Source organism: Williamsia sp. Y721, from assembly GCF_059683565.1.
Window position 1 is genome coordinate 398,725 of record NZ_JCASNH010000002.1, and the last position, 230,686, is coordinate 629,410.

Consider the following 230,686-nt stretch of genomic DNA (forward strand, 5'->3'; position numbering starts at 1 on the left):
CGTCGGCGTCGACGCCCACGGGGACCTGCGCGGAAGCCGGTCCGGTTGCCGGCAGACCCTCGGTGTCGTCGGGTTGTGCCTTGCTGGTCACCTTTGTCGAAGTCACTGCCGATGACGGGGCACTCTCACTCGGTGAGGGCTCCGCGCTGTTGGTGGCGCTGACCGGGCTGCTGGAGGTGCTCACCGCACTGGTGGGCGCCGAAGCGGTCGAGTCGTCGTCACCACACCCCGTGGCCAGCACAGCTGTCACCAGCAGTGCTGCGCCCACGGTCACGGCCCGAATGATGTTGCCTGTCATGTCACTTCCTTCTCCGGCGCCCCTCGCGGGGACGTCGTCTGTGCGGTCTGGTGCCCGAAGGCCTCCGCCAGGCTACCGAAACGATCTGAGGGAATTATTTGACCGTGACAACGCCGTTGACGTTTTCGATGGAGCCGCCTTCGAAACGCACCCTGGTTCCGCCGGTGATCGGCTCCTCGTCGCTGATGGGGTAGCCGAGCTTTCCGTTCTCGTAGCCGGCCTTGCCCCACGCATCGAAGATCGGTCCGGGTGCGATCGCGAAGGCACCCTTGGCCGGAGTCCAGTAGATGTTGCCGCCATCGAATGCGGTGAGCTTGCCGCCCGCCTTGAGACCGATCTCATTGGTGGTCGGGAAGCCCAGCCAGCCACCTTCGTGGCCGAGCGCAAGGTACTTGTCAAAGATCATGCCCTGCACCGAATGTGCGCCATTGGCAGGATTCCAGTAGTACGCACCGATCTGGAAGGCCTGCACGCGGCCCTTGCCACCCGGGGTGTCGATCTCATCACCGGTCGGGTACTTCAGCGGTCCGCGTTCGTAGCCGCTCTTGCCCCAGTCGGCGAGAATCGCGCCGCCGACAGCATGGGCACCGGTGGTCCGGGTCCAGTAGATGTTGCCGTTCTGGAAGCGGTTGAAGCGTCCCACCTTGTCCGGTGTGGCCAGTTCACCGCTGGTCGGGAATCCGAGCCAGCCACCGGGACCACCTGCGGCCACATAGGCTCCGCCGATGCCACCGCCCACGACCTGGGCGCCGGTCTTGGCCGACCAGATGATCCGGCCGCCACGGAAGTCCTGAGCGCGACCACCGGGCACGTCGTATTCCGGGGTGAGGCATTCTCCGAGCGAAGACTTGTTCGTCTTGTACACCGGCGCGATCGCGCCACTGGTGCTGCACGCCGGGCGGTCGGCAGCGAGCCCGAGGGCTCCGGCCGCCTGCGGCCATGCCTGTTCCATCTCGAACTGCCAGTACGGCCAGGTATGGGTTCCCGAGTCGCGGTAGACGGCCTGCGCACGGATACCGAGTTGGTTCAGACGGCTCGCGAACTGCTGCGAGGTGACCCGCGAGAGCACTTCGAGTCCCACGCCCGCGTAGTTGGTGGCCAGGCCGGGGATGGTCGACAAGGTGTCGTACTGGCCGACCAGGCCGTTGCCGGACGACACGTAGAGACTGGTGCCAGCCAGCTTTTCGGCCATCACATACGGGTCGTGCTCTTTCCAGGCCGGATCGGTCGGCGGCCCGAACATCTTGGCGGCGTCGTAGCCGCCGGCATCGTTCACCGCGAACTGGATGGCCTGCGGCATACCGAACGAACTGAGCTGGAGGATGCCGGAGAACGACGCGGCGAACTTGAAGAACCCGGGGTTACGCGCAGCGAGCATCATCGCCGCCGAACCGCCCATGGACAGCCCTTCGACGCCCCTGACATCCGTCGAACGCCATTGCTTCTCGAGGAGTGGCGGCAGTTCCTTCGTCAGGAACGTCTCCCACTTGTAGTTCTTGCCGTTGTTCGGCTCTTGCCAATCGGCGTAGAAGCTGGATTCACCGCCGATGGGCAGGACGACGTTGACGTTCTTGTCCTTGTAGAAGTCCTCGACGTTGGTGTTGATGATCCAGCCGTTCTGGTCTTCCTGCGCGCGCAGACCGTCCAGCATGTACATCTGCGGGAAGGTGTTCGACGGCCGGTAGTTCCAGTCCCGCGCCAGCAGCAACTGCACCTGGATGTTGGTGCCCATCGCGGGTGAGTAGACCCACATCGCGACGCGGCGATCGGAGTACCAGAAGGTGTTGGTGATCTTGACACCCGGAACTTCGACAGCAGGAGCGCTGTGTACCGGCCCAGGGGCCGCATGGACAGGCGCGGCCACCGCGGTCGATGTTCCCAGCACTGCGGACACTGCCACTGCGCCGGCGATCAGTCCCATTGCGCCGCGCACAAATCTCTGCCGCATGTACCTCTACTCCTCAAGTCACGATCAAAACCAGATCTCTGGCCGAACTCCGCTGCGCACCTGCTTCGCACACCGGGTCGAACTCCGTCTCGCTACGTCTCCGAATACCGGTGAGCAGAAAAAAACAGAACGCCCTACGTGTTTCATACACGTAGGGCGTTCGGTTTTGAGGTTGCCACACCTGTTACTGGTGTGATTTTTGTGACCAGAGGGTCACGGGCGAACTATCCGCGGAACCATCCGTCGTTCAGTGCGCGCCACATCATGTCCTGCCAGTAACCCCACGCGTGAGTGCCCTGGAGCGGGTAATCGGTGGTGAGCTTGACGCGGTTGACGAAGGCTTGGACCTCGAACGCACGGGTCTGCGCCAGCGCAAGCGTTTCGAGCGGCACGCCCTGCACGATGCTGACCAAATTCTCGTTGACGTTGTGCACACCCGGGATACCGGTACCGGAGCCGACGCGAACATTCAGACCTTGCATCTTGGTGATCTGCACGAACGGGTCGTTGTCGTACCAGCGGGTGCTCCACGGCGGACCCCACATGCTGTCGGCGTTCCACGGTCCGCCGTCGCCGTCAAGGAGTGCAACACGGATGGCCGACTTCATACCCGGCGCCGAGAGGTTCAGGTAGCCCGACATCGAGAAGGCGTGGGAGTAGTTCTGCTTGTTGTTCGCGGCGATGACCAGGGCCGCGTTGCCGCCCATCGAGATTCCGGCGATTGCGTACTTGCCCGAGGGCCCACGCAGTCCGCGCTCATCCATCCCGTTCACCAGCGAACGCGTGATCACGCAGTTCCACTTGTAGGCGTAATCCTGGCCATTGAAGTTGCTGGGCGCATTCCAGTCGCTGTAGAAGCTTGCGGCGCCACCGATGGGCATGACCACGTTGACGCCACGGTCGACCATGTTCTGAATATTGGTCTCGTGCTCCCAGCCACTGACGTCGTTGGTTGCGCGGAGGCCGTCGAGCATGACAACGGTCTTGTAGTTGCCGGGCTTGGTCCACGACCGGACCTTCACCGCACCGGGCATACCGCAGCCGTCCGCATACCACTGCGAAAAGCCTGATCCGGTGCCCCAGGCGGCGGCGGTTCCGGTACCGGCGACAACGCCGACTCCGGAGATGGTCGCCACTGCGGCGAAGGCAGCGACGAATCGCTTACCGAATCCCGCTCGCCCGAAAGGTCTGCGTACGCGCATCGAATGTAACTCTCTTTCTGTCCAGCACCGCAGCCATCGGCTGGGGTGCCTTGGAAATCAATCGGCCACGAGCACTCCGGTGGACCACCAGGCCCCTCAGCTGTTACACAGCTTGGCGACACATGGGTCTCGCACTCCGGCAACGAACGGAGCCTATTGGATAGGCCCCGGCCTGACAAACCCTACGGCTGGATTCATCGCGCCCCGAACTACATCGCGACCTGCCAAAATTCAGGTTCTCCATCATTATCGCGCCAGCAAAACCCGGCGTTACAGTTCCGAGACCTTGCGCTACGTCACAATTCGAGCCCGCTCGCCCTACCTGCTCCGACGCCGAAATTCACAGGTTACTTTCAGATAACAATTTGGCGAGTCCACAGGATCTGATTGTCACGATCAGGGCACCGGGGGTGGAATCGGCAAATTACAGCGCTGGAGTTCGTACAGCGGGTTCCGGTCGATCCGATATGACGTGAACCCGGCCGCCTGCCGAACGTTGTGCCGGAATCGTTCGAATGTCCACGGTGCCGAGTACGACGCGATCAGATCCTCCGTGGGCTTACAGGTCAGTGCCACCTGCGCCTGCCGAACCCCGTCCTGACTGATGAAGGGTGGCAGCACCGGGTATCGCGGGTAAGCGCCCGATTCGGCGATCACCCACTCCGGGTCCAGATCCTTGTCATGACCGATCCGGCCGTCCGGAAGACGATCGGAGTGAGCGGCGATCGGGTATGCCAGGCCCATCTGGTCGATGACCCGGACGTCGAGCGGCGCATTCATACTGGTCATACCGAGGTTCAAGTAGTACACGGTCAACTGCTTGACCACATTGTCCGGAGGTGGCACCGGCAGCGGATCGAAGTACCACTCGTTGTAGTTCGGAGACGGCAAGAGGACGCCACCGGTGTCCTGATGCTCGGCGATCGATTCGACCATCGCCCGGACTCTCGGATAATTCAGATAGTCCTCGGCGGTGATGGGATGTTCGACGCCGATGTTCTGTATGTAGTAGCGCCGCTCGTCGACGATGCCACCGCGGCCGATCTCGGTGCCGTTGGTCATGCCGGCCACATGCGCGGTCGAGGCGGCCCATACGACGGTGGTCACCCAGAGACCGGCCATCACGCCGGCTCCGACCCAGCCGACGATCTGGTCGCGGCCCAGCGCGGTCGGGATGACGATCGGGATGACCATCACCGGGAGCATCAGCAGGAACAGCGGAACCAGCAGCACACGCGCGTGCATGAAGTCGCCACCCTGGCGAACCCAGTAGAGCGCCTCGACCAATCCGGTGACGATGATCAGGGCGACAACGGCCGTCGGGGTCTGCAGGCTGCGACTGACCATCGCGGTCCGCGCCCGCCATCCCCGATCCTGGTCCTCACGGTTCGAATCGGCTGCGGAATCGACCTGCCGACTGCGCAGGTACCAGGCCACCGCGGCCGCGACCACCGCAACGATCAGTGGCAGCAGCAATAGATAAGGACTGAACATGTTGCCGAGGTAGCGGAAACCCTGTTCGAACTTCGATCCGCTGGCATCCTTCGCCACCGCCGTGTTCGGAACCAACAGGCCGTAGTAGCCCATCCGGAAGATCTGGTAGGCCACCGGGAGCACACCCGCCACGGCTGCGAACGCCAGTCGCATCCGCCACGTCATCGGCGCACAGACCACCAGCAGCAGAGCGCATCCACCGACGAGTGTCAGTTCCGGCCGGATCAGCGGCGCCAGGCCTGCGGTGAATCCGAGCAACAGGGTGGTGATGGTCTGTTTCCGGCCGAGGTGTCTGGTCGATGTCTCTCGCTGACTCCATGCGATCAACTGACACCACAGCAGGGCAGCCCAGAAAATACAGAGCGAGGTCTCCAGACCGCTGGTCGCGAAGTCGCGGGCAGGCGGCAAGGCGATGTAGACGAGCGCACCGAGCGGGAGCAGCAACATCCAGCCGCGATTGACCGGGCCACGGCCCTTGTCGATGCGGTACAGGCGCCCGGTTCCGTACATGGCCAACGGGAGGGCGGCGACCGACAGAACGAGTGCGATCCACAACACCACGTACTCGGTCCTGGCGTCGGTCACCCAACTCCAGAACCAGATCAGGTAGGTCCACACAGTCGAGGTGTTCGCCTCGACCCGCTCCCCCTTGTTGAAGACCGGACCGTTGCCTGCCAGCAGGTTGCGAACCGTCCGGAGGACGATCAGTCCGTCGTCGGCGATCCAGCGACGCTGCCATGCTCCGTAAGCGAAGATGGCGCCGACCACGACCGCACTGATCGACAGTGAGATCGTGGCCGGATTGATCCTGCGGCCCAAAACCGTTGGTTCAACTGATGGCATAGACCGCGACACCCACGCATACTAACCAGGCAATGGCCAGCAGCTGGAGAACACGGTCACCGAGCGCGATTTCTTCGGGTTCGCCCGCTTGACCACCGTCAACATCCACGGCGTAGCGAAGGATTGCGACGGTGAACGGCACCATCGACAGGGCATACCAAACGTTGTCGTCGTGGTTGCTGTCCGCATCGAACGCCCACATTCCGTAGCAGAGCACCACGGCGGTCGCCGACAACGTCCACACAAATCGCAGGTACGTCGTTGTGTAGTACTCGAGGCTCTTACGGATCTTGGCGCCGGTGCGCTCGACCAACTGGAGCTCGGCGTACCGCTTGCCTGCCGCCATGAACAGCGACCCGAACGTCATCACCAACAGGAACCACTTGGACAGACCGTCGGGCAGTTCGGCAGCCACGCCACCGGCGATGGCGCGCAGCAGGAAGCCGGACGACACGATGCAGATGTCGATGACGGGCTCGTGCTTGAGCCCGAAGCAATAGCCGAGCTGGATCACCAGATAGACACCGATGACCGCGGCAAGTTGCCAGTTCGCCAGGAACGAGATGCCGATGGACAACGCACCAAGGACCACTGCCAGCGCGAACGCCAGCGGCACCGGAACCACTCCGGCCGCAATCGGACGGAACCGCTTGGTCGGGTGATTACGATCGGCCTCGACGTCGAGGGCATCGTTGATCAGGTAGACGCAGGAAGCGACCAGACAGAACGCAACAAACGCAATCGCGGTCCGGCCCAGGATGTCGCCTTCGTCAACGGCCCCCGCGGCCAACGGTGCGGCCAACACCAGAAGGTTCTTGATCCACTGTCGCGGCCTGACGGCCTTGACCAGGCCTGTTGCCAAATTCTTCGGCGGTCCACGCAACGCGCCGTGCTCGATCGGCTCCTCGCTCACTGCACTCCTCGGTTCTCAGTTCGGATCAGTCTTTCACCTGTGGTCAGCGCGGCCGCACAGGTGGCACCGATCAGCGCCCCGCCGATCACATCGGTCGGGTAGTGAACGCCCAAGACCAGTCGCGACATCAGCATCGGCGGCACCAGTACCGCCGGAAGGGCCGCGACCGGAAGGCCCGCCGCGCGGCCGAGCAGAATCGCGGCCGCGGTGGTCGATGTCGCATGACTGGACGGGAAACTCAACTTACTGGGGGTTCCGACACCGATCTCGACCCGCGGGTCGTTCGGACGGCGGCGGCGGACCACCCGCTTGATCACGACGGAGGCGGCGTGGGCGCCAAACGCCCCAACCCCGGCGGCGATCCACTTGTCGCGTCCCGACTTGTCACCCCGGAGCTGCGCGATCGTCCCGCCGGCGGCGGCCAGAGCCAGCCAGCCGAGGGAGTGCTCACCGAAATGCGAGAGCCCCCGGGCAGCGGTCACCGCTCCCGGCTTGTTGATCAGCGCACGTTGGATCCCGACCAGAATCTTGGTCTCGCCACGCAATACACCGATGGGACTCAGCTCGACCTCAATCGATTCCGAAGACACGCTCCCAGCTTTCTTTACTGGTCAGGTCCGCATGCGCGGATCGGTAGGTTTCTCGCATCTCGGGGAAGCGAGCGCGGAGTTCCTTGATCAGGGCGGCTGATTCCTTGGCCAGCTCGATCATCTTGTCCCGGTCCCGCTGGCGGTACACGACTCCGCGGCCGTCGGCGGTGGTCACGGTGACCCCGTCAACCCGGCCGAGGCTGAACCAACGCGCTTGCAGCGGCGGGTAATTGGCCTGCGGGACCTCATGGTGGCGCGGATCGGCCGGGCGGAGGTTGTTCACAACCGCAGCACCGAGTGACCGGATCTTCGAGATCGGGTTGGTCGGGATGCTCATCCCGAAACGTGTTGCCTCCCCAGTGGTCCGGGGCAGTTCGGTGGCCGATGGAAGAACCACCGCATCGGGGTACTGCTTGCGCATGGCCGCGATCTTCGGCAGCGCCGTCGGCAGCAGGTCCCGAACATGGTCGGGTCCGGCCAGGAAGTCACGGATGGCTTCGTTCTGGATGGCGACCGTCGAATACTCCAGGCACAGAAGATGTTTGGCCGTGGCCTTGGACATCGACTTCAGGATGCCACTGATCGAACCCTCGTGGTGGATCGAGGCGACCACCAACCGGTTACGGAGGTGGAAGTACGCCTGCCAGTCGATGGCGTCGTCTTTGTCACTCCAGGCCATGTGCCAGATGGCAATACCGGGAATGGTGGCCGTCGGGTAGCCGGCCTTGCCCGCACGCAGCGCGTATTCCCAGTCGTCCCACTTGATGAACAGCGGCATCGGCAGGCCGATCTTTTCCGCGGTCTCACGAGGGATCATGCACATCCACCAACCGTTGCCGTCGACGTCGATGCGCCGGTGCAGGTCCTTGGAGTTCTCCCGGTCGCGCAGCGGGTATTCGGCGAAGTCGTGGTCGTACTCGACGTACGGCGCACTGGTCCACATGAAGTTGCTGTGGTCGATGACCTCACCCATGCAGTGCAGGTGACTGCGGTCCTGCAGGTTGAGCATCTGACCGCCGACGAGCATGGGCGACTTGGCGAATCGCGACAGCGCCAGAGCGCGCAGGATCGAATCCGGCTCGATGCTGATGTCGTCGTCCATGTAGAGGACGTACGGGCTGTCGGTCTGCTTCAGCGCCTCGTACATGATGCGTGAATAACCGCCCGAACCACCGAGGTTGCCCTGCTTGAACATGTGCAGCCGGTCGCCGAGCGCGGCGGCGGCCTCGGCGTAGCCGGGCTCTTCCTTGACCAGCTTCGTGCCCTGATCAGGCATCATCACCGCGTCGATGACCTCATCGACCAGCGGATCGGAGGTCAACGCGCGCAGCGCATTCACCGCATCGGTGGGGCGGTTGAACGTCGGGATACCGATGGTCACCCGCTTGGTCTCCGGACCGGTCGGCGCATCGATCGGGGCGTACCAACCAGCGGCGCGCACCTCCACCTCGGTGTCGGTGGTGATGTCGAACCAGATCCAGCCACCGTCTTCGAACGGCTCCAGGCCGACCTCGAATTCGATGACACCGTCACCGTTTTCGTCAATCGGAACCAGGTTGCCGTCGACCGCGATACGGGATCCATCGATCTTCGACCGGTACACGTCGACACGGCAGGCGCCGGTGACCTCGATACGCAACACAACGGACTTCAGGATGCTCCAACGGCGCCAATACGACGCAGCGAAAGCGTTGAAGTAGGTCAGGAAGCTCACCTCGGACTCGGCACCGAGCAACACCGAGGTCCGGGTCGGCGCATGTGCGCGTCGAGCGTTGTTCTCGGACTCCACCAGGTAGAGCGACCGGACGTCCAGCGGTTCACCCTGTCGCGGGAGAATCACGCGTTGCAGCAAGGTTTTTGCCGCGTCGTGGGTCTGCGGGCTCTGTGACTGCTCGGCTTCCGTTGTCACTGTCCCTGTTGCTGTCCCGGTCACTGTTCCACCTCTGTCGCCAGTGGCGCACCGGATTTCAGGTGCGGCGCAAGCGTGTTCTCGTACATCGTCAGGGCGCTGGCGATGGCCATGTGCATGTCGAGGTACTGATAGGTGCCCAGACGGCCACCGAACAGCACCTTCGACGAAGCCGTCTCGGCGGCTGCCCGTGCGCGGTAAGCACTGAGCTTCTCGCGGTCCTCAGGTGTGTTGATCGGGTAGTACGGCTCGTCGTCGTTCTCGGCGAAACGGCTGTACTCGCGCATGATGACCGTCTTGTCGGTCGGGTACTCGCGCTCGGGATGGAAGTGCCGGAACTCGTGGATGCGGGTGTACGGCACGTCCGCGTCGTTGTAGTTCATCACCGGGGTTCCCTGGAAGTCTCCGGTATCGAGTACCTCGGTCTCGAAATCCAGTGTTCGCCAGCCGAGTTCGCCATCGGCGTAGTCGAAATAGCGGTCGAGCGGCCCGGTGTAGATCACGGGCGCGTCGGGGTTCTGTGCCCGCAACTCATCGCGGACGTCGAACCAGTCGGTCTCCAGACGGACGTCGATGAGGTCGCTCGCCGCCATGTTCTCGAGCCAGGCGGTGTAACCGTTGGTCGGCAGACCCTCATAGGTGTCGTTGAAGTAGCGGTTGTCGAAGGTGTAGCGAACCGGGAGCCGGGCGATGTTCGCCGCAGGCAGCTCCTTCGGGTCGGTCTGCCACTGCTTGGCCGTGTAGTGCTTCACGAACGCCTCGTAGAGAGGGCGGCCGATCAGGCTGATGGCCTTCTCTTCGAGGTTCGTCGCCTTGGCGGTATCGATCTCACTGGACTGCTCGGCGATCAGCGCGCGTGCCTCGTCCGGCGTGAAGTAGCGACCGAAGAACTGCGAGACCAGGCCAAGGCCCATCGGGAACTGGTACGCCTGTCCCTGGTACATGGCGAAGACACGGTGCTGATACCCGGTGAAGTCGGTGAACTTGTTGACGTAGTCCCACACCTTCTTGTTCGAGGTGTGGAACAGGTGTGCGCCGTACTTGTGGATCTCGATCCCGGTGGTGGGTTCGGGTTCGGAATACGCATTGCCGCCGAGATGGTGACGCCGGTCGATGACCAGGACACGTTTGCCGAGCTCGGTGGCCACCCGTTCTGCAACAGTCAGTCCGTAGAATCCCGATCCGACCACAAAGAGGTCATAGCCGGACGCGGCATCAGGGCTGGATTTGTGGGGGGTCACGGGTGTTCAGGGTAACCGAACCGTCGAGCTACTCCGATTCGCCGGGCAGGTACACCGCCAAACACGTCGTGACCGTGCGGGAACATTCCGGGGTCGGCCGGACTCCTATTACTGACAAACCGGCGACCCATCTTTTCGGCGGACGCACCATCGACCCAGGAGAAGTACCGTGACCAGCCCAGATGACCAGCTCGACGGGATCTTTTCCCAGATCGCGGCGCAGGACCAGGTTGATCCGGCGGTCTTCGATCAGACCCTCGAAGCCGCATTCGACTACACCGGATCCGGCTTCGAGGACCTGATTCCAGAGACCGAAAGCACACTGCCGGACGATCAAGACGAGACCAGTGACGACCTGTTTGTCGGCGATACCACCGATGACTTCGACAGTGACGACCCCGACACCGACGCCACAGACTCATCCGACTCCGACTTCACGGACCACGCGGACTACTCAGATCCCACGGACACGACCGGAGACGACCTACTCACCTGACCCGGCCCCCGATGATGTGCCCTTTTGGCGAACAAAAGCCCAGGTGGGCGCCGCCAAAAGGGCACATCATCGGGGTGCGGCAGGGTCAGGCGAGGGTTTCCAGGAGCTTGGCGCGGGCCCGGTTGATGCGGCTTTTGACGGTTTGCACACCAACGCCCTGCTGGTCGGCGATCTCCTGATAGGACAGATCACCGAATTCACGCAGGACGATGGCCTCACGGAACTCCAGCGGTAACAGGGCCAAGGCCGCACGCACGCGGTCGACGTCGGCGACCTGGGCATCGACCCGCGGTGCCGAGGATTCGAACTCGGGAGGTCCGTCCGCCGAGGTGTCGAGCCGCTTCCGGATGACGGCCAGCGCCGCGTTGGCAGCGATCCGGTACATCCAGCTGGTGAACTTCGAATCGCCGCGGAACTTGCCGATGTTCTGCCAGCCGGCGATCAGCGCATCCTGCAGCGCATCCTCGGCGTCGTACTTGTTGGCGGTGATCCGTAGGCAGACCGCCCAGATCTGATCCCGGTTCCGGGTGACCAGCTCACCAAAGGCCGCTTGATCGCCATCTTGGCTGCGCAAAACCAGGTCGCGCTCGCTCATGTCAGTCACTTGATCAATGTCGCAGACCAGGGTGGATGCGGCAGAGTCATCGGTGAAGAAACCGTCCCTTCGACTGACCCTGCCCCACCCTTGCCCTTGCCCCACCGATGATCCGGGAGTGACTGTGACCACTCGTGCCAACGCCGATGCGGTCGAGGCGCTTGGCGCTGCCACCGAGGCCTTACGTAAGTACGGACAGCCCAAGGCGGCCGACCTTGCCCAGGCGCGTTTTCACGCCGCCGATTCCGGTGGTGCGGTGGTGTTCGTCGGCGAGGTGAAGCGCGGCAAGAGCACCCTGGTCAATGCGTTGCTCGGACGGTCGCTGGCTCCGGTCGGTGTCGACATCACCACCAGCGCCAGTGTCTGGTTCACACCGCCGGACGACACTCTCGCGGCCGGCTCGGCGCGTCTGGACTTCCCCGACGCCAACCGCGTGATCCCACTGGCTGAATTGCCCGACTGGGTGACGATGGGCGGTCGGTATGTCCAAGACCCCACCATCGAGACCCTGCCCACCGAAGCGGTGGTGGCCGCCGATCCCCTGCATCTGCCCGGGATGACGCTGGTCGACACCCCTGGGGCCGGTGGTCTCGATCCCCGGCACGCCCGGCTCGCTCTGACCGCCGCTCGCCGGGCCGGGGCCATCGTGATGGTCTGTGACAGCGCCGCGCCACTGACCGCGCCCGAGGTCGAGTTCTTGCGGACTGCCACCGAGACCTCCGGGTCGGTGGTGGTCGCGATGACCAAGATCGACAAGAACCGCCGCAACTGGCGGACCATCGCCGAAGAAAATCGCTCGATCGTGCGCCGCGAACTCGGCCGGACCGCCACCGTGATCGGGGTGTCGGGTACCCGGGCCCTGGCAGCTCTCGACCAGGACCCCGCACACCGTGAGGAGATCCTCACCGCCTCCGGGATCGAAGCCCTACGCGATGCGATCAACGGATTGCTCGAGTTCGGCGAGATCTCCCCGATGCTCGACGGACTGCAGGTGTGCCGCAGCGGCATGCACCGGATGAAGGTCCGCCTCGACACGGAAATCGCACTGGTTCAGGGTGATTCGTCCGCGCTGGACGATCTGAACCAGAAGAAGGCGCGGCTCAAGGAGCTTCGCGACCACGGCACCGAATGGGACCAGCACCTGTCCCGCGACATCACGCTGGCCCGGCAGCGGGCGACCGCCCAGTTGGACGGCGACCTGAACCGGATCAAAGAGGACTGGACCGGCCGTATCAACGGTGAGGGCTGGCGGATGCTGCGCAAGCAGCCCCAGGTCTTCACCGCCGCGATCACCTCCGATCTGCAGGCTGCCGGGGCCCGGTCCTTCGACACCTTCGCCTCGGCGTTGCACGACGTGGTGGCACAACTGTTCGGCAACGACGAACAGTGGGAGGACATCATGAACTCGGTGGCCGCCACGTTGGTGGCCGAGGACATCAATTCGCCTGAGGTGCAGAAGAAGTGGAAAGATGTGGTGGACCCCAGCGCGATGATGATGGGGTTCATGGGTGCCAATCTGCTGACCGGCGGCATGGTCGGCGGCGCCATCTTCGGAAGTCTTGCGATGGCCGCGGTGTTGCCGATCGGGTTGGTCGCCGGCGGCGTCTGGCTGTCGGTCAACCTCGGGTACCGCGCGATGCGCAACGGCCGCCAGCATCTGATCACCTGGCTCCGGGAAACGTTGGGACTCACCAGTAAGTCGACCCTGCGGGTGATCGACCGCACCGTCGCCACCGCGCGCCCGGAGATCGTGGTGGCGTATCGACGGCACCTGCGGGCCCAGACCGAGGAGATCAGCGAACAGATCAGTGCCGGCGCAGAGGCCGCCAAGGAGGACAAGGCGACCCGGGACAAGCGCGTGCGCGGGCTCACGCGCCGCCAGACCGAAATCGTCTCGCTCATCGAACAACTCGACACCGCGATCGGCGGACTCAAGAAGGCGAGCGCACCCCTGTGACCCGGCCACCGGTCCGGCGTACCCGGCCACATGCCCTGCGCGACCAGCTGACCGGCGCCCTCGCCCAGATCGCACAGATCGACCGGCCACTGGCGCAGGCCACCGCACGCATCCGTGATGACCTGTGGGCTCCACCTCGGGTGGTGGTTGTCGGGCGGGTCAAGGCCGGGAAATCAACGCTTGTCAACGCACTGATCGGTGACCGGGTTGCCGATACCGCCGCCACCGAATGCACCAAAGTTGTTGCGGTTTACCAAGATGGCGCACCTTCGCGGGCCGAGGTCGTCACCGTTGGAGGAGTCCGCCGCAGTGCACCGTTGACCGACGGCCGGGTCACCGAACTCGGTGTTGCCGCCGAAGACGTCGCCTACGTCAACCGCTACCTCCCGAGCCGGTTGCTGCAGAGCATGATCCTGATCGATACTCCGGGTCTGGCGACCATCACCACCGGCAACGAGCAGGCCACCCGCCGGGCGTTGATCGACGGCTTCGGACAGACCCGCGAGGCATCGGTCAACGCCGATGCGGCGATCTTCCTCTTCGACGCGACCCCCCGCGCCGACGAGGTGCAGTTCTTGCACGACCTCGGCTTCTCTGCAGTCAACACGATCGGGGTGCTGGCCAAAGCAGATACCCTCGGCGAGGGCGCTTTTGGTGATGCCGATCCGATCGAGGAAGCGCAGAAGCAGTCCGATGCGATCGCTGCATCACTGACTGCCGGCCTCCTCACCGTGCAACCGGTGGCGGGCCTTCTGGCCCAGACCGCGCAAACCGGGCAGTTCACCGAATCCGACGCCGATGCCCTGGCCGCGCTCGCCGGCCTCTCCGACCCACAGCTGGAGCGCTGGCTCGAATCCCCGACACCATCGATCGGCACCGACGCGCAACGCGACCGATTGCTGGACCTGTTGGGCGAGTACGGCCTTCGGCACACCCGCACCGTGGCCACCCGCGGCGCGTACGCCGTCAACGCCTGGTTGCAACAACATTCTAGGGTGGACGAGCTGCGCGCCAACATCGACGTCAATCTGACCCGATCGGTGTTGATCAGCCGGGCGGTGGCCGCCTGCACCCAGGTCGAGCACCTGGCCCTGACCCATCCCGCGGGCGGGCAGATCAGGTCGATCCTGCGCCAGGTGCGCCGAAGTCCCCAGGCCCACACGATGGCCGAGTTCAAAGCACTGGGGTCCCTGACGCAGACCGATCCGGAATCGCCCTGGGTGGGCGAGCTTCGACAAGTCCTGGTCGGCTCCGGGATCGGTGGCCGCGTGGGGCTGCCGCCACACGCCGACCGCAACGCCATTGCCTCCGAACTGGACCGTCGACTGCAGCGGGTGCACGCCGCCGGATTGCTCGGCGGGTCGGCGGCCGAGGAACAGGCCGTTGCCGTTCTGCTGCACACATATTCGATGATGCGCCGGGCGGTCTAGATGACCGAGAACAGGATTTCCTCGTCCTTCAAGATGACGACCCGCAAGCGAGGCCGGGAGGGTCACCATGAGCAAGAACACCTTTCTACCCCTCTGGCGATGGAGATAGAGACGGTTGACGTTCGATGATGCCGAACCACACCTCCTAGCACTTGATTTTGTCGCGCTAGTGAAAAGCGGCCTTTCATGAGAAAGAAGCGGCTCGAGACTCGGACTGTCCACCGTGAGACTTCTTGTCCGAACGAAGTCTTTTTCGGCTGGTGTCGGATCCGAGCGGAGTCGTTCGTTGAATAGGTGAAAAGTGCCAACGTGGTGCCGAAGCTGGAGAACAAAAGAAATGAAACTTACGACGATCACGCAGCTCACTCTTGACGGAATGACCCACTACACATGAGGAGGCGCCACCATGACCGAAACCACACCCCGCACCATCCATGAGGTCATAGACCGATACATCAAGGCATTCCGTTTGGATGATCCAACGCTCCTGGAGGATCTGATCTCAGACGAATGCGTCATCGAGGACACGAGCCCGGCTCCCGACGGAGCCCGTCACGAGGGCGGTCGAGCCTGTTCAGCGCGCTGGTCCGAACTCGCGGGCAACGCGGACCTCAACTTCTCGACCGAGCCCGCGGAAATCCTCGGTGATCTCGCCGTGGCACCGTGGATCCTGCGCTGGGGAAGTGGCGAGAATGACTGGGTCCGCGGCGTAAACCTCATCCGCATCCGCGACGGCAGGATCGTCGAGGCACGCGGCTACGTGAAGACTTGAGGAGGTGCGGCTGTGAAGCTTGACCGCACAACGGTCTGCCCACCGATAGCGGATCGCTCCGTGTCGAACACGCCCAACGGACTCTGAACATGGCGGTCATCGACGACGTACGAGCGCTGGGCGCAGAGTTGGAGCGCTCCTACCATGCCTACGTGCGCGGGCGGTTGAAATTCCGCGTCGGTCAGATGGTCTACGTCGCGTTCTCGCTCGACGAGAGCGTGATGGGGTTCGCGTTCCCGAAGGAGGAGCGGGCAGCGCTAGTCGCGGCGGATCCACGCAAGTTCCAGATGCCCTCGGAGTCAGACCTGCGCTTCAACTGGATCCACGCCGATCTTGCGGCCCTGGATCCGACCGAGGCCCGCGAGCTCGTCGTCGATGCCTGGCGCATGGTCGTCCCAGCGAAGGTCTCCCGCGCCTACGACCTCTCGCATCCCGGTGGCCCGCACTGACAACTGACGAGGGCCCAATGAACGGCACCACTGGCTGGTGCGCCGACGTAACGCCATCTGTCCAGACGCATGGTTCGAAAGAGATCCGGAGTCGGTGTCGGATCGGGGCAGTGGTGTTCGTAGGAGTAGTGAGAGGTCGTCCACCAGGGCGGCCCCAAGTGCAGGGGAACCGTGATCATGAGATTGACGACCATGACGCAAGTCACCGTCGATGGGGTTATGCAGGGAAACGGTGGTGCGTCGGATGACCGAAGGAACGGATTCGAGCGCGGCGGATGGGCGCTGGGGAAGGGTGACGACGAGACCAGGACATTCATCACCCAGACCTTCCAGCGCGCCGACGCGTTCTTGTTCGGTCGGTGGACCTACGAGCTGTTCGCGGGCTCGTGGGGAGCAGTTGCGGATATGCAACGCCATCCCATCGGTGTGGCGTTGAATGAGACACCTAAATTTGTGGCGTCGACCACGCTCACCGACTCGCAATGGGCGGGCACAACGTTCCTCTCCGGTGATCTCGCGACCGCTATCGCAGATCTGAAGGCCAAGCCGGGGGGCGAGCTGCAGGTGCACGGCAGTGGCGCGCTGACGCAGTGGCTGCTAGAGAACGATCTGGTCGATGAGATGACCCTGCTTGTCGTCCCCGTGATCCTCGGCCAGGGCGCGCGGTTGTTCCCGGAGACCGGTCCAGACCTTGCGCTCGATCTGGTCGAATCGCGAGTCGACTCAAAGGGCGTTGCGATCCAGGTCTACTGGCCGGCCGGGCGGCCGCAATATGCAGCAGGCTGAAGTACCTGACCGGCGTTACACAATGTCCTGAAACCCATAGGAGAGGTCCTCAGATGCAGTACCTAGTTTCCGTGATCGATGACAAGAGCAATCCCGGCAGCACGGACAGGCGGTCGCTGATCAGCGTGTTCAACGAACAACTGATCGCCGATGGCTACTGGGTGTTCGCAGGCGGACTCGCGGACACAGACGCGGCCACGGTCATCGACAACCGGGGCGAGCAACCGATGTTCAGCGACGGACCGTTCGTGGAGTCCAAGGAGTACCTCGCCGGTGTTTGGGTGTGGGAGGCGCCCGATCTGAATGTGGCACTCGCCCTCGCCGCCGAGGCTTCGAAGATCTGCGATCGGAAGATCGAGGTGCGACCGTTCCAGTGAGCGACGTCGAGGACGCAATCACCCGGGCACATCGTGACGAGTGGGCCCGGCTGGTCGCCAGGCTGACCAGAAGCTTCGGCAACCTCGACCTCGCGGAGGAGGCTGCGGCCGAGGCATTCGCGACAGCCGTCGCGCGGTGGCCGGCCGACGGCGTGCCACCGAATCCTGGCGCCTGGCTCACCACCACCGCCAACCGCAAGGCCATCGATCGCATACGGCGCGAGAACAAACGCGACGACAAGCACAAAGAGGCACAGATGGTGTGCGACAACGCTCCACCCGAGTCGATCGGTGCCATCGTTGACGACCGGCTCCGGTTGATCTTCACCTGCTGTCATCCGGCGTTGGCGATGGAGGTCCGGGTGGCGCTGTCACTGCGCATGATCGGCGGTCTGACCGTCCCTGAGATCGCCCGCGCCTTCCTTGTGCCCGACAGCACGATGGGACAGCGGATCACCCGTGCGAAAGCCAAGATCAAGGCAGCTCGCATCCCTTATAGGGTGCCGTCTGCGGCGGATCTCCCTGGCCGCGTCTCCGGTGTCCTCGCCGTGCTCTTCCTGGTCTTCAACGAGGGCTACCTGGCGACCGGCCCCGACACCGACCCGGTACGTGCTGACCTGACGGTCGAGGCGATCCGGCTCACTCGCCTGGTCCGTGCCCTCATGCCGGAGGATGGTGAGGTGGCCGGATTGCTGGCGTTCATGCTCCTTACCGAGGCCCGCCGCACCGCTCGGATCTCGGCAAACGGCGAACTGGTTCCCCTCGATGAGCAGGACCGAGGGGAATGGGACGCGGTGCTAGTTGCTGAGGGTCATCGGCTGGTGCGCGAGCGCCTGGCCGCCGCCGGGGAGGCTCCGGGTCGCTACCAGATCCTGGCAGCAATCGGCGCCGTGCACACCTCCGCCCCTAACATCCGCGACACCGACTGGTCACAGGTTCTCGCCCTCTACGACCAGCTCGTCAAAGTCGACCCGTCGCCGATCATCGACCTCAACCGGGCCATCGCGGTCGCCGAGCTAGATGGCCCGGAAGTGGCACTTGCGATCGTCGACCGACTTGAAAAGGGATTGGATGGTTATCACGCCTTCCATGCAACCCGCGCCGACCTTCTGCGCAGGCTGGGCCGCAGCGAGGATGCCCGCGCGGCGTATGACAAAGCCATCGAAGTGGCGGGCAACACCGCGGAGGCTGCCTTCCTGACACGCCGCCGCGACCAGCTGCAGTAGTGCAGACGGATCCGGTCGAAACCCGTTCAAGCGGTGTCCGGTCAGCATGGAACACCCCGCTAGGAGCAGACGGCAGGGCAGCAGGTCCGTGCCTCCCGGTGCCGCCTCCCGAGTCCGGGCCCGAGGTCCGTGTTCCATTGCTCATGTCAAAAATCACGAGCCCAAACTATGGATGCCGTTGAGCTACGGAACAATTCATACCGTGGGCTACCCACTGACACGTCGCTTCGACACCAGTCACCGGTTGCGGGTAGACGAAGCGACCCTTCTGACTTTGTGACCCTCAGATGGACTTTCCGATCTGATGGGCAACAAATATCTCTGACAACTGCTCCGACGTCAGCGCCGGACTCTCCAGCGGCGTCAGCCGGGTTCGCGATGCCCGGATGCCGTCGATGATCATGCCCATCGTCCGGCGCCACAAATCCGGGTTGTGCGACCTCGCGAACTGAGCGGTGGCCTGGATCGAAAAAGCCAGCACCGGAAGGTCGGTGGCCTCGAAATCGGCGCGCAGTTCACCGGCCTCCTTCGCCCGCAGGACAAGGTGTTCGGCGGCATCGTTGATGGTGGCCTGAGCCTCGGTGATGTGTTCGGCCAGTTCGATGCTGGCACCCGACGTCTGTGGAATCGACGGCGCACCGGCGAACACGAGATCCCTCATTACGCGATCGTCGGCCATCATCGTCGCACTGGAATACAGAAAGTGGAGTAGACCCTCCCAGGGATCGGCGAGCGCCTCGGCCTCACCGACCATGGCCGCCACATCTCCGAGTCGCGCTGCGTAGAGCTCCTCGATGAGCCCTTCTTTGCTCTCGAACCGCCGATAGATCGTGCCAACGCCCACACCGGCGTGACTGGCCACGTCGGCCAACTTCGCACCGAGCCCTTGGGCCGCGAACACCTCCCGAGCGGCCACGAGGATGCGTTGGTGGTTCTCCCTCGCATCGGCCCGCAGCACGTCGGACGTGTCCCCTATCTCAGCCATGGCTACAGCATAGCGCTAAGTGGAATCACTGGTTCCGTTCTGATACCATTAGCGGAATTGCCTATTCCGTTTCTGTCTTTTGAAAGAGAACATGTCTACAACCCAAACTTCGCCGTCGCGAGAATCGACCGGCTCCAATCATCGCTGGCTGATCCTCGCCGTGCTCGCTGTCGCCCAGCTGATGGTCGTCCTGGACGCCACCATCGTGAACATCGCGCTTCCCGAAGCCCAAGAAGACCTGGGTTTCAGTGATGGCGATCGGCAATGGGTGATCACTGCGTACTCACTCGCCTTCGGCAGCCTGCTGTTGATCGGCGGTCGGATCAACGACCTGTTCGGTCGCAAGAACTCCTTCATCGTCGGGTTGATCGGCTTCGCAGCGGCATCGGCACTCGGCGGCTGGGGACCGAACTTCGAGGTCCTGGTCGGTGCACGTGCATTGCAGGGTGTCTTCGGCGCCTTGCTGGCGCCCGCAGCACTCTCACTGCTCGCCGTGACGTTCGCCGGATCGCCGGATCGCGGTAAGGCCTTCGGCATCTTCGGGGCCGTCGCCGGCGCCGGTGCCGGCATCGGCCTCCTGCTGGGAGGCGTTCTCACCGAGTACATCTCGTGGAACTGGTGCCTGTACGTCAACGTCATCTTCGCCCTGATCGCCCTGATCGGCGCAATCGTGCTGCTACCCAAGCACATCAAGGCCCCCACCCGGACTCCGATCGACTGGGCCGGGACCATACTGGTCACCGTCGGCCTCTTCCTCATCGTCTACGGATTCGCCAATTCCGAGACCAAGGGCTGGACCGACAGCTTGACGCTGCTCCCCCTTGTCATCGGACTCGTGGTTCTCGTTGCCTTCGCCTGGGTTCAGACCAAGGTTGCCCATCCACTGCTACCGCTGCGGATCCTGGTCGACCGCATGCGCGGCGCGTCCTACCTCGTCATGCTCATCTCCTCGATCGGCATGTTTGCGGTCTTCCTGTTCTTGACCTTCTATCTGCAGAAGACCCTCGCATTCAGCCCGGTCGAAACCGGTCTGGCCTTCCTCCCGATGGTCCTGTCCATCGCCATCACAGCGGCGATCTCGGGTTCGGTGCTCATCACCCGGTTGAGCCCCAAAGTGATGGTCGCGGTCGGCCTTACGGTCGGCGCGATCGGCATGGCGTACTTGACCAACATCGAGGTCGACAGTTCCTACGTCACCAGCGTGGTCCCCGGCCTGATCATGATCGGCATCGGCCTGGGCTCCGTCTTCGCCAACGCCATCAGCCTGGCGACCTACGGCGTCGCAGCCAGTGACTCCGGAGTCGCCTCGGCCACGATCAACACCGCGCAGCAGGTGGGTGGATCCATCGGCGTGGCACTGCTGAGCAGCTTCGCCGCAACCGCGGCCGAGAACTACGTCAGCAGCCACAGCCCGTCGGGCCCCGACGGCATGCAGGCCATCGCCGACGGCGCGTCCATGGCCAGCTATCACACCGCATTCTGGTGGGCTGCCGGCTTCTTCGCGCTCGGCGCACTGGTCGCCGGTGTCCTGTATCCCAACAAGATCCCGGAGATCGACCCGAACGCCGAACCCGTCATTGCACACTGATGCACTGACGCGCTGACGCGCTGAACAACAAAGCCGCCGGACCCGAGATCATCGGGTCCGGCGTTTTTGTTCTCCGATCGAAAATCCTGCGCTCTATTGACAATTCACACTGTGGAATCCTCGGGAAGCACGTAAGGTTCGCTCATCGTCGATGGTGAGGACCACAGTGTTTGTGTCGCGCAAGAGATCTGTAGCCATTTCGGTGATCATATTGTCGATCGTTCTGATCTTCACCGGATGTTCGTCATCGAAAACCGAAGCCGGCCCCGGTGCCAACCATGGATCCGGCGGCAGCCCCGTCCCCTACCGCGAACCGGTGAAACTGACTGCGGCGGGCGGTGTTCTCGAAGTGCGCCTCTCCGCACACCAGGGCGCCATCGCCCTCGACACCGCATCAGGCCCGGTCGACGGCTTTCTCGTCTACGGCTATGACGTCATCAAGGGCTCGCCGTCGAACGGCAAGATGTCCGCCTCTGACCTCTATCCTGCCCCGACCCTGCGCGTCGATCCCGGTGAGACGCTGATCGTCCACTACGACAACGATCTTCAGGATCTGACGATCGCCGACTACTTCGATCCCTCGTACACCGCCAAGGGCGAGGAGGTGCCGATCTACCCGGCGGCACAGGAATCCACACCGCTGAACCTGCACACCCACGGGCTGCACGTGAGCCCGGAAGGTAACGCCGACAACGTGTTACTCGACATCCCGGCCGGTATGGGCAACACCTACACCTACGAGGTTCCCGATGACATGCCGAACGGGATGTACTGGTATCACAGCCACCGGCACCAGCTGACCGCACAGCAGACGTACATGGGCCTGGCCGGACTACTCGAAATCGGCCGTCCGGACGGCGATCTCCCGATCGTGACCGAGAACGACATCCCCATCCGGGACATGGCGCTGCAGTACAACTTCGTCTTCGACCGCGCCGGCAAAGGGAACCAGTTGAACGCCCCGAACTGGCCGCAGTTCGTGAGCACACTGACACCGCCCTCGGACTCTGAGCTCGCCGACGGCACCTATCGGCCCGTCCTTGCGCCGGTGAACTTCTCCGAGACCAGCGAGGGTGCGCAGTACTTCACCAACTGGTACTCCGGGCCGCTGTCACCGGACAACCATCGCGGCCAGAACCAGATGGTCCCGCAAAACCTGCAATCGTTCACCGGCGAGAAGACCACCATCCCGGCGAATCCGGATCTTCCCGACAACGAGCGCGATGTCCAGTTCACCGTCAACGGTCAGTTCCAGCCCGAGCTGAAGATCAAACCGGGCCAGACGGAGATCTGGGTCGTCGCCAACATCAGCGACTTCGCCTATATGCCTTTGCAATTGACGGAGACCGCGACCGGCAATCACCCGAAGTTCACCATCGTCGGGCAGGACGGTAATCCGTACACCGAGGTCCACGGCCCGGTCGACGGCGATGGCACGCGCCTGGTGGTCCCACCGGCCTCGCGGTACGCGATCGCCGTGACGATGCCGACCACGGGTGATCTGGTGCTCGAGATGCCTCCGCTCGAGAATGCCAAGCCCGTGATCAACCACGGCGTGCTGTACACCAACAACGGAACCGACAACCCGCCTGCGGAATTGGGCACGGTCACCCTCGATCCGCAGTACATCAGCTACGCCGATGGGTTCTTCACCTTCCCGACGCAAACACTGATCCAGGCGACACCCGATCGCGGAACGGGCCAAACCACCGACCTCACCATCGGCCAACAGCTCGACGCCTACACGTCGTTTGTCGACACCGCCTCGATGCCGGTCGACGTGAATCGCGAGCTCGTGATCAGCGGCGGGTTCGGCAACGACCTGGCCAGCAACAGCGATCCGAAGTCGTTCACATACGAGTTCGACTCCAACCTCTTCCCCAACATCCCGTTGATCCAGCCGCGACTGAACTCCGTCGAGGAGTGGAAAGTCGTCAACCTGAACAACGACGAGCATCCAATGCATATCCACGTCAACGATTTCCAGGTGATGGAGATCGTCGATCCGGTGTCAGGTGTGACGACCGGCGTCCAACCGTGGGGCATCGACAACATCAACGTTCCGGCACCGGTGACCGACGACCAGGAAAACCCGCTGGCACCTGCATCGGTCACACTGCGCAGCACATTCACCGACTACGTCGGCAGCTACGTGATCCACTGTCACCGTCTCAACCACGAGGACAACGGACTGATGGCGATCATCAACGTGATCCCCGAGGAATCGACTTACGCTGTGGCCGTCGATCGTTCACCGACCGGCCCGGCGAAGGTACAGATCATGAACGGCGACGGCGACAAGCCGGTCGCGACGCTCACCCCGTTCGACGGATACAAAGGATCGCCCACCGTCGCGATGGCGGACGTCGACGGTGACATGATTCTCGATCTGGTCGCGGGCACCGGAGCGGGTGTGGCACCAGAGGTGGTGGCGTACAGCGGCGCCGGACCGTCACCTTTCACCGAGGAGCTGACCCGGTTCGCTCCGTTCGACGACGACTTCCGTGGTGGTGTCAACGTTGCCGGCGCCGATGTGGACGGGAATGCCCTGAAAGACAACATCATCGTGGGTTCCGGTTCGGGTATCGAAACGCAGGTGAAGATTTTCTCGTCGGATCTCCCTGCAAACAAGACCACCGCACCGAAGGTGTGGTCGAGCTTCACCCCGTATCCCGGTTCGCAGACCGGCGTGAGCGTGGCAACCGGCATGGTGGATGCGGCCTCCGGCCGGGACAGTATCGTGACCGCGCCCGGCGCCGGTGACGCGCCACTGATCAAGACCTTCCGGTACGACCTGTACACACCCACGGCCAAAGCCCAGCAAACCGGAACGAACACTCACTCAGCCCATTCCGTCGATCCCGCGGACGCCATCGCGCCAACCGTGACGTCAGAGTTCCTCGCATTCGATCCGTCCTACACCGGCGGTGTGTCACTGTCCACGGGCTGGGTCGCCGGTGCAGAGGGTGGCGCGAAGAGCATCATCGCCGGCATGAGCACTGGCGCCGGATCAGTGAAGGTGTTCTCGAGCGGCTCGCGCCTCGACGGCGCCCCGGCCATGTATTTGGAGAGCCCCGGCCACCACGATGGTCCGATCGAGTTCAGGGTGATCGCTTCATTTGAGCCGTACACCGCGGGCGGCGTGCACGTCGCGACCACCAGTACGACCACCGGTGCGGATCTTCTTGTTTCCGGACCCTCAGGAGAGGTGCGCAAATACGTTCTGGCGCGGCCGAATCCGGACGCAGCCACGCTGGCCCCCACGCTGCTGACCACGCTGCCGCCCACATCGTCCGGGGTACCGGCGCTCGGTGGCCGTTAGGGAGGTGAAACCGCGAGGCATCGGGATGCATGACCCACCCCCGACCGGAAGCGGTACTGTCCGAGAATGGACTACTCCGATGCGCTTGTGGAAGAGAACCGCCTGTTCGGCGAACTGATCCGGCAGGCAGATCCGGCCCATCCAGTGCCGACGTGTCCGGAATGGACCGTCCAGCAACTGTTTCGCCATGTCGGCCGCGGCGATCGATGGGCCGCTGCGATCGTCGCCGAACGACGCGAGCAACCACTCGATCCGCGATCGGTCAGCGGGGGAAAGCCGCCAGCCGATCCGGATCAGGCGATCGACTGGCTGCACGACGGAGCCCAGAAGTTGATCGACGCCGTCTCGGTGACCGGCCCGGACACCCCGGTCTGGACTTTCCTCGGCCCCCGTCCGTCAGCGTGGTGGATCCGCCGCCGTCTCCACGAGGCGACGGTCCACCGGGCCGATGCCGCTTTGTCACTGGGTCTTCCCTACGAGCTGAGCCCAGCTCTTGCCGCCGATGGAATATCCGAATGGCTCGACCTCCTGGCCCAGTCGGGTTCTGGCAGGCCCGCCCCACTCGACGCCGGGACCACCCTGCACCTGCACGCCTTCGAAGACAGCCTCGGCAGCGCCGGTGAATGGTCGATCAGCCGCGGTGACGATGCGATCATCTGGGACAACAGCCATACCAAGGCCGGGGCCGCAGCACGCGGACGCGCGATGGATCTCTTGCTGGCATTGACTCGTCGCCTATCGGCTGCCGAAGCAAACGTCGAGGTCCTTGGCGATCAGCAGATCTGGGAGACCTGGCTCGAGCGCACCGCGTTCTGAATTCGCCGCGGGGACAATTGATCCTTCATTGACAGGAAACTGACAGGAATCTACAGACCTTCCCTCAAGGTTCATCAGTTCTACTGCTCTGGTTCGCCTGGAGTTCATCCCGGCGTACCGGAACGGAAGAGGTGACGAACCGGGGTGAGTACCCAGGGATATCAGCAAACAGCGAGCAGATTGCATGCGTTCAATCGCTACGAGATCAAATACTTCGTCGACGAGCTGAAGGTTCCAGAGCTGCGCGAAGAACTCTCCGCCCGCATGGACTCCGATCCGTACTCACCCGTAGGCGGGTACCCGGTGACGTCGTTGTACTACGACACCCCGGATCTGCGGTTCTACTGGGAGAAGATCGAGGGACTGAAGTTCCGGCGCAAAGTGCGTATGCGCCTCTATGGGGATCCGACACAGTGCACCGACACCACCGAGGTGCATGTCGAGATCAAGCAACGCGTCAACAGGGTCACCCAGAAGCGCCGGATCTCGATGCCGTACGGCACCGCACTGCGATGGTTGAACGAGCGCCAAGACATCGAGTGCGACCCCGCACAACGACCATTTGTCAACGAGGTCACCACGTTGATCGGCAATCTCGACCTGCGGCCGATCGTCACCACCGGATACCTGCGTGAAGCATTCGTCGGCAACGACGCAGACCTCGGGCTCCGAGTGACGATCGACCACAAGGTCCACGGCCGTGACCGCGATTTCGACTTCGCCTGCGCTTCGGAAAACAAGTTCACCATTCCACCCAAACTGGCGGTCGTGGAACTCAAGGCGAACGAACGTGTGCCCTACTGGGCCACCGATCTCACCGCCCGGCTGAACATGTCGGTCATCCGCGTGTCGAAGTACTGCCAATCCATCGAAGCATTCGGGATGGCTCCGCGATCCCAGATGGGTGCAGCAGAACTTGTTGTGCCACAACAATCCAAGAGCTGTGCGAGTATGACCGATTTGAGGAAGAGTTTGTGAATATCGATCTGCAAGATCTCAGTGGAACGTTCAACACGTTTGACATCATCTGCTCATTGGCGTTGTCGTTTGTGCTGTCGGCGACGGTGGCCTGGGTCTACCGCTACACCCACAAGAACGTCTCGTACAGCCAGTCATTTGTGCAGACACTGGTGATGTGCGGCATGATCATCGCCCTCATCATGCTGGTTGTCGGCTCCAACATCGCGCGCGCATTCGCTCTGGTCGGAGCACTGTCGGTGGTCCGATTCCGCAACGCCGTCAAGGAAACCCGAGACGTGGGATTCATTTTCCTTGTGATGGCGATCGGTATGTGCACCGGAACCCGCTTCTACCTTCTCGCCATCGCGGCAACCGTGGCGATCTGCCTCGTGCTCGTGATCATGTACAAGTTCAACTGGTACAAGCTCGACGTCCAGCGCCAGGTGGTCAAGGTCCAGGTTCCGCCGGAGCAGGAGTACGCGAAACTGATCGAAGACGTGATGATCAGCTATTGCCTCGAATTCGAGTTGGTGTCAACGGAATCCACCAGAGCCGGCGCCCTCAATGAGCTGTACTACACCGCGCGCTTGAAGAAGGGGAAGCAGCCGGCCGAGCTCATCGCCGCACTGAGGGACGTCAACTCCGGCCAACGAGTCACCGTTCTGACCGGATACGACCAGACGGATATCTGATGGCCGACGATCCGGATCTGGCGGTCCCTGAGCCCGGTCAGACCAAAAAGAGGCTGCGCCACCATATTCCGGTCAGCTGGCGCCAGCACTGGCAGATCGTGGCGATCTTCGTGGTGTTCGTGGTCGTGATGGCAACGGTGTTCGGCACCACCCGGATCCGTCCGTACATCACCGGCGATCCAGCGGTCATTGCTTCGGAGATCACCGAGAACATCACCGGCACAGTTGATCTGTTCGACGACTCGGTGGACCACGAGGTGTCCATCGACATCACCGACGCCGAGTATCAGGACATGATCACCGCGTACCGCGATGACGGCGAGAAGAAGTGGATCAATGCGACGGTGACGATCGACGGCACCGTGGTCTCGGATGCCTCGGTACGCCTCAAGGGCAACTCCACATTGATGGGTCTACGTGTAGACGGCGACCGGCAGGACCCCGGCGGCGAGGGTGCCGAAGCTCCCCCTGGCATGGAACTTCCCGAAGGCTTCGAGCCACCGGAAGGCATGGAACTTCCCGAGGGCATGCAGCCACCTGCCGATGGGCAACCGGGCGGCGGCATGGGCGGCATGATGGGCGGCGCCATGGGTTCCGTCAGCGCAGATGATCCCAGCTCACTTCCGCTGCTGATCAGTTTCGACGAGAACGCCAAAGGGCGTGCCTACCAGGGGCTCACGGAGATCTCCGTACGTCCGGGATCACCCGTCATCAACGAGGCGATGGCCCTGTCACTGACCGCAGAGACCGGACAGGCATCGCAGCGTTACGCCTACAGTGTCTACCGCATCAACGGCAGTGAGACGTCTACGCGGCTGCTGCTCGAACATCCTGCCTCCGCTTACGCCGACACCCTCTTCGACTCCCCCGGCTATCTGTACAAGGCCGACGCGAACTCGAAGATGGCGTACGTCGACGATGACCAGGCCTCGTACACCAGCCAGTTCAAGTTGCTCAACGCATCGGGAACCGGTGACGTACAGCCGATCATCAACTTTCTGCGATGGCTCGATGGTGCCGACGACAAAGAGTTCGACGAGCACCTCGGTGACTGGGTGGACGTCGATTCGTTTGCGCGGTACGTGGCCACCCAGAACCTGCTGGTCAACTCGGACGACATGAGCGGGCCGGGCCAGAACTACTACCTCTGGTACGACCTGGAAACCGAGAAGATCACGGTTGTCGCGTGGGACCTCAACCTGGCCATGAACGGTCAGACCACCGCAGGTCCCGACGACACCGTGTCAATGGGTGGCGGCGGTGGCGGGGGCGCCCGACCGGGAGCAACCGCGACGGACGGGCAGATGCAGCAACGCCCGGCCAACACCGGCATCCGGCAGGCAGCGCCTGCGGGCCAGGACAACACCCGACCCGACACCAGAGGTCAGATCGGTCCCGGTGGTGGAGGTATGGGCGGCGGCAACCCGCTCAAGACCCGGTTCCTCGCGTCGGATGCGTTCACCGAGGTCTATGAGTCCGCGTACTGGGATCTGTACGACCTGATCTATGGCAGTGGTCTGGCCGAGGATCAACTCGACGCCCTGGCGGAGTCCATTCCCACCAGCGACGGATTGACCGCGCAGGATCTGACGGCCGGCATCGACAGCATGCGGACCTGGATCACGGCCCGGAACGACGACTTGGCTGCGCTCAGATGATTCCGACTTCGCGTTCGCACAGTGGGGCGGAAGGAGCCACCTCAGGGCAGGGACCAGAACACCACCGTGACCAGGTAGAAGACCACCACCCACAATGTCGTCACGGCGGCGACTATGCCCCAGCCCCACGAATTGGTCCATCGGGCAGTGCGTTCCGGCCGCGGCCAGAGCCATACCTTCAGCAGTTTGTTCACGTAATAGGGCATTGTGAAATAGCTCATCAGGAAGCTCGAGATGAGGTTGCCGATCAGCAGCCCGAGCCACAACGGCATCTCGAGCGGTGACAACGCCAGCGACAAGAGCACCACTGTCGGATACAGACCCACCCACACCGCGATGGAGGTCTTGAACCCCGACGGCGGCGGCGCCTCAATCCCCTTGTCGTCAAAGGCAAACCAGCTGCCGAAGGAATTGTCGATGGTCCGCAGTTCGAAATCACTGAACCGCTCACCCTCCGCCAACAACTCGCGGCGCTCGGCGGAGGTCAGCCAGGCATCGAGGTCTGCGGCGTTGTCGTAGCGGTACAGCGCGGTCCATTCGTCCTGCAGGCCTTCGATCGGCCGGAACAACTCGGATCCACGGAACCCGTCGAACTTCGTCTCGGCTTCCTTCAGACGGCCCTGCCAGGCCAAGAAGTCGTCCACCAGTTCAGGTTTGACCCGATGGGTCACGACAACCGTCACCAACGGGTCCGCGGCCTGGGCGCCGCCGCTGATCACCTGTTGGGTGGCGGGCCCGTCGACGTGGTCGCGTCCGCGATCTGAGAGTTCCTGGCGGGTCGCACTGTTGATCCAGGCCTGCAGATTGGCGACAGAGTCGAAGCGGTAGATGACCACCCAATCCGGCTGAACGTCGGTGGGCTGGGAAACTTCGGCTGCGACGAACCCCGGATAGAGCGAGGCCGCGGCATTCATACTGTCCTGCCAGATCGAGTACGCCGATTCAGCTCCGGGCCGTACCTTCTGGCCGATGATGACCGTCGCGACGGTGTTGATCGTTTCGGCGCTCATCGCCATCTCCTATTGGGTTTGTCGAACACGGATCAGGCCGGCGCGACATTTGTTCGGGAAGCACCGAGACGGTGGAAGATCCGGTCCGGGGTGAGCGGAAGCTCTCGGTACCGGACGCCGGTCGCGTCGTAGACAGCATTGGCCAGCGCCGGAGCCACCGGGTTGATGCAGCACTCCGCCATACCCTTGGACCGCATCGGGCCAACCGAGTCGTGTGACTCCACCAAGATCACCTCGGTACGCGGCACATCGGCAAACGTGGGGATGCGGTAGTTGCGCAGGTTCGGGTTCATCATCGTGCCGGTCTCGTCGACGTGGTAATCCTCGGTGAGCACAAATCCGAGCCCCTGTGCCACACCGCCTTCCACCTGACCGCGAACCTGGGCCGGGTTGATCACCACGCCCGGATCAGCCGCCTGCACGCTGTACAGGATGCGGATCTCGCCGGTGATCCGGTGAACTGCAACCCGGAATCCGTGGGTGTTCGACGTGACGCTGCGCGGTGATCCGTACGCCTTTCGGGCCTCGGTGAACTTGATCCCGCGGCGCGCTCCGGCCGCGACGATCTCGGCAAGCGTCAGTCGGGTGCCACCACAGAGAACGCCGTCGTCGTCCATCGAGCAGTTGGCGAGCGGTTCACCGGCGTGCGATGCCGCGAATGCCAGGATCCGGTCCCGAAGTGCATTGGATGCGTTCAGCACTGCGTTGCCTGCGACAAAGAGGCCGGCACTGGCGAATGCGCCGGTGTCGAAACCGGTGCGGTCCGTGTCAGATTGGACGAGTCGTACCCGTGAGGGTGTGGTGCCCAACTGGTTTGCGCAGATCTGGACGTGCGCGGTCGAGGTACCCTCACCGAACTCGACCGTTCCGACGGCCAACTCGTAGACCAGGTCGTCACCCAGGGTCGCCCAGGCCTCCGAGATGTGTTCGGTCGGCGGCGCGGTCTCATGGACCGAGCTCGCGGTGCCGACCCCGATCAGCCAATCATCACCGAGCGATACACCATTGTTGTTGCGCGCCAGCGCCGCATCGACCAGATCGATACATTCACCAAGGCCGTCTTCACTGAACATCACATCGTCGGGACCGTCTTCGAACGCGATGAGGGCATCGCCCGGACGGATGATGTTGCGGCGCCGCACGTCCATCGGATCCATGTCCAACAGGACCGCCAGCTCGTTCATCGCGGATTCGACAGCGAAAGCCGGCTGAGTCATCCCGTACCCGCGCAGCGCACCACTGGGCACCGTGTTGGTGTAGACCGAATAGGCATCGTATTTCTTGTTGGCGCAACGGTATAGCATCACCGCGGCGCTGCCCGCGAACAACGTCTCACCACCGTGATTGCCGTATGCACCGGTGTTCGAGACGTTGCGGACCTGGAATGCGGTGAGCGTCCCATCCGCCTTGGCACCGAGTTTGACCGTCAGCTTCATCGGGTGGCGCGGGGAGGCCGTGGTGAACTCTTCGGTCCTGGTGTATTCCAGCGAGACCGGCGCACCGGTGTCCATCGTCGCCAATGACACCAGATCCTCGGCGATCACCTCCTGTTTGCCACCGAAGCCGCCACCGACCCGTTTGCAGAACACGCGCAGCTGGTCAGGGCGCAGATCGAACAGATGTGCAAGCTTGACCTTGGCGATGGACGGTGATTGCGAACTCGTGCGGACATTCAGCCGCCCCTCCTCCATCCACGCAATCGATCCGTGGGTCTCCAGATGCGCGTGCTGCACCCGGGGCGAGGCGTACGTCCCCTCGTGGATCACATCGGCCGCGGCGAACCCGGCCTCGACATCACCGACGTGCCCGTGGATCTCGAGCAGGATGTTGTGTTCCGGGTCCTGAACGAAGGGGTCGGACGAATCGTGCAGCGCCGGCGCACCCGGCGACATCGCATCCTCCGGATCGAAAACCGCAGGCAGCAAATCGTATTCGACCACCACCTGACGGCAACCCTCCTCGGCCGCGCCGATGGACTCGGCGAGTACGGCCACCACCCGTTGCCCCACAAACCGGACAACGTTGTCGAGGATGTAGGTGTCATCCGGATCGACGAGGTGGTCGGTGTGGATGGCGGTGGTGAACAGTTTCCGGGGGACGTCCTCCCACGTGTACACCCGGTGCACGCCGGGCACGGCAAGGGCCGCGGTCTTGTCGATGGACACGATCCGGGCATGAGCGTGGGGCGAATGGAGCACCTTGAGATGCAGCATTCCCTCCATCGCGACATCCATCGTGTATTCGGCGCGGCCGGTGACGATGTCCACGGTCGCCGGTGCCCCCACGCTGGTTCCGACGGCCTGGCCCGGCTTTGCTTCCTCGATCTCCGAGACGCCGTTGACGGCGTCTTCGATCGCCCGATAACCCGTGCAGCGGCAGAGGTTTCCCTTCAGGGCTCGCGGCAGATCCTGTTTCTGTGCATCGGTGAACGTCGCTGCCGTCATGATCATGCCCGCCGTACAGAAGCCGCACTGAAAACCCGGTGCCGCACAGAAGTTCTTCTGCATCGGATGGAGGTCTTCGGGAGTGCCAAGGCCCTCGATGGTGGTGACCTCGCGGCCGTCGGCCCGGAATGCCGGTGTTATGCAGCTGTGGATCGGATTGCCGTCGAGCCAGACGGTGCAGGCACCGCAGTCACCGCCGTCGCAACCTTTCTTTACTCCATGATGACCTAGATCGCGCATGAAAGTACGTAGGCACTGACCCGGGTCTGGCTGTTGCTCAAAGGGTTTGCCGTTCACCGTGTACGTCATGCCACACCGCCTGCCAGTTCGATCCGGATCTCTTCGGCGAAGTGGTTCGCCAGGTGTCGCCGATGATCGGGCTTCCCGTTCGGGTCGTCGAACCAGAGCTCGCTCGGCAGCGCATCGATGGCGGCGCGCAAGGCGACGGCGTCGGGGAGCGTGTCGAACGCCAGCCGGACCGGCCTGGTGGTTCCGGCGGTGATCGTCAGCAGCAGATCTGTGGTGCCCGGTGTCTGGGTCCCGACCATGAAGATCGTGGATCGGCCCATCTTGGTCAGGGTGAACCGGCGGACGGCATACCGTTTACGCAACGCCTGCGCCGGAATCGCGATGCGGCGCAGTATCTCGCCGGATGCCAGTACGTTCTCATGGTTTCCGGTGACGAACTCGGCCGCATCGACCGTCCGCTCACTGCCGTCGGCTGCCCACAGGGTGTAGGTGGCCTCCAGCGCAACGGTCATCGTGATCATCGGGCCTGCCGGCAGGGACATGACTATGTTGCCGCCGACTGTTGCCGCGTTCCAGACCTTGAACGACGACAAGAACGCTTCACAGCTGGTGGCCAGCAGCGGGCCGGCCACCCAACCACCCGGGGGCACAAAGGCATACAGATCGCGAATCGTGCACGTGGCGCCGATCTGCAGGCCGTCGGCATCGGACACGAGCGGCTCCCAGCCCAACGAGGTGAGATCAACAAGCCGACGCAGATGTGGCTGATCGTCGGAGAACAACCACGTGCCACCGGCAAGCCAGGCATCGCCTGCGCGCCAGATCTCCCCAGGTCGCTGCGGTGGGCGCCGGACAACGTCGGTGACAGTGTTGATGTCCATGTAAGGACTCCCTCTGGGCAGGCGATGCGCAGGGATGCCTTTGCGCCGGTGCAAATGTACGCGACCAGCAACTCCGATGTGCACCAAAGAACATTTCCGACTGCTTGTGGATCATCAAGTGCCCGTTACGGATACGCGGGTTTTGTCGCCTGACGTCGTCCCAGCTCATCCGTTCGCACTACACGCGTTCCACAGGCCTTCGAGAAAACGATCCGAATCACGGGCTGACGTCGCGGCTTGACTTAAAGCACACTTGAACTCGTAGCGTCATCGTATGACTGAATCGAATCCACCTATGGACACCACCCGGCCGACTCTGCACCGAGCCGACGACAGCGACGGGGTCGCTGCCGCGGTTGCACTTCTGGCAGATCGGCTACAAAGCGCATCGAATGCCGATCAATACGACTCGCTGTTCGCCTCAGATGTGCTCTGGGGAAGCCCGAAGGGCCAGGTACTCCAGGGATACTCACTTCTCAACACGATTCATCGGTCCATGATGGACGGCAAGGTCGCCGCAGTACCGACGTCCGAGTTTCAGGTGGTTCAGAGCATTTCCCCTGCACCCGGGGTGGTGGTGACACACATCCGGAGGCAGGCGTTGTCCGCGGGTGGAGAGCCCGACGCCACCGGATTTTCGGAGATGGCCATGTATGTACTGGTGAACAAGGACGACCAGTGGTGGCTCGCGGCCGGCCAGAACACCCCTGTCAGCGATGTACTTCCGAACCAGTAGATCGATACCCGGAAACCTCTTTCATATCCACCGGAACATTCGGCGCGTTCGGACTCTCCTATCAACAACACCGCAAGCGAGACCATCGCGAGCACCCCCACCAACAAGGAGAATCCGATGTCCGACAACAGCATGCCCGAGATCAGCGAAGATGCCACCGTCCTGGAGGTCTTCGACGTCGACAACGACGGCGTGACCGAATCCGCCCTCGTGGACGTCGACGGCGATGGCGTCGGCGACGTCATGGTGCAGGACTACGACCAGGACGGCACCGCAGAGACCCTTGCCTTCGACACCGACGGCGACCAGCACTTCGAAACCGCGGTCTCCGACTCCGACCAGGACGGAATCGCCGACACCGTGTTCCTCGACGAGAACGCCGACGGCGAACACGACATCGCATTCGTCGACGACGACCAGGACGGCGAGGTGGACAGCGCCTACGTCCACGAAACCGGCACCGACGAGTGGACCGAAATCGATCCCGACAGCGTCGAGACCCCCGACACGAGCGCCCTCTGAGCCGGCGACAACCAGCATCAAAGGAACCCCATGTCTGATTCCACCCGAGCGGATTCGCCGCAGACCTCACCCCAGAGCAACGGTCCGGCCGCCGAGTATCCGCAGGACGATCCGCAGATCGTCGGATACGCGGACTTCGACGGTGACGGTTATGAAGAATCTGCGCTCGTCGACACCGACGGCGACGGGATCGACGACACGATCGTCCAGGATTTCACCGGTGATGGGATCGTCGACACCATCGCCCACGACATCGACGGCGACGGGTTCAGCGAGACCAGCGCATCCGACCTCGACCAGGACGGAACCGTCGACACCTACTACACCGATGTCGACGAAGACGGCGTGCACGATTTCGCGGTCTCCGATCTCGACCAGAACGGCATACCGGACGGCTTCACCATCCTGTAGCAGGCACTGCCTCAACCGTCATCTGGCAGTACGACATTCACCCACCGGACAATCGGCTGCCGCCAACGCGTAGATGCCTTACGTTGGCGGTGGCCGACTCCGATGGCCAACTCACTTCGAAAGGAACCACCCCGATGTCGAACCAATGGTGGCTGGCAATCGACTTCGGTACGTCCAATACCGCCGCGGCCGGATATGAACCCGGTTCAGGTGCGCCCGCGGTGGTGCCGCTCTCCCACAACAGCGACATCATGTCGTCGTCGGTATACGCGGATTCGTACCGCAATGTGCTGGTCGGCGAAGCCGCCGTCAACCAGGCCTCAGGCAATCCCGCCGCGTTCATCACACACCCCAAACGGCACATCAATGCCGGCACGGTTCCGGTCGGCAATCTTGATCTACCACTGGAGAACCTCATCGCCGCCGTGCTGAATTCGGCCATGAATCGGGCGGTGGAACGCCGCGGCGGGACCCGGCCCAGCCGATTGATCCTCACGCACCCCGTGGCCTGGTCACCCGAGGAGATCGATGTCCTGACCCTCGCGGCCGAGTTGATCGGATTCGACCGTTCTGCGGTCACCCTGATCTCCGAACCTCGCGCCGCGATCGCGCACTACACCCGGGCCATCCCTGCAGGAGAAGCCGCGGGCAAGACGATTGCGGTGCTCGACTACGGGGGCGGCACATGCGATGTCGCCGTTGTCGAGATCGGCGATGCGACGTCCACACCCGGTTCTATCGACCTGATCGCGCACGACGGCAGCAACGGCCTCGGCGGCAAGAACCTCGATGCCATGATCCGGCGGTGGGTCGACAAACAACTCACCTCACGCGCACCCGAACTCCTGGAGTACCTGCGGACCGAGGCAAACCTGTCGACCAAACGCGCCGTCGACGACAACATCCGACGCGCCAAGGAGCTGCTGTCGGAATCGCCGCGCGCGGTCATCAACATCAGCGCAGGCGGCCGCGAGGCCATCCTCGAGCTGACGCGCGGTGAGTTCGAACAGCTCATCGCCGCCAACGTCGACTCGGTTGTCGACCTCACCCGGCGGACACTGGCTCGCGCAGGCGCCGGCGGTGACGTCCAGATCTATCTGACGGGCGGCTCCTCACGGGTGCCACTGGTCCAGCAGCGTCTCGGTGAACTCGGCACGGTGGCAACACTCGACAACCCGAAGACCGTGGTCGCACTCGGCGCGCTCGAAGCTCTCGTCGCCGAGTCGGATCCCGCCGGTTCCGCGGCCGCACCGTTCCCGGCGCCACCGATCGTCGGTGTTGCTTTGTCCAAACCCGCAACCCCGGAAACGACGTCCGGTCCACCGGCGCCACCTGCGGGTCCACCGCCACCGAGTGCACCGGGTTGGGGCACACCGAGTTGGGGCTCGCCCGAGGCACCGGCACCGGGTGGCGGATATGTGCCAACCGCGCAATACAGCACGAATGCCCAATACGGTTCGGACCCCCAGTACAGCTCGGACCCCCCGTACGGTTCGAACCCCCCGCCGGGTTATGCCGCCGCCTACGGCCCGCCGCCAGAGCAGCCGGGCCCCAACCCGAACCGCAAGCGCAATCTCACGATCGGTGCGATCGCAGCGGTTGTTGTTGTGCTGGTCGCTGCCATTCTCGGAGTGGCCATCGCCAGTTCCGGCGGGGACAACGACCCCAAGGCCGGGCCGGTGAGTTCGTCGACCACATCGACGTCGACCTCCACCACGACCAAAACCTCCACCACCACCAAACGCCCGGAACCCACGACGAACCCATCGGCAACACCTGGCGCCCTCGACGCAGACGACCAGGGTCTGGTCGACGCCAACCCGGATCTGTTCGACGCCGACACCTGCCAGGCGATGGACCGTCCGGACTATGCCATTGCCGCGATCATCTGTGCGCCGGCCAGTGGCGTACTCACCGAGGGCACCACGGGCGCCCCACCGAGTGCCATCGCCCTGTTCGACGCAGGCACCTCGGACATCAAGACCATCGCCGACGCCGCGTATGCCGAGAGCAACACCTCCGAGTTGTTCACCCAGACAATCGACGGCGACCCGGTGTACGCCTACTTCGACACCTTCGACGACAACACCGTTGCGTACATCATCTACTCGGAAGTCAACGGGACCATCACGTGGTGGGTCACGGACAGCACCGATCAGGAAGCATTCGCCGCATGGTTGCGCTCGGCCCAGATCTGCCTGTGCTGAACTGATTTCGTTCGGCGGGCTCACCGATGGGGTTTCGGTCGATCCAGCTATCCGCCACGGATATCACGACGATGGTTCCACAGCCAGAGCGTGTGCATGACCGAATCCTGCTAGCGTTTCGAAAGGCACATCGGGCCGACCCGCGGGTACCGAGCCGGACCAGCTGCGAAAGGCGTTGTGGCCCATGCCCGAGAAACCGCTCTTCGCCTGGAGCGGCGCCAGGGCTGCCCTTGGCGCGGTGGCCGCCTTGCCCGCTGTTGTGGTCGCGTTCTCGGACCTCGCCGCGGCCGCGGCACTCGGCGTGGGTGTTTTGCCCGCCGCCGTGGTCGGGATCCCACCACGACGCAGGCAACGCCTCGTTCTGCTGATCTCGGGTCTGCTCATCGGCGTACCGATGATGGCCGGTTCGTTGGTGGCCCCGTACCCAGTGGTTGCGGTCCCGGTGATCTTCGGCCTCGCGCTGGGCGCGGTGCTCCTGGCCGGTGTCGCCCGGTTCGCCCGGCTCGGCCTACTGCTGATGACACTGGCGGTACCGATGGTCGGCGTCGGCCTCAGTTACGACAGCATCGGTGAATCAGGAAGACTGACAGCGCTTTTCCTCGCCGGTTCCGCCTATGTCTGGCTGGTCTGCCTGGTGCTTCCGCAGCGGGAACCCGAGGCCCGGGACGCACCACCCGAAGGACCGGGGATGGCATACGGGCTGCGATTGGGTGCAGCCGGAGCGGTCGCGGCCGCGATCGGTTTTGCGCTCGACTTCGACCATGTCGGATGGGCCTGCGCCGCAGCGCTGATGGTGATGCGTCCGGCCCGGGGCGTTCAGATCTCCCGCATGGTCGGACGCCTGGCGTCGGTGATCACCGGCGGCGCACTGGCCGTACTGCTGATCGAAACCTCGCCACCCACGGTCGTTTACGCCGTCGCCTTCGCACTGGCGCTCACACTGGCGGCTGCCACCGCGGGCTCGAGGTTCTACATCCTGCCCGCGTTCACGACATTCTTTGTGATCATGCTGCTGGGATACTCCAATCCCGACAGCGCACCTTCCCGGATGTTCGAACGGATCGGCGAAACCGCACTCGGCGTGGCGATCGCGCTGTTCTTCGGGATCATGCTGCCGGCATTGATGATTCGGGCACCCGAGCGCAACCGATCACGCGATCCCGATTGATGGCTGGGGCATGTTCGTCTCGATCCGGCCCAAGATCCCGGCCCTGGTGAACTCCTTGGCCACCCGAACCGCGTCCAGCACGTCCGCACCCTTGGCGAGTTCGGCCGTGATCGCGGCAGCGAATGTGCAGCCGGCACCGGCAACTCGCTGCTCCCCGATCTTCGGGGCCCGGAACTCCGTGAAATCGACACCGTCGTAGACGATGTCGACAGCATCGGTGCCCGGCAGATCCATTCCGCCCTTGACCACGACGTATCGGGGTCCGAGGTCGGCGATACGCCGAGCTGCCTCTTTGAGGTCCTCCACACTCTCGATGCTCTCCATCCCGGCAAGGGTGCGCGCCTCGAAGAGATTCGGTGTGACAACCGTGGCCAGGGGGAGGATCTCGCTGCGAAGACCGTTGTCCGTGTCGAGGGCAGCGCCCGGTTCTTGCCCTTTGCAGATCAGGACCGGATCGACCACGATGTGCCGCCAGGTCTGCTTCGCGAGCGCGTCGGCGACCACGGCGATCGTCTGCGGCGTACCGAGCATGCCGATCTTCACCACATCGAGATCGTGCGCACTGGTGGCAGCTTCGATCTGATCGGCGATGACCTCGGGATCCACCGCGACGAAGCGATGCGCCCAGCCGGACTTCGGGTCGAACGAGACGATGCACGTGATGGTCCCGACGCCGTACGTCCCGAGTTGCCGGAAGGTACGCAGATCAGCCTGCAGCCCGGCACCGCCGGTGGCCTCTGACCCCGCGATCACGTACGAAATATGCGGCGCCGTTCCGTCAGCTTCTGGACGCATGGGGTCATCTCCTTGTTCTTGGTACGGGGACCATTGTCCCAGCTGCCCCAACTCGCGATGACTCCGCCGTCAACGGGCGGTCACACGTCGCAATCCGTAGACCGCCGCGCCACACGCCAGAACCACAAGCCCGGCAATCATCGACGCGGCCGGTAGTGACGCCGCCAGGACAACACATCCAACCAGGCCGAGCACGGGTACCACCCGCGGCGGCCTGCCCTCGTCCTTCCGCAGAGTTGCCGCGGAGAGGTTGGCGATCGCGTAGTAGATCAAGACCGCGAACGACGAAAACCCTATCGCCTCACGTAGATCCGCGGTCGCGGCCAGGACGGCCACCACCAGCCCGATCACCAGTTCGGCGCGGTAGGGCACACCCGTCGACGCGTGGACCGCGGCCAACGGATGCGGTAGGTGTCGATCACGGGCCATCGCCATGCTCGTCCGCGAAACACCGAGCAGAACCGCGAGCATCGACCCGAGGGCAGCCACCACCGCTCCGACCCGGACCACCGGTTCGAGCCCTGGGGCACCGGCCGCCGCCACCGCGTCGACCAGCGGCGCGGCCGACCCGGCCATGATGTCGGCGCCCAGAACACTGAGCACCGCCACCGCGACCACCAGATAGACGAGCAAGGTGATCCCCAGCGCCAGCGGGATCGCCCGCGGAATGGTCCGGGCGGGATCGCGCACCTCCTCGCCGAGCGTGGCGATCCGGGCGTATCCCGCGAACGCGAAGAACAGCAGGCCGGCAGCCTGGAGAACACCGGTGACGGTGATATCGGTGAACGGGTCGAGCCGATCGGCTTGCGAGGCCTCCGATGACAGGGCGGTGACCACCACGGCCGCCAGAACAGCCAGAACCACCGCCACGATCAGCCGCGTGACCAGCGCCGACTTCGTCACACCCAGACAATTCACGGCGGTCAGGAGCACGACGGCCGCGACCGCGACGGCATGGGCGTACTGCGGCCACAGATAGAGCCCGACCGTCAGCGCCATGGCGGCACACGATGCGGTCTTCCCGACCACGAAACCCCAGCCCGCGAGGTAACCCCAGAAAGCGCCGAGCCTTTCGCGGCCGTAGACGTACGTCCCACCCGACACCGGGTAGAGGGCGGCGAGCCGTGCCGACGATGTCGCATTGCAGTAGGCGACGACCGCGGCGATCGCCAAACCGATGAGCAGCCCGGATCCTGCCGCCGCGGCGGCCGGTGCCAATGCGGCGAAAATACCGGCGCCGATCATCGATCCGAGCCCGATTGCCACGGCGTCGAATACGCCAAGTCTGCGATGAAGTTGCCCGGCGGCGGCCGGACCTGGTTCGCTCACGCGCTCAGTATCCCCGGCTGGGCCGAAACCCGCCCGATCTGCAGGCCCCGAGGGAGCATTGCCCTCGGGAATTCACATCACGGGGATGGAGTTGGGGCGAATCCTGCGGCAAGGGCGCTCAACGCATCCTCGACCGGTAGTCCCAAGACGGTTTCGCCGCCCTTGAGCAGGTAATCGACAAGGGCCACGCCGGCCAGCGCGTGCGCGCCGTGTTCCGGGCTGAAGAACACTGCCCCGTTCTGGAACCGCTGCACCGCACCGGTTCCCGTGACAGTGGGTTCGACCGGTCCGAGGGCTGCGCCGAGTAGTCCTGCGGGACCGCCCAATTCGGAAAACTTCGTCCCGATGGCGGCCTCTGCCAATGCCAGCAACTGACCGAGCAGTTCGTCGGTGCCGGTGGAGGAGTCAGGGGTTCCCGGTGTGCCCGGGGATGTCGGAAGCGTCGGGATGCCGGGTATCGCCGGTGCGGCCGGAGCGGTGCCGACACCCGAGGGCGGTGCGATGATCGCAGGCGGGTTCGCCTGACCCTGCACGGAGAAGAACGATGACTTCAGTTGAAGTCTGGTGCGAACCTCCTGCGCGGGTACGTCGACGGAGCCTGCGGTACCGCTGATCCGGATGGTGGCGGCCCGGCCGGACTCTGCGCCCATGCCGTAGGCCTCGATCACGTCGAAGCCGGTCAGGGATCCGACGCCGAATTCGTCTGCGATGCTCGCCGAACTGACCGAGGCGGTCCATTCGTGGTGCGGTGAGATCGCGTCACCCTCGTCGATCACGGCCGGGAAGTCACGTCCGTCGGTCGCGCCGCCGGTGGAGGAGGAGAATTCGGTGAACGCCGGTTTTCCGTCCTTGAGCAGGATTTCTCCGGCGGTGGCGTCGACCGCGATGTTGGAGCGGGGGTCTTCGGCGTCGAATCCGCCGTAGACCTGAGAGTTCATGGTGTCGTCGATCGGTTTGCTGATGTCCATCGAGGCCAGTGCATAGGTACGGGCGGCGACGGCCTGCGCCTTGAGTGCCTCGGCGCCCCCCTCATCGGCCCAGGCCACGATGCTCTCTTCGGGCACAACACCTTTGACGTAGTCATCGAGCGGAACCACGTTGATCACGTTGCCGCCGTCAAAACCGAGCGAGCCACGGAAGGTCTGATCGGAGCCACACATCCGGAGCAGTTCCGGTAGCGGGCGTCCCGGGCCCGGGGTGATCGGTGAGACCAGGGACCGTGGAAGTTCGACGGATTGAACCACTGGACCGCCGCAGCCGGTGGTGATGGCGGCGGTGGAACCCGACAGACTCACGGCCTGCCCAGGTGCCACCGCCACATCACCAACCCTCATTCCGGCGTCCGCGAAGACATTGACCGACGACTCGCCTGTGAGAATTACCGAGACGTCGACGTTGTCCACCTTCCCCGCGGTGGTGCCGCCGTAATAGTGACCCAAGATCTGAGTCGAGGTCCAACCCTGTTTGGCATAACCAAACGCGCCCCACTGGCCCATGCCGCGGCCGTGCCCGTTTCCGTGCCCGACCAGCGTCACCTCGCCACCGACCGCAAGCGAAACATCTGCTTCGACAACCCGCGGAACCACCCATCCGGCGGCTCCGACGGCAATCAACAGGGCCACCCCGGCCACTGCAGGCCGCCGCAACCGGGCACCGTACGCAGCCCGGCCCCCAATGGGTCGAGTGGTGTACAGGCCTGGGATACGCGGCATGGCTGTCCCTTCACAACAGTTCCGCCCACTGCGGCTTCACACACACGCATGAGCACGCAATGTGACTAGTGGGACTGAAGTGACAGTAGTTGCTATTTCCGAGCCACAAAAGTCACAGGACATAACAACAGCATCACGAGTTTCACGCCACGCCGGGCGAGGTCGTGGACTTCGGGCCTTACAAAAGACACGATTTGCCGGTCTAACAAGTCGAAGGGGAAGTCGACGTTGCGCAGGACGCCCGCTTTGGCGTGCCCTCACACGTCGGTGATGACCAGCTCGACCAGTGCGACAAACAAGGAGAACTACGTGCGCTATCGCCGCCCCAAACCCTCGATCGTCCTGGGCACTGTTGCCGCCGTCGTCGTCGCAAGCCCGGTCGCCATCCTGGTCGGGGGCAGTGCACCGAACCTCGCTGTTGATCCCAGTGATGCGCCAACCGCCCAGTCGATCACCCCGACGACCATCAACCAGGTCAGCCTGAACGACGTCCCGACGCTTGTTCTCAACCTGGTGAAGTCAGGTCTGGCAGATGTGGGTGTGACACTCCCTCCGATCGACATCTCCGGGATCGACCTACCCGACATCCCGCTGGAGATCCCGACCGGATTGATCCCGAGCGACCTCCTCCCGTCGACCACCGCCCCCGCCACCACCGTCCCGGAGTCCACGGTTCCGGGGACAACCACTCCTTCTGGCGGCGCACCGGCCGAACCCGCCGCACCCGAGGGTGCACTGGTCAAAGAGATCAGCCAGGACACCCCCTTCTCGATGGTCGGACTGACCTGGGACGGACTGGCCGACACCACCGCGTACATCCGCGCCAAGGCGCCCGACGGGTCGTGGGGCCCGTGGCTCTCGGCCGACAAGATCGACGGCGTCAGCGACAAGGACCCGAACAAGCAAGGCACCGAACCGGTTTGGATCGGCAAGGCGAACGTCATCCAGATCGCCGTCACCAACGGCGGCGTTGCCGTTCCGGGCAGCTCGCCTGCCGACCCCGCTGCCGGAACCCAATCGTCGACGACCTCCACGTTCACCACACCTCCGGTACCGCAGCGCACCGACACCTCGATCCCGACATCGACAGTCGCTCCCGGCGAGATCGCGCCCCGCGTGTTCACGCCCAAGGACCAGCCGTTGCTGACCACCACCGGTGCACCCCAACAGGATCTGATGCAGGCCCTGTCATCGATCAGTGCCGCACTGATCTCGCCCGGGACGAGCGCGCCTGCCGCAGAAGGTCAAGCACCTGTCGCAGAGGTCATACCTCCTGCCGCACCGGCACTTCCCGGTGTCCCGCAGGTGATCTCCCGCGCCCAGTGGGGTGCCGATGAATCGCTGCGCTGCTCGGAGCCGACATACGACGCCACGTTGGCGGACACGGTCGTTCACCACACGGCCGGCTCGAACGACTACACCCCAGAGCAGTCCGCCGAGATCGTCCGCGGCATCTACGCCTACCACGCGCAGACGCTGGGCTGGTGCGACATCGGATACAACGTGCTCGTCGACAAGTACGGCCAGACCTTCGAGGGCACGGCCGGTGGACTCGACAAAAACGTCCAGGGCGTCCACACCGGCGGGTTCAACGAGGACACCATGGGCCTGGCGATGATGGGCAACCTCAACGAGGTCCAGCCGAGCGCCGAGATGATCAACGCGGCCGGAACCTTCCTCGGATGGAAGCTGCGGCTCGCCGGACTCGATCCGAACGGACAGAGTTCGCTGGTCTCCATCGGATTCCCGGGTGGCCTGTACGCCGCCGGTGAGACGGCAACGGTGTCGATGATCAGTGGTCACCGCGACTTCTACAGCACCGATTGCCCCGGCCAGTTCGGCTACGACGCACTGCCGCAGATCCGCGCGATCGCCGCGGGCAACGGCCAGTTGCCGACCGCCAATCCGCAGGTCCTGTCCACCACCGACACCGGCGCCATCGCCCAGCAGTGGATGGCAACCGGCGGTCCCTCCGGCGAGCTCGGCAACGCGACAACCGTCGAGCAGACCACCCCTGACGGCACCGCCAAGTACGTCGACTTCGAGAACGGCAAGATCTACTGGTCCGAGGCCACCGGCGCACAGGTGATCCAGGGCGCGATCGAGACGGCTTGGGCGGCACTGGGATTCGAGACCGGATCCCTGGGCCTGCCGACGTCGGGCGAAACCTCCGGACCGCAGGGCATCAGCCAGTCGTTCCAGGGCGGAACGTTGATCTTCAACCTGATCACCGGCATCGTCGAGGTGCTGCGCATCTACATCGACGAGTTCAACAACAGCTACAACCAGCAGCGCGACCTGGCGACGACCGCACCGCCTGCCTGATCCTGAAAATCCGCGCCATCTGCCTTCATGCGCGCCGGTTGCAACCGGCGCGTACGCAGGCAGGCGGCGCGGATTTCTTTTAGGTCAGAACCAGCGGGCCAGAACCTGGCCAACGCCGCCGACGTTGTTGTCGGGGGCGATCTCGTCGGCCGCGTCGATGGCGGCCTGATGTCCGTCTGCCATCGCGAAGCCTCGTGTCGCCCAACGCAACATCTCGATGTCGTTGGGCATGTCACCAAACGCCACCGATGCGTCGACCGGCAGACCACGTAGGCGGGCGAGCACCTGAAGGCCACTGGCCTTGCTGACCCCGGGCGCCGCGAGTTCGATCAAGCCGTTGTCGGTGGAGTACGTGACGTCTGCGAGATCGCCGACGACCGCGGCCATCCGGCGGGCCATCTCATCGCTGGTCATCTCCGGACGGCGCACCAGCAGCTTCACCGCTTCCTGCGACAGCACATCGGCTTCACTCATCTCGATGTGATCCGGGTTGAGCCAGGCGTGCTGGTAACCCGACGTCGCCACGAACGGTGGGGTCGCGGCGTCGTGGGCGCTCTTGCCGACCCTCTCCACCGCCAGTCCGCATCCGGGGATCTGTTGGTACGCAAAATCGGCCAGCTTCTCGAGCACGGATGCACCCAGGGTTTGCGAATGCAGGATGCGGTCGGTCGCGACGTCATAGACGATCGCACCGTTGGCGCACACCGCATACGGTTCGACGTCGAGTTGGTCGGTGATCTCGGCGATCCATCGGGGCGGACGTCCGGTGGCGATCACGAAGGTGGCACCGGTGGCGGTCGCCTTGTTGATCATCGTGCGCACCAATTCGGGCACCAGGTTGTTGTCGTCGATGAGCGTGCCATCGACATCGCTGGCGATCAGTGTGGGCGGACCTACGAACTCCGGGGGCGGCATTTCATCCATTTTGCCTTTTCGCCAACCGCGCGGCAGCGTCGGCCATGTCCATCGCCTCGGCCTCCTCCAGCGTCGGGGCGCTCCCGCCGAGGCGGGCCGGAACCCAATACGCCCCGGCCGGGTGGTCGCCATACCGCTCCTGAACCTCGAGCAGCATGCCCTGCATGGTCTGCTTCAGCGTGGTGATCAGCGCGTCAGTGGTCGCGGTACCGACCACCGGCGGCGCAATCGGGTCCCCGAACGCGACGACGACCGGAATCCTGGTGCGTCCCAGATTGCGCGGACCGCCCTTGGTCGCGATGCGTTGGGCTCCCCAGACGATCACCGGCACGATCGGAGCCTGCGCATCGATCGACATCCGCGCCGCACCCGACTTGAATCCCTTGATCTCGAAACTCCGACTGATCGTCGCCTCGGGATAGACGCCGACCACTTCCCCACTGCGAAGGGTTTGCACCGCGATCTCGTAGGCCTGGGCGCCCGCGGATCGATCAACCGACACCGTCTTGGTGTGTTTGATCAGAAAACGCATGATGGCGATCTTCTCCATCTCCGACTTGATCATGAATCGCACGCGCCTGCCGCGACGGTGAACACCCAGCGCAGCAGGCAGGAAGTCGAGATAGCCCGTGTGATTGATCGCCAACACCACCCCACCGCGGGTGGGCAGCTTGTCCAGGTCGACGAACTCGAGCTTCAATCCCTGCGCCCTGACCAGCGTCTTCGCGGTCATTTCGAGCGCTCGGAATACCGGTTCCATGGCGGACAGCCTAATTCAGCGTCGCGAAGGCGCAGTTCGATTTCCGCGACGTCGCGCACCTGGCCTTCCGCGTGTCCAGCACCACAGCGTCATCCCCACCCGGGACTGCGGCGCGGCCAACATCAACTGTGCAAATATTGACGAGGTCGGTTCAGGAGGAGCCGCCACGTTCATCTGACACACGGCACAAGGGGTTTCGATGGACTCGATCGACAAACAGTCGAATCACACTCGTGAAGACAACGATCTACCCGCCGGCACCGGACTGACCATCGCCGCCGACCGCCATGGCGGGCTGGTTGTACTGACCGTGCGCGGCAGTATCGACGTACTGACCGTCCCGCAGTTGTCCGACGCCGTCAGCGAAGCGATCAGCGGGGTCCCCACCGGACTCATCATCGACATCTCGGCCGTCGACTTCCTGTCGTCGGCAGGCATGACGGCACTGGTCACGGCGCACGAGAACATCGCACCGACCGGACGCCTGGCCGTGGTGGCCGACGGACCTGCCACTGCCCGGCCCATGCACCTGGTCGGGCTGGATCAGACCGTCACCATGTACGCCACGGTGGACGAAGCTGTCGCTCAATTGGGTGAAGAACGCCGCTCCGACCCCTACACCGCATAAAACCCAATCCCCCTGGGTAACACCGAAGGGTGGATGGCGACCGAACCATGACGAACCTGCCGATCGAGAACCCACAGCTCGCGTTCACCGACGTGACTGCCGATCCCGCATCGGCTACTCGGCTTCGGCAACACCTGGCGAGCTGGCTGCAGGACGAGGTCCCCGAGGCCAACCACCACGCCGACGCCATCACCCTTGCTGTGTACGAAGCCCTGGCCAACGCCGTGGAACACGCATATGCGCATCTGGCCGGACCGGGGACGATGAACTTGCGCGCCACCTATGACCGGTATGACTACCTTCTCAGCGTCACCGTTCAAGACCACGGCCATTGGCAAGAGGCCAAGGCATCGTCCTTCGCGGGGTTACGTGGACGAGGCATCCCGTTGATGCAGGCGCTCTCCGATCACCCGCGCATCAACCCGACCGCGTTCGGCACCACCGTCATCCTGGAATGGAACGTCGGTCGTGATTCTCCGAGACCTCAGCCGCCGTGACCGGCTTCAGACCGCGCGGCACGTTTGGCAGCCTTCTCGGCCTGCTCATCGGCGTCCATCTGATTCGCTTCCGCCAGCGTCGGCGCACCGCCGCCCAGACGCGCCGGAACCCAGAACTCGCCCTGCGGATGCGGGCCGTACGACTCCTGCAGTTCCAGCAACAGCTCGCCCATCACCCTGTGCAACTCTGCGGTGACCGCGGCCGGATCACCGCTTGCGTCGACGGGCTTGCCAACCCCGATCGAGATGGGGATGTTGGTCCGGCCCAGCCGCTTGGGATGGCCCTTGGTCCACACCCGCTGGGCACCCCAGATCACGGTCGGAACGATCGGCACGCCTGCCTCGTGTGCCATCCGGGCCGCACCCGACTTGAGCGCCTTGATCTCGAAACTGCGGCTGATGGTGGCCTCGGGATACACACCAACGAGTTCGCCGGACCGCAAGTAGTCGACCGCGGCCCGATAGCTTTCGGCGCCTGCGCCACGATCAACCGGGATGTGCCGGAGGCTGCGCATGATCGGTCCGCTGATCTTGTTGTCGAAGACCTCTTTTTTGGCCATGAATCGGACCTTGCGTTTGCCCGCCAGAAAAGCGGGCAGCCCGGCGTACGTGAAGTCGAGGTAGCCGGTGTGGTTGATCGCGATCACCGCACCGCCGGTTTTCGGTACATTCTCGACTCCGGTTACCGTGAACGTCAGCCCTTCGGCCGCCCACAGCGAACGGGCCAGGGCGATGACTGTGTCGTAGACCGGTTCCATTCCGCGAGCTTAGCGTTGGCTGGCAGGTGGCCATCCCCATGCGGTCGATACTCTGGGGAACGCAGCAAGAGCACCACAATTTTGGAGGCAGTACGTGCAGGTCACGAGCGTTGGACACGCAGGATTCCACATCCAGACGGCAGCGGGGTCCATCCTGTGTGACCCATGGGTCAACCCCGCATACTTTGCGTCGTGGATCCCATTTCCGGACAACAGTGACTTGGACTGGAAGGCCCTGGGCGACTGCGACTACCTCTACGTCAGCCACCTGCACAAGGACCACTTCGACGAGCAGAATCTGCGGGACAACGTCAACAAAGACGCGACCGTCCTGCTACCCGACTACCCGGTTCCCGACCTGAGGCGGGCGCTGGAAGAACTAGGTTTCCACAAGTTCGTGGAGACCGAGGACTCGGTGAAGACCACGATCACCAATGACAAGGGCAGCCTCGACATCATGATCGTGGCGTTGCGCGCGCCTGCCGACGGCCCGATCGGGGACAGCGGGATCGTCGTTTCCGATGGTCAGACCACCGTGTTCAACATGAACGACGCCCGGCCGGTCGATCTCGACGTCATCACCGAGCAGTTCGGCCACATCGATGTCCACATGCTGCAGTACTCGGGCGCGATCTGGTATCCGATGGTCTACGACATCCCGAAGCGTTCGAAGGCCAACTTCGCGGCGCAAAAGCGCCAGCGCGGCATGGACCGCGCACGGTCGTACATCGAACAGGTCGACGCCACCTGGGTCGTGCCCTCGGCCGGACCGCCGATGTTCCTCGACGAGGAGCTGCGGTACCTCAACGACATCGAGAACGACCCAACCAGCATCTTCCCTGATCAGGAGACGTTCCTCGATCAGATGAAGGAACACGGCACCGACGACGGCGTCAAGCATCGCGGGTTGATGATGGTGTCCGGGTCCACCGCCGAGTTCACCGGTTCACAACTCGACGAGATCAGCCATCCGTATCCGCCGGAACAGGTGTTCGGCAAGAACAAGGCCGGCTACCTCGACAAGATGGCGGTGAAGTTCGCCCCGGTCATCGCCGCACAGAAGGCAACCTGGGCACCGGCCGAAGGTGAGCCACTACTCGACCCCCTCAAGTCGCTCTTCGAGCCGATCATGGCGCAGAGCGATCAGATCTGCGACGGGATCGGTTATCCCGTCGGACTCGTGATGGGCGACGAGACAGTCGTTCTCGACTTCCCGAACCGCACGGTCCGTGAACCCAAGGAGAACGAGGGCAAGTACCGGTACGGCTTCCGGATCGCACCCGAATTGGTCCGGACTGTTCTGCGGGACAACGAACCCGACTGGGTGAACACGATCTTCCTCTCGACCCGGTTCACCACGTGGCGCATCGGCGGATACAACGAATACCTCTACACCTTCTTCAAGTGTCTGACCGATGAGCGAATTGCCTACGCGGACGGATGGTTTGCCGAGGCACATGATGATTCGTCGTCAATCGTGAAGGACGGCTGGGAGATCCAGCGACGCTGCCCCCACCTGAAGGCCGATCTGAGCAAGTTCGGTGTCATCGAGGGAGAGAAACTCACCTGCAACCTGCACGGCTGGTCGTGGGACCTGCGCAGCGGCCGTTGCCTGACCTCGAAGGGTCACGAACTCCGCAGCAGCAAGGTCGACTAGCCGCCGGATTCCGGTCTGATCGGCGAGCACCGGTCGAATACGCCACCATCGGACCGGATCGCAGCGGGTTTGATCGGTCCGTCATCGGGGTATGGCGATCCGGTGTCCTCATTCTGGCGTGACCGAGTCAATGTCGAGACGCCCTCGGGAGCAGTCACCGACGCCCGCTACGAATACGTCGTGGTCGGGGGTGGGATCACCGGGCTGGCCACCGCGTCACTACTGTCACGGGCCGGTGCACAGGTAGCGGTACTGGAAGCTCGCCATGTGGGTTTCGGTGCCACGGGCAATACCACCGCAAAACTCAGCCTGCTGCAGGGCACGCGGCTCTCGAGCATTGCGGCCAAACACACTGGCGACACCGTCAGACGGTATGTCGAGGCCAACTTCGAGGGTCAGCGATGGTTGCTCGATCTGATGCGCGACAAGGGTGCCGCGTTTCAACTCAGGGACGCATACACCTACGCCCAATCCGACGACGGTATCGAAGCCGTCGAAGCGGAGTTCCGGGTCGCACGACGTGCGGGATTGCCGGTTCAACGTGTGGACCAGCTCGACACGGCATTCCCGGCGCGCTCGGCAGTGGTCTTGCAGGATCAGGCCCAGTTCGACCCGATGGACGTGTTGGCGGTTCTCGTCGCAGAGGCACAAGCGCACGGCACCGACATCTTCGAGAACGTCCGGGTGCGGTCGGTACGTACCGACCGCGGCGACCAGGTGTTGGGCACCGATCAGGGCGATGTACGGGCGGGCACAATCGTATTGGCCACCGGCACACCAATTCTCGATCGTGGTGGGTACTTTGCGCGGCTCCACCCCGAAAGGTCCTACACCGCCGCCTTCGACGTATCCGAAGAACTTCCCAGCGGGATGTTCCTCTCAGCCGACCAGCCGTCGCGGTCGATCCGTACCGTTCCAACCGCAGAGGGCGAGGTGTTGCTCACCGGCGGGGCAGGCCACACCGTCGGCCGGACGCGATCTGAACAATCCCTGGTCGACGAACTCCTCGAATGGACCACGCAATCATTTCCGACCGCCCGCCTGCGAGCTCGCTGGTCGGCACAGGATTATGTCTCCATCGACGAGTTGCCCTATGTCGGACCGCTCGTCCCCGGGCACGACAACATCGTGGTGGCCACGGGGTACGCCAAATGGGGGATGTCGAACGGCATCGCGGCCGCACTCATGCTGTCCGGGCAATTGCACGGAACCCGAAAATCCTGGGCGGGTGCGTTCAATTCTTCTCGTTACCAACAGATTTCAGGACTACCCACCGCCGCGATGATCAACGGTGCCGTAGGACTGGAGTTGGTCAAGGGTTGGGTTGGCGCCGCGATCGCCGGTTCACCGGAGTCGCACGCATCGGCCGCCGAGGGCACGGGAGAGGTTCGCAGGGACGGCGCACAGCCGGTAGGGGTCTGCACCGTGGGCGGCAGACAACACCGGGTTTCCGCCATCTGTCCGCATCTCTTCGGAATCCTGAAGTGGAATGACGCCGAATCATCCTGGGATTGCCCACTTCACGGGTCGCGCTTCCGCCACGATGGCGAGATCCTCGAAGGACCTGCCACCTCACCGCTGCACCGGCTCAACTGATCAGCGACCGCATGGGGGTCTGGCTATTTCGAGCTATTTCGAGAGTTCGATGGCTACCAGGCGTCCACCGTTGTCAACGGCGCCCTCGTGCACGGTGACGGAGTTGGTGAGCGTCTGAAGGACATGCCATCCGAATCCGGTTTGTGACAGGCTTTTCGAGACCGGTACCCACGACTGGACGACGGCGCGGAAGTCGCGGTCAGAAGTGGTGAATCCGATGATGAGTTCGGCTTCCGGGCCTGCACAGCCGATGATCGACGACGCCGCTTCGTCAACTGCCAGTTTGATGTCGGCCACCTCGTCGAGCGAGAAGTCCGCAAGCACGGCCAACGTCTCGGCGATCGCCCGCACCATCGGTACCTGCGTTTCATCGGCTCTGACCCGGATGCTCACCGGAGCCACTGCGATTCCATCGATGTCCACAACGTCACCCACTACGTCTTTCCCCCTTTGCCCGGCAGGTTACCCCGCCAGGTTCGATGTACCCGTTCCATCACTGCGACAACCCTTTCCTCGACTCTTTGGTCGTGTACCCATGCAGTTGATTGCCAATCACCGCGCTCATCCCAGCAATGAACTGATGTCGGTCTCGGTTGGCCCGAGGTCCTCACGGAGCTTCTTCAGAGTGCTCGACAGGATTCGCGACACATGCATTTGTGAGATGCCCAACTGTTTGGCGATCTCGGTCTGTGTTTGCGAACCGAAGAACCGGAGCACCAGGATCCGCCGCTCCCGTTCCGTGAGCTTGGCCAAGGCCGGCCGGATCATGACGTAACTTTCGACGTGAGAGTACTCCGGATCCTCTTCGCCGATCGTCTCGAGCAGCGGTGCCCCGATCTCGTCGTCCGCGGCGCCGGAATCAGTCGAGAGTGCTTGATACGCCCCTCTGGCGAGCAAACCCTCCGTCACCTCGGCGACGTCGAGCCCGAGTTCGACTGCGATCTCACTCGCCGACGGCGATCGCCCGAGCCTGTGCGACAAATCCTCCGAGGCGTCGTTGATCGACTTGTGAAGTTCCTTGAGACGCCGGGGAACTCGGGTCGCCCACGCGGCGTCACGGAAGTGCCTGCGCACCTCGCCCATGATCGTCGGCACGGCGAACGACACGAACTCCGAACCGTGGTCTGGATTGAAGCGATCCACCGCGTTCACGAGACCGAGGCGGGCAACCTGCACCAGGTCGTCGTGATTCTCACCGCGGCCGCCGAAGCGACGTGCGATGTTCTCGGCCAACGGTAGGCACCGCGTGATCACGTCATCGCGGAGACGGTCGGTCCCAGGAGCATCGGGATCACCCGCTCGCAGCCGCTCGATCATGCCGACTACATCGGAATAGTCGTCCGAGGTGCGGCCCTTGGATTCAGATCGGTCCAATACTGTCCCATCCACGCAATCGTCTTCTCACTCGCCCGACTTACCCGTTGCGAGTACTTCCCAAACCCCCACTCTGTCATCCCTGGTGCCCACATCCACATCGTGATTGCGCCCCGCGTCCGAGGGGTACTTGCAGACCGGGGGCCGGATGACCTGAAGTTCGCCGTAACAAGGAGACGATATGAGAGCAGTGACTTGGCAAGGCAAGCGCGATGTGCGCGTCGAGACCGTGCCCGACCCGAAGATCGAAGATCCGACAGACGCGATCATTTCGCTGACGACGACCAACATCTGTGGATCAGATCTCCATCTCTACGAGATATTCGGACCGTTCATGAGTGCCGGAGACATCCTCGGGCACGAACCGATGGGAAAGGTGGTCGAGGTCGGCTCGGCGGTCAAGAACCTGTCCGTCGGGGATCGGGTTGTCATCCCGTTTCAGATCGCCTGTGGGACTTGCCACATGTGCAACCATCAACTGCCCACACAGTGCGAGACCACACAGGTGACCTCTCAGGGACGGGGTGCGGCCCTGTTCGGCTTTTCCAAACTCTATGGTCAGGTGCCCGGCGCGCAGGCGGAGTACCTCCGGGTCCCCCATGCGGACTTCACGCACATCAAAGTGCCGGAGGGTCCGTCGGATTCGCGGTTCGTATATCTCTCCGACGTATTGCCCACCGCGTGGCAATCGGTGGAGTACGCCAACATCCCCGACGGTGGCTCGGTCACCGTCCTCGGACTCGGTCCGATCGGTGACATGGCCGCGCGAGTGGCAGCCCACAAGGGCTATCAGGTCACCGCTGTTGACCTCGTCCCCGAACGGCTCGAACGGGCGCGGGCACGCGGGATCGACACCATCGACCTGTCGCGCCACGACAACATCGCCGAGATCATCCGAGATCGGACCGATGGCCGCGGAACCGATTCGGTCATCGACGCGGTCGGTGCGGAAGCGCACGGCGCGCTGGGGGCCAAGGTGATTCAGACGATGACCGGCATGCTGCCCGACGCCATCGCCCAACCGCTGTTCAAGACTGCCGGCGTGGACCGTCTCAGTGCGGTCTACACCGCCCTCGACGCGGTGCGACGTGGCGGCACGGTCTCACTGATCGGGGTCTACGGAGGCGACATGGATCCGCTCCCCCTCGGAACGATGTTCGACAAGCAGATCACGATGAGGATGGGACAGGCCAACGTCAAGCGGTGGGTCGACGACATCATGCCGCTGCTCACCGACGACGATCCGCTGGGCGTGGATACGTTTGCCACACACGAATTGTCATTGGAGCAGGCACCCCACGCATACGAGATCTTTCAGAAGAAGCAGGATGGAGCCGTCAAGATCCTGCTGCATCCGTAACCGACGCGGAGTCCTCCGGGTGAGAGATGCGCATCGCTGCGCTGATCTCTATGTGGCGCTCCAGGAATGCGCGCTCGTCGAGTTTCTTGCGCCGCAGCCACCCGGTGACCTCGTCGTTGCATTTGCTGGCGTTGCACGAGCCGCAGGCCGGTGCGATGTTGTCGATGGTGTAGCGGCCACCCCTGGAGATCGGTAGGACGCAATCACGTTGCAGCGGTTTGTCGGTCGCACCGCAGTAGGCGCAACCACCCCAGGCAGTTTTCAGTTCGGTCCACTGCTCAGGGCTCAGGTCATGCTCGACGGCATCCATCCGCCGCTTTCGCTTTCGCGCGTATCTGGCCTTGCGACTTCGATTGACCGGCACGTGGTCGATCCTATTGTGCTCCGCGGCACCGATACCGCCGGGCGCGCACATTGGGGCTCCGCCGGTCGACCGGATATCCACAAGGAAAGAACCGACGTTGCCGCCTGCAGGTGCGCAGGCGGACCCGAGGAGGCGCAGTGACCACCAGACAACAACGTTCCATCGCTGCCGAACTCAGCAAACGGGCCGGCCCGACCTACGCGGAAGCGGCCGGGATAGAACTGCGTGACACCCCGGCGCCACTCTTCCAACTACTTGTTCTGACAATGTTGTTGAGCGCCCGGATATCGGCCGATATCGCCGTGGCCGCCGCGCGCGAGCTGTTCGGTGCCGGACTACGAAGTCCGAAGGCCGTGATCGAGGCCCACCGAGCCGACATCATCAAGGCGCTCGGCCGTGGGCACTACGTGCGATACGACGAGAGCACCGCGACAAGGCTGAACGAGTTGTCGCACCGGTTGCGAGATACCTACGCCGGCGATCTACGCAAACTCGCGGAGGCCGCCGACAAAGACGTTGCCCGGACTCGAGAACTGCTGCAGGAGTTCAACGGGCTGGGTCCGGTCGGCGCCGACATCTTCCTCCGCGAGGTCCAGGACGTATGGCCGTGGGCGGCCCCGTACTTCGACAAAAAGGCGCGCAGCGCCGCCGAAGATCTCGGGCTGCCGGACGATCCCGATGAACTGGCCGATCTCGCCCCCGGCTCCACCGCGCAGTTCGCCGCTGCACTTGTCCGGGCCTCACTCGACAAGGAACTGCGAGAATCTTTGTCCACGTGAGCGCAGCGTTGCGTCTCAGGGATTCTTGGCGTCGGTGATCGCAGCCCTGATCGCCTCCGCGCACTCGGCTCCTGCCGGTTCGGGTCCGAGGCCGATGTAGAACGTGCCGGGCTGGCCGTGGTCGCCAGGGAACCCGCCGATGGTGATGCCGGAATCCTCCACCGCGGAGAACGAATCCTCCAGGGCGCCGCCGACCCGCGCCGAGGCCTGCGACAGGGGTACCGAAAGTGCTGCGGTACCACGATTCTCACCAGCGGTCACCACCAGGAGATGCGTGGTGTGCAGTACCACCAGGACATCGTGTTCGGAGTCTTCGTCAGTGGCGTTGGCCCTGGTCCCGAACAGCTTTCCGAGAACCGACTGCGACGGCTGATTGACACTGTGGGTGAGCCAGGCAGGCATGTCGTCGGCAAGCACCAACTGCTGGCTTGCAGAATGCTTCGCGAGCTCTTCTGTCATCGCCATCGACAGTTGGTCGAACCGCACCATCTTCGTTGATCGCTCATACATGGACGTACTCATGCCACTGCCTTCTCTCCGCCTCGCTCTGCTTCTGCACTGGCCTCCACCGCCCCGGACCAGGCGACCGCAACAGCCCCGATGACTGCAAAGACGAATCCGAGTACAGCCAACCAGGTCCGGCCCGGGAGGGCATTGTCGCCGAGCCAGATGATACCGACCAGCCCGGGAATCACTGTCTCACCGACCACCAGGGCCGCGGTGGCACCGTTGACCGAACCCAATTGCAGCGCAACGGTATGCAGGTAGAAGCCACCGATACCGGATATCACCAGAGCGTACGCGGCCGGGTCCGCCAGGATCTCAACGATGTCGAAGTCGGAGATACCGTCCATGACCCGTACCGAAATCGCCACCACGCCGAACATCGTTCCGGCGCAAAGACCGGCGGCGATGGCCGCTTTGGAGCCGAGCCACTGGATCAGGCCGATCGAGCCCGCCATGAGAACCATCGTGATCGCCAACAAGCCCCAATGGAACCACGCGGAGTCGTGGCCGGTGCCCTCGGGTTCAGCCGAGAAGCCCAATGCGAACAACGCCAGGATTACAACGGTGATCGCAATCCAGTCGCGGCGATGCAGGTTGATTCCCAGCACGAAGATGCCGAGGACCGCGGTCACCACCAGGTTGGCGCTGATGATCGTCTGCGAAAGGAACAACGGGACCAACCGGGCCGAGACCGCGCCGCCGATGAAACCGAATACGTCCAAACAGGTTCCGACGATGAAAGCCAACGTCAACGCTGCGGCGATGGTCGACTTCATGGACGGGGCGCCGGATTCGGTCTCGAAGCCCTCCAGTCCGTCGGCCACTGCCTTCTGTTTGGACTGCCGGGCACCGTACGCCTGCATCACAGACGAGACGCCGTAGGCCACGCACGCGAACAGCGCCGCCAGAACTCCGATGATCATGCTCAGCAGTATGGCGGCAAAGAGCCGAATCTGCCTCTACCCGATGCGTGAAACCCGCAGATCGATCCGAATCCACCTCCGCTTCCACGGGTTACGCGTGCTGTGGGCAAGGACTGATCGCCGTAGTGATCTTCAACCCTGCCTCGTGAGCCTCCCGTAGCCGTCGGACGTGTACGTCGGACTGTTCGGCATGGCTGTCGTAAAGGAGGGTCAGGCTCGCCGTGGTGATCCCCGAATAGTCTGCGAGACCGCCGAGTAGGCGTGTGGACAGTGATGCGTGGTAGCCGCGTCGGACGAAGGTGTCCTCGCCTACTCCCGCGACCCCGACAAAGTGCAGATCGGGTACCGCGGTGCGGAACCCGGTCACATCCTCGTTGTCCTCATAGGCCCAACCGGCGGTGAACACTCGCTCGATCCAACCGGCGAGCAGTGCCGGGACCGACCACCAGTAGACCGGGAACACCGCGACGACGGCGTCCACCTTTTCGATGAGTTGCTGCTCGGCGAGCACATCCTGCGGTGGTGGTTTCTGTCGGCGGAACGCGGCGAGGTCGGCGGGACCGAATGTCGGCTGAAAGCCGGTCTGCCACAGGTCGTGGATACGGGGAATGCCACCCGCCTCGGTGACACCTGCCGCCAACGCCTCGGTCAGGCGCCATGTTTCCGACGAGCGGTCCGGGTGCGTGGTCACGATCAGCACTGTCGAAGTCATGCGCCCGACGGTAATGTCTGACATCAATGTCAATGTCAACTCCAACACCAAGTTCACCTGAGCGCGGGGCATTTCGGATCGGCGAACTCTGCGCTCGGACCGGGGCGACCCCACGGATGGTTCGCCACTACGAACGCGCCGGGGTGCTCAAACCGCAGCGCACGGCAAACCGGTACCGGATCTACGACGAGGAAGACGTCCGCATTGTCGAGGACGTCCGCTGTCTGCTCGCGGCAGGGCTCACCCTCGCCGAAGCAGGTCAGATCATCGAGGCCATCTGCGCTGAGCCCAGTCGCGTCGACGACGCCGATCGCGCCGCGGCATTGCTGTTGATGGGCAATCGTCGTGACCAGCTCTCGGCACGGATCGATCAGCTCACCGAGTACCGGGATCGTCTCGACGAGTTGCGCGCCGAAGTCGTCGACGAGAACGAGCCCGTGCTCGGGGCGTGAATCTCTAGCGCGGTGTGAGCACCTCGGTGCCAACAAAAGGCACCAAGGCTTCCGGGACCCGCACGCTGCCGTCGGGTTGCTGATGATTCTCGAGGATCGCCACGATCCAGCGCGTGGTGGCCAGAGTGCCGTTGAGTGTTGCCGCGATCTGCGGCTTGCCGTTCTCACCGCGGTACCGCACCTGCAGCCGTCGGGCCTGGTAGGTGGTGCAGTTCGAGGTCGAGGTCAGCTCGCGATAGGTGTTCTGGGTGGGAACCCAGGCCTCACAGTCGAACTTGCGGGCCGCAGACGAACCGAGGTCACCACCGGCGACGTCGATCACCCGATACGGCACTTCGATGGCGGCCAGCATTTCCTTCTGCCAGCCCAGGATCTTTTCGTGCTCGGCCTCGGCTTCTTCGGGGCGGCAGTAGATGAATCCCTCGACCTTGTCGAACTGATGGACACGGATGATTCCCCGGGTGTCCTTGCCGTAGCTGCCTGCCTCACGGCGGAAGCAGCTCGACCAACCGGCGTACCGCTTGGGGCCGTCGGACAGGTCGAGGATCTCGTTCATGTGATAGCCGGCCATCGGCACCTCAGAGGTTCCGACGAGGTAAAGGTCATCGTCCGGCAGGTGGTAGACCTCGGCCGAATGTTCGCCGAGGAATCCGGTGCCCTCCATGACCTCTGGGCGAACAAGGACCGGTGGGATCATCATCGTGAAACCGTTTGCTGTCGCCTTCTGCGCGGCGAGCTGCAGAAGCCCGAGCTGCAGCATGGCGCCTGCACCGGTGAGGAAGTAGAAGCGCGATCCCGAGACCTTTGCGCCGCGCTCCATGTCGATCAGTCCCAGACTCTCACCGAGTTCGAGGTGATCTTTCGGGTTCTCGATCTGCGGGATCTCGCCGACGGTCTCCAGCAGGACGAAGTCCTGTTCTCCACCGGCAGGCGCCTGCGGGGCGACGATGTTGTTGATCGCGCGGTGCGCGGCGACCATCTTGTCGTTGGCGGCGCTTTCGCGGGCGTGGGCGGCCTTGACCCGCTCGGCCAGTTCCTTGCCCTTGGCCAACAGCGCCTGCTTCTCGTCGGCCGGAGCCTTTCCGATCAGCTTTCCGAGGTCTTTCTGCTCGGAACGCAGCTGATCCGCTTCCACGATGGCGGCACGGCGGTCGGTGTCGGCGGCGAGCAGCACGTCGACCAACGCCGGGTCCTGACCGCGCGTGCGCTGGGAAGCCCGGACAACATCAGGATGCTCACGCAGAATCTTCAGGTCGATCACGTGTGAAACCCTACTTGCCGAGCAAACCGAGGTAATCTTCGCGGCCGAACATGTGGGCTGCGTCTCGGGCCGTCGGCGTCCCCGCGTCCGGATCGGCACCCCCATCGATCAGCGCCCGAACCACCTCGTCGTGTGACTTGAACACCGCACCGGCCAGCGGGGTCTGATTCTTGTCGTTGGGGCGATCAACGTCCGCACCTCGCTCCAACAGGCCTTTCACCACTTCCGCGTGGCCGTGATAAGCCGCCAGCATCAGCACGGTGTCGCCGGACTGGTTGGTCAGATTCACCGGCACGCCCGCATCTATGTACTGCAGCATCGCCAGGTCACCGGAACGCGCCATGGCGAACATCCGGCCGGCCAGTTCGGCCACCTCGGCGGGCGGCTCGGTGTTGTCGGGGTTCTTCGGATCGGCCGATTCGCCGTGCACATTCGGGTCCATGAGCCGACGATAGCGCCCGCTGCCGACCCGGGCCGCCCGGTTGTCGCCCCATCCGGCCACGGCGCCCGCCGACAAGGGCATGATGGACACCGATGGCTGACAGGCAAGAAGGTGACGATTCCGCCCCACCCGAGGGAGACTCTTCCGCCTCGGACGAAGGCGGCGATTCGGGCTCGCGTGAGGGCGCCAACTCCTCGGTGAGGAGTCGGCGAGGTCGCATCGGACAGCTGATGCACGAGCACCCCGTCCGGGTCTTGCTCGCGGCGATACTCGTGGGCGCAGTGGTCTGCGCTGCAGTGGTCGGGCTGTTCGGTGGTTTCGATGACGCAGGCAAGGTACAGCGCGATGAGGTCGGGGACACGAAACCGACGCCGGAGTCCACGCCGTTCTCCGAATCGCAGGCCGGGGATTGCCTGTCCTGGCCGCTGGCCGATCTGACCGATCAGTCCCTGGTCGACTGCAACACCGAGCACATGTTCGAGGTGGCCGGTGCCGTTGACACCTCCGTGTACCCGGGTGTGCAGTTCGGTGAGGACGCCCCTTGGCCCGGACCCGACCAGTTCAACACGATCCGCGACGAGTACTGCCCGACGATTGTCAACAACTACCTCGGCGGCAAGCTCGACCCGGCCGGCCGCTTCACCGTCAATCTGATGTATCCCTCGGAAGAGCAGTGGAACAACGGGGAGCGCAGCCTGCGGTGTGGACTGCAACTGTCCGGCACCACCGGCACACTCGCGCCGTTCACCGGGTTCGTCCGCGACCTGGACCAGGCCCAGCAATGGCCGGTGGGCACCTGCATCGGAATCGATCCCGAGACCCGTAAACCCACCGATCCGGTGGATTGCTCCGAGCCCCACGCGTTTCAGGTGACCGGGGTTGTCGACCTCGGTGTCGAGTTCGGAGGTCCCGCATCTGGTCTGCCATGGCCGAACCTCGAGGCGCAGAATGCATATCTGGCGGCGACCTGCCCGGGTCTGACCGACCAGTTCCTCGGTGGTGCCGACCGACTCGCCCAGACCACACTCAACCTGCAATGGTCGACCCTGGCGGAGACGAGCTGGATGGCCGGGAGCCGAACTTCGGTATGCTACATCGGATTACCTGATGCGGGCGGATTCGCGACCCTCGTCGGCGACGCCAGGGGAGATTTGTTGATCAACGGTCAGGTCCCGGTACCGACGGCCGAAGATTCCGACGGCCGCATCGTCCCGACACCGGTGCCGCTGCCGCCGGGCGTAGAGGTCAATCCAACACTCGAGGTCCCAGCCCCAGCCGGCGGCGGGTGATCGATGCCGGTTGCGATGACCGACAAGGACTTCGAGAACCTTGTCTCCGACGCCCTCGACACCATCCCCGAAGATCTTGCCGCCGCGATGAACAACGTGGTGATCCTCGTCGAGCCCTTCAACGACGAAGAACCCGATCTGCTCGGGCTGTACTTCGGCATTGCGCTGACCGAACGGGACAGCCACTACGGCGGCACCCTGCCGGACACCATCACGATCTACCGCGATCCGATACTCGCCATGTGCGAGGACGAAGAGCAGGTCATCTCCGAGGTCGCGATCACGGTCGTACACGAAATCGCGCATCATTTCGGGATCTCCGACGATTGGCTCCACGCCAACGGCTGGGGCTGAACACCTCCGGAGCGACGAAATCCGCGGACGCGGCTGGTTCAGCCCATCGGGTCGCGGGCGAGCTCGGCCGGATCGGTCGTGTGGAACGGCGGCAGCTCCAGGCCCCACCGCGTGCACGTCCAGCCGTCGGCGGTGCGCTCCAATTCGATTGAGCCGGTGTTCTTCAGGTGATGTTTGAGCGCGAACTCAGCAGGCATGTTCACCAGGCGGGCCGCGATGAGCCGGATCGCCGCACCATGGCTGACCAGGTGGACATCCGGCGCATCAGGATCGACGAGGTACTCCTCGACGATGTCGTCGATGACCGGCAGGTACCGCGCGTACACGTCGTCGAGTGACTCACCCCCGGGGATGCGGACCCCGGTCTGGCCCTCGAACCAACTGCGTACGGTTTTCGCGAAAACCTGATGCGATTCCTCGGAGGTCTGGTCCTCCAGGTCGCCGACCTGTACCTCGAAGAGCCCGTCGCGCACCTGATTCTGCACCGACCACACCGAGCCGATCAGTTCAGCCGTCTGTTGCGCGCGCGAGGCCGCCGACGAAATGAGTACGGGGCTATCGGGTTTCGGACGTTCGAGCGCGTAACGCACGGCTTGTCGCGCGCCGAAATCAGTCAGATTCGCCCCTGGCAACGCCGTATCCAAGCGCTGCAACACATTCGACGTGGTCTCGCCGTGGCGGACCAGATACAACCGACTCATGGCTCCAGACCCAACCGAATCGATTCGAGCCAACGATCACTCGCCGCATGACGGGGCGGCGGCGTTCCGTTGGGCCGGGCCGACGGCCACGAGCCCAGGAAATGCAACGCAGGCACACGGCGGTACAACGCACCCAACGCCTCGGCGATCGGCGAATCGTCGAGGTGCCCGACGACATCGAGGTTGAAATAGAACCCTCCGGTGTGCCGGGGCCGCGATTCGATGCGGGTGAGATCGATACCCCGACTGGCGAACTCGTACATCGCCGACATCAGCGAACCCGGGACATTCGGCAGGTCCAGCGTCACAGAGGTGCGGTCCTGCCCGGTACGCGCCGGCACCGGCCCAGGCTTGCCGACCAGGACGAACCGGGTGTTGGCATCGTCGGAGTCGACGATGCCGGTGGCGATGTCGTGAAGTTGATGAAGGCGGGCCGCCACCGGGGTGGTCACGGCGGCATCGACGACCCCGTCGGCCGCATCCTTGGCCGCCGCCGCGTTCGACGCACTCGTCACCACCTGGGCATCGGGGAAACGCGTGGCCAGCGTTTCACGAACCTGCGCAGCCGCCACCGGATACGCCCCGATCGTCTTGATGTCCCCGGGCGCCACCTCGTCGCGAGCGGCCAGGGTGAACGCGATATCGAGCACCGTCTCGGCAAAGATCTGCAGCCGGCTGCCCTTGATCAGGGCATCCAGCGTTGCAGGCACCGAGCCCTCGATCGAACTCTCGATGGGCACGCACCCGTATCGGGCCCGGCCCTGGCGAACCAGACTCAACGTGGCACCGGGACTGTTGGCGCTGATCCGTTCCAGTTCACCGTCGGCGGTGAGCCACGGGTTCTCGATCAACAGACGGTCGAGGGCCATCTCGGTGAACGTTCCGGATGGGCCGAAGTAGGCGATCGCAGGCACGTTCCGAGGTTACGGCAGCGGGTAATGCAAATTGAGGCTTGCCTTCGATCGGGTCGCGTGGTTAGGGTAGCTTTACCTACACAGCGTGAACCGAATCACCGAGGACCGTAGATGACAAAAACAGCGATCGACCGCCCCACCGATGCCGAGTTCATCCGCACCGCATGTATGCACGTGACGGACGCGATGCTCGCGATCGAGGGCAGCGAGCCCGCACCGGTCACGATGGTGCATCTGTACGACTCGCAGGCGTTCGTCCTGGTCCCCTCCGACAGCGCCGCCTGCGCATTGGCATGGCAGGCAGGCAGCGCCGGACTCCCCGCAATGGTGGAGGTCACCGACATGGCCCCCATCACACTGCGCGAACAGGTCCGTTCCCTCATCTGGCTCAACGGCACCCTGCATTCGGTTCCCTCCGATCTCGAACGCGACCTCGCCTGCGAGATCGCCACCGACCACCCGTCGCCCGGCCTGCTCGACATCGGCCACGGATTCTCACTGCTCCGCCTTGGCCTGTCCTCCGCGGTCCTGGCCAACAGCTCCGGTGCCGCCTCGGTGGCGTCCACCGACCTCGCCCACGCCGATCCCGACCCCTTCTGGGAGTTCGAAGCCGACTGGATCGCGCACATGGACACCGATCACGCAGACATGATCGCCGCGCTGAGCAATCGGCTCCCGGTCGAATTGCGCGACGGCCGGGTCCGCCCACTCGGTATCGACCGCTTCGGCATCCGCTTCCGCGTCGAGGGTTCCGAAAGCGACTCCGACGTTCGACTGTCATTCCCTCGACCGGTCAGCGACCTCCCCGAGCTGTCCCGGGCGATCCGAACCCTGGCCGGATGCCCGTTCCTGAACAGCCTGCCCGGCCAAGGCTGACGCCACACCGGGCCACCCGTCAGTAACCTCAACCGGGTGAACCTGCGCCCGTGGCTACAACCGGCACGTCCGGCGCAGCCGGAAGTCGTCACCGACCCGACCGCGCGACGCGCCATCGGGATCGAGATCACAATCGTCCTGGTCCTGACGTTCGGGCTGTCGGCGGTCTCATCGGCGCTTTCCCTGATCGAAAAGGCGATGTCGGAGCCCGGTATCAGCGGCAGTTCCGTGGCACTGAACGTCAGCTCGTCCGAACTCGATGCCATCGACTTCTTCCGGCAACTGCTCTCTGCGACCAAACTCTTCGGCATCGCGGCGCTGGCCGTCTACCTGATCTGGCGGGCCGGAGTTCCGTTGGCGCGCATCGGGTTACCCGCACTACGCGCCAAGTTCGACATCCCGCTCGGCATGGGCCTGGCCGCGATCATCGGCATCCCCGGCCTGGGCCTGTACGTCATCGCCCGCGCCATGGACCTCAATGTCCAGGTGGTGCCGTCAGATCTCAACGAGACCTTCTGGCGCCTGCCGATGCTGGTGTTCTCGGCCATCGCGAACTCCGCGGCCGAAGAGCTGCTCGTTGTGGCCTATCTCATCACCCGGCTGCGCCAACTGGGTTGGACCGAAAATCGCAGCCTGCTGTTCTCGGCGGTGCTGCGCGGCGGGTATCACCTGTACCAGGGTCTCGGCGCCGGGTTCGGAAACGTGCTGATGGGCCTGGTCTACGGCCGGGTGTTCCAACGCACCGGCCGGGTGTGGCCACTGATCATCGGGCACGCGTTGATCGACACCGTCGCCTTTGTCGGCTATGCGGTCCTGAGAGATCATCTCAGCTGGCTTGACTAGAGTCTGTGCAATGACTGACCAGGACGAGCCCTTCATCCGCCGCCCCGGCGGTGCGCGGCGTCCCGATCAGGGTTCTTTTCCCCCGCCCGCATCACCGCCTGCGAATGGACGCACCCGGCGCATGATGCCGGGCCCGACCGGACCACCTCCGCAGCGCGGGCCGGCACAGCCCGCCGGGCAACGTCCACCGCAGCAGGGACCGCCGCATCAGGGATCACCCCAGCAGGGTCCCGCCAGGCCGCAGCATGCTCCGCCACCGGCCACCCGGGTCGGTCCACCGCAGCCGGCCGACCCCGGATACCAACCACCTCGGGCCTGGTCGCAGGCAGAGAGTCCGGAAACCCGCACGGCTCGGCCGGCGCAGCGTCCGCCGCCGCCGATCGTGGCCTACAACCGCCAGCCCCCCAAGCCGCCGCAGGGACCACCTCGCCGGGTCACGCCGGGGCCGACGCGTCCACCGGAGCGCACACGTCGCCGCCGCATCCCGATCCTTCGCACCCTGTTGATCCTGCTGCTCGTCATGGTGCTCGGCACGGTCGGATTGCTCGTCTACTTCGATACCAAGCTCCACCGGGTCGACGCGTTGTCGAACTACGCGGGCCGCGTGGCGAGCAGTGCGGGAACCACCTGGCTGCTGGTCGGATCCGACTCGCGCGAAGGCTTGAGCGAAGCCGAGCGCGCCGCCCTGTCCACCGGCGACAGTGAGGGTTCGCGGACCGACACGGTCATGCTGGTGCACTACGGCTCCGGCGGAAAACCGATGATCATCTCGATCCCCCGCGACCTCTACGTCGACATCCCGGACAACGGCACACACAAGATCAACGCCGCCTTTGCGATCGGCGGCCCACAACTGTTGGTGCAGACCATCGAAACCAACACCGGGCTCCGCATCGACCACTACGCGGAGATCGGATTCGGTGGCTTCGACAAGATCGTCGACGCCGTCGGCGGCATCGAGATGTGCCTGGACGCACCGATCAACGACCCGCTGGCCGGGATCAACCTGCAGGCCGGTTGCCAAACACTCAACGGGCGTGAGGCACTGGGCTTCGTCCGCACCCGCGCGTTTGCCAATGCCGATCTCACCCGCGTGGTGAATCAGCGGAAGTTCATGGCCGCGTTGATGCAGAAGGCGACCAGCGCCTCGACGGTCCTCAACCCGTTCCGCTTCTGGCCGCTGGTCAACGGTGTCGTGGATTCCCTGACCGTCGACAAGAGTGATCACCTCTGGCACCTGGCCCGGCTTGCCTGGGCGCTGCGCAGCGATCCGGTCACCGTCACCACCCCGAACGCCGGGCCGGTCTTCACCGACGACGGCGATTCATTGGCGTGGGGCGACAACACAACCCAGTTCTTCAAGACCATCGCCGACGGTAAAGAGGTTCCGCCGGAACTACTTCAGACCGGTTGAGCCCCTATCCGCCGCTGATTTCAGAATGGGGCCCATCGGGGCCGAGGCAGCGCGAGTGACAAACACAACCCAATTTAGTCAACCAGATTGATCAATTTGGTTGTATATTTGGTCAAATGCCGTCCACGCAGTCCACCGCCCAACAACTCCGTGAAGCGCTACATCCCCTCTGGCGCCGCCTCACCGCCGACCGAACGATCTCGGTGGGCAAGATGGGCATTCTCGCCGATCTCTCGAAACACGGCCCGATGTCGGCCTCCACGCTCGCCACGTCCCAAAAGGTCAGTCCCCAGGCGATCACCACCGCCGTGCGCGAACTCGAAGTCCTCGAGTTGATCGTTCGCACGCCCGATGAGAACGACCGCCGCCGGATCTGGATCGCCATCACCGAAGCCGGCCGCACCCGACTCGCCAAAGAACGGGCGATCGGCGCGGATTGGTTGAACGAGGCCATCGCCGCCCGACTCGACGACGACGAACAGAAGGCACTCGAGGCGCTCATCCCGATACTCCACAAACTGGTGACCGATGACAATCTCGACTGAAACCCGGGTGCATCCAAAGCTCTCGTCGGCCTTGGTGTTTGCCGCTCTCACCACCGCGGTCGTGAGCTCGCTCGGCATGTTGCTCGTCCCGACCATCTCGCACGAACTGGACGTCGAGGTGAGCACCGCACAGTGGATGCTCACGATCAATCTCCTGGTCGGCGCGATCTCGACACCGATCATGGGCCGCCTGAGCGATGGCCCACACAAGAAGCGGCTTCTCATCGGGTCGCTCGTCTGCATTCTCGTCGGCTCGATCCTGGCGGCGGCCGCACCGAACTTCATCGTGTTCCTGCTCGGCAGAGCGCTACAGGGGTTGAGCTACGGAATCGTGCCGGTGACGATCGCATTGGCCAGGCGGTACCTCGAAGAAGACAAGGTCCGGGCCGGAATATCGAGCCTATCCGTCACCGTCGCAACAGGTTTGGGTGTGGGCTATCCGCTGACGGGCATCCTTGCCTCGTTGCTGGGCTTCCGTTTCGCCTTCTGGTTCGCCGCACTGTTCCTGGTGGTCGCGATAGCCGTGGTCTGGCGGATCGTGCCCGATGGTCCCGACGAACGCGCGCCGCGCGCACCGTTCGATTTCACCGGCGCCGTACTCATCGGTGCCGGCCTGTCATGCCTGCTGCTCGCCATCAGTGAGGGCTCGGGCTGGGGCTGGATCGCTCCACCGACGCTGGGCTTCTTCGGCTCGGCGGCCGCCATTCTGACGGTGTGGTGCTTCGTCGAACTCCGTGTGCCACATCCGCTGATCAACCTTCGTGTCCTGAGGACCCCAGATGTGTTGGTGGCCAACAGTACGGCGATAGGACTCGGCGCCGCGATGTACATCAGCCTGTCGATCATCAGCCTCATCGCCCAGGCTCCGGAAACGACCGGATACGGGATCGCGCTGCCGCTGTTCTGGGCCGGATTCGTGATGCTTCCCCTATCGGTGGGCAGTTTCGGCGCAAACCGGGTGGTCCGACTGATATCGCACCGGATCCGCGTTCGCACGCTGCTGCTCGTCGGCGCCGGCATCTTCACCATCTCGAGCGTGCACCTGTGGCTCGATCACAACTCCCTGTGGGAGATCCTGATCGGCATGCTCGGATTCGGCATCGGCATGGGGACCGCCTACGCGGCGATGCCCGCACTGATCACAAGAAGTGTTGCCGACACCGCGCTCGGCAGTGCCGTGAGCTTCAATCAGGTTCTGCGAACCGTCGGTGGAGCCTTCGGCAGCGCTCTGTCAGGGGCTGTCCTCGCCGCGCATATGAACACCGACCTCCACCCGACCGAACACGGCATCGAATTGGCACTCGGAATCGGATCCATCGGCTGCGCCGTGGTGTTTGCCGCGCTGGTCATCAACCATGTGCTGTCGAAAACACAAAGGTCAACAGGCCCCTGACCCCACGGCGTCACCGGCCAGCATCCTCGACGCGAAATCGTGTGCATCGTCAAACGAGGCCGCGATGGCGCCCCGATGGTCGGCACCCTCGTACACCTTGAACTCGACGTCCGATCCCTTCGCGCAGAAATCCTTGACCGCCGCGGTCGTACTCGCCTGTGGGACAAGGACATCTGCCGTCCCCTGAGCGAACAGCGTCGGCACCTGCGGGGTCACCGTCGCCAGTTCCTGCTCGTTCAGATTCGCTGCCAGCGGCGTCAGGTCGGCACCCTCGCGGAAGATCTGGTCGACGGGTATCGGTGGCACCGCCCGCACCGCTGCCAGACATCCCGTCCGGGCCGCCTCCAGCAGCGGCCGGGCCTGCTCGGTGAGCAGCTCTTCGGGAACGATCGTCGGATCAACGGCCTGTAAGCCGAGAAGAATGATCGGGACAAACGGCACTCCCGGGGCCATCAAAGGGTCTCCGGTGGCGACCATCTCCGGGATCTTGCCGGTCCCGTTTCCGGGAGCGATCGACACCGCCCCCTTCAAGTTCAGCTCCGGTGCCCGGTCCGGGCCGATCTCGGAGGTGAAGACCACCGCCTGGCCACCCTGACTGTGCCCCACCGCGAACCAATCCTTGCCGACGTTGTCGTCCACTTGCCGTGCGGCACGGACGATGTCGGTCACCGCGTTGGCTTCGCTGGTGCCGTTCATATACGGATGACCACCCGGGGTGCCGATACCCTCGTAATCCGTCTGGACCACGACGTACCCGCTGCTGACCCACTGGTCGAGTGTCTTGCTCACCACATCGACGGTGTCATGCACCGGACCGTTCGGGGTATCCGCGGACGGGGCACAGGCATCGGCCACGCCGGTCGTTCCATGGGCCCAGCTCACCACCGGCCAGCCCCCTTCCGGAGCGGGCGTAGTGGGGATGGCGACCACCCCCGACACCAGAATCGGTTCACCGGAGACATTTTGGGACATGTAGGTGATGCGTTGATTCCGCGCGGCACTGGGAAGGGCAGCCGACTCGGTGAGGTCATGCGACGTCACCAGCGTTCCCGGCGACAAGTCCGCCCCCGACGTGTTGTCATCGTCGGAGCCACCGCTGGAGCACGCAGCGATCGACATGACCGTGCACAGCGCGAGAATGCTCCGCGTCGCACCGGTCGAGCGCTTCTTCCGGACATTGTTCATCGACAATCCCTCCCCGTTCGCCGGGAGCACAGCAGTGGGTCCCGATCAAATGCTTCGCTTCACCGATCTACAGCGCTGCTCATCCTGCATCGAGGCGGGTTCGGGCGTGGAGACGATTCCACTGACCGGGAACCCCGGTGACCGGGATCACTCCGTCGAGTCACTCGACCGTCGCTGAGCGGCGGTGACAACCTCCGGCCCACAGGACAGCCGAGGGCCACATCGACAATTCTCCGACCGGCTCGAGGTGAGATCCCGACCACACCACAGCAGATCCGTGCCCCCGAGTGAGAACATGTTCCAGATCAGCGGGGCCACAACCAGAATCGCAATTCTTGCCACAGCGCCCTTCCCTCCCCGTCGCCCGACCCGGTCCACTGGGATTCGTAACATTCACCCGGACAACACTTTTGACCGGTCATCACCCACGGCTCGGCGCCGATCGCAGACCGCAGCCGGCGAGATGGTTTGGATAGCCTTGGTCAACTTTTATCGCGTAATGCCCTGTCAGCCAAGGTAATCCTTTCCTTCGGACACTTTGGATAAGTCACCCTAAGTAAGGACGAGCTTGGATGACAACGGCTTTGACCTGCACCTACGCTCGTTGACATGAGCACCAAACGTACGCATTTCCATGAGCTCCTGCATGACCAGATTCGCAATGAATTTTCTTCGGCGCAGCAGTACATCGCGGTGGCCACGTACTACGACAGCGAAGACCTGCCCCAGCTGGCCGCGCACTTCTACGCGCAGGCCGCTGAAGAGCGCAACCACGCGATGATGATCACGCAGTACTTCCTCGACCGCGATCTGCCCGTCTACACCCCGGGCATCGATCAGCCGGAGAACAACTTCGCCGACTTCCGGGCGCCGATCAAGCTGGCCCTGGCACAGGAACAGCACGTCACCGACCAGGTCGTCGCGCTGGCCAAGGCCGCCCGCGACGAGGGTGACTACCTCGGCGAGCAGTTCATGCAGTGGTTCCTCAAGGAACAACTCGAAGAGGTCGCCACCATGCGCACCCTGCAGACCATCGCGCAGCGTTGCGATGGCAACCTGTTCGATCTCGAGAACTTTGTCGCCAGAGAGATCGCCAAGGCCGGCGCGCCCGACGCGACGGCTCCGGCGGTTGCCGGTGGCAGCCTGTAGTTCCTCCACCACAAAGCGGGCCCGACGGATCTGATCCGGTCGGGCCCGCTTTGTTTTGCCTGGACTGCTGTCGCGAGTCTTAACGCAGTGTGACCTGGCGTGCCCGGATCCCGTCGCGGGACCGGCGCTCCTCGCTGGTCAGCTCGGCGTCGGTGGCCAGGGCCTCATTGAGCTGTTGGTTGAACCTCTCGGCGCCTGCGGTCCATTCCTGGGCATGCAGTTCGCGGTCCAGGTCGAATACCGGAACCAGAAGTCCGTGCGTGCGGAACGAGCCGGCAAAACGCGACCCTTCGCCCAGCGTCAGGCCACCGGCGGCATGTACGCGTGCCAGGGCAGCCATCATCTCGTCTTCGTCCTCGGGCCGAACCCACCGCAGATGGGCACGTTCACCGGCGTCGACCCACCAGGGGGCACCGACGAAATCGCCTTCCAGGCGTGCGGTCGGATGTATCGCGGCATTGGCCTGCTCGATCATCGCCTTGATCTGGGGAGCCGGATCGGTCTGCCCCTCGATCCACCAGTTGAAGTCGTCGTGGACGGTGATCGTCAGCGACTTGGCCGGATCGAGCACCTCGGTCAGTGACTTCGAGTCATCTGTCTCGACCTGTGAAAGCGAATCTCCGGCAGCACTTTCGGTCGCCCACTGGATCGCCGCGGCCAGCGCACGGCCCGGATCTTCGGGTTCGGGCTGAGTCTGCAACGCGACCAGACCGACAGTCGCGGAATCCTCGTCGCGCACCAGCGCGGGACCGGCCCCGGGCAGGACCGTGACCAGCCGGACCGGGTTGGCACCCGGTGTGATCAGTGGCAGGTCCGCGGTAGCGGAGGCCACGAACGAACGCAGCGCCACCAGGTCGCATTCGGCGGCAAGGCCTGCGAATGGACGGGGCACCGACGCTACTGCCTCGGCCTGCCGCTCTTTCCGGGCTGCCACCCGCTCGGCGCGATTACTTCCGGGGCGTGGACCACTGCCACGTTTACTCTTCTTTGCCACGCCCCGAACTTACGCAGCGAGCCAACCCCGGACCCGGTCGGGGTAGTTGGTTGCGATCCACCCGACGCCCAGATCGGCGCAGAACGTGGCGTCGCGGCGTTCGTCGACGGTCCAGCAGTAGGTCGCGCGACCCGCAGCCGCCGCTCGGTCGACGGCATCGGGATGTTCCCGCAGTGTGGAGATCGACGGCCCGATCGCGGTTGCACCCACTGCCGTCGCCGCACTGCCGCCGAGGAAGCGGGCGGTGTCACCCAGCAGAACCGTGGGCAGCATCGGGGCGTTGCGGCGGATCCGCCAGACGCCTGCGGTGGAGAACGAGATCACCACCGCCCGGCTGTGGTCGGCCGACGCCGGGCTTGCGACACCGAATCGCTGCAGCTCGGCGAGCAGCAACTGCTCCACCAGCCCGCCGAATCGCACCGGGTGTTTGGTCTCGATGAACAGCCGCACCGGCCGCTTCCAGTCGAGCGTCAGCGACAGCAATTGGGGCAATGTGAGGATCTCGGCCTGCAGACCCGAACTGTGCCGGGCACCGAAGTTGTACTCGCGGAGCTGGGCAAGGGTGAGTTCACTGACCACACCGGAACCGTCCGAGGTGCGATCGATGGTGCGGTCGTGCACGCAGACCAACTCGTGGTCGGCGGTCAGGCGCACGTCGCATTCGAGCCCGTCGGCGCCCTGTTCCAGAGCGAGTTCATACGCCGCGAGGGTGTGTTCGGGCCGATGGCCCGAGGCGCCGCGATGCGCAACGACCGCAGGCTTCTCCTGTCGGACCACTCTCGGCGTGTCACTCATGCCGCGACCACGAACCGCTTCGGGACCGTTACCGGCGCTTCCCGCGCCAGGAGCCGGGTGATGGTCCACCACAGTGCCACCGCGAACAGCGCACTGAGCACATCGGAGACGATCACCAGCACCAGCGCGTTGGACTGCCATACCAGGGTGTCGGCGAAGATCCGGATGCCGACCCCGGTGACCACCAGCGCGTTGACAACCAGCCAACCCGCCCATAACCACCACAGTCGCTTTCCCGTGTAGTCGGGAAGCAGATCATCCCGGCGATCGAGGAGCTCACGGAAGAACGCCAACGGCTTGACCAGGTTCAGGATCGGGATCCAGCAGCCCAACATGATCTGCTCGGGCGAGCGGGGATCCCGCTGATCATGGCGCCCGTAAGCCAGACGACGCTCCTCCATCAGCCAGCCCGCGAGCGCGAACAGGCACGCGATCATCATGCCGACCGCGGCCACCCCGGTGGCGATGACCGCGGTCCGGGCCGCCACCACCATCGCGTAGCTGATCGGGGCGTCCAGATTGATCACGAGCAGCACGTACAGCCAGGTCTGAGCGAGCGCGGCGAGTGTGAGGACGACCGCGGAGGCGATGAGCAACCGGGGTAACTTCGCCGCCATCCGTTCGATGTACGTCTTTTCCGGTTCGACCGGCTCGGAAAGCGGGATGTCCACCAGACCCCAACCGGGGTTGCGGTCGTAGTGGGGGGTGGGTGTCGGCTCCGCGGCCACCCGCCGTCGACCTGCCACCCGCGCCGCCCCCGGCATCGATGCCACCCACTTCACGCGACGCTGGGGCCGAGGTGCCGGACGTGATGTGCCGACTCCGGTGGTCCGGGCCGGAACATAAGTGTGGTCACGCTCGGCCTGCGTCATCGGGGGGCCGGGAGCACTCGACTGTGCACCGGGAGCGGCCCCCGGCCGCGCGATCCGGCCGTAGGCGTCGAGCGGGGTGAGCGGACCGTTGCACCGGGGACAACGGGGACGGCTGGGATCGTGCGGACCCGCGATGCGGCAATTCGGGCAGTAATCCCGTGCCGGCGGTGCTCCGGTGGGTCTGCTCACGGGGAGTTCCCAGGGTCAGGGCTGGCTCCCCCTGCACCCGATCCGTATTCCAACGGTCGGCCGGACTGCGCCCAGGACACCATGCCGCCGATGACGTTGGCGCCCTGGAATCCCCGCTGCATCAGGTAGCCGAGCACCCGCGCGGACCGGCCGCCGGAATGGCAGATGACGTAAAGGTCTGCATCCGGGTCGATTTCGTCGATGCGGGCGGGCACATCCCCGAGAGGGATATGGAGGGCACCGGGCGCATGACCCTCCGCCCATTCGTCGGGCTCGCGCACGTCCAACAGAATCGCATTGGTCTCGCCGACAAAATCGGCAGGCAGCTCGGTTACGGGTACCGAAGGGATTTCCGACATACTCACTCGACCATGGTGGCACGCACGGTGGCCGTGCGGCACGGGCTGGGACTTATCAACAAGTTATCCACAGGCCCTTCATTTTGTTCAATTCCGTGCCGAATCAGGGTCGGCGATTGAGCATCTGACATGTTGTGTGACCAGCTTCAACTGAAATTGTGATCCCGTTCACTCTACGGTCACGTTTGTTGATAACTTCTCCACAGTTTCCACAGCCTCATCCACAGGTTGAGCGTTGGTCGGCACCGGCTGAACCAGCACATTAGGGGGTGCCTGTGGATAACTTTCGGACTGCGTCCGCCGGCTACTCACAGGCGATCACAATCCGCCTGCCCATTTATCCACAACCCACCCGTCACTTCTGCACCACCAGCGGGTTTGCATTCAGGCCCCGGAAGGGGGACGGATCTGGTGTTGCGAGTCAGAAGTTTCTTGCTTGTATCCGGTGGAGCGATGGGTGGCTGGCAAGGCGGAAGAGGGAGGCATAGCGGAGCTATCCATGTCGAAGACGTGCGCCTTCGGCACAGCCGATGACAACGCTGGCAGGCGCCGATCGAACGCCGGAGACTGCAAAAGGACTTCTGACTCGGGGCACTAGAGCCCGAATCGCATCCACTGGGCGCGGCGCTCGACCGCTGAGATGGCACCGCCGACGAATCCGTCAACCGCTTCGGCGCTCGTTCCGGCCATCGTGGTGTCCGACGCCAATCCGGCGATTCGGGCCAACAGCGGCTTCGGCGGGGCGATGATCTCCAGTTCGGCATCGGGGAACCGCTCTGCCATCACCGACCGGAGGACACCGATACCGTCGACGAGTCCCACATCGACCGCCGCGCGGCCCACCCAGACATCGCCGTTGAAGAGGTCCGCGTCGGTCCCCACGAGTTTGGTGCCGCGGCGCTGTCGCACCCACGTGATGAAGGCGCCGTGGAGGTCGTCCTGCAGACCACGCAACCAGGCGACGTCCTCGGGCTTCTCCGGGGTGAACGGGTCGAGCCGGGACTTGTTCTCACCGGCGGTATGGACCCTGCGCTCCACCCCGACCCGGCTGATCAGGTCCTGCAGGCCGAAGCCTGACGAGACCACCCCGATCGAACCGACGATCGACGTGTGCGCCGCATAGATCTCGTCAGCGGCGCAGGCGATCCAGTACCCGCCCGAGGCCGCGATGTCCTCACAGAAGGCCATGACGCGCACGCCCTTCTCCGACGACAACTGCCTGATGCGCTCCGCGATGTACTCCGACTGCGTCGGCGATCCCCCGGGTGAATTGATCACCAGGACCACCGCTTTGAGTCGTTCGGTCTCGAACGCCCGAGTCAGGTTCGATTCGAGATTTTCCGCGGTCAACCCGTGACGACCGGGCCCGATCCCACCGATGATCCCTTCCAGGCGCACAACTGCAACCTTGTCGGCGTGCGCCTTTGCCATCCTGCGTGCGATCTTCTTCAAGGGACCCATCAGTCCACAGTAAGCGGACTCGTCCGCCGGAATGAGGGGGCAGCGCCGACCCCGACCCCCCACACTGGCCTATATGACAGTCCGATGGCTCTCCGTCTTCCTAGACTTCCCGCGCGAGAGTTTCAGCGACGAAGTGACGTTCTGGCGCGCGATCGCCGGCAGCACGGTGTCACCGGCCCGCGGCGCCCACCGCGAGTTCGCCTCGCTCGAACCGTTCAACGGTGACCCCCACCTGCGGGTCCAACGGATCGATTCCGGCGATGGTGGCGTGCATCTGGATCTGCACGTCGACGATCTGACCGAGTCGATCGGCCGGGCCAGTGCGCTCGGCGCCACGATCGTCTCGAAGAATCCCGACGTCGTGGTCCTGCGTTCACCCGGCGGCTTCAGCTTCTGTCTGGTCCCCTGGCGGGGCGAAAGCCGTCGCTCCCGCCCGATCCGCTGGCCGGGTGACACGATCAGCATCATCGATCAGGTCTCCATCGACGTCCCCGCCGCCGACTACGACATCGAGTGCGACTTCTGGGCGGCGCTGACCACCTGGCCGTGGCGGCAGGGCCTGCTACCGGAGTTCCGTAATCTGCGCCGCCCCGACGAGATGCCGTTGCGCATCATGTTGCAGCGGGTGAGATCCCGGCACATCGGCGGTCACCTGGATCTGGCGAGCACCCACCCCGAAGAAGAGGTGGCGCGACACGAGGGCTGGGGCGCCAAAGTGGTCGAACACCAACGCTTCTGGACGGTGATGGAAGATCCGATCGGACGGCGCTACTGCATCACCCACCGGAACCCGCGGTCCGGGAATCTGGCGCAGTGACGCGCCGATCGTAAATCACGCCTCGAACGCTTGACCTTGACGCAGGGTCAACCCTCCATCCTTGTCGCAGAAGCTTCCGCACAGATCGGAACCGCTTCCTGCGAAAGGAGATAGACGATGACACCAGCACCGAGCACCGGCCCGGCGATTGCTGTGCAGGGACTTGAAAAATCGTTCGGGAAACTCGAGGTACTGCGGGGCGTGGACTTCGATGTCGCGCGGGGCAGCGTCTTCGCGTTGCTCGGCTCGAACGGTGCGGGCAAGACGACCGTCGTGAAGATCCTGTCGACGCTCCTGGCGGCCGACGCGGGTTCAGCCCGCGTCAACGGCTTCGACACCGCGTCGCAGGCCGACGAGGTACGCAAGTCGATCAGCCTCACCGGACAGTTCGCCGCGGTTGATGAGATCCTGACCGGCCGGGAGAACCTCGCCCTCATCGCGAGGCTCCGGCACGTCAAGAATCCGGGCGCAACGGCAGAGGCTCTTCTGCAACGCTTTTCACTGACCGAAGCGGCCGGGCGAAGGGTCTCGACATACTCGGGTGGCATGCGCCGCCGCATCGACATCGCCATGAGCCTGATCGGGGATCCACCGGTGATCTTTCTGGACGAACCGACAACCGGACTCGACCCCGAGGCACGTATCGAGGTGTGGGACACCGTGAAGAGCCTCGCCGGGCGCGGTACGACGGTACTGCTCACAACGCAGCATCTGGAAGAGGCCGAGCATCTCGCCGACCGGATCGCGATCCTGCATCAGGGACGGATCATCGTCAACGGCACCCTCGCCGAACTCAAGGCTCTGCTGCCACCCACCGAGGTCGAGTACGTCGAGAAGCAGCCGACGCTTGAAGACGTCTTCTTTGCGGTCGTCGGCGATGGAGGCAAACGCGCCGACGCCGCCACCCCCACCCACTCGACCACCACGTAGGGAACGATCATGGTCACCCAATCCATCGCCGACACCGCCGTTCTCACCGGACGGACGCTGCGTCATGTCACGCGCAGCATCGACACCATCATCACGACCGCACTCATGCCGATCGCGTTGATGCTGATGTTCGTCTACGTATTCGGCGGCGCAATCGACACCGGCTCGGTCGACTACATCGACTACATGCTTCCCGGCATTCTGCTCATCACGATCGCCTCTGGTATCTCCTACACCGCATTCCGGCTCTTCCAGGACGTGCGGGGCGGAATTTTCGAACGCTTCCGGTCCATGCCGATCGCACGGTCGGGGGTGCTGTGGGCACATGTTCTGACCTCACTCGTCGCCAACGCGATCTCGTTGGTGATCGTGGTGGGCGTAGCCCTGCTGATGGGGTTCCGCTCAGACGCAGGCATTCTGGCCTGGCTCGGGGTGATTGCCATCCTGCTGCTGTTCACCCTCGCGCTGACCTGGATCGCGGTGATCCCCGGCCTCACCGCGACGACGGTGGAGGGCGCGAGCGTGTTCGCCTACCCGCTCATCTTCCTGCCGTTCCTCAGCTCGGCGTTTGCGCCGACCGAGACCATGCCCGGCCCGGTGCGGTGGTTCGCCGAGAATCAACCGGTGACTTCGATCGTCAATACGCTCCGTGATCTGTTGGCCGGCGGGTCCGTCGGTAGCGACATGTGGATCGCAGTGGCCTGGTGCGTCGGGATCGGTGTCCTGGCATATCTCTTCGCGACCATCACCTTCCGCCGGAAGACCAGCTGAGGCAGGCTGAACCATGCTCACCATCAGCCAGTTGGCGACCTACGCGGGAGTGACGGTGCGGGCGATCCGGCACTACCACAAGATCGGGCTGCTACCGGAGCCCGAACGCGACCACTCCGGTTACCGGATCTACGACGCCGCCGCGGTGGTGACCCTGATCCGGATCCACACGCTGGCCGATGCCGGTGTGCCGCTGGCCCGGGTGGAAGAACTGCTCGACGCCGACGCGGACGAGTTCACCGAGGGTCTCGGGGAGATCGACAAGAAGCTGCGTGCCGAGATCCGCCGGCTGCAGGACACCCGCAAGCGGCTCACCCGGCTGGCCGCAGGCGAGCATCTGGCGATACCGCAGAGCGTGGTCGACTACCTCGACCGGTTGCGCGGGCTCGGCCTCGCGGAACGCTACATCGAGATGGAGCGCGACGCCTGGATCATGATCGCCGCTCAGGTACCAGACCAGATCGACGATGTCATCGTCATGAAGCAGAAAGAGCTCGACGACCCCGACATCGTCCGGCTCTACACGATGCTCAGCGGCGCATTCGACTGGCAGACCGACGATCCGCGGATCTTCGAGGTCGCCGACATCATCGAGCGCCAGATGATCCGCGCGGTGGAGGCCGGCGAGTACGAGGTCGATGGTTTCGACGATCCGTTCATCAAACTTCTGGACGCGACCACGTTCGAAGCCGCACCGATCGTGAAACCGATTCTGGCTGAACTGGAAGCGCGAGGCTGGAAGGGATGGACCCGTATCGAACGCATCCCGGCCGACCGGCTGAGCACCGCAGTGGCGCCACTCAGCGGTCATTCAGGTGGCGCCGGTCATTCAGATGAATGAATTCCGGCCCGGCCGGAACAGTTTCGGTTGCACCGGCGATAGACCCAGCACATTCACCGCACGTTTCGAGCTCGACCGGGTTTCACCTCGACGCATAGGAGACAGGCACGATGGCTCACCACAACATCCGGCGTAACGCCGCCGCGGCTTTGTTTGCGCTCGCCGCCACGATCGGAATCGGCACCATCGGTGCCGGACAGGCCTCCGCGGAGACCGTTGTCCCGATGACTCGCTGTTGGGGTGTGAGCCCCTATATCGTCGACCAGCCGTTCAGTACCGCACGGTTGTTCGTCTACCCGACCGGTCCCGGGCGGGTGAACGCCGCCGTGCGTGATGTCTCCACCAACTGGGCGATCTTCTCCCGCGACCTCAGCTATGACTCGATCGGCCGTCTGGACTGGCGGAACCGGAACACCGGCCGCGCCGGGACGACCTTCGACACCGCCCGCATCGGCGCCTACGTTTCAGGCCCCACCTTCGATCTCAACACCGGCGCGGGCACCGTCGACTTCACCTTCTCCGCGGTCAACCGCAACGCCCTGTGGGCGATCCCGTCGACATCTTGCTCGGGGACCATGCAGGTGCAGTAAGACGGTCAGGCGTTGCAGAACGCGGTGAGCTGTTCGCGTTCTGACTCCACACCCCGCTTCTCGGACGCCGACACCTTGATCAGGTAGTTGACGTCGATGGCGGTGTTCTTCCCGTCCTTCACCGGCTTCCAGGTACCCGCCACCCGGCCGTCGACCAACACGAATCCAGGTGATCTTCCGTTGGGGGTGACCAGATGCGGGAACACCTCGTCATCGACAACACGACGGCGGTCGGTTCCCTGTGAGACAACGATGTTGTCGAAGGGCGCCACCAGACGGGCCGGTGCGGGCAGGGTTTCGTCGGCAAGAGCGATACCTGCGAGGTCGAACAGTTCCTCGCCACCCGGACCGGTCAGCTTGTCCAGCTCCCAATCCGCTTCCATCGCCTCGACGACGGGACGAAGCCGCGTCATGCCCGCCCAGCTCCCGATCCCCTTGATCGTCGCGGGACCGAACCCGCGCAGGTACAGGCGGATGAGATCCTTGACCGCCTCGTCCCCCGTCACCGCCGACTCGCCGGGTCCACACCAGTCGTCGTAGAGGCTGTAGGTGGTCGTCGCCGAACCCTGCCACGTTCCCCGCGGCGGCACCTGGACCAGCGGGACCAGGCAGCGGACCACGGTGGCCAAGGATGCGGCGACGGCATCCGGCCACCGCTGCGCCAAGGAGGCGCTGAGCTCTTTCACGGAAAGTTCTGTGCCACTGAGCAACTCACGTCCGTGCTGGGCCACGTCCTCGGGATCGGCGCCGGCCAGATGCTTGACATGGTTGTTCCGCATCTCGCCGTCCATGCTCGCCTGGGCCAGCGGTCGTACCCAGCGCGCATCTTCGGCGTCCATGAGAAAAACCGTGCTGCGCAGCAGTGCCATCCGCACCACCTCGCGACCGGTCATCAACTCATCGAGGTCCGCCGGGTCGAAATCGGCTATCCGTGACCACAATCCGTAGAACGCGACCTTGGGATCCTGGGACTGCAACCCCACGCACCGATCGAGGACGTCGAGCACATCCTCATCAATCCGCTCGAGGAGGTGCTGCCGTTGCAGCAACGTCCGGTTCCACTGCCGCAGACTGATCGATCCGGCCATGCTGTCCGCCCGTTCTCTACTTGCGTCCACCCGAGGCCCGCGCATCGGCCAACTCACCGAACGTGGCGGCCCGGGCGTCGGAGCGAGCCCCGGTTTCACCGATCTGCTTGTCCACCAGGATGACCTGGCCGATGAAGGGTTCGACGATACCGACCATGCGGATCGGGGCCGCGATGATCAGCTGAAATCCGAACTGCTCGAACGCCCGCAACGACTGCGAGCTGAACGTCTCATCGGACTTGCTGAACGCCTCATCCAACATCAGCGGCGCGAAGCTGGGTCTCGGGTCGAGGTCCGCCTGCCCCTTCGCCTCGTGACCACCGTGGCTCAATGAATAGCTCAGCGCCGCAGCCAAACAGAACGCCACCAGCTTCTCCTGCTCACCACCGGAGTTGGATGCGGTGTTGCGGTAGGTGTGCACCGGTGGATCGTCCGCAGGTGCACCGGCCGCGAGCTCCTTGCCATAGAACGTGTAGCTGTTGCGGACGTCGAGGACGTTGTCGCACCAGCGACGGCTCTCGGCATCGGTACCGGTGAGCCGGGCCACCAGATCGCGGATGCGATAGAACTGGCGGGCCAGCACCGCGCCGTCACCGCCCTTGGCAGCCGGGGCATCCCGGATCATCTGGTCGACGATCTTGGCGAACTCACGGGACTCGTCGGTGGGGTTGTACAGCTGCGCGATCTGCAGATACGTGCCCTCGTTGAAGTCCACGCGGTGCAGTCCGAGGTTGACCTCGGCGATACCGCGCGTGATGCGCTTGTTGGTGTCGGTGATCTCCTTGTACAGATTCGACACCGAATGGCTGATGTCCGTGGTGATCAGCTGCCGGAAGCGCTGCTGCGTGGAGGCCAGACCGTGCTCGACGAGGCTGGTGTGGATGGACACCAGATCGGCGGCGTACTCGATGGTGGCACTCAGGTTCGCCGACGCCTCGGGCCATTCCCGCAAGAAGGCCTCCGCCGCCCGCACAACCTTGTTCTCCGCGCCATCGCGTTCGGCATTCGCCTTGCCGACAATCGCTTCCAATGCGTTACGCAGATCCGAACGCACCTCGCCGTAGTTGTCGAGGGTCAGTGTCTTGCCACCCGCGGACAGGGTCTCGGCGAGCACCTCTGCGAGGTACCCGCGGTCTCCGTCGTCGATCTTGAAGTTCTCGGCCTTGACCTGCTCGAACTCGGCAAACCACCGGTCCCAGTCAGATCCGATGTGGCCCAGCTGATCACCGAGTGCGCCCACCCGGGCCACGGCCTCACGCCAGTCGGCGCGCGCGATCTCGACCTGCTCTTCGAGTTCGGCGAGGTCGACGCGGTTCTCGCGGACCCGGTCGATGCGGGTGTTCAACTCGTCGGCATCGCGCTGCGACGACCACCAGTTGAGTTCGGCCCACGATGCATATCCGGCCAGCGAATCGGCATTCTTCGCGCGTTCCCGGTTCTGCTCCAGCAGATCTCGTTTGTCCTGGGCAGCCTGACGCGCCTCGCGGTACACCGCTTCGAGGTGATCCCGAGACTCCTCGAGGGCAGCGCGTTTGCCGTCGGTGTTCGATCCGAGGATCCACTGGGTACGGTCCGACACCGACCGGCGGTCGTCCTTACGGAAGCGGTCGCGGCCGGACTTCACCAGACCCTGCGGCGTCACCGCCAACAGATGGTTCTCGAGTTGGGCAGGCAGATCGACGCACATGTGTTCGGCGCTGTGCGCCACCACATTCGCCAGCCACGACCCCGCCGGGTGGCGACGGTCGACCAGGAGCTTCTCCGCGAGCGATCCGGGTACGGGTGCGCCCGACGAGGACGCATTCTCTTGGTAGACGCGGTATTCCAGCACACCGCCGAGGTTGGTGCGGTTGACGAAGTCGCCGATCGTCCGCCGGTGGGTCTCCGGCACGAGCATCGTCATACCGAGGCCACGGAGCACCCGCTCGGCAGCGCCGGCCCAGCGGTCCTTTTCCTCGGGGTCGACGTCGATGAGTTCGGCGGCAAACGGAAGATCCTCGGGCGGCACACCGGTGGCCTGCGCGATCCCGTCACGCTGCCCGAGCACTTCACGGGGCAGCAGCGACCGGCGGGTGTTGAGGCTCGACAGTTCTTCGACCGCACCTTCGTACGCGCGGCGCGCATCGGTCTCGGCGGTGAAGAACGCATGCGCCGACGTCGCGAGACGCTCTGCCGATTCCCTTGCCGCCCGGGCGATCTCCGGTGCCCGCAACCTCAAGGCCGCGAACTCATCCTGGGTCTCGGGGGTCTGCTCACCGAGCCCACCCACCAATGTGGAGTAGCGCTCATAGGCCCGGTTCCGTGCGGTCACCTGCTGTTCGAACGATTTCAGTTCCGATTCCAGCGTGGTCAGCTCGCCCTTCTCGGACGTCAGCTGATCTCGCAGGGATCCATGGCGTTCTTCACGTTCGTCGGCCAGGTTCTCCCAATTGGCGACCTCGTTGTCCAGGCGCAACCGGTCGGCGTCGATCCGGTCGAGCCGCTCCTGCAACAACGTCATCCGATGCTCGCGCATGAATCCACGCATCGGCGGGCCAAGCAACGTGCCCGCCCTGGTGGTGGATTCCTCTGCGCTGCAATAGGTTTTCCACGCCTCGGGGATCGGGCGCAACACCTGTTCCTGTGCATTCGCGCGCGCGGCGGCCTGGTACGCCTCGTCGAGTTGGGTGAAGTTCTCCACCAACCGCTCGGCCTTGGCGTAGGTCTCCGGGCGATCGAGCATGTAGGTACGGATGAACAGGTTGAGGTCGCCGACGTTTTTCATCGCCTTGGCCTTACCCATCAGCGATAGCGCGGCCGACGACTGGCCGATGCCCACCCGCCGGCGCAGGGCCTCCTGATAGGCGCTCTGCACGTCAAAGCACTCGACTGTCGGATTGGTCGTCCGGAAACGCCGGATGTCGAAACCGCTTTGGGCCCAGGCATTGAGCGACAACAGATCCCAGTGCCCGTCGTGCAACTGGTACCACGACCGCAGCGAACTGCCGTCGGTACCCGAACCGGGGAACCACTTGATCGCAACCGCGGTCGTCGCCGACCCGGCACCGTTGTCGTAGGTGGCCGCGATCGCCGACCAGGTGGCACCGTCGGCGCGCAGGTACTGAACCTGCGACTGGTTGTAGCGATCGTCGTTCTCCGCCCATGCACCCCGCACGTAGTCGGCCATCGAACGGGCCGCCTTCTTGGCGCCCTTTGCGGTGAGGTCGGCTGATGCGTTGAACACCTGGTCGTAGGTGGGCAGAAGGACCACCGAGTGGCCGTCCATCATCGACGACTTTCCCGACCCCGACGGGCCCGTCAGCATCACGCCGCGCTCGTCGATCGGGTAGTCCTTGTATCCGTCGAACGTGCCCCAGTTGACCATTTGGAGTCTGGTCAAACGGAACTGCCCGATGTTGAGCGTGCGCTTGCCTGCCGGTTCGGTCGGTCGGGCTCCGCCATCGGCTGCTGCGAGTTCGGATGGGCGGGCGCCGTTTCCGTCACGTTCCAGGATCTCGGTCATGATGTGCGCTCCTGGTCATCGAGTTCAGCCAGGTCGGTACCGGCCTCCTCGTAGTCACCGGCCAGGCGTCGATACGCCTCCGTGTAGGCGGCCACCTGCTCCGGTCCGAGCAGGGAGGCGATCACACCCAGCACCACATAGCGGTCGGTGCCCGGAAGAGCCCTGATGATCTTGCGGGATTCGAGCTGATTGATCGCGGCATCGATACGTTTGACGAACCCCGCCTCGTCCGTATCCGACACCGGCTTGTAAGTGAGCATGTGGTCGATGATCTCGCCACGTTCGACCACCACCGACTCGTCGGCACTGGTCAGGTACTTCTGGCGGAGGAACAGCGCCAGCACCGAAGCCGCCAACGTCAGCGTCTGCGCCCGCAGGATGTTGCGCTGCCTCGGGTCGTTCTCCGAGACCTGCCTGGTGAACGCGTACTTGTGTTCCCGATTGATCTCCAGCTGCAGGTTCAGCTCCGACAGCCTCGACCGGATGACCTCTTCATGGATCTCGATCGTCTTCCAGTTGCGTGATCGCACCGAAACATGCGCCGCGGCAACAAGTTCTTGCAAGGCATAACAGACCGGTGCGGGCAGCGCCGAGGTATCGCCCTCGAATCGCGCGTCGACCCGGGCCTCGCTGATGCTCCCGACCGGCACTGATCCGTCGAATGCGAAGTGGGACAGGTCGACCGGAGGCGCCTCGAATGCTTCGGGGGAGTCGACGAACAGGTCGTCGCCGTCCTGCTCCGCCTCACCTTGTGGTGCGTCCGCGTGTTCGGGGACCTGATCTTCCGATGTGGTCATCGACCTCTCCTGGTGGAACTGGGGGCGGATGCGTTGGGGGCGGTGTCATCGGTACTCGGCTCGTCGAGCAAGTGCATGACCTCGTGCGGCAACGCCGTGATCGGATCGGGTAGCGCGCTGGTGAATCGCACTGCGGGTAAGTAGATTTCACGCAGCCCACGGGCGGTGTGGGCCAAAACGGTGACGGTGCTGTCATTGTCGGTGGCGCCGTGACGCTGGGCCAGCGACCAGATGCCGACCACGTCACCGGTCCGGGCTTTCGGCAACCGGGCGAGTACCTCGTCGATGCCCGCCGGGCCGATGCTCAGCGCCTCGTTGACCGCATCGGTCAGTGAATGCCAGTCGATCGACTCCACACCCACCAGGTCGACGGGGTTGATGCTGATCTCACCTGCGGTGTCGGCGACCGCACCCGGCGACTCGACGATGCCGTCGTGGAATATCAGTGCGCCAACGGAATTGGTGACCGCAGCACTCATGGGAACCTCGATTCCCATGTCGCGGCCCGGACCGGCTTCGGTGAACGCGGCCATCGCGGCCCGCTGGGCATCGGCGATCTGCGCCCGCAACGCGCGGTAGTGCAGGAAGTCACCGTCTTTGACGAAGGTGTTGATGCGCCGGTAGACCTGCCCGCGCACCTCGTCGACCGCCTGCACCTCATCCCACATACGGTCGATGAACCCGGTCAAGGTGTCGAGGAGGTCGGGCGGCAGGTTCGGCAACCCGGTGGCGATCCGCTCGATGCTCGACTCCAGATCCTCTCGCAGGCGGTGATCGGCGATGAGCGTGTAGAAGGTGTCGAAAGCCTTGCCCTCGTCCGAATCGGCCAGTGCGTCATGGCCGTCGAACATGCGGTTGAGTACGTCGGCGTGCGATCCCTGCTCGGCATCGATCCCGGTGGTCAACAGTGCCCGCGAGTTCTCGCGCATCTTCTCGCCGTATCCGATGATGTCGGCGGGCATACGTTCGGCGAGTGAACTGACCATCCGAATGTCATCGAGCACCCGACGGGTATCGACCACCGGCACCGCACCGGCGGCCAATTCGTCGCGCCGCCTGGACAATTCGGCGATCTTGCGGTCGATGTCTCGGATGTGCTCGCCCGGGTCTGGATCGATCGACACCGCGATGTTGGACAGCCGCGACATCACGAGTTCGAGCACGGTCTCGGTGGCCACCGTACGGTTCTGCCGAACCGCCTGCACCTGCGCGATGGCCTGGGTGGCACCCCGGGTGAGTTGATAGCGCTCGATGGTCGAATCATTCTGGAGTGTGCGCGCCAGGTATCCGGCTCGCACCCACCGGTCGAGGAGGTCGTCCGGCGTCGGCAATTCCCAGCCACGATCGGTCCAGTGCCCGGCCAGGTCGTCGAGGTCCTTCTCGATGCCGGCCGCAAGGTGATCGCCGTCGACCTGCCCGTCGGCCAGCCGTGCCGCCATGATCGCGAGGTACGGCACCGCATTGCGGGAACGCAGGAGCCGCAGTGTGACGTCACTATCGGCGTTGTCACCGTAGGCGGCATACAGTTGCGCGGCAGTGGGCCGTGCCATGTGTCCCCCTCGGTTCGGCAACGTCGTGTGTTTCGGTGGTCCAGGTTTGGACGCGCGGCAACCCTCGCAGGTTGCCCGCAGGCGATGATAGTTGCCGGTTCGGCACGCTGAAGACCACGCGTGTCAGCCGGTGATCACCCTCACCGGTAGATCTCCGCGTAGAGCTTCTCGATCTCTGCTGCCGACGGGATCCGCGGGTTGTTGGCCGGGGAACCCGACTCGATCGCCTGGCGCGCCATCAGCGGGATCAAGTCGTCCCAACGCTCCGGCGCGATACCGCTGCGCTCCGGGGTGGGGACCGCCAGCTCCTCCGACAGCCTGGTGAGTTCGTCGACGAGCAGACCCGCTGCGCGTTGATCGGAGTCGGTCACCGCGGCACAGCCCAGCGCGCGAGCGCAGTCCGCGTAGCGCTCGGTGGCGCCCTCCAGCGAGAACCGGGTCACCGCCGCGAACAGCATGGCGTTCGACAGACCGTGCGCGAGGTGGAAGTGCGCGCCGATGGGCCTGCTCATGCCGTGGACCAGCGCCACGGACGAGTTCGAGAAGGCGATCCCGGCATGGAGTGCCGCCTGCATCATCGCCGACCTGGCGTCGCGATCCGAACCGTCGGCATACACCCGTCGCAGGTGCCCACCGATCGCCGTGATCGCTCGCAGGCAGAAATCGTCGGAGAACGTGTTGTTCTTCCGGCTGACATACGCCTCCACGGCATGGGTGAGCGCGTCGATACCCGTGTCGGCGGTGAGCCGGGCGGGCATCGACAGCGTCAGCTCGTAGTCGACGATCGCCGCGACCGGCAAGAACGCACGTCCGATGCAGAGCATCTTCTCGTCGCTCTCACTGTCGGTGATGATCGTGAACTGTGTGGCCTCGGATCCGCTTCCCGCTGTGGTCGGCACGGCCACCACCGGCAATCCCGGCGCATCGTTGCGCAGTGGGGCCTTGTAGTCGCGCATCGTGCCGTTGCGGACCGCGAGCAGAGCCAATGCCTTCGCCGTGTCCATCGGGCTGCCCCCACCGAAACCGATCAACAGGTCCGCCCCGTGATCGCGGACCGCCCGCAGCCCCGATTCCAGCGATGCGGTGGTGGGATCGGGAACGGTTCCGTCGAAGTAGTCGGCGTCGAGTCCGGCAGCCTCCAGCGCCCGCACGACGCGTTCTGGCGCACCCTGCGAAGACAGGAAACCGTCGGTGATCAGGAGTGGTCGACGAGCCCCGAGTCCGACGATCACATCAGGTAGCTGATCTATCGCCCCGGCTCCGATGCGGATCTCTCGCGGCAGTGCGATGGAGCTGATCATCGGGTAATCCTAACCACCCGCCCGATCGGGATCTCCCGGTCACAACAAGGGTGCCGATTTACCCGTTCGGGTTGAGTCGCGGGAGCAGACGTGTTTAGCTGTGCGACACAAAGCCCGTGTGACCACAGTCACTTCGGGTCGAAAAAGCTGATTGCTGACGGCAGGAGATCGGGTGGCATCCTCGACCAGCTCAGGCGCAGGCGCCCGACGGTTCGAGCGTCGCCGAAGCGCGTGGCCGGGGTCCGAACCCATCAATGTCGCGACCCGGTGTGTCACCACAAGCCTCAGCATCGTTGCCCTCCTTGCGCTCCTGCTGATCCTCATCTTCTTCGCATAACCGCTGGTCCACGGCCTGTAGACCGCCACAAACGGACACCTCAAACCTCAACCGGGCTTGAGGTGCATTCGGCGTGCGGTATTGCACATCCCAACCGCCTACGGAAGGGTAGAACTGCGTTCAATTGGGTAAGCCCCTTAAATGCCCAGCGCGCCGACTACCAAGCGGGGACGACGGGTCCCCAGATAGTGAGAGGAACATCGTGTCTGACTACACCTTGCCGGAACTCGACTATGACTACGCAGCTCTTGAGCCGCACATCTCCGGCAGGATCATGGAGCTGCACCACAGCAAGCACCATGCCACCTACGTTGCCGGTCTCAACGCCACGCTCGGCAAACTGGCCGAGGCACGTGAAGACGGCACGATCGCAGACAAGGTCGCAGGCCTGAGCAAGACGCTGGCCTTCCACCTCGGTGGCCACACCAACCACTCCATCTTCTGGAAGAACCTGTCCCCCAACGGAGGAGACAAGCCCGAAGGTGAGCTGGCCGCAGCCATCGACGATCAGTTCGGCAGCTTCGACAAGTTCCGCGCCCACTTCACCGCCGCCGCAGCCACCCTGCAGGGCAGCGGCTGGGCCATCCTGGCGTACGACGCTTTCATCGGCCAGCTCGTGATCCTGCAGCTCACCGATCAGAGCGGCAACATCCCGCCGAACCAGACCCCCATCGTGCTGCTGGACATGTGGGAGCACGCCTTCTACCTGGACTACCAGAACGTCAAGCCCGACTACATCAAGGCTTGGTGGAACATCGTCAACTGGGCCGACGCTGCTGAGCGTTTCGCCAAGGCGACCGCTTGATCCCGTAGATCCGGCAGGAAACTGCGGCAGTTCTACTCGAACGGCGATCTCCCCCAGCCGGGGGATGGTCGCCGTTTGGCGTCCCCGGGCGACACTTCTCCGCAACCTGCTGTTTTGGCAGTCGAGTCGGCTTGTGTGCCAACCGTTTACCGGGCATGCTTCCAGTACAGCTCCGCAAAACCGACAGCTCCGCAACACCGCGATATGCATCGCGAACCGGTCAAAGGCGACCCAAGCAGTGACATTCACTTCCGGCAACAGGAGGTCACCATGAACGAGGACGCCACCGGCCACCATGCACCGCGGTCCGGACTGAAACCGATCGGCCTCACGCCCTTTCATCAGGAGGGTGAACTGCGTGGCATCCTGATCTCCGGCCGCTGGCCGGATACCACCCTGGAATGGACACAGACGCTGGTCGCCTCGGTCCGCATCGCGTGCCGGCCCGGATTCCTTCGGACCACGACCGTTTTCAGCGTCATCGAAGATCGGCCCGAAGCCTGCGATCCGGACACGGTCGGCCTGATGCTCGCGGTGGGTAGCGTCTTCGACAACAGCTTCGCCGAATCCGGGCACTTCACGACTCCGCCGCCTGCACTGCTGATGCTCCATCCGCCCTCGGAGACCAAGCCGTCCCTGCCGGAATGTTCCGACGTCGCGTCGGGTTGTGTGCTGCTTCCGGGTCTCCCTGAACTCGGACTCGATCATCGCGCGGGCTGGGCCGAGGCAGAGGCCGACGGGACCGTCGTCATGATGCGAAATCAGATCGGTGTCGATCTCGGTACCGACCCCGACACCGCGGTTCTCGCGATGTTGCTCGCCGCCTGAGTAACCCCGGATCAAGAAGTCCGCGCACGTCAGGACCCACGCGGAGGTCCGTGCCGGGAAACACGGGTTAGGGAAACCTAAGTTTCGGGTAGCCTAACTTTCAAAAAAGGGCACCCTACCTGCATGAATACGGGTGAACAATCACTTGCGCAAATATGAGAATGCCGTTTACGTTGGCTAAGTGATTACCGCATTCCTGGTCAGCTTCGGCGTGATCTTCGTGGCCGAACTCGGCGACAAGTCCCAGCTGATGGCGATGACCTATGCGCTGAAGTACCGCTGGTGGGTGGTGCTCGCGGGCATCACCATCGCGACAACCCTTGTGCACGCGGTGTCGGTCGGGGTCGGCCATTTCCTTGGTTTGTCCATCCCCTCCGATCTGCTCACGATCGTCGGCGGCCTGGCGATGCTGGTCTTCGGCTTCTGGACCGTCCGCGGCGACAGCCTCGACGACGACGAATCGGTCAAGGCCGACCGTGTCACCAAGTCCGTGTTGTTCGCCGTGATCGCATCATTCTTCCTCGCCGAACTCGGCGACAAGACGATGCTCGCGACCATCACCCTCTCGACCGACAAGAACTGGCTCGGCGTGTGGATCGGATCGACCATCGGCATGGTCGCCGCCGACGCCCTGGCGATCGGCGTCGGTGCGATGCTGGGCCGTCGCCTGCCGGAGAAGACGATCGCCATCGGCGCCGCGGCACTCTTCTTCGTGTTCGCCGCCTGGCTGACCATCGACGGTCTGATCAGCGCCGACGATCTCACCATCACCATCGCGACGATCAGCCTGGTCGCGATCATCACAGTGGTCGGCGTCTGGTTGATCAAGGCCCGCCGCGAGGAAGCCGCGGAGTTGGCCCGAGGCAACCAGGGAGCAGCCGACCGGGCTGCCACGAAAGTCTCTGACTAGGGTGTATAGACGCGGGGTCTAGGACGTTCCCCGTGGACACTCATCGAAGGGACGGCATCAAGTCGTGGAGATCTCAGGATCAGCAGTATTGGTCACCGGTGGAGCCTCAGGTCTGGGCGCAGCCACCGCCAAGCGTTTCGCCGATGCGGGCGCGGTTGTCTTCGGGCTGGATCTGCAGCCGTCTATCGACAAGGCCGAGCCGGTAGAGGGTGTCACCCTCCTGGCCGCTGACGTCACCAGCGAAGCCGACGTCGAAGCCGCTCTCGACACCATCGCAGAGTCCGGTGCCCCGCTGCGGGTTGCCGTCAACTGCGCCGGTGTCGGCTGGGCCAGCCGCATCCTGACCAAAAAAGGTCCGCACGAGCTCGAACTCTTCCGCAAGATCATCGAGATCAACCTGCTCGGCACGTTCAACGTGATGCGCCTGGCCGCCAACCGCATGCAGAGCCAGGAGCCGGTCGACGAAAACGACCAGCGCGGCGTCATCATCAACACCGCATCCGTGGCAGCCTTCGAAGGCCAGATCGGCCAGATCGCCTACACCGCCTCCAAGGGTGGCGTGCACGCGATGACCATCACCGCGGCCCGCGACCTCGCCCAGGTGGGTGTCCGGGTGTGCACCATCGCTCCCGGCACGATCAACACCCCGATGCTCGACGGCATCACCCCGGAATTCAAGAAGACCCTGGAAGCGGGCATCCCGTTCCCGAAGCGTCTCGGCGATCCGCAGGACTACGCCAAGCTCGCGGCATTCATCGTCGACCACGACTACCTGAACGGCGAGACCATCCGGATGGATGGCGCGCTGCGGATGGCTCCGCGCTAGCCACCACCTCAGATCAACAGCAGGAGCCGGGTCCTTCACAGGGCCCGGCTTTCTGTGTTTTCCCGACCGGGCCCCGGAGGCCATCATGGGCGCGAAATCTTTCTTGAGGGACTCCCCCCGCCCACCGGATGCTGGTTGTGTGGAGATACACCCCCGATCGAGGAGATAGCCATGCGTGGAGTCATTCTGAACCAGCCCGGTGATGTACAGGTCGAAGAACGTCCTGACCCGGTGGTCGTCGAGCCGACCGACGCGATCATTCGTCTCGCGGCGACCTGCGTCTGCGGATCGGACCTGTGGCCCTACCGCGGCGATGACCCCGCCGATCACATGCCCATGGGGCATGAGTACGTCGGTACGGTCACGCACATCGGCGACTCGGTGGAGGATCTTTCGGTCGGCGATTTCGTCGTCGGGTCATTCTTCGCCTCGGACAACACCTGCGAGATCTGCCGCGCCGGCTACCAATCCCGGTGCGTGAACGCAATCCCCATCGGCGCGATCGGCACCCAAGCCGAGTACGCCCGCATCCCGCTTGCCGACGGAACACTCGTCGCCACACCCGGTCAACCCGACCCGGATCTGGTCCCGTCGCTACTCGCGGCCTCCGACGTCCTGGGCACCGGATGGTTCGGTGCCGTCGCCGCCGAGGCCGGACCGGGTAAAACCGTCGCGGTTGTCGGTGACGGCGCCGTCGGCCTGCTCGCAGTCCTGGCTGCCAAAGAGCTCGGCGCAGATCGGATCATCGCCATGAGCCGTCACGCCGACCGCCAGGCCCTGGCCCGGGAATTCGGCGCCACCGACATCGTCGAAGAGCGCGGGGACGACGGCGTCGCGAAGATCAAGGAACTCACCGGCGGTCTGGGCGCACACTCGGTCGTCGAGGCGGTGGGCACACAACAATCGATGATGCAGGCCATCGGCTCCACCCGTCCCGGAGGCCACGTCGGGTACGTCGGCGTCTCCCACGACGTCGAACTCCCCGGACTGGATTTGTTCTTCGCCGAGATCCATCTGCACGGCGGACCGGCACCGGTGCGCCGATTCCTACCCGAACTGATCGACCTCATCTGGAACCGCACCATCGACCCCGGCAAGGTCTTCGATCTCACCTTGCCGCTCGAACAGGCCGCCGAAGGTTACCGAGCCATGAGCGAACGCCGGGCCACCAAGGTCTTGCTGACCGTCTGACGCGGAATCGATCGCGGCGAATGAAAATCCCAGTCCGACAACACATTCACCAGTGGAATCGCGTTCGGCGAATACCGGGCTAGGCCGCCCGATGTCGTACCCGGGCGGTTCCGGGAGCCACGCGATCCAACTCCCGCGAGAGTCGTCGTAGCGGCCTGGCATCGGAGTCGAGGTCGTCGGCCGCCCCGGCGAGCACCTCACGAACGGCACCGGACGAACCGCCGGCCTCCCGGTAGGTGTCGACGGCAGTGCGTATGGCGTCGGCCTGATCGGAGATGGGCCGACTGTCGAAGTCTTCCGGCAGGTACGGACTCAGTTGCACAACCGCGTCCCGGATCTCGATGACCCGACGTTGGTACAACAGGTTGATCGAGCCCTCGACGTGCTCGCCGGTTCGCGGCGGCAGGACCACCTCGGGTATCGCAGAAGTGGTCAGGGTCCAGAGCGTTTCGAGTTCTCGATGGTGACGTCGATGGCGGATGTCGTGGCGCAGCGTCATCCACCGCGCCCGCACCATCGGGTAGGAGATCCCGGCAAGGAAGAACACCGCACCCACCGCCGAGATCAGGCCGGCGATCGTCAGCAGCACCGGAAGATTGAACAGATCCAGACCGGCCGACACCACAAAGACCGTCTGGATGAACGCGCCGGCGCCGACCATCGTCAAACCCGCCAGCAGGACGATCAGCGAGTGCCGCAGATAGCCTTCCGCCACGCCCACGTAGCGCGCGATCGACACCACACAGGCGCCGAGTGCGTAGACGAGATAGCAGCCGGCGATGACGAAGAACAACGCAAAACCGATGTGCTGGACTGTCCACTCCGACACGACCCTGGTCCGCACCGGGGTCGGGGTCGCCAGCATCGCGACGTTGAGCCCGATCATTGCGACAACCAGTGGCACCGCTTCCATTCCGGCGCGGCGCCGACGACCGCTCTCCGCGGTCCCGAAGAAGAAGACGACCACCAGTGCGGCCACCCCGACGGCCGACAGGCAGTAGAACAACACCCGGCCGGCCCCGGTGAAAAGAGCCGAATCGAGCCACTCGCGCACCTGCGTGTTGGTGTCGACAAATGCCAACGTCATCGCGGCGACGGCCACCGTCAACGCAAGTGGTTGGAGGCCGGCACGCTCTCGCCGGATCTGATCGATGCGCCAGCACAGCGCGACGGCGAAGATCGCCAACGCGGCAGCGTTGACAACACCTACAACCATCCCGAATGCCCCCCGAGCACGCTCTGAATACCGCGCAATCCCCCATGTCTAGCCGATCGTCCGACGCCTTGCACAGCCTTCGCCGCCCATTCCCTGATGATCGTGGCCAGCATCTCGGCTTCCCACTCACGCTCATCGGAGTAACAGGTACGGCTCAGGGCATCCTGAAGGGGTTGTCCGTCGCCACCAGTGGACGACAGAGCACCACCGGCCAGCACCGAGGGATCAGAACCGAGGATCTGATGACCGGCGATCAGGTGCCCGAACTCGTGGACGACGATCTGATCGCGGTGAAGTTTGGTGGTGCTGGCCTGGTAGAAGAAGTAGTCGGCGTCCTCGGCCATCATCCAGACACCGTTCGGCATCCCGACCGGAAGCGGGTGCGCGATGATCTTGATGGCCCGCCCACGCTTCTCGCCGTACAACCGACACAGCTGTTCGGCGTCGAGCGGCAGATCGAGCAACAGATCGGCCAGCTCGCGGCGACACAGCGTCCGCAGAGCTCTTTCGGACCGCATGACCCCGTACGGTACCGCCCCCGGTTCAAAACCTAGTCGGCGGCTTCATGCCTCTCGACAACGCGCAGTCCCGAGTGGCCGTGGCCGAGTTCGGGTTCCGAGGACTTCAACAGATCCGGCGGATCTGCGGGCAGACCCTGCTGGACGCGCAGCACCTTGATCAGTTCGTTGACGACCGTCACCGAATCACTCGACAAGCCGGCGAGACGGAACGCCGCCAACTGCACGTTGGTGTCGGCCTGCAGTCGCATGAGGTCGATCTGGTCGCGGGTGCGCTGGGCAGCGCGGTCTTCGAGGAAATAGTGGACGTCCACACCGAACGCCGCCGATATGCCCTCGACCGTGCGGAAGGAAGGCGACTTCGCCTTACCGGACCGCAGTTGACTCAAGTACGACTCTCCGAGTCGGAATCCGAGTTCGGTCGACCGATTGGCGATGGCTTTGGCGCTGTAGGCGCGACCGTTGGGCCCGGGTACGGTCCGAAACAGCTCTTCGAGTCGCCGGGCGAACAAACCCGGGTCGAACGTGGTCGTCTCTGGATCTACCGGTTCCACATTCTCAGTCATTCCATGCTCCACACGCATCAAGGTGTCCCTCTGTGAGGCCGATCGCCGCAGCACGAACGGCTAGCAGTTCGGAAAATTCACTACGCCGTATGCCCTGTTTGCCATATGGTAGCTTACTGCAAATTAGCTGCCAATCAGGTTCAGGCGCTCCGGGGGATGCATGATTTTTCCGGTTTGGGCGGAGTCGACGCTGACTTGCCCACCTGAATAAACCGTGTACAGGCGAAAATTTCAATAGCTGATTTGCGGAAGCCAACCTGGAGGACGGATGCCGAAGCATCGCGCGCGCCGTGTGAGCACCCTGCGGTGGTCGGCATTTCTCGGAATGTGCGCTCTTCTCATCGGCGGTATTTCCCTGCTGGTGACCAATTCCGCGGCTTCCGCGCACTGCAATCCGGCATGGTCGAACTGCGGGCATCAACCCTCGCCAACCCGGATCACAAACGAAACCGGTCCGCCAAGCGAGACCGAACCATCCGCCGGCACCGAGGTGCCCGTCGATCCGGGGACGACGCATCCGAGCACCCCGACAACGCAGACCCGGCCTCCGGCCCCGACCTACAACCCGCCGGCCGGCGGTGGCGCCACATCGACATCGTCCGACAGCAATTCGCTGCAGACCTCGACCAGGCCCCCGGGACAGCTCCCGAAGCCGAGCACTCCGCCAACACCCGAACGCCAGGACGTCGGCATCGCCCCGCTCGCGCCGACCGGCGGTGGAACGGGAGGCGGTGGGACGGGAGGCGGCGAGACGGCAAGCGGCGTCGCCACCGGCGGTGGCGTTGCGGTCGAATCCATTCCGACGGTCGAACCCGCGACAGAGATCCCCGCCCCGACGGCACCCCGCCCGGATCCACAGCCACAGAATCCGGCCCCGACGACCGCCGCACCCGTGATCACCGCCATCGATCCGGTGACGACCTCCGCGCAATGCCTTCTGGGAACCACCGATTCGGGCGGCTGCATCGGCGCCGATACCGCACGCGATCTCGCGCCTGCGGGCCTGTTCGTCCTGGGGGCGCTCGCACTACTGGGAAGTGGCTCGTTCCTCGAATCACTGCGCGGCTCACTTCGGAGCTGACAAACCCACTGCCGCTCCGGATTCGCGGGCCCGGAAGTCAGCGATCGGACGCAGGGGCGGGCGCCGGTAGCTCCGACCCCAGCGGAATGTGCTGTGCTCCCCCACCATCCATCCACTCACGCAACGCCTTCGTGGCACGGACGTCGTCCTCGTTGTATTCGAGCAACCGCACGCGCTGGGTGTGGTCGACATCGTCACCGTCGAGTCCGACCGCCCGGCGATACCACTGCATCGATGCCTCTCCACCGGCCTCGTCGTCGCGCCACGTGAAGCCCGCATGGGGGGCAATTTTCTTGAGACCTTTTCCTTCGGGGCTCAGGAAATTGCGACTGACCGCCTCGTAGATATCGACCCAGTGTTCGGAGTTGATGAATGCGGTGACCTCGTCGCGCGTCGGAATACCCGGGTGTCCGGCAAATCGATCGGCGGAACCCAGCAGCCACCTGTTCTCGGCCTGCTGCGAATAGCAATATGCCGCGAATGATTTGCCATTTGCAATAGCTGTCTGTAGTTCCGTCATCAGCCACCCCCAGAACTCGGCGAAGGATCGCGCTTCGTCCACGGTCGGCAGCGGCGTCCAGGTGACAAACGGGATGTAGCGCACCGGGCGCGACGGATCGGTGTTGTCGGTCAGGAGCGTGCCCCACAGATATGCACCGTCGTCCTGATAGCTCTCCATGTCGATGTCGATCTCGACGTCGGCCCGCACCACCTCGACATCGGGCATCCGGCGAACCAATTTCACATCCGCCAGATAGGCCCGCGCCGAGAGGATCGGATCGTCCAGACTCGACAACCCTTCGGGAAGCGGTCCGTCGTACCCCGCGAGTTGGTCGATGGTCCGTACCCCGACCGTCGCGAGCATCTGGGTGAGATTCCCGTTGACCACCAGGCTCACGTCGTGGGCCTGCTCGAGTTCGGGCCCGCAGGCACTCCACCAGACGCAGTTACGGCACTCCCCGATCCGCGACGGGGCGGTTGAGACCTTGCCGCGTGCGATGCCCAGCCTGCGCCGCAGGAGGTCGTCGTAGCGCACCACGGCGTCGGTGAGGTCGTGGACCACCATCGCCGTGGGGTCCAGACCGATGACACCGCCGGTCGGGGTCGTCGCCGCCAAGCCCAATTTCTGCAGCATGCGATACAGATGCGCCAGGCGGGTGGTGTCGCGAGAGTTGCCACGAACCTTGCGGGTCTCGTCCACCGACGGCTGCCACGTCCACACCGGGCTGGTGACCGCACCGGCCCCCGGATCAAACGATTTGTGATTGACCACGATCACCGGCACATAACCCGTGTCGATTTGGATGAGCATTTCCGCCCAGCCCCGACGTCCGGATTCTGGATCGTCGGGCAGGGTTGCGCCCCAGATCCACTTGGCGCCCGCGTTCATCGCAGAGACGGTCGACTTCGCCCGTGCACGCGCCGTCCGGCCTGAAGAGACGTCGGCCCAGCGGTGCAACTCGGTGGCGTGTAGTCCGTGCAGCATGTCCCGGACACGCTCGCGGTGCGCGGCGGCCGCCTCTTTGCGCACCGCGACCGACGGGTCCTCAGGGACCGACTCCACCTTGGGATAGAGGGAATCGCGGGCGAGTCGATGCTCGCAGCCGCTCAGATCACGAGGACTGAGCAGCGGGGGTCTTTTCGGGCCAGATGGCACCGATGAACGAATTGCCATCCACATCATCCTCCCGTGTCCGTCAGCGGTGCATCCGCCGGACCCACGCTATGTAATGCTTGTACCGCAACTGCACGACAATTGTGCAAGCCGCCTGCGTTGGCGCCGGGGCGGGTGGTCACTACGAGAGGGTCTGAACCGTATGGGTCTGTTCAAGTCGGGACGCATCAAGCGGGCAGAGCGCAAAGCCCAGGCCAAGGCACTGAAGGCGAAGGCCAAACTCGAAGTGCGCCTCAAAGACAAATCCGGACGAAAGTTCGCCCAGGCCGAGCTCAAGCAACAGCGCAAGCTCGCCAAGAAGGCGCAGAAGTCCCGGTCGAAGTCCGAGAAGAATGCCGCCAAGCTCACCAAGGCGACCAACTCGACCAATCTGAAGATCGCCCAGGCGAACGCCAAGGCTGTTGCCGACGGCAAACTGCTCTCGCCCACTCGCGTAAAGCGTTACCTGTCTGTCGCGAAGGTCCTGTCCCCGGTGCTCGTGCCAGTGGCCTACCGCGCCGGCACCGCGGCCCGCGAGCAGATCAATCGCATCCAGGCCGATCGGGCCGGGGTGCCCATTGCCGAACTGAACAAATACAGCGGCCATGGCGCGGCGCTGTCCGCCCGGATCGCAGGCGCCAACGAGTCGCTGCAGGCCTTGGCCGCCAAGCACCCCGCGGACGCCGAGACCAAGACGTTCACGACGATCATGAATCAGCGCCTGTCGGATCTGTCGACCGCGGTCACCGCCGCCGAGACCATGCCTGCCGCGCGACGCCGTAGCGCCCACACGGCCATCTCGCGGGAACTCGAAGCCATCGACGCCGATCTGCTGGCCCGACTCGGAGTGCGCCCCTGACTCCTCTGGCGGTTGCTCTCACCGCACCGGCGCTGGCGGTCGCCGCCCACGGTGCGGCGTCGGGCCATCTCCCGGGCACCCCGGGGCTCCTCCTGCTGATCCTGCTCGGCGTGGCCGCCGGCGCCCTGAGCAGGCAGCTGACCACCGCGGCCGGACTCCTGGTCCTGCTGACCGGCACCCAGGTCGCCGCACACGTCTGCCTCACCGCGGCCGCCGAGCCGGCTGCGATGTCACACCAGAGCAACACCGGCGCGATGCTGATCACGCACCTCGTCGCAATTCCTTTGTGCGCCTTGCTGATTTCCGGCGCCGGCCGCCTGTATCAGGTGATCACCTCCGTCCTGCGGGCGCTCGAGTTCCTGATCGGCGTGCCGATCACGGACCGCAATCGACCAGGCGCGCAACAAACTCCGGCCCCTGAGCCACTGATCGCCCTGATCGCCCCCGGAGGCATCGGGGTTCGAGGTCCACCGGCGATCTGATTCCACTCGCCACATTCATCACCCGACATCGAGATCGGGTGATGACACCTCATCTCGACCAAAGGAATCACGCATGTCTTCATTCTCACGGCGGGCCCGGCTCATCGGCGCCGGCATCGCCACCACGGCACTCGTCGGGACCGGCACACTGCTCGGCGTCGGTTCGGCTTCGGCTCATGTGAGCGCCGTCGGCGAAAACCTCACCCAGGGCGGTTACGGCGTCGTCAATTTCCGGGTTCCGAACGAATCCGACACCGCCAACACCGTCTCGGTGAGGGTCACCCTGCCGAATCTGAAATCGGCTCGCACCGAGCCCATTCCGGGGTGGATCGCAGAAATCACCAAGGACGCCACCACCGAAGAAGCGACGTCCGTGACCTGGAGCGTGGTCGAGGGCAATCCGGGCATCGCGCCCGGTGAGTTCATGCAGTTCCCGCTGTCGGCCGGCCCCCTGCCCAAGCAGGAGACCGTCGAATTCCCGGCGGTGCAGACCTATTCCGACGGAGAGGTCGTCAACTGGGATCAGCCCACCGTCGAAGGTGAGCCCGAGCCCGACAAGCCGGCCCCGACCGTGACGCTGGGTGCAGAATCCGCCGACGGCCACGGCCACGGAGGTTCGGCCGATGGCGACAACGCACACTCCGATGACTCCGAGCATGAGGAAGACAACACCGCCCGCTGGCTCGGTGGTATCGGAATCGCGTTGGGCGCATTGGGTATCGGCATCGGCATCGGCGCAGTGCTGCGCTCACGCCGGTGAGGCGGGCGGGCCTGCTCCTCGGCGCGTTGATCCTCACGGTGCTGGCGGGTACCGCCACCGCGCCGGTCGCGTCGGCGCATGCAGCGTTGGTCAGCTCCGATCCCGCCGATGGCGCGTCGCTGGCGGTCGGGCCGTCGAGGGTGACACTGACCTTCAACGAACCGATGCAGGAGAGCTTTCCGAGCTTGACCGTGGTCGGGCCGGACGAGCACTACTGGCAGTCCGGCGAAGCCACGGTCACCGGCAGCACGATGAGTGCACCGGTCTCCGAGTTGGGGCCCGTGGGCGTGTACACCGTCAACTACCGCGTGACGTCGGCTGACGGCCACCCGGTGGAGGGCCGGCTGACGTTCACCCTGACCGCCGAAGGCCAGGGCACGCCCGGCGCCGCGGTCGACGATGGCGGTTCATCGTCATCGGGAGTCCCGGTGTGGCCGTTCATCGTCGGTGCGGTGGTGCTGTTTGCCGGCGGTCTGGCATTTGCGCTTCGACCGCAGCGCAAGAAGTAGACGCATGACTGCGGGTACGGCGCGGCGCGAGTGGTTGCTCGGTGCCGTACCCGCGGCGTGTGGTGGCGTGCTGCTGGCCGCGCTGGTGGCGCACCCGGCCGGACCCGAGCCCGAGGCGCTCGCCCAGGCGGTCGCCCTGGTGGCCGCCATGACCGTCCTCGGATTGACCGGCCTTCGGCTCCTCGGCGGCGACCCCACCGACCCCGCTGCCCTGCGGCTGATGTCCGTTGCCGCCGGTCTGTGGGCCGTCTCCGCACTGATCGCATCCTGGTTGCATGCCGCCGAGCGTGTCGGGCAGTCCGCCGCCGACATCGGTGTCCGCGACTTCGTGCGGGCCGGCGGCACCACCCCCGCCATCATCGGTGCCGGGTGCGCCGTCGGGATCTGTGTCGCGGCGATCGTCTGGATCCGCCGACCGAACCTCGTCGCACCGGAGGCCGCGGCAGCCGTGGCCGCCCTCGGTGTGGTCATCGAGCCGATCACGGGACATCTGCGACAACAGACCGGTGGTGCCGCGGCATTGGCGATCCATGTGCTCGCCGCCTCGTGGTGGTGCGGGGCCCTGATCGCGCTGGCCCTGACCGCCAGGGGCCGGAAGGCCTGGGCGCTGGGTCTTCCCAGATTTTCTCTGCAGGCACAGTGGTGTGTGCTCGCCCTGGTGTGCAGCGGTGTTGTTGCCGCGGTCCTGCAGCTCGACTCACTGCCGGCGCTCTGGACGACCGGGTACGGGCGGATTCTGATCGCGAAATCAACCGGTCTGGTGATCCTGCTGATGTCGGCCATTTATCTCCGCAAACGCTGGCTACCGGCAGCCGCCGGCCATCGACTTCCCGAAACCTCCTCTCTCCGTTTCGCCGTTGCCGAGGTACTGACCATGGCCGTGGTGATCGGTCTGGCCGCAGCCCTGGGGTCGACCGCACCCAACTGAGCCGACGGCGCTGCAGGCAGGCATGATTGTCAGCACGCACCCGCCGACGGAGCGGCGGCCCAGCCCCCGCTGAAACAACTGTTCGCCGATCCCGCGAAGGAGCGACGCCCGCATGGCAGACCCGGATCCACAGCCCGCATCCGAGCCGCAACCGGACGGTACGCCCGAGCACCCGTCGGTACCGAACCAGCCGGAGCCGAAGAAGACACCGGCGAAAAAGGCTCCTGCCAAGAAGTCCGCCGCCAAGAAGGCGCCTGCCGCAAAGGCCCCCGCCAAGAAGGTCCCGGCAAAGAAAGCACCCGCCAAGAAATCTGCGGCGAAAAAGGCAGGCCCCCAGAAACCGCCGGTCCGGCGCGGTCCCGACAAGCCCCGCAACACGGCCCCGCCGAAGTCGACCCCGGCCCAGGCGGTGGCCGCCAACGGACCGGCAGAACCGCCCGCAACGGTGCCGCCCACACCGGTCGCGCACACCGAGCCGCAGGCCGAACCGGTCGCTGTCCCCACCCCGGCACAACCGTCTCGGTTCACCGCCCTCAAGCAGACCGAACCGACCCCGCTGCCTGCCACCCGGTCCGGCGGAGGCAGACAGTTGGCGTGGCTGATCGCAGCGGTCCTGGCCGTCGCCGTCGTGCTGTTCCGCCGTCGTCGCCCCCGCTGAGAACCTCCAGTTGTGCCGGCCTGTCGCCGAGAGATCAGCGACCGGGCAACAACTTCAGTGACTTGATGAACGCCGGAACGATCCGCATGAACAGCGACCGCGGCACGCCTTTGATACCGCCGAGGCCGATGATGCGTTGCTCGGCAACGGTCTGCGGTTCGGTGTATTTCAGCAGTCCCTCGGCACCGTGACGACGTCCGACACCTGACTTACCCATGCCACCCATCGGGGCCGCAGTCGAGCCCCAGGCGGCCGCGTAACCCTCATTGATGTTGACGGTGCCTGCGCGTAGTTCTGCGGCAATCCTTCGCGCCTCTTCCGAGGAACCGGCAAAAACGCTTGCGTTCAAGCCGTATTCGGTGTCGTTGGCACGTTCGATCGCTTCGTCGACCGATTCGACCGGATAGAGCGAGACCAGCGGACCGAACGTCTCCTCGGCATAGCAATCCATGCCCTCTTCCACACCGGCCAACACCGTCGGCTCATAGAAGAACGGGCCAAGATCGGGACGTCGCCGACCACCGGCCAGGACGGTGGCCCCTTTGGCCTTGGCGTCTTCGACGTGCGATTCAATCGCGTCGACCTGCGCGGCGGACGCCAGCGATCCCATCTCGGTTGAGAAGTCGTAGGCATCACCGATGGACATCGCCGCAACCCGGCGTGCGAACTTGGCGGCGAAGTCGGGGGCTGCAGAGTTCTCGATGTAGATCCGTTCGATCGAGATGCAGAGCTGTCCCGAGTTGGAATACGACGCGCGCACCGCCCCCTCGACGGCCTTGTCGATGTCGGCGGTCTTGGTGATGATCATCGGGTTCTTGCCGCCGAGTTCGGCGGAGAATCCGATGAGCCGGCGACCGGCCTGCTCGGCGAGCTGTGCGCCGGTGGCCGAGGAACCGGTGAACATCAGATAGTCGGCGTGGGCCACGATCGCCTGGCCGACCACCGAACCCGATCCGGGTACCACGGCGAACAGCTCACGAGGCAGACCGGCGCGGTACAGCAGTTCGACCACCGCGAGTGCGCAGTACGGGGTCTGGCTGTCGGGCTTGAGGACCACCCCGTTGCCTGCCATCAGCGCCGCCAGTCCGTCGGACACCGCCAGCGTCATCGGGTAATTCCATGGCGAGATCACCCCGACCACACCTTTGGCCTGGTAGCGCACCCGGGTGTCGGTGACGATCGGGAGCATTCCCTTGACCCTGCCCGCAGCCAGCAGTTTCGGGCCGGTCTTGGCGTAGTGCCGGGCGGTCATCGCCACGTCCAGCACTTCTTCCTGGGCGTATCCGCGAGCTTTGCCGGTTTCGGCCTGCGCCATGTCGGCCAGGGCGTCGCGGTTCTTCATCACCAGGTCGGCAAAATCGGTCAGGATCTGTGCCCGGTCCCGCGGCCAGAGCTTCGACCAGTCCGCCTGCGCGATCCGTGCCTTCTCGAATGCGACGGTGACGTCGTCGGCAGTGCCCACCGGGATCGTCGTCATCTCGGTGCCACTGAACGCCTCGAGCACCGGCCGGGTCGGCCGCGCGTCGGCATCGTCGATCGCGACCAGCCCACGGAGCCGGTCAAAGGTGCTCTGATCAGGTTTCGCCATGATGCTGTCCCCTACTCCGCGGGTGCGACGAGGACGATGCCGTCATCATCGCTGTAGGCCAGGTCGCCCGGATTGAAGGTGACGCCACCGAGTTCGATCGGGACATCGCGCTCGCCGACGCCGCTCTTGGTCGACTTGCGGGGGTTGGTTCCGAGCGCCTTGACGCCGATGTCCATCGCCCCGATCATCTTCGAATCCCGGATGGCTCCGTTGATGATGATCCCCGACCATCCATTGCTGCGGCCGAGTTCGGCGATCACGTCGCCGACCAGCGCGGTGTGCAGCGAGTTCGCCCCGTCGATCACCAGGACGCCCCCGTTGCCGGGCTCGGAGAGGATCGATTTCAGGAGCGCGTTGTCCTGGAAACACTTGACCGTGGTGACAGGTCCGACGAACTCCCGGGTGCCGCCGAACTGCGTGAACTGGACATCACAGCTGCGGACATCCGGGCCGATCTCGTCGACGAGGTCGGCGGTTGCTACAAACGTCGTTTCGCTCATGTCCACCAGCCTAACGACACTTCCTACTGACGGGTAATAAAGGCACCGATCAGTCGGGCGCACCAACGGCGGCTTCGAAGCCGCCGATCTCAACGACGTCGCCGATGACAAGCTGACGCCCACGGCGGGTCTCGACTTCACCGTTGACACTGACCAGGCCGTCGGCGATCACCTCCTTGGCCTCGGCCCCGGATTCGATGAGATTGGCCAGTTTCAGGAACTGGCCCAGACGGATTGAGTCATCACGGATCGGAACTGTTTGTCGGCTCACGATCCAATCATCTCACCCGCACGTTAACGTTGTGACGGACCAGCTGCGGAAAGGCACCCACCTGTGAGCGTCGAAACACCCGAAACCATCTCCGAGACAAGCTCACCCATTGCCAGACCATCCAGATTGACACCGCCTGCGGGATGGTTCCGGAATGCTCCCCGGTACACCAGTTGGGTTGTCGGCGTTCTGGCCGGGATCTCCCTGATCAGCAGCCTTTCGTATCAGTTCCGCCGCCTCACCGAAGTACCGCGCGATTACATCGACAACTACATCGTCTCGGCGCCTGACACCAGCCTGGCATGGGCTCTTGTGCTGGCGCTCTTGGCTTTTGCGCTCGCCTCCCGCAAGCGCATCGCGTGGTGGCTGACCGTTGCCTACATCCTGCTGTTCGGTACGGCCAACGTTGTCTACCTGTTCGAACCGCTGGCATCCGAGAACGGCGTCAACGCCGTGGTCCGGCTCAACATCTTCATCGGCCTGGCGTTCCAGTTGCTGGCCCTGGTGTATCTCGTTGCCAGCTACCAGCAGTTCTACACAAAGGTCCGGCGCGGAGCGATCTGGCGCGCCCTGGGAGTTCTGGTCGCCGGCCTGGTCGCCGCATCGCTCATCGGCTGGGCACTCGTCGAGATCTGGCCGAACACACTCCCGCAGTCCCACCGTTTGCCGTACGCGATCAATCATGTTGTGACGTTTGGGTCCGTCGACATCTCGACCGACTACGACAAGTACCACTCGTATCAGCCGATCGACACCCTGCTCGGTGTTCTCGGGGCCCTTGCGCTGATCGCGGCCGCGCTGATCCTGTTCCGCTCACAGCGCTCCGACAACTCGATGACCCCGGACGACGAACGCCTGATCCGGCTGTTGATCGACGGATACAGCGGCGACGATTCACTGGCCCACTTCTCGACGCGGCACGACAAGGCAGTGGTGTTCGCCCCCAACGGATTGGCCGCGATCACCTACCGCGTCGAGGTCGGCACCGCGATGGCAGGCGGAGATCCCGTCGGCGACAAGAAGTATTGGCCGGACGCGATCGCAGAGTTCCTGAAGATCTGTGACAGGTACGGCTGGCATCCCGGAGCGATCGGGGTCAGTGTCACCGGCGCCGAACACTGGGATGCCGCAGGCCTCAAAACGCTCAACATCGGCGACGAGGCCATCATCCACGCCCGCGGCTACAACCTCAACGGACCTGACATGAAGGCGGTCCGGCAATCGGTGGCGCGCACCAAGCGTGCGGGCATCACCGTCCGGATCTGCCGTCACGAGGATCTGACGCCAGAACAGATGTCCACCATGATCGCTCGCGCCGATGCCTGGCGGGACACCGATGAGGAGCGCGGCTTCTCGATGGCGCTCGGCCGCCTCGGCGACCCCAAGGACGGGCGGTCGATCCTGGTCGAAGCCGTTCAGAATGCGGGGACCAACGACGAGAAGGTCGTCGGCATGTTGTCGTTCGTGCCCTGGGGCACGACCGGCGCCTCGCTCGATGTGATGCGGCGCGACCATGATTCAATCAACGGACTCACCGAGACGATGGTGACCGAATTCGCCGAGAACGCAGAGGCATTCGGGATCCTTTACATCTCGATGAACTTCGCGGCCTTCCGCACGGTCTTCGAAGAAGGCGGCACGATCGGTGCCGGCCCGGTCATGCGGGCGATGTACGGCGCGCTGACCTTTGCCTCGAAGTATGTGCAGATGGAGTCGCTCTACAAGTCGAACGCCAAGTACCAGCCCGAATGGGTGCCCCGTTTCCTCTGTTTCGAGGACGCCCGCACCGTGCCGCGCGTCGGCCTGGCGGCGGTGGTCAACGAAGGTTTTGTGAAGCTGCCCAAGTTCGACAGGGGCGGCGACTTCACGGGCGGCTCGTCGTCGGTCCCGCCGGGCGTGGATATCGAGCAGATCGCCAAACTGATCGAAAGTGAAGGCGAGAGAGAGCATCGCGGCCCGCGCCGGCCCGAGCAGGTCCGGGTGCGGCTGGCCAAGCTCGAAGAGCTCACCGCCGCCGGGATCGATCCGTACCCGCCTGCCTATCCGCCGACGCACACCATCGCGGAGGCCGTGGCCGCACCCGAGGGCACCACCGGCCGCATCGCGGGACGGGTCATCCGGATGCGCGACTTCGGCAAGGTGGTGTTCTGCGATGTGCGCGACTGGAGTGGCGACATGCAGGTCCTCGTGGATTCGGCTGCCCTCAAACCCGACACGCTGGACCTGGCCGGAACCGTCGATCTCGGCGACCTGATCGAGGTCAGCGGCACCGTCGGACGTAGCCGCAAGGGCGAGTTGTCGCTGCTCGCCAAGGACTGGCGGATGCTCGGCAAGTGCCTGCATCCGTTGCCGGACAAGTGGAGTGGACTGACCGATCCCGAAGCCCGGGTGCGCCAACGGTATGTGGACCTGACCGTCAATCCACGCGCCCGTGAACTGATGCGGGTCCACAGCGCGATCGTGAAGTCGATGCGCGACTTCCTTTCCGGCCGTGACTACCTGGAGGTCGAGACACCGATCCTGCAGCAGATCCACGGTGGCGCCAACGCGGCACCTTTCCGCACCCACATCAACGCCTACGATCTCGATCTCTACCTGCGCATCGCACCCGAGCTCTACCTCAAGCGGCTGTGTGTCGGCGGTATGGAGCGGGTGTTCGAGATGGGCCGCAACTTCCGCAACGAAGGTGTGGACTTCAAGCACAACCCGGAGTTCACCAGCCTCGAAGCCTATGAGGCACATAGTGATTACGACCGGATGTTGCATCTGACCCGGCAGATGATCCAGAACGCCGCGATCGCCGCACACGGCGAGCAGGTGGTCTACATCGAAGGCAAAGACGGGGAGGTCGAGAAGGTCGACATCTCCGGTGAGTGGCCGGTGAAGACCCTGCACGGCGCGGTGTCCGAGGCGATCGGCGAAGAGGTCACCCCGTACTCCGAGGTCGAGTACCTCAAAGAATTGTGCGACAAGCACGAGATCGCATACCGCAACGACTGGGACGCCGGCCAGGTGGCGCTCGAGATGTACGAGCACCTCGTCGAGGACCAGACCACGTTCCCGACGTTCTACAAGGACTTCCCGACGTCGGTGTCGCCGCTGACCCGTCAGCACCGGACCATTCCGGGTGTCACCGAACGCTGGGACCTGGTGGCCTGGGGTGTCGAATTGGGCACGGCCTACACCGAACTCACCGATCCGGTGGAGCAGCGCAAACGTCTCACCGAGCAGTCGTTGCTCGCGGCAGGCGGTGATCCCGAGGCGATGGAACTCGACGAGGACTTCTTGCAGGCCCTCGAACACGGGATGATGCCGACCGGCGGCCTTGGTATCGGTGTTGACCGGATCGTCATGCTCCTGACCGGGCAGTCGATCCGCGAGACGCTCGCGTTCCCTCTCGCGAAACCCAAGTAGAGCGGTTCGAACAAGTCGTGAATTGGTTTCACACACACATTGTCGAGACCGGCCGCTCTGCAGCACTGGCGGCCTTGATCGGCTTCATCATCGCGTATGGGATCACTCGGCGGGTGACGCTGTCGATCAAAGCCCGCAAGGACAACCCGGCCGGTGAGCGCGACTCGGGTCCGGTGAACGACATCTACATCGGTGGCGTCCACATCCACCACCAGGTGTGGGGCATCCTGCTGGTTCTCGTCGCCGCGCTGCTCGAATTCAGATTCCGGCCGGAGGCCCCATGGGTTGAGGTGCTCGCCGCCCTGTTCGGGATCGGGGCGGCACTGGCCCTCGACGAGTTCGCTCTGTGGTTACACCTCGAGGACGTCTATTGGTCCGAAGAGGGCCGCAAGTCCATCGACGCGGTGATGATCGCAGCCGTGGTGGGCCTGGCCATGCTGATCGCCACCTCCCCCATCGGCGAGAACGAACCGCACTCCAATGCCTTGGGCGGCACCCTGGTCGCGGTGGGCGTGGTGGTCCACCTGCTCTATACGGTCATCTGTTTGTTGAAGGGCAAGGTCGCCACCGGCCTGATCGGTTTGCCGGTACCACTCCTGGGGTTCTTCGGCTCGATCCGCCTGGCCCATCCCGACTCGTACTGGGCCAGGCGCTTCTATTCGCCGGCGAAGATCGATAGGGCCAGCCGCCGATACGGGAAGTACGTCGATCGACGGGACCAGATGCGCGACCTGGTAGGCGGACGCAGGTAGGCTCCGATCGCGATGGTCCGCAGCGATAAGACAGGCGATGATCAGGACCCGGCACCACGGGTCCTGATGATCGACGACGACCCGGAACTGACCGAGATCGTCACCTCATCGCTGGAGTTCAGCGGCTACCAGGTGACGTCCGCGCCCAATGGAACCGACGCCATGAAGGCTTTGGCCGAGTCGTTTGATGTGGTCATCCTCGACGTCATGCTGCCCGGCCTCGACGGTTTCGAAGTGGTGCAGTTGATTCGCAGCCGCGACGAACACACCCCGGTGTTGTTCCTCACCGCCCGGAGCGCGATCGAGGATCGGGTTCGCGGCCTTCGACTCGGCGGGGACGACTATCTGACGAAACCGTTCAGCATGGCCGAGTTACTTGCCCGGATAGACGCGTTGGTCCGCCGCGCCGGTTCGGCTGGTCTGCCTCAGGTTGTCTTACAGGTGGGCGATCTCCGAATGGATCGCAGCGCCCGGCGGCTGACCCGCGGCGGAACTCCGATCTCTTTGTCGGCCACCGAGTTCCGCTTGGTCGAGTATCTGATGGTGAACGCCGGACACGTCATGTCCAAATCCCAGATCATGGATCAGATCTGGGGCTACGATTTCGGGCGGGACGGGAACGTCGTCGAACGCTTCGTGTCCAACATCAGGCGCAAAATCGACAACTCCGAGCATCCCCGGCTCCTACACACGGTTCGCGGATTCGGATACACGTTGGACGCCTCTCGGTGAGCAGCCGTCGGACTCCGCGCACTCTCCGTTTCCGCCTCGGCGTGACCCTGGGACTGCTGACCGTTGTCATAACGCTCGTCGCGCCGCTGCTCAGCGTGGTCCTGGTCCGCGACTACCTCGAGGATCGCGCCGCCGCGCAACTGATCAATACGTCAGATCGCATCGAGGCCGCACTGTCAGCGGTCTCACCCATCGAGGTTCCGGCCCAGCAGGTGGCGGCCCTACTTCCTTCCCTTGCAGTATTCGTCGTCGTCGATTCCGCCGGACAAGGCCACATGATCGGATCGGCAGGCAGCGATGTCACGTCAGACGAACGAGCGATGTTCGTCCGCGCGACGGCCGACCTCCCGGTCGGCCAGGCAAAACGGATCACCGTGGGATCGGAGCATTTCGCCGTCACCCGTATTCCGGCGCCCGGGATCGTCATCGTCGACAACACGTCGACCGTGGAAGTCACAGATCTGATCATCGGCCTCGATCAACGCGACAACGATCTACTCGTCGAACGCCTGCTCTGGTATACCGTCGCCGGGGCGGTCGCGTCGATGATAGTGGTCGGCGGATTCGGCGCATACCTGTTGCGGCGCGGCTTACGGCCGTTGGAGGTGATGGCCGACGCTGCCGCCACCCCGTCGGGCGACGACATGCAGACGGTCGTGTCGCAGGTTGCCCGGTCGGACTCGGGCGCCGAGATCATCGCTCTGGCAACCGCATTCGAAGCAGCATTCGCCGCGCGCCAGGATGCTGAGGACCGCATGCGTAACTTTGTCGCGGACGCGTCCCATGAACTCCGGGCGCCGGTCACCACGATGAGTTCGTGGATCGATCACTATCTGCAGGGCGGGCTCACCAGTGCGGACGACATCGATCTGATGGTGGCCCGGCTCGAGGCGGAGACCGGGCGGATGCGCTTCCTGCTCGACGAGATGACCTTGCTGGCCCGCACCGATGCCGGAGTGCCGCTCGAGCTGACCCGGATGGATGTGGGCGATCTTGTCCGCGAAGTGGTTTCCGATGCCCGTGTCGTCACACCGGAACGAGAGATCTCTTTCCAGTGCACGGGTCCGGCCCGGATCCTGGGCGATCCGCATCGTCTCCGTCAGGTGTTCGGCAACATCATCGGCAATGCTCAGGAGCACACGCCTGCCGACCGGCCGATCAATGTCCTGGTGTCGGTAGGGGCCGATATCCGAGTTGAGGTACGCGACCACGGAGATGGGATCCGGCCCGAGCAGCTGGAGAACTTGTTCGACCGATTCTGGCGCGCAGAACCCGGCGGGGCACGGACACAAGGTCACTCGGGCCTGGGGCTCGCGATCGTCAAAGCAATCGTCGAGGCGCACAACGGAACGACCACGGTGACGTCCGAGCCCGGCGTGGGTACGGTCGTGACGGTGATTCTCCCCGCTGCCGATGAAACCGTCAGCTGATCGTCAGCTTCCGCGGTGGGTGACGGCGAGGTTGGCATGGTGTGCTCGCGTGTGCCGCGGAACAATCGGTGCCGCAGGTACCAGGCCGACGACAAGGACGACCGTTGCACCTCCCAGACCCTCTTGTCCGGCTGTGGCGAACCGGTTCACGCTGGACCACCCGGCTTTTCGGGTCAGCGCCCATATTTCTGACGGTCGTCCTGATCGGCATCTGCACCGGCACACTGATTTTCGCCATGACGTACACCCCGGCGCCGACGGCCCCGCCCACCGGACCCGACTCGGGGAACGTCGAAACGGAGAAGGTCGACTCGGCGCGGACCTCACTGCAGGAAGCGCAACTGCTGTTCGGGTTCCTGTCGGGCGCGGCGACCAGCGCCTCCTCCGGGATCAGCACCGTGACCTCGAGCGCCCAGCAGATATTCGATTCCATCGACACCGCACGGCTCGGTGCCGATCAGCTCGTCCAGGCACTCGGCTCTACTCCCGATCTGACGGTCGCGGCCGATCAGATCGCAACCGCGAGCACCTCGGCAGGCAACGCCGTCGGTGAGGCACAGAATCTGTCCGCGGTCGCCACGCAATTCGACCAGATCATCACCCCGCTGCTGACCACCCTGGACACGGTGAAGGCACCGGGGTCCAAAGAAACGCGTGACAGTCTGCAGGCGATGCAGACGTCGGCGCGGGCCCTCTCGGCCGATCTCGAGTCGGTCGCCGGGTTGCGCACCTCCCTGACCGATCTCGGCTCCTCGGTGCAGGCGTCGGCGGCCTCGGCCAACAGCGCCATCTCGTCGGCGTACACGTCGGCGGTCGAACTCCGCGACGGTCTGGCGACCCTGGCCGACGCCCGGACCGACGCGGTTGCCGCCGCCGAGCAGGTGACCGATGGTGTGGATCAGCTCGGTGGTGTCCTCACCTCGATCGGTGACGATCTGAAGCGGGCGACCGAGTCGCTGACGGTCGAAGAGCCCGAGGTCGCTGAACCCGATCAGCCCGGACCTGCCATCGAAGCCTCTGCGGTGACCACAGCCAAGGCAATCGGATACGGGGCCTTGGCCTCTCTGGTGGTTCTCTTCGTGATCGCCGGGATCACGGGTTCAGCGCGACGGACAAGCAAGGCCGTCGCCACCTAAGCTGGCCGAGTGCAGCCACCCGGGAGTTTCATGACCATTGCCGGCCTGAGGACCCATGTGGTGGTCGATGGCCAGGGCCCACCGCTGTTGTATCTGGCGGCGTTGGGCGGCAACTGGTTCGACTTCGATCAGGCGACCGACCTGCTCAACGATCGGTGGACGATCATCCGCTACGACCGTCCGGGTTACGGCTACTCCGAGCCGTTGCCCGAAGGCGAGGTCCCGTCACTCGCCGCCGAAGTCGAACGCATCGATCAAATCCTCGACACCCTCGGCATCATCGAGCCGGTTCTGGTGGTCGGACATTCGCTCGCGTCGCTGTACGCCGAGGCATATGCGCGCAGCAGACCCGAACGGGTCGCGGGCGTGATCATGCTCGACGGTTCGTATGTGGTGGTGCCGCTGCAGGTGGTGCCGCCGGGTTTGAGCAACCGGTTCGCGCATACGGCGGCGACCGTGATCAACAAGCTGCCGCTGCCCCGCTCCGCCGGGGTCGTCGGTCATGCGATCGCCACATATCCCGGAGCGCCGGACGGGTTCGATGATGAACAGAAGGCCTGGATCGCGGATGTGTTCGGCGGAAAGAACTATCCCCGTGCGCTACTGGTGGAGCAGACCGCGTTCGGGGTACTCAATTCCGAGTTGACCGGCTTGCGTCGGACCGCCGAGTTGCACGCTCCGACGCTGGTCGTGTCAGCGGTTTCGGGTCGGCGTACCCCGGTCAGGATCTACTGGGAATGGAAGCAGCGCCGGTATGCGGCGCAGCTGGGTGCCGAGTACCGGGCATTGAGTCCGGCGCGACACTACTTTGTGGTCCAGCAACCCGGGGTCACCGCAGAGGTGATCGCCGAGTTCGCGGACCGCGTGATCAAGAGCTGAACCGAACGATCAGAGGTTGAACTGGCGAAGATCTGCCGAAGTCGCCAGCCGCTCGCCGTCTTCGGGATACATCCGGGCCAGCCGACGATGGGCAATCAGTCCATTCGTCCCGAAAAGGTGTGGGGTCATCCCAAGAATTTGAGTCCGGCGACGGGTGCGGGAGTTCGCCAGTTTCACGACTGATCACATCCTGTTTTACTACAGCGGAAAGTATTCACGATACTGGATATGGCCTGGCATTACGCTTGCCTGTCTCCATCGTTCGTCTGTGCCATGTGTCGTGTTGACCGGTCGCGTCGTTACTCTTCGCAGGTCAGCACCTCAATGCGGTCCACAATGTTGCGTAGATCACATTACGCCGGCAAACTTCCGATTCTTCGGACAACACGCGGGCGAGTCACATCTGCCCCAACAGCCACACGCGCGGACTGCCTGGAGCTAGGCGAGACCCGCGAGGAAGTTCTGTGCCCATTGCAGTGCGCTCACTCCGGGCTGCACCTCGAAGTCGGCATAACTGCCGTGGGAACCCGACTGCAGGAACTTGTCAAAGGCGACGATCTGCGCTCGGGCCTTGTCGTTGCTCAGTTCATCGACGAGTGCACCCGGACCACCCCGGGTGATCAATTCACCGAGGATCGCCGCGGCTTCGAGTTGGTACTGGGCAACCTGATCCGGGTTCGGATCACTGGTTTCGGCGAGGTAGCCGATGATCCGGGAGACGTAGTAGTCGCGGGGCACGTTGCAGTACTGGTCGTTCGGCTCGCAGATGGTGAAGGTGCGGTTCTTGACCCAGCCGAATCCACCCTGTCGCGGTCCGCCGTTGCCCTCGCCGCTCAGCTTCGGCCCGATCAGCGTGTCCTGCTTCGACCTTCGGGGATCAGAGATGAGGACGGCACCGGCGAACTTGGCAGGCGAGATGACGCCTCGCCCGCTGCCGATGTCGGCGGCCACATCGCCCGCCGCGTCCGCGCCCTGGCTGTAACCGATCAGCGCGACCTTGGTGCCGGGGCACCGATTGGTCATCACGACTGCCAGACCTTCGGCGTTGGCCACGGCCTGCGCCTTGGACTCACCGTAGATGCTGCCGCCGTCTTCCCAGGGGAAGGCGGTGGCGTTGTACCCGACGAGCTGGGTTCTCGTTTCTGAACCCAGACCCGTGGTCGGATACGCGAGCATCCCCCGGATCTGAGCGTCAGCCGATTTCTCCCAGGTTCCGGGGATTGCCAACACGTAGAGCTCCGGGCAGTCCTCGGGATCAGCCCCGGCAATCGGAGTGGACAGTCCCGTCAGCGTTCCCGCTGCCAGTACCCCCGCCGCGAACGCACTGACCCATCGACGCAACCGCATGCCGTTTCCTCCGCTGATCCGAAAACACGAAGCATGGTAACGATCTGATATCGCTCCCCGCCCGTGCACATCCTCTCAGGCCCGAGAGGATTTCGCATCACCTATCGCTGAGGTGCCTGCGTCGGTTCGATCGGCGTCGGCAGCAACGAGGAACCGGTCAGGTACGTGTCGGCGGCAGCTGCTGCCGACCGTCCCTCAGCAATCGCCCAGACGATCAGCGACTGCCCGCGTCCGGCATCTCCGGCCACGAACACGCCGGGCACGGTCGACTCGAAGTTGTTGTCACGCTTGACGTTTCCACGCTCGTTGTAGGCAACACCGAGCTTGTCGAGGAAGTCGCCGCGCTCGGGACCAACAAAGCCCATGGCCAGCAGGACCAGATCGGCCTCGAGCTCGAACTCGCTGCCCTCGACCTTCTCGAAGCGTCCGGCGTTCATCACGACCTCATGCGCCTTCAACCCGGTGACCCGTCCGTCTTCACCGAGAAACTCCTCAGTGTTCACGGAGAAGACACGCTCGCCGCCCTCTTCGTGTGCCGACGAGACGCGGAACATGAGCGGGTAGGTCGGCCACGGAGTCGAATCTGCGCGCTCCTCCGGGGGACGCGGCATGATCTCGAACTGATGGACGATCTCGGCGCCCTGACGGAGCGAGGTACCGAGGCAGTCGGCACCGGTGTCGCCACCGCCGATGATGATGACCTTCTTGCCCTTTGCGGTGATCGGCGGCTGACCGTCCGCATCGAGCACGTCGTCGCCCTGCTGCACCCGGTTGGCCCAGGGCAGGAACTCCATCGCCTGATGGATGCCGGAGAGTTCGCGTCCGGGGATCGGCAGATCGCGACCCACGGTGGAGCCGTTGCAGAGGATCACCGAGTCGAAATCGGCACGCAGCTGATCGACGGTGAGGTCGACACCGACGTTGACACCGGTACGGAACGTGGTCCCCTCGGCCTCCATCTGCTGGAGTCGGCGGTCGATGAAGATCTTCTCCATCTTGAACTCGGGGATGCCGTACCGCAGCAGGCCACCGATCCGATCGGCCCGCTCGAAGACGGTGACGTCGTGGCCGGCGCGGGTGAGCTGCTGTGCCGCAGCCAGGCCCGCCGGGCCCGAGCCGACGACCGCAACCGACTTGCCGGTCTTCTTCGACGGCAGCACCGGCTCGACCCAGTTCTCGTCGAACGCATTCTCGATGAGCTCGAGTTCGACCTGCTTGATCGTCACCGCGGGCTGGTTGATCCCCAGCACGCACGACGCCTCACATGGCGCCGGGCACAGCCGCCCGGTGAACTCCGGGAAGTTGTTGGTGGCGTGCAACCGGTCGATGCCGTCGGCCCAGCGATCCTTGTAGACCAGGTCATTCCACTCGGGAATGAGGTTGGCCAGCGGGCAGCCGTTGTGGCAGAACGGGATACCGCAATCCATGCAACGGCTGGCCTGGGTCTTGAGGGTGTTCTTGTCGAAATCCTCGTAGACCTCTTTCCAGTCCATCAGGCGCAGCGGTACCGGCCGGCGCTGCGGCAGTTCCCGTTTCGGGTGCTTGATGAAACCTCGCTGATCAGCCACGTGCGGCCTCCATAACTGCCTCGTCCACGCTGCGTCCATCCTTCTCTGCTGCCGCGATGGCCAGCAACACACGCTTGTAATCACGTGGCATCACCTTGACGAAGTTCTGGGCCTTGTTTGCCCAGTCGTCCAGGATCGCCTGTGCGACCGGCGAACCGGTCTCGTTGCGATGCTTGTTCACGATGCCCTCGAGGAACTCGAGATCATCGGCTTCGAGCGGTTCGGGCTGAACGAGTTCGGTGTTCAGATTCGCCGCCAATGCGCCTGCGGGGTCGTAGACATACGCGATACCACCGGACATGCCGGCCGCGAAGTTGCGTCCGGTCGATCCGAGGACCACCACGCGTCCACCGGTCATGTACTCACAACCGTGGTCGCCAACACCCTCGACCACCGCGGTGACACCGGAGTTACGTACGCAGAATCGTTCGCCGACCACTCCGCGAAGCAGGATCTCGCCGCCGGTGGCGCCGAATCCGATCACGTTGCCCGCGATGATGTTCTCTTCTGCCACAAAGCCTTCGGGGGCATTGTCTGCAGGTGCGACCACGATGCGGCCACCCGACAGACCCTTGCCGACGAAGTCGTTGGCGTCACCCTTGAGCCGCAGCGTCACACCCTTGGGCACAAACGCGCCGAAGCTGTTGCCTGCCGAACCCGTGAAGTCGATGATCACGGTGCCGTCGGGCAGTCCGTTGGCACCGTAGTTCTTGGTGATCTCGTGGCCGAGCATCGTGCCGACCGTGCGGTTGACGTTGGCGATCTTCGACGTGAAGGCCACCCGCTCGCCCTTGTCGATCGCGGAACGGGCCTGGGCGATCAATTGCTGATCGAGTGCCTTGTCCAGCGCGTGGTCCTGGCTGCCGGAGCAGTACAGGTCCTGGTTCATGAAGGGCGAATCCGGCTGCACCAGGATCGGCGACAGGTCGAGCTTGCCCGCCTTTGCCGACTTCCAGTGGTCTAGTGCCTTGGCGGTGTCGAGCATCTGCACCTGGCCAACAGCATCCTGCAGGGTGCGGAAGCCCAGGCGAGCCAGCAGTTCCCGGACCTCTTCGGCGATGTACATGAAGAAGTTCTCGACGAACTCGGGCTTGCCGGTGAACCGTTCGCGCAGCAACGGGTTCTGCGTCGCGACACCCACGGGGCAGGTGTCGAGGTGGCAGACACGCATCATCACGCAGCCTGCAACCACCAATGGTGCGGTGGCGAAACCGAACTCCTCGCCACCGAGCAGAGCAGCGACAACCACATCGCGACCGGTCTTGAGCTGGCCGTCGACCTGCACCACGATGCGGTCACGAAGTCCGTTGAGCAGCAACGTCTGCTGGGTTTCGGCAAGGCCGAGTTCCCAGGGACCGCCTGCATGCTTCTCGGATGTCAGTGGCGTGGCTCCGGTACCGCCGTCGTGGCCGGAGATCAGCACCACGTCGGCGTGTGCCTTCGACACACCCGCGGCGACCGTTCCGACGCCAACCTCGGACACAAGTTTCACGTGAATCCGAGCTTCCGGATTCGCGTTCTTCAGGTCGTGGATCAGCTGAGCGAGATCCTCGATCGAATAGATGTCGTGGTGTGGCGGCGGCGAGATCAGGCCGACACCGGGAGTCGAACCCCGGACCTCGGCGACCCACGGGTACACCTTGTGCGGCGGAAGCTGGCCGCCCTCACCGGGTTTCGCGCCCTGGGCCATCTTGATCTGGATGTCGGTGCAGTTGGTCAGGTAGTGCGAGTTGACGCCGAAACGGCCCGACGCGACCTGCTTGATGGCACTGCGACGCCAGTCGCCGTTCTCGTCCGGCTCGAAACGACGAACGTTCTCGCCGCCCTCGCCGGAGTTGGAACGACCACCGAGACGGTTCATCGCGATCGCGAGGGTCTCGTGCGCCTCGGCGGAGATGGAGCCGAAGCTCATCGCACCGGTCGAGAAGCGCTTGACGATCTCGCTGGCCGGCTCGACCCGATCGATCGGGATCGGATCACGGTCACCGAAGTTGAAGTCGAAAAGACCACGCAGCGAAGCGATCTGCTTGGACTGGTCGTCGACGAGCTTCGTGTACTCCTTGAACACCGAGTACTGGCCGGTGCGGGTGGAGTGCTGCAGCTTGAAGACGGTGTCCGGGTTGAACAGGTGGTATTCGCCTTCGCGACGCCACTGGTACTCGCCGCCGACCTCGAGCTCGCGATGTGCGCGCTCTTCGGGACGGTCGGTGAACGCCACGGCATGGCGGACGGCAACCTCGCCGGCGATCTCATCGAGACCGATGCCACCGAGGTGGGACCGCAGCCCGGTGAAGTACTCGTCGACGGTTTCCTGGTCGATGCCGATGACCTGGAACAGCTGGGCTCCGGTGTACGACGCCAACGTGGAGATGCCCATCTTCGACATCACCTTGAGGACGCCCTTGCCTGCGGCCTTGATGTAGTTCTTCTGGGCCGTCTTGTAATCCAGCCCGCCCAGGACACCGCGCAGCGCAAGATCCTCGATGGTCTCCAGCGCCATGTACGGGTTGATCGCGGCCACACCGAAACCGACCAGCGCGGCCATGTGATGCACCTCGCGGGCGTCACCGGCCTCCACCAGCAGGCCGACCTGGGTGCGGGTCTTTTCCCGGACCAGGTGATGGTGCACAGCCGAGACCAGCAGCAACGACGGAATCGGGGCGAGGGTCTCGTCGGACTCGCGATCCGAGAGGACAACCAGACGGGCGCCGTCGGCGATCGCCGCGGACACCTGTGTGCGGACATCATCGATGGCCTTACGCAGTCCGGCGCCACCTTCGGCAACCGGATACAGGCCACGGATCTGCACACTGCGGTAGTCGGCGTACCGCTCGTCCTCGCCCAGACGCACCAGCTTGGCCAGGTTGTCGTTGTCGAGGATCGGCTGCGGCAGCACGATCTGCTTGCACGACTCGGGACCAGGGTTCAGCAGATCGGCCTCACGACCGATCGTGCCGCCGATGCTGGTGACGACCTCTTCGCGGATCGCGTCCAGCGGCGGGTTGGTGACCTGCGCGAACATCTGCTGGAAGTAGTCGAACAGCATCCGCGAACGCTTCGAGAGCACGGCGATGGGCGTGTCGGTGCCCATCGATCCGATCGCCTCGGCGCCGGTGCGGGCCATCGGCTCGATGAGCAGGCTGATGTCCTCGGTGGTGTATCCGAACACCTGCTGACGCAGCTTGACCCGGTCATGGGCCATGTGGGTGTGCGGCTCACCGGGCAGGTCGTCGAGGTGCTTCATGCCCTCGTCGAGCCACTGCTGGTACGGGTGCGCGGCGGCGAGCTCGTCCTTGATCTCGGCATCGTCGACGATGCGACCGGCGGCGGTGTCCACCAGGAACATCCGGCCCGGCTTCAGGCGCAGCTTCTGCACCACGTCTCCGTGGTCGATGTCGAGGACACCGACCTCCGAGGCCATGACGACCAGTCCGTCTTTGGTGACCCAGATGCGGCTCGGGCGCAGGCCGTTGCGGTCGAGGACCGCACCGATCAGGGTGCCGTCGGTGAAGCAGACCGATGCCGGTCCGTCCCATGCCTCCATCAGAGTCGAGTGGTACTCGTAGAACGCCCGGTGCTCCGGCTTCATCGACTCGTGACGCTCCCAGGCTTCCGGGATCATCATCAGGACCGCGTGCGGCAGGCTGCGCCCGCCGAGGTGCAGGAGTTCGAGGACCTCGTCGAAGCGCGCGGTGTCGGAGGCACCCTCGGTGACCACGGGGAAGATCTTCTCCGCGGTGCCTTCACCGAAGACGCTGGTGTCGATGAGCGCCTCGCGGGCCCGCATCCAGTTCTCGTTGCCGGTTGCGGTGTTGATCTCACCGTTGTGGGCAACGCGACGGAAGGGGTGGGCCAGCGGCCAGCTCGGGAACGTGTTGGTGGAGAAGCGCGAATGGACCAGGCCCAGTGCGCTTTCGACGCGATCGTCTTGCAGGTCGATGTAGAAACCACGCAGCTGCGGGGTGGTCAGCATGCCCTTGTAGACGAAGGTACGGCCGGAAAGACTTGGGAAGTAGACGGTCTCGCGACCGGGTCCGTCCTGTCCGGCGCCCTTGCTGCCGAGTTCGGTCTCAACCCGCTTGCGCACCACATACGCGCGCCGCTCCAGGTTGTCGCCACTCTCTCCCGCGATGAAGATCTGGCGGAAGGTCGGCATGGCGTCACGCGCCAGCGCACCAAGCGAAGCCTCTTCGATGGGAACATCACGCCAGCCCAGGACGGTCAGGCCCTCGGACGTCACGATCTTCTCGACACCATCGCAAGCGGTCTTGGCGTCGGCCGAACCCTGCGGCAGGAAGGCCATGCCGGTGGCATACGAGCCCTCGGCAGGCAGTTCGAAGTCGACAACCGCGCGGAAGAAGCGGTCGGGAACCTGGATCATGATCCCGGCACCGTCACCGGTGTTCGGCTCGGCGCCGGCAGCGCCACGATGTTCGAGGTTCACCAGGGCCGAGATCGCCTTGTCGACGATGTCGCGGCTACGCCGACCATGCATGTCGACAACAAAGGCAACACCGCAGGAGTCGTGCTCGTTCTGCGGGTCGTAGAGCCCAATCGGGCCGGGAGCGTGCTTCATACTTTTCGCCCTTAACATCGCGCTCAGTCGGAGCGCACCGTTTCAGCAGTGGTTACGCACGTGGGACGGGCAAACCAGTTAAGGTAAACCTAAAGACTGTTCCACCTGCACTTACGTGCCCGTAGGCCAAGTCCCACATGCTCTAGCCAGCGCCGTTGCTGACCACAGATGATCGCTGATCATTGCACGGAGGATCACCCCGGCAACAAACATCGAATTATTTTCTCACGGCACCCACGCCGGATTGAAATCGCGCCCGGTAAAAGATCGCCCCTACCGGCTCCCGCCGAGCGATTCCCGCTGCTGCCGAACCCCCGATTGTCGGCTACATCACAACCGGGCCGGGCATCTCCGTTCAGAGCCAACCGTGCTTCTGGGCCATCCGCGCGGCCTGCAGCCTGGAGCCGGTCCCCGTCTTGCCGATCGCACTGGACAGGTAATTGCGCACTGTTCCCGCCGACAGGTGCACCTGGGCAGCGATCTCGATGACGGGCGCACCCGTCAACGCCAGCCGCAACACGTCCTGTTCCCGTTCGGTCAGCGGGTTGCCTCCGGTGGCCAGGCTCTCGGTCGCGAGCGTGGGGTCGATAACCCGGAGTCCGGCATGGACCCGACGTACCGCATCGGCCAGGTCCGCGGATGGGGTGTCTTTGACAACAAACCCTGAGGCGCCTGCTTCAACGGCTCGGCGCAGGTAGCCGGGCCTGCCGAATGTCGTCACGATCAGGGTGCGGACGGACGGCAGTTCCCGCCGAAGGATGCTCGCCACCTCGATTCCGTCCATCCCGGGCATCTCGATATCGAGCAGGCAGACATCGCAGGCGTAGGTCCGGGCCGCCTCGAGCACCTCGTCGCCCCGACCCACCTGAGCGACCACGGTCAGATCCGACTCCAGGTTCAGCAGCGCGGCCAGCGCGCCGCGCACCAACGCCTGATCGTCGGCGACCAGCAGCCTGATCTCACTCAAACCATGTCTCCTTGTTCGACCGAGACCCGGACAGCCGTACCGTCACTGCCCTCCAGCACCAATAGCCCACCGACCGCCTCGACACGTTCGCGCAGTCCGCGTAGACCGTTCCCGATACCGGCACCGGCCTGTCCGACGCCGTCATCGATCACGCAGATCATGCTGGGCGACAGCGTGACTCGGCACGACGACGCACTTGAATGCCGGACGACATTGGTGATGGCCTCACGCAGCGCCCAGGCAAACAGGGTGCGATTCTCGGCGCGCACGACCGATGTGTCCGAAGGGAGCTCAGGGATGATCTGCGCGGCCATCAAAGCTGTACGCGCCGAGAGCAATTCCGAATCGAGATCCGGAGAACGCAAGCCACCCACCGTTGTCCGGACCGCCGCAAGGGCCTCACGGGAGATCCGGTGCAGGTCGGCGATCTCGACTTTGGCGGCAGCACTGTCGACATCGACCAGCCGGCCTGCGAGTTCGGCCTTGATTGTCAACACGGTCAGCGAATGACCGAGTATGTCGTGTACATCGCGTGCCACCCGTTCCCTCTCACCGATGATGGCGAGTTGTTCGTCGAGTCGGCGGGCAGTCGCAGCGGCTTCTCCCCGCAACTCTTCCCTGGTTCGGAGCATCCGTACCGTCAGCAACACCGGCCCGATCACCAATAACATCAACACGATTCCGGTGTCGATCTGCCAATCGTCCAGTAGCTCGGGCACGAGCACGGCGGCGCCCATCAGCAGCACACATACCGCGACTGCCACCGGCAACGGAAAGGCGAAGGAGGCCAACGCCATCAGATACGGCGCCAACGCAAAGACCTCCTCATGGAGGATGGTCGTCATCATGCCTGCGATGGCGGCGAGTAACAGGAACCCGGCAATTGCCCCGCGGCGCCAACTGCCGGTGGTCCGGTCCAGATCGTTGATCAGGTAAACGCAGGACAACAGATAGCCCAGCGCAAAGACGCCCAATGCGACGAGGCCAGAAACCCGGACGGAGAAGCTCAGAGACGTCGCCGTCACCGTCTCCGCGATGGGGTAGGCCAGAAACAACAACCACACCGCCGCGAAGGGCCAACGGCCGTCGCGCCAGGCACGGAACCAGTCATTCGTCAGTCTCGACATCGGATAGTCCTACCGAGACGACATCGATGTGGTTTGAACGCCTCGGTGCGGACGGTCAATGAGACCGCCCGCACCGAGGCACCAGATCTTGCGCCCAGCGACAGTGTTCAGATATCGCTGTCAGCCTGGTAGACGGTCAGAGCCGGCCGGCCGGCCAGCAGCGGCCCGAGATCGGTGATCGCGCCCTCGCCCGCCCGGAACTCCCGGTATTTCGCATCGTGCTCGGCGGATGCCCAGCGTTCAACAGCCAGAAAGTGAGCCGGGTCGGCCTGATCGATCAGCACCTCGACACCTTCGCATCCTTCGAATGCCCTGGTTTCCGCGAGAACCCGCTTCATCACGGTCCTGGCGTCGTCGAGGGATTCAGCCTTGAACTTGAGATCGAGAAGTGCGATCAATGACATGTCGATGTCTCCGCTTTCTGATGGATGTAGTTGTTGCCCACCTGAACTTACCTATTGTCGCGTCGTGCTTTTGCGGTAGTAGTGAATTGCGGCGTATCCGAAGATGGCGCCCCACACCACGATGTTGGCGAATACCACGAGCAATGAGATGTGGTCGCCGTCCGCCGTCTCGCCTCCGGTGAGTGGATAGTTCGCCAGTGTCCCGATACCGAACATCGGGGTGAACATCGAGAACGTCAGCATTGCACCCTTGAGAGGGACAAACAGGTTGCCCGCGAAGGCCAACAGGGTGAGCACGCCACCGAGAACCTGAGTTGCGGCATCGCTCCGCAAGGCAAAGCCGACGGCCAGTCCGAAGGCCGCAAACAACGCCGATCCGAGCCATCCGAGCAGTATCGAAAGGATCCACAGCCCTACCGGCGCTTTGGCACCGGTGAAGACGCCGACCACCGACAACAACACCAGTGGCATCGCTGCCACCGTGAGGGCAACAGCCACCTTCGACAGCACGTAGGACGCCGGAGTCAGCGGAGTCATCAACAGTGTTCGCGTCCAACCGGCCTGCTGTTCGATTGCAACAGATGCGGCGGTGGTCGTGGTGGCCAGGATCGCGCCGTACACCGCCATATGGATCAGCACGTAGGCGGCAGTGTTCGCGCTGCCGATCTTGTCACCGCTGTCACTGGCGGTGGCCCCGAAGATCACATACATCAGGGTCGGAATCGCGATGGTGAAGATCAGCGCACGCCGATTCCGCAGTATCCGCTGCAGGTCAAGGCTTATGTAGGTGAGGGAGAAGCCACGCAAGAGCCCGCCGGCGGGGGGAGTAAGGGTGGTCATCGTTTGATCCTCTCGAGGTTCTGCGGGGCTTCACTGGTGAGTGCGACAAAGGCTTCCTCGAGGTTGTGCGAGGTGATCTCGACATCACGCGCCCCGGTCTCGGTGAGCAGATATCGGGCGAGCTCGTCAGAGTCCTGCGTACGCAAGAAGACTCGGCCCCCACGATCAGAAACGTCGGCCAATTCGGGAAACTTCGCCACTGTGCGGGCCAGATCGTCGCCGCCGAGAACTGCCGAAACGCTGCGGCCGCTGGCCTGTGCCCGAATGCTCGCAGCCGAACCATCGGCAACAATTCGGCCGTGGGCCATCATCACGATTCGGTCGGCGAAGGCGTCGGCTTCTTCCAGATAATGGGTCGCAAACACCACGGTCCGGCCGTTCTTGGCGTCGGCTCGCATGGTCGCCCAGAAGTTGCGGCGCGATTCGACATCCATTCCGGCGGTCGGCTCGTCGAGGACGATCAGATCCGGGTCGGGCAACAGCGCCAACGCGAACTTCAACCGCTGTTGCTCACCGCCAGAACATTTCGAGACCTGGCGATCGGCGATGGCGGTGAGTCCCGCCCGTTCCATGACATGGCCGAATGAGCTGATACCGAAGGACGCAGCAACCACCCGGACCGTTTCGGAGACCGTGAAATCCGGTAGGAGGCCGCCGGTTTGCATCACTGCGGCAATTCGTCCGCTGCCGGCGGCCACGGACGGTTTGAGCCCGAAGATGCTGACATCTCCCGACTGAGGTTGGGACAGTCCGAGGATCATGTCGATGGTGCTCGTCTTACCCGCCCCATTCGGGCCGAGAAACGCCACCACCTCCCCGGCATTGATCTGCAGATCAACACCATCGACGGCCCGCACCGGCCCGCCGGATGAGGCGAAGGACTTTGTCAGCCCACGCAATTCAATCGCTGTTGTGCTCATGAATTGATCATGCACTGATTACCACAGTCATCACACTGTCGATGTCATGAATCCGACATGACAAATGTCATTGTGCGAGAGGCACTCCCGGATCCACATCAATTCATTGTTGTTAGCGATTACAAAACACCAGCCTTATGAGAGCTCCCGCAGCCGGCCGCGATTTACTTATTCACATGAAGCTATCCAGAACGGTGGCCAGTGCCATTCGATTCATCGGTGTTATCGTCGTGGCGGTTGCGTGTTCCGACACGGATTCGAACCCGGTGTCCACACCATCGTCGACCGCGGAAACGCTCGGCGAGATCACCGTTCACCGACTCGCATACGACACCTCCCCCAGTGCCGACCCCGACCAGAACTGGGGCGATCTCTACTTGCCCGCCGGCGAGCAGACGACTGATTCGACGCCGCTCGTCGTCCTGATCCACGGGGGCTCATGGAAGTCCGCGCTCGATGCGCAGACCATGCGTCCGTACGCGCTGGACCTGGCCGAACGCGGTATGGCCGTCTACAACATCGAGTACCGCCGCGTCGGATCCGGAGGTGGCTGGCCGACCACTTTCACCGACGTCGCCAACGCCCTCGACTTCGTACCGGAAATCGACAAGCAGTTCCCACAGATCACCGTCGATGATGAGTTGGTGGTCGGCCACAGCGCAGGCGCACAGTTGGCCATGTGGGCAGGGACCCGAAACCAACTGAACGCCAACGAGGTCGGCCACAGTCCCAAATTCCGTCCGACGCGGGTTGTCTCCTTGGCCGGGCCGCTGGACATGGTCTACGCCGCCAATCACGGCAATGACCGCATCGTGACCGTCCTCGGCGGCACACCGCAAGAGGTTCCCGATCGTTACGCCTCCGTCGATCCCATCCAGAACGTCGACGTCACCATGCCGGTGATCGCGGTCCACGGCACAGCCGACACCCTGGTGCCACCGATCCTGTCGGAGCGGTACATCAAAGAGGTCGACCGCCGCCGCGGCATCGGCGAGCTGGTCCTGTTGAAGGGCGAAGACCACGTTTCCATCGTCAGTTCCGACTCACCGGAGTACGGCAACATCCTCGACATCATCACCGATTCGTCACAGAAGACCATCGCTGAACTCGACGAGTCATACGCGGACTAGATCAAGATGCGTATTGGTGCTGCCGCCCGGCCGCCGGACGGCAGCACCAATGCTCGTTCACACTGTGGAGTTGTCAAGAGTTCGTGCGCGGTCCCGACGCGTGGTCGGATGCGACTGATGGAGATGGCTCGTCGGCCGCTGCCAATATCTCGTTGCGGCAGCGGATCCGGGATGATCGTCGGTCAGGCGGCGAGGGTCAGGGTTCGCCGGTTGTAGGCCGGTAAAGGTTTTCGCTGTGGGTCGATGTCGGCGGGTGGGATCATCCACGGGTGTCCGTCGGTGCCCATGACGACGTCCCAGTCGGTGTTGTGAACGGCCATGTGGCAGGTGCGGCACAGCAGGCACCCGTTTTCCAGAGTGGTGAGGCCGCCGTCGACAAAGTGCACGATGTGGTGGCAGTCCGACCAACCGGCCTTCGCACCACACTTGATGCAGCAGGTGTCGCGAATGATGATCGCTTTGCGGACCAAACCCTTGAACAACCGTTTCGGCGGACTCAGATCGACCGGGACTTCCTGTCCGTCCAGGGTGATCGTGGTAATCGATGAATCGCAGGCCAACATTGTGGCGGTGGCTTCGGTGACCGGACCCATCCAGGGCAGCGAGGCAGCCTCGGGATGGTCGGCGGGCACGGTGACCATCACCTCGGTCCGCGGCGCCGACACCAGTGTTTGCCCCCCGCCGCCGCAATCCAATAACTGGTGCAGCGCATCTGCGCGGCGTTGGGTGGGGCTTCGATTGTCATCCGAGCCATCCGATTCAGTGCGCGCTTTGGACCAGAAGTCCAACGCGGAGAACAACTTTTCCCCGATCACCGCATCAACATCGAACGTCCCGACACAGCGACCCTCACGGACTGCATAGTCCAGACTGTTCAGCGACCGGTCCTCAGCCGGTGGTGGACCACCGGTGTCCCGGGCCACCTCGTTACCCAGCGCGCGCGCCTCTGCACCGATCTCAGCTGGTGCGGCTCCGGAAATGGCGTGGCTCAGCAGTTTCCGCTCAAAGCCAACCTGCTGTTCGGGTGTCACCGGATCCTCGGACCGGCCGACGATATGGGCGACGCCCTTGACCACCGCGTCCACATGTTCGGAGGACAGGAACCCGTCCCGCGAATACCCGGCGGTACGATCCAGACCCATCAAGCCTGCGCTGATGCGTAACCAGCGGTACGCAGATACTGGTGCAGCACCGTTGGCCTGCAACAACTTTGTTGTTGTCGACCCAGCCTTACGCGCCATTCCCGACTCGTCGATCACCGCAGCACACACCGCGAGCTGATGCTCGGCCGCATTGCGCAAGGTGATCAGATCCTTCGCCATACCCAACGTGGCAGTTGCATCATCGGGTAAGACCAGGTCAACCAAATCGTTGACCATCTCGAGAAGTCGCATAGCACAGCACCTTCCAAGGAGAGAACAAACCGGGGGCGTCGACCGGAGTGTCTCTGCGGGGAAGGCGTCAGATACGGCGTACTTGTGGTCGACTGACTCCACCGTACCCAATCGAACACACATTCGCAAGGAGTATTTTCCCGGGCTGTACTGAGCATTCCGAACGAGATCCTTTGAGTGCCAAACTATTACGGGGCGAGTTTGGCGGCTCAAGCCCCTACGCCACGTTCGAAGGCCCGATCCAGCCCGGAAACTGCACTCCCACAGGAATAACTGGCGCCACAAATCCTGGAGGCTGCTCTTGATACGGCGAATCAGGATCCGGATGCGTCAGTCCCGGAAATCTCTCCGCCCAACAATCTCGGCACTCCTTCGGAACAAAGAGACCGTCGTCCCGCGGTGCCCCTTGTGTGCCGCCAAAGATCGGCTTACCCAACCGAATCATCCACGACCCAAACACATTCCATGACGGCGACCACTGCAGTTCGGTTCCGTGATCCGGATCGACATCTTCCACACCGGCCGCGCCCGTTGACCCGCCAACGTTCTCCAACACGATTCGATCCACACCGGTCGGCGGATTTACATCGTCCACGCCCGGAATCGAGTGCAGCATGTAACTACAGACCGACGCCGATATCACTGTGTCCGTTTCTGAGTAGTCGGCGATATGCAAGAAGATCGTTTCGTCTATCGGAGCGAGATACTCTGCTCGGTCCTCCCAACGGGCGAGTGTGAAGGGTTCCTGCCCAGGAGCCAGAGCGCCCGTGAAACCAGGGAAGTAGTCATCGATCTCTTCGATCGCAGGCCAGTAGAAGCCCGCTTCACTCGCCGCACGCAGCAGTTCTGGCCCGCGCCCGAACACATCGACGCCGGCTTCCGCAGACCACACATGTGGAGTGAAGTTGCTGAATGATTCAGGCTCGGCCGACAATCGCTCTATATCCGGTTCTCCACATGCAGCCGCGCCCAGGACTGCGCACGCGACAAGGGTCGCTAACCGCCAAACCCGACTAACCACCATCGGACTCCCCTGGCTCTCGGTTACTGATCACTGGCGAAGATCACCAGCCAGCCACGATTTCTGCCCAACTTCATCCCCCTGAGTTGCCTCCTCCCCAGGGACAAACCCAGGGCCCTCACCGACTACGCCACGTTCGAAGGCCCGATCCAGCCCGGAAACTGCACTCCCACCGGCATCACCGGCGCTACAAACCCTGCGGGCTGCTCCTGATAGGGCGCGTCCGGATACGGCAGCGTCAATCCCGGAAACTGCTGCAGCCACCAATCCCGACACTCCTGCGGAACAAAGAGTCCGTCCTCCTCCCGAGGGAACTTCTCGGTCCCCCCGAAGATGGTCTTGCCATACCGAATCTTCCATGACCCAAACACATTCCACGACGGCGCCCGCTGCTCGTCTGTACCCCCTGCTGGATCACGGTCGGCGACACCCGCCTTGCTCATGAACTTGCCGGGATTCTCTAATACGATTCGATATGAACCGGCGGGAGGATTTACCAGATCACGGCCCGGGACAGAAAACAGGCTGTAATGACACACCGTCGCCTCGACCCTATCCGCAGTCTCCGAATAGTCGGCAATGTGGAGAAACATAGTCTCCTCAACCGGCTCGAGATAGTCCGTTCGATCGTCGCCCCACCGAGTCCGCACAAATCCACTTCTCTCAGTCGGCTCGAGAGCGTCAGTGAATCCCGGGAAGAAGTCATCAATTTCTTCAATTGCCGGCCAATAGAACCCCGCCTCACTCGCGGCCCGTATCAACTCCGATCCACGACCGAACAAATCGACACCAGATTCCGCCGACCAGATATGTGGCGTGAAGTTCACGAACACTTCAGGTTTCGATGAGCTTGGCTCAGAATAAGCCCCATCACCACACGCCGTCACAGTCAGGATCATGCACGCGGCGAGGGTCGCAAACCGCCAAATCCGACTAACCCGACTAACCCGACTAACCACCATCAGACTCCCTGGCTCTCGGTTGCTAATCACTGGCGAAGCTCACCAGCCAGCCACGATTTCTGCCCAACTTCATCCCCCTGAGTTGCCTCCTCCCCAGGAACAAACCCGGGGCCCTCACCGACTACGCCACGTTCGAAGGCCCGATCCAGCCCGGAAACTGCACTCCCACCGGCATCACCGGCGCTACAAACCCCGGTGGTTGTGTCTGATAAGGGGATCCGGGTTCCAACGGTGCCAATCCTGGAAACCTCTCCGCCCACCAATCTCGGCACTCCTGCGGAATGAAGAACCCATCTTTGGTCGGAGCCTCCTGAGTCCCACCAAAGAAGACCTGCCCCAGCCTGATCTTCCACGACCCGAAGACATTCCACGATGGTGTCTGCTGTTCCTCTGAACCGTGCGCCGCGTCATGGTCGACCACGCCCGGCGTCCCCTTTGACTCGTCTACGTTCTCCAAGACGATCCGATATACGCGGCCCGGGGGGTCGACCTCGTCAGATCCCGGCGTCGAGTGAAGCGTGTAGTGGCACACTGTTGCCGATACCGTGGACTCGGTCTCGGAATAGTCGGCGATATGGAGGAACATTGTCTCGTCGCGCGGGGCCAGATACTCCGCTCGAGTCTCCCAACGAGTGCGAGCAAAGTTGCCTTGCTCCGGAGCCAAAGCGGAACTAAATCCCGCGTAGTAATCGTCAATTTCCTTAATAGCGGGCCAATAGAACCCCGCCTCACTCGCGGCCCGTATCAACTCAGATCCACGACCGAACAAATCGACACCAGCTTCCGTCGACCAGATATGTGGCGTGAAGTTCACGAACGCTTCAGTTTTCGATGCCGTTGGTGCGGAATCAGTCCCACTGCCACACGCCGTCACACCCAGGACCGCGCACGCGGCGAGGGACGCTAACCGCCAAACCCGACTAACCACCATCGGACTCCCCTGGCTCTCGGTTACTGATCACTGGCGAAGATCACCAGCCAGCCACGATTTCTGCCCAACTTCATCCCCCTGAATTGCCTCCTCCCCAGGGACAAACCCAGGGCCCTCACCGACTACGCCACGTTCGAAGGCCCGATCCAGCCCGGAAACTGCACTCCCGCCGGCATCACCGGTGGCACATAGCCTTCCGGCTGTTGCCGAAATACGTCATCCGGGGACCGGAGGGTCAAACTCGGAAGTTCCTGCAACCACCAATCGTGGCATCCCGGCGGCACACCGTTGCCGCCGTTCTCGGGCGGCTTTGCTGCGCGCAGTGGCCAACCCGACTCAATCTTCCATGTACCAAACACATCCCACGACGGAGTCCGTTCCCCAGGCTCACCATAATCCGGATCAACATCGGTAACACCCGGCAAGCCGGCGTTTGCGCCAGAATTCTTCAACACGAACCGGTACGCACTTGTCGGCATCTCCACAGTTCGGTTTGGTCCCGCCGTCGTGCGAATTATGTACTTACATATGGTCCCTGATATCTCAGCGTCAGTCGCGTCGTAGTCGGTGATATGCGCAAACACCGTCTCACTGAGCGGCGCGAGATATTGCTCCCGCTCACCGAACCTGGCAGGCTCCCCTGGCTCCCTAGGATTCAGAAGCGCTGTCGTATAGCCCGGAAAGAAGTCATCGACTTCCTCAATCACCGGAGAGTAGTATTTCGCCTCGAACGAAGCGCGTAACAACTCCGAACCGCGTGAAAACAGATCAATACCGCCATCGGCAGACCAGACATGCGGCGCGAAGTTATCGAAAGCCGGTGCCTGGGAGGATCCAGCCTGATGAAATCCCCCACAGCCAGCTAAGCTTAAGGATACGCAGAGAAGCATAACCGAGAGATTTCGCACCCTCTTATTCATCGGCGATCGCATCGTACGCATCTTTGATTTTGTCGAGGTCGGTACCAGTGGGACCACCGAGTAATTTGAACATCTCCCCATAAGCTGCACTGTCATCATTCTCGTCACCGTTGAGGTTGACCATCTCATCCCACGGCCTCAGAACCGCGCCGGCAAAGTAGTCTGGGTATTGTTCACGAACCGCCGCAGGTATCTCGGGGGTCGATTTCAAGATCGCGTACGCGTCGCGGTCGAAGTTCGGCGGATGAACTGTCGCTGTCTGGGCTCCCGACGGGGCCTCACCGATCACAGAGTTCTTCAATGTGTCACCGGAAGCATCAACCGCGAGGTTGACCAACTCGCCCCCTGTAACCCTATCGAGCCCAAAGGAAGCCAACGCCGATGCCGCAGTGAAGGCCGCATCCTTACGAGCGTATGCCGCTTCCGCCTTCGTGGCCTCACCGTCATAGTGATCCTGGAGAGCCATCTCCAGACCTTCGTCGACCAATCCGTGCAGCTTCCCAATCCTCGTCAGTTCAGCAGACGACAGCGGGGCTGTGGGATCCGTGGCATATCGAACCTGCGCCTCAACTTGCTCCTCAATCGCAGCTTGCGTAAATATCCTTCCCGCTTCCTCGTCGGTGTTCATCAATGCGAACACGTTCGCCGAGCCTTTGTAGAGCCCTTCACCGACGGGGTCGGTCCAACTCTTACCGGGATTCGCTGGGTCAGCGCGATCGAAACCTGCGGTGTTGTCGCCAGGGCTTCCGATAAGGTCCGAGACATACGGACTCATACTTTTCGAAATTTCGCGGAGGAGCTCCGGGTTGAGCTGACCAACATTTTGGTCCGTGCCCGGGATATTCCGCAGGTAATTCCAGACGTCGTCCTCACTTTTCTCACTACCAGCGCCGGTACTGGCTGCACGCGCGACGGACTCCATGATGTTGCCCGTACGGGTAGCAGTCGCAACGTCGTTCGCGTTGTTGCGATCTTCGATCGTGGCATCGCCGTCTGCGAACTGGAAGAGGGTGGATGCAGCTTTGCCGTCATCAGTCCAGTTGTGCACGAGCAAGTCCTTCACGAAGTCATTTCCGGACTTTGGATCGCTCACCGCAGCATCGACCGCTATTTTGTCGCCGCCCACCGCGCTGAAGATTTCTTCGGTGATCGCCATGTCCTGAGTGCCACGTCCATCCACGGTGAAGTACTCGAACTTGCTGTTCGGACTCTGCTCGTGCGCAACCTGTGCGTCTAGGTACTGTCGCCCGACGTCGAGCAGTGCGCTGTCGAGCGCGGTGCCGCTCTGATACCTACCGTCGCCCTTCGCAACGATTCCGGCGATCGCTTTGTTGTCGGCGACGCCATTCAGAGCCACGCTCGGTAGCACGCTGCTTCCGACGGTCTCAAAGCCGATGACCGTCAAATCATCTCGGGTCAGTGATTCCTTCATCCCAGTCGGCAACCAGTCGAGTCCACCGTTGGTCGGAACCTCCACATCGCCGCGCACTGAGGCGGTCACCTTCTCGTTCGACAGAATCTGCAGCGAATTGGCCACTGCTGCTTGGTTACCCGGCGACAACTTCGAAAGCAGGTCTTGAATCTCCTGCGGTGACTTGCCGTCCAGCGCCGTACTCAGCTGATTCAGGTACTCCATCTGCGATGCCGGGATGGCAGCGGTTTCGCCGCGAGCGAGTGCATCGAGTTGCGCGTCAGTCAGGTGCGCGCTTTCTTGGATGCGCCGCAGTTGCTCCGGAGTCAACGCGGAGGGGTCGTTGGCCAGGGCCCGACCGTCAACCCGACCCTGTCCCCCGCCCGAGGTGGCGGCCGAGGTGAACGTCGCCGTGAGTCCTTCACGCGCGCCGGACAACTGCCCCTTGACGGACTCATCGGCATTGACGGTCGCGGTGACGGCGTCGTTCAACTCCCGTGCACGTTCAGCGAGCAGGGCGACCCGGTCATCTTCAGGATCGGACTCACTGTCGGTGATCGCCAGAGATTCCGAGACTGTGAACCCGTCGGTCTCTGCGGCCAGAATGGCGGCCCTGGCGCGCTGCAACGGTGCATCGATCTCGTAGAAGCCCTGCCGTGCCGTCGTCGCCACCGCGTCGAGCGCATCAGCGACCGTCCCGACGGCGGTCTTATCCGCGGTTGCGCGAGCCTGAACGGCTTCAGCGGTCGTACCCTCCCAATAGACTTCGCCCGCTCTCGTAACGCCGGCCTGATACCGCTCGAACAAGGCTTCTGCACTGACACCCAACGCGGTCCAGGCATCAGCAATGCTGGTCAGCGTCGCCGGGTTGAACGCCGCCAGTTGTGATCTGGTCACCATCAGACGGGTTCCTCCGGGTTCCAGTCACCGGTTGCTGCGGTGAATGTCGACGCGAGATTGGCTGCCGACTGTTCGTCTACGGCTCGGAACTGGGCAGCGACGTTGATCATCACGTCCCCGGTCTCGCCCAGACGTTCGTCCAGTGCAGGCACGAGTGCACCATCGATCAGATCAACCGAGATCGAGGATGCTTCGGTGACCGATGCCAGGATTCCTCCTTGAACGGACGAATACGGGCCGGCGGCCGGTCCGACCCGCAAGGCGGCCGCTTCCGCCGCTAGTCCATGCAAGACCCCGCCAAGCCGTACCAACTCGTCGACATCAGCCTGAAAATTGCTCATCTCAATCTCCCCCACTGCAGGCCAGACCCCCCGGCCACGCGATTCGGATCGAGTATAGGTGTCGATCACAGGTGTTTGACCAGCCCAGCTCACCCGTTGGGCAGAACATCAGGCCACGTTCGGCCCCCAGGATGGCCACAAAGGGGGGTTTCCCTCCGCACCTGCTCCCGACGACGAAGTTGACGGCCTAGACCACCCGAAGCAGCATTTCTGTCACCTTTTCGGGTTCGGAGATCATCAGGTCGTGGCCGGTGTCGATGTCCCACACCCGCCCGTCGGATGCGGCCCGCAACGCGGCCACGTCACGGAACGGAAGGGTCGCGGTACACACGATGTGTGACTGCGGAATCTCACGCACGGCGGATTCGTTGTCCAGCAACAACTTCTGCTCGAAGCAAGCCCACGGATGCGGGGTGAGTTTCGGCTTCATCCAGGCGATCTGATCGGGGTCGGTCACGCCGTAGTACCCCATCGGATCGGTGCCCGGGAACAGCACGAGTTCGACACCGTCGACCACTCGCCCGACCGACCGGGATGCCTCCATCAGCAGGCCTGCGACGTCGGCAAGCGATTGACCGTTCTCCGGATTGGCGGCATCGAGGTAGACCAGATGACCGATCCGCGCGGTGGCGCGATCTGCAACCCCGGTGATGATCATTCCGCCGTAGCTGTGGCCTACCAGGACCACGTCGTGCAAATCCTCGAACTCCAAAACGTTGACCACGTCAGTGATCTGGACGTCGAGGTTTACATCCTTGGACACCAGGTGCGACCTCTCACCCAGACCGGTCAGTGTCGGCGTGTAGACGTCGTGGCCCGCAGACCGAAGCAGGCGCGCGACCGACTGGTAGCACCAGCCACCATGTCCACCGCCGTGTACCAGCACAAAGGTAGCCATAGAGATCTCCGACTCTGCTCAGTTGAGGCCCGACGCGGGTACCCGGACGCGTAGGTGGTCAAACGACAACCTATGCATCCGGGAGCGGGCCCGCGGCGTTTTCTCGTCACCCGCGGGTATCCAAATCGTCATGATGGGCTTGGGTTTCGTGTTCTCCTCCTGCCAACTTGCGCTGATGCCCGACGGAAGCAGTAGCGTGCAGAGCATCGGCAATTGGTTCGCGCACACGGTGCAGTCGATCGTCGACAGGTCAGAGGAGGCGGCGAGCTGGCCGCCTTCGAATAGACAGGAGTGCAGCGATGGACAAGAACGTGCTGGTTGTCATCGGCGTCGGCGGAATGGGTCTCGCGGTCGCCCGCAGACAGGGTCCTGGCAAGCACATTCTGCTCGCAGACTTCAACACCGAAACCCTCGCTTCCGCAGCCAGAACCCTCAGCGACGAAGGTCATTCGGTGACGACCCAGCAGATCGATGTCGGGCTTCCGGAATCGGTGGCCGCCCTTGCCGACACCGCGGCCTCACTCGGTGCCGTCACCGAGGTCGTCCACACCGCCGGACTGTCTCCGACACAAGCAAATTCGGAATCCATCCTGAAGGTCGACCTTCTCGGGGTCGCACTGTCGCTCGACGCTTTCGGGCAGATCATCGCGCCCGGCGGTGCCGGCGTGGTGATCTCGAGCATGGCCGGATACCTCGGCGGTGGCGGGCTCGACGGGGAGCAGGAAAAGGCCCTCGCCCGCACCCCGACCACCGAGCTGCTGCAACTGCCGTTCCTGCGCACCGACATCGACCCCGGCCTCAACTATTCCATTGCCAAGCGCGCCAACATACTTCGAGTGCAGGCTGCAAGCGGGCAGTGGGGTGCACGCGGTGCACGCATCAACTCCGTCAGCCCCGGCGTCATCTCGACCTCGATGGGACAACAGGAACTTGCCGGTGAAAGCGGTGCAGGTATGCGCATGATGGTCGATCTCTCGGCCACCAAACGGCTCGGCACCCCCGACGACATCGCCGCTGCCGTCGCGTTCCTGCTCGGCCCCACCGCGACCTTCATCAGCGGCATCGACCTCCTCGTCGACGGCGGCGCCGTTGCAGCCGTGAAGTCCATGTAGCGGCCGCCCCATCTCGGGTTGACTTCAAGCGCGCTTGAAGTCGGAAACTGTTGGCGGCAACTCTGCCGACGACGAGATGGGGAACAAGATGACGTTCACAGACGACGAGATCGAATACCTGGCGACGCAGGATCTGGGACGTTTGGCGACGCTCCAGCCAGGAGGAAACCCACAGGTGAATCCTGTTGGTTTCACGTGCAACATCGACCTCGGCACAATCGACATCACCGGGTTCAACATGGCGGCAAGTCAGAAGTACAAGAATCTCGCCGTTAATCCCACGGTTGCATTCGTGGTCGACGATATCGCCTCCCGGAACCCCTGGCGGGTGCGCTGCCTCGAGATCCGCGGCACCGCTGAGCAGGTCGAACCACGCAGCGCCGCGGGGCCGATCATCCGCATCCACCCGACGCGGATCATTTCCTTCGGGCTCGCCGAAGAGGATTCCGATGTCGATCCGCACCGCATCCGGCCCAAGAAGCGCAACATCGCGGCCTGAGTTTCTCGTCGATCAGGTCTCCGCCGACCGCGCCCACTCGGTGACAAAGTCCCGAAATCGAGATGCCGCCGGACTCATCGCGCTGTCGCGTTTCCAGATCAGCCCCACTTCGCGGGATGTTTCCTCTCCGACAAAGGGAATGAGCACCACCCCAGGGGGTAGCTGCGGATTGCCCTCGACCGGAAGGATCGACACCCCCAATCCGGCGGCCACCAGACCTGCAACCGTTCCGAGCTCGGTGGTCTCAAACGTGATGTTGGGACGGAAATCGGCGTCGGCACAGAGCTCTTCGAGGATCCGCCGCATTCCGTAGCCCGGTGCCACCGTGATGAACGACTCTTCGCTCGCCTCGGCAACGGTTATCTCATCGCGCACCGCCAGCGGGTGGTCCGCGGGAACCGCCAGCGCCAACCGCTGCCGCATGATCGGCGACCACCCGACGTCGGTGGTGAGAGGACGCGGCGACACGACAGCGATGTCCGCGGGCCCGGTGAGCACCCGCTCGATCACCGGATCGGCGGCACCCTGCGTGAGGGTGAACGCCACCCTCGACGACCGTTCGCGCCGAAAGTCGCCAATCAGGCTGGGTACCAGCCAGACTCCGAACGAATGCAGAAATGCCAGGTCGATCGACCCTTCGACCGGGTCGGCCAACTGGGCGATCTCATACCGCGCGCTATCCATCTCTGCCACCGCACGACGAAGATGGCGAAGATAGATCTCCCCGAACGCATTGAGTTGCAACCGTTTGGCGTGCCGATCGAACAGTGCCACCCCGACCTCACGCTCGAGACGGCCGAGCATCCGGGACAGCGTCGGTTGGGCCAGGTGGAGCCGACGGGCCGCGGCCGAGACGTTCTGCAATTCGGCGAGCGTGATGAACCAGTCCGCAGCCATCCGTCCTCCTTATGCGCTCAGGGCATTAGAGATCATCATATGATTCATTTCCTTTTGGATCGGTCACCTGGAACCGTAGACACAGTGAGCGCATCCGACACATCCGCCCCACAGTCCAAAGTTCAGCCTGCGGGATATCGTCTCGGCGACCCGGGCTATCGGCGAGCCGCCCTTGCCCTCTTTTCAGCCGGCACGGCGACCTTCATGACCCTCTACTACGTGCAGGGTCTGCTTCCGGTCTTCTCGGAGCACTACGGAGTTTCGCCGGCGACGTCTGCTCTGGCCATCTCGGTCAGCACCGGCCTATTGGCCGTCGCCATCATCCCGGCAAGTGTGCTGTCCGAACGTTTCGGCCGGGTGCGGGTGATGTCGATTTCAGCGGTGAGCGCCGCCCTGCTGGGACTTGTTCTGCCCTGGAGTCCGACGTTCGAGATCTTGCTTACCGGCCGGGCGCTCCAGGGTTTGTTGTGCGCAGGGGTTCCCGCAGTCGCGATGGCCTATCTTGCCGAAGAGATCGATGGGCGTGCCCTGGGCACAGCGATGGGAACGTACGTCGCAGGCAACACGATCGGCGGCTTGGCCGGGCGGATGATCCCCACCCTGGCGATCGACATCACCGCCTGGCAATGGGCGCTACAGTTGGCGTCTCTGGTCGCCCTGGGATTCGCGGTGGCGTTCATCAAACTGGTTCCGGAATCGAATAACTTCGTTCCCCAGCGGGTTTCGCCACGGAAGACGCTTCGCAACCTGGCCGTCCACCTGCGTGACACACCCCTGCTATGTCTGTTCGGCCTGGCGTTTGTCCTGATGGGCGGGTTTGTGACCGTCTACAACTTCCTCGGATATCGGCTGATCGCCAGTCCGTTCAACCTCCCGGTGATCTTGGCCGGACTGGTCTTCACCCTGTATCTGTCCGGAACGATCTCGTCCGCCGTCGCCGGGCGGATGGCCGATTCCTGGGGCAGGCGCCGAGTGCTGGTCATCGCCATCGGCGTCATGATCACCGGCCTGGCATTGAGCCTGCCCGACTGGCTGCCGACAATCCTGATCGGTATATCCCTTTTCACGGCAGGCTTTTTCGCCGCCCACTCGGTGGCGAGCGCCTGGGTCGGTGCGCGTGCCACGCAACACCGTGGCGAGGCGTCATCCCTGTATGTGCTCAGCTACTACATCGGGGCTTCCCTGGTTGGGGCGCTGGGCGGTCTTGCCTATGCGGCCGGGGGTTGGGCAGCGGTGGCCGGCTATGTCGCGGCATTCCTGACGGTCGGTGTCATCCTCACAGCGGCACTGGTCCGATCAGGGTCTGCCGTGCCAGAGCCGCGATCAGGTCGGTCTGGGTGACGATGCCGACCAGTGCCCTGCCATCGAGGACCGGCACTGCCTCGCAACCACTCTCGGAAAGCCACGGCAGCATTGCCGCAACCGGTGTCGTCGGTGACGCGACGGCCGGTTCCACTGCCATGATGTCGCGCGCCCTGATCACCTCCCCACGGCGATCTGCCCACCGAAGCGTCGGCTTCCCGAATCCTCCGCGCGCTTCCGGATCCTGGAGCCGAACTATCAAGTGGATCTGAAAGACGACCCCGAGGAATCCGCCGCCGTGATCCACCACCGGCAATGACGTGAACCCGTGCAGCCGAAACAGTTCCGCAAGATCATCGAGCGTTGCATCCGGCTGCACGGTCACCAGGTCGCGAGACATGACGTCGTCGGCCTTCAACGGCCCGGTCCGATGACTCGCGGCCTGCAGTTCTGCCGCGCCGATCAACCGGGCAAGGTCGGCGACGCCAAGGTTCAGCGTCTGCCGATAGTGCTGAAGGATTCCGGACAGCTCGTCTTCGCTGAGACCAAGTCTTTCCGCGGGTGGCGGAGCTTCATCGAACTGCCGGAACGGATAGTGCCTTCCGGTCGTGCGCCCATACGCCGCCGCAAGGACCACGAGCAGGACAGTACCGGCGGCGACAGGCGCGAGAGCGAACCGAAATCCCAAGGCATCAACGGCATCCGGAGACAATGCGGCCGTCATCGCGACCGCGCCTGCAGGCGGGTGCACCGCGCGCACCAGGATCATCGCAGCCACCGCCAGCCCGACGGCAAGCGCGATCCGCAACGTCACATCGGGTACCAGCAGGGTCACGGCGACACCGACAACCGCGGAGATCGTATTACCGACAACTGCGGGCCAGGGTTGCGCCAGTGGACTACTCGGTGCCGCGAACACCAGAACGGCTGTCGCACCGAACGGCGCGATCATGTACAGCCCGAGCTCTTGATCCACACCCGGCACCAGTAGCAGCAACCCGACCACACCCAGGCCGATCAAGATGCCGAGTCCCGCCCGAAACATCTCGCGCGGTTGACCAGCGGCAGCGGAAGGGCCCAAACCACGCATCACCGAGTGGAACGTGACCGGCCGGAGCGCGGTCACTGCTTATCCTGTATCACTGCTCAACGTTCCTTCCGGGGTGCTGCGGGCAGAATATGCGACCGCCAACGCGCCACTGGAAGGGCCCTTGGTTGTAGCTCCTAGGCTTGCAATGTCGGACGAAGGACGATGTCGCCGATCTCCACCTCTCTGGGTTGTTCGATGGCAAAGGCGATGGCGCGGGCGACGGCCGCCGGGTCGAGACCGAAGTCGCTCATACTCCGCCTGATCTGTGCCCGTACTTCGTCGTTGCTGATCGAATCGGCGAGATCGGTGCTGACCATGCCCGGCGAGATCGATGTCGTCCTCAGCACGCCGTCGGTCGATTCCTGTCGAAGCGCCTCGAGCAGGGTCCGGACCGCATTCTTCGTGCCTGCGTACACCGCCTGATTCGGGACGATCTTCAAACCGGACGTCGACACCGTTGTGACGAGATGTCCTTCTCCCTGGTCCCGAAAGACCGGCAATGCAGCCGCGATTCCGTGCAGCACACCTCGAACGTTCACGTCGATCATCGCTGACCAACCCTCGACATCAAGGTCTGCGACCGGCCCGATCTTGCTGATACCCGCGTTGCTCACCAGTACGTCGAGGCGACCGTATTTCTCTACGGCCCGGGCGACAAGACGTTTGAGATCGTCCGGGATGGTCACATCCGTTGTGCAGGCAATCGCACGACCGCCTCGAGCATTGATGTCGTCCACAATTGTCGCCAGTCGATCGACACGACGGGCGCCGAGCACCACCGCTGCTCCACGCGCGGCGAGCAGGCGGGCAGTGGACTCACCAATGCCACTGCTTGCGCCGGTTATCGCGACAACTTTGCCACTCAGATCTGACATACGAGAACTCCCTCACTTGTACCGGACACGTGTCCGCTTAGGTGAGTTCAACCGTAGCGGACACGTGTCCGCTTAGCCAGTCGAGTACGGTTGGGACCCGATGACCTCCTCCCGCCGAAGAGCCGACGCAACCGAGAACCGCATGCGCATCATCGATGCCGCGCGGGAGTTCATCGCAACCTCAGATGAGTTACAACTCAACGCAATCGCCAAGCAGGCCGGGGTCGGCCAGGGCACGCTCTATCGCCACTTCCCGACCAGAGAAGATCTGCTCACCGAGGTCTACCGCGTCGAGGTCGAACAGCTGGTTGCCGCCGCCCCGGCACTCCTGGCCGAGAACGAGCCGACCGTGGCCCTGGCGCTGTGGTTCGACCGGGTCGCCGACTACGCCCAGATCAAACGGTGGATTTTCGCGGCCGTGGAAGTGGCTGTTTGGCAAGATCTTTCAGCGCACAGCCTCGGGCCGATCGGTAAAGCACTGACGCTGCTCCTAGACGCAGGCAAGGTCGACGGAAGCATCCGGCCCGACGTGGACGCCCGCGACGTCATACTGCTGATCGGCTACCTCACCCGCCTCGAGGCGTCCGAATGGCCAACTCGCGCACGCCATCTACTCACCGTTGTGCTCGACGGCCTGCGCCCGCCTCGTTGAGACATCGTCGAACCGACGCGGTGGGCAGGCGTCGAGCCAGTCCGGCAACTTTATATCCGCTTCGAGCCGATGCCACTTCATAGAAGGAGCTATTTGGCTCCCAGCCGTACAGTGATGCAGCACACTTGGGACCTGTTGTGTGGCAGGAAGAACGACAGAATTGACTGTTTGTTTCAATCTCGTTTGCGTAGGTAAGGATCTGGTTAACAGGGGCAATCTCGGCTCCGGCCCGCCCTAGAATCAGCGAGTCCGTCGACCAATCGTCCAAAGGTGTCAAGTGAAGTCTGTCCAACACAAGGTACTGGTACCTGTTCTCGCTGTGGCCCTTTCCAGTACAATTGCGCTCTCCGCATCAATTGCTGCTCCGGCCCTGGCCGACACGTCCAGCACCCCGGGCTGGCTTGGCTCTCTCGGATCCACCGGATCCACCGGATCCACCGGATCCTCGGCAAACGACTCGTATGTGGCTGTCGCACAGCGGATCAACGCTGCCTTGATCAAGCAAGGCGTTCCCGGCGCCCAAGTCATCTATTCGGACCGCAGATCCGAGCGTGTGTTCAACTACGGGGTATCGAGTGTTGCCACGGGCAGCCCGGTGACTTCCGATACGGTATTCGAAGCGGCGTCGCTGACGAAGGTAGTGGCCTCGTACGTCGTGCTCCAACTGGTGGACGAGGGCGTTCTCGATCTCGACCGCCCGCTGTCGGACTACTTCGACTATCCGCGGATCGCGGCAGACCCGGCTGCGAAACGGATCACCGGGAGAATGGTGCTGTCGCACACCTCCGGTCTGCCGAACTGGGCGACCGGGCCGTCGAGTCCAGAGTTCGAAACCACGCCGGTAGGAACCATTTTCGAGCCCGGAACCCAGTGGTCGTACTCCGGAGAGGGCTTCTACTACCTACAGAAGACCGTAGAGTCGCTGACCGGGACACCCTTCGAACAACTGGTCCGGAAGCGGGTCTTCGACCGGTTCGGGATGAAAGGCAGCGACCTCGTCACCAACCCAGCCTTCGACACGGTCACGTCCGTCGGCCACACCGCGGACGGCACCCCGAAACCCGTCCGAAACTTCCCCCGGGCGAACGTCGCGTACACCCTGCGGACCACGGCGACCGACTACAACAAGTTCATCCGCGGCGCGCTCCTCGGGGGCGAAGGGCTCACACCCGGCACCCGCGACATGATGTTCACCGCGGCGGGTAGCGCCGACCATGGTGGCAGCGACAAGGAAGCGATCGACCACGTCAAGTGGGGGCTCGGTATCGGGCTGCAAACCAACGAACTCGGGGACGCGATCTGGCACTGGGGTGACAACGGCGCATACAAGGCCTTTTTCATCGCGTACCCCGCGACCGGACGCAGCGTGATGATCATGACCAACAGTGAAAACGGCTTGAACGCAGTCGATGACGTCGTCCACGAGTTCTTTGGCCCGAACACGATGTACGCAACGAGATGGATCAAAGAAGCCGAATAGATGGCGTAACCTCGTCGCTCAGGTGACGTCGGCGCCCGTGCGCGGTGGGCAGGCGTCGAGCCAGGTGTTCTCGGCTTCGTCGAAGACCCTGGAGCGGGCGAGGAATCGAACGCCTTCGGGTGCCTCGAGGCTGAATCCGGCACCACGTCCGGGCACCACGTCGAGGATGAGCTGGGTGTGTTTCCACAGTTCGTATTGGTCACCCTGGATCCAGACCCGCACCGCAGGCAGCGGTTCCGGGAGTTCGATCTCGCCGAGCAGCACGTCTCGGCTGCCGACACGAAACTCCCCTACCGGGTAACACATGGGCGCGCTGCCGTCACAACATCCACCGGACTGGTGGATCATGAGGCCGCCGTGGAGCTCCGACAACTTGGTCAAGAGCTCCACGGCGGATTCAGTCGCGACGACTCGATCAGTAGGAGTCATCACAGATCACTTTCTGATGAAATAGCTTGTTGCGCTTGGTGATGCCTGGTGGATCAGAAGAATCCCTTGGCATCCTGGGCGTAACCCACCAGCAGGTTCTTGGTCTGCTGATAGTGCTCGAGCATCATCAGGTGGTTCTCGCGCCCGATGCCGGACTGCTTGTAGCCGCCGAAGGCCGCGTGTGCCGGGTAGTCGTGGTAGGTGTTGGTCCACACCCGACCGGCCTGGATCTCGCGTCCCGCACGGTAGGCGGTGGCACCATCACGCGTCCACACTCCGGCGCCGAGTCCGTACAACGTGTCGTTGGCGATCGACATCGCGTCGGCGTAGTCGGAGAACTTGGTCACCGACAACACCGGACCGAAGATCTCCTCCTGGAAGATCCGCATCCGGTTGGTTCCGGCGAAGATGGTCGGCTGGATGTAGTAACCACCCGCGAGATCGCCTTCCAGTGTGACGGTTTCGCCTCCGGTCAGGACCTTGGCGCCCTCTTCCTTGCCGATCGCGAGGTACGAGGCGATCTTCTCGAACTGGTCGTTCGACGCCTGCGCACCCATCATGGTGTCGGTGTCGAGCGGGTTGCCCTGCTTGATCTTCTTGGTCCGCTCCACCGCGAGGTCGATGAACTCGTCGTAGATCGATTCCTGGATCAGCGCCCGGCTCGGACACGTGCAGACCTCGCCCTGGTTGAGGGCAAACATCGTGAAGCCCTCCAGCGCTCGGTTCCGGAAACCGTCGTCCTCCGCCATCACGTCCGCGAAGAAGATGTTGGGGCTCTTGCCACCGAGCTCCAAGGTCACCGGGATGATGTTCTCCGAGGCGTACTGCATGATCAGACGTCCGGTGGTGGTCTCGCCGGTGAACGCGATCTTGCGGATGCGATTGCTCGAAGCCAGCGGCTTGCCGGCCTCCACACCGAAGCCGTTGACGATGTTCAGGACACCGGCGGGCAGCAGGTCCTTGATCAGTTCGACGAGGAACAGGATCGAGGCCGGTGTCTGCTCGGCCGGTTTGAGGACCACCGCGTTGCCTGCGGCCAGCGCGGGAGCCAGCTTCCACACGGCCATCAGGATCGGGAAGTTCCACGGGATGATCTGGCCGACAACGCCCAGCGGCTCGTGGAAGTGATACGCGACGGTGTCTTCGTCGATCTGGGAGAGCGAACCCTGCTGAGCGCGCAACGCGCCTGCGAAGTAGCGGAAGTGGTCGATGGCGAGCGGAATGTCGGCGGCGAGGGTTTCGCGAACGGCCTTGCCGTTGTCCCACGACTCGGCGACGGCGATCTTCTCGAGGTTCTCCTCCATCCGGTCCGCGATGCGGAGCAGGGCCAGCGACCGCTCGGCGACCGAGGTCTTGCCCCACGCCGGGGCAGCCTTGTGGGCCGCGTCGAGAGCAAGGTCGATGTCCTCGGACGTCGACCGGGCTACCTCACAGAACGTCTTGCCGGTGACCGGCGACGGGTTCTCGAAGTACTGCCCCTTGACCGGCGGCGTCCACTGGCCACCGATCCAATTCTCGTACCGTGATTCGTAGTTCATCACGGCGCCGGGTGTTCCGGGGTTGGCATAAACGGTCATGCTGAGCTCCTCTTCGCCTGGTTGCCTACGGGTGAGCGACGCGCGGCGTTCGGCCACCCATGTGACCTAAGACACACAGTACGAGTGCTTCCGTTGCATCCGGGTTGCAACCACGATCTTCGGTGCTCAGAGCCCCTTTTTCCGAGACACCGGCTAGTCTGATGCACGTGATCCGCCACTCAGCGCGTACCGAATGCTGGGGATTTGCGATCGGGTCGGCACTCTTCGCACTGGGCTCGGCGCCCGGATTCGCCGACTGGGCCGGATCGACGGTGTCCAACAGCTCCTTTTTCGTCGGCTCCTGGTTCTTCACGTTCGCCGCGTTCGTCCAGCTCCAGCTCTGCGGACGGTTGCGGGGTGCTGCGCAACCCATTGCCGGGTCACGAAAGGCCGGTCGAGAGGTCCACATCTCCGAGTGGTTGTCGGCCGCAGTGCAGCAGGTGGGCACCCTCGCCTTCAACATCAGTACCGGTGCCGCCCTGGTGGTGCACTCGATCGTCGACGAGGACCGGTTCGTCTGGCGGCCGGACGTCTACGGCTCGATCGCCTTCCTCATCAGCTCGGGACTGGCGGTCTACGCCGTTCACCTCTACCGGCACCGCGACGAGCCCGATGCACCCGGCTGGTCGGCGACGAGCCTGAACACCGTCGGCTCGATCGCGTTCGGCTTCTCCGCGGTCGGTGCATACGTGGACGCCTCTGGCGAGCCGATCGCGCCACTGCTCGACCAGGGCGGCACCTTCATCGGCGCGCTGTGCTTCCTCGCCGCATCCCTGATCTCACTGCCGCGCGGCGCAGCCACGAGCTCGCGGTGACGCCCGGCCATGCCCGAAGCATCTTCGTGCACACGTAGCGTGATCGACGATGAGTGATCTCGATCCGCGCCACAGCCTGCCGCCCCTGTCCGCCGTCCTCGAATCGATGGCGGCTTCCCTCGGTGCCGCCGACCTCGACAACCACCTCAAGATGGTGCCCGCGCAATCCGCGACACTGCTGCTGATCGACGGGCTCGGGGCGGAACTGGTTGCCGCGCACCCACGCGATGCACCCCATCTCAATGCCGCGGCGATGGACAACTCCACCACCGTGGCGGCCGGATTTCCCGCCACCACCGCGGTGAGCCTCACCAGCCTGTCCACCGGACGCGCGGCGGGCACGCACGGCATCTTCGGGTACACCTTCCGCGCGGGTGCCGGGGGACTCAAGCCCGAAGCGCCGATCCTCAACTCCCTGCGCTGGTGCGTCCACGGCCACTACGACCACGGACTCACCAAAACCGTTGTTCCCGAAGATTTTCAACCCACCGCAACGATTTTCGAGAAATGCCGGGCACAGGGTTTCACCACGCGGCAGATCGTGCCCGCGCTGCACGTCGACTCCGGGTTGTCGCGGGCGGCGCTACGCGGAGCCGACAAGATGATCGTTGCCGAGCATCTCGACGACCTACGTGCAGCGATCCTCGCCGAGATGTCCACGTCCGCAGCCACACTCGGCTACGCCTACTACGGCGGACTCGATCTGGCCGGACACCTCGACGGCCCCGGCTCACCGTCCTGGCGTGAGCAGCTACGCCTGATCGACAGCATGGTCGGCCAGCTCGCGGAGGAGTTGCCTTCGGGTCGCGCCCTGGTCATCACCGGCGATCACGGCATGGTCAACACAGTGCAGGGGCGTTTCGACATCGACCTGCATCCCGAACTCACCGCGGGCACCACCGCCATCGCCGGAGAAGCCCGGGTGCGTCACGTGTACGCCGAAGGCGGTGCCGCAGAAGACGTCCAGATCGCCTGGCAGAGCATGCTCGCCGACCGGGCGACCGTGCTGAGCCGTGACGACGCGATCGATGCCGGCTGGTTCGGCGACTCGATCCGCGGCAATGTGCGCGTGAGGATCGGTGACGTGGTCGCCGCCGCCCGTGGCGACACCGCAATGATCCGCTCGGCCGTCGAACCGTTCGAGTCGATGCTTGTCGGCAACCACGGTTCGTGGGACAGTGCCGAACAACTCGTCCCCGCGATCGTGATCCGCGGCCTCGGCCGATAAACGGAAAGGTGCAGGCCCATGGCGATGAAACCGGTGGCCGCACTGCTGGCAGCCGGGCACGTGGTCCCATCGGCAGCGGTGACACTGCTGACCGCGGCGCTCGGCGTCGCCGTCGGCCTGGATGTGGGCTCGCTTGCCGTGTTGACGGTCGCCCTGTTCAGCGGTCAGCTCCTCATCGGCTGGAGCAACGATCTCATCGACCTCGACCGGGACCGACAGGTCGGGCGGACAGAGAAACCACTGGTGTCCGGAGACCTGAGCCTGCCGACCGCGAGGTCGGCCGTCGCGGTGGCGGCCATCGTCTGCGTGGTGGCATCGATGGCATGCGGGTTGGCGGCAGGCACGGTGCACCTGGTGTTCGGTGTCGGCTCTGCCCTGGCCTACAACTTCGGACTCAAGTCGACGGTCATGTCATGGCTCCCCTACTTCGTCGCCTTCGGTTCACTGCCGGTGATCGTCACCTTGACCGCAGACCCGAATGATCTGCCACCGCTGTGGATGGTCGCGGTCAGTGGATTGCTCGGTGTCGGCGGTCACCTGCTGAACGTCGCACCCGACCTCGGCGACGACGACGCCACCGGCGTCCGGGGCCTCCCCCACGTCCTGGGCGCCCGCCGGATCCCGTACGTCGCAGCCGCCCTGCTCGTCGGTGCCACTGCCATCGCGGTGGTCGCCAACTCACAGCAGTTGTGGATGTGGGCAGGTCTGGCAGTGGTCGTTGCCATTGCGCTGGTGACGTTGCGGGGTCCCGGCCGGACTCCCCTCTACGGCGCCATCGCCATCGCCGCGGTCGACGTCACCATGCTGATTCTAGCCTGAACATCGCTGCACCGGAACGGTTTTCATGCGCACTACGCCCAGCTCTGCACTACCGTCGTCGCTCTATGTGTTCCGTCCGCCATTGACTCCCAGGATCTGCCCGGTGATGTAACCGGCGTCGTCGGAGATCAAGAAGGCGCAGGCCGCGGCGATGTCCTCCGGTTTGCCGACCCGGCGTACCGGTGTCCGCAGGATGTGATCCTCGATGGATCCACCGAGACGATTGAGCTTCTCGTCGTGGCGAAGCAGTGGGGTGTCCACGAAGCCGGGCGGCACCGCATTGACCGTGATGCCGACCTGACCGAGTTCCAGAGCCAGCGACTTCGTCAGTCCGTTGATCGCAGACTTGGAGGCCACATAGTGGGCCATGTACGGCTGACCGGAATGCGCACTGGACGAAGAGATATTGACGATCCGGCCCCATTTGGCCGCGAGCATGTCGGGTAAGACCGCCTGGATGCAGTGGTAGGTCCCGTGCAGGTTGACGTCGATGACCTTCTGCCACGCAGCGAAGTCGATATCGACGAACCGTGCATTGCCGACGATCCCCGCGGAATTCACGAGAATGGTTATGGGACCGAATCGTTCGCGGATCACTTCCAGGGCGGCATCGATCTGGGCCCGGTCGGTGACGTCGACGACCTGAGAATTCTCGTCATCACCAGGAACCACATCGATTGTGGCCACGCGGTATCCGTCGGCGACGAGACGTCGGGCCACCGCCGCCCCTATCCCGGAGCCACCGCCTGTGACAACCGCCGTTTTCACGCCCATGTCAGGGAACCGGTTCGATGACGGCGTCCATGCTTGCCGCACCGGTGTCCGGTACCCGAGGTTGATGCCATGCCTCGATCGGGAATGACACATTGATCAACGAATACGTCAGCAGGAGAAGTTGATACGCGTCGTCGGGTAAGTCGTCGAGCGGGAAGGTATCGAGGTAGTTGGCCGCTTCGGCGAGGCGTGGAAACGCCGCGTCATAGAATTCTTGTAGCTCTGCCATCGTGCTCGACAGTCTTTTTGCGTAGCGATCGCCTTCGGATTGCAGAGCCCAGTCGGCAAAAGGCTCCAGGTCGGCGAAGGCAGCGGGAAGCTTGGACATGGTTTCGGTCTCCTGAGATCGCTACTGATGGACCGTTGGAACAGGCGCCGCTCCGGTGCGGCGTCCAACTTCCTCGACATAACGCTGCGCCGACGAATGTAGGTGTCGGAGTAGGACTTCCTGATCGTTGAGCGGGAACCGTGAGACCGTTCTGGTCTCGAGCATGGTCTGAGTGGCTTCCAGGGTGTTGCAGTCCTGCAGACTGAACTCCTTGAAGGTGACCACTGCGACCTCCTGGCGCATGCGGTCCGACGCCGTGACCGGCGGCGCCATGTACAGCGTGCCCTCGAAGATGTGTTCGTTGTACGCGGTCGGCCAGTAGTGATACGTCAGGTACCACCCCGGTTCCCACACGACGATCATGAAATTCGGGAAGAAGACGTAGGAGTCCAAACCCCAAGACCTGTGTTTCGTGGGATTGAGTCCTGTTGGCAATGAGGCGAGTTCGGGAATATCAGGCTTGTCCCAGGGACCGAAGTTGCCGCTCCGCAGAACACGTTCGGTCGGCTTGACCATCATCGGATCCTTGGGCGGTGCCATGCCACCCCACGACGACACCATGCCGTGTGGTCCGTCGATGTCGTAGTGCAGCGCCTCGAAACCGTAGTTCATCAGCTTCTTCGATTCATCGGAGACATACTGTTTCGAGTGCAACACCGGCGCGTGATAGAACTCGGCGAACGCGTCGATGTACAGCTTCCAGTTGCTCCGCACATGCGACCGGAACTTGTAGACCTGAGTCAGTTTCCCGAAGGGATACCCTGTCATGCCGGCGGCGAACTTGCCGAGATAGTCGCCGAGCGACCGAGTGTTCTCATCGTCGAAGTTGACGAAGACAAACCCCTCCCAGACGTCGACTTGCAATGGGGTCAAACCGTCTTCGGCACTGTCGGGATCAAAGGTCGCGTTCTGCAAGAACGCGAACCGCCCGCCGATGGCGTATCGCCAGGCGCGCAGCTCTCCGTCGTTGCCGCGCGCGACAACAACCGATGCACGGACCGCATCGATAGGCTTGGTGAAATAGGTACCGGCCGCCAGGGCCTGCTCGACCCGTCCGACATTGAGCCACGAATGCCCGAAAACGGCCTCACGTTCGACCTCGAAGTAGTCGGCACTGATCGAGTCGTCGTACGACATCGGTGCGGTGTCGATACCGAAATGCTCCGTCCAGCTTCCCTCTGGCGGTTTCGGAAAATGTGCCATGCGCGGTGTCCTTCCCGACATCTGAGATGACGACGGATCTGTTGTGCAACAAGGAAAATCGGCTCGGCGACGTTGCCTGGACGCCCATCACCGAAGGCCTATCCATAAGATGACCGGCGGTCAATTTAGAGCTTCTCGTAGAATATGGACCGGCGGTCAACATGTCAACCAATAGGGTGCAGATATGAGTCAGCAGGGTTTGAGGCGCGAACGAAGCGACGCCGCTCGCAATCGACGCACCATCCTGGACACGACCGACCTGCTACTAGCCCAATACGGTGCCGGGAACATCTCCATCGACCAGATCGCGGCCGCCGCAGGAGTCGGCAAAGGCACCATCTTTCACCGCTTCGGCAGCCGGGCCGGGCTGATGAGGGAGCTGGTGGTCGAACGGGCCCAGACCCTTCGCCAGACCGTGATCGACGGGCCTCCCCCGTTGGGTCCGGGCGCACCCGCCGCCGACAGACTCCTCGCCTTCTTCGACGCCATGTTCGCGCTGATCGTGGACAACGTCGAGCTCATGATCGCGTACGACAACGCGACCTCTCATTCCCAAGCGGACGAGATCAACGCCTTCTGGCATCGCCACATCGCCCAGTTGCTCGCCGAGGCCAGACCAGACGTCGATGCCACGGTCCTGGCGCGAGTACTGCTGAGCACTCTCGACCCCGATGTCGTCCTCGAACATATTCGGACCGATCACACCGACCGGCTCGCGGCAGCAATCCACAGCCTGGTCGCCGCGGTTGTTGCACAGGGTGATTGATCCGCGACGTGATTGATCCGCGTTCCGAAGAGTGGCCCGGCGTTATGCGTCCGAGGTTTGAACCGCCCGGCAGTCGGGCAGACTCGAAGGCATGGAGACCATCGAATACGCACCGGGACGGCTGGCAGATGTGTTCGGCGCACCGGATTCGCAAACGGTGTTGCTATGGCACGGAATGCAAACCGACGCACGGGCCGCGGTGCGGCCGCTCGCCGAACTCGTGGCGGATCGAGGTTTCCATGTCATCGCAGCCGACTGGAACTCACACGCCGCGGACAACGGCCGGGCGGATCTGCTCGCCTCGGCGCACTTCGCGGCGAACCCGAACGACGGCCCCGATAACACCGACGGCATCGTCCTCGTCGGCTGGTCCCTCGGAGGTCTGGCGGCTGCGAGCCTGACCATCCACGCCGGCGACTTCGATCTCGGAATCCTTCGAACGATCTGCCTGGCGGGCGCTTTCATGGCCACGGACCCGATCACCGGCGAGTACCTGCCGAAACAACCCCCGCAGTCCGCACAGCGGGTGCCGTTCACCCTGCTACACGGCGTGCGCGACGACGCCGTACCGCCAGCAGCAAGCCGGAAGTTCGCGGCGACACTCGAAAAGTGGTCGTGGCCGGTCGAATTGGTCGAGCTCGACGCCGATCACGGGTCGATAGCCGGCGCAGCCTATGACGCCGCTGCCGATCGATACGTCGCAACCGACGACCCCGGGTCACTGGCCCTCGCCGCCGAGATCGCGGTACGGATCACCGGTTGATGTGAGTCGATAACCGCCGAGCGTCAGGGGTTGAGCGGGCGCACTGAACCCACCTCGGCACCAAGAGCGTCGCCGGGTTCCGACAGTAGTTCAGACGAAAGTCTGGACACGTGTCCGACGATGCAGGTAGCGTGACGCCCCATGGGACGCGTGGACGGAAAAGTTGCAATCATCAGTGGCGGCGCTCGCGGGATGGGTGCCTCGCATGCACGCCTACTCGTCGCCGAAGGCGCGAAGGTCGTGATCGGCGACATCTTGGACGACGAGGGCAAGGCGTTGGCCGACGAGCTCGGCGACGCAGCGCGCTACGTCCACCTCGATGTGTCGCAGTTTGATCAGTGGGAAGCCGCGGTCGGCACCGCTGTCGGCGAGTTCGGCAAGCTGAACGTACTGGTCAACAACGCCGGTATCGCCAACGGCAGTTCCATCCAGGGGTTCAAGCACGACAAGTGGCAGAAGATCATCGACGTCAATCTCACCGGCACGTTTTTCGGGATCCAGGCGTCGACGGATCCGATGATCGCCGCCGGTGGCGGGTCCATGATCAACGTTTCGTCGATCGAGGGCCTCCGCGGAGCACCATGGGCCCACGGCTACGTCGCCACGAAATGGGCCGTCCGTGGGCTCGCGAAATCCGTTGCGCTGGAACTGGCTCCACACAACATCCGGGTCAATTCGTTGCATCCCGGGATGATCCGGACGCCCATGACGGAGAAGTTCCCGGATGATCTGGTGACCATCCCGCTCGGCCGACCGGGCACGTCAGACGAGATCTCGACGTTCGTCTTGTTCCTTGCGAGTGACGAATCGTCCTATGCGACCGGCACCGAGTTCGTCGTGGACGGCGGACTGGTGACGGACGTACCGCACAAAACCCTGTAAGGGATCAGCGGCACGTCGGTGCCGACCATCGTTCGCACCACAGGTTACGAGGAAACATCGATGTCCATTCGCGTCGCCCACATCGGCACCGGCAATGTCGGTCGCCTGGCATTGACCCAGCTCATCGAGAGCCCGGACTACGAACTCACCGCGGTGGGTGTCTCCACGGAGTCCAAGGTGGGTAAAGACGCCGGCGAACTGGCCGGTCTCGAGATCACCACCGGCATCACCGCGGTTGGCGACATCGACGCGGTGCTGGCAACGAAGCCCGACTGCGTTGTGTACTGCGCGATGGGTGACACCCGTACCGGCGATGCACTCAGGGACTGTCAGAAGATCCTCGAAGCCGGCGTCGATGTGGTCGGTTCGGCGCCGGTGATCCTGCAGTACCCGTGGCAGTTGCTGCCCGACAAGAACATCGACCGGGTCCAGGCATCGGCGCAACAAGGCGATTCCAGCATATTCATCACGGGTGTCGACCCCGGTTTCGCCAACGACCTGATCCCACTGGCGCTGGCAGGCACCTGCCAAAGGATCGAGCAGGTCCGCGTCATGGAGATCGCCGACTACGCCACCTACGACGGCGCGATCGTGATGTTCGACGTGATGGGATTCGGCAAGCCTCTCGACGAGCTCCCGATCCTCTTTCAGCCCGGCATCCTCGGTTTCACCTGGGGCACAACGATTCGCCAGCTCGCGGCCGGTCTCGGCATCGAGGTCGACGAGATCACCGAGAACTTCGAGCTCGAACCCGCGCCCGAGGCGTTCGACGTTGCCGTCGGACGGATCGAGAAGGGGACGGTCGCCGCCATGCGTTTCGAGATCCACGGCAAGGTCGACGGGCACTCCGCCATCGTCGTCGAACACGTCACCAGACTGCGTGACGACCTTCGTCCGGACTGGGCACGACCCGCCCAGGAGGGCGGTTCCTACCGGGTGGAAATCATCGGCGAGCCCAACTACACCGTGGACATCTGCCCGACCAGTATCAAAGGCGACCACAACCACGCCGCGATCGTTGCTGCTGCCGGCCGCATCGTGAACGCCATCCCCGCCGTGATCGCCGCAGACCCCGGCATCCGCACCACGCTGGATCTGCCGCTCGTCACCGGGCGTGGACTCTACGTAGGCCAGTCCACCAACATCACCAGATGACGGCGATACCGGCGGCCAGCAGCGACAGCGCGCCCACCGCGTAGAACAGCGGCCGCGGGACGGGCTCGCCGGTGCGCCGCTGACGCGCGCTTCCTATGCCCAGGACTGCGCCGAGCACCACCAGGATCACCAGCTTCACGCCGATTTTCGGGTAGTTGAGGTCGATCCCCGCAGGCCAGGGCGCGGCCAGTGCCACACCGGTCAGGAGTGAGAGCAGCAGCCCGTACTCCATCACGCGAGTGGTCCGGAATCGACGCGAGGCCGCTTCGGCCACCCAGGCACCGAAGGTGACCGCGAAACCGACGATGTGCAGAAGTATTACGACGTTGCGTAGTAGATCCATGGAGGCAGCTTAACCACGGTTCGTCAACGAAGCATCAGTTTGCCGCCGTCGACGGAGTAGATCTGCCCCGTCATGAAACCCGAACCAGGACCGGCCAGGAAGGCGACCACCGGCACCAGGTCGCGGTCGATATCGCCGAGCCTGCCGCCCAGCGGAACGGTTTTCGCCATACTCACGTCGTGTGCCGCCAACTGTTCCGGCGTCATCGATGCGCGGGTGCGGTCATACATCGGCGTCCAGATGGCGGGCGCGATGGCGTTGACCGTGATTCCGTGGGTCGCCCATTCCAGCGCCACCGTGCGCGTCCAAGCGACCACTGCCCCTTTGGATGCCGCGTAGGCCGCTTTACCTGGATAGCCCGTGATCCCGGCTGCCGATGCGAAGTTGATGATCCGGCCACCACCGGCCTCGATCAACGCCGGTAACACTGCCTGATTCATCAAGAACGTGCCGGTCGCGTTGACCGCCATCGCCAGGTTCCACTGCTCGATGGGCAACTCGCCTGCCGGTGCACCCGGGGCGATGCCGGCCGCATGAACCAGCACATCGAGCCCACCGAGATGTTCGACGGCCGCCGACACCGCAGTGGTCACGTCGGACGGATCACTGACGTCGCAGGCGATGAACCGGACCCCGGCTTCGGAGGCAACGGCACTGCCCTCGTCCGCCGCACTGTCGAGCGACACCACCGACGCACCGAGCGACGGCAAAGCGCGAACGAGTCCCGCACCCATCCCGCTGGCGCCGCCCGTCACGATGATCCGGCGCCCGGCCAGGTTGTCCGCCGCATTTGTCACATGCTCTCCCAACAGTCGATCCTCAGTTCTGCCCAGAATATCATTCTGGATATTGGGAGTGTGATTCCAATTCGAACGCTGATCTGCACGAAGAGCGCCAGGCCCGCCCGAATCGTCCGGGCGGACCTGGCTTATGAGAGGCGAAGCGGGGGCCGGTCGGGCCGACTACTTCGCCTTTGGTGGAGCGTTGAGCAGCTGAATGAACGGCCCGACATTGGCAGCTACGGCCCCAAGCCCGCCGACCGCGGTACCGGCCAGTGAGGCGGCCGATCCGAGTAGGAGCGCGCCACCGATGCAGCCGGCCAACGGTCCGGCACCGAACAGCAGCACAACGGGTGCTGAAACGACGCCCGCAGCAACGGCACCCAGTAGGCAACCGCCGACCAGTCCGGTTGCGGCACCGAGGAATCCGCCGATGGCAGCGGTGAGGGTGATGTTGTCCTTCACGCTCGCAACAGCTGCAGGCAGATCCACATTGTGACGGACCGGAGCGAACGTCGCGGCGAACGGATTGGTGTCCACCGACAACTTCGCCGACGCAGGTGTCACCTGCGCATTGACCGGATGCTGGAAATCATCGATGGCCAGTTTCAGTGGAACCGATTCCACGACGTTGCCCTGCTTGTCATGCAGCACGAGCAGATTGCCTTCTTTGGCCAGTGAGCCGTTGTCGGTGGTGACGATCACCGACGATCCTTCACGGGTCGCCTTCCAGTTCGCACCCTCGGTCGGGGCCGGAGCCGGATCGGCGTATGCGCCGCCGAACGCAACACTCATCGATGCGACCACCAACACCGACACGGCCACCAGTCTGTTCCTGAACTTCATGTGCAATTCCCCTCGGTCGGCACCGGCGAACGCCGGGCTCGAAACGGACATGTTCGACTGCGCGCCAGCGTCTCTGGCGGAGAACTGGATGCGAGATGAAGTAAACGCCGATTCCCCCGGCCGCTGCCCAACTCCCTGAGAACAATCACCGGCCGACAGGTGAACATCGCTTCGAAACCCGACGAAAGGTACAGCGGAATTCAAAGATGGTGTTCGACAACCAATTTCGGCGCATCAAATGCCAGATTTCGGGATCGGCACACCAGTGGAAGACGCGGGTGAGAAGGTTCAGATCAGATGCCGAAACGGCGGTCGAGCAATCGAAGCCGGCCTCGGACCAACGCCTCGTCCCGGTGGCCAGGGGCCAACATCTGACCCCAGCGGCGCCAGGCCGTCAGATCTTCGCGACCATGCGTCGAGGCGGTCCAGGCCCGCAACAACTCCGGGTCGCCGGACGTCAACACGACCGAGCGAACATCCTCTTTGAGTTCTTCGAAGACATCGGCGATCCCAGGGGCCTTCGACACCCTCAGTAGTCCGCCGCGGCCGAAAGTCTCGATGGCCCGGGTGATTTCACCGGTCCGCAGCATCCGACGCACCTGACCAAGGTCCGAATCGATGGGTGCGGTGAGCCGATATGGCCGGGACTCGACAACATCGGGACCGAGGTCGCGTCGCAACCGGGAGATCTCCGCGCGGACCGTCACCGGGTCCACACCGTCGTCGGCGAGCATGGTCGCGATCTGTTCGGTGCCCAGTCCCCCGGGATATTCACCGAGCAGTACCAGGATTTCGGCGTGCCGACGGGACAGCCGCATCGCAGGCCGGCCGGGAAGCCGCCAGAAATACCGATCACCGTTCAGCACCCTCAAACTCGGGCTACCGGACCGATCCGATCGCGGTCCTTCGCCGGTGAGCGACCGGATCCGCAACTCCCCCTCGACCGCGGCGACCACCGACTTCACCATCGACAACGCGAACGGGGTGGCCACCCGCTCGCCACCGGTCACGTCGATGACACCGATCACCGCGCCCGTCACCGGGTCGTGCACCGGCGCTGCGACGCAGTTCCAGTCCTGCACCCGCACCGCAAAATGTTCGGCCCCGAATATCTGCACCCCGTGATCGACCTCAAGAGCCAGACCTGGGGCGTTGGTGCCGGCGACTTGCTCCGCCCACAACGCCCCTTCGACAAAGTTGATGTCGCCGGCCTGATCTCTCGCTTTGTGGTCACCCTCTACCCACAACAACCGACCCACGTCATCGGTGAGTGCCACCACCACGCCGGAATCGGAAACCTCATCGAGCATGAGCGAACGAACCAGCGGGTACGCGGCGGCCATCGGATGACCGTTGCGGTACTCGAGGAAGTCGTTCCACGACATGCTGTTGTCGTCCGTCATCCCGGAAGGGTTGACGCCACCTTTGGCCGATCGCATCCACGAATCCCGGACGACCGACCGCACCGAGGTGCGGCCGGCGGCCGGGGACATCGTGCCGGTCTGCACAAAGAGTTCATGGGCTCGGCGTACTTGCTCCAGCCGTGCAGCGGGATCCTCACCTGGTTCCAGCGCCGACCAGAAGTCGCGGGGAGGTGTCTGCAACTCACTCACCGCGTCGCCTCCGTTTCGCCTCGAGCCCCGACATCCTCAAGTGTGCACCACGTCACGTCCTCACAGGTGCGACCTCCCGATCTGGTGCCACCGGTTCGTCGCTCCGGATGCGCCGGGGCCACCAGGCGCGGTTCCCGAGCAGCACCAATATCGATGGCAACAGCACCAGTCGCACGATCGTCGCGTCGATGAGAATGGCCACCGCCAGGCCCACACCCATCTGTTTCATCTCGACCATGCTCTGCGCGGCGAACAAGGCGAACACCGACACCATGACCAGTGCGGCACTGGTCACCACCCCGGCGGTCTGGGTGACGCCCGCGCGCACCGCAACGGTCGGGGGCAGCCCGTTGTTGATGCCCTCGCGGATCCGGCTGAGCACGAACACGTGGTAATCCATCGACAATCCGACGAGTACCGCCAGCAGGAACATCGGAATCCACTCGACGACGGTCCCGTTGGAGGTGAAGTCGAGTATCCCTTCGGCCCAGCTGTGCTGGAACACCAGCGCGAGCACACCGAACGCCGCGCCGACGGACATCAGGTTCAAGGCGGTGGAGACCAATGCGATCACCGGGCTCCGGAACGTCACCACCAGCATCAGCATGGTCAGCGTCAGAATCACCGCGACCACGATCGGCAGCCCATCCGACAACGCCTTCGTCGAGTCGTATTGTTCGGCGATCTGACCACCCACCGCGAACTCGGCGTCGTCGATTCCGTCCACGCGGTCGGGCACGATCGTGTTGCGCAGGTCCAGCATGGCGTCGTCGGACTTGGTATCACCCTGTTCGAAGGTGCTGGCGAGCCGGAGTTCGGTGGTGGTCCCCGACGCCGAGCTCAACGGCTCCTGCGAGATGGTCCAGGCCCCACTCTCGGTCGCGGCCTCACCCACATCGGTCAACGCTGCAGATACAGCGGCCGGATCACCCCCGGAGACAACAACATTGGCTGACGAGCCTTCAGATGGGAACTCGCTATCGAGTTGCTGCGCCACCGCAACCGCGGGGATGTCCTGCGGCAGCGTGTCCAGACCGCCGCTGCGCAGGGTCATGGTCAAGGCGGGGATAGCCAATGCCAGCATCACCGCCAGTCCGGCGACCAATGCAATCACCGGCCGAGTGACGACCGGCCCGATGATGCGTGAGCTGATCCCGCCCTCACCGATGCGGTTGTTGAGGCGCCAAAGCAATGGCACCCGTGGACGATCGACCCATCGTCCGAACTTGACCAGCAGAGCAGGCAAGACCGTCAGCGAACCGATCACCGCAACCGCGACCACGATGATGGCGGCGGTGGCAAGCGAATTGAACGTTGCGTTGCCCAGGACGTACAAACCCGCCAGTGAAGCGATCACCGCAACGCCGGAGACGACAATCGAGTGCCCCGAGGTGGCCGCAGCGGTCTCCACAGCGTCGAGCGTGTTGTGCCCTTTACGCCGTTCCTCGCGTTCTCGTTTGAGGTAGAACAACGAATAGTCCACGCCCACAGCCATACCGATCAATAGCACCATCGACGACGCGGTGGATTCAGAGGGCAGGAGGTAGGAAATCGGCGCGTAGATGCCGATGGTCGCGACCACCGACGTGATGGCCAGCAACACCGGGATCCCTGCGGCGATCAGGGCTCCGAACGCAAACAACATGATGCCCAGCGTGATCGGGATGCTGATGATCTCGGCCGAGACCAGGTCTTCGCCGACCCGCTCGTTGATGGCCTCGTCGAGCGTGACGTCACCGGTCTGCCCGAACTGGAGGTTCGGGTGTTCCGCGCGGACCGCGGTTACTGCTGCGTTGATGTCGGCGATCGTCGGGTCCTCATCGCCCGGGGGCGCCCGCAGCGAGATCGAGGTCAAAAGCGTCGACCCATCCGGTGATTCCACCGGGACTGCCACCTCCTGCACCTCGGTGGAGCCGGCGAGTTGGTCGCGCAGCTCGGCTGCGGCGACCACCGCATCATCCTGGTCGCCGGTGATCAGGACGAACTCGGTGTCGGGTGCGGCGAGCCCGGCGTCGTGGATCATCGCATCGGCTGTCCCGGACTGACCGACGCGATAGTCGGCGTCGTCGGTCTCCTGGGTGGGGATCAGCGCGCTGAACGACACTGCAAGCACCACCAGTGCCAACCAGAGTCCGATTGCGCGCCAAGGATTGTGCGCACTCCACCGAGCCACCGCCTGTGGCCCTCGGGTCATCTGTCTCATGTGAGCTCCTGATGCTTGAGATGCCCTGGCACCTCAGATGGATTGCCCGGCGGTCACCGGGCCACCTACAACTCTGTTCGGCCGAGCCGACCAGGTCAGGAGCGGTAAACCCCCGATCGCGGCGAAATAACCCACCACCGGGGTGGACCCAGCACTACTGTTTTGTCACAGGGATCGCGGCACCATGAAGTTCTTGCACCACAGTTGGAGATGCAGCCCGGCGAGAAGTCGTGACGCGGTCCGGTGGGGGTCAGAGAGGAAGCGGTGAACTCCGAGAAAGAACCGACGCTCGTCATCCGGTGGTTGCGGGCAGCGATGTACGCCCTGTGCACCGCCCTGTTGGCGCCGGTCGCGTTGGTGCTGTTCATAGTGCAGGTCGTTGCGATACCACTGGTTCTGATCTCCGTGGGAGCACTGGCGCTGTGGGGATTGGTTCCGATCACCGGCGCCTTGTGCGACCTGCACCGGCGGATGGGGGCCGGAGTGCTCGATCGTCCGTGGCGCCCCGGTGACTACAAGCCCGCGGGCAACCGCCACGGGATCCTTCATCTGCTCTCGGTGTGGAGTGCGGATTCGTTGCGCTGGCGGGACCTCGGATGGCTGGCACTGGCGTCCACCATCGGTTTTGTGATCTCGCTTGTCGGCGTGATCTTCACCGCCACGCTGGTTTTGATCCCGTTTGTCGAACCGCTGATGAAGGCGCGTGCCGCCATGGATCTGGGTGTCCTGAACCGCAGCCGCGCCGAGGTATTGGAGGCCCGGGTACACGAGGTGACCGAATCCCGCGCTGCGACAGTTGATTCGGCCGCAGCTGAACTGCGACGCGTCGAACGGGATCTCCATGATGGTGCCCAGGCCCGCCTGGCCGCACTCGGCATGACCATCGGTTTGGCCGAAAGTCAGGTCGACAAAGACCCGGTGGCCGCCAAACAACTGATGGCCGAGGCGAGGGCGTCGGCGACCGCGGCGCTCGGCGACCTCCGTTCGGTGGTGCGCGGCATACATCCACCGGTACTCGCCGACCGCGGAGTGGGACCTGCCGTCGAGGCACTGGCACTCGACCTGCCGATCCCGATGACATTGAATCTCGGTGTCAAAGAACGTCTTCCCGCCGCGATGGAGAATGCCGTGTACTTTGCGGTGGCCGAGGCCCTTGCCAACGTCGGTAAACATGCCCGCGCCCGGAACGCCTGGATCTCCATGGGTATCTTCGAGGGCGTGCTCAGGGTCGAGGTCGGTGACGATGGGATCGGTGGCGCAGTCGCCACCGGATCGGGTTTGCACGGTGTCACCCAGCGGCTGAAGGCGATGGACGGGTCGCTGTATGTCCACAGTCCTGTCGGTGGTCCGACGATCATCTCCATGGAGGTGCCATGCGCGTCGTGATCGCCGAAGATCACGCCCTGTTGCGTGACGGCCTCTCGCGCATACTCGCCGCCCATCAGATGGATGTGGTCGCCGCGGTCGACAACGCCACCGAACTCGATGCGGCACTATCCGACGACTCCGTCGATCTGGCCGTACTCGATGTCCGGATGCCACCGACCTTCACCGACGAGGGCCTCCAGGCAGCCATCAAGATTCGCCGTCAGCGCCCCGGCTTCCCGGTTCTGGTTCTCTCGCAGTACGTGGAGCAGCTCTATGCCCGCGAGTTGCTCGAGAGCGGCGAAGGCGCGGTCGGCTATCTACTCAAGGATCGGGTCGCCAACGTGGCCGGATTCATCGACGCCGTCCGCCAGGTCTCCGGTGGTGGCACGGTTCTCGACCCCGAGGTGGTGGCGCAACTGTTGACCGGGCAGCGCTCCGACGGACCGCTAGATCGCCTCTCGGCACGCGAACGAGAAGTCTTGTCGTTGATGGCCGAAGGCCGGTCGAACGCGGCGATCGCCGAGGCGATGTCCGTGACGGAGAAAGCCGTGAGCAAACACTCCAACAGCATCTTCACCAAGCTCGACCTGCCGGTGTCGGCCGACGACAATCGCCGGGTGCTCGCGGTTCTGGCCTACCTCGGCGTGTAGTCCCGCTCAGCCTCTCGCGACGTTGTACAGCAGCGTGCTGGCGGCGAGGAGCGCCCCGGAGATGATCGAGGGCCACAACCAATCGTTGTTCAGACCGGATCGAACCGCCACGATGATCCATCCCATGATCAGCAGAGCGGTACTCAGCGTCGTGACCAGGCGAATCAACACGATCCCCGTGACCGCCACCGACCACAGGACCTCTCGCAGGCCGAACCTCATCGCCACGCTCCCGAATATTCATTCGCCCGAACTGAATTGGACAACTTTGGCACAATGGGTGAAGTGAAGACCATCCTGAACGTCATTTGGCTTGTGCTCTGTGGATTCTGGATGGCGCTGGGATACGTCGTCGCCGGCATCATCTGCTGCATTCTGATCATCACCATCCCGTTCGGTATCGCCTCGTTCCGGATCGCGGCATACGCACTCTGGCCGTTCGGTCGAACAGTGATCCGTAAACCCACGGCCGGTGTGGGATCGGCGATCGGCAATGTCATCTGGCTCATCTTCGCCGGAATCTGGCTGGCCCTTGGACACATCGCCACCGGTATTGCGATGTGCCTGACCATCATTGGCATCCCGCTGGGTATCGCCAGCTTCAAGATGATCCCGGTGTCACTGCTCCCGCTCGGCGCAGAGATCGTCGACACCGACAGCGGCGCACTGGTCCCGCCGCAGACGGCCCGCTGAGCGACCCCGAACGCCTCAGGCCGGCGTCAATGCAACCACCGGGATGACCCGGGTGGTCTTCTTCTCGTAGTCGGCGAAACCGGGCATGACCGATGCCTGCTGCGCGTAGATCCGCTCCCGCTCGGCACCGGTGACCTCGGACGCGGTCACCGCAATGGTGTCCGCACCGATCTCGATAGACGTACTGGGGTTGGCCATCAGATTGCGGTACCACTGCGGATCTTCCGGAGCCCCCGCGGCGCTGGCAAAGACGTACTTGGCGCCCTCACCCTCCTGATACACCAACGGCGTGACGAAATCCTTGCCGCTCTTGACACCCTTGTGGTGCAGCAGCAACATCGGCGCACCCTCGAAGTTGCCACCGACCTTGCCGTCATTGGCCCGGAACTCGGTGATGATGTCGTCATTGAAACCCATGGGGCCGAGTGTATGGCTGATCAGCCCACATCGTCGAGATCGAGGCCGATGGGAGTCGCCGACGGGATATCCCCGCTTGCCACAACCACCTTGGTGAGTTCCATCAGTGACGTCGTCAGATCATCGACAGCACTGTCGGACAGCTGGGCGTATGCGGGCGCGGCGAGCCGATCGGTCGTGTTCTCGATCTCGGCCTTGAGTGCGCGGCCCGCAGGCGTGATGGCGCCGGAGAGTTCGAGGAGCCCCCGATCTGCCAGCCGTGCCGTCAGCGACTCCCATTCCTCGTCGGTGTACTGACGGCCCGCGTCGAGAACCGAGCGTGGGATCGCCGTCGCGATGGCATGCAGGACACCGGCTTCCCGTCCGGTGATCCCGGCCGTGGTCAGGGCGGCGACATGGCCGTCACCCCGGTGTTCGCGCAACAGGGTCGCCGCGTGCCACAGGGCGCCGACCCGGTCTGTCGGCCAGGGCAGCGCCGCGTTCGCGGCAAACAGTGCCCGCCCACCGAGATCTGCGTTGTCCACGACCGGGTACAGCAACGCGACCACTCGGTCGATGGCGTCGGCGGCGCCGTCGCCGAGCATCCGGGACAGCGTCGCCACCGCGGCCTCCTCCCGGACCCGCAGCGCGGTTTCCGGTGGTGCGAAATCCCAGGCGTCCGGGATGGCCCTGGCCACGTGCGACGGCGCGAAGTTGTAGAACAGCGCCGTGACGATCTCGGGTCCCACCGGCCCGAGCGGGGCGGCCCGAGCGGCGAAGTAGCCCATCCAGAACCCCCGGTAACCGGCGGCCGAGAGCGCCTCACGGGTTTCGTCGGAGAAATAGGTGACGGCGTGCAGAGGTTCGAGCAATCGCCACAATCGCCGGGCGGTGGGCAGGTCGATGGCCATCAATCGAGCATGCCACCGCAGTTGCGGAGCGCCTACCCTTTAACGATGACCGACAAAAAGAAGGACTCGAAGCGCACCAAGGACGACGAACCCAAAGGTGGCCGACCCGGCCCTGTCGATGAGGGCGGTACCGGCGGAATGGCCACGCGGGAGGTCGCACCTGAGCTCGTTCACAAGGACGACGACAAAAAGAAAGACGACTGAATCGCCGGTCCGCATCACTGGTCGCGGCGGCGATACCGCCACGGGAAGACAAACCAGAAATTGGTGAAGACCAGCACCGCCACCCCACCGGCGATCCAGCCTGCCGATCGGCTGATCACCAGCTCGAACACCATCATCATGACCCCGGTCAGCGCCAAGCCCAGGAAGATCAATCCGCCGAGAGCAAAGCGTTGTGCGGCGAACACCAACTCCCGCAGTCGATGTCGACGAAAGAGGATGCGGTGCATCGCCGCAGGTGCCAGCAGCAGCACAGTTGCGCTGACGGAAGCCGAGACCGTGGCGAGGTAGACGCCCTGGAAGACGGCGTCTTGTGTATAGAAAAGGTCCTGAAACGGCACCGTGAGAAGGAACCCGGTGAGTATCTGCACACCGGTCTGAACGACGCGGAGTTCCTGCAGCAAGCTCGACCAGTTGCGGTCGAGACGCTGCATGGGCGTTTCGTTGCGTACTTCGCGATCCCATTCGTCGTCGTCATCGAGATCTCCGGTCATCGGCTCATCGTGGGCGCACCTGCCCCGCAGGGCAACCCCCTCGAACCGGAAGTTGCGTCCCGACAAACAACCGGTTCTCGCTGGTCGATAGGCTTGACGAATATTTGCGCGGCAAAGGAGTGAGCGATGACGGCCGATACACCCAGCCCGATCACGGAGCCGCGTTGGTTTGCCGCCGCGCTGGCCCAGAAACCCGAACACCGTGATGTCGAGATCGCCGGCGCCCGTGTGCACCTTCGCTGCTGGGGCGACGAGGGCCGACCCGGGGTGGTGCTGGTCCACGGCGGCTCCGCGCATTCGGGCTGGTGGGACCACATTGCCCCACTCCTCGCGTCAGCACATCGCGTGGTCGCGGTCGACCTGTCCGGGCACGGTGACAGCGAGATCCGCGAGCAGTACCCGATGGACGGCTGGACCACCGAGGTCCTCGAGGCAGCCAAGGCCGGTGGCATCGCCGGTAAGCCATACGTGGTCGGGCACAGCATGGGTGGCTGGGTCACAGCGGTACTCGGCGCATTGCACACCGATGCCACCGCAGGCCTGGTCATCATCGACTCACCCCTGTTCGACGAGCCGCCGGAGGAGATCATCATCCGGCAGCTCGCCCGTGTCCCCAAGGCCTACGCGGACAGGGACGAGATCTGTGTCCGGTTCCGGACCGAACCACGGCAGGATGTCCTGCTGCCCTACGTCGCCGGGCACGTCGCCGAAGAATCGGTGAAGAAGACCGACGCCGGGTGGATGTGGAAGTTCGATCCGGAGATGTTCCGCAAACGGCACGAAGCCGGGCACCTGGTGAATCTTCGTGAACTGCTCGGCAAGATCGTGACCCCGTCGCTGTACATCCGGTGCGAGCTGGGGATGGTCAGTCCCGAGATGGCCCAAGAGATCGCCGGACTGTTCGCCAATCCGGCCACCGTGGTCGACCTCCCCGACGCGGGCCATCACCCGATGATGGATCAACCCCTGCCACTGGTCAGTGTTCTGCGAACCATCCTGGCGCAGTGGGAATCCGAACGGTGAGACTGCTCGTCGGCTTCTCCCCTCGATGACCGCGAAAGACACACCACCGCCCCGGTACGGCATCCTGCTGTTCACCCTGGGACTGGTCACCACCATCACGTCCATCGTCAGCAGTCTCGGCGCGCCGCTGGTGCCGAAGATCTCGACGGATTACGACGTGGAGATCACCCAGGCCCAATGGACGCTCACCGCGACAATGCTGATGGCCGCTATTGCAACGCCCGTCCTGGGCCGGCTCGGTGGTGGTTCCTGGCGACGCCCGACGATTCTGGTCGGCCTCGGCATCGTGACCGCCGGATCCGTACTGTCTGCTCTGCCACTGGGTTTCGAGGCCCTGGTGATCGGCCGGACGATGCAGGGGGTTGGTCTGGCGCTGGTACCCCTCGCGATGGCGGTCGCCCGTGAATCGTTTGCCCCGCGACAGCTGGCGTCGGCGATCGCGTTGCTGTCGGTGACGGGCATAGCCGGGGCCGGCCTCGGTTATCCGATCACCGCAACGGTGGCCCATCTGTGGGGATTGCATGCGGCGTACTGGCTGGGCGCAACTCTCAGCGCGGTAACGCTGCTCATGGCCCTGCGGTACATACCCCCGTCGCGCACGTCGTCCACCCGGATGTCGGTGGATTGGATTGGTGCGGTGCTGTTGTCGAGCGGTACCGCCACGTTCCTGCTCGCGGTCAGCCACGGCGAGAGCTGGGGTTGGCTGGCACCTCGCACGCTCTTGTTGGCCGGGATCGGGGTCGCTGCTTTTGCGCTGTGGATCGTGTGGACGCTGCGCTGCGACCAACCACTTGTCGATCTCCGACTCGCGGTCCGGCCCGGCGTGGCAGCACCGAACCTTGTTGCTGCAGGCGGCGGTATCGCGATGTACACGCTGCTCACGCTGGTCATCGTGCTCGTGCAGAACCCCGACTGGGGACTGGATCAGTCGCTCTCGGTGGCCGGGTTGATGTTGACACCGTATTCGCTGATGAGCGTCGTCGGCAGCCGTATGTCATTGGCGGCCGTGGACAGATTCGGCCCAGACCTGGTGCTGCCCTTGGGCTGCGCGATCTTCATGTGCTCGACGCTGGGTGTGGCCCTTGTCCATGACCATGTCGCGTGGGCAGTGCTCTGGATGGCGATCGGGGGGTTGGGTAGCGGATTCAGTTTCTCGTCGCTTGCGGTGCTCATCATTCCGCATGTTCCGAGCGAAGAAACCGGCAGTGCAATGGCTTTCAACATGGTGCTGCGGTACCTGGGTTTCTCCGTCGGCAGCGCGGTCAGTGTCGCTCTGATGGCCGTCTACGGCGGCGGCGATCAGGGATTTGCACTGACCCTCATCACTGTGTCCGTGGTTTTTGCTGCGGTGGGCATCGGCGCCTGGCTCCTGAGCAAGCGCGTTCCGCAGTCGGGGTAGGTCATTTCGGGAATGGGGTAGTCGACTACTCCCGCCGCCCGCGGTAGGGGCGACTTAGGCTGTCTGCGCCTGCAAGGGATCAATCCCTCACTCTCGGCAAAGGACGGCAACCATGGCGACACTGCGCAACAAGGTGGTTCTCATCACCGGGGCGGCGAGCGGGATCGGTGCGGCAACAGCCCGCGCGCTGGCCGCTCGCGGAGCGAAGGTGATCCTCGTCGACGTCGACGAGAGGTCCCTGGACCAACTCACCGTCGAACTCGGCCCCGGGACGGCCGTCTCCGCGGTCGCCGACGTGACCGATCTGGCGGCAGTGCAGGCGGCTGTGGAGACCGGCGTGAGTGCTTTCGGTGGGATCGATGTGGTCCTGGCCGGCGCCGGTATCGCGAGCTACGGATCGGTCCTGCACGTCGATCCGGTGACCTTTCGCCGCGTCATCGACGTCAACATCAACGGGGTCTTCCATACCGTAAGGGCGGCCCTGCCCCATGTGATCGAGCGGCGGGGTTACGTACTGGTGGTGTCGTCGATGGCCGCCTATGGCGCGATCCCGGGATCGGCGGCGTACAGCACCAGCAAGGCCGGAATCGAGAATTTTGCCAACGCCCTGCGGTTCGAGATCACCCATCATGGGGTCGCGGTGGGCAGCGCGCACATGTCGTGGATCGACACCCCCCTGGTGCGCGACAGTCAGCGAGATCTGCCCACATTCAACGACGTCCTCACCTCGTTGCCCGGCCCGCTGAGCGCGGTGGTGCCGCTGGAAAAATGCGTCGACGCGTTCGTTCGCGGCATCGAACGGCGCAAGCGTCGTGTTTACGTGCCCGGCTGGGTCGGCCTGGCGCGCTGGCTCAAGCCCGTGCTCGCTTCCCTCACGGTCAATCGTCGAGTACTCGAGAAATTGTCGGCGGACCTCGAACTGATGGACCAGCAGACCGCGAAGCTCGGCCGATTCACCAGTGCACGCAATCTGGTAACGGGCGTTGTGCCACCGGCCTCGGCCGACGCCGCATCGCAGCCGGCCGACAATTCTTGACAAAATTGTTTCCGGACGATGTTTCGGACATCGCGAACGGGGTAACCACCGGTCTGTTCGGTTGAGTTTGCAGCTGTACCTGCCGAGTCGCCGAACAGGTGACCGACAAGTTTCGTGCATCGTAGGATGCTCGAACCGGACCCCGGGGGGTTGTCCACGTGAGCAAGCCATCGAGCAAAGAGTTGTCCACGGCCAAGTGGGGCAGTCGTGGCTGAACGCGGAGCCAAGCCTCAGGTCCCGGCTTTGCGCCGAAAGGCGCTCCGGGCAATCAGCCACCTTTTCAGTCCGTTGCAGCCCGACGATTACCTCGAGATGATCAACCCGCTGTGGACCACACGGGAGTTGCGCGGTCGCATCGAAGAGGTCCGGCACGAGGGCTCTGACGCCGCCACGGTGTGGATCAGGCCCGGATACGAGTGGCCGGGTCATCTGCCGGGCCAGTACGTGCGCCTCGGCGTGGTGATCGATGGCGTGTTCCATTGGCGGGCCTACTCATTGACGTCCGATCCCGAGCCGAGGGACGGCCTGATCGCAGTCACTCCCAAGCTCGTCGAGAACGGTGTGGTCTCGCCGTATCTCGTGCGAAAGATCCGCCCGGGTGAAATCGTCCGGCTCGGCGAGATCGAAGGTGTGTTCACACTCCCCGACCCGTGTCCGGACAAGCTGCTCTTCATCAGTGCCGGTAGCGGCATCACACCGATCATGAGCATGTTGCGCAGCCTGGACCACAACGACGCCATGAGGGACGTGGTGGTGATCCACTCGGCCCGCACCGAATCGCAGGTGATGTTCCACCGCGACCTGCGTGAGATGGATCAGCGCCAGGACGGGTTGCACTTGACCATCCGACTCACCGGCGAGGATGGCCGCCTCAAACCCGAAGATCTCGACGAGTTGTGCCCGGATTGGCGGGAACGTGAGGCCATGTGCTCGGGGCCGGGCGAAATGCTCGATACCCTCGTCGAACACTGGGAGAGCAACGACGCCGCGGAGCGCATCCATTTCGAGCGGTTCCAGCCCATCATCGGCGGTGCCGCGGGTGCCGGAGAGGGTGGCGCGGTGCGGTTCGTCCGCAGCAAGACCGATGCCAAATGCGAACCGGGACAGACGATTCTGGCCGCGGGGGAAGATGCCGGCCTCGAACTCAAGTACGGCTGCAGAATCGGCATCTGCCATACGTGTGTGGGCACGGTGAAGTCGGGAAGTCTACGAGACCTGCGTACCGGTGAAGTCAGCGAGCCGGCCGGTGCCTCGGTGCGGATCTGTGTGAACAGCGCCGAAGGCGACATCGAAATCGACCTGTAGATCGAAGGAGAGTCATGACCATCGACGAAGCCAAGGGCAGAACCCGCCCCGGATCAACCGGAGCCCGGACCGAAGACGTGCAGAACCCGCTCGCACATCTGTCCGACGAAACCATAGAAATGCTGGGCAAAGAGTTCGACGCAATCCACGACGAGGTCTACGGAGACCTCGGGGAACGCGACCGGCAGTACATCAAGAACGTGATCGCCACCCAGCGGAATCTGGCCGTCGCCGGCCGGGTGCTCTTGCTGGGATCGAGGTCGAAGGTGTCCTGGGTCGCCGGCACCGCATGCCTGGGAATGGCGAAGATTCTCGAGAACATGGAGATCGGCCACAACGTCATGCACGGACAGTGGGACTGGATGAACGACCCCGACATCCACTCCTCGGTCTGGGATTGGGACACCGCGTCCACGGCCGAAGCATGGAAACACTCGCACAACTACATCCATCACACCTTCACCAACATCCGGGGGAAGGACAAGGATCTGGGCTACGAGATCATGCGGATCGATCCCCACCAGCCCTGGAACCCGGTGTACCTCGCGCAACCGTTCTACAACGTGCTGCTGACCGCTTTCTTCGAGTGGGGTGTCGCGCTGCACGACCTCGACCTCGACGCCATTCGCAAGGGCGAGAAGTCGATGTCGGAACTCTGGCACGACCTCAAGGGCATCGGCGTCAAGATGCGGCGACAGGTGATCAAGGACTACATCGGCTGGCCGACGATCAGTGCCGGAGCCTTCGCCCTGACACAACTCGGGTCGGGCGGGCGCATCGATCAACCCAGGAAGTCGCGGTTGGCGAACCGGCTGCGTCGCGCGCCCGGGTCCGGTAAACGCGCCAAAGTTGCCGCCGAGCTGATGGATCGCACGCTTCCCGGGGTCGAGCAAACGTTCCTGGCGACCCTCGCGGCGAACTTCACCGCCAACATCATCCGCAACGTATGGGCGCACGCGATCATCTTCTGCGGCCACTTTCCGGACCAGACCTACACATTCAGCAAGGAAGAAACTCTAAACGAGACCCGCGGGGGTTGGTACGCCCGGCAGTTGCTCGGTTCGGCGAACATCGAGGGCAGTCCGCTGTTCCATGTCATCAGCGGCAACCTCGGTTTCCAGGTCGAGCACCACCTCTACCCGGACATGCCGAGCACCCGATACTCGGAAGTGGCGCCGAAGGTCAAGGACATCTGCGAGCGCTACGAATTGCCTTACAACTCAGGTCCGTTCGGTAGCCAGTGGGGACAGGTGCATCGGACGATCTTCCGTCTCGCTTTTCCCGGCGGACAGGCGAGACCCAAGCCCGGCCCCTACCATCGGGCACCACACAGTGCCGTCGACACCGAGAGGCCCAGCGAGGCTACACAATTCCGGAACCGAGTGCCCGAGGGACACCCCGACGCCGGCCCCGAACACGAGTCCGGTGGCGTCGAGGTGGCACCGCCCCCCAGGGACTGATATCCGGCTCGGTGGCGGGTCGTCACCGCTCGAGTTGACCGGCGACCCGCTGTTCGAGCTGTTGCGTGGTGGCGGCAGGCAACACGATCAACCCGTCGAGTTCCTTACGCGCCCTGTCATATGCGGCGCGCCGTTCATGCTGCGGTGCCTCATTGTCCTGCGCGAGATGTAGCAGATTCTGTCCGCGGCGCAGCCGCTCTTGCTCGGGCTCGGTGAAACCCGACCGGCGACGGCGCTTCGCCTCGGTTTCGGCGACGTCGAAGGCGGTGGCGTACTCGTGCACCGCGTCGCGGTATTCGCGCCGACGTTCGGCGTCCTCGATGAGGTCGTCGCCGCTGTCGGGCCGCAACAGATCGGCCTTACGTTTCGCCCGGTGGAAGTCGATGGTGAGCGGGTCACGCAGGTCGATCATCATCGGGAAGTCGAGCAGGGTCGCAGCATCCAGTTCGTAGGCGAACCAACGCGCATCGGTCTGGTTGTGCTCATCGAGGGTCTTCGCGATGTCCCGTCGCACGGCTTCGGCATCCAACCGCTTTTGACCGGATGCCTCGATCTCCGCGATCTTCGCCTGCTGTTTGAGGCGATACCGCTCTTGCCTGCGTTCTGCACGACGCTCGTTGGCCGCACCGATCGTCTTCAGGCCGCCACCGATCGCGCCACCGAACACAAACACCAACCACCAGTAACTGCCCACGAACTCAAAGAACGCATCCACCCCTCAAGCATGCCGGAATTTCCACCTGCGGGGCCTTCGACTCTCACGGTTGCGTTCAAAGGATCTGTACCCACATCACCAGCCCCTCGTTCTGAGCACATACCCGCCCCACTTGGCATACGCCAGAACCGCAACTATCTATGAATTGAGTCACATATACATCCTGTAGATGGCCCTGATCTGCAGCGATGCGTCAACTGCCACTTCACCTGGGTATCACTAGGGACGGTTCTGCCATATCGTCTCACCGAGATTGCGAGCCGAAATGAGACAGAAATGATATTTGATCGTGACGTTCATTTACGTCGGCCGTTCCTGCGCCTGGGCATCGTGGCCATCGCCGCGCTCATGACCCTCTGCGGCATCGGAGGCGTTGCCCAAGCCGACCCGGCCCGGAGCCTGGACCGCTACCTCGATCTACCGCTGACAAATCGGGACGCATCCCGCGGCCCTGGCGGTGTGAACCCCGAGTTGCCGACTGATCCCGCAGAACTACGGACCCTTCTCGACCAGGCCCGCGCGGGGGCGGTGGCACCGAACCGCTACGCGGCGTTGCTCTACCAGTACTGGCTGGTCGAGACCACAACTGCCGCCGGTATCGATCTGGCCTCGTGGAATCCCCGACTCGGGGTCGAGGCCAATCGACAGAATCTGATCAAGTCGTACACCTACTACGAACAGCTCCAGTTGAATCACCGCGAACTCCAGTGGGCCGGGATGGCCGGTCAGGTGGGCGCAGACTTCGGTGGTGGGATCATCGACTTCGAACTCGCAGCCAACATCTTCGACTGGAGCCGGCTACAGGGTCTGGCCAATGCCATTGTCGGGCAGGCAAACCAGACCGCCACCGGTCTCGTCGAGCAACTGCCGCCCGGGCTTCGGGCACTCGCACGCGTCGGATCCACGGTGAGTCCCGACGATCTGCATGTCGTCCTCGGAAATATTCTGGTGATGCAGAAGAACATCTTCAGCGACCTGATGCCCATGCACCGCGCGTACGTGGTCGGCGGCCTTGCCCCACTCGAAGAGATGCGGGCGGCAGGCCTGTTCGGCGATGACATCCTCGACGCCTGGCGCGGTATCGCGTCACACGATCCCAACCGGATCGCCCTGGGCAATGCGCTTCTGCTGCAACGTGAGCAAGGTCAGGTAATCAAGGCGCAGTGGGATCAGACCCGTGCTTACAAAGGCGATGTCGGAGAGGCGATCACTTACGTCAGCACCGTAGCCGGCTCCCCATCAGTGGCAGGTGTCATTGCACCGAGATCATTTCGGCCCATCGAGATCAGCACCCGTCTCGCCGACGGACGCACCGCAATCCTGACAACCCCACTACCAACCTGGAATTGGGCGCAATACGAAGAGCGGTGGGACTACATCACCACCGAACTGTTGCCGAAGTACAAGATTCTGGTGAACGACGATTGGCCGGCTCTGGAACGGATCTTGCGCACGCCCTATGAAACCCAGCTCGAAACACACCGTCCGATCATGAGCATCCCGGCACTGCTGGAGTCAGCGGCAGCCGGTACGAAGGTGAGTGTGTCGTGAAAAGCCTTTCAGCAACCCTGTCGATCCTCCTGGCAGCACTGGTGGCGGTGTCGGTGAATGTCCCAGCGGCCCACGCAGAACCGGTGCAGACTCCGGACTTGGGTGAGGTCTTCAACGGCTATGTCATCGGAACGTTCGCCGATGGCCGTGTTGCGAGCCCCGACGAGATCTTCCAAGGTCTGGCCGCAAGCGATCCGTTCTACGCCGAACCGCGACTTCGAGGCGACGAGAAACCGGGAACCATCCTCAAGGCCAAACCGGTTGCGGTGCAGTTCACCGGGTTTCGTCCCGGCAACATCGACGCATACAAGCTGATGTACGTCACCACCGACCTCGACGGCAGCGCCGAGATCAGTACCGGCATCCTGATGATTCCCCGCGACGGCAAGAAGAACTCAGAACGTGGCGTTGTCGCGTATCAGGAAGCCAACGACAGCGTCGGCGCCTACTGCCATCCCAGCACCCAGTGGACGGGCGGCGCTCCGATGGACGGCTCCTCGTGGTCTGCACTGGGACCGCTGGGTCAGATCTTCGGCAAAGGTCTGGCCGTGATGATCTCCGACGTCGGTAACGACGGTGATCCATTGCCACACGGCGTCTTTGCCGGAAAGTTCGGCGGCAATGCGAACCTCGATGGCGTGCGGGCCGCGTTGGCCCTGCCAGAGGCCGGCCTGAGTGCTGACGCCCCGATCTCGATCTTCGGGATCGCGGGCGGCGGCGTGGGCGCAGCATTTGCGGCCGAGAATCAAGCCACCTACGCACCCGAACTCAACGTGAAGTCGACCGTGCTCGAAGGCATGGTTGTCAACCAGCGCAACTTCATTCGCACCGCCGACGGGTCTGTGGGTTCGGGTTTCGCGTTTGCCACGCTACTCGGTCTCGAACCGCGCTATCCGGAGATGAAAATCGACGAGAAGCTCACTCCTGCCGGTAGGGCGATGGCAGATGTGTTCCGGACCCAGTGTCAGACACCCGCCTACTTCGGGACACCGTTCCTGCCGCTGCGCACGCTGTTCACCGGCGGCCGGAACCCGGCGGATATCCCAGAGTTCCAGCACGTCTACAACGACAACCTGCTGGGAACCAAGACCCCGAAGTCGAAGGTGCTGATCACGTCCTGCGTGGCCGATGATTCACCGATGTCATTGGTCCCGGCCCAGGATGCGCGGGACCTGACCGCGACCTATCGGGCCGGAGGAACCGACGTCAGCTATCAGCCAACCGACTGCAGCATGTTCAACGCACTGACCAACCTGTACGGATGGGGCACCGACCTGTTCGGCATGCAAACCGTGGACTGGATGGCCAGCACCCTGAAGGAATGATCAGCGTTACTGCCGCACCGCACCCTCGTATCGCCGGCGCATGACCTCGCCGGCGGCGGGACCGGCGGCATACACGTACCCGGGGCCATCAATGCGCTCGCCGGTGGCCGCATCGACAACAACGGGTTCGATCTCGCGACCCGTCTGCGCGTCGACCAGGATCATCGACCGCTCCTCCGGCGCCAGCTGCGCGTTTCGCCATGCCGCCATCGCGACAAGCACGGGTCGTAGCGACCGGCCCAGGTCGGTGAGCACGTATTCATAGCGGTCCGGACGCTCCTGATAGCGCCGTCGATCGAGAATGCCGGACTCGACAAGAGCTTTCAGCCGACTGGTCAACATGCTGGACGAGAGACCGATGTTGGCCTGGAACTCGTCGAAGCGTGAGTAGCCGTCGAAGCAGTCATGCAGGATCAGCACCGTCCACCACTCGCCAACCACGCCCAGTGTCGTCGACAACGGGCACTCCCGGTCCTCGAGTCGGATCTTGCTCACCATACGGACGCTCCTTCTTCGACTTACTGCTAACTTAGCAGTTACAGTCACTTCTAACTTAGCAGTGACTACGAAGGAGACTCCCATGACAAACCCCGCAATCGCCGACTGCCCAGATGCCGTCCGTGCGTACATGACTCTCAACGAATGTGGCGACCGCACTGCAGCGACCGCCCTCTTCACCGACAACGCACACGTCACCGACGACGGACACGACTACCGAGGCATCGCCGAGATCAGGACATGGCTCGATCGCGTCGCAAGCGAATACACCTACACCACAACGCCGGTTGCCGCCGAGAACGCACGCCCCGGCGAAACGTCGATCCGCTGCAGGCTCGAAGGAGACTTTCCCGGAGGTCTCGTCGACCTCGACTTCCGGTTCCAACTCGACGACGTCGGTCGACTCGCGCGCCTGTCGATCACCCCGAGTGCCGAGCAACCAGCTGCGGAATAGCGCCCGTTCGATGTTTGCGACCACGCCCCATCGGCTACCCGTGTCACCCACCCGAGCGTCCTAAACTGAACGAAGTACGTGTATCGGCGCAGGTGACACCGCCTCCGAAGGGGACCGAATGAGTACATCCGCAGACTCCATAGTGGAAACGACGGCCAAATCGCTGACACTCCCCGGTGTGGTGCTGGGCATCGGACTCGGCGGGTTCGTCGACGGCATCCTGCTACATCAGATCTTGCAATGGCATCACATGCTGACCAGCACCAACAGTGACCACATCGGCGTGCGTTACTACCCCTCCGACACCGTTCACGGACTGAAGATCAACACCCTGTGGGACGGGTTCTTCCACACGTTCACCTGGCTCGCCGTCCTGATCGGGTTGGCACTGCTCTTCTCCCGGGTGACGAGTTCTCGGCACCGGTTGTGGACTTCTCGCGCCCTGTGGGGATGGGTGCTGGTGGGCTGGGGCGCCTTCAACCTCGTCGAGGGGGTCATCGACCATCACATCCTCGCGATCCACCACGTCCGCGGAGGTGAACACCAAACCCTCTGGGACATAGGATTCCTGATCCTGGGCGCGGTATTGATAGCAGCCGGCTGGCTGCTGCAGCGTTCGGTGCGTCCCAGCGATCCGGAGGCCCCCACAGCGGAACACTCGACATGAGCGCTCTGGCTCACGAATCGTCGGCAGAGCCCGGTTTCGACTGGGATGTGGCGCTCCCGTATACCGCCCTTGCCGTTGTCGCCGGCGTGTACCTGGCGGCCGCGGTCCTACGTGCGCGGGAACCTCGCGGCTGGAATCACTGGCGCACAACAAGCTTCATGATCGGCATCGCGATCCTGATCGTCGCACTGCGCGCATCGGTGTCAGACAGTTTCGGCGACCACATGCTCGGGCATCTGCTGATCGGCATGTTCGCGCCACTCGCACTCGTCCTGGCCGCGCCGATGACACTGGTCCTGAGGTCGGTCCCGCCGCGGTGGGGTCGCTCACTGGTCCACCTGTTGCGGTCCAAACCCGCAGGCGTCCTGACCACTCCGATTGTCCTGCTCACTGCGAACCTCGGCGGGTTGGCGTTGCTGTACTTCACGCCGCTGTTCGGGCTCGCCGACGCCAATCCTTTGGTGCACGGCGTGATTCACGTGCACTTCTTCATCGCCGGATACCTGTTCGCCTGGATGATCGCCGGCCCTGACCCCGGACCGGACCGGCCGACGGTGCCGATACGTCTGGTGGTTCTCGGTGTGGCCATCGCCGGCCACGCCGTGATCTCTCAATTGCTCTACGCCGACCTCTATGTACAGGTCCCCGCACCGCCCAATGAACTGCAGGATGGCGGAACTCTCATGTATTACTGGGGCGACATCGCCGAACTTCTTTTGGCTCTCGCCCTACTTGCCACGTGGAAACCCGACCACCGGACGCAGAAAACTACGGCCAGATCCCACACACTGCAAAGTCACAACTGAGCCACATAATCATTGCAGCCGACCCTTCCGAGCAGCCTTCAACCAAGGGGGCGCGGTATGTTCGATTCAGTCTTTACTGAGTCATTACCTGGGGGTATTCGATGGGCCATAAAATCCGAACCGCTCATTCACTATTGCGGAGCACCGTGCGCTTCGGCACGGTGGGAGCGATCGCCGCTGCTGCGACACTGACGTTCAGTGGAGTCTCCGGCGCCGCACCGGGGTTGGGCAGCTCGGGCAGTGGCAGCGTCGGTTCCGGATCGACAGTACCGGGACCGTTCCAAGATGACCCCGGCCCGCCGCCGGTTCTACGCGACGACATCCTCGTCCCGGCGATCGAAAAGACCGGAGAATCCGGAAAGCACGTTCGATACAAAGTCGAATCACCAGCACTGCGCCGTGCGGTGACACTCGATGTCCTGCTGCCCGCGGACAATTCGGTGAAGCGTCCGACGCTGTACATGCTCGACGGGGTGAGCGCCGGGGACAACGCCAGTGGCTGGATGTACCAGGCTGGTGCCAAGAGCTTCTTCGCAAACAAAAACGTCAATGTCGTGATGCTCAATGGCGGGCGCTCGAGTGTGTACACCGACTGGGAGAAGATCGACCCGGTCCTCGGCCTGAACAGGTGGGAAACCTTCGCAACAAAAGAATTGCCACCACTGATCGACAACGCTTTGAACACCAATGGCGTCAACGCAATCGCCGGAAATTCCATGGGCGCGCAAGGAGCGATGATGCTGGCCCATAGGAATCCGAATCTCTACGACGGAGTAGCGACATTCAGCGGGTGCTATTCGACCACTGATGCTGTCGGCCGTCTCTCCATCCAGCTCACTGCTTCACATCAGAGCGGCGACCCGGGCAATATCTGGGGCGAGTTCGGCAACGAACAATGGAAGGCGCACGATTCCGTCCTCAATGCAGGAGCATTGCGCGGCAAACACATCTACATGTCAGTCGGCAACGGCTTGACAGGCCCGCATGAAGATCCGAATTCTGACGACTATTTGAACACCGCGATTGTCGGCGGTGCAATAGAGGTCGGCTCGAATCACTGCACCCGGACGATGGAAAATCGTCTGGACAAGCTGGGTATTCCGGCGACGGTGACGTACGAGCCGGTCGGGGTGCATGCGTGGCCATATTGGAAAGACCAACTGCCGAAGGCATGGCCGACACTCGAGAAGGCACTGGGTCTCTAGACGCTTGCGACACGACCACAAAAGCACACGCACCAGTCATAAGCACATGTTTAAACGTGTGCCTATGACTGGAGTGTGTGCTTCTGGATGTGCAGTCGTCGAAACCGTGTAGGGGTCAGAACTTGGCCAGCAACGAGCCGAAGCCCTCGACCTGATCGTTGATCCCGTTCGCGCGCAATGCATGCCAGACTGTGGCGAGGTTGATGGCGATCACCGGCTTGCCGAGTTCACGCTCGAGGTCGGCCGCGACCTGCATCGCCTCCAGGTTCGTTCCACACTGGATCAGCGCGTCGACGTCCGGACCGTCGACGGCCAGGAAACCCGCGCGGATGGTTTCCGGGGTCTCGTCCGCGATCGATGTGGCAGATGCCGACTTCAGGCCGTGCACGCCTGCCACCTCGAAGCCCAGTTCGGTGAAGTACTTACGAACCTGCTCATCACCGACAGGCTGGTAAGGCGTCATCACGCCGATTCGACGGGCCCCGAACGCTTTCAGTGCCTCGCCGGCCGCGGTCGCGCCGGTGGACACACCCAGGCCGGTCAGGCGGCGGACGTTGGCCTCGAACTCCGCGTTGCCTGCCACTCCGCCCCAGAAGGTTTCCGCCGACATCCCCATCACGATGTAGTCGGGGTCGGCGGTCATCACCGTCTCCAACGCGGCGGGCAGTGCCTCATTCAGGTTCTCCCGAAACAACCCGAACGCATCGGCGGAGTCCAAGGCCACGGCCTTGATCATGATCCGCCCAGTGTGCCAGGACGAGTCCTGCAACCGGATCTGGTGGAACTCGCGCTCGACCGACGTATTCGTCGAGGGAACGATCAGCCCGAACTTCTTGCCCTTGGTGATCACTGATGCACCGGTTCCTGGCATTGTGTGTCCCTCTCGATTGAAGTGGTGCTCTGCGCCAGCTGGGCCTTCGCCCACCGGCCGACCTCGGCGTCAGCTGCCAGCTCGGCACCCACGCCCAACAGTTCCGTGAGGCCCTGCCAGTCCTGATGTGACCGGCCCGAGGCCCCTGTACGACGAATCGATCGGTACGTCTGCGCGACCGCACCGGCCCCGGCCAGCAGTGGGCCCACCGGGTAGATCATCAGGGCGACACCACATTCGGCCAGAACACGCTCCGGCGGAAGCGCCGAGTGATCACCGGCCTCCGACAGGTTGACCATCAGCGGCACGCCCGGCACCGCGTCGCGAATACGGCGCAGTTGCGTCTCGGCATATGCCCCCTCGACAAAGATCAGGTCTGCGCCGGCGGCCGCATACGCTTGAACCCTCGCAATTGCGGCCTCCTCACCGTCGACCGCGAGCGCGTCGGTGCGTGCGATCACCAGCGCGCTGCGCCTGCTCCGCACCGCCATCGCGACCTTCGCCGTCATCTCCTCGACCGGGATCAGTTCTTTACCGTCGAGATGCCCACATCGTTTGGGCGCCAGTTGATCTTCGAACTGGATGGCAGCCGCACCGGCCCGCTCGAGACGCTCGACGGCCTCACCGACCTGCAGGACACCGCCATAGCCGGTGTCTCCGTCGACGATCAACGCCAGGTCGGTGACCGCGGTCATGCGCCGGACCTGTTCGGTCATCTCGGCCAGCCCGAGATATCCCAGATCCGGACGGCCCAGCGCGGTCGCCGAGACGGCGGCCCCGGATACATATGCGACACCGAAACCTGCGTCGACGGCGGCGCGTGCGGTGACCCCGTCATAGACCCCCGGAGCGATCACGGGGCCATAGCAGAGCCTCTCCGACAGCACGCGCCCAGCGGGACGAACGGTCTTCGGTACCGCATGTAGCTCACGTGCCAAGCGTCCCAACGTGATCCGCAGCGAGGTGAACATCGCCGAGGCACGCAGGTGAGCCCGCTTGTCGAGCAACTCGATGTCCATCTCCGAGAGCTCGTCGGCGCGGGCCGCCCGGGCTTCGTCGTCGTCGGAACGCATCGAGTCGTAGTTCTTTTGCGCCTGGGCCTGCACGTGGTTGAGTGCGGCATCACGACGCAATTCGCTGTACAACGTTGCCGCATGGGTGTCGTCGGTGTCGTCCAATGCCGCGTCGACACACAGCGCAGCTGCCCACGCATCGTGGATACCGCTGTTCATACCCATGCCACCGAGCGGGTTGTTGACGTGGGCGGCGTCGCCGGCCAACAGCGTGCGGCCGACCGAGAATGTCGCGGCCGCACGCATGTTCACCTTGTAGATGGATGCGTGCGGGATGTCGTACGCCGTCGGCTGAGCCGCGATACCCTGCAGCCGCGCTTCCAGTGCTGCGGGCTCCAGGGCCTGCTCATCGGACTCGGCGTCCCGGATCGGGAACAGTGCACGCCAGTGGTTGGGGGTACGCAGCAGCACACCCCAGTCCTCCGGATCGGAGATGTACGAGACGTACGCGAGATCTGCGAAGTCGTCGCGGAACTCGTGGGTCGTCGAGATGACCAGGAAACGCTCGTCATAGGTCCGTCCCTCGAACGAGACACCGAGCGACTTGCGGATCGCCGATTGCGCGCCATCAGCGGCGATCAACCATCGTGTCAGGATCGGACGGTCGCGTTCGGTGTCGGGCAAGAAGATCCGGGTGTGGTCGTGGCCCTGCTCGACCCGCACCACCGGGCTGGAGAACTGCAACGTCACGTTGGGCATCGTCACCAGGACGTCGTGGATGATGCGGGTCAGGTTGTCCTGCTCGCTCTGAATCCGGTACGGGTACTTGGTCTCTCCCTTGAGCAGACCCATGTCCATCTCCGAGAGCACCGTGCCGTCGCGTTCCCGGTACTGGAACACCGGCGCCTCGAGACCCACCGCGAGCAGGTCGTCGACAACTCCGAGTTCTTCGAGCAATTCGAGGGTCGACGGGTGGAAGGTGGACGCCCGCGATTCACCGGACAAGCTGTCACCGGCCTCGAGGACCAGCACCTGGTGACCCATCTGGGCCAGCTTCAGGGCCGCGACCATACCCACCGGCCCCATGCCGGCCACCACAACCGTCTCCATGGTGCGTTCTGTGTTCACAGACATGTTCTGTCTCAGCTCTTCTCGGCAAGCAGTGGTCCGTACAACCGTGGTTGACGGCTACCGACGGGATCCAGGTGGTATCCCATCATCTTGTTATGTGATTCCCGCAGATCGAGCCGGACGATCAGCTGTTCTTCAAAACCGTGCCTGGTCCACTGCGCGGACGGATAGCGCATGAGCGCGATCGGCTGGCCCGGGATGAACGGATCGGCGCGCACGATCTGGCTGCCGACGATCCCCGGGCTGTCGAGCCGGTTCACCGATACGAGGTGTACGCGGTTCTCTTCCGTCCGCTCGGTGGCGGCCATCTCGGGCGCCTCGCGCCGGTCCCAGTTCGCCGGATGCACAACGACTTCGGCACCCCGCAGGGTCAGCAATCGCATCACCTCGGGAACCCATACCTCCGAGCCGATCATCATCCCGATCGCCCCGATCTCGGTATGGGCGACCTCGATGGCGTCACCGGGGCGCGCCCACTGCATATCTGCGTGGTCGAGGTGGGTCTTGCGGTACCGGAAGACCACGGTGCCGCTGTTATCGATCAGATACGCGGTGCTGTGGTAACCACCGTCAACGGACTCTTCGACGAGGTTGACCACCACCCACAGCGAATGCTCCTTGGCCGCAGCGCGAATGGTTTCGAGCACCCGCTCGGAAACCACTGCGGCGGCGGCCGGATCCGCGGCCACCTCGCCGGGCTTGAAGCAGAACAACTCCGGCAGCACACCAAGGGTCGCACCCTGTGCAGCGGCGTGAGCGATCTGCCCGACCGCGCGGGTTATCGTCCACTCCTGGTTGTGAAAGTACGAAACCTGCAGCGTCGCAACATCAAGGAACTGCGAAGGTCGCTCCGGATCCACCGGACCGAGCATCGAAGCCACGGGCAGCGAGTCGTGCTCGCTCATCAGGTCGCCGTAGAGGTCCGGACGGCGCCAGCCGAACACGTCGGCGAAACCCGGTACATCGTTGTTGTCGGCGTCGGCGGGAGTGATGTCGGCCCAGATCAGACCTTCGTCTTCCTCACCGGCGCAGGCGAGTGTTTCGCCTGTCGGAGTGACGATCTGCGACCCGCCCATCCATGGCCAGGCGTCGGCCGGGCCGCCGACTGTGTTCGCCGCGATGTGCCACACGTGATTCTCCATGGCCCGCAGGGGCACATGGACCCGGAGTTCGTCGGGTCCGCGGGAGTTGAGGGAGTTGCAGAAGACCTGCGCGCCTATGGTTCCCAGCACTCGGGGCACATCAGGGACGATGCCGTCGGCACACATCAGCAGCCCGAGAAGGCCGACCTCGGTGTCGACGATCTCGAGCTCTTTGCTTCCGGGTGTGAAGAGCGTGTACTCGTAGTCCCAGAACACGGTCTTGTGGTGGACATACAGCAGGTCCCCGGTAGGTCCGATCAGCAGCGACGCAATGTAGACGTCCGGCGCCGTTGCGCCACGTACGTCCACGCCGACAACCGCATGGATACCGGCATCACGACAAGCCTGCTTCAGACCGGCTACGAACTCGCCTTCGAGTGTCTCGGAGAGTTCGTGGCACTCTTCCCGGCTGCCGTAGTTCCGCAGCCGATTGCTGTTCTCCGGCAACACGATCAGCTGGGCACCAACCGCCGCGGCGGCGCGAATGTAGGCGGCACACAGTTCTGTGTTCGCAACAACATCGGTGCCGGAGAAGAACTGTGCAGCAGCTACCCGGACAGTGTCCGCGCCGAGAGACTCAAACGAGTCGAGAGTTTTGATTTCCATAATATGGTTATCGCCTTTCCAATATATGGGTAACAGTACCGCTGCTTGCGATGCCATCACCATGCGGGATGCTTCACCGCGCGACGTTCACCACCGTGCGCTGACTGTGCTCGTGCACGCCGAATCCGCCGTAGTCGATACCGATTCCGGATTGGCCGGCAAATGGCATCGGGATCGCGGCGTCGAAGGCGCCGTGCTGGTTAACCCAGGCCGAGCCGACATCGAGCCGCGTGGCCACGGCCTCGGCAGCCTCGACATCGGTCCCCCATACCGAACCGCCCAGTCCGTACTGGCTTGCATTCGCCTGGGCGACAGCATCATCGATCGAATCGAACGCGATGATCGGGAGCACCGGACCGAACTGTTCTTCGACCACGAGCCGGTGATCGGACGCCAGACCCGTCACCACCGTCGGTGCGATGAACAGACCGCGCCCCGGGACCGGTCCTCGATGTCCGTGGACCCGGCCGCCTGCCGCGCGGGCGGCCGAATTCAGGTCGAGCACACGTTCATACTGGGGACGATTCTGCATCGGCCCCATCTCGGTCGTGATGTCGAACGGATCACCGAGTTGCACTGGCCGTAGCCGTTTGTCGAAGAGATCGACCATGTCGTCGACCCGACTGCTGTGGACGTAGATCCGCTTGACACCCGCGCAGAACGCGCCGCAGTTGAGCAGACCCACCTGTGACGCGGTTTCGACAAATCGACCTAGGTCGGCATCCGCCATCACGATCGCGGCGTCGTTGCCGCCGAGTTCGAGGGTGATCCGCTTGAGTTGATCTGCTGCAGCCCTTGCGATCACCTTGCCCGTCGCCGTCGATCCGGTGAACGAGATCTTTGCCACGCCGGGATGGGCGACCATGGCCGCCCCGACCTCGTGGCCACCGTTGAGCACGTTGAGGACACCTGCCGGAAAGATCTCTCTCGCCAGAATCCCGAAACGCAAACCCGACAGCGGCGTGAACGGTGAACTCTTGAGCACCATCGTATTTCCGGCCATCAGGGCATTCGCGATCTTCACCACCGCGAGCAACACCGGCGAGTTCCACGGCGCTATGGCCCCGACGACACCCAGAGGGCGTCCGGTCAACCGGATCGATTTCTCGGGATGGACGATGTCCGTGTCCATCTGACCGGTATCTGCGATCGTGCGGACGAAGCGCGCGGCACTGAGCACCTCGCTGACACATCGCCGCAGCGGGCGACCCGTCTCGGCAACCAGCAGCATCGACAGCGTGAAGACGTCCTCATCGAGTGCTCCGGCGAACAGGTTCAACGCCGCTCGCCGCTGTGCCCACGAGATGGCCTGCCAGCCCGGAGCTGCCGCCGTCGCTGCGGCAACCGCGGTGTCTACGATGCCGGCGTCGCCGAACGGGGCCAGCGCGATGACCTCTTCGGTGGCCGGAAAGGGCACCGGCCGTTGCGAGGTCGCAGGCACACTGATTCCCGCGACGGTCTGAGCGAGATCGAGTCCTTCGATCCACGCCGCGACGTCGTCGGGCCTCTGTCCGTACAGCGCGTCGAGGTCCGGGGGGCCGGATACCGTCTGGCTCATGTCAGTTCCGGATTCTGTGGTTTGGCATGGGCGCCGGGGTTCAGGGCATCGCGGATCGCGTCGCCGACCATGTTGAAAGACAGGACGATCAAGAGCAATGCCACACCGGGGAAGGCAATCGACCACCAGGCCAGGCGCAACGCGGTCTGTCCGTCGCCCAACATCGATCCCAGCGAGAACCCGGGCGCCTGCACGCCCAGACCGAGCAGACTCAATCCGCTCTCGGCCAGAACGGTCACGCCCACGCTGACCGACCACAACACGATGACCGGTCCGATCACGCTCGGCACGATGTGCCGCAGCATGATTCGGGATGTCGATGCGCCAAGCGTGCGAGCTGCGACCACGAAGTCGAGACGACGCACCTGCGACACCGAACGCACGATCGTGCGCGCGTAGATGGTCCAGGACCACACCGACAGCACGACCACGAGGGTGACGATGCCGGGACCGAGGACCGCGGTCAGCGCGATGCCGACCGCGATGAACGGAATCGCGAACTGGATGTCGGCCAGGCGCAGGAGCGCGGGTCCGATGAATCGTTCGAAGTATCCGGCGAGTACGCCGAGCAACAGGCCGAGCAGCGCACTGATGGTGGCCGTGACCACGCCGATGGTCAGGCTCAAACGCAGCCCATAGAGCACGCGGCTGAACACATCTCGCCCGAGTGAGTCGGTGCCGAGAAGGTAACCGCCCTCACCCCCCATCCACATCGGCCGAGTGTCGGCATCGGCAAGAATCTGCGTGGTCGGATCGTGCGGCGCGATCAACGGTGCGAACACCGAGAGAATCACCAGCACGGCCAATAGGCAGAAGCCGATCTTTCCGGCCGGATTCGACCAGGCCTTGCCCAGGATTTCGCGTACCCGGCCCTGCGACCGGCGCGGTGTGGTGGTCGTCGCGCTCATGAGGACGCCTTTGCTCGGAGTCGGGGATCGAGGAGATGCACAACGGCATCCATTGCAATGTTCATCAGGGTGATCAGGACCGCGATGACGAAGACGCAAGCCTGCACCGTCGGAAAGTCTCGCGCCGAGACACTACGGACCAGTAGTTGTCCGAGCCCGGCATAGTTGAGCATCGGTTCCAGGATCAACAGTGATCCGATCAACAGCGAGAAGAGAATTCCGAGGAAGGCGACGATCGGTGGAATGGCGAGGGGGAAGGCATGTTTGATCAGAACCGTCCTCGGTGCCAGACCTTTGGACTTGGCCATGATCACCGGTCCCTGTGCCAGCGCGTCGATGAGCTGTCCACGCACGAGCCGCGAGAGCGTCGAGAAGCCCTGAATGGTCAGGACGATGATCGGCAGCACCAAACCGATCGTGCCCCCGGCCCCGGTGGCGGGCAACCAACCGAGGTTGATCGCAAAGACCAGCACGAGCAGCAACGCGGTGATGAAGTACGGGATGCCGTCCAGGACAAAGGCGACCGCCATCAGCAGCCGGCCCCGGGTCTGGGCCTGGTGCAGCGCCGCATATCCACCGACCACTGCGGCCAGCAACACCGACAGCAGCAACGCCGGAATGACAAGCGACAGACTCGGTCCCAACCGAGCCCAGGCTTGCGCGCCGGAATCGAGCTTGGAAACGAACGAGGTTCCGAAGTCCATGGTGAAGGCACCACGCAGCGAGTCGAGGTATTGCATCACGACCGGGGAATCGAGACCGAGGCGGACTCGCGTCGCCTCGACCGTGGCCTCGCTGGCCTCGGGCGGTGACATGAGTTCGGCAGCATCGCCCGACATCCGGACGAGGATGAAGATGAATGTGGTCACTCCGACGATCACCGTCGCCAACAGCAGTAGCTTGCGGACCAGGTAGTTCAAAACCTTCATGGCTGAACCGGTCCCAGGGAAGCCCCACTCGCCGCAGCCATCAGCCGCTCGGTGAGCAGATTGCGCTGTTCGGCAAGAAGGCCGGCCAGTTCCGGGTCGCTCACCGGTTGGTCGACCGCAGACAGGTCGATGCCTGCCCCGGCCAAGGTGTGCTCGATGACCGTCAACCGGTCGCGCAATACCCATGTCTCGGAGGCGAGTTCGAGCATCATGCGCATCAGGGCGTCGGTGTCACCGCTCGCGGTGAGGTACGGGGCATCCTCGCGGGCAAATCCGGGCATGGTGTGGGGGGTCCTAACTACTGGTCGCGGTGAGCGCGGACGATGCCGGACTGCCGGCCGCCAGTGTTTTGCGCATCGACGTGGGGAGTGGTGCCGCGGGAACGGCAGCGTGGGCGGGCTTCTCGGAGAGGGTGAGTTCCCCCGGGAAGTGGCATGCGACCTGCCGATCAGTGCGCACGTCATCGGCAGAGACCAGAGCGGGCCGTTCGACGGCGCAGATGTCCCGTGCGATCGGGCACCGCGGGTGGAAGGGGCATCCCGACGGCGGATTGCTGGGTGATGGCAGGTCGCCCTTGGGCACGATTCGCTGGTCGGGAGCGAGTTGCATCGAGGCCAGCGACGCCGCGTACGGATGCAGTGGATCGTCGAAAACCTCTGCTGCGGTGCCGACTTCGACGATACGTCCGAGATACATGACCGCGATCCGGTGGCTGATATGCCGCACCAGTGCCAGGTCGTGGCTGATGAACAGGTAACCGAGGTCACGTTCGGCCTGGATGTCCTGCAACAGATTCACCACCTGTGCCTGCACCGAGACGTCCAGCGACGCGGTGGGCTCGTCGGCGACGATCAGCGCCGGATTCAGCATCAGGGCGCGAGCGATTCCAACCCGCTGGCGTTGTCCTCCGGAGAGTTCGTGTGGGTAGCGCGAACCCATCTCGCCACCGAGTCCCACCAGATCCAGCGTCTCGACCACGCGGCGTCGACGCTCGTCACGGTCTCCGACCCGGTGGACGATCAGTGGTTCGGCCAGCGCGTCCTCGATCCGCAGAAACGGGTTCAGCGAGGTCGACGGGTTCTGGAAGACCATCGCGCTACGTTGCCGCAACGCCCGGGTCAGTGCCCGTCCCTTGAGTCGGGTGACGTCGGTGCCCTCGAACACGACCTTTCCAGCCGTCGGCGTGTACAGCCGCAAGGCCGCCCGCCCGACAGTTGTTTTGCCACTGCCGGATTCGCCGACCAGCCCGACGGTCTCACCGCGCCGCACCTGAAGCGACACCCCGTCGACCGCACGGACCGTGGTACCGCCCGGACCCGGGAAGTGTTGCACCAGATCCTGGATGTCCAGCACCGTGCCGTCACCGGAGTCTGTGTTCGATTCGCTCACGATGTCAGGCTCTTTTCGGAGATGGCCGCCGCGGTTGCGTTTTGATCCCCGGACGGGAATTCGTGCTGCACCCGCAGGCAGGCGGTGGAGTGCTCAGGAGATGACGGCAGCGGCAGCAGACGGGGACGAGTACTTTCGCACTCGACGGTCGCGAAGTCGCAACGCTGCGCGAACGCGCACCCGGACGGCAGGTTGTCCAGGGCAGGCGGCCGACCCTCGATGGTCCGCAACCGTCGGCCCCGGTTGTGCTCGGGTGCCGTCTGCAGCAACGCCCATGTGTACGGATGCTGCGGTTTGGTCATCAATTCCTCGACCGGACCCTGCTCGACGACCGCCCCGGCGTACATCACGACCAGCCGATCGGCGATGCCGGCGATGACGTCGAGGTCGTGGCTGGCGATCACGATCGTCAGCCCGGTCTCACGATTGAGGGTCCGGAGCAGCTCGAGGATCTGCGCCTGGGTGGTGACGTCGAGCGCGGTGGTCGGCTCGTCGCAGAAGAGGAGAGTCGGTTTGGCGACCAAGGCCATCGCGATCACCACGCGCTGTAGTTGACCACCCGACATCTGATGCGGATACGTCTTCATCCGTGCCTCGGGGTCGGCGATCCCGACCCGCGTCAGGGTGTCCACCGCGAGTTCCTTGGCCGCCGACTTCGACAGTCCGGGTTCACCCGAACGCGCGGATTCGATGAGCTGAGAACCGATCGTGTGCATGGGATGCAAGGAACTCCACGGATCCTGGAGCACGACCCGCGCGTGGCGGGCCCGGAATTCCCGCAGCTCTCGCTTCGACATAGCAACCACGTCGACGCCGGCCGCCTCGATGTGGCCACCGATCCTGGCGCCCCAGGGCAGCAGTCGCAACGCCGACAGCATCGCCGTGGACTTTCCCGACCCGGACTCCCCTGCCAGCGCGACGACCGCTCCGGCGGGAACTTCCAGATCGACTCCGTGCAGGATTTGCAGGTCTGCTCTGTCACTGCGTGGCAGATGGACGGTGAGCTCACGCATCGACAGCGCGATGTCGGCGACTGTCTCTTGTTTCGAAACATCCACGGTAGGCGCGGGATTCACGACAGTTGCTCCTGTGGGGGCTTGGTGGCGGTGATGACCCATGGGTAGGCGTCGGCGCCCAGTGCTTGTTGCTTGATATCGACGAATCCGGCGGCACGGGCCGCCGCTTCGAGGTCGAGGGTGGCGGCGGTACGCCACCACGGCTCATTTCCGTGTTCGGCATCCCAGTCGTCGAGCCACGCCTGGTACGGAGATCGCTGCTCGTAGGGTGCTACGTCCGAGAAGTGGACGTGCCCACCCGGTTCGAGTAGCCGGAAGGCCTCGGTGAACGTATTCCGCGTTGCGTGAGGCGGCATTTCGTGGTGAAGGATGAATGCCGTCACCAGATCGGCACAGCCATCGGGTAGTCCCGTCGCCTCGGCGTTGGCGTGCACGGCCGTGATCGCCACGCCGGCATCCTCTGCCCGCCGAAGTGCATAACGGGCCTGGGTTCGCGACAGATCAACTGCCGTGATCGCGGCCTGTGGATACTCTTTTGCCAACTGCAGCGTGTATTGCCCGGTGCCACAGCCCATATCGACTATGCGCTGGTAGTCGTCGCGGGGTGCCGCGGCTGCCACCTGCCGCCGTTGGGCGAAGAGATCACCCGGATAGATCTTCTTGAGCAGGAAATGATAGATCATCTCGTGATGCACGAAGCCCATGTCCGGGTGACCATCCCAGCCACCCGCCGTGGCGTGGAACTCGTAGTCCCAATACCGCGGCGGGTTCTCGCCGGTGTCGATCACGACACCGGCCGGGGCCGCCAGAGGCGCGAGGACCTCGCGGCGACGTTCGAATGCCGCGGCCGCCCGGGGAGTCGCCACCTGGCGACTCCACCGGAGAACAGCCCCGACTATCCGATGATCGGCGTTGTCCGCCAGAACACCGTCCACCCGTTCACGCAGATCCTCGATACCCACGAATGGGGCCTCGAGGGTTCCTGATTCCTGCACGGTCGCCCGGATCCTGTTGCGCAACGGCGCAAGTCCGACCCGCAATGCCTGCAGGAATTCCAGTTCGGCACGACCCCGCTGATCGATCAACTCACCGGCGGGAAGGGTGGTGGTGTTCATGTATTTGCCTTCGTTCTCAGGTCAGCTGCAGCTTGTCGGGTCAGCTGTTCGACGAGGTCGACACGGTGTCGAACTGCAGCATGATGCCGGTACCGAAATCGACTCCGGAGGTTCCGGCGACAACGGCTCCGACCGACGGACGTCCGTAGGTGTACAGCACGTAGTTCTTGTCGAACAGGTACTGGCTCGCAGCGATCAGCTTCTGTTCGCGCACATCACGATCCATCTCGGTCTTGGTGGCCTGGTACAGCTCGGTCCACTTCGGGTCGTTCACCAACGGGCGCTCGCCCTGTGAGATGAACGAGAACGGACGATCCGCGTCGAAGACGCCGGTGTACGAGGTGCCACGGAAGAAGATGTTGGCGTCGGTGCCCGAACGGAACTGCTGCAACCACACCGCGGTCTCGTTCGCCTCGATCGTCGGCTTGAAACCGACCTCGGCCAACTGACCACCGATCGCTTCGAGCAGGGGCCGGTAGAGAGACATTCCGGAGAGGGTGATCGGGGTTCCCTCGGCGCCGGCCTGGGTCAGCAGTTTGCGGGCCTCGTCAGGGTTGTAGTCCGGACGGGAGATGGTGTCGGTGTGGCCGAAGACGCCCTCGATCGGCAATTGGCCGTCTTCGAGTGTGCCTGCCCCATAGGTCAGCGCGTCGATGAGAGCGGGTGCATCGATGGCGAGGTTGGCTGCGCGACGGACGTTTTCGTTGTCGAAGGGCGCCTTGTTGGTGTTGAACTGGAACATGTTCTGGCTGCCGCTGAACGATGCGGTGACCTCATACCGGTCATCGCCCTTCAGTGTCTGCAGCGATGCGCCCGGCAGTTCGTGCGCCACCGTCAGTTGTCCGGACTCGAAGGCCGAGGCCAGCGCGCTGGAATCGGAGAAGTACCGCAGTTCGACCGTGTCAGTTGCCGGTGCCTCGCCCCAGAAATCGTCGAATGCCTCGAAGGTGACCGAGTTCTCGATGTCGAAGTCGGTGATCTCGTAAGGTCCGCTGCCGATGGGGTGGGCGGCAAACCCGTCTGCACCACCGGCGGCTTCCCACGCTGCCTCCGGCACGATGAACACCTGCGCAACGATGTTGAGCAGCAGCGGTTCCGGCGTCTTGGTGACGATCCGCACGGTGGAGTCATCCAGTGCGGTGACGCTTTCGATGTTCGCGAGGTTGGACGCCGTCACGAACTTCTCGGCGATGATCTCGTTGAACGAGAACGCCACATCACGCGCCGTCAAGGTCGTGCCGTCGTGGAACTTCACGCCATCGCGAATGGTGAAGTCGGTGGTGAGCGGGTCGACGTTGGTCCACTCGGTCGCGATACGAGGCTGCGCCTCTTCGTCGTCGGCGAGCCAGCGCACCAACGAATCGAACGCGTTGTACTGGTACGTCTGGTACGACGAGTTCAGACCGGTCAGCGGGTTGATCGAGGTCGAGGTACCGATCACAATGCTGTCGGTACTCGAACCGGCGGACTGTTCGGTGGGGGCGCAGGCGCTGACCAGTCCGGTCGCGACGATCACGCCGATTCCCGCGGTGCCGAGCCGGCGCAGGCGATGGCGGGTACTCGCGCCCCGCGAGATCCCGAAAGATGAAGAATGCAGCGACATGTGGCTACTCCTGGTGGGTGTGATGGGTGATGAGGATGGCGACGGTCCGCCCTACCTGGACGGATCCGAACGAATGGGAGAACCGAGAAAGGGTCAGTGATCGCGCAGGGCGGCAGCGGTGCGCTCTTCGGAGGGCAGCACCGCACCGAGTACCCGGCGAACCAGAGAACGTCGCTGTGCCAACAGGTCCGAGGCCAGCTGTTCGTCGGGCTGATAGGCATCGATCTCCCCTGCCGACAGCACGCCGTGTTCGGTCAGGAGTCGCTCGAGAACGACGTTGCGGTCGCGCAGGGCCCAGACCTCAGAGGTCAGTTCCAACAGCATCCGGGCCAGGTCGTCGGTCTTGGTGTCACCGAGATAGTCGGGGCGGACCGCCTGCTCGCCGGCTGGGGTGTCAACGGTGCTCATTTGGCGGTTCCGTTCGTCGTCAGGGGCTTTCGTGCCCGGGTGATCCAGGGATAGATCCCGCCACCGACGCCATAGGCTTCGACGTCGACGAATCCGGCCTCGGTGAGCGCGGCCGGGAGGTCCATCGCCATCACCTCACGCCAGTACGGTTCGCCTCTGTTCTCGGTCTCCCAGTCGAGCACCACGGCCCGGAACGCCGAATGGTGTTCGTATGGCGCGATTTCACTGATGACCAGGTCGCCACCGGGTTCGAGAACGCGGAAGGCCTCGGCGACGATCTGGCGGTTCACCTCTTCGGGGACCTCGTGCATGAGGGTGTAGCTGGTGACCAGATCGGCGCAGCCATCCGGCAGCCCGGTGTTCTCGGCGGCAGCCTGTACCCAGTTGATCCCGGCATCGACCACCGACGCCTGCGCATAGGCGAACCGCAAGGCGGTCTCGGACAATTCGATGGCCGTGATCTCAGCGGACGGGTAGGCGTTGCGCAGCTTGAAGGTGTATCGCCCACCGCTGGCACCCAATTCGACGATGTGACGGTAACTCTCGCGCGGGGCCTCGGCGGCGACCATGGTGCGCTGGTCGTTCAGGTTCTCACCGGTACGTACCGCCCCTACCCCGCCGGGACTGAGCACGTAGGCAAAGGCGAGCTCGGAGATCGCGGGCCCCATCAGATCGTGTCCATCCCACCCGCCTGGAGTGAGGTGGAAGCCGTGCGCCCAGTAGGCCGGCGGCACCAGATCGGCGTCGAGCGTCAGGGATCCGCTCGGACTCGTCACGTCGAGGAACTGCTCGGTCTGGGGCCGGATCGTCTCGATGGCCGGGAGTGCGCGCACGTAGATCTCTTCGGCGACCCACCGGGTCAGCAACCTGTCGAAGGCCCAGGCAGACGAATTCTCAAGTGCGGCATACACAGATTCGCGCTGATCGTCGAGCTCGGTCGGAGGATTCGGAACGGCCCGCTCGTACTCCTGCGCCGCCCGCTTCTGCAGGGTTCCACCGGCGAACTCCTGGACAGCGCCGAGGAACTGGAGGCTGGCTCGTGCCTGTTGGCCCAACTCGACGTTCATAAGTTCCTATCGCAATGCGGAAACGCTTCCGCCACATAGTGGATACCGAGGAGATTATGTGGCTGGATTAACAACGTCAATACCCAGAAAGTCGATCAGCACCCACCATACGGAAATGACGAACCGTATGTTTCGTACGTGTGAACAAGCGGTGGCGGAGCGGGCTCGGATCCAGCCCAAATGGTGCTGACGACGACCCTGACCTGGTCTTTTAGTAACGTTCCGGCCTGCGAAACGCCCATGATCAGGGGCGAACGATCCGCATCATGCCTTCTGTAACCTTTACGTAAATCAAGTCTGCGGCGCTGGAATTCGTCACCTATTCCCACGATATGGAAACTTCTGACGGGGGGCGTCAGGCCAAATCGTCCAAATACCGGTAGATCTCGTCGAGCGATCGAACCTCACCGCACTTGGTGGCGATGTCCCGCAGATTGGATCGGTGGGCATCGGGGTTCGGGTCACCGACCGCCTCCCGGACGACCACGGGGATGAATCCGTGCTGCATGGCGTCGATGGTGCTCGCCCGAACGCAACCGCTCGTGGACAGTCCCGTGATCAGCAGGGTGTCGATTCCACGGACATGCAGGGCCGCGGCGAGGTCTGTCCCGAAGAACGCACTGGGATAGTGCTTGGTCACCACCACCTCACCGTCGCGCGGCTCGAGGCCGGAGATGAAGTCACCCAGCGGATTACCCTCAACAAAGCACCGCAGCGACGGCACCTTCTGGTAGAAGCGACCGCCAAGGGCCCCCGTGTCATCGGCGTAGTGGACGCGCGTGAACACGATCGGAATGCCGGCGCTTGCCGCCCGCTCACGCAACGCGATCATCGCATCCACCGCGGCGTCGACACCGGCATACAGGGGTGACGACGGTTCGGTGTACGCCTGAGCCGGATCGATGATGATCAGCGCCGGACGGTTTCCGAGTTGCAGGCTCCCCCCGAAACCCGCGCTGGAACTGCTCGTTTCACCGTCGGCGCCGGTGTTGCCCCCGTCGCGTTGCTCTGAGGAAGTGTCCATCACGAGGTGGCCATGGCCGCTTCGTCGTACTGGACAAAGGCCTTGGACTCCAGCACCGGGGCGATGAAGTCTTTGATCACCGAGACATGCGCGGGATGGACCCGGTAGGCCTGCCACGCCGCGGCATCGACGAAGCTCATTCGAAAGGTCAAGTGCGCGTTGCCCTGCGCAAGACCAGCATCCCGCGCGACCTGAGCGACGGCAACTTCGGGAATCGAGTTCGGGAGGTCGAGCAGTCCGCTGATGATGTCGTCGATCTGCGCGGCGGTGACATCACTACGTAGTGTCAGGGTGCCCTGGTGCACGAACATGCCGGTCCCACTTTCTTCTGCGCCGAACCTCGGCGGACTGATTGCCAAAATACGACTGTAGCCCCACCATATTGTAGAAATGTTAAATTGCTGGCTTCACCTCACTCGGCGTCTTCGGCGTCTGCATAATGTGGGAACTGAGAACCGATGTGGGGGGTTTCGTACGAGCCCCCGATCCTTGAGGAGAATGACGCCAGATGGTCAACGGTTCGACAGAGCACCGCGTCTCAGGTGCCGGGAGCAGTCGAAAACTGCTCAACACGTTGTTGTGTTTCACGGCGCAGCGCCCGACCTGGACAGTCGCCGAACTATCCAGCGAACTCGAACTCTCCGCGACATCAACTTATCGATACGTCGCATTGTTGCGTGAAGTCGGATTACTCGAAGGCGCACCCGACAGCGCATATCGCGTCACCGACATGGTGATCGGGCTCGCTGCGGCCTGCGAAGCCGCGCGTCCACCGTTGATGGACATCGCTCTTCCGTACATCACCCGTATCCGCGACGAGGTCGACGAGACCGTGTTGATCGCGCGCCGCAGCGGCGACGCCGTCTACTGCGTGGATCGCGTCGAATCCCGTCGCCCCGTTCGACTTCAGTTCGACCGGGGACAGGCGATGTCGCTGCATCGCGGATCCATGGCCCGAGTCTTGTTGGCATCCATGACCCCTCGTGAACGCGACGAACACCTCTCCAAGGTCTTGCCGACCCTGGATCCGGCGTCGGCCAGCCTCCTTGGCCACGAGTCACTCGACGCGGTCCGCGCGGAGGGTTGGACCGAAAGCTACGAAGAGGTCGACGACGGGATCTGGGGTACCGCGGCGGCCATCACCTCACACGGCAAAGTCGTCGCGTCGATCGGGACGGCGGCACCCATCTTCCGTACCGATGCCCAACGCCGGACGAGGATCATCACGTTGATCCGGGAAGCCGGACAAGAGATCTCCGCGGTGCTCACCGGTACCTGATCCGAGACCGCCGTCAGACGACGGCCGAGCGGACCGCGACGGCGAGGTCGCGCAGCGTCGTCGTGGCGGAGCCGCGCCCGTCGGGGCCGGTCAGTGTGTCGATCACCGGATCGAGGACGTCAACGGGCAGGAACTGTCCGACGTTGCCGCGGAACTTGTCGACCACCTCGTCGACGGTCAGCGCCGACCCGGGATTGCCACGTGCGTTGCGGACCTTGGCGGTGAAGTTCCCGGACACGGTCCGGACGGTGACCTGAGATGGGCGGTTGGTCGGCAGCTCGGCGCTGAATGCGGGAACCTCGCGTAGGTGCACACGATTGACCAACATGCCGATGTCGGGCCGGTCGAACTGCTCGGGTAGGAATCCGTCGGCATCCAAGCGTCCGTCGAGCACCACCGAGGCGACGCAGCGCGGAATCGAGAAGCGGGCGTGAAGATCCGACTCGGCACCGTCGCTGTCGAGGGACGCCGCGAACGCGAACGTCTCGATGTCGATCGCGACGATGTCCGAGGGCGCCGGACCGCCCGCGGCGGCCAGCGCTATCTGCAGGGCGTCGAGAGTCGGGTGGACCCAACGGGCGCACGCGTACGGCTTCAGGTAGCTGTCGCGTACCCGCCACCGCTCCCCCAGCTGCCCGGTGATCTCGTCGACGTCGGTGTCTGTGGTGACGACCCCGTCGTAGAGCGCCTGGAGCAGACCCTCATCGACGGTCCCCGACGCAGCGGACGCGGCAGCGAGCGCACCGTAATACGAGCCGAGGCCGGTCCACAGGTTGCGCACGGTCCCGCCGTGCACAGGGACGGCGAGCGTGGCGGCCAGCGGCAGCGAACCGCCCAGTTCGATCGCTCGCGTCGACTGCTCTGCGTCAGCGCCCGCGAGCGCACTCATGGCGACGGCGGCGGCAATCGGACCGTGGATGCCGTGCGGGTGCAGACCCGGACGCAACGACGTTCCGACGCCGAACCGCAGACCCACCTCACACCCGACGACGAAGGCTGCGATTGCCGGATCGTCGTCGACGTCTTTGCTTGCGAGCGCGTGCAGCAACGCAGGCAGCACGTGAGGCGCGGGATGGGCAGTCGGCACAGGTGGGAGCCGGGCGCCCGCCGGGTGAAACGAGCCGCCGGAGTCGGCGTCGAGCCAGGTGGCCGCCGAGCCGAGCGTCGTCGTCCAGGCGAACGGCACGCCGCCGGCCTCCTCGTCGGCGATCTGCAGGGTCTGGCCCAGCCGCTGAACTGCTGGGTATCGAAGGCCGCCGATCAACGCGCCGAGCGAGTCGAGCAGGAGCAGACGGCCGAACGTCCAGGTCTCCTCGGGGATATCGCAGCGATCGGTGTCGGCGACAAAACGGCCCAGTGCAGCCAGATCGAGCACCAAGTCGGTCATCTCTTCATCTCCTCCCACTGTGGGCCAGGCCCGCGCGCACCGCCGAGACGGTGGCCGCCAGACGGTCTTCGACGCCGGCGGTGCCGCCGGCGAGCACGACACCGTCGACGCCGAGATCGGCAAGTGGACGCAGGCGCGCTGCGATCTCGTCGGCCGAGCCGGTGAGCAGGAAACGGTCGCGGACCAGCTCCTGCGCCTCCCGGTCCTGGCCCTGCGCCGCAGACGCCTCGACAGTCCCGTGCCTGCGGTAGTCGTGCGCCTCGGCGACCGCCGCTACCCGGTCGACCATGTCGTCGGCGACGCCGTACCACTGAGGCGAACTGACCAGACGAGTCGCGCACGACCCGAGTATCGGCGCAGCGGCCTCGCGCGCCTGCGCGTCGTCTGCGGTCACCACGCCGCGCAGGAACAGCCAGCACGAGGTGTCCGGGCGGGCGGCACGTGCAGTGGCAACCGCACGTGCCACGACGGGCGCCGAAGCACCCACGTCGAGCAGCACACCGCCCACGACCTGAGCGTTCACCTCGATGGTGCGCGGTCCCGACCCAGCACCCAGCATCGGCCCGGTCTGCGGCGCGAGGTCGTCGAGACGGGCTACGAACTCCTCGGCCAGATCCCGGTACGCCCGCAGGGACGGTACCGGGAGCCCTTCGTTGGCCAGCGAACTCTCGCCGCGGGCCACGACGGTCAGCACGCGGCCCGGAAACTGGTCGGCGAGTGTTGCGCACGACTGCGCGACGACGCTCGGATGGTGCAGCCCCAAGCCCATGACGCACGGCCCCGACAGGGCCGCATCGGTGGAGCCGAGCAGGCTCGCCGCACTCAGGAACGGGTCCGGGAACAGTCGCGGGCTGTCGGCGAACCCGACGCCGTCCGCGCCGTCGCGCACCGCGCGCTGCGCCGCGACCAGCGGGTCCTGAACGCCGCGCGGACGCGCAAGATTGAGCAGGATCTGTGGTCCGCTCATGACAGATGTCCCAGCAAGTCGTCGACGGTGCGAGGTGCGTCGTTGCCTGCCGCCACCGGGCGACCGGCCGCCGCCGACAGCGTGTGCACCACGCTGCCCGGCATGGGGGTGATCGCGTCGGCGGGCAGCGTCGCGGCCAGCCACCCCGAGGCAACTGCATGCCCCGCAGCCCAGCCGACATGACGGGCGTCCGGGGTGAGCACCTGCAGACTCGCCGCGAGATCGAGTACCGACGCCAGGTCGGCTCCCTCCGCAGGACCCACGAGGGATGCGGCCGCCGCCGCGGCGAGCGTCGCGGACGTCAGATATGCGAGCGGTGCGGTTCCCAGGAGGTCGTCGGTCGCGTCGAGCACGCAGAGACCGGCGGCCACCGCCCGCCCGACACACTCGAGTCCGGTACCGGTCGGGGCGGCGGCCAGTGCGGCGAGCAGCGGGGCCCACCGTCGGTCGGGCGCCACAGCCGCCAGACGGGCGCCGTCCCACATCAGCGCCGGATACGTCGGCGCCACGCGCCCGGTCCCGAGCAGCGGGAACCCGGTCGAGGCGGCGATGAGGTCGGCCCAGGACGACTCTGCCGCGGTCGGCTCGCCCAACGCATCGGCCCGCAGCGACCGGGCCAACGCCTCGGCCGTGTCGCCGGAGACGGTGGCCGCCGAGTAGACGGTCATCGCGAGATTCGCGAGGCGATCAGTCACTTCGGGCGCCGGGACGTCGAGCGCGACCTTCGACGCATCGAAGGTTGTCACTGGTCGCGCTCCACCACGGTGCTCTCGCCGATCAGATAAAATCTGAAGTCGGTGCGTCCGGCCGGACCGCGCTCGGCAGCCAAAGGGTTCTCGTCGAACCACGCCCGGTACGCCTGGTAAGCGTCGTGGTCGGCGAAGTGCATCTCGGCGATCCGGTAGAAACTCTGGCTCGGCGGGATCTGCGCGGTGCCGCCCGACGCCGACGTCACCGGATACAGGATCTTGTTGAAGACGATGCGGTCGACGTGCGGGTTGGCCAGCAGATCGGGTGCGTGGACGTCGAACAGCCAGCGCTCGTAGTCCTCTTCACTGACGCCCTCGACGATGTCGTAACCGAGAAGTGCCTTGATCATTGGTGTGGTCCCTTCACTGCAACTCCGGTCATGGAATGGGGAGATCGAAGGCCTCTGCGCCCTCGCCGAACCCCTCGACGCGAATCCCGGTCGGGGTCACCCGGACCCCGCGCATGGTCTCGTCGATCTCGGCGCGCTCACGCCGGGGCGCCTTCGCGTGGCCCGCGGCGCGCAACCGTTCGGTGTGGTGGTGGTAGACGTCCCACGTCTCGCCGGCATCGAGCAGCTGCGCGGTGCCGCGGACGAACACGACGCGCGGAATGGTCAAGCCGAGGTCGAACGTCCATGGCGAGTCGTTCTGCGAATCGGGCGACGGCGAGCCGACCCAGGTGACGAGCACCCGCGGGTCGCGTTCGATCTGCGCGTTGCGCCGGTGCACGCGGCGCTGGACCATCTCGACGGTCCAGTCATCGGCAAGGAACGCGCTGGTGGTGCGTCCGACGGGTTCTCCGGCGCGACCGAACGTCACCACCTGCGCGAAACCCGCCGCCCGCTGCACGAACTCCCGCGCGGCGCGTTCGACGTCGGTGAGATCAGCCATTGGCGACCACGGTCGCCGCGAGGTACGCCAGGCCAAACGCGGGCATCAGACCGTTGCCGGCCAGATAACCGCCGGCACCGTGCCCGGACACCCCGGCCGCCGCGCCGCCGGAGGCGAACAGACCCGGGATCGGATTGTCGTCGGCGTCGACCACGCGCGCCTTCTCGTCGACGACGAGGCCGCCCTGCGTATGAAACAGCGCAGGCACCACGCGGACAGCGGCGTACGGCGCCTGCAGGGGCGCCTCGTACTCACGGCCGAAGCGGTCCTCGATCTCACCGCGCGCGGCGCGCGCCGACTCTTCGAGCTCGGCGACAACGGCCTCCACCGGCAGACCGGTGACCTCGGCCAGGCCCGCGGCGTCGTCGGCCCAGACTTCCGCGCCCGACTCGACGGTCTGCCGGAAGTCGGTGAACGGCTCGCACAGGTCGTGGACTCGGCGGTCGAAGACGACCCAGCCCGTCGCGCCCGGGCGCTGCGCCAGGTACGGACCGAACTCGGAGTAACCACTCGTCTCCTTTGCGAAGCGACGACCGGTGGTGTCAAGCATGATCGCGCCGTGCATGATCGTCGCCCAGCCCAGCAGCGTCGCAGACTTGGCGGCGAGCGCACCGTGGCCCTGGTAGGCGTCGAGGTACGCCGACGCCGCACCGAGTCCGGTGCCGATGCGCAGCGCGTCGCCGAGCGAGGTCTCGCTGCCGTGGTAGATGGCCGAGGCGATCTCCGGCATGTGCTCTTCGACCATCGTGTGGTCGGCGCCGAAGCCGTTGGTGGCCAGCAGCACGGCGGGCGTCTCGATGCGCTCGGTGGTGCCGGACGGGTTGGCGACGACGACCGCGCACACCTTTCCGTCGTCGTCGAGCTCGACGTCGGTCAGTCGCGCGGGCACCAGGATGTCGATGTTCGCGTGGTTGCGGGCGGACCGCGCCAGGTGGTCGATCAGCGCGTTGCCGTGCCGTTCGGGGATGGTGTGGCAGCGGTCGACCGAGTGGCCCGGGTAGTGCATGTCGGTCATCAGCGAGATCTCCAGGCCGACCTCGTCGGCCAGCCATTCGACCATCTCGCCGCTCACCCCGGCCAGGGTGCGCGCCAGACGCTGGTCGCCGGCGCCCTTCGTCTTGCGGTCGACGTCCCCGGCGAAGAGGTCCGCTGAGTCCTCGATGTCCAGCTCCCTCTGGAACCGGCTGTCCACGCCCGGGATCATCGCGGTGCACATCGAGGTGTTGTTGCCGCGGGTGAAGTGCTCGCTGGCCTCAACCACCAGGACGTCCAGGCCGAGCTGAGCGGCGCGCAGCGCGGCGATCAGTCCGCCGCCTGCGCCGGCGACGACGAGGTCGGGTCCTTCGGCGGTCACGCCCTGCCTCCTGCTGCGACGAGTTCCAGGGCCCGGATCACCGGGTCGACCACCGGGACTGCGGACGGGTGGTCGGGGTCGACGTCGACGGCCGAGCAGCCGTTGAGCAGCGACCGCACGCCACGCGAAGCGAGCGAGACGGCCGCGGCGTCGAGCTGTGCCTGCCACTCGGGGCCCTCGCTGACCGCGTCGAACGGCAGATCGAGGACCTCCACGTCGGTCAGCCACTTCGTCCAGCCGTAGACGTCGGCGACGCGCCGCATCTCGGCAGCGATCGCATCGTTGCGGACGACGCCGCCGGTCGGGGCGCCGAGTGCCGCCGCGTAAGCGAGGTTCATGCGCAGGATGCCGATCACCGGACGGTCGAGCTCGTCCTGCAGGCGCGCGACGGCCGGGTCGAGGACGCAGTCGGGCATCACGGCGTCGAATTCGGCGGGCACATCGGCGAGCGCCGCGTGCACGTACTCGTCCGAGAGCGCGATGTCGTCGGCCGAGTCGAGGCTGGTCGGCGCGCCGCCGGGCAGGTCGTGCAGCGTCACCGTGACGCCTTCCGGCGCGATGGTGTCGTACCGCTGCTGACGGCGCGCGAGTTCGTCGGCGCCGACGTGGAGCGGAGTGGTCGCGAAGATCTTCATGTAGGACTCCTCCGGTCAGGGGTTGGTCAGGGTGCGCAGCACCGCGCGGACGCCGCGCGCGTCGGGCAGCGACGCCGCAGCGTCCAGGACGCGGGCCAGGGTGTCGCCGTCGCCGAGCAGATCGCGCAGCAGGGCGACGGTGCGCTCGTGGTCGAACGGTTCGTGGGCCGAGTCACCGATCGGATTGGCCGTCTCCTCCCGCAGCACGCGGCCGTCGGCGAGGGTGATCTCGACGGCGGCGCCGCGAGCGTCGGGCAGCCGGTCGTCGAACGTCTGATCGGCGACCACCTCGACGAGGTCGGCCAAGGCCAGGAACTCCGGGGTCGACGATGAGTCGAAACCGTCGGGTGCCACGCGGCCGTGCAGGAGCGCGGTCGCCACCACGTACGGGATGGAGAACATCGCGGCGAGCCGATTGTTCCAGTGGGTGCGGTGCAGCTTCGCCGCAGCAGAGTAGGTCGAGACCCGGACGCCGGTGATCTCGTCGACCCCCGCGTCGCCGAGCCGCTCACGCAGCGCCAGGGTCGCATCGGCGGCCGGATGGGTGAACGCACAGGACGCGTGCCGTTTGAAGTAACCCAGGCCGATGTCCCAGCGCTCCCCCAGCTCCTCGAGCAGAACGGCCGGGTCGAACGTGCCGAGCAGACGGCCGAGACCGTGGGCGGCGATTCCGGTCGGGTTCGCCATCCCGGCCTTGGCCAGCCGGGCCGCGGCGAGGCCGGACATGTTGCACGCGCCCATCCACTCGTTGCGGACCGGGTTGCCGTCGAGTGCCGCTGAGAACGGTCCGGCGATCGGCATGCCGCTCGCCGCGTCGACGGCCGCGGTGATACCCGCGGCGTCGAGCCCGAGGAGCTTGGCGCAGCCGGCGGCCGGCCCGGTCAAGCCCCAGTTGCCGTGCGGGTGCAGTCCCGGAACCGCGGTTGACGCGCGGCCGTACCGCGCACCCACCTCGTACGCCACCAGGAGCGCGGCCGCGGTCGACGGACCGTCGGCGTCGAGCTGCGCGGCGAGCGCGAGGACCGCGGGAAAGCCATGCGCGGCAGGGTGTCCGCCGGCGAACTTGTTGCCCTCGTCCATTTCCAGACTCACCAACGCGGTCGCATTGACCCACGCGGCGATCTCCGGCGACGTCGACACGCCCGCGCCGATCAGCGGGGCGTCGCCGGCGCCCGGTGTCCACGCGTCGACCAGCCCGGCGCGCTCCGGCAGCCGCGCCCCGAGCATGGTGACGCCGAGAGTGTCCAACAGCACCAGCCGCAGCCGGTCGCGCACCGGTGCGGGCACCGACCCCCAGGTCAGGTCTGCGGCCCACGTCCCCAGGCTCGTCGCCGCGGCGAGCGCCGCCTGCTGGTCGGCGTCGAGTGACGTCGTCTGCTCGGTCATAGTCCCAGGTAGGCCTTCCGCACTCGCTCGTCGCCCGCCAATTCCTTACCGGGTCCCTCGAGGACGACGCTGCCGCTCTCCAGGACATACGCCCGGTCGGAGATGGCGAGCGCCTGCGCCGCGTTCTGCTCGACGAGCAGCACGCCGATGCCGGTCTCCCGGATCGCCGCGGCGGCGTTGAGAACGTCCCAGGTGAGCTTGGGCGACAGACCGGTCGACGGCTCGTCGAGCATCAGCAGCTTCGGCTGCGACATCAGGGCCCGGCCGATCGCCACCATCTGCTGCTGACCGCCGGACATGGTCTGCGCGGTCTGCTTGCGCCGTTCCTTGAGGATCGGGAACAGCTCGAAGACCTTTCCCATCTCCTCGTCGACCGCGCTCTTGTCGCGAGTCCACGCGCCCAGCACCAGGTTCTGCTCCACCGTCATCGGACCGAACAGGTCGCGGTCCTCGGACACCTGGATCACCCGGTGCCGCACGACCTGATGCGGCTTGAGCCCGGAGATCTTCGCACCGTCGTAGCGGATCTCGCCGGTGCGGGTCTCGATGAGTCCGCTGATGGCGCGGAGCATGGTGGTCTTGCCTGCGCCGTTGGCGCCGACCACCGAGACGAGCTCGCCCGCGTCGACGTGGATGCTCAGATCGTGCAGGATCTGCAGCTTGCCGTATCCGGCAGTGATGTTGTCGATCTCAAGCATCAGCGATTTCCGTTCCCAAGTAGGCCTCTTGGACAGTCGGGTCGGCAACGACCGCCTCGGGATTGCCGGAGGCGATCACCCGGCCACGGTCGAAGACCACGACCGAGTCGGACAGCCGCATGACGGCGGCCATGATGTGCTCGATGAAGACCATGCTCAGGCCCTCGCGTTCCCGAAGTTCGGCGAGGAGTTCGACGACCGGCGTCCGCTCGGACGGGACCAGGCCGGCGAGAACCTCGTCGAGCAGCAGCAGTTTGGGCGAGCGGGCCAGCACGCGCGCCAGCTCCAGTCGCTTGAGCGCGGCGGTGTGCAGTGAGTCGGACACCATGTCGGCCCATTCGGCCATGCCGGTCGCCTCGATGACCTTGTCGGCGCGCTTCTGCGCGACACTGTGCGAGCCGCCTTTGGTCAGCGCCGCGGTGATCACGTTCTCCCGTGCCGTCATCGTCCCGAACGGGCGCATCAGCTGGAAGGTGCGGCCGACGCCGGCGTGGGCGATGCGGTGCGGCGAGAGCCCCGTCGCGTCCTTGCCGAAGATCCGGACCGAGCCGGTGTCGGGGGTGATGGTGCCGGTGATGCAGTTGAAGAAAGTTGTCTTGCCTGCACCGTTCGGGCCGATCACGCCGACGATCGAGCCCTCGGGGACATCGAGCTCGACATCGGCCAGCGCGTGCACGCCCTTGAACGACTTGCTCATGCCCCGTACTTCGAGAACGTTGGTCATCGTTGTCTCCACCAGTTCTTGATCGTCCCGACTATTCCCTTGGGCAGCACCAGCACGATGAGGATGAGCAGGATCGAGTAGACGACCACATCCAGACCGCTGCGGCCGGCGAGGAAGTCCAGGAACCCCGGCGGCGTGCGGCCCAACTCGGCGGTCAGCTCGTTGAGCGGACCGATGATCAGGGCCCCGACGATCGGGCCGGCGATGGTCGCGATGCCGCCGATGACGGCCGGGGTGATGGCCTGCACCGATTGCTCGCTGCCGAACGCGATGTCCGGGTCGACGAAGATGTAGTACTGGGTGTAGAACACTCCGGCGACCGCGGTGATCGCGGCCGAGAGCGCCATCGTCGTCAGCTTGACGCGCATCACGTCGACGCCCAGCGAGTCGGCGGCCTCCTCGTTGTCGCGGATGGCGACGGTGTAGATACCCGGCCGCGAGCGCAGGTACCACATCGTGATCAGCACGCAGATGACCAGCAGGGCCAGGCCGATGTAGAAGTACTGCGGCGCATTCGCGTCGAACTGCAGCATCCACCACGAGTCGTCCGTGAGTAGCGGGACGTGCAGTCCCGCGGTGCCGTTGAGAAAGTCGGTGTTGGTGGCCAGCAGGCGGAGCATCTCGGCGAACGCGAACGTCGCCAAGGCGAAGTACGCAGCGCGCAGCTTGTAGCGGAACGCAACATAGCCGATGATCATCGCGACCAGCGCCGCGAATGCGGCACCGATGAACAGCGAGATCCACGGCGAGATGCCGAAGTGGACGATCAGATAGGCGTCGGTGTACGCGCCGATTCCGAAGAACGCTGCGTGGCCGAAGCTGAACATGCCGCCGTAGCCGCTCATCAGGTTCCAGCCGGTCGCCATCATCGCGATGACGAGGATGTTGATGGCCACGGCCTGACGGGCATCAGGTAGGACCAGCGGGGTGAACGCCGAGACGACCACGACGATCGCCAGGAACACCAGCGGGCGGGTCCAGTTACGCGAGCCGTTCGCGCCGACCGGCGACTTCGGCAGCATGCGGGTGAGCGCGGTGGTCATTTGCTCGAACCTCCGAACAGGCCCTGCGGACGGATCAACAGGATCAGCAGGAACAAGATGAAGACGCCGAGCAGGGGGCTCTGACCGACGATCGCGACACCGCCGAGCTGCTCGACGAGGCCCACGATCAGACCGCCGATGAGGGCGCCCATCACGTTGCCGAGGCCGCCCATGACGACCACGACGAAGGCCAGGATGTTGAACTGCTCGCCCGCGGTCGGGGAGATCGTGGTGAACGGTGCGATGAGCATGCCCGCCGCACCGGCGCACGCCGCGCCCAGACCGAAGGTGACCGCGTAGACCGAACGGACGTTGATACCGACGAGGCCGGCGCCCTGCGGGCTGGCGGCGACTGCGCGGATCGCGCGACCGTACGAGGTGCGGTTGAGCAGCAGGTACACCAGACCGGCGAGAACCAACGCACCGACGAACGCGATGATGTGTGAGCGGGTGACCACCGCACCGAAGATGTTCACGCCCGGATCGGACGACAGGCTCACCGACAGCGGATCGCCGCGGAAGATCATCAGCAGCACGTTGGCAATGAGCAACGACAGACCGATGGTGATCAGCAGCTGGCTCTCCAGCGCCCCCATGGTGCGGTGCAGTAGGAGGCTCTGCACTCCCACGCCGAAGATGAACAGTGCCACGATGGCGAGCGGCAGCGCGATGTACGGGTTCATCCCGGTCGACTCGACGAACTGGTAGGTGACAAACAGTCCGACCGTCAAGAACGCGCCGTGGGCGAAATTGACGATGTCGAGGACACCGAAGATCATCGTCAGACCCATGGCCAGCAGGCTGTAGACGCCGCCGGTGATGATGCCTGTGAGTACCGCCTGCCAGGTGACGGCCATACTGCCGGAGCGGATGAGCGCCCCGCAGAAGAGGACGACGAGGACCACCAGCATCACGGCCAACGGAATCGACGACCTGACGCCGGCGATCGCCCGGGCCCCGATGCTCAAGGTGCCCTCGTCCGAGCTCACCTCCGCACTCGTATGCGGCGCGCTCATCGACCCGGTCCTGCCGGGAACACGATCGGCTTGACCGCATACTGCGGCGGGTACACGACGAATGGAGCTGCGTCGAGGACCTGCGTGAGGACGGGGAGGGTCGACAGGTTCTCACCGGTCTCGTCGAATCGCACCGGGCCGTCCGACAAGACCACCGGGGTCACGTCGGTCTGGCCGAGAGCATCGCGCACCGCCTTCGGGTCGTCGGAGCCGGCCTTCTCCAGCGCTGCGGCGATCACCATCACCGAGTCGTAGGCCAGAGCCGCTCCGGTACGAGGCGTGTCGTGGAACTGCTCTTCATACGCTTGCACGAAGTCCTGACCTTTCTTGCTCTTGTCGTTGATGTGGTAGTTCACATCGAAGTAGCCATCGCCTGCGGCGCCGGCGTCCTTCGGGAACTGCGGCTGGTCGAACGCGCCGTTTGCCGCGCCGATCACCGCGTCGAGCTGCGGTTTCACGGTGGCGACCGCCTTGGCTGCCAGCACGCCGTCGCGGTAGTAACCGGAGACGACGAGGATGTTGGCGCCGCTGGCCTTGACCCGTGCGATCTGGGTGGTGAGATCAGAGACGCTCGCCGCGGCGTAGGAGATCTCCGGGCCCATCGGCAGACCGATCTCGGCAGCACGCTCCTTGAACGCCGCCGACACGCCGTTGCCGAAGGCAGTGTTCTCGTGCAGGTAGGCGACCTTTGTGACCTCGGTGCCGGCCTGATCGGTCACCTCCTTGACGTAGTCGGCGGTGCTCGCGCCGAACCGCGAGTTCGGCGGCTGCATGCGGAAGGTGTACTCGTACCCGTTCTCGAGGATCGAGTTGTCGCCGCAGATGTCCATCAGATAAGGCACCTCGTTGCGCTCGGCGACAACAGCGACGTTGGCGCATACCCCACTCTGGTAGCTGCCGATCATCGCGACGACGCCGTTGCTGACGAGGCGCTGCGCTTCGCTCTGCCCCGTCTTGGCCGACCCCTTGGTGTCGCCGGGGGCGATCACGAGCCTCTTGCCACCCAGCGATTTGATGCCGCCCGCGGCATTGACGGTCTCGACCGCGAGCTTCGCGCCGTTCTCCAGCTGAGCTCCGTCGCCGGCGTTGACCCCGGTGAGCGGGTGCAGGGTCCCGATCGCGATCTCGTCGTCGTCGGCCACCCCGCTGGCGCAGCCTGCTATCAGTACCGCACCGAGTGCGGCGGCGAGTGCCGCCACCAGCCTTCTTCTTCTCATTCCGTCCGCTCCTGACGTGGCGTCCATTCCTACTCGGACTCCGAATCCAACACACCCGACAAGTGTTCCGCTAGACGGAACGTAATGCGCGATGAATCTCAACCTAGCATGTGACGCCACTCACCTCAAATGTGCCGTGCGTTACTCTTAATCAGTGGAAAAGGGTGCGGTAAAGCTACATTTCCATGAAACTCGGCAGATCGGGTGCGACACATGAGATCGGCGGAGCCCGCAATCGAGCGTTCCGATAGAAGAAACAGTCCGATGGAATCGGCTTGCCGGGCACATCGACCGCTGGTCGCCAACCGTGCGGTCGCGATCACACTCGACGTGCCGGCCGCGACTGTGCCTGGCCTCGCCTACTCCGACGTTGCGGCCAAGCCTGCCAAGCTACTGTCAGTCGGCGGCGCCGACTGGGCCAACGAGGCGATCACCGCCGTGTCGGCTCTCGCCGACGGCAAAAGGGAGGCCTTTGATGGCAGAGACAACCCCGATGGGCACCGCCACGTCTGGCGGCACCGAGGCGGCCGACCGCGTGGCCGATGTCCTGCTGCTGTTCGCCCGGTCGGACGCCCCGCTCGGTGTCTCGGCGATCGCGCGAAGCCTGTCGTTGAGCAAGGCGGTGGTGCATCGCATCCTGCGTTCCCTCGTCGCCCGCTCGCTGCTACAGACGGTGCCCGACACCTCCGAGTACATGCTCGGTCCGGCGGCCGCGGCACTGTCGGCGCGTGCGTTCAGCCAGATCGACGTGCGCTCGCTGGCTGCGCCGATCCTGCGCCGACTCCGCGACGAGACACAGGAAACGATCACCCTGTCGGTGCTCACCGGCAAGGAGCGCGTCTACCTCGATCAAGTCGAGTCGCCGCAGGAGGTCAAGATGGTCGTGGAGATCGGCGTCCGGCTGCCACTACACTTCGGCGCGTCCAGCCGTGCGATCCTGGCGTTCTTGCCGGGGTCGTTCATCGACGACGCCGTGCACGACCTCCGGTCGATCAATCCGGACTTCGATGAGGACGGCTACCGGCGCGAACTCGACCAGATCCGCGAGCGCGGATACGCGATCTCGCTCGACGAACGCGGCACCGGCGCGGCCTCGATCGCCGCACCGATCTTCGACGCCGCGGGCAACGTGATGGGCTCGATCAGTTCGTCGGGCCCGGCCTTCCGGTACGACTTCGACTCGCACCAGGCGCACGGCGCCCTCGTCGTCGACGCAGCCCGGGCGATCACCGAGCGCATCCGCTCCTGACGCTTCTTCCTGCCTCCGTGAAAGGACCCGCTGTGCTCCCCCGGTCGTTCCTCTACGTCCCCGCCAACAAGCCGCCGTTGTTCGGTAAGGCCGTCGCAGGCCTCGCCGACGCCGTCGTCCTCGACCTGGAAGACGCCGTTCCCCTCGCCGACAAGGGCGCCGCCCGCGCCGCGGTACGCGACTTCCTCATCAGGCGTGGATCGAGCAGCGAGGGCGCGCAGACGTGGGTGCGCGTCGACCCGACGTTCGCCGACGCCGACTGCGACGCCGTCGTCTGGCCGGCACTGTCGGGCATCCTGCTGGCCAAGTGCTCGGTGGCCATCCTCGACGCCGTCGGCGAACTCCTGGAGCGGCTGGAGGCCGAACGCGGCGTCGGCAGGCTCCCGGTGGTCGGTCTCGTCGAAGACGCCGCCGCGATCCTCGATCTTCCGGTGCTGGCGCGGCATCCGCGGCTCACCACGTTCGCGGTCGGCGAGGTGGATCTGCTCGGCGATCTACGCATGGCGCGCAGCGACGCGACCGTCTCCGCCGTGACAGGCCTACGGGCGCAGGTCGTGCTGAACGCGGCCGCTGCCGGGCTGCCGGCGCCGGTGGCACCGACCTCCACCGACTTCAGGGACCTCGACGCATTCGCCCGGAGCACCCGTGAGCTCGTCGAACTCGGTTTCCGGTCGCGCACTGCGATCCACCCGGGCCAGATCCCGGTGATCCACGAGGTGCTGGCACCGAGCGATGCCGCGGTCGCCGCCGCACGCGACATCCTCGACCGCTTTGCCGCCGCCGATGGCGGAGTGACCGTAGACGCCCACGGTCGACTCATCGACGGTGCTGTGATCCGCGCCGCGCAGGAGACCCTGCAGCGCGCGTGACGCGCTCGACACCCTCACCTCATCGGCGCCCCCACTGCGGTGCCGGATCGCCGCAGACTACGCAGAGGGGCGCGACCGGATTCCGGTCGCGCCCCTTCTCGTGGTGTTCAGCCGTGGATCAGGCCTCGACGCCCGAACGACGGACGAACTGGCCGACGGGCTCGCCGACGATCTTCTCGTCGCGGAACACGCCGTTGCCGCGGAGGAAGGTGTCGGTGACCTTGGCGGTCAGGTTGAAGCCCTCGAACGGGGTGTATTCCTGGACCGACAGCGAGTCCGCGGCGCGCACCGTGTAGTCGACGGTGTCGTCGAGCAGGCAGAAATCCGCGTCATAACCGACGACGATGTCGCCCTTGTTCGCCAGGCCGTAGCGGTCGGCCGGGTTCTTGCAGACGAGCTCGGCGATGCGCGGGTAGCTCAGGCCACGCTTGCGGCCCTCGCTGACCATGCCCGGGAGCAGGTACTCGGCGCCGCCGAACCCCGACTTCTGCAGGAATACGTCCTCGCGGGGCTCACCGAACTTGGCCTCGTCCTTGCAGCACGCGTGGTCGGAAGTGACCCACGAGAAGTTACCCGCCATGACGTGCTCCCACAGAGCCTCGACGTCGTCTCGCGAACGCAGCGGCGGGTTCACCTTGCCTCCCGGGGCAGCGGTGTTGAAGTCCGCGAGCAGGTGGCCGACGGTCACCTCGCGACGGAAATTGATGTGCGGGAACGCCTGCTGCATTGTCATGGCCGCCTCGATCGCCTTACGCGAGGTGAGGTGGAGCAGGTTGATGTTCGGCAGCTCGGTCTCGTGCGCCAGGTAGGACGCGATGGTGATGGCCAGACCCTCCGAGTGCGGCGGACGCGAAGCGCTGTAGGCCTCCAGACCGGTGAGCTTGCCCTCGTCCTCCACCAGCTTGGTGTAGGCGCGCATGATCTCGGCCGTCTCGCAGTGCAGCGACAGCGAGATGTTGTCCTTGTCCTTCGCGAAACGCGGGTCGCGGCGGGCCTTTTCGATGCCACGCATGACGAACTCGAAGTGCGCAACGTCGTAGGTTTGGTCTTCCGGCAGCATCAAGAACGACGCCTGGTTGGTCGAGCGGCCGTGCAGGCCGTGCGCGCCGTAGAACATGAAGATCTTGAACGACGGGACGCCGAACTTGCCGATCAGATCGGGGATCTCGTCGATGTGCTCCTTCGTGATCGGAGCGATGTGGAACGCGTAGTCGGTGTACGCGCGACCCTTGGTGGCCTCCAGGACCTCCGGGAAGATCTCGTTGTACGGGCCGGTCTTGTTCAAGTAGTACGCACCGGTGCGCATGTAGGTGATGCCGCTGGTGACACCGCCCTGTGCGGACGCCTTCGACTCGGTGGCAGCGTCCTCGGACAGCGTGTTGTAGATGCCCCAGTGCTGGTGAACGTCGACGACGCCCGGAAACAGGTGCTTGCCGGTGCCGTCGACGACCTCGGCGGCGCGGTCGGCGTCGATGTCCGCCTCGATCGCAGCGAAGGTGCCGCCGGAGACGGCGACGTCGAGCAGCTCTGGTGTTTCACTGCCGGGACGCACCACCTGGGCGCCCTTGATGACCAGATCGAATTCAGCCATTGTTCTCGCTCCTTCAACTTCGGCTATCAGTCTTGGTGGGGCTCGTCAGTGCGAGCCGGGGGTCGGTGCGTCGATACCGGTGAGCGGAGCCAGCAGGCCTCGCAGATCGGCGCAGTCGTCCAGTCGGCGACAGGTGTCGGCCAACTGGTCCGCCTCGTCGGTCGACAGCACCCGCAGGGCGTTGTCCCGGAACTTCGCGGTCAATTCTTCGAAGGACAGCGGCCGTGCCGGCCCGCCCCGTGTCGTGAGCACTTCGGCCACGACCTCCCGGCCGTCGGTCAGCCGCGCGGTCAGGACCGCGGGGAATTGCTCTGGGAAGATCTCCGTGCAGCGGGCGTCGACGACGACGTCCACCTTGGCCATGATCTCGCGGCGACGCGGATCGACGGCCAGCTCGTCGGTGTAGTCGTCCAGGCCCGCCCCCAGTCCGCCGCCGCCGAGGAGGCCGATGGCCACCGCGTACGGTCCGCTGAACTGCGCCATGTAGCCGGTCTCCGGCGTGCGCTTGACCTCGATCGGCTCGCCGATGGTGCGCTTGTTCTGCTCGGGAACGCCCAGGATCAGCTCGACGACGTCGTCGACGTCGATGCCCTGCCCACGCAGTGCGGCGGCGGCGTCGACGGCGGCGTGCGTGAAGTGGTTGGCCGGGTACGGCTTGAAGAAGATGCCCGGGACGGCCCACTCGGTGCCGAGTCCGTCGGTGATCTCCGAGGCGTCGAACGTGCCGTGCAGCCACGCCTGGAAGAAGCCGAAGCGGCCCTCCAGGACGGTCGGCGGGCCGGTCAGTCCGAGGCCGACGAGTTCGGCGGCGCTGATCGCAGCGTGCGCGGCCCACCCGCAGTGGATGCGCTTGACGGTGCCGCCGGTGCGGTTGGCCTCGATGATTCCCGAGGCCATCGACGCGGCGACGCCGAGCGTGTCGACGATGCGCTTCTCGTCGGCGCCGTCGAGCAGGGCGGCGGCGACCGAGGCGCCCATCGCACCGCAGATCGACGTGGCGTGCTGGCCGTGCTCGAAGAACGTCGAGTTGCCCGCCTCACGGTCGTAGCCGGCCATGCCGATGCGCACGCACACCTCGAGTCCGACGGCGATCGCGCGGATCACCGCGCGGCCGTCGGCGCCGGCCTGTTCGGCGGCGGCCAGGGCCGCGGGGACCACCGAGGCGCTCGGGTGCAGAACCGACGGGAGGTGGGTGTCGTCGTAGTCGAGGGAGTGCGCGAGCACGCCGTTGACGAACGCGGCCTGCGCGGCCGGCAGCGGCTCGATGACACCGATGCCCGACGTACCGTAGCCGTCCCGGGCCACGCCCTGGCGGCGCGCCCACTCACGGGCGGCGCGGCTGGTCTCCAGCGTGGTGGCGGCGGTCGCGATGCCGAGCGTGTCGAGCACGCGCATCTTGACGCTCTCCACCACGTCGGCGGGCAGTGTCTCGTACGACGTGCCGACCGCGAACTTCGCGAGCTGCTGCGCGAGAGTCAGTTCTGTCATCGGCTGCGCACCGCCAGCGGACGCACCGGCGAGCCGGTGGCGCCGAAGATCGGCATCGGGACGAGGACGAAGGTGAACTCGCCCCAGCCCGCGGCGGCGATCTTCTCCAGGTCGATGGCCTCGATGATGTAGATCCCGCTCTCCACCAGCAGAACGCGGTGTGCGGGCAGCAGGGCGTGGCCCTCGCCCGGCGCGAGGCGCTCGAAAGCGATGGTGTCGGCGCCGGCCGCGTGGATCTTGCGATCGGCGAGCCAGCGGGCCCCGGCCTCACTCACGCCGGGGACGCCGGTCGGGCCGCCGACATACGGTGCGCCGTCGGGGAACTTGCTGCCCCATCCGCTGCGGATCAGGACGACGTCACCTTCGCCGACGGTGACCTTCGCGGCGGCCTCTGCGGCATCCAGGTCGGCGACGGTGATCTCTGTGCCGCCGTCGAGGCACTCGACGCCCTTGAGTCCGGCGACGTCGAGCAGGACGCCACGGCGGATCATCGGCTCGATGGTGTGCACGCCGAGCTCGACGTACTTGCCGCCGACACCGGCTTGCTTGGCGTCGACGTCGCCGTACATCTTGCCGTCGTGCGAGACGTGAGCGAGCGCGTCGATGTGGGTGCCGACGTGGGTGCCCATGGTGATCATGTCGTTGGCGGCGCTGCCGCCGTCGGCGCGCGTCATGTCACCGTGGCGGCGCGGCAGGGTGTGCCAGAACTGCGGGTGGTTCGGCGACTGCGGCATGCCGACCCGCAGCTCGCGTCCCAGGTCTATGACGTCCGTGCCCTGCTGGACGGCGTTGAGCAATGCATCGGTCATCGGATGACCCCACTCTCCTTCAGTTCGGTGATCTGGTCGGCGCTCACACCGACCTCCGTCAGTACTTCATCGGTGTCTTCGCCCAGGTCACGGCCGGTGAACCGGATCTCGCCGGGAGACTTGCTCATCCGCCACATGACGTTGTGCTGCAGCATCGGACCGAGGTCCGCGTCGTCGACCTCGACGAGCATCTGGGTCTCGCGGATGTGCGGGTCCTCGACGATGTCCTTCGCGTCGTACACCGGCCCGATCGCGGCGCCGGCCTCGGTGAACGCGGCTATGACCTCGTCGCGGGTGCGCTGCGCGATCCAGCCGCCGACGTAGTCGTCGAGCATGTCGACGTGCTCGGCGCGGCCACCGCCGGTGGCGAACCACGGCTCGTCGATCACCTCGGGGTGGCCGACGATCTCCATGACGCGCTCGGCGATCCGCTGGGCGCTGGTTGAGACGGCAACCCAGCCGTCGTCGCTGGTGGCGTAGATGTTGCGCGGCGCGTTGTTGGTGGAGCGGTTGCCGTGACGCTGCCCGATCTCGCCGAGTTGCTGGTAGACGGTCGGGCCGGGGCCGACGGCGGCCATGATCGGCTCGAGCAGACTCATATCGACGACCTGGCCCTCGCCGGTCTTGTCGCGGTGGCGCAGCGCCATCGTGACCGCGCTCGACGCGGCGATGCCGCAGATGCTGTCGGCCAGCCCGAACGCCGGGAGCGTCGGCGGGCCGTCGGCCTGGCCGGTGGCCGCCGCGAAACCGCTCATCGCCTCGACGAGGGTGCCGAATCCGGCGCGCGAGGCGTACGGGCCGGTCTGGCCGAAGCCGGTGAGGCGGACCATCACCAGGCCGGGGTTCTCCTCGAGCAGCACGTCGGGACCGAGTCCCCACCGCTCGAAGGTGCCGGGACGGAAGTTCTCGACGATGACGTCAGCGGTGCGGGCGAGCTTGCGGAAGACCTCGCCGCCACGCGGGTCCTTGAGGTCGAGGGCCACGGTGCGCTTGTTGCGGCTGATCTCCTTCCACCAGATCGGCACGCCGTCTTTGCTGCGGCCGTGGCCGCGCATGTTGTCGCCGTCGCGCGGGTGCTCGATCTTGATGACGTCGGCACCGAAGTCGCCGAGGATCTGGCAGGCGAGCGGGCCGGCCAGGATCGTCGAGACGTCGAGAACTCGCACACCGTCTAGCGGTGCAGAAGAAGCCACATCAACTCCGTTCCTTTGGGAGAAACGCTCTGGGTTTACGGACGCGAAAACCGTACCACGCGTTTTGTGACCGGAAGCACCGCCAACGACTAATGGGCCGCTCAACGTTCCGTCGATTCGGATACTGCCAGGACAATCGGCCTATCCTGACTGTTCCCCTGAACGGAACAGCTGCACTATCTTCGCCCGGCCATCGCGCCTCGAGCCCGGCGACTGCAACGCAGACAACTCGCCCTGGCTCGCAACACCGCTCAACCGCAAACGGCTACCTCAGCAGCGGATCCGACATCGCCCACACGGCATCGTCTGACTCGAATGTCAACAGACCCATCGATGTCCTACTTTGGATATGTCGGCGACTGTCGCTCGACGTTGCACGGTTCGGCATCTCTACCTCGAGTCGAGCCGGGAACATTGTTGAAGCACGCGGCGATCGAGGATGTTTTTCTGAAGGAGAGCGAAGAACGACTCCATGGCGGCATTGATCAGCCGGGCATTGGCCCAGTCACGCTGTGAGACTGAGCATTTGCGCCATTTTAGAACGCTTGGGTCGAGAAGCCGAGCCCCCGGCAAGTCACTGCACTCAACCAAAGCGGGGGCACTCCCAGCAGAGTTTGCTGAGAAAGCAAAAGGTCAGGCTGCATTTCTGCAACCTGACCTGTGTGCCGCTTGTGAGCTGAACTGCTCTTTGTGGGCGAAGGGGGACTTGAACCCCCACGTCCCGAAGGACACTGGCACCTGAAGCCAGCGCGTCTGCCATTCCGCCACTCGCCCGTGGCTGCCCCTTCCGGATCTCTCCGAAAAGAACTATGAGACGTTAACACGATTGGTCACCCGGACAGAAATCCGCTGTTCAGCTCACCGGTTGCTGGTTTGGGGCCACCCTCCTCGCAGGTCGAGTAGTGCCTGAACGGTGCGTGCCGGTGGCGGCCCTGTGACTGTATTTAGTATCGCGCCGCGCGACATCCGCTCGATATGACTGCAATATTGGAGGGACGAATATGGGACAGACGAATATGGGACATCTGTGGCGGACGGTGCAGATGTTCTCCCTGGAGTGCCCATGAAACAGATGAGTCGCTATCATCAAAAAGCACGATTGGCACGCCGACACGCTGACAATGCGGAGGGAGGTCGTCGGTGATGGGGATTCTGCAAAGAATCGAACGCAAGCTAGAAGGTGCGGTAGATGACGGCTTCGCCCGGGTCTTCGGCGGCAAAGTAGCACCTCAAGAGGTCGAGAACGCGCTTCAGCGCGAGGCAGAAGACCGTCTCGAAGACCTCGGCGACGGCAGCAAACTCGCACCCAACGCGTACACCCTGGTGGTCAGTTCAACCGACCATCAGGAGATGGCGGCGGAGTACGAGCTGAATCGCAAAACGTTCTCCAAGCACCTCGAGAACTTCATCCGAGACAACGGGTGGCAGACGTATGGCGAAGTGGTTGTCGAGTTTGCCCAGTCACCCACCCTGCACACGGGTCAATTCCGGGCTCGAGGTGCGGTAAACCCCGATGCCCGCCCGATGCCCGTACCCTCACCGGGTGACCAACAGGTAGGCCCGCCCGGGCCGCCCCCGCCCCGTCCGCAGGCAGGGCCGCAACCCGCAGGACCAAACCGAATCCCACCAGTAGGAGCCGTTCCCATGACCAAGAACTCCGGATACGACCAGCGCGGAGGTTACGAACAGGGCTCCTACCCGCCTCCCGGCTACGGTCAGCAGCCGTACCAGCCCGAAGACCAGAGCGCCGATGCCGCGCCTGCGGCATACAGCCGGCAGGACGAGTATGACCAGCAGGGTTACGCCCAGCAGCCCGGATACGACCAGGGCTACCAGCAGGGTGGCTACGAGCAGCAGCCCGCCTACGGCCAGCAGGGCGGCTACGCACAGCCCGGATACGACCAGGGCTACCAGCAGGGCGGCTACGACCAGGGGTACGGCGACCAGCAGGGTTACGCCGCTCCGGATCAGCAGGGCGGCTACGCCGGACAGGGCTACGCGGCACCGCCTGCCGGCTACGCGCCCAGCTCCATCACCTTGCTGCTCGAAGACGGCAGCAACCGCACCTTTCAATTGCGTAACGGTTCCAATGTGATCGGTCGCGGCCAGGACGCCCAGTTCCGGCTCCCGGACACCGGCGTCTCGCGGCGCCACGTAGAAATTCGCTGGGACGGATCGAGCGCATTGCTCAACGACCTGAACTCCACGAACGGCACCACGGTCAACGATGTCCAGGTCAGCAGCTGGGAATTGGCCGACGGCGACCGGATCCGCGTCGGACATTCCGACATTACCGTTCGCTTCCAGTAGACCGCTCACCCGACGGGGCGGGGGCTCCGGCCACCGTTCCCGGCATGACCCGACTCACTTTCTTTGCGTTGGAAACACATCCGAGTAGCTACATAGAGGCCACTGGGCCATAAGATGCACTGGACTTTGATGGCTGGCCCAGGAGGTGAGAAAACGTGCAAGGCATAGTGCTGCAGTTGACGCGTGTCGGTTTCCTGCTGCTCTTGTGGCTGATGATCTGGGCTGTGCTCCGGGTTATCCGCAGCGACGTCTATGCCGCGACGGGCCAACGACCACCGACCAGGTTCGAACGTCGGACCCAGGGCTCACCGGCCCGAGTCAAGGGCGCTGCCCGATATCTCGTGGTCACACACGGTGCGCTGGCCAACACCCGGATCACCCTCGGCACCCAGCCCGTCCTGCTGGGGCGGGCCGACGACTCCACCCTTGTCCTCACCGACGAATACGCCTCCGAGCGTCACGCACGCCTGATCCGCCGTGGTGACGACTGGTACGTCGAGGACCTCGGATCCACCAACGGCACCTATCTCGATCGGTCGAAAGTCACCACCGCCGTGCGGGTGCCCCTGGCAACTCCGGTACGCGTGGGCAAAACCGTGATTGAGTTGCGCCCGTGACATTGGTGTTGCGCTATATCGCGCGGAGCGACCGTGGCCTGGTCCGCGCCAACAACGAAGACTCGGTCTACGCCGGTGCCCGTCTACTCGCCCTGGCCGATGGCATGGGCGGCCACGCGGCCGGTGAGGTGGCCAGCCAACTGGTCATCCAGGCGCTGCGTCCTCTCGACGACGACGAACCCGGCGGAGACCTGCTCGCCAAACTCGACGCCGCCACCCGGCGCGGCAATCAGGCGATCGCCGATCAGGTCGCCGAAGCCCCCGAGCTCGACGGCATGGGGACCACACTGACCGCGATCCTGTTCGCCGGTTCCCGGCTCGGGCTCTGCCATATCGGTGATTCCCGTGGATATCTGTTGCGCGACGGCCAGCTCACCCAGATAACTCGTGACGACACGTTCGTTCAGACCCTCGTCGAAGAAGGCCGGATCACGGCCGAGGAAGCCCACACGCATCCGCAGCGCTCACTGATCATGCGGGCGCTCACCGGCACCGAGGTCGAACCGACGCTGACCGTGCGTGAAGCACGGGCAGGCGATCGCTATCTGCTCTGCAGCGACGGACTGTCCGACGTGGTCAGCGAAGAGACGATCCGCGACACCATGTTGTCGGTCGAGAACCACCGCGACTGCGCCGACCGGCTGATCGAACTCGCCTTGCGAGGCGGCGGTCCGGACAACGTCACCGTGGTCATCGCCGACGTCGTCGATGTCGATTACGGCGAGAGCCGGCCGATCGTCGGTGGCGCGGCCGGTGGCGACGATCAGGAATACGTCCCAGATCCGAGCACCTCGGCCGGGCGGGCGGCAGCGTTGCGGCCACCCGCGCAGACCCCGCGTCGACCCACGATCGGCACACCCGAACCCGAACCCCGGCAGGCACACCCGCGTCGCAAATGGATCCTCGCGGGCGTTGCCGTGGCGATCATCGCCCTGCTGATCGGTGGCCTGTTCGTCGGACGCGCGATCGTCCGGTCGAATTACTACGTGGGCCAATCCGACGGCCAGGTCGTGGTCTATCGCGGGCTACAGGGTTCGGTCCTCGGGATGAGCCTGCACGAGCTGAGCAAGATCACCTGCACCAAGGACATGAACACCGACAACCCCACCGTCACGCTGGCCGACTACGCCAACCAGCCGGCCGACTGCGTGCCGTTGAAGGTCTCCGACCTGACCGGGACCGCACCGGCGTCCCTCGACGGCCGCGACCCGGTGTCGCTCGGGGACGCCGAATCCCAGGTCCGCGACCTGATGGACAACCTGTTGCCGCTGTGCCCGGAAGAACCTTCGGCGTCCACCGAGGCGATCACGCCGCAACCGCAGACACCGGCGCCCCAGCCGGGCACACCCCAGCCCGGTGATTCGACGACATCGACAACCGTTGCTCCGCAATCCGGCACGGCCAGCACGATGCCGCCGCTGTCGACGACACCGGCGCCCCAGCCGGGGAACTGTCGGAGCCGCTGATGTCACAGGCCGCCGTCACTCAGACACCAGCATCGGGGCCCGCCCGGCCCTACACCGGACGCAACTTCGAGCTTGCCCTGCTCGGCCTGTCCACCGTCATCGTCTTCGCCGCGCTGATCCTGGTTCAGGTCGCTCAATCCCAAAGTGTCACTTGGGATATCGCGAAGTACATCGGTGCCTACATGCTGCTCTTCGGGTTTGCGCACCTGGTGGTCCGCCGGTTTGCGCCCTACGCCGATCCGGTGATCCTGCCGCTGGTCGCGACCCTGAACGGGCTGGGCCTGGTGATCATCCACCGCCTCGATCTCGGCACCGGACAGAACGGCGAGACCGCCAGCCCCATCGAGCGCACCCATGACGCCGATCAACAGGTGCTGTGGGCGGTCCTGGGCATCATCGCGTTCGTGGCGGTCCTGATCCTGATCCGCGACCACCGCACGTTGTCGCGGTACAGCTACATCCTCGGTGTCGGAGGCCTGATCTTCCTTGCCATCCCGGCGATCCTGCCGTCGTCGATGTCGGAGATCAACGGCTCGAAGATCTGGATCCGCACACCGCTGTTCAACATTCAGCCCGGTGAGTTCTCGAAGATCCTGATCATCATCTTCACCGCGTCCCTGCTGGTCTCGAAACGCGACCTGTTCACCACCGCGGGTAAACACTTCCTCGGCATGGACCTGCCCCGGGCCCGCGATCTCGGTCCCCTGCTGGCCGCCTGGGTCATCTCCATCGGCGTGCTGGCATTCGAGTCGGATCTGGGAACGTCGCTGCTGATCTTCTCCACGATGCTGGTGATGCTCTATGTGGCGACCGAACGGGTCAGCTGGCTCATCATCGGCGTCAGTCTGTTCGCACTCGGGGCAATCTTCGCCTACCAGTTGTTCTCCCATCTCCAGGTCCGGGTCAGCATCTGGCAGGACCCGTTCAGCGACTTCTACGGGCAGGGCTATCAGGTCGGGCAGGGGTTGTTCGGGCTGGCGACCGGCGGTGTGTTCGGGACCGGTCTGGGTTCTGGCCGCCCGAACATCGTGCCGTTCGCCAACACCGACTTCATCATCGCGACGATCGGTGAAGAGCTCGGGCTGGTCGGACTGGCCGCGATCCTGATGCTCTATCTGATCCTGGTCACCCGCGGACTGCGAACCGGGATCATGGTGCGCGACAGCTTCGGCAAACTCCTCGCCACCGGCTTGGCGTTCACCATCGTGATGCAGGTGTTCGTTGTCGTCGGCGGTGTCACCAAGCTGATCCCACTGACCGGTCTGACCACGCCGTTCATGTCGTATGGTGGTTCCTCGCTGCTGGCGAACTACATCTTGGTGGCGCTACTGCTCCGCGTGTCCAATGCCGCGCGTGAACCCGACCCGACCAAGAAGAAACCGACACCGATCGCAGATGCGCCCACGCAAATGGTGAAACGCCCATGAACATTCCCATCCGTCGCGTGGTGACGGCAGTCATGGTGATCATCCTCGCGCTGCTGATCAACGCCACCTACGTCCAGGTCTTCAAGGCCGACGACCTCCGGGCCGACCCCCGCAACCAGCGGGTCCTGCTCGACGAGTACTCACGCCAGCGGGGCCAGATCACCGCGGGCAACGACGTCATCGCCCAGTCCGTCCCCACCGACGATCGACTGCAGTACCTGCGCACCTACCCGAACCCGTGGGCAGACGCGTACGCGCCCGTCACCGGTTACTACTCGTTCCAGTACGGGAGCTCCGGCCTCGAACAAGCCGAGGACTCGTTCCTCAACGGCAACGACGACCGGCTGTTCGGGCAACGGTTCGCCGACATGTTCTCCGGCCGCGACCCTCGCGGCGGCAACGTGATCACCACCATCAACCCGCGGGCGCAGCAGGTCGCCTACGAACAGATGACGGCCGGCTGCAACGGGGGCTGTCGCGGTGCGGTGGTTGCGCTCGATCCCAGCACCGGCGCGATCCTGGCGATGGTCTCCACCCCCAGTTACAACCCGAACCTGCTGGCCAGCCACGACGCGACCGTGCGGGAAGACGCGTGGGCCGCCTGGAATCCCGCCGACGCCACCGGCTACCAGCCGATGCTCAACCGCGCGCTGAACGAGACCTACCCACCCGGCTCGACCTTCAAGGTGATCACGGCCGCGGCGGCACTGGAGGAGGGCCTCGACGAGAACACCCGGCTGACCGCCGACAACAGCATCGTGCTGCCGCAGACGCAGACCTCGCTCACCAACTACGGCAACCAGACCTGCCCGGCCTCCAGTGGTGGCACCGTCACGATGCACCAGGCGCTGGAGTATTCGTGCAACACGGCATTTGTCGACCTGTCCACCTCGAAGCTGCAGAATCCCGTCGAGACGGTCAAGAAACAGGCCAATGCCTTCGGCGTCGACGCCAAGCTGCCCAACACGCCGCTTCCGGTCGCCGAGTCCACCGTTGGCCCGATCCCGGACCTCGCCGCACTCGGCCAGAGCTCCATCGGCCAGCGCGATGTCCGCTTCACCCCGATCCAAAATGCGATGATCGCGGCAACGATCGCCAACGGTGGAGTTCGCATGCAGCCATATCTCGTGGATAAACTCCAGGCTCCCGACCTCAAGACACTGCACACCACCCGACCGAACGCACTCAACGAACCGATCTCCGCGCAGACAGCTGCCACGCTGACCGCGATGATGGTCGATTCCGAGCGCAACACCACGGGTGCGGGCGGATCGGTGCCGATCGCTTCGAAGACCGGCACAGCCGAACACTCCGACACCCAGGGCGCCGACGAAACCCCGTTCGCCTGGTACATCGCGTTCGGGCCGTCGAGCAATGCCAAGGTCGCGGTTGCGGTGATCGTCGAGAACGGCGATGGAGGACTACAGGCAACGGGCGGCTCCTCGGCCGCTCCAATCGGGCGCGCGGTCATCAACGCGCTCGTAGGTGAGAGGTGACCGCGTGAGTTTGCAAGGTGGGACGACCATCGCCGGCCGTTATCGGCTGATGCGGCTGATCGCAACCGGCGGCATGGGCCAGGTGTGGGAAACCATGGACACCAGGCTGGGCCGCCGCGTCGCCGTGAAGGTCCTCAAGGCTGAGTTCTCCGACGATCCCGAGTTCCTCGAGCGTTTCCGCACCGAGGCCCGCACCACCGCCCAGCTGAATCATCCGGGCATCGCCAACGTCTTCGACTACGGCGAAGCGCAGGACCCGGGTGCCGGATCTGTCGCCTACCTGGTGATGGAACTGGTCAACGGTGAGCCCCTCAACGCGGTGTTGTCGCGGGTCGGGCGCCTGTCGTTGCACAACGCGTTGGACATGCTCGAACAAACCGGCCGGGCTCTCAAGGCCGCGCACGATGCCGGTCTGGTCCATCGCGACGTCAAACCCGGCAACATCCTGATCACCCCGACCGGTCAGGTGAAGATCACCGACTTCGGTATCGCCAAGGCCGTCGACGCCGCCCCGGTCACGCAGACCGGCATGGTCATGGGCACTGCGCAGTACATCTCGCCCGAGCAGGCGCTCGGAGAGGATGCGACCGCAGCATCGGACGTGTACTCGCTCGGAGTCGTCGGCTACGAGGCGATCTCCGGTCGCCGCCCGTTCCTCGGGGACGGCGCCATCACCGTCGCGATGAAACACATCCGCGAAGAAGCGCCGCCGCTACCGACGGATCTGCCTGCCAACGTCCGTGAACTCATCGAGATCACGATGGCCAAGGACCCCCATCAGCGCTACTCCGACGGTGGCGAGTTCGCCAACGCCGTCGCAGCGGTGCGTGCAGGCCGTCGTCCGCCACCTCCCGGCACGGCCGCGGCCGCGGCCCGTCCCGCCACCGCGGCGATGGCTCCGCCTGCCACCACCAGCGCCGTTCGGGCGACCCCACCTCCGAAAGGACCGGCGACGCCGCCTCCCGGGTCGCAGGACGGATGGTCTGGCGGACAAAAGGCGCTGGCCGCTGTCGCGGTGCTGCTGCTCCTCGGAGCGCTCATCGCCGTCGGCTTCCTGTTGATGTCCTCCAACGACGATCCCGACACACCGTCGCCGAGTTCGTCGAGGCCCCGGACAACGACGACCACCACGACGGTGCCGCGGACCACCGAGGAAACAACCACCACGACCACGCGGACCACCACGACAACCACGACGACCACCGAGGACACCACGACCACCACCACGCCGGAGCCGACCACCACGACCACCACGGAACGAAGCCCGATCTTCACGCTGCCGACCATCTCGATCCCCGGGTTGCCTGCCCGTGAGGAGACCGATTCCGGGCCAGACGACGACGCGTCCACGACCACGACCACGGGTCCTGATTCAGGGAACGGTGGTTGATGGCTGTCCCAAGGCAGGTTTCAGAACGCTACGAACTGGGTGAGACGCTCGGTTTCGGTGGCATGTCCGAGGTCCATCTGGCCCGCGACCTGCTGCTGCATCGCGACGTCGCGATCAAGGTCCTGCGCGCCGACCTCGCCCGCGACCCCACGTTCTACCTCCGCTTCCGGCGTGAGGCCCAGAATGCGGCGGCGCTGAATCACCCGACGATCGTGTCGGTGTTCGACACCGGTGAGGCCGAAACGCCCGAGGGGCCATTGCCTTTCATCGTGATGGAGTTCGTCGACGGCGAGACCCTGCGCGACGTGCTGCGGGCCGAAGGTCATGTCAGCCCCCGGCAGGCAATGACCTGGATCGCCGATGTTGCTGCAGCCCTGCACTTTTCGCACCAGAACGGCATCGTCCATCGCGACGTGAAGCCGGCGAACATCATGATCGACAAGTCCGGTGCGGTCAAGGTGATGGACTTCGGCATCGCCCGCGCCATGTCGGACACCGGCAACTCGATGACACAGACGGCTGCGGTCATCGGCACCGCCCAGTACCTGTCGCCCGAACAAGCCCGTGGAGAGAGCGTCGACGCCCGTAGCGACGTGTATTCGCTGGGTTGTGTGCTCTTCGAATTGCTCACCGGAGAGCCCCCGTTCACCGGCGACTCCCCCGTGGCCGTGGCCTATCAACACGTCCGGGAGGATCCGCCCGTCCCGTCGTCGGTGCGCCCGGGTATCCCACCCGAGCTCGACTCGATCGTGCTCAAGGCGATGAGCAAGAACCCGGCGAACCGCTACCAGTCGGCCGCCGAGATGCGTTCGGATCTGATCAAGGTGCTCGCAGGCGGCAAGCCGAGTGCGCCGATGGTGATGAGCGACGAGGACCGTACCGCCCTGATCGACACCGGGCCCCGTGCCCGGGTTGCCCGGGTCGGAGCCGCGGGCTCACCTGGCCGCGGCGATGACGATCCGCCGCCGAAGCGTCACAAGGCCCTTAAATACGCGGCCATGAGCGCACTTGCACTCCTGGCGGTCGTGGCCGTCACGTTGCTGTTGATCCAGCCGTGGGCTTCGGACGAGACGCCACAGATCTCCATTCCACGAGTCACGGAGATGTCCGCGGCCGACGCGCGAGCCGAACTGGAGACGATGGGTTTCCGCGTCAACCAGCGCGATGAACCGAGCGCCACCGTCCCCGAGGGCAATCCGACACGCACCACACCCGGTGAGGGCGTATCGGCCGACAAGGGCTCGACGGTGACGCTGTACGTCTCGGCCGGTCCGCAGCGCCAGCAGGTGCCCGACGTGAGGGGACGCACGCTGGATCTGGCGACCGCTGAACTGAACAATCTCGGATTCGGCAACGTCAGATCGGTCGAGGTCAGTTCCACCGCTGAGCTCAAGGGCAAGGTGGTGGGCACCGACCCGCCGGCACGCAGCACCCAGACGGTCACGACCCTGATCACCATGCAGGTCGGAACCGGGCCCCGCCTGGTCACCGTGCCCGACCTGACCGGCCAGCGACTGCAACAGGCACGGACCAATCTGACGCAACTTCGACTGGAGATCTCACCGATCGAGGCTGATTCCGAACTGCCGCAGGGCACGGTCATCAGTACCTCACCGAATGCCGGCGAAGAGGTGGACGAAGGCAGCATCATCCAGGTGACGGTCAGTCGCGGCAACATGTACGTGGTGCCCGATCTGCGTGGGCGCACTGCCGCCCAGGCAGAGACACAGCTGGCGACGGCCGGATGGGAACGCGGCACCATCACGTCGGTCCCGCGCAACGTCCCGCTCGGCAGTTCCGACGACGGCAAGATTCTCGATCAGACACCGTCACCGGGGACCTTGGCACGCAAGGACGGAGCGATCACGATCACCGTCGGTCGGGCTGCACTGCTGCCCTAGTACCTGGCCGTTCGGCCCCTCGCCGCGCCGGAAGGTGTGACGGGGTGGTACACCCTTCATAAGTGAGATTTGACGCACACGTACCGAACGAAGGGTCCCCGCACCGATGACTAGCCTGTTCCGCGCACCGAAATCCGACCATACCGCCGTGCAGTTGCTGCTTCGCGCCGCCATCGGCGGGACCATGATCGCCCACGGCATCAAGCACGGCCGCAGCCTCGAAGGCACCGCCGGATGGTTCGGATCGATCGGTTTCCGTCAGCCGAAGCTGCAGGCGCAGGCCTCTGCCGTGGTGGAGGTCGGGGCCGGGGCCGCGATCGTCGCCGGAGCCGGGACCCCGCTCGCCGCGGCCGCGGTCGTCGGCACGATGGCGGTCGCCGCCCGTTCGGTGCATCAGCCCAACGGCTTCTTCATCACCTCGGAGGGCTGGGAGTACGTCGCCAACCTCGCAGCCGCCGCGGTCGCCCTTGCCGCCATCGGACCCGGCCGTTTCAGCGTCGACCGCGCCCTGGGTCTGGACAGCAAGCTCAGCACCAACCAGGGTGCCGCCCTGGCTGCGGGTGTGGGACTGGCGGCGGCCGGCGTGCAGCTCGCCGCCTTCCATCGGCCGGTCTCCAAGTAACCACACACCAAAACACCGGGCACCAAAACGCCGGGCACCAAAAACACAGGCCGGCGACCCTCATCGGGTCGTCGGCCTGTGTTGTGTGAGGTGCGCTCAGCGGGTCACGGGCGCGGTCCACATACCCGCCATGGCATCGATCAGATCGGTTCCGAAGTCGTCCCAGCTCGCAGCGTCAGCCGTGTCGTCGGTCGCCAGCTGGAGTTCGCGTTCGGCACACATGTGCGTCATCAGCAGTCGTCCCATCGTGGCGCGCGCGACGCGGATGTCCGCAGGCAGGTGCGCAAGCGTCGCCCCGAAGCCCTGCACCATCGGAGTCAACGACGGGGACACCCGTTCGGTCTGCTGATAAGCCAGCATCCGCAGGGACGGATCGGTCTGGACCTGCGCATTGAACCGGGCGTACCAGCTCGGCGTGCCGAGCTCGGCCATGTGCTGCGTCGACGGCCGTACGAGACACGAGATCCACGCGCGGATGTCGGTGGAACCCTCGGTTTCCTCGAGCAGCTTCGCGCGGGACTCCTCGATCTGCAGGGAGTGTTTGTTGACGATCGCCAGGACCAGATCGGTCTTGGTGCCGAAGTGGTATCCCACTGCCGCGTTGTTGCCTTGTCCCGCGGCCTCGCTCACCTGGCGATTCGAAATCGCAAAGACGCCCTCTTCGGCAAAGAGTCGTTCGGCAGCGGTGAGGATGAGCTCGCGCGTCGCCACCGCACGCGTCGATTTTGATCCAGCCGTCGCAGTCATCGACTCACTTCCGCGTTGTGATTCAGGCCAGGGCCTATGGGATGAGCCCTGTTCCTGACGCCATTCAACCGTCATTCGGCCACATGGTCAATCAGTTGATTTAGCAACGGCTTGCAATGTTCCCGATATTTGATCCCGATGACATGGGTCACCTCCACCCCCGGTCAGTTGACTGAACCACAATCAGGATCTAGTTTTGGATAAGTCAATTGACTGATTGATGCTCTCGAAAGCACGCCTGATGGAGTCTGCCGATGTCGTCCGCCGAAAACTCAGGCTCTGACCAGCGCATCGACACCAACCCGACGGCCATCGTCGCGGTCCTGGCATTCTCCGGTGTGGTCGCCGCCCTGACCCACACCATGATCATTCCGATCATTCCCCTATTGCCCGGGCTACTCGACGCGTCGGCGTCCAACACCGCCTGGGCGATCACCGCCACCCTGCTTGCGGCCAGTGTCTCCGTCCCGATGATGGGCCGCCTCGGCGACATGTTCGGCAAACGCCGCATATTGTTGGTCTGCTTCTCGCTACTCATCGCCGGTTCGATGGTCTGCGCACTGGCCTCCGACATCGTCACCCTCATCGTCGGCCGGTCGCTGCAGGGCATGGCCGCCGGTGTCATCCCCCTGGGCATCAGTGTCATGCGCGACATGCTGCCTGCCAAGAAGCTGCCCGGCGCCGTCGCGACCATGAGTTCCTCACTCGGTGTCGGCGGTGCGCTGGGCCTACCTGTTTCGGCCCTGATCGCCGAGTTCTCCAACTGGCACGTTCTGTTCTGGGCGTCGGCCGCAATGGGCATCATCGCCACCGTGCTGGTGATTGTTGTTGTGCCCGAATCGAATTTGCGGAGCGGAGGTAGCTTCGACTTCGGTGGGGCACTGTCACTGTCGGTCGCGATGGTCTCGATGCTGCTCGCGATCTCCAAGGGCGCCGACTGGGGCTGGACCTCTTCGACGACAATCGGTTTGGCGATCCTGGCCGCAGTGTTCTTCGTCATCTGGGCCTGGTGGGAACTACGGGTGTCGCAACCGCTGGTCGACCTGCGGGTCAGTGTCCGACCCCAGGTGCTCTTCACCAACATGGCCTCCATCGTTCTCGGGTTCGCCATGTTCTCGATGAGTCTGGTGTTCCCCCAGGTCTTACAGTTGCCAACCGCCACCGGCTACGGCCTCGGGCAGTCGATGCTGGTCGCCGGAGTCGTGATGGCACCCTCCGGACTGATGATGATGCTGGTCTCGCCGCTGTCCGCGCACATCACGACAACCCGAGGTCCCAAGACCACGTTGATGTTCGGCGCGATCGCCGTGGCAATCGCCTACGGAATCGGCGTGATGTTCATGCACTCGATCTGGCAGATGGTGCTCATCTCGATCATCGTCGGCTTCGGCATCGGTTTGGCCTACGGCGCCATGCCTGCTCTGATCATGGGTGCGGTACCGGCGACCGAAACCGGTGCCGCCAACAGTTTCAACACGTTGATGCGCTCTGTCGGAACATCTTTCGCCAGTGCCATCGCCGGGGTGATCCTGGCGCAGATGACGATGTCGTTGGGTTCGACGACCGTTCCCACCGAAAGCGCGTTCCGCATCGTCATGGCCTGCGGCGCCGTGGCATCGCTGCTTTCCTTCGGAATCGCCTGGTTCATCCCAAAGTTCAGCATTTCCGCTGCCCAGCTCGAGGTGAACACGGCAGGCGAGAACAGCGAATCGCTCTCTTCGACTCGTTGAAGGATGCACGGCCTTCGACCGGGGACCCGGGGATCAGGCAGGCGTCCGCCCCGATTTCTCGGCACCCATCCCCGAGAACCCGACCGAGTAGCCACCGTCGGCCGGCATCAGGACACCGGTGACATACGAAGAAGCGTCGCTGGCGAAAAACAATGCTGCCGAGGCTATTTCCTCGGGCATACCCCACCGATCCATCGGGATACCCGGCACCCGCGTGGCTCCCGGAGGTGGCACCGGATGCTCCTTGGACATGGCGACCAAGCCCGTCCACACCGTCCCCGGGCACACCGCATTGACCCGGATGTTGTTGTCCACGTAGTCGAGGGCCCCGGTTTTGGTCAGCTGATTGACGCCTGCCTTGGCCGCCCCGTAGACACCGTGATGTTTGAAGCCCACCATGGCCGTCATCGAAGAGATGTTCACGATGGATCCGCCGCCGGACTCGAGCATCGACAGAACCCCGTATTTCATGCACAGGAACACCCCCCGCAAATTCACATCGTGAACGCGGTCCCAGTCCTCGGTGCTCTGCAGGTGCAGGGGCATCATCGTGCCGCCGAAGCCCGCGTTGTTGACCAGGATGTCGACCCGCCCGAACGATTCTTCCGCGGTCGCGATCATGCGCTGGACATCCTCCTCCTTGCTGATATCCGCCTGGACGCCGACCGCACCCTCGCCGATCTCCTCGGCAACGTCGAGAGCGCGTCCGGTTATGCTCGCGCACAACACCTTCGCCCCCTCTGCGGCGAACCGGTGCGCGATCGACTTCCCGATCCCGGAGCCTGCCCCGGTGACGACGGCGACCTTGTCTTTCAGTTGCATGTTCAGTTCCTCTGTACGTCGTGGCCTCTGGGGGTGCCGTGGCTGCTCAGGTGATCGGCTCGGTTCCGGCAAGGGTGGTCCGATGCATCCGGCGCGCTTCGGTCCGGTCGAAAGGACAGGCTCGATGCAGCAGGCCGAGGTTGTCCCACAGGACCATGTCGCCCACCTGCCACTCGTGCCGCAACACCCGATCCGGCGAGGTGGCGCGCTTCTCCAGATCGGCAAGCAGTGCGCGGCCCTCGTCGAAGTCCATTCCAACGACGTGAGAGGCGCTGTGCCCGAAGACCAATGACCGCCGCCCGGACCGGTGTTCCCACACCAGCGGATGTTCACGTTCGGGCCACGTGGCCCAGTCCTCGAGCTGTTCCGGTGTCGGGTCCGGGTAACTGCGTCGCTGTATCGCCTCGAACGTATGCAATACCCGCAGGTCTGCATATCGTTCCTTCTCTTCGTCGGTCAGCACGTCATAGGCCGCGTACGTGCTGCTGAACTCTGTCTCACCGCCGTCGCTCGCGAGCACATGCGCAGTCAGGGCCACGGCTTTCGCAGGCGTCTCGTCCATCGAACCGTCGAAATGCCAATGGTCGTTGCTCGAGAAGTAACGCACATTCGGATTCGACGGCTCGAAACTGATCTCCATGACGTCCGGATTCGGATAAGCGGGAAATTGCACCACATCACCGAGTTTCCGGCAGAACTCAACCTGCACCTCGTCGTCGATGGGCAGACCTCGCAGCAGCAGAACGCCGTGTTCTTCCAGCGCGGCCAGGCATGCCGTTGGCAATTCGTCGTCGTGGCGCAGGCGGTCGATATCGACGTCGAGCAGCTCGGCGCCTACGACATCGGTCAGTTTGCGGGTGGTGAGTGTGGCCATCGCGCTCTCCTTTTCATCATTGCGGCAGCAAATCCGCCGGTCATGAATGGATGTGTATGCAATGTAGGTCTTCCTCATAACTATTTCAATCCTTGCTAGGATTGAGATTGAGCGTGTATGCAATAAGGACACCGATTGCCTGTCGGCAACTCAGGGCCCCACCACTCGAGGGAGATCGCTCATGGTCGATGCGTTGGGTTGGCGACTGAAATTAGGAGTCGTCACACCTTCGGTGAATACCGTCGTTCAGCCCGAATACGACGACATGCGGCCTACAGGTGTCACCAACCACATCGGGCGCATCCACATCCCCGACCGGGTCACCAGCAACGACGACGATTTCGAACTGTTGGTTCGCGACATCGATCGCGGACTCGATGATGCCGTCGAGCGGGTCCTGACCTGTGAGCCGGACTGCATCGTCCTCGGCGTCTCGATCGAGGCGGTGTACGGCGACCCCAAAGCGGGTGCCGGTATCCAGCAACGACTTCGAGCAAAGTTCGGCGAAGACCTGCGACTCGTCCATGCCGGCGACGCGATACCGGCCGCTCTGCGCGCACTCGGTGTGAGTGACGGGCCGGTCGCACTGCTCACGCCGTACCAACCTGTCTCCGAGGGGCACCTGCGGACGTTCGTCGAGAACTGCGGCTACCAGCTACACGACGCCATCCACCTGCGCGCCCCCAGCGCAGTGCAGATCGCGCACACCACAAGGGAAACCGTGCAGGAGGGATTCGACCGCCTCTCGAAGAGCCGGCCGCGTGCCATCGTCCAGTTCGGGGCCAACATGTGTGCCGGAGCAATCGCGGCCGACGCCGAACAGCGGCTCGGCCTCCCGGTGATCGCGGTCAATACCGCCACCTACTGGCATGCCCTGCGCACCAACGGAATCCCTGACCAGATCGAGGGCTTCGGCCAGCTGCTGGCGCAGCACTGACCGCACGTTCATCACCGATGGCCAGGTATTGGAGCCACACATGCCCCACGAATACCCCACATTGTTCTCGCCGATCGCCCTCGGGCCGCGCACCGCCCGCAACCGGGTCTGGATGACGGCACATGCCACGGAGTTCTCCACCGACGGCACGTTCGCCGACGCCAGCGCGGACTACTACGCCGAACGTGCTCGCGGAGGCGTCGGCGTCATCACCATGGAGGCCATGGCAGTTCATCCGACAAGCCAACCGCGACGCGGGGTGATACTCGCCTACGACAGCGCCGTGGTCGACAGTTACCGCACGGTGGTGCAGGCCGTCCATCCACACGGAACCCTTTTGCTGGCACAACTGTGGCATCGGGGAAGGCAGACCGACGGGATCATCAGCCGTCTGCCGACCTGGGCACCGAGCGCTGTGCCCGACACGGTCTACCGCGAGATCCCCCACGAGATGTCGCTGCCCGAGATCGACGAACTGGTGGCGCACTACGTGCGGGCCGCCGGGTACGCGATCGAGGGCGGGGTCGACGGTATCGAGGTCCACGGGCTGGCCCACGGCTACCTGCTCGGTCAATTCCTTTCTCCGGCAACCAATCATCGCACCGACGCTTATGGTGGTTCGTTCGAGAATCGGATGCGCATCGTACGTCGGATCGTCGACGAGGTCCGGCAGGCCGTCCCCGCGGACCGCATCCTCGGAATCCGGCTCAACAGTAGCGACGGCGATTCCGCAGCCGGTCTGACCAACGCCGACTGGGTCCAGATCGCCGTCGAAATCGAGCGCTGGGGCGCCGTCGACTACATCTCCACCAGCCAGGGCACCTATCTGGACCGGATGCAGATCTATGGGACATCTGCTGCCCGACCCGCCGGATACGAGGTCACCGACACCGCCGCGATCACCCGGGCGGTCTCGGTGCCCGTCGTCGCGGTCGGCCGCATCACCACACCGGAAATGGCCGAAGACGTACTCGCCACGGGCAGAGCACAATTCGTCGGTATGGCGCGCCAGCTCATCGCCGATCCGCGCTGGCCGGAGAAGGCCCAGCGGGGACGCTCCGACACCATTCGGCCCTGCATCGGCTCGAACTGGTGCGTCGCCTCGTTCGCGCGAGGCCCACTCGCCTGCATACACAATCCGAAGGTCGGCCGCGAACGCGTATTCGCCCTCGACGATGTCAGATCTCGGCGGCCACGCACCGTCGCGGTCGTCGGCGGTGGACCAGCGGGACTGCGTGCGGCCCTCACGGCATCCGAACTCGGCCACGAGGTGACGCTTTTCGAGCAGGAATCCAGACTCGGCGGGCAGGTCGGACTGATCGCGAAGGCCGACTCGTACGGCGAGTGGTCGGGCGTCACCGACTGGCTGACAACGCAACTCGAAGGCAGCAACGTCAAGATCGCGCTCGGGCACCGGGCGAGCGCAGACGATCTCATCGGACACTACGACGCGGCGGTGATCGCCACCGGATCCACACCGATCCGGCACGGCTGGACATCGCGTCATCCCGACCGCTGGGTGTCGGCCTCGGCGCTACCCGGCTCCGATCAGTGGAACGTCTACACGCCCGCGGACATCCTCACCGGCCGCACCGAAATACCTCACCGCGTCCTGATCGTCGACGACACCGGTGACCGGCAAGCATTTGTCACCGCCGAGTACCTTCTCAGCCGACGCCATCCGGTACACATCGTCTCGCAATACCCCCAGCTCGGACACGCCTTCGCCGATGCCCACGACCTTCCGTTCGCATTCGGGCAACTACGCAGGGCGGGAATGACATTCACTCCCGGAACCGAGGTGACCGAGATCGACGGTGACACTGTGACGGTGAAAGATGTGTACACACAGGAGACTTCGGTTCTCACCGACATCGACGCCATCGTGCTGGTTCTCGGCAACACCGCCGACGATGCGCTGGCCCGTGAGCTCGACGGCAGCGGCGTCGATGTCCAGGTGGTCGGAGACGCGCAGGCGCCGCGGCGAATCTTCAACGCCATCTGGGAAGGCGAGCAGGCCGCCCGAAACCTCTGAACCCTCGCCAGGCCGCCGCCGAAACAAGTGAACCTGTCAGCAACGAACTCG

General features: G+C 64.3%; 218 protein-coding genes and 1 tRNA gene (1 of these 219 cut by a window edge). 101 read left to right on the plus strand and 118 right to left on the minus strand.

Annotated elements, in window-relative coordinates; all coding sequences use genetic code 11:
- From AC56PL_RS10590 to glf, 8 genes are all read right to left on the minus strand, one after another.
- Positions 1-298: the 5' portion of a DUF732 domain-containing protein gene (locus AC56PL_RS10590; RefSeq protein WP_497153788.1), read on the minus strand. The gene continues 242 nt to the left of window position 1, outside the view; only the first 298 of its 540 coding nucleotides appear in the window; the start codon lies at positions 296-298; the stop codon falls past the left edge of the window.
- A 94-nt stretch (positions 299-392) separates the two neighbouring features.
- On the minus strand, positions 393-2,246 hold the full coding sequence (locus AC56PL_RS10595) for an alpha/beta hydrolase-fold protein (RefSeq protein WP_495513658.1): 1,854 nt from the start codon (positions 2,244-2,246) through the stop codon (positions 393-395).
- Between the two features lie 224 nt (positions 2,247-2,470).
- The gene (locus AC56PL_RS10600; protein WP_495513659.1) at positions 2,471-3,448 is read right to left on the minus strand and encodes an alpha/beta hydrolase-fold protein; all 978 of its coding nucleotides are present in this window, start codon (positions 3,446-3,448) and stop codon (positions 2,471-2,473) included.
- A 396-nt stretch (positions 3,449-3,844) separates the two neighbouring features.
- Complete coding sequence (locus tag AC56PL_RS10605) at positions 3,845-5,785, minus strand: arabinofuranosyltransferase AftB family protein (protein ID WP_497153789.1); 1,941 nt, start codon at positions 5,783-5,785, stop codon at positions 3,845-3,847.
- The gene (locus tag AC56PL_RS10610; RefSeq protein WP_497153790.1) at positions 5,772-6,698 is read right to left on the minus strand and encodes a decaprenyl-phosphate phosphoribosyltransferase; all 927 of its coding nucleotides are present in this window, start codon (positions 6,696-6,698) and stop codon (positions 5,772-5,774) included. Before AC56PL_RS10610 ends, AC56PL_RS10605 begins: the two co-directional genes overlap by 14 nt.
- Positions 6,695-7,288, minus strand: a complete 594-nt coding sequence (locus AC56PL_RS10615) for a phosphatase PAP2 family protein (RefSeq protein WP_482136763.1) — start codon at positions 7,286-7,288, stop codon at positions 6,695-6,697. The genes AC56PL_RS10610 and AC56PL_RS10615 overlap by 4 nt, the downstream gene beginning before the upstream one ends.
- Positions 7,269-9,197, minus strand: coding sequence for a glycosyltransferase (locus AC56PL_RS10620; RefSeq protein ID WP_495515954.1), 1,929 nt, complete (start codon positions 9,195-9,197; stop codon positions 7,269-7,271). Before AC56PL_RS10620 ends, AC56PL_RS10615 begins: the two co-directional genes overlap by 20 nt.
- A 20-nt stretch (positions 9,198-9,217) precedes the next feature.
- Positions 9,218-10,438, minus strand: a complete 1,221-nt coding sequence (glf, locus tag AC56PL_RS10625) for a UDP-galactopyranose mutase (protein ID WP_497153791.1) — start codon at positions 10,436-10,438, stop codon at positions 9,218-9,220.
- A 169-nt stretch (positions 10,439-10,607) separates the two neighbouring features.
- On the opposite strand from glf, the gene AC56PL_RS10630 reads away from it, so the two are divergent.
- Entirely contained in the window at positions 10,608-10,934 is a 327-nt protein-coding gene (locus tag AC56PL_RS10630; RefSeq protein WP_497153792.1) for a hypothetical protein, read from the plus strand.
- An 85-nt stretch (positions 10,935-11,019) separates the two neighbouring features.
- Here the strand turns inward: AC56PL_RS10630 and AC56PL_RS10635 are convergent, their stop codons facing one another.
- Entirely contained in the window at positions 11,020-11,529 is a 510-nt protein-coding gene (locus AC56PL_RS10635; RefSeq protein WP_495513664.1) for a sigma-70 family RNA polymerase sigma factor, read from the minus strand.
- Between the two features lie 118 nt (positions 11,530-11,647).
- Here AC56PL_RS10635 and AC56PL_RS10640 point away from each other — a divergent pair, with 118 nt between their 5' ends.
- From AC56PL_RS10640 to AC56PL_RS10670, 7 genes are all read left to right on the plus strand, one after another.
- Positions 11,648-13,486, plus strand: a complete 1,839-nt coding sequence (locus tag AC56PL_RS10640) for a dynamin family protein (protein WP_497153793.1) — start codon at positions 11,648-11,650, stop codon at positions 13,484-13,486.
- The gene (locus tag AC56PL_RS10645; RefSeq protein ID WP_497153794.1) at positions 13,483-14,916 is read left to right on the plus strand and encodes a dynamin family protein; all 1,434 of its coding nucleotides are present in this window, start codon (positions 13,483-13,485) and stop codon (positions 14,914-14,916) included. The genes AC56PL_RS10640 and AC56PL_RS10645 overlap by 4 nt, the downstream gene beginning before the upstream one ends.
- A gap of 406 nt (positions 14,917-15,322) precedes the next feature.
- On the plus strand, positions 15,323-15,688 hold the full coding sequence (locus AC56PL_RS10650) for a nuclear transport factor 2 family protein (RefSeq protein ID WP_497153795.1): 366 nt from the start codon (positions 15,323-15,325) through the stop codon (positions 15,686-15,688).
- Between the two features lie 89 nt (positions 15,689-15,777).
- Positions 15,778-16,137, plus strand: a complete 360-nt coding sequence (locus AC56PL_RS10655) for an MmcQ/YjbR family DNA-binding protein (RefSeq protein ID WP_497153796.1) — start codon at positions 15,778-15,780, stop codon at positions 16,135-16,137.
- A 192-nt stretch (positions 16,138-16,329) separates the two neighbouring features.
- The gene (locus AC56PL_RS10660) at positions 16,330-16,923 is read left to right on the plus strand and encodes a dihydrofolate reductase family protein (RefSeq protein WP_495513669.1); all 594 of its coding nucleotides are present in this window, start codon (positions 16,330-16,332) and stop codon (positions 16,921-16,923) included.
- A gap of 53 nt (positions 16,924-16,976) precedes the next feature.
- Positions 16,977-17,300, plus strand: a complete 324-nt coding sequence (locus tag AC56PL_RS10665; protein WP_497153797.1) for a YciI family protein — start codon at positions 16,977-16,979, stop codon at positions 17,298-17,300.
- Entirely contained in the window at positions 17,297-18,526 is a 1,230-nt protein-coding gene (locus AC56PL_RS10670; RefSeq protein ID WP_497153798.1) for an RNA polymerase sigma factor, read from the plus strand. The genes AC56PL_RS10665 and AC56PL_RS10670 overlap by 4 nt, the downstream gene beginning before the upstream one ends.
- Positions 18,527-18,809: 283 nt before the next feature.
- Here AC56PL_RS10670 and AC56PL_RS10675 read toward each other — a convergent pair whose 3' ends face one another.
- Complete coding sequence (locus AC56PL_RS10675) at positions 18,810-19,511, minus strand: TetR/AcrR family transcriptional regulator (RefSeq protein ID WP_497153799.1); 702 nt, start codon at positions 19,509-19,511, stop codon at positions 18,810-18,812.
- Between the two features lie 91 nt (positions 19,512-19,602).
- On the opposite strand from AC56PL_RS10675, the gene AC56PL_RS10680 reads away from it, so the two are divergent.
- The 6 genes from AC56PL_RS10680 (at position 19,603) to AC56PL_RS10705 (ending at position 28,547) form a co-directional block, all read left to right on the plus strand.
- On the plus strand, positions 19,603-21,099 hold the full coding sequence (locus AC56PL_RS10680; RefSeq protein WP_497153800.1) for an MFS transporter: 1,497 nt from the start codon (positions 19,603-19,605) through the stop codon (positions 21,097-21,099).
- 151 nt (positions 21,100-21,250) lie between these two features.
- Positions 21,251-24,421, plus strand: coding sequence for a multicopper oxidase family protein (locus tag AC56PL_RS10685; RefSeq protein ID WP_497153801.1), 3,171 nt, complete (start codon positions 21,251-21,253; stop codon positions 24,419-24,421).
- Positions 24,422-24,487: 66 nt separating this feature from the next.
- Positions 24,488-25,237 carry a maleylpyruvate isomerase family mycothiol-dependent enzyme gene (locus AC56PL_RS10690; RefSeq protein WP_497153802.1) on the plus strand — a complete coding sequence of 250 codons (750 nt, stop codon included), beginning with the start codon at positions 24,488-24,490 and terminating at the stop codon, positions 25,235-25,237.
- Positions 25,238-25,381: 144 nt separating this feature from the next.
- Positions 25,382-26,215, plus strand: coding sequence for a polyphosphate polymerase domain-containing protein (locus AC56PL_RS10695; RefSeq protein WP_497153803.1), 834 nt, complete (start codon positions 25,382-25,384; stop codon positions 26,213-26,215).
- Entirely contained in the window at positions 26,212-26,889 is a 678-nt protein-coding gene (locus AC56PL_RS10700) for a DUF4956 domain-containing protein (protein WP_495513677.1), read from the plus strand. Before AC56PL_RS10695 ends, AC56PL_RS10700 begins: the two co-directional genes overlap by 4 nt.
- Positions 26,889-28,547, plus strand: coding sequence for a CotH kinase family protein (locus tag AC56PL_RS10705; protein ID WP_497153804.1), 1,659 nt, complete (start codon positions 26,889-26,891; stop codon positions 28,545-28,547). Before AC56PL_RS10700 ends, AC56PL_RS10705 begins: the two co-directional genes overlap by 1 nt.
- Before the next feature lie 41 nt (positions 28,548-28,588).
- On the opposite strand, the gene AC56PL_RS10710 is transcribed toward AC56PL_RS10705, so the two are convergent.
- From AC56PL_RS10710 to AC56PL_RS10720, 3 genes are read right to left on the minus strand one after another with little or no spacing between them, the layout of a single operon-like run.
- On the minus strand, positions 28,589-29,557 hold the full coding sequence (locus AC56PL_RS10710; RefSeq protein ID WP_497153805.1) for an antibiotic biosynthesis monooxygenase: 969 nt from the start codon (positions 29,555-29,557) through the stop codon (positions 28,589-28,591).
- Between the two features lie 32 nt (positions 29,558-29,589).
- Positions 29,590-32,310 carry a molybdopterin-dependent oxidoreductase gene (locus AC56PL_RS10715; protein WP_497153806.1) on the minus strand — a complete coding sequence of 907 codons (2,721 nt, stop codon included), beginning with the start codon at positions 32,308-32,310 and terminating at the stop codon, positions 29,590-29,592.
- Complete coding sequence (locus AC56PL_RS10720) at positions 32,307-33,131, minus strand: FAD binding domain-containing protein (protein ID WP_497153807.1); 825 nt, start codon at positions 33,129-33,131, stop codon at positions 32,307-32,309. The genes AC56PL_RS10715 and AC56PL_RS10720 overlap by 4 nt, the downstream gene beginning before the upstream one ends.
- A gap of 274 nt (positions 33,132-33,405) precedes the next feature.
- Here AC56PL_RS10720 and AC56PL_RS10725 point away from each other — a divergent pair, with 274 nt between their 5' ends.
- From AC56PL_RS10725 to AC56PL_RS10745, 5 genes are all read left to right on the plus strand, one after another.
- Complete coding sequence (locus tag AC56PL_RS10725; RefSeq protein ID WP_497153808.1) at positions 33,406-33,867, plus strand: SgcJ/EcaC family oxidoreductase; 462 nt, start codon at positions 33,406-33,408, stop codon at positions 33,865-33,867.
- Positions 33,868-33,984: 117 nt separating this feature from the next.
- The gene (locus tag AC56PL_RS10730) at positions 33,985-34,389 is read left to right on the plus strand and encodes a hypothetical protein (RefSeq protein ID WP_497153809.1); all 405 of its coding nucleotides are present in this window, start codon (positions 33,985-33,987) and stop codon (positions 34,387-34,389) included.
- A gap of 30 nt (positions 34,390-34,419) precedes the next feature.
- A complete protein-coding gene (locus AC56PL_RS10735) occupies positions 34,420-34,800 on the plus strand; it encodes a hypothetical protein (RefSeq protein ID WP_497153810.1) in 381 nt (126 codons plus the stop codon).
- 134 nt (positions 34,801-34,934) lie between these two features.
- Positions 34,935-37,007 (plus strand): Hsp70 family protein, encoded by a 2,073-nt coding sequence (locus AC56PL_RS10740; protein WP_497153811.1) that lies wholly within the window; start codon positions 34,935-34,937, stop codon positions 37,005-37,007.
- Positions 37,008-37,191: 184 nt separating this feature from the next.
- Entirely contained in the window at positions 37,192-38,175 is a 984-nt protein-coding gene (locus AC56PL_RS10745) for an FUSC family protein (protein ID WP_497153812.1), read from the plus strand.
- Here the strand turns inward: AC56PL_RS10745 and thiD are convergent.
- From thiD to AC56PL_RS10760, 3 genes are all read right to left on the minus strand, one after another.
- The gene (gene thiD, locus AC56PL_RS10750; RefSeq protein ID WP_495513687.1) at positions 38,158-38,970 is read right to left on the minus strand and encodes a bifunctional hydroxymethylpyrimidine kinase/phosphomethylpyrimidine kinase; all 813 of its coding nucleotides are present in this window, start codon (positions 38,968-38,970) and stop codon (positions 38,158-38,160) included. The genes AC56PL_RS10745 and thiD overlap by 18 nt on opposite strands.
- Positions 38,971-39,039: 69 nt before the next feature.
- Positions 39,040-40,299, minus strand: coding sequence for an APC family permease (locus AC56PL_RS10755; RefSeq protein ID WP_497153813.1), 1,260 nt, complete (start codon positions 40,297-40,299; stop codon positions 39,040-39,042).
- A gap of 77 nt (positions 40,300-40,376) precedes the next feature.
- Complete coding sequence (locus AC56PL_RS10760; RefSeq protein WP_497153814.1) at positions 40,377-42,011, minus strand: SpoIID/LytB domain-containing protein; 1,635 nt, start codon at positions 42,009-42,011, stop codon at positions 40,377-40,379.
- Between the two features lie 270 nt (positions 42,012-42,281).
- On the opposite strand from AC56PL_RS10760, the gene AC56PL_RS10765 reads away from it, so the two are divergent.
- The gene (locus AC56PL_RS10765; protein ID WP_497153815.1) at positions 42,282-44,336 is read left to right on the plus strand and encodes an N-acetylmuramoyl-L-alanine amidase; all 2,055 of its coding nucleotides are present in this window, start codon (positions 42,282-42,284) and stop codon (positions 44,334-44,336) included.
- Between the two features lie 84 nt (positions 44,337-44,420).
- Here the strand turns inward: AC56PL_RS10765 and AC56PL_RS10770 are convergent, their stop codons facing one another.
- Both AC56PL_RS10770 and AC56PL_RS10775 read right to left on the minus strand, forming a co-directional pair.
- Positions 44,421-45,251 (minus strand): HAD family hydrolase, encoded by an 831-nt coding sequence (locus AC56PL_RS10770; protein ID WP_497153816.1) that lies wholly within the window; start codon positions 45,249-45,251, stop codon positions 44,421-44,423.
- A gap of 1 nt (position 45,252) precedes the next feature.
- Positions 45,253-46,011: a lysophospholipid acyltransferase family protein gene (locus AC56PL_RS10775; protein ID WP_497153817.1), complete on the minus strand. Its 759-nt coding sequence runs from the start codon at positions 46,009-46,011 to the stop codon at positions 45,253-45,255.
- A 199-nt stretch (positions 46,012-46,210) separates the two neighbouring features.
- On the opposite strand from AC56PL_RS10775, the gene AC56PL_RS10780 reads away from it, so the two are divergent.
- Positions 46,211-46,639: an anti-sigma factor antagonist gene (locus AC56PL_RS10780; protein WP_495513693.1), complete on the plus strand. Its 429-nt coding sequence runs from the start codon at positions 46,211-46,213 to the stop codon at positions 46,637-46,639.
- A 47-nt stretch (positions 46,640-46,686) separates the two neighbouring features.
- Entirely contained in the window at positions 46,687-47,136 is a 450-nt protein-coding gene (locus tag AC56PL_RS10785; RefSeq protein ID WP_495513694.1) for an ATP-binding protein, read from the plus strand.
- On the opposite strand, the gene AC56PL_RS10790 is transcribed toward AC56PL_RS10785, so the two are convergent.
- On the minus strand, positions 47,124-47,894 hold the full coding sequence (locus AC56PL_RS10790) for a 1-acyl-sn-glycerol-3-phosphate acyltransferase (RefSeq protein ID WP_495513695.1): 771 nt from the start codon (positions 47,892-47,894) through the stop codon (positions 47,124-47,126). The two genes, AC56PL_RS10785 and AC56PL_RS10790, sit on opposite strands and share 13 nt — an antisense overlap.
- Positions 47,895-47,988: 94 nt before the next feature.
- Here AC56PL_RS10790 and AC56PL_RS10795 point away from each other — a divergent pair, with 94 nt between their 5' ends.
- Positions 47,989-49,551 carry a Rieske 2Fe-2S domain-containing protein gene (locus AC56PL_RS10795; RefSeq protein ID WP_497153818.1) on the plus strand — a complete coding sequence of 521 codons (1,563 nt, stop codon included), beginning with the start codon at positions 47,989-47,991 and terminating at the stop codon, positions 49,549-49,551.
- A gap of 102 nt (positions 49,552-49,653) precedes the next feature.
- Positions 49,654-51,147 (plus strand): FAD-dependent oxidoreductase, encoded by a 1,494-nt coding sequence (locus AC56PL_RS10800; RefSeq protein ID WP_497153819.1) that lies wholly within the window; start codon positions 49,654-49,656, stop codon positions 51,145-51,147.
- 33 nt (positions 51,148-51,180) lie between these two features.
- Here the strand turns inward: AC56PL_RS10800 and AC56PL_RS10805 are convergent, their stop codons facing one another.
- Together AC56PL_RS10805 and AC56PL_RS10810 are read right to left on the minus strand one after the other, a co-directional pair.
- On the minus strand, positions 51,181-51,582 hold the full coding sequence (locus tag AC56PL_RS10805) for an ATP-binding protein (protein WP_497153820.1): 402 nt from the start codon (positions 51,580-51,582) through the stop codon (positions 51,181-51,183).
- Between the two features lie 126 nt (positions 51,583-51,708).
- On the minus strand, positions 51,709-52,464 hold the full coding sequence (locus tag AC56PL_RS10810) for a SigB/SigF/SigG family RNA polymerase sigma factor (protein ID WP_495515955.1): 756 nt from the start codon (positions 52,462-52,464) through the stop codon (positions 51,709-51,711).
- A gap of 238 nt (positions 52,465-52,702) precedes the next feature.
- Between AC56PL_RS10810 and AC56PL_RS10815 the strand changes: the two genes are divergently transcribed.
- Entirely contained in the window at positions 52,703-53,881 is a 1,179-nt protein-coding gene (locus AC56PL_RS10815) for an alcohol dehydrogenase catalytic domain-containing protein (protein WP_495513699.1), read from the plus strand.
- Here AC56PL_RS10815 and AC56PL_RS10820 read toward each other — a convergent pair.
- Entirely contained in the window at positions 53,859-54,191 is a 333-nt protein-coding gene (locus tag AC56PL_RS10820) for an HNH endonuclease (RefSeq protein ID WP_497154288.1), read from the minus strand. The two genes, AC56PL_RS10815 and AC56PL_RS10820, sit on opposite strands and share 23 nt — an antisense overlap.
- A 191-nt stretch (positions 54,192-54,382) precedes the next feature.
- Between AC56PL_RS10820 and AC56PL_RS10825 the strand changes: the two genes are divergently transcribed.
- Positions 54,383-55,024, plus strand: a complete 642-nt coding sequence (locus AC56PL_RS10825; RefSeq protein ID WP_495513700.1) for an endonuclease — start codon at positions 54,383-54,385, stop codon at positions 55,022-55,024.
- Between the two features lie 15 nt (positions 55,025-55,039).
- Here AC56PL_RS10825 and AC56PL_RS10830 read toward each other — a convergent pair whose 3' ends face one another.
- The 3 genes from AC56PL_RS10830 to AC56PL_RS10840 form a co-directional block, all read right to left on the minus strand.
- Positions 55,040-55,546, minus strand: a complete 507-nt coding sequence (locus AC56PL_RS10830) for a hypothetical protein (protein ID WP_495513701.1) — start codon at positions 55,544-55,546, stop codon at positions 55,040-55,042.
- Positions 55,543-56,454: a hypothetical protein gene (locus AC56PL_RS10835; protein ID WP_495513702.1), complete on the minus strand. Its 912-nt coding sequence runs from the start codon at positions 56,452-56,454 to the stop codon at positions 55,543-55,545. The genes AC56PL_RS10830 and AC56PL_RS10835 overlap by 4 nt, the downstream gene beginning before the upstream one ends.
- Before the next feature lie 91 nt (positions 56,455-56,545).
- Complete coding sequence (locus tag AC56PL_RS10840) at positions 56,546-57,166, minus strand: NAD(P)H-dependent oxidoreductase (protein ID WP_497153821.1); 621 nt, start codon at positions 57,164-57,166, stop codon at positions 56,546-56,548.
- Between the two features lie 32 nt (positions 57,167-57,198).
- Here AC56PL_RS10840 and AC56PL_RS10845 point away from each other — a divergent pair, with 32 nt between their 5' ends.
- The gene (locus tag AC56PL_RS10845) at positions 57,199-57,618 is read left to right on the plus strand and encodes a MerR family transcriptional regulator (protein WP_495513704.1); all 420 of its coding nucleotides are present in this window, start codon (positions 57,199-57,201) and stop codon (positions 57,616-57,618) included.
- A 4-nt stretch (positions 57,619-57,622) separates the two neighbouring features.
- On the opposite strand, the gene serS is transcribed toward AC56PL_RS10845, so the two are convergent.
- The gene (gene serS / locus AC56PL_RS10850) at positions 57,623-58,879 is read right to left on the minus strand and encodes a serine--tRNA ligase (RefSeq protein WP_495513705.1); all 1,257 of its coding nucleotides are present in this window, start codon (positions 58,877-58,879) and stop codon (positions 57,623-57,625) included.
- Between the two features lie 10 nt (positions 58,880-58,889).
- Positions 58,890-59,231 (minus strand): ankyrin repeat domain-containing protein, encoded by a 342-nt coding sequence (locus AC56PL_RS10855; RefSeq protein WP_495515957.1) that lies wholly within the window; start codon positions 59,229-59,231, stop codon positions 58,890-58,892.
- A 182-nt stretch (positions 59,232-59,413) separates the two neighbouring features.
- Between AC56PL_RS10855 and AC56PL_RS10860 the strand changes: the two genes are divergently transcribed.
- Positions 59,414-60,610, plus strand: a complete 1,197-nt coding sequence (locus AC56PL_RS10860; protein ID WP_495513706.1) for a septum formation family protein — start codon at positions 59,414-59,416, stop codon at positions 60,608-60,610.
- A 3-nt stretch (positions 60,611-60,613) separates the two neighbouring features.
- Positions 60,614-60,964 carry a metallopeptidase family protein gene (locus AC56PL_RS10865; protein ID WP_495513707.1) on the plus strand — a complete coding sequence of 117 codons (351 nt, stop codon included), beginning with the start codon at positions 60,614-60,616 and terminating at the stop codon, positions 60,962-60,964.
- Between the two features lie 38 nt (positions 60,965-61,002).
- Here AC56PL_RS10865 and AC56PL_RS10870 read toward each other — a convergent pair whose 3' ends face one another.
- On the minus strand, positions 61,003-61,665 hold the full coding sequence (locus AC56PL_RS10870; protein ID WP_495513708.1) for a histidine phosphatase family protein: 663 nt from the start codon (positions 61,663-61,665) through the stop codon (positions 61,003-61,005).
- On the minus strand, positions 61,662-62,579 hold the full coding sequence (gene pheA / locus AC56PL_RS10875) for a prephenate dehydratase (protein ID WP_497153822.1): 918 nt from the start codon (positions 62,577-62,579) through the stop codon (positions 61,662-61,664). Before pheA ends, AC56PL_RS10870 begins: the two co-directional genes overlap by 4 nt.
- A 111-nt stretch (positions 62,580-62,690) precedes the next feature.
- On the opposite strand from pheA, the gene AC56PL_RS10880 reads away from it, so the two are divergent.
- From AC56PL_RS10880 to AC56PL_RS10900, 5 genes are all read left to right on the plus strand, one after another.
- A complete protein-coding gene (locus AC56PL_RS10880; RefSeq protein ID WP_497153823.1) occupies positions 62,691-63,455 on the plus strand; it encodes a DUF2470 domain-containing protein in 765 nt (254 codons plus the stop codon).
- A gap of 36 nt (positions 63,456-63,491) precedes the next feature.
- Positions 63,492-64,298 carry a CPBP family intramembrane glutamic endopeptidase gene (locus tag AC56PL_RS10885; protein ID WP_497153824.1) on the plus strand — a complete coding sequence of 269 codons (807 nt, stop codon included), beginning with the start codon at positions 63,492-63,494 and terminating at the stop codon, positions 64,296-64,298.
- A 10-nt stretch (positions 64,299-64,308) separates the two neighbouring features.
- Positions 64,309-65,712 carry an LCP family protein gene (locus tag AC56PL_RS10890; RefSeq protein WP_497153825.1) on the plus strand — a complete coding sequence of 468 codons (1,404 nt, stop codon included), beginning with the start codon at positions 64,309-64,311 and terminating at the stop codon, positions 65,710-65,712.
- 116 nt (positions 65,713-65,828) lie between these two features.
- The gene (locus tag AC56PL_RS10895) at positions 65,829-66,257 is read left to right on the plus strand and encodes a MarR family winged helix-turn-helix transcriptional regulator (protein ID WP_497153826.1); all 429 of its coding nucleotides are present in this window, start codon (positions 65,829-65,831) and stop codon (positions 66,255-66,257) included.
- Complete coding sequence (locus AC56PL_RS10900; protein WP_497153827.1) at positions 66,241-67,650, plus strand: MFS transporter; 1,410 nt, start codon at positions 66,241-66,243, stop codon at positions 67,648-67,650. Before AC56PL_RS10895 ends, AC56PL_RS10900 begins: the two co-directional genes overlap by 17 nt.
- Here AC56PL_RS10900 and AC56PL_RS10905 read toward each other — a convergent pair.
- On the minus strand, positions 67,636-68,835 hold the full coding sequence (locus tag AC56PL_RS10905; RefSeq protein WP_495513715.1) for a lipase family protein: 1,200 nt from the start codon (positions 68,833-68,835) through the stop codon (positions 67,636-67,638). The two genes, AC56PL_RS10900 and AC56PL_RS10905, sit on opposite strands and share 15 nt — an antisense overlap.
- A 609-nt stretch (positions 68,836-69,444) precedes the next feature.
- Between AC56PL_RS10905 and AC56PL_RS10910 the strand changes: the two genes are divergently transcribed.
- Positions 69,445-69,984: a ferritin-like domain-containing protein gene (locus tag AC56PL_RS10910; protein ID WP_495513716.1), complete on the plus strand. Its 540-nt coding sequence runs from the start codon at positions 69,445-69,447 to the stop codon at positions 69,982-69,984.
- Between the two features lie 79 nt (positions 69,985-70,063).
- Here AC56PL_RS10910 and AC56PL_RS10915 read toward each other — a convergent pair whose 3' ends face one another.
- From AC56PL_RS10915 to AC56PL_RS10935, 5 genes are all read right to left on the minus strand, one after another.
- Positions 70,064-70,978, minus strand: a complete 915-nt coding sequence (locus AC56PL_RS10915; protein WP_497153828.1) for a DUF5926 family protein — start codon at positions 70,976-70,978, stop codon at positions 70,064-70,066.
- A gap of 9 nt (positions 70,979-70,987) precedes the next feature.
- Complete coding sequence (locus tag AC56PL_RS10920) at positions 70,988-71,842, minus strand: glycerophosphodiester phosphodiesterase family protein (RefSeq protein WP_495513718.1); 855 nt, start codon at positions 71,840-71,842, stop codon at positions 70,988-70,990.
- Positions 71,770-72,834, minus strand: coding sequence for a DUF4328 domain-containing protein (locus AC56PL_RS10925; protein WP_497153829.1), 1,065 nt, complete (start codon positions 72,832-72,834; stop codon positions 71,770-71,772). The genes AC56PL_RS10920 and AC56PL_RS10925 overlap by 73 nt, the downstream gene beginning before the upstream one ends.
- Positions 72,831-73,193 carry a rhodanese-like domain-containing protein gene (locus tag AC56PL_RS10930; protein ID WP_497154289.1) on the minus strand — a complete coding sequence of 121 codons (363 nt, stop codon included), beginning with the start codon at positions 73,191-73,193 and terminating at the stop codon, positions 72,831-72,833. Before AC56PL_RS10930 ends, AC56PL_RS10925 begins: the two co-directional genes overlap by 4 nt.
- Positions 73,194-73,787: 594 nt before the next feature.
- Positions 73,788-74,654, minus strand: a complete 867-nt coding sequence (locus AC56PL_RS10935) for a S49 family peptidase (protein ID WP_497153830.1) — start codon at positions 74,652-74,654, stop codon at positions 73,788-73,790.
- A 73-nt stretch (positions 74,655-74,727) separates the two neighbouring features.
- Between AC56PL_RS10935 and AC56PL_RS10940 the strand changes: the two genes are divergently transcribed.
- The 5 genes from AC56PL_RS10940 (at position 74,728) to AC56PL_RS10960 (ending at position 78,603) form a co-directional block, all read left to right on the plus strand.
- Positions 74,728-75,471 carry a VOC family protein gene (locus AC56PL_RS10940; RefSeq protein ID WP_497153831.1) on the plus strand — a complete coding sequence of 248 codons (744 nt, stop codon included), beginning with the start codon at positions 74,728-74,730 and terminating at the stop codon, positions 75,469-75,471.
- A gap of 117 nt (positions 75,472-75,588) precedes the next feature.
- Positions 75,589-76,401, plus strand: coding sequence for an ABC transporter ATP-binding protein (locus AC56PL_RS10945; protein WP_497153832.1), 813 nt, complete (start codon positions 75,589-75,591; stop codon positions 76,399-76,401).
- 9 nt (positions 76,402-76,410) lie between these two features.
- Positions 76,411-77,172 carry an ABC transporter permease gene (locus tag AC56PL_RS10950; RefSeq protein ID WP_495513723.1) on the plus strand — a complete coding sequence of 254 codons (762 nt, stop codon included), beginning with the start codon at positions 76,411-76,413 and terminating at the stop codon, positions 77,170-77,172.
- 13 nt (positions 77,173-77,185) lie between these two features.
- Positions 77,186-78,013: a helix-turn-helix domain-containing protein gene (locus tag AC56PL_RS10955; RefSeq protein WP_497153833.1), complete on the plus strand. Its 828-nt coding sequence runs from the start codon at positions 77,186-77,188 to the stop codon at positions 78,011-78,013.
- A 110-nt stretch (positions 78,014-78,123) separates the two neighbouring features.
- Positions 78,124-78,603 (plus strand): hypothetical protein, encoded by a 480-nt coding sequence (locus AC56PL_RS10960; protein WP_497153834.1) that lies wholly within the window; start codon positions 78,124-78,126, stop codon positions 78,601-78,603.
- Positions 78,604-78,608: 5 nt separating this feature from the next.
- Here the strand turns inward: AC56PL_RS10960 and AC56PL_RS10965 are convergent, their stop codons facing one another.
- The 5 genes from AC56PL_RS10965 to AC56PL_RS10985 all read right to left on the minus strand — a co-directional run bounded on the left by AC56PL_RS10965 (position 78,609) and on the right by AC56PL_RS10985 (position 86,841).
- On the minus strand, positions 78,609-79,691 hold the full coding sequence (locus AC56PL_RS10965) for a winged helix DNA-binding domain-containing protein (protein ID WP_497153835.1): 1,083 nt from the start codon (positions 79,689-79,691) through the stop codon (positions 78,609-78,611).
- A gap of 16 nt (positions 79,692-79,707) precedes the next feature.
- Positions 79,708-83,193: an ATP-binding protein gene (locus AC56PL_RS10970; RefSeq protein WP_497153836.1), complete on the minus strand. Its 3,486-nt coding sequence runs from the start codon at positions 83,191-83,193 to the stop codon at positions 79,708-79,710.
- Positions 83,190-83,990, minus strand: coding sequence for a DUF4194 domain-containing protein (locus AC56PL_RS10975; protein ID WP_495513728.1), 801 nt, complete (start codon positions 83,988-83,990; stop codon positions 83,190-83,192). Before AC56PL_RS10975 ends, AC56PL_RS10970 begins: the two co-directional genes overlap by 4 nt.
- On the minus strand, positions 83,987-85,540 hold the full coding sequence (locus AC56PL_RS10980; protein WP_495513729.1) for a DUF3375 family protein: 1,554 nt from the start codon (positions 85,538-85,540) through the stop codon (positions 83,987-83,989). Before AC56PL_RS10980 ends, AC56PL_RS10975 begins: the two co-directional genes overlap by 4 nt.
- 140 nt (positions 85,541-85,680) lie before the next feature.
- Positions 85,681-86,841, minus strand: a complete 1,161-nt coding sequence (locus AC56PL_RS10985; protein WP_497153837.1) for an iron-containing alcohol dehydrogenase — start codon at positions 86,839-86,841, stop codon at positions 85,681-85,683.
- 172 nt (positions 86,842-87,013) lie between these two features.
- Here AC56PL_RS10985 and AC56PL_RS10990 point away from each other — a divergent pair, with 172 nt between their 5' ends.
- From AC56PL_RS10990 to AC56PL_RS11015, 6 genes are all read left to right on the plus strand, one after another.
- Positions 87,014-87,178, plus strand: coding sequence for a hypothetical protein (locus tag AC56PL_RS10990; protein WP_495513731.1), 165 nt, complete (start codon positions 87,014-87,016; stop codon positions 87,176-87,178).
- Positions 87,179-87,380: 202 nt separating this feature from the next.
- Positions 87,381-87,983: a Fe-Mn family superoxide dismutase gene (locus tag AC56PL_RS10995; RefSeq protein ID WP_495513732.1), complete on the plus strand. Its 603-nt coding sequence runs from the start codon at positions 87,381-87,383 to the stop codon at positions 87,981-87,983.
- A gap of 270 nt (positions 87,984-88,253) precedes the next feature.
- Positions 88,254-88,811, plus strand: coding sequence for a peptidase (locus AC56PL_RS11000; RefSeq protein WP_495513733.1), 558 nt, complete (start codon positions 88,254-88,256; stop codon positions 88,809-88,811).
- A gap of 181 nt (positions 88,812-88,992) precedes the next feature.
- Positions 88,993-89,721 (plus strand): TMEM165/GDT1 family protein, encoded by a 729-nt coding sequence (locus AC56PL_RS11005; protein WP_495513734.1) that lies wholly within the window; start codon positions 88,993-88,995, stop codon positions 89,719-89,721.
- A gap of 64 nt (positions 89,722-89,785) precedes the next feature.
- Positions 89,786-90,547 carry an SDR family NAD(P)-dependent oxidoreductase gene (locus AC56PL_RS11010; protein WP_495513735.1) on the plus strand — a complete coding sequence of 254 codons (762 nt, stop codon included), beginning with the start codon at positions 89,786-89,788 and terminating at the stop codon, positions 90,545-90,547.
- 171 nt (positions 90,548-90,718) lie between these two features.
- Positions 90,719-91,738, plus strand: coding sequence for a zinc-dependent alcohol dehydrogenase family protein (locus AC56PL_RS11015; protein ID WP_497153838.1), 1,020 nt, complete (start codon positions 90,719-90,721; stop codon positions 91,736-91,738).
- A gap of 79 nt (positions 91,739-91,817) precedes the next feature.
- Here the strand turns inward: AC56PL_RS11015 and AC56PL_RS11020 are convergent, their stop codons facing one another.
- The 3 genes from AC56PL_RS11020 to AC56PL_RS11030 are packed head-to-tail and all read right to left on the minus strand — an operon-like array spanning position 91,818 to position 94,038.
- The gene (locus tag AC56PL_RS11020; RefSeq protein ID WP_497153839.1) at positions 91,818-92,954 is read right to left on the minus strand and encodes an MAB_1171c family putative transporter; all 1,137 of its coding nucleotides are present in this window, start codon (positions 92,952-92,954) and stop codon (positions 91,818-91,820) included.
- Positions 92,945-93,472 carry a hypothetical protein gene (locus AC56PL_RS11025; RefSeq protein ID WP_495513738.1) on the minus strand — a complete coding sequence of 176 codons (528 nt, stop codon included), beginning with the start codon at positions 93,470-93,472 and terminating at the stop codon, positions 92,945-92,947. Before AC56PL_RS11025 ends, AC56PL_RS11020 begins: the two co-directional genes overlap by 10 nt.
- Before the next feature lie 32 nt (positions 93,473-93,504).
- On the minus strand, positions 93,505-94,038 hold the full coding sequence (locus tag AC56PL_RS11030; protein WP_495513739.1) for a helix-turn-helix domain-containing protein: 534 nt from the start codon (positions 94,036-94,038) through the stop codon (positions 93,505-93,507).
- A gap of 268 nt (positions 94,039-94,306) precedes the next feature.
- Here AC56PL_RS11030 and AC56PL_RS11035 point away from each other — a divergent pair, with 268 nt between their 5' ends.
- Positions 94,307-95,119, plus strand: a complete 813-nt coding sequence (locus AC56PL_RS11035; protein WP_497153840.1) for a hypothetical protein — start codon at positions 94,307-94,309, stop codon at positions 95,117-95,119.
- A 37-nt stretch (positions 95,120-95,156) separates the two neighbouring features.
- On the opposite strand, the gene AC56PL_RS11040 is transcribed toward AC56PL_RS11035, so the two are convergent.
- A complete protein-coding gene (locus AC56PL_RS11040) occupies positions 95,157-96,794 on the minus strand; it encodes a TM0106 family RecB-like putative nuclease (protein WP_497153841.1) in 1,638 nt (545 codons plus the stop codon).
- Positions 96,795-96,936: 142 nt separating this feature from the next.
- Here AC56PL_RS11040 and AC56PL_RS11045 point away from each other — a divergent pair, with 142 nt between their 5' ends.
- From AC56PL_RS11045 to AC56PL_RS11070, 6 genes are all read left to right on the plus strand, one after another.
- Positions 96,937-97,632, plus strand: a complete 696-nt coding sequence (locus AC56PL_RS11045) for a DUF6474 family protein (protein WP_495513742.1) — start codon at positions 96,937-96,939, stop codon at positions 97,630-97,632.
- A gap of 110 nt (positions 97,633-97,742) precedes the next feature.
- A complete protein-coding gene (locus AC56PL_RS11050; RefSeq protein WP_495513743.1) occupies positions 97,743-98,114 on the plus strand; it encodes a hypothetical protein in 372 nt (123 codons plus the stop codon).
- A gap of 73 nt (positions 98,115-98,187) precedes the next feature.
- Positions 98,188-98,874 (plus strand): YcnI family copper-binding membrane protein, encoded by a 687-nt coding sequence (locus AC56PL_RS11055; protein WP_497153842.1) that lies wholly within the window; start codon positions 98,188-98,190, stop codon positions 98,872-98,874.
- Positions 98,871-99,383: a copper resistance CopC family protein gene (locus AC56PL_RS11060; RefSeq protein ID WP_497153843.1), complete on the plus strand. Its 513-nt coding sequence runs from the start codon at positions 98,871-98,873 to the stop codon at positions 99,381-99,383. The genes AC56PL_RS11055 and AC56PL_RS11060 overlap by 4 nt, the downstream gene beginning before the upstream one ends.
- 4 nt (positions 99,384-99,387) lie before the next feature.
- On the plus strand, positions 99,388-100,311 hold the full coding sequence (locus AC56PL_RS11065) for a CopD family protein (RefSeq protein WP_495513746.1): 924 nt from the start codon (positions 99,388-99,390) through the stop codon (positions 100,309-100,311).
- Positions 100,312-100,423: 112 nt separating this feature from the next.
- Positions 100,424-100,969: a hypothetical protein gene (locus AC56PL_RS11070; RefSeq protein WP_497153844.1), complete on the plus strand. Its 546-nt coding sequence runs from the start codon at positions 100,424-100,426 to the stop codon at positions 100,967-100,969.
- 34 nt (positions 100,970-101,003) lie between these two features.
- Here AC56PL_RS11070 and AC56PL_RS11075 read toward each other — a convergent pair whose 3' ends face one another.
- From AC56PL_RS11075 to AC56PL_RS11085, 3 genes are read right to left on the minus strand one after another with little or no spacing between them, the layout of a single operon-like run.
- Positions 101,004-102,557 (minus strand): succinic semialdehyde dehydrogenase, encoded by a 1,554-nt coding sequence (locus tag AC56PL_RS11075; protein ID WP_497153845.1) that lies wholly within the window; start codon positions 102,555-102,557, stop codon positions 101,004-101,006.
- 11 nt (positions 102,558-102,568) lie between these two features.
- Complete coding sequence (gene rraA, locus AC56PL_RS11080; protein WP_495513749.1) at positions 102,569-103,057, minus strand: ribonuclease E activity regulator RraA; 489 nt, start codon at positions 103,055-103,057, stop codon at positions 102,569-102,571.
- A 49-nt stretch (positions 103,058-103,106) separates the two neighbouring features.
- A complete protein-coding gene (locus AC56PL_RS11085; protein ID WP_495513750.1) occupies positions 103,107-103,328 on the minus strand; it encodes an RNA-binding S4 domain-containing protein in 222 nt (73 codons plus the stop codon).
- Positions 103,329-103,391: 63 nt separating this feature from the next.
- Between AC56PL_RS11085 and lysX the strand changes: the two genes are divergently transcribed.
- The 6 genes from lysX (at position 103,392) to AC56PL_RS11115 (ending at position 111,671) form a co-directional block, all read left to right on the plus strand.
- Positions 103,392-106,742: a bifunctional lysylphosphatidylglycerol synthetase/lysine--tRNA ligase LysX gene (gene lysX, locus AC56PL_RS11090; protein ID WP_497153846.1), complete on the plus strand. Its 3,351-nt coding sequence runs from the start codon at positions 103,392-103,394 to the stop codon at positions 106,740-106,742.
- 17 nt (positions 106,743-106,759) lie between these two features.
- Complete coding sequence (locus AC56PL_RS11095) at positions 106,760-107,494, plus strand: hypothetical protein (RefSeq protein WP_497153847.1); 735 nt, start codon at positions 106,760-106,762, stop codon at positions 107,492-107,494.
- A 12-nt stretch (positions 107,495-107,506) separates the two neighbouring features.
- On the plus strand, positions 107,507-108,226 hold the full coding sequence (locus tag AC56PL_RS11100) for a response regulator transcription factor (RefSeq protein WP_497153848.1): 720 nt from the start codon (positions 107,507-107,509) through the stop codon (positions 108,224-108,226).
- Complete coding sequence (locus AC56PL_RS11105; protein WP_497153849.1) at positions 108,223-109,656, plus strand: sensor histidine kinase; 1,434 nt, start codon at positions 108,223-108,225, stop codon at positions 109,654-109,656. Before AC56PL_RS11100 ends, AC56PL_RS11105 begins: the two co-directional genes overlap by 4 nt.
- 236 nt (positions 109,657-109,892) lie before the next feature.
- The gene (locus AC56PL_RS11110; protein ID WP_497153850.1) at positions 109,893-110,792 is read left to right on the plus strand and encodes a hypothetical protein; all 900 of its coding nucleotides are present in this window, start codon (positions 109,893-109,895) and stop codon (positions 110,790-110,792) included.
- 30 nt (positions 110,793-110,822) lie between these two features.
- Positions 110,823-111,671 (plus strand): alpha/beta fold hydrolase, encoded by an 849-nt coding sequence (locus AC56PL_RS11115; RefSeq protein WP_497153851.1) that lies wholly within the window; start codon positions 110,823-110,825, stop codon positions 111,669-111,671.
- A gap of 438 nt (positions 111,672-112,109) precedes the next feature.
- Here the strand turns inward: AC56PL_RS11115 and AC56PL_RS11120 are convergent, their stop codons facing one another.
- The 8 genes from AC56PL_RS11120 to AC56PL_RS11155 form a co-directional block, all read right to left on the minus strand.
- Positions 112,110-113,018, minus strand: coding sequence for a cutinase family protein (locus tag AC56PL_RS11120; protein ID WP_497153852.1), 909 nt, complete (start codon positions 113,016-113,018; stop codon positions 112,110-112,112).
- Positions 113,019-113,119: 101 nt separating this feature from the next.
- The gene (locus AC56PL_RS11125) at positions 113,120-114,586 is read right to left on the minus strand and encodes a glutamate synthase small subunit (RefSeq protein WP_495513758.1); all 1,467 of its coding nucleotides are present in this window, start codon (positions 114,584-114,586) and stop codon (positions 113,120-113,122) included.
- A complete protein-coding gene (gene gltB / locus AC56PL_RS11130) occupies positions 114,579-119,162 on the minus strand; it encodes a glutamate synthase large subunit (RefSeq protein ID WP_497153853.1) in 4,584 nt (1,527 codons plus the stop codon). Before gltB ends, AC56PL_RS11125 begins: the two co-directional genes overlap by 8 nt.
- A 355-nt stretch (positions 119,163-119,517) precedes the next feature.
- Positions 119,518-120,129 (minus strand): response regulator transcription factor, encoded by a 612-nt coding sequence (locus AC56PL_RS11135; protein WP_497153854.1) that lies wholly within the window; start codon positions 120,127-120,129, stop codon positions 119,518-119,520.
- Positions 120,126-121,256 (minus strand): histidine kinase, encoded by a 1,131-nt coding sequence (locus AC56PL_RS11140; RefSeq protein ID WP_495513761.1) that lies wholly within the window; start codon positions 121,254-121,256, stop codon positions 120,126-120,128. The genes AC56PL_RS11135 and AC56PL_RS11140 overlap by 4 nt, the downstream gene beginning before the upstream one ends.
- 107 nt (positions 121,257-121,363) lie before the next feature.
- On the minus strand, positions 121,364-121,660 hold the full coding sequence (locus tag AC56PL_RS11145) for a putative quinol monooxygenase (RefSeq protein WP_482136657.1): 297 nt from the start codon (positions 121,658-121,660) through the stop codon (positions 121,364-121,366).
- A gap of 51 nt (positions 121,661-121,711) precedes the next feature.
- Positions 121,712-122,500 carry an ABC transporter permease gene (locus tag AC56PL_RS11150; protein ID WP_495513762.1) on the minus strand — a complete coding sequence of 263 codons (789 nt, stop codon included), beginning with the start codon at positions 122,498-122,500 and terminating at the stop codon, positions 121,712-121,714.
- Positions 122,497-123,420, minus strand: coding sequence for an ABC transporter ATP-binding protein (locus AC56PL_RS11155; protein ID WP_497153855.1), 924 nt, complete (start codon positions 123,418-123,420; stop codon positions 122,497-122,499). Before AC56PL_RS11155 ends, AC56PL_RS11150 begins: the two co-directional genes overlap by 4 nt.
- Positions 123,421-123,596: 176 nt before the next feature.
- Between AC56PL_RS11155 and AC56PL_RS11160 the strand changes: the two genes are divergently transcribed.
- Positions 123,597-124,550 carry an alpha/beta hydrolase family protein gene (locus AC56PL_RS11160; protein WP_497153856.1) on the plus strand — a complete coding sequence of 318 codons (954 nt, stop codon included), beginning with the start codon at positions 123,597-123,599 and terminating at the stop codon, positions 124,548-124,550.
- Positions 124,551-124,732: 182 nt separating this feature from the next.
- Here AC56PL_RS11160 and AC56PL_RS11165 read toward each other — a convergent pair whose 3' ends face one another.
- The 8 genes from AC56PL_RS11165 to AC56PL_RS11200 form a co-directional block, all read right to left on the minus strand.
- Positions 124,733-125,944 (minus strand): HNH endonuclease, encoded by a 1,212-nt coding sequence (locus AC56PL_RS11165; protein ID WP_497153857.1) that lies wholly within the window; start codon positions 125,942-125,944, stop codon positions 124,733-124,735.
- 217 nt (positions 125,945-126,161) lie between these two features.
- Positions 126,162-126,878: a hypothetical protein gene (locus tag AC56PL_RS11170; RefSeq protein ID WP_497153858.1), complete on the minus strand. Its 717-nt coding sequence runs from the start codon at positions 126,876-126,878 to the stop codon at positions 126,162-126,164.
- 212 nt (positions 126,879-127,090) lie between these two features.
- Positions 127,091-127,864, minus strand: a complete 774-nt coding sequence (locus tag AC56PL_RS11175; protein WP_497153859.1) for a hypothetical protein — start codon at positions 127,862-127,864, stop codon at positions 127,091-127,093.
- A gap of 184 nt (positions 127,865-128,048) precedes the next feature.
- On the minus strand, positions 128,049-128,741 hold the full coding sequence (locus tag AC56PL_RS11180) for a hypothetical protein (RefSeq protein WP_497153860.1): 693 nt from the start codon (positions 128,739-128,741) through the stop codon (positions 128,049-128,051).
- Between the two features lie 239 nt (positions 128,742-128,980).
- Positions 128,981-129,778, minus strand: coding sequence for a hypothetical protein (locus AC56PL_RS11185; protein WP_497153861.1), 798 nt, complete (start codon positions 129,776-129,778; stop codon positions 128,981-128,983).
- A complete protein-coding gene (locus tag AC56PL_RS11190; protein ID WP_497153862.1) occupies positions 129,771-132,017 on the minus strand; it encodes a TPR repeat domain-containing protein in 2,247 nt (748 codons plus the stop codon). Before AC56PL_RS11190 ends, AC56PL_RS11185 begins: the two co-directional genes overlap by 8 nt.
- Positions 132,018-132,088: 71 nt before the next feature.
- Entirely contained in the window at positions 132,089-132,430 is a 342-nt protein-coding gene (locus AC56PL_RS11195; protein WP_497153863.1) for a hypothetical protein, read from the minus strand.
- A gap of 187 nt (positions 132,431-132,617) precedes the next feature.
- A complete protein-coding gene (locus tag AC56PL_RS11200; RefSeq protein WP_497153864.1) occupies positions 132,618-133,328 on the minus strand; it encodes an alpha/beta hydrolase in 711 nt (236 codons plus the stop codon).
- A gap of 299 nt (positions 133,329-133,627) precedes the next feature.
- Between AC56PL_RS11200 and AC56PL_RS11205 the strand changes: the two genes are divergently transcribed.
- Positions 133,628-134,440 (plus strand): SDR family oxidoreductase, encoded by an 813-nt coding sequence (locus AC56PL_RS11205; protein ID WP_497153865.1) that lies wholly within the window; start codon positions 133,628-133,630, stop codon positions 134,438-134,440.
- A gap of 88 nt (positions 134,441-134,528) precedes the next feature.
- Entirely contained in the window at positions 134,529-134,939 is a 411-nt protein-coding gene (locus AC56PL_RS11210) for a PPOX class F420-dependent oxidoreductase (RefSeq protein ID WP_495513772.1), read from the plus strand.
- Between the two features lie 12 nt (positions 134,940-134,951).
- Here AC56PL_RS11210 and AC56PL_RS11215 read toward each other — a convergent pair whose 3' ends face one another.
- The gene (locus tag AC56PL_RS11215; protein WP_497153866.1) at positions 134,952-135,836 is read right to left on the minus strand and encodes a LysR family transcriptional regulator; all 885 of its coding nucleotides are present in this window, start codon (positions 135,834-135,836) and stop codon (positions 134,952-134,954) included.
- 39 nt (positions 135,837-135,875) lie between these two features.
- Here AC56PL_RS11215 and AC56PL_RS11220 point away from each other — a divergent pair, with 39 nt between their 5' ends.
- A complete protein-coding gene (locus tag AC56PL_RS11220; protein WP_497153867.1) occupies positions 135,876-137,177 on the plus strand; it encodes an MFS transporter in 1,302 nt (433 codons plus the stop codon).
- On the opposite strand, the gene AC56PL_RS11225 is transcribed toward AC56PL_RS11220, so the two are convergent.
- Together AC56PL_RS11225 and AC56PL_RS11230 are read right to left on the minus strand one after the other, a co-directional pair.
- A complete protein-coding gene (locus tag AC56PL_RS11225) occupies positions 137,113-138,228 on the minus strand; it encodes an HPP family protein (RefSeq protein WP_497154290.1) in 1,116 nt (371 codons plus the stop codon). The two genes, AC56PL_RS11220 and AC56PL_RS11225, sit on opposite strands and share 65 nt — an antisense overlap.
- Positions 138,229-138,362: 134 nt before the next feature.
- On the minus strand, positions 138,363-139,103 hold the full coding sequence (locus tag AC56PL_RS11230) for an SDR family oxidoreductase (RefSeq protein WP_497153868.1): 741 nt from the start codon (positions 139,101-139,103) through the stop codon (positions 138,363-138,365).
- A 100-nt stretch (positions 139,104-139,203) separates the two neighbouring features.
- Between AC56PL_RS11230 and AC56PL_RS11235 the strand changes: the two genes are divergently transcribed.
- A complete protein-coding gene (locus AC56PL_RS11235) occupies positions 139,204-139,755 on the plus strand; it encodes a TetR/AcrR family transcriptional regulator (protein WP_497153869.1) in 552 nt (183 codons plus the stop codon).
- A gap of 277 nt (positions 139,756-140,032) precedes the next feature.
- Positions 140,033-141,235 (plus strand): serine hydrolase domain-containing protein, encoded by a 1,203-nt coding sequence (locus AC56PL_RS11240; RefSeq protein WP_497153870.1) that lies wholly within the window; start codon positions 140,033-140,035, stop codon positions 141,233-141,235.
- Positions 141,236-141,253: 18 nt separating this feature from the next.
- Here the strand turns inward: AC56PL_RS11240 and AC56PL_RS11245 are convergent, their stop codons facing one another.
- Both AC56PL_RS11245 and exaC read right to left on the minus strand, forming a co-directional pair.
- A complete protein-coding gene (locus AC56PL_RS11245; RefSeq protein WP_482136641.1) occupies positions 141,254-141,664 on the minus strand; it encodes a DUF779 domain-containing protein in 411 nt (136 codons plus the stop codon).
- A 53-nt stretch (positions 141,665-141,717) separates the two neighbouring features.
- Complete coding sequence (exaC, locus tag AC56PL_RS11250; protein WP_495513778.1) at positions 141,718-143,241, minus strand: acetaldehyde dehydrogenase ExaC; 1,524 nt, start codon at positions 143,239-143,241, stop codon at positions 141,718-141,720.
- Between the two features lie 161 nt (positions 143,242-143,402).
- Here exaC and AC56PL_RS11255 point away from each other — a divergent pair, with 161 nt between their 5' ends.
- From AC56PL_RS11255 to AC56PL_RS11265, 3 genes are read left to right on the plus strand one after another with little or no spacing between them, the layout of a single operon-like run.
- The gene (locus AC56PL_RS11255) at positions 143,403-144,056 is read left to right on the plus strand and encodes a hypothetical protein (protein WP_497153871.1); all 654 of its coding nucleotides are present in this window, start codon (positions 143,403-143,405) and stop codon (positions 144,054-144,056) included.
- Positions 144,057-144,105: 49 nt separating this feature from the next.
- Positions 144,106-145,284: an alkaline phosphatase family protein gene (locus tag AC56PL_RS11260; protein WP_497153872.1), complete on the plus strand. Its 1,179-nt coding sequence runs from the start codon at positions 144,106-144,108 to the stop codon at positions 145,282-145,284.
- 18 nt (positions 145,285-145,302) lie between these two features.
- Entirely contained in the window at positions 145,303-146,103 is an 801-nt protein-coding gene (locus tag AC56PL_RS11265) for a UbiA family prenyltransferase (protein WP_497153873.1), read from the plus strand.
- A 63-nt stretch (positions 146,104-146,166) separates the two neighbouring features.
- Here AC56PL_RS11265 and AC56PL_RS11270 read toward each other — a convergent pair whose 3' ends face one another.
- Genes AC56PL_RS11270 through AC56PL_RS11280 form a run of 3 tightly spaced genes read right to left on the minus strand, consistent with a single transcriptional unit; the run spans position 146,167 to position 148,408 of the window.
- Positions 146,167-146,871 carry an SDR family NAD(P)-dependent oxidoreductase gene (locus AC56PL_RS11270; RefSeq protein WP_497154291.1) on the minus strand — a complete coding sequence of 235 codons (705 nt, stop codon included), beginning with the start codon at positions 146,869-146,871 and terminating at the stop codon, positions 146,167-146,169.
- Between the two features lie 7 nt (positions 146,872-146,878).
- On the minus strand, positions 146,879-147,205 hold the full coding sequence (locus AC56PL_RS11275; protein WP_497153874.1) for a hypothetical protein: 327 nt from the start codon (positions 147,203-147,205) through the stop codon (positions 146,879-146,881).
- Between the two features lie 21 nt (positions 147,206-147,226).
- On the minus strand, positions 147,227-148,408 hold the full coding sequence (locus tag AC56PL_RS11280; RefSeq protein ID WP_497153875.1) for an aromatic ring-hydroxylating dioxygenase subunit alpha: 1,182 nt from the start codon (positions 148,406-148,408) through the stop codon (positions 147,227-147,229).
- Between the two features lie 184 nt (positions 148,409-148,592).
- Between AC56PL_RS11280 and AC56PL_RS11285 the strand changes: the two genes are divergently transcribed.
- From AC56PL_RS11285 to AC56PL_RS11300, 4 genes are all read left to right on the plus strand, one after another.
- Positions 148,593-149,174 (plus strand): TetR/AcrR family transcriptional regulator, encoded by a 582-nt coding sequence (locus AC56PL_RS11285; RefSeq protein ID WP_497153876.1) that lies wholly within the window; start codon positions 148,593-148,595, stop codon positions 149,172-149,174.
- Positions 149,175-149,265: 91 nt separating this feature from the next.
- A complete protein-coding gene (locus tag AC56PL_RS11290) occupies positions 149,266-149,937 on the plus strand; it encodes an alpha/beta hydrolase family protein (RefSeq protein ID WP_497153877.1) in 672 nt (223 codons plus the stop codon).
- 141 nt (positions 149,938-150,078) lie between these two features.
- Positions 150,079-150,819 (plus strand): glucose 1-dehydrogenase, encoded by a 741-nt coding sequence (locus AC56PL_RS11295; protein ID WP_497153878.1) that lies wholly within the window; start codon positions 150,079-150,081, stop codon positions 150,817-150,819.
- Between the two features lie 60 nt (positions 150,820-150,879).
- Complete coding sequence (locus AC56PL_RS11300) at positions 150,880-151,974, plus strand: NAD(P)H-dependent amine dehydrogenase family protein (protein ID WP_497153879.1); 1,095 nt, start codon at positions 150,880-150,882, stop codon at positions 151,972-151,974.
- On the opposite strand, the gene AC56PL_RS11305 is transcribed toward AC56PL_RS11300, so the two are convergent.
- The 5 genes from AC56PL_RS11305 to AC56PL_RS11325 all read right to left on the minus strand — a co-directional run bounded on the left by AC56PL_RS11305 (position 151,964) and on the right by AC56PL_RS11325 (position 157,758).
- Entirely contained in the window at positions 151,964-152,317 is a 354-nt protein-coding gene (locus AC56PL_RS11305) for a Fe-S protein (RefSeq protein WP_497153880.1), read from the minus strand. The genes AC56PL_RS11300 and AC56PL_RS11305 overlap by 11 nt on opposite strands.
- A 23-nt stretch (positions 152,318-152,340) precedes the next feature.
- Positions 152,341-153,114 carry an SDR family NAD(P)-dependent oxidoreductase gene (locus tag AC56PL_RS11310; RefSeq protein WP_497153881.1) on the minus strand — a complete coding sequence of 258 codons (774 nt, stop codon included), beginning with the start codon at positions 153,112-153,114 and terminating at the stop codon, positions 152,341-152,343.
- A gap of 165 nt (positions 153,115-153,279) precedes the next feature.
- Positions 153,280-153,942 carry a DUF8020 domain-containing protein gene (locus tag AC56PL_RS11315; protein WP_495513787.1) on the minus strand — a complete coding sequence of 221 codons (663 nt, stop codon included), beginning with the start codon at positions 153,940-153,942 and terminating at the stop codon, positions 153,280-153,282.
- A 293-nt stretch (positions 153,943-154,235) separates the two neighbouring features.
- Entirely contained in the window at positions 154,236-155,555 is a 1,320-nt protein-coding gene (locus tag AC56PL_RS11320; RefSeq protein WP_497153882.1) for a helix-turn-helix domain-containing protein, read from the minus strand.
- Between the two features lie 52 nt (positions 155,556-155,607).
- Positions 155,608-157,758: an MMPL family transporter gene (locus AC56PL_RS11325; protein WP_497153883.1), complete on the minus strand. Its 2,151-nt coding sequence runs from the start codon at positions 157,756-157,758 to the stop codon at positions 155,608-155,610.
- Positions 157,759-158,022: 264 nt separating this feature from the next.
- Here AC56PL_RS11325 and AC56PL_RS11330 point away from each other — a divergent pair, with 264 nt between their 5' ends.
- Both AC56PL_RS11330 and AC56PL_RS11335 read left to right on the plus strand, forming a co-directional pair.
- On the plus strand, positions 158,023-159,144 hold the full coding sequence (locus AC56PL_RS11330) for a histidine kinase (protein WP_495513790.1): 1,122 nt from the start codon (positions 158,023-158,025) through the stop codon (positions 159,142-159,144).
- Complete coding sequence (locus AC56PL_RS11335) at positions 159,132-159,776, plus strand: response regulator (RefSeq protein WP_495513791.1); 645 nt, start codon at positions 159,132-159,134, stop codon at positions 159,774-159,776. Before AC56PL_RS11330 ends, AC56PL_RS11335 begins: the two co-directional genes overlap by 13 nt.
- 6 nt (positions 159,777-159,782) lie before the next feature.
- On the opposite strand, the gene AC56PL_RS11340 is transcribed toward AC56PL_RS11335, so the two are convergent.
- Positions 159,783-159,998, minus strand: a complete 216-nt coding sequence (locus AC56PL_RS11340) for a hypothetical protein (RefSeq protein WP_495513792.1) — start codon at positions 159,996-159,998, stop codon at positions 159,783-159,785.
- Positions 159,999-160,061: 63 nt separating this feature from the next.
- Here AC56PL_RS11340 and AC56PL_RS11345 point away from each other — a divergent pair, with 63 nt between their 5' ends.
- Entirely contained in the window at positions 160,062-160,469 is a 408-nt protein-coding gene (locus AC56PL_RS11345; protein ID WP_495513793.1) for a YccF domain-containing protein, read from the plus strand.
- Between the two features lie 15 nt (positions 160,470-160,484).
- Here AC56PL_RS11345 and AC56PL_RS11350 read toward each other — a convergent pair whose 3' ends face one another.
- Both AC56PL_RS11350 and AC56PL_RS11355 read right to left on the minus strand, forming a co-directional pair.
- Complete coding sequence (locus AC56PL_RS11350) at positions 160,485-160,886, minus strand: nitroreductase family deazaflavin-dependent oxidoreductase (RefSeq protein WP_497153884.1); 402 nt, start codon at positions 160,884-160,886, stop codon at positions 160,485-160,487.
- Positions 160,887-160,906: 20 nt separating this feature from the next.
- Positions 160,907-161,776: an SCO6745 family protein gene (locus AC56PL_RS11355; protein WP_497153885.1), complete on the minus strand. Its 870-nt coding sequence runs from the start codon at positions 161,774-161,776 to the stop codon at positions 160,907-160,909.
- Positions 161,777-161,821: 45 nt separating this feature from the next.
- Between AC56PL_RS11355 and AC56PL_RS11360 the strand changes: the two genes are divergently transcribed.
- Positions 161,822-161,980 carry a hypothetical protein gene (locus tag AC56PL_RS11360; RefSeq protein WP_497153886.1) on the plus strand — a complete coding sequence of 53 codons (159 nt, stop codon included), beginning with the start codon at positions 161,822-161,824 and terminating at the stop codon, positions 161,978-161,980.
- A 14-nt stretch (positions 161,981-161,994) separates the two neighbouring features.
- On the opposite strand, the gene AC56PL_RS11365 is transcribed toward AC56PL_RS11360, so the two are convergent.
- A complete protein-coding gene (locus tag AC56PL_RS11365; RefSeq protein ID WP_495513796.1) occupies positions 161,995-162,492 on the minus strand; it encodes a DUF6328 family protein in 498 nt (165 codons plus the stop codon).
- Positions 162,493-162,618: 126 nt separating this feature from the next.
- On the opposite strand from AC56PL_RS11365, the gene AC56PL_RS11370 reads away from it, so the two are divergent.
- The 5 genes from AC56PL_RS11370 to AC56PL_RS11390 all read left to right on the plus strand — a co-directional run bounded on the left by AC56PL_RS11370 (position 162,619) and on the right by AC56PL_RS11390 (position 168,715).
- The gene (locus AC56PL_RS11370; RefSeq protein ID WP_497153887.1) at positions 162,619-163,515 is read left to right on the plus strand and encodes an alpha/beta fold hydrolase; all 897 of its coding nucleotides are present in this window, start codon (positions 162,619-162,621) and stop codon (positions 163,513-163,515) included.
- A gap of 25 nt (positions 163,516-163,540) precedes the next feature.
- Positions 163,541-164,914 carry an MFS transporter gene (locus tag AC56PL_RS11375; RefSeq protein WP_497153888.1) on the plus strand — a complete coding sequence of 458 codons (1,374 nt, stop codon included), beginning with the start codon at positions 163,541-163,543 and terminating at the stop codon, positions 164,912-164,914.
- Positions 164,915-165,026: 112 nt separating this feature from the next.
- Complete coding sequence (locus tag AC56PL_RS11380) at positions 165,027-165,950, plus strand: SDR family oxidoreductase (protein WP_497153889.1); 924 nt, start codon at positions 165,027-165,029, stop codon at positions 165,948-165,950.
- A gap of 207 nt (positions 165,951-166,157) precedes the next feature.
- Complete coding sequence (locus AC56PL_RS11385; RefSeq protein ID WP_495513800.1) at positions 166,158-167,255, plus strand: 2Fe-2S iron-sulfur cluster-binding protein; 1,098 nt, start codon at positions 166,158-166,160, stop codon at positions 167,253-167,255.
- Between the two features lie 14 nt (positions 167,256-167,269).
- Entirely contained in the window at positions 167,270-168,715 is a 1,446-nt protein-coding gene (locus AC56PL_RS11390) for a fatty acid desaturase family protein (RefSeq protein WP_497153890.1), read from the plus strand.
- Between the two features lie 22 nt (positions 168,716-168,737).
- On the opposite strand, the gene AC56PL_RS11395 is transcribed toward AC56PL_RS11390, so the two are convergent.
- The gene (locus AC56PL_RS11395) at positions 168,738-169,430 is read right to left on the minus strand and encodes a hypothetical protein (RefSeq protein ID WP_497153891.1); all 693 of its coding nucleotides are present in this window, start codon (positions 169,428-169,430) and stop codon (positions 168,738-168,740) included.
- Positions 169,431-169,706: 276 nt separating this feature from the next.
- On the opposite strand from AC56PL_RS11395, the gene AC56PL_RS11400 reads away from it, so the two are divergent.
- Both AC56PL_RS11400 and AC56PL_RS11405 read left to right on the plus strand, forming a co-directional pair.
- Positions 169,707-170,981 (plus strand): hypothetical protein, encoded by a 1,275-nt coding sequence (locus AC56PL_RS11400; RefSeq protein ID WP_497153892.1) that lies wholly within the window; start codon positions 169,707-169,709, stop codon positions 170,979-170,981.
- Positions 170,978-172,306: a lipase family protein gene (locus tag AC56PL_RS11405; RefSeq protein ID WP_497153893.1), complete on the plus strand. Its 1,329-nt coding sequence runs from the start codon at positions 170,978-170,980 to the stop codon at positions 172,304-172,306. Before AC56PL_RS11400 ends, AC56PL_RS11405 begins: the two co-directional genes overlap by 4 nt.
- A gap of 6 nt (positions 172,307-172,312) precedes the next feature.
- Here AC56PL_RS11405 and AC56PL_RS11410 read toward each other — a convergent pair whose 3' ends face one another.
- Positions 172,313-172,804, minus strand: a complete 492-nt coding sequence (locus tag AC56PL_RS11410; protein ID WP_495513805.1) for a winged helix-turn-helix transcriptional regulator — start codon at positions 172,802-172,804, stop codon at positions 172,313-172,315.
- 82 nt (positions 172,805-172,886) lie between these two features.
- Between AC56PL_RS11410 and AC56PL_RS11415 the strand changes: the two genes are divergently transcribed.
- The 4 genes from AC56PL_RS11415 to AC56PL_RS11430 all read left to right on the plus strand — a co-directional run bounded on the left by AC56PL_RS11415 (position 172,887) and on the right by AC56PL_RS11430 (position 175,936).
- Positions 172,887-173,258 carry a nuclear transport factor 2 family protein gene (locus tag AC56PL_RS11415; RefSeq protein WP_497153894.1) on the plus strand — a complete coding sequence of 124 codons (372 nt, stop codon included), beginning with the start codon at positions 172,887-172,889 and terminating at the stop codon, positions 173,256-173,258.
- Positions 173,259-173,376: 118 nt separating this feature from the next.
- Positions 173,377-173,925: a DUF2243 domain-containing protein gene (locus AC56PL_RS11420; protein ID WP_497153895.1), complete on the plus strand. Its 549-nt coding sequence runs from the start codon at positions 173,377-173,379 to the stop codon at positions 173,923-173,925.
- Positions 173,922-174,731 (plus strand): cytochrome c oxidase assembly protein, encoded by an 810-nt coding sequence (locus tag AC56PL_RS11425; protein WP_497153896.1) that lies wholly within the window; start codon positions 173,922-173,924, stop codon positions 174,729-174,731. The genes AC56PL_RS11420 and AC56PL_RS11425 overlap by 4 nt, the downstream gene beginning before the upstream one ends.
- A 101-nt stretch (positions 174,732-174,832) precedes the next feature.
- A complete protein-coding gene (locus AC56PL_RS11430) occupies positions 174,833-175,936 on the plus strand; it encodes an alpha/beta hydrolase-fold protein (RefSeq protein ID WP_495513809.1) in 1,104 nt (367 codons plus the stop codon).
- A gap of 115 nt (positions 175,937-176,051) precedes the next feature.
- On the opposite strand, the gene AC56PL_RS11435 is transcribed toward AC56PL_RS11430, so the two are convergent.
- The 15 genes from AC56PL_RS11435 to AC56PL_RS11505 all read right to left on the minus strand — a co-directional run bounded on the left by AC56PL_RS11435 (position 176,052) and on the right by AC56PL_RS11505 (position 192,075).
- A complete protein-coding gene (locus AC56PL_RS11435; protein WP_497153897.1) occupies positions 176,052-176,807 on the minus strand; it encodes a maleate cis-trans isomerase family protein in 756 nt (251 codons plus the stop codon).
- A complete protein-coding gene (locus AC56PL_RS11440) occupies positions 176,783-178,954 on the minus strand; it encodes an FAD-dependent monooxygenase (protein ID WP_497153898.1) in 2,172 nt (723 codons plus the stop codon). The genes AC56PL_RS11435 and AC56PL_RS11440 overlap by 25 nt, the downstream gene beginning before the upstream one ends.
- 8 nt (positions 178,955-178,962) lie before the next feature.
- A complete protein-coding gene (locus tag AC56PL_RS11445) occupies positions 178,963-180,699 on the minus strand; it encodes a nitrilase-related carbon-nitrogen hydrolase (RefSeq protein WP_497153899.1) in 1,737 nt (578 codons plus the stop codon).
- A 73-nt stretch (positions 180,700-180,772) separates the two neighbouring features.
- Positions 180,773-182,257 (minus strand): aldehyde dehydrogenase family protein, encoded by a 1,485-nt coding sequence (locus tag AC56PL_RS11450; protein WP_497153900.1) that lies wholly within the window; start codon positions 182,255-182,257, stop codon positions 180,773-180,775.
- On the minus strand, positions 182,254-183,165 hold the full coding sequence (locus AC56PL_RS11455) for an ABC transporter permease subunit (protein ID WP_495513814.1): 912 nt from the start codon (positions 183,163-183,165) through the stop codon (positions 182,254-182,256). Before AC56PL_RS11455 ends, AC56PL_RS11450 begins: the two co-directional genes overlap by 4 nt.
- Positions 183,162-184,094, minus strand: a complete 933-nt coding sequence (locus AC56PL_RS11460) for an ABC transporter permease subunit (protein ID WP_495513815.1) — start codon at positions 184,092-184,094, stop codon at positions 183,162-183,164. Before AC56PL_RS11460 ends, AC56PL_RS11455 begins: the two co-directional genes overlap by 4 nt.
- On the minus strand, positions 184,091-184,375 hold the full coding sequence (locus AC56PL_RS11465; RefSeq protein ID WP_495513816.1) for a hypothetical protein: 285 nt from the start codon (positions 184,373-184,375) through the stop codon (positions 184,091-184,093). The genes AC56PL_RS11460 and AC56PL_RS11465 overlap by 4 nt, the downstream gene beginning before the upstream one ends.
- Before the next feature lie 13 nt (positions 184,376-184,388).
- Positions 184,389-185,483 carry an oligopeptide/dipeptide ABC transporter ATP-binding protein gene (locus tag AC56PL_RS11470; protein ID WP_495513817.1) on the minus strand — a complete coding sequence of 365 codons (1,095 nt, stop codon included), beginning with the start codon at positions 185,481-185,483 and terminating at the stop codon, positions 184,389-184,391.
- Positions 185,480-186,559, minus strand: coding sequence for an ABC transporter ATP-binding protein (locus AC56PL_RS11475; RefSeq protein WP_497153901.1), 1,080 nt, complete (start codon positions 186,557-186,559; stop codon positions 185,480-185,482). The genes AC56PL_RS11470 and AC56PL_RS11475 overlap by 4 nt, the downstream gene beginning before the upstream one ends.
- Positions 186,556-187,614, minus strand: coding sequence for a class I SAM-dependent methyltransferase (locus AC56PL_RS11480; RefSeq protein WP_497153902.1), 1,059 nt, complete (start codon positions 187,612-187,614; stop codon positions 186,556-186,558). The genes AC56PL_RS11475 and AC56PL_RS11480 overlap by 4 nt, the downstream gene beginning before the upstream one ends.
- A 40-nt stretch (positions 187,615-187,654) precedes the next feature.
- Entirely contained in the window at positions 187,655-189,217 is a 1,563-nt protein-coding gene (locus AC56PL_RS11485; protein WP_495513820.1) for an ABC transporter substrate-binding protein, read from the minus strand.
- A gap of 93 nt (positions 189,218-189,310) precedes the next feature.
- A complete protein-coding gene (locus tag AC56PL_RS11490) occupies positions 189,311-189,625 on the minus strand; it encodes a hypothetical protein (RefSeq protein ID WP_495513821.1) in 315 nt (104 codons plus the stop codon).
- Positions 189,622-190,692 (minus strand): class I SAM-dependent methyltransferase, encoded by a 1,071-nt coding sequence (locus AC56PL_RS11495; RefSeq protein ID WP_497153903.1) that lies wholly within the window; start codon positions 190,690-190,692, stop codon positions 189,622-189,624. Before AC56PL_RS11495 ends, AC56PL_RS11490 begins: the two co-directional genes overlap by 4 nt.
- A gap of 355 nt (positions 190,693-191,047) precedes the next feature.
- Positions 191,048-191,716 (minus strand): isochorismatase family protein, encoded by a 669-nt coding sequence (locus AC56PL_RS11500; RefSeq protein WP_497153904.1) that lies wholly within the window; start codon positions 191,714-191,716, stop codon positions 191,048-191,050.
- Positions 191,716-192,075, minus strand: a complete 360-nt coding sequence (locus AC56PL_RS11505; protein ID WP_495513824.1) for a Dabb family protein — start codon at positions 192,073-192,075, stop codon at positions 191,716-191,718. Before AC56PL_RS11505 ends, AC56PL_RS11500 begins: the two co-directional genes overlap by 1 nt.
- Positions 192,076-192,224: 149 nt before the next feature.
- On the opposite strand from AC56PL_RS11505, the gene AC56PL_RS11510 reads away from it, so the two are divergent.
- A complete protein-coding gene (locus AC56PL_RS11510) occupies positions 192,225-192,995 on the plus strand; it encodes an IclR family transcriptional regulator domain-containing protein (protein WP_495513825.1) in 771 nt (256 codons plus the stop codon).
- Between the two features lie 13 nt (positions 192,996-193,008).
- Here the strand turns inward: AC56PL_RS11510 and AC56PL_RS11515 are convergent, their stop codons facing one another.
- From AC56PL_RS11515 to AC56PL_RS11575, 13 genes are read right to left on the minus strand one after another with little or no spacing between them, the layout of a single operon-like run.
- Positions 193,009-194,382, minus strand: a complete 1,374-nt coding sequence (locus AC56PL_RS11515) for an MmgE/PrpD family protein (protein WP_497153905.1) — start codon at positions 194,380-194,382, stop codon at positions 193,009-193,011.
- 4 nt (positions 194,383-194,386) lie between these two features.
- Positions 194,387-195,349, minus strand: coding sequence for an LLM class flavin-dependent oxidoreductase (locus AC56PL_RS11520; RefSeq protein WP_497153906.1), 963 nt, complete (start codon positions 195,347-195,349; stop codon positions 194,387-194,389).
- On the minus strand, positions 195,346-196,095 hold the full coding sequence (locus AC56PL_RS11525) for a hypothetical protein (RefSeq protein WP_497153907.1): 750 nt from the start codon (positions 196,093-196,095) through the stop codon (positions 195,346-195,348). Before AC56PL_RS11525 ends, AC56PL_RS11520 begins: the two co-directional genes overlap by 4 nt.
- Entirely contained in the window at positions 196,092-196,448 is a 357-nt protein-coding gene (locus AC56PL_RS11530; RefSeq protein WP_482136595.1) for an EthD domain-containing protein, read from the minus strand. The genes AC56PL_RS11525 and AC56PL_RS11530 overlap by 4 nt, the downstream gene beginning before the upstream one ends.
- Before the next feature lie 28 nt (positions 196,449-196,476).
- Complete coding sequence (locus AC56PL_RS11535) at positions 196,477-196,989, minus strand: hypothetical protein (protein WP_497153908.1); 513 nt, start codon at positions 196,987-196,989, stop codon at positions 196,477-196,479.
- Entirely contained in the window at positions 196,982-198,343 is a 1,362-nt protein-coding gene (locus AC56PL_RS11540) for an FAD-dependent oxidoreductase (RefSeq protein ID WP_497153909.1), read from the minus strand. Before AC56PL_RS11540 ends, AC56PL_RS11535 begins: the two co-directional genes overlap by 8 nt.
- Positions 198,340-198,978: an aspartate/glutamate racemase family protein gene (locus AC56PL_RS11545; protein WP_497153910.1), complete on the minus strand. Its 639-nt coding sequence runs from the start codon at positions 198,976-198,978 to the stop codon at positions 198,340-198,342. The genes AC56PL_RS11540 and AC56PL_RS11545 overlap by 4 nt, the downstream gene beginning before the upstream one ends.
- Positions 198,979-198,993: 15 nt before the next feature.
- Positions 198,994-200,301 carry an MmgE/PrpD family protein gene (locus AC56PL_RS11550; RefSeq protein WP_497154292.1) on the minus strand — a complete coding sequence of 436 codons (1,308 nt, stop codon included), beginning with the start codon at positions 200,299-200,301 and terminating at the stop codon, positions 198,994-198,996.
- A 59-nt stretch (positions 200,302-200,360) separates the two neighbouring features.
- Positions 200,361-201,062 carry an ABC transporter ATP-binding protein gene (locus tag AC56PL_RS11555; RefSeq protein WP_482136590.1) on the minus strand — a complete coding sequence of 234 codons (702 nt, stop codon included), beginning with the start codon at positions 201,060-201,062 and terminating at the stop codon, positions 200,361-200,363.
- Positions 201,055-201,786, minus strand: a complete 732-nt coding sequence (locus tag AC56PL_RS11560; RefSeq protein ID WP_482136589.1) for an ABC transporter ATP-binding protein — start codon at positions 201,784-201,786, stop codon at positions 201,055-201,057. Before AC56PL_RS11560 ends, AC56PL_RS11555 begins: the two co-directional genes overlap by 8 nt.
- Positions 201,783-202,829, minus strand: a complete 1,047-nt coding sequence (locus tag AC56PL_RS11565; protein ID WP_495513832.1) for an ABC transporter permease subunit — start codon at positions 202,827-202,829, stop codon at positions 201,783-201,785. Before AC56PL_RS11565 ends, AC56PL_RS11560 begins: the two co-directional genes overlap by 4 nt.
- Entirely contained in the window at positions 202,826-203,845 is a 1,020-nt protein-coding gene (locus tag AC56PL_RS11570) for an ABC transporter permease subunit (RefSeq protein ID WP_495513833.1), read from the minus strand. The genes AC56PL_RS11565 and AC56PL_RS11570 overlap by 4 nt, the downstream gene beginning before the upstream one ends.
- Positions 203,842-205,062 carry an ABC transporter substrate-binding protein gene (locus AC56PL_RS11575; RefSeq protein ID WP_497153911.1) on the minus strand — a complete coding sequence of 407 codons (1,221 nt, stop codon included), beginning with the start codon at positions 205,060-205,062 and terminating at the stop codon, positions 203,842-203,844. Before AC56PL_RS11575 ends, AC56PL_RS11570 begins: the two co-directional genes overlap by 4 nt.
- A 475-nt stretch (positions 205,063-205,537) precedes the next feature.
- Here AC56PL_RS11575 and AC56PL_RS11580 point away from each other — a divergent pair, with 475 nt between their 5' ends.
- Positions 205,538-206,311: an IclR family transcriptional regulator gene (locus AC56PL_RS11580; RefSeq protein ID WP_497153912.1), complete on the plus strand. Its 774-nt coding sequence runs from the start codon at positions 205,538-205,540 to the stop codon at positions 206,309-206,311.
- Positions 206,312-206,328: 17 nt separating this feature from the next.
- The gene (locus AC56PL_RS11585) at positions 206,329-207,180 is read left to right on the plus strand and encodes an HpcH/HpaI aldolase/citrate lyase family protein (protein WP_497153913.1); all 852 of its coding nucleotides are present in this window, start codon (positions 206,329-206,331) and stop codon (positions 207,178-207,180) included.
- A 118-nt stretch (positions 207,181-207,298) separates the two neighbouring features.
- Here the strand turns inward: AC56PL_RS11585 and AC56PL_RS11590 are convergent, their stop codons facing one another.
- From AC56PL_RS11590 to AC56PL_RS11610, 5 genes are all read right to left on the minus strand, one after another.
- A complete protein-coding gene (locus AC56PL_RS11590) occupies positions 207,299-208,771 on the minus strand; it encodes a dihydroorotase (RefSeq protein WP_497153914.1) in 1,473 nt (490 codons plus the stop codon).
- 45 nt (positions 208,772-208,816) lie between these two features.
- The gene (locus tag AC56PL_RS11595) at positions 208,817-210,259 is read right to left on the minus strand and encodes an MmgE/PrpD family protein (protein WP_497153915.1); all 1,443 of its coding nucleotides are present in this window, start codon (positions 210,257-210,259) and stop codon (positions 208,817-208,819) included.
- Positions 210,256-211,068 (minus strand): cyclase family protein, encoded by an 813-nt coding sequence (locus AC56PL_RS11600; protein ID WP_495513839.1) that lies wholly within the window; start codon positions 211,066-211,068, stop codon positions 210,256-210,258. The genes AC56PL_RS11595 and AC56PL_RS11600 overlap by 4 nt, the downstream gene beginning before the upstream one ends.
- Complete coding sequence (locus tag AC56PL_RS11605) at positions 211,065-212,261, minus strand: CoA transferase (RefSeq protein WP_495513840.1); 1,197 nt, start codon at positions 212,259-212,261, stop codon at positions 211,065-211,067. The genes AC56PL_RS11600 and AC56PL_RS11605 overlap by 4 nt, the downstream gene beginning before the upstream one ends.
- A gap of 691 nt (positions 212,262-212,952) precedes the next feature.
- Positions 212,953-213,035, minus strand: a tRNA-Leu gene (locus AC56PL_RS11610).
- Between the two features lie 369 nt (positions 213,036-213,404).
- On the opposite strand from AC56PL_RS11610, the gene AC56PL_RS11615 reads away from it, so the two are divergent.
- From AC56PL_RS11615 to AC56PL_RS11650, 8 genes are all read left to right on the plus strand, one after another.
- Complete coding sequence (locus AC56PL_RS11615) at positions 213,405-214,571, plus strand: FhaA domain-containing protein (RefSeq protein WP_497153916.1); 1,167 nt, start codon at positions 213,405-213,407, stop codon at positions 214,569-214,571.
- Between the two features lie 155 nt (positions 214,572-214,726).
- The gene (locus AC56PL_RS11620) at positions 214,727-215,188 is read left to right on the plus strand and encodes an FHA domain-containing protein FhaB/FipA (RefSeq protein WP_495513842.1); all 462 of its coding nucleotides are present in this window, start codon (positions 214,727-214,729) and stop codon (positions 215,186-215,188) included.
- The gene (locus AC56PL_RS11625) at positions 215,185-216,654 is read left to right on the plus strand and encodes a PP2C family protein-serine/threonine phosphatase (protein ID WP_497153917.1); all 1,470 of its coding nucleotides are present in this window, start codon (positions 215,185-215,187) and stop codon (positions 216,652-216,654) included. The genes AC56PL_RS11620 and AC56PL_RS11625 overlap by 4 nt, the downstream gene beginning before the upstream one ends.
- Positions 216,654-218,081, plus strand: a complete 1,428-nt coding sequence (locus AC56PL_RS11630; RefSeq protein WP_497153918.1) for an FtsW/RodA/SpoVE family cell cycle protein — start codon at positions 216,654-216,656, stop codon at positions 218,079-218,081. The genes AC56PL_RS11625 and AC56PL_RS11630 overlap by 1 nt, the downstream gene beginning before the upstream one ends.
- Complete coding sequence (locus AC56PL_RS11635) at positions 218,078-219,577, plus strand: penicillin-binding transpeptidase domain-containing protein (protein WP_495513845.1); 1,500 nt, start codon at positions 218,078-218,080, stop codon at positions 219,575-219,577. Before AC56PL_RS11630 ends, AC56PL_RS11635 begins: the two co-directional genes overlap by 4 nt.
- Positions 219,578-219,581: 4 nt before the next feature.
- A complete protein-coding gene (locus AC56PL_RS11640; RefSeq protein ID WP_497153919.1) occupies positions 219,582-220,967 on the plus strand; it encodes a protein kinase domain-containing protein in 1,386 nt (461 codons plus the stop codon).
- The gene (gene pknB, locus AC56PL_RS11645) at positions 220,967-222,868 is read left to right on the plus strand and encodes a Stk1 family PASTA domain-containing Ser/Thr kinase (RefSeq protein ID WP_495513847.1); all 1,902 of its coding nucleotides are present in this window, start codon (positions 220,967-220,969) and stop codon (positions 222,866-222,868) included. The genes AC56PL_RS11640 and pknB overlap by 1 nt, the downstream gene beginning before the upstream one ends.
- A gap of 106 nt (positions 222,869-222,974) precedes the next feature.
- On the plus strand, positions 222,975-223,490 hold the full coding sequence (locus AC56PL_RS11650; protein ID WP_482136564.1) for a DoxX family protein: 516 nt from the start codon (positions 222,975-222,977) through the stop codon (positions 223,488-223,490).
- Between the two features lie 96 nt (positions 223,491-223,586).
- Here the strand turns inward: AC56PL_RS11650 and AC56PL_RS11655 are convergent, their stop codons facing one another.
- Positions 223,587-224,237 (minus strand): TetR/AcrR family transcriptional regulator, encoded by a 651-nt coding sequence (locus AC56PL_RS11655; RefSeq protein WP_497153920.1) that lies wholly within the window; start codon positions 224,235-224,237, stop codon positions 223,587-223,589.
- Positions 224,238-224,491: 254 nt separating this feature from the next.
- On the opposite strand from AC56PL_RS11655, the gene AC56PL_RS11660 reads away from it, so the two are divergent.
- On the plus strand, positions 224,492-225,967 hold the full coding sequence (locus AC56PL_RS11660; RefSeq protein WP_497153921.1) for an MFS transporter: 1,476 nt from the start codon (positions 224,492-224,494) through the stop codon (positions 225,965-225,967).
- Between the two features lie 33 nt (positions 225,968-226,000).
- Here the strand turns inward: AC56PL_RS11660 and AC56PL_RS11665 are convergent, their stop codons facing one another.
- Together AC56PL_RS11665 and AC56PL_RS11670 are read right to left on the minus strand one after the other, a co-directional pair.
- Positions 226,001-226,789, minus strand: a complete 789-nt coding sequence (locus AC56PL_RS11665) for a glucose 1-dehydrogenase (protein ID WP_495513850.1) — start codon at positions 226,787-226,789, stop codon at positions 226,001-226,003.
- Positions 226,790-226,835: 46 nt separating this feature from the next.
- The gene (locus AC56PL_RS11670; protein WP_497153922.1) at positions 226,836-227,663 is read right to left on the minus strand and encodes a TauD/TfdA dioxygenase family protein; all 828 of its coding nucleotides are present in this window, start codon (positions 227,661-227,663) and stop codon (positions 226,836-226,838) included.
- A gap of 232 nt (positions 227,664-227,895) precedes the next feature.
- Here AC56PL_RS11670 and AC56PL_RS11675 point away from each other — a divergent pair, with 232 nt between their 5' ends.
- Together AC56PL_RS11675 and AC56PL_RS11680 are read left to right on the plus strand one after the other, a co-directional pair.
- Positions 227,896-228,600, plus strand: coding sequence for a maleate cis-trans isomerase family protein (locus AC56PL_RS11675; RefSeq protein WP_497153923.1), 705 nt, complete (start codon positions 227,896-227,898; stop codon positions 228,598-228,600).
- Between the two features lie 40 nt (positions 228,601-228,640).
- Positions 228,641-230,635 carry an FAD-dependent oxidoreductase gene (locus AC56PL_RS11680; protein WP_497153924.1) on the plus strand — a complete coding sequence of 665 codons (1,995 nt, stop codon included), beginning with the start codon at positions 228,641-228,643 and terminating at the stop codon, positions 230,633-230,635.
- The last annotated feature ends 51 nt before the right edge of the window (positions 230,636-230,686 follow it).

Excerpts from the sequence above, each read along its gene's own strand:
- AC56PL_RS11490 (WP_495513821.1), bottom strand. The coding sequence starts at position 189,625 with ATGAGCACCGTTGACACCCCAGCCGGCGAGCAGGCGGTCCGCCCCGAC.
- AC56PL_RS11040 (WP_497153841.1), bottom strand. The coding sequence starts at position 96,794 with ATGGCAATTCGTTCATCGGTGCCATCTGGCCCGAAAAGACCCCCGCTG.
- AC56PL_RS11355 (WP_497153885.1), bottom strand. The coding sequence starts at position 161,776 with ATGGCCATCGACCTGCCCACCGCCCGGCGATTGTGGCGATTGCTCGAA.
- AC56PL_RS10705 (WP_497153804.1), top strand. The coding sequence starts at position 26,889 with ATGGCCGACGATCCGGATCTGGCGGTCCCTGAGCCCGGTCAGACCAAA.
- AC56PL_RS10830 (WP_495513701.1), bottom strand. The coding sequence starts at position 55,546 with ATGAGTACGTCCATGTATGAGCGATCAACGAAGATGGTGCGGTTCGAC.
- AC56PL_RS10660 (WP_495513669.1), top strand. The coding sequence starts at position 16,330 with ATGACGCAAGTCACCGTCGATGGGGTTATGCAGGGAAACGGTGGTGCG.
- AC56PL_RS11215 (WP_497153866.1), bottom strand. The coding sequence starts at position 135,836 with ATGGCTGCGGACTGGTTCATCACGCTCGCCGAATTGCAGAACGTCTCG.
- AC56PL_RS11160 (WP_497153856.1), top strand. The coding sequence starts at position 123,597 with ATGAAGCTATCCAGAACGGTGGCCAGTGCCATTCGATTCATCGGTGTT.
- AC56PL_RS11145 (WP_482136657.1), bottom strand. The coding sequence starts at position 121,660 with ATGTCATTGATCGCACTTCTCGATCTCAAGTTCAAGGCTGAATCCCTC.
- AC56PL_RS11340 (WP_495513792.1), bottom strand. The coding sequence starts at position 159,998 with ATGAGGTTCGGCCTGCGAGAGGTCCTGTGGTCGGTGGCGGTCACGGGG.
- AC56PL_RS10680 (WP_497153800.1), top strand. The coding sequence starts at position 19,603 with ATGTCTACAACCCAAACTTCGCCGTCGCGAGAATCGACCGGCTCCAAT.
- AC56PL_RS11100 (WP_497153848.1), top strand. The coding sequence starts at position 107,507 with ATGGTCCGCAGCGATAAGACAGGCGATGATCAGGACCCGGCACCACGG.
- AC56PL_RS11545 (WP_497153910.1), bottom strand. The coding sequence starts at position 198,978 with ATGAAGATCTTCGCGACCACTCCGCTCCACGTCGGCGCCGACGAACTC.
- AC56PL_RS10605 (WP_497153789.1), bottom strand. The coding sequence starts at position 5,785 with ATGCCATCAGTTGAACCAACGGTTTTGGGCCGCAGGATCAATCCGGCC.
- AC56PL_RS10855 (WP_495515957.1), bottom strand. The coding sequence starts at position 59,231 with ATGTTCGCCATGGCGCGTTCCGGTGACCTGGCGATGCTGCAGTACATA.
- AC56PL_RS10675 (WP_497153799.1), bottom strand. The coding sequence starts at position 19,511 with ATGGCTGAGATAGGGGACACGTCCGACGTGCTGCGGGCCGATGCGAGG.
- AC56PL_RS10985 (WP_497153837.1), bottom strand. The coding sequence starts at position 86,841 with ATGATCAGCTCCATCGCACTGCCGCGAGAGATCCGCATCGGAGCCGGG.
- AC56PL_RS10910 (WP_495513716.1), top strand. The coding sequence starts at position 69,445 with ATGAGCACCAAACGTACGCATTTCCATGAGCTCCTGCATGACCAGATT.
- AC56PL_RS11275 (WP_497153874.1), bottom strand. The coding sequence starts at position 147,205 with ATGTCCAAGCTTCCCGCTGCCTTCGCCGACCTGGAGCCTTTTGCCGAC.
- AC56PL_RS11265 (WP_497153873.1), top strand. The coding sequence starts at position 145,303 with ATGGCGATGAAACCGGTGGCCGCACTGCTGGCAGCCGGGCACGTGGTC.
- AC56PL_RS10720 (WP_497153807.1), bottom strand. The coding sequence starts at position 33,131 with ATGGACATCAACACTGTCACCGACGTTGTCCGGCGCCCACCGCAGCGA.
- AC56PL_RS11235 (WP_497153869.1), top strand. The coding sequence starts at position 139,204 with ATGACCTCCTCCCGCCGAAGAGCCGACGCAACCGAGAACCGCATGCGC.
- AC56PL_RS11520 (WP_497153906.1), bottom strand. The coding sequence starts at position 195,349 with ATGAGCGGACCACAGATCCTGCTCAATCTTGCGCGTCCGCGCGGCGTT.
- AC56PL_RS10635 (WP_495513664.1), bottom strand. The coding sequence starts at position 11,529 with ATGAGCGAGCGCGACCTGGTTTTGCGCAGCCAAGATGGCGATCAAGCG.
- AC56PL_RS10650 (WP_497153795.1), top strand. The coding sequence starts at position 15,323 with ATGACCGAAACCACACCCCGCACCATCCATGAGGTCATAGACCGATAC.
- AC56PL_RS11025 (WP_495513738.1), bottom strand. The coding sequence starts at position 93,472 with ATGCGGTCCGAAAGAGCTCTGCGGACGCTGTGTCGCCGCGAGCTGGCC.
- AC56PL_RS10980 (WP_495513729.1), bottom strand. The coding sequence starts at position 85,540 with ATGGCACGGCCCACTGCCGCGCAACTGTATGCCGCCTACGGTGACAAC.
- AC56PL_RS10820 (WP_497154288.1), bottom strand. The coding sequence starts at position 54,191 with ATGGATGCCGTCGAGCATGACCTGAGCCCTGAGCAGTGGACCGAACTG.
- AC56PL_RS11370 (WP_497153887.1), top strand. The coding sequence starts at position 162,619 with ATGACGGCCGATACACCCAGCCCGATCACGGAGCCGCGTTGGTTTGCC.
- AC56PL_RS10765 (WP_497153815.1), top strand. The coding sequence starts at position 42,282 with ATGACCAGCTCGACCAGTGCGACAAACAAGGAGAACTACGTGCGCTAT.
- AC56PL_RS11535 (WP_497153908.1), bottom strand. The coding sequence starts at position 196,989 with ATGGCTGATCTCACCGACGTCGAACGCGCCGCGCGGGAGTTCGTGCAG.
- AC56PL_RS11280 (WP_497153875.1), bottom strand. The coding sequence starts at position 148,408 with ATGGCACATTTTCCGAAACCGCCAGAGGGAAGCTGGACGGAGCATTTC.
- AC56PL_RS10960 (WP_497153834.1), top strand. The coding sequence starts at position 78,124 with ATGGCTCACCACAACATCCGGCGTAACGCCGCCGCGGCTTTGTTTGCG.
- AC56PL_RS10735 (WP_497153810.1), top strand. The coding sequence starts at position 34,420 with ATGTCTGATTCCACCCGAGCGGATTCGCCGCAGACCTCACCCCAGAGC.
- AC56PL_RS10725 (WP_497153808.1), top strand. The coding sequence starts at position 33,406 with ATGACTGAATCGAATCCACCTATGGACACCACCCGGCCGACTCTGCAC.
- AC56PL_RS10955 (WP_497153833.1), top strand. The coding sequence starts at position 77,186 with ATGCTCACCATCAGCCAGTTGGCGACCTACGCGGGAGTGACGGTGCGG.
- AC56PL_RS10900 (WP_497153827.1), top strand. The coding sequence starts at position 66,241 with ATGACAATCTCGACTGAAACCCGGGTGCATCCAAAGCTCTCGTCGGCC.
- AC56PL_RS11195 (WP_497153863.1), bottom strand. The coding sequence starts at position 132,430 with ATGAGCAATTTTCAGGCTGATGTCGACGAGTTGGTACGGCTTGGCGGG.
- AC56PL_RS11150 (WP_495513762.1), bottom strand. The coding sequence starts at position 122,500 with ATGACCACCCTTACTCCCCCCGCCGGCGGGCTCTTGCGTGGCTTCTCC.
- AC56PL_RS11055 (WP_497153842.1), top strand. The coding sequence starts at position 98,188 with ATGTCTTCATTCTCACGGCGGGCCCGGCTCATCGGCGCCGGCATCGCC.
- AC56PL_RS11020 (WP_497153839.1), bottom strand. The coding sequence starts at position 92,954 with ATGGTTGTAGGTGTTGTCAACGCTGCCGCGTTGGCGATCTTCGCCGTC.
- AC56PL_RS10740 (WP_497153811.1), top strand. The coding sequence starts at position 34,935 with ATGTCGAACCAATGGTGGCTGGCAATCGACTTCGGTACGTCCAATACC.
- AC56PL_RS10780 (WP_495513693.1), top strand. The coding sequence starts at position 46,211 with ATGGACTCGATCGACAAACAGTCGAATCACACTCGTGAAGACAACGAT.
- AC56PL_RS11045 (WP_495513742.1), top strand. The coding sequence starts at position 96,937 with ATGGGTCTGTTCAAGTCGGGACGCATCAAGCGGGCAGAGCGCAAAGCC.
- AC56PL_RS10865 (WP_495513707.1), top strand. The coding sequence starts at position 60,614 with ATGCCGGTTGCGATGACCGACAAGGACTTCGAGAACCTTGTCTCCGAC.
- AC56PL_RS11450 (WP_497153900.1), bottom strand. The coding sequence starts at position 182,257 with ATGAGCCAGACGGTATCCGGCCCCCCGGACCTCGACGCGCTGTACGGA.
- AC56PL_RS10690 (WP_497153802.1), top strand. The coding sequence starts at position 24,488 with ATGGACTACTCCGATGCGCTTGTGGAAGAGAACCGCCTGTTCGGCGAA.
- AC56PL_RS10730 (WP_497153809.1), top strand. The coding sequence starts at position 33,985 with ATGTCCGACAACAGCATGCCCGAGATCAGCGAAGATGCCACCGTCCTG.
- AC56PL_RS11230 (WP_497153868.1), bottom strand. The coding sequence starts at position 139,103 with ATGTCAGATCTGAGTGGCAAAGTTGTCGCGATAACCGGCGCAAGCAGT.
- AC56PL_RS11325 (WP_497153883.1), bottom strand. The coding sequence starts at position 157,758 with ATGAGACAGATGACCCGAGGGCCACAGGCGGTGGCTCGGTGGAGTGCG.
- AC56PL_RS11510 (WP_495513825.1), top strand. The coding sequence starts at position 192,225 with ATGGTCAACGGTTCGACAGAGCACCGCGTCTCAGGTGCCGGGAGCAGT.
- AC56PL_RS11565 (WP_495513832.1), bottom strand. The coding sequence starts at position 202,829 with ATGACCACCGCGCTCACCCGCATGCTGCCGAAGTCGCCGGTCGGCGCG.
- rraA (WP_495513749.1), bottom strand. The coding sequence starts at position 103,057 with ATGAGCGAAACGACGTTTGTAGCAACCGCCGACCTCGTCGACGAGATC.
- AC56PL_RS11670 (WP_497153922.1), bottom strand. The coding sequence starts at position 227,663 with ATGGCCACACTCACCACCCGCAAACTGACCGATGTCGTAGGCGCCGAG.
- AC56PL_RS11030 (WP_495513739.1), bottom strand. The coding sequence starts at position 94,038 with ATGACTGAGAATGTGGAACCGGTAGATCCAGAGACGACCACGTTCGAC.
- AC56PL_RS10775 (WP_497153817.1), bottom strand. The coding sequence starts at position 46,011 with ATGGAACCGGTATTCCGAGCGCTCGAAATGACCGCGAAGACGCTGGTC.
- AC56PL_RS10785 (WP_495513694.1), top strand. The coding sequence starts at position 46,687 with ATGACGAACCTGCCGATCGAGAACCCACAGCTCGCGTTCACCGACGTG.
- AC56PL_RS11315 (WP_495513787.1), bottom strand. The coding sequence starts at position 153,942 with ATGAAGTTCAGGAACAGACTGGTGGCCGTGTCGGTGTTGGTGGTCGCA.
- AC56PL_RS11665 (WP_495513850.1), bottom strand. The coding sequence starts at position 226,789 with ATGCAACTGAAAGACAAGGTCGCCGTCGTCACCGGGGCAGGCTCCGGG.
- AC56PL_RS11290 (WP_497153877.1), top strand. The coding sequence starts at position 149,266 with ATGGAGACCATCGAATACGCACCGGGACGGCTGGCAGATGTGTTCGGC.
- thiD (WP_495513687.1), bottom strand. The coding sequence starts at position 38,970 with ATGCGTCCAGAAGCTGACGGAACGGCGCCGCATATTTCGTACGTGATC.
- AC56PL_RS11200 (WP_497153864.1), bottom strand. The coding sequence starts at position 133,328 with ATGGCTACCTTTGTGCTGGTACACGGCGGTGGACATGGTGGCTGGTGC.
- AC56PL_RS11140 (WP_495513761.1), bottom strand. The coding sequence starts at position 121,256 with ATGTCGAGACTGACGAATGACTGGTTCCGTGCCTGGCGCGACGGCCGT.
- AC56PL_RS11420 (WP_497153895.1), top strand. The coding sequence starts at position 173,377 with ATGAGTACATCCGCAGACTCCATAGTGGAAACGACGGCCAAATCGCTG.
- exaC (WP_495513778.1), bottom strand. The coding sequence starts at position 143,241 with ATGACCGTTTATGCCAACCCCGGAACACCCGGCGCCGTGATGAACTAC.
- AC56PL_RS11365 (WP_495513796.1), bottom strand. The coding sequence starts at position 162,492 with ATGACCGGAGATCTCGATGACGACGACGAATGGGATCGCGAAGTACGC.
- AC56PL_RS11560 (WP_482136589.1), bottom strand. The coding sequence starts at position 201,786 with ATGACCAACGTTCTCGAAGTACGGGGCATGAGCAAGTCGTTCAAGGGC.
- AC56PL_RS11390 (WP_497153890.1), top strand. The coding sequence starts at position 167,270 with ATGACCATCGACGAAGCCAAGGGCAGAACCCGCCCCGGATCAACCGGA.
- AC56PL_RS11380 (WP_497153889.1), top strand. The coding sequence starts at position 165,027 with ATGGCGACACTGCGCAACAAGGTGGTTCTCATCACCGGGGCGGCGAGC.
- AC56PL_RS11175 (WP_497153859.1), bottom strand. The coding sequence starts at position 127,864 with ATGATCCTGACTGTGACGGCGTGTGGTGATGGGGCTTATTCTGAGCCA.
- AC56PL_RS11335 (WP_495513791.1), top strand. The coding sequence starts at position 159,132 with ATGCGCGTCGTGATCGCCGAAGATCACGCCCTGTTGCGTGACGGCCTC.
- AC56PL_RS10655 (WP_497153796.1), top strand. The coding sequence starts at position 15,778 with ATGGCGGTCATCGACGACGTACGAGCGCTGGGCGCAGAGTTGGAGCGC.
- AC56PL_RS11650 (WP_482136564.1), top strand. The coding sequence starts at position 222,975 with ATGACTAGCCTGTTCCGCGCACCGAAATCCGACCATACCGCCGTGCAG.
- AC56PL_RS11115 (WP_497153851.1), top strand. The coding sequence starts at position 110,823 with ATGACCATTGCCGGCCTGAGGACCCATGTGGTGGTCGATGGCCAGGGC.
- AC56PL_RS11500 (WP_497153904.1), bottom strand. The coding sequence starts at position 191,716 with ATGGACACTTCCTCAGAGCAACGCGACGGGGGCAACACCGGCGCCGAC.
- AC56PL_RS11210 (WP_495513772.1), top strand. The coding sequence starts at position 134,529 with ATGACGTTCACAGACGACGAGATCGAATACCTGGCGACGCAGGATCTG.
- AC56PL_RS10965 (WP_497153835.1), bottom strand. The coding sequence starts at position 79,691 with ATGGCCGGATCGATCAGTCTGCGGCAGTGGAACCGGACGTTGCTGCAA.
- AC56PL_RS11220 (WP_497153867.1), top strand. The coding sequence starts at position 135,876 with ATGATTCATTTCCTTTTGGATCGGTCACCTGGAACCGTAGACACAGTG.
- AC56PL_RS11440 (WP_497153898.1), bottom strand. The coding sequence starts at position 178,954 with ATGTCTGTGAACACAGAACGCACCATGGAGACGGTTGTGGTGGCCGGC.
- AC56PL_RS11300 (WP_497153879.1), top strand. The coding sequence starts at position 150,880 with ATGTCCATTCGCGTCGCCCACATCGGCACCGGCAATGTCGGTCGCCTG.
- AC56PL_RS11455 (WP_495513814.1), bottom strand. The coding sequence starts at position 183,165 with ATGAGCGCGACGACCACCACACCGCGCCGGTCGCAGGGCCGGGTACGC.
- AC56PL_RS10950 (WP_495513723.1), top strand. The coding sequence starts at position 76,411 with ATGGTCACCCAATCCATCGCCGACACCGCCGTTCTCACCGGACGGACG.
- AC56PL_RS11065 (WP_495513746.1), top strand. The coding sequence starts at position 99,388 with ATGACTGCGGGTACGGCGCGGCGCGAGTGGTTGCTCGGTGCCGTACCC.
- AC56PL_RS11485 (WP_495513820.1), bottom strand. The coding sequence starts at position 189,217 with ATGTCGCTGCATTCTTCATCTTTCGGGATCTCGCGGGGCGCGAGTACC.
- AC56PL_RS11245 (WP_482136641.1), bottom strand. The coding sequence starts at position 141,664 with ATGACTCCTACTGATCGAGTCGTCGCGACTGAATCCGCCGTGGAGCTC.
- AC56PL_RS11580 (WP_497153912.1), top strand. The coding sequence starts at position 205,538 with ATGGCAGAGACAACCCCGATGGGCACCGCCACGTCTGGCGGCACCGAG.
- AC56PL_RS10810 (WP_495515955.1), bottom strand. The coding sequence starts at position 52,464 with ATGATCGAGCGGCTGCGAGCGGGTGATCCCGATGCTCCTGGGACCGAC.
- AC56PL_RS10685 (WP_497153801.1), top strand. The coding sequence starts at position 21,251 with ATGGTGAGGACCACAGTGTTTGTGTCGCGCAAGAGATCTGTAGCCATT.
- AC56PL_RS10975 (WP_495513728.1), bottom strand. The coding sequence starts at position 83,990 with ATGACCACATCGGAAGATCAGGTCCCCGAACACGCGGACGCACCACAA.
- AC56PL_RS11400 (WP_497153892.1), top strand. The coding sequence starts at position 169,707 with ATGATATTTGATCGTGACGTTCATTTACGTCGGCCGTTCCTGCGCCTG.
- AC56PL_RS10940 (WP_497153831.1), top strand. The coding sequence starts at position 74,728 with ATGACAGTCCGATGGCTCTCCGTCTTCCTAGACTTCCCGCGCGAGAGT.
- AC56PL_RS10970 (WP_497153836.1), bottom strand. The coding sequence starts at position 83,193 with ATGACCGAGATCCTGGAACGTGACGGAAACGGCGCCCGCCCATCCGAA.
- AC56PL_RS11635 (WP_495513845.1), top strand. The coding sequence starts at position 218,078 with ATGAACATTCCCATCCGTCGCGTGGTGACGGCAGTCATGGTGATCATC.
- AC56PL_RS11570 (WP_495513833.1), bottom strand. The coding sequence starts at position 203,845 with ATGAGCGCGCCGCATACGAGTGCGGAGGTGAGCTCGGACGAGGGCACC.
- AC56PL_RS10890 (WP_497153825.1), top strand. The coding sequence starts at position 64,309 with ATGACTGACCAGGACGAGCCCTTCATCCGCCGCCCCGGCGGTGCGCGG.
- AC56PL_RS10935 (WP_497153830.1), bottom strand. The coding sequence starts at position 74,654 with ATGGGTCCCTTGAAGAAGATCGCACGCAGGATGGCAAAGGCGCACGCC.
- AC56PL_RS11595 (WP_497153915.1), bottom strand. The coding sequence starts at position 210,259 with ATGACAGAACTGACTCTCGCGCAGCAGCTCGCGAAGTTCGCGGTCGGC.
- AC56PL_RS10595 (WP_495513658.1), bottom strand. The coding sequence starts at position 2,246 with ATGCGGCAGAGATTTGTGCGCGGCGCAATGGGACTGATCGCCGGCGCA.
- AC56PL_RS11205 (WP_497153865.1), top strand. The coding sequence starts at position 133,628 with ATGGACAAGAACGTGCTGGTTGTCATCGGCGTCGGCGGAATGGGTCTC.
- AC56PL_RS10870 (WP_495513708.1), bottom strand. The coding sequence starts at position 61,665 with ATGAGTCGGTTGTATCTGGTCCGCCACGGCGAGACCACGTCGAATGTG.
- AC56PL_RS10895 (WP_497153826.1), top strand. The coding sequence starts at position 65,829 with ATGCCGTCCACGCAGTCCACCGCCCAACAACTCCGTGAAGCGCTACAT.
- AC56PL_RS11575 (WP_497153911.1), bottom strand. The coding sequence starts at position 205,062 with ATGAGAAGAAGAAGGCTGGTGGCGGCACTCGCCGCCGCACTCGGTGCG.
- AC56PL_RS11600 (WP_495513839.1), bottom strand. The coding sequence starts at position 211,068 with ATGACCGATGCATTGCTCAACGCCGTCCAGCAGGGCACGGACGTCATA.
- AC56PL_RS11515 (WP_497153905.1), bottom strand. The coding sequence starts at position 194,382 with ATGACCGACTTGGTGCTCGATCTGGCTGCACTGGGCCGTTTTGTCGCC.
- AC56PL_RS10905 (WP_495513715.1), bottom strand. The coding sequence starts at position 68,835 with ATGAACAATGTCCGGAAGAAGCGCTCGACCGGTGCGACGCGGAGCATT.
- AC56PL_RS11655 (WP_497153920.1), bottom strand. The coding sequence starts at position 224,237 with ATGACTGCGACGGCTGGATCAAAATCGACGCGTGCGGTGGCGACGCGC.
- AC56PL_RS10860 (WP_495513706.1), top strand. The coding sequence starts at position 59,414 with ATGGCTGACAGGCAAGAAGGTGACGATTCCGCCCCACCCGAGGGAGAC.
- AC56PL_RS11225 (WP_497154290.1), bottom strand. The coding sequence starts at position 138,228 with ATGCGTGGTTTGGGCCCTTCCGCTGCCGCTGGTCAACCGCGCGAGATG.
- AC56PL_RS11120 (WP_497153852.1), bottom strand. The coding sequence starts at position 113,018 with ATGCGGTTGCGTCGATGGGTCAGTGCGTTCGCGGCGGGGGTACTGGCA.
- AC56PL_RS10760 (WP_497153814.1), bottom strand. The coding sequence starts at position 42,011 with ATGCCGCGTATCCCAGGCCTGTACACCACTCGACCCATTGGGGGCCGG.
- AC56PL_RS10790 (WP_495513695.1), bottom strand. The coding sequence starts at position 47,894 with ATGGAACCGGTCTACGACACAGTCATCGCCCTGGCCCGTTCGCTGTGG.
- pknB (WP_495513847.1), top strand. The coding sequence starts at position 220,967 with ATGGCTGTCCCAAGGCAGGTTTCAGAACGCTACGAACTGGGTGAGACG.
- AC56PL_RS11425 (WP_497153896.1), top strand. The coding sequence starts at position 173,922 with ATGAGCGCTCTGGCTCACGAATCGTCGGCAGAGCCCGGTTTCGACTGG.
- AC56PL_RS10845 (WP_495513704.1), top strand. The coding sequence starts at position 57,199 with ATGTCAACTCCAACACCAAGTTCACCTGAGCGCGGGGCATTTCGGATC.
- AC56PL_RS10835 (WP_495513702.1), bottom strand. The coding sequence starts at position 56,454 with ATGATCATCGGAGTTCTGGCGGCGCTGTTCGCGTGCGTGGCCTACGGC.
- AC56PL_RS11255 (WP_497153871.1), top strand. The coding sequence starts at position 143,403 with ATGCACGTGATCCGCCACTCAGCGCGTACCGAATGCTGGGGATTTGCG.
- AC56PL_RS11495 (WP_497153903.1), bottom strand. The coding sequence starts at position 190,692 with ATGAACGTCGAGTTGGGCCAACAGGCACGAGCCAGCCTCCAGTTCCTC.
- AC56PL_RS11070 (WP_497153844.1), top strand. The coding sequence starts at position 100,424 with ATGGCAGACCCGGATCCACAGCCCGCATCCGAGCCGCAACCGGACGGT.
- AC56PL_RS11615 (WP_497153916.1), top strand. The coding sequence starts at position 213,405 with ATGGGGATTCTGCAAAGAATCGAACGCAAGCTAGAAGGTGCGGTAGAT.
- AC56PL_RS10710 (WP_497153805.1), bottom strand. The coding sequence starts at position 29,557 with ATGAGCGCCGAAACGATCAACACCGTCGCGACGGTCATCATCGGCCAG.
- AC56PL_RS10840 (WP_497153821.1), bottom strand. The coding sequence starts at position 57,166 with ATGACTTCGACAGTGCTGATCGTGACCACGCACCCGGACCGCTCGTCG.
- AC56PL_RS11415 (WP_497153894.1), top strand. The coding sequence starts at position 172,887 with ATGACAAACCCCGCAATCGCCGACTGCCCAGATGCCGTCCGTGCGTAC.
- AC56PL_RS11435 (WP_497153897.1), bottom strand. The coding sequence starts at position 176,807 with ATGCCAGGAACCGGTGCATCAGTGATCACCAAGGGCAAGAAGTTCGGG.
- AC56PL_RS11530 (WP_482136595.1), bottom strand. The coding sequence starts at position 196,448 with ATGATCAAGGCACTTCTCGGTTACGACATCGTCGAGGGCGTCAGTGAA.
- AC56PL_RS11680 (WP_497153924.1), top strand. The coding sequence starts at position 228,641 with ATGCCCCACGAATACCCCACATTGTTCTCGCCGATCGCCCTCGGGCCG.
- AC56PL_RS11460 (WP_495513815.1), bottom strand. The coding sequence starts at position 184,094 with ATGAAGGTTTTGAACTACCTGGTCCGCAAGCTACTGCTGTTGGCGACG.
- AC56PL_RS11015 (WP_497153838.1), top strand. The coding sequence starts at position 90,719 with ATGCGTGGAGTCATTCTGAACCAGCCCGGTGATGTACAGGTCGAAGAA.
- AC56PL_RS10930 (WP_497154289.1), bottom strand. The coding sequence starts at position 73,193 with ATGTCGGAAATCCCTTCGGTACCCGTAACCGAGCTGCCTGCCGATTTT.
- AC56PL_RS10770 (WP_497153816.1), bottom strand. The coding sequence starts at position 45,251 with ATGCCGCCCCCGGAGTTCGTAGGTCCGCCCACACTGATCGCCAGCGAT.
- AC56PL_RS11465 (WP_495513816.1), bottom strand. The coding sequence starts at position 184,375 with ATGCCCGGATTTGCCCGCGAGGATGCCCCGTACCTCACCGCGAGCGGT.
- AC56PL_RS11445 (WP_497153899.1), bottom strand. The coding sequence starts at position 180,699 with ATGGAAATCAAAACTCTCGACTCGTTTGAGTCTCTCGGCGCGGACACT.
- AC56PL_RS11410 (WP_495513805.1), bottom strand. The coding sequence starts at position 172,804 with ATGGTGAGCAAGATCCGACTCGAGGACCGGGAGTGCCCGTTGTCGACG.
- AC56PL_RS11430 (WP_495513809.1), top strand. The coding sequence starts at position 174,833 with ATGGGCCATAAAATCCGAACCGCTCATTCACTATTGCGGAGCACCGTG.
- AC56PL_RS11110 (WP_497153850.1), top strand. The coding sequence starts at position 109,893 with ATGACGTACACCCCGGCGCCGACGGCCCCGCCCACCGGACCCGACTCG.
- AC56PL_RS10880 (WP_497153823.1), top strand. The coding sequence starts at position 62,691 with ATGACAAAAACAGCGATCGACCGCCCCACCGATGCCGAGTTCATCCGC.
- AC56PL_RS11285 (WP_497153876.1), top strand. The coding sequence starts at position 148,593 with ATGAGTCAGCAGGGTTTGAGGCGCGAACGAAGCGACGCCGCTCGCAAT.
- AC56PL_RS11480 (WP_497153902.1), bottom strand. The coding sequence starts at position 187,614 with ATGAACACCACCACCCTTCCCGCCGGTGAGTTGATCGATCAGCGGGGT.
- AC56PL_RS10945 (WP_497153832.1), top strand. The coding sequence starts at position 75,589 with ATGACACCAGCACCGAGCACCGGCCCGGCGATTGCTGTGCAGGGACTT.
- AC56PL_RS11035 (WP_497153840.1), top strand. The coding sequence starts at position 94,307 with ATGCCGAAGCATCGCGCGCGCCGTGTGAGCACCCTGCGGTGGTCGGCA.
- AC56PL_RS11375 (WP_497153888.1), top strand. The coding sequence starts at position 163,541 with ATGACCGCGAAAGACACACCACCGCCCCGGTACGGCATCCTGCTGTTC.
- AC56PL_RS11165 (WP_497153857.1), bottom strand. The coding sequence starts at position 125,944 with ATGCGACTTCTCGAGATGGTCAACGATTTGGTTGACCTGGTCTTACCC.
- AC56PL_RS11350 (WP_497153884.1), bottom strand. The coding sequence starts at position 160,886 with ATGGGTTTCAATGACGACATCATCACCGAGTTCCGGGCCAATGACGGC.
- AC56PL_RS11305 (WP_497153880.1), bottom strand. The coding sequence starts at position 152,317 with ATGGATCTACTACGCAACGTCGTAATACTTCTGCACATCGTCGGTTTC.
- AC56PL_RS11660 (WP_497153921.1), top strand. The coding sequence starts at position 224,492 with ATGTCGTCCGCCGAAAACTCAGGCTCTGACCAGCGCATCGACACCAAC.
- AC56PL_RS11000 (WP_495513733.1), top strand. The coding sequence starts at position 88,254 with ATGAACGAGGACGCCACCGGCCACCATGCACCGCGGTCCGGACTGAAA.
- AC56PL_RS11185 (WP_497153861.1), bottom strand. The coding sequence starts at position 129,778 with ATGAATAAGAGGGTGCGAAATCTCTCGGTTATGCTTCTCTGCGTATCC.
- AC56PL_RS10600 (WP_495513659.1), bottom strand. The coding sequence starts at position 3,448 with ATGCGCGTACGCAGACCTTTCGGGCGAGCGGGATTCGGTAAGCGATTC.
- AC56PL_RS11155 (WP_497153855.1), bottom strand. The coding sequence starts at position 123,420 with ATGAGCACAACAGCGATTGAATTGCGTGGGCTGACAAAGTCCTTCGCC.
- AC56PL_RS10665 (WP_497153797.1), top strand. The coding sequence starts at position 16,977 with ATGCAGTACCTAGTTTCCGTGATCGATGACAAGAGCAATCCCGGCAGC.
- AC56PL_RS11555 (WP_482136590.1), bottom strand. The coding sequence starts at position 201,062 with ATGCTTGAGATCGACAACATCACTGCCGGATACGGCAAGCTGCAGATC.
- AC56PL_RS10715 (WP_497153806.1), bottom strand. The coding sequence starts at position 32,310 with ATGACGTACACGGTGAACGGCAAACCCTTTGAGCAACAGCCAGACCCG.
- AC56PL_RS11295 (WP_497153878.1), top strand. The coding sequence starts at position 150,079 with ATGGGACGCGTGGACGGAAAAGTTGCAATCATCAGTGGCGGCGCTCGC.
- AC56PL_RS10815 (WP_495513699.1), top strand. The coding sequence starts at position 52,703 with ATGAGAGCAGTGACTTGGCAAGGCAAGCGCGATGTGCGCGTCGAGACC.
- AC56PL_RS11260 (WP_497153872.1), top strand. The coding sequence starts at position 144,106 with ATGAGTGATCTCGATCCGCGCCACAGCCTGCCGCCCCTGTCCGCCGTC.
- AC56PL_RS11590 (WP_497153914.1), bottom strand. The coding sequence starts at position 208,771 with ATGGCTGAATTCGATCTGGTCATCAAGGGCGCCCAGGTGGTGCGTCCC.
- gltB (WP_497153853.1), bottom strand. The coding sequence starts at position 119,162 with ATGAAGCACGCTCCCGGCCCGATTGGGCTCTACGACCCGCAGAACGAG.
- AC56PL_RS11630 (WP_497153918.1), top strand. The coding sequence starts at position 216,654 with ATGTCACAGGCCGCCGTCACTCAGACACCAGCATCGGGGCCCGCCCGG.
- AC56PL_RS10745 (WP_497153812.1), top strand. The coding sequence starts at position 37,192 with ATGCCCGAGAAACCGCTCTTCGCCTGGAGCGGCGCCAGGGCTGCCCTT.
- AC56PL_RS11360 (WP_497153886.1), top strand. The coding sequence starts at position 161,822 with ATGACCGACAAAAAGAAGGACTCGAAGCGCACCAAGGACGACGAACCC.
- AC56PL_RS11075 (WP_497153845.1), bottom strand. The coding sequence starts at position 102,557 with ATGGCGAAACCTGATCAGAGCACCTTTGACCGGCTCCGTGGGCTGGTC.